At 72.9% G+C, this 223,078-nt stretch carries 186 protein-coding genes, 1 tRNA gene and 1 pseudogene (1 of these 188 cut by a window edge); 89 read left to right on the top strand and 99 right to left on the bottom strand.

Features of this window, described 5'->3' with window-relative positions; genetic code table 11:
- Positions 1 to 96: 96 nt before the first annotated feature.
- The 5 genes from D1350_RS05785 to D1350_RS05765 are packed head-to-tail and all read right to left on the bottom strand — an operon-like array spanning position 97 to position 4,151.
- Positions 97 to 999, bottom strand: a complete 903-nt coding sequence (locus D1350_RS05785; protein WP_125774739.1) for a glycosyltransferase — start codon at positions 997 to 999, stop codon at positions 97 to 99.
- Positions 996 to 1,952 (bottom strand): glycosyltransferase family 2 protein, encoded by a 957-nt coding sequence (locus D1350_RS05780; RefSeq protein ID WP_125774737.1) that lies wholly within the window; start codon positions 1,950 to 1,952, stop codon positions 996 to 998. The genes D1350_RS05785 and D1350_RS05780 overlap by 4 nt, the downstream gene beginning before the upstream one ends.
- Complete coding sequence (locus D1350_RS24710; RefSeq protein ID WP_125774735.1) at positions 1,949 to 2,485, bottom strand: acyltransferase; 537 nt, start codon at positions 2,483 to 2,485, stop codon at positions 1,949 to 1,951. Before D1350_RS24710 ends, D1350_RS05780 begins: the two co-directional genes overlap by 4 nt.
- Positions 2,482 to 3,336 (bottom strand): glycosyltransferase family 2 protein, encoded by an 855-nt coding sequence (locus D1350_RS05770; RefSeq protein ID WP_125774733.1) that lies wholly within the window; start codon positions 3,334 to 3,336, stop codon positions 2,482 to 2,484. The genes D1350_RS24710 and D1350_RS05770 overlap by 4 nt, the downstream gene beginning before the upstream one ends.
- 59 nt (positions 3,337 to 3,395) lie before the next feature.
- Positions 3,396 to 4,151, bottom strand: coding sequence for a hypothetical protein (locus tag D1350_RS05765; RefSeq protein ID WP_206074429.1), 756 nt, complete (start codon positions 4,149 to 4,151; stop codon positions 3,396 to 3,398).
- 174 nt (positions 4,152 to 4,325) lie between these two features.
- Between D1350_RS05765 and D1350_RS05760 the strand changes: the two genes are divergently transcribed.
- On the top strand, positions 4,326 to 5,633 hold the full coding sequence (locus D1350_RS05760) for a YveK family protein (protein ID WP_125774731.1): 1,308 nt from the start codon (positions 4,326 to 4,328) through the stop codon (positions 5,631 to 5,633).
- Positions 5,630 to 6,985 carry an O-antigen ligase family protein gene (locus tag D1350_RS05755; RefSeq protein ID WP_125774729.1) on the top strand — a complete coding sequence of 452 codons (1,356 nt, stop codon included), beginning with the start codon at positions 5,630 to 5,632 and terminating at the stop codon, positions 6,983 to 6,985. Before D1350_RS05760 ends, D1350_RS05755 begins: the two co-directional genes overlap by 4 nt.
- An 853-nt stretch (positions 6,986 to 7,838) precedes the next feature.
- Here D1350_RS05755 and D1350_RS05750 read toward each other — a convergent pair.
- Together D1350_RS05750 and D1350_RS05745 are read right to left on the bottom strand one after the other, a co-directional pair.
- Positions 7,839 to 8,858 (bottom strand): TolB family protein, encoded by a 1,020-nt coding sequence (locus D1350_RS05750; RefSeq protein ID WP_240643898.1) that lies wholly within the window; start codon positions 8,856 to 8,858, stop codon positions 7,839 to 7,841.
- Positions 8,855 to 10,189, bottom strand: coding sequence for an MFS transporter (locus D1350_RS05745; RefSeq protein WP_125774727.1), 1,335 nt, complete (start codon positions 10,187 to 10,189; stop codon positions 8,855 to 8,857). The genes D1350_RS05750 and D1350_RS05745 overlap by 4 nt, the downstream gene beginning before the upstream one ends.
- 182 nt (positions 10,190 to 10,371) lie before the next feature.
- Here D1350_RS05745 and D1350_RS05740 point away from each other — a divergent pair, with 182 nt between their 5' ends.
- Positions 10,372 to 10,974, top strand: a complete 603-nt coding sequence (locus D1350_RS05740) for an acyltransferase (RefSeq protein ID WP_125774725.1) — start codon at positions 10,372 to 10,374, stop codon at positions 10,972 to 10,974.
- Here the strand turns inward: D1350_RS05740 and D1350_RS05735 are convergent.
- Both D1350_RS05735 and D1350_RS05730 read right to left on the bottom strand, forming a co-directional pair.
- Positions 10,964 to 12,100: an acyltransferase family protein gene (locus tag D1350_RS05735; protein WP_125774723.1), complete on the bottom strand. Its 1,137-nt coding sequence runs from the start codon at positions 12,098 to 12,100 to the stop codon at positions 10,964 to 10,966. The two genes, D1350_RS05740 and D1350_RS05735, sit on opposite strands and share 11 nt — an antisense overlap.
- 168 nt (positions 12,101 to 12,268) lie before the next feature.
- A complete protein-coding gene (locus tag D1350_RS05730; protein ID WP_125774721.1) occupies positions 12,269 to 14,002 on the bottom strand; it encodes a carbohydrate-binding module family 20 domain-containing protein in 1,734 nt (577 codons plus the stop codon).
- Positions 14,003 to 14,157: 155 nt separating this feature from the next.
- Between D1350_RS05730 and D1350_RS05725 the strand changes: the two genes are divergently transcribed.
- The 3 genes from D1350_RS05725 (at position 14,158) to mfd (ending at position 21,077) form a co-directional block, all read left to right on the top strand.
- On the top strand, positions 14,158 to 15,657 hold the full coding sequence (locus D1350_RS05725) for an OmpA family protein (protein ID WP_125774719.1): 1,500 nt from the start codon (positions 14,158 to 14,160) through the stop codon (positions 15,655 to 15,657).
- A gap of 55 nt (positions 15,658 to 15,712) precedes the next feature.
- Complete coding sequence (locus D1350_RS05720; RefSeq protein WP_206074428.1) at positions 15,713 to 17,191, top strand: AAA family ATPase; 1,479 nt, start codon at positions 15,713 to 15,715, stop codon at positions 17,189 to 17,191.
- 226 nt (positions 17,192 to 17,417) lie between these two features.
- On the top strand, positions 17,418 to 21,077 hold the full coding sequence (mfd, locus tag D1350_RS05715; RefSeq protein WP_125774717.1) for a transcription-repair coupling factor: 3,660 nt from the start codon (positions 17,418 to 17,420) through the stop codon (positions 21,075 to 21,077).
- On the opposite strand, the gene D1350_RS05710 is transcribed toward mfd, so the two are convergent.
- Positions 21,016 to 22,257, bottom strand: coding sequence for an acyltransferase family protein (locus D1350_RS05710; protein WP_125774715.1), 1,242 nt, complete (start codon positions 22,255 to 22,257; stop codon positions 21,016 to 21,018). The two genes, mfd and D1350_RS05710, sit on opposite strands and share 62 nt — an antisense overlap.
- Before the next feature lie 253 nt (positions 22,258 to 22,510).
- Between D1350_RS05710 and D1350_RS05705 the strand changes: the two genes are divergently transcribed.
- Together D1350_RS05705 and D1350_RS05700 are read left to right on the top strand one after the other, a co-directional pair.
- On the top strand, positions 22,511 to 22,813 hold the full coding sequence (locus tag D1350_RS05705; RefSeq protein ID WP_125774713.1) for a helix-turn-helix transcriptional regulator: 303 nt from the start codon (positions 22,511 to 22,513) through the stop codon (positions 22,811 to 22,813).
- 4 nt (positions 22,814 to 22,817) lie between these two features.
- Positions 22,818 to 24,077: a type II toxin-antitoxin system HipA family toxin gene (locus D1350_RS05700; RefSeq protein ID WP_125774711.1), complete on the top strand. Its 1,260-nt coding sequence runs from the start codon at positions 22,818 to 22,820 to the stop codon at positions 24,075 to 24,077.
- Between the two features lie 17 nt (positions 24,078 to 24,094).
- Here D1350_RS05700 and D1350_RS05695 read toward each other — a convergent pair whose 3' ends face one another.
- Both D1350_RS05695 and D1350_RS05690 read right to left on the bottom strand, forming a co-directional pair.
- A complete protein-coding gene (locus tag D1350_RS05695; protein WP_125774709.1) occupies positions 24,095 to 24,766 on the bottom strand; it encodes a nucleotidyl transferase AbiEii/AbiGii toxin family protein in 672 nt (223 codons plus the stop codon).
- Positions 24,763 to 25,143: a hypothetical protein gene (locus D1350_RS05690; protein WP_125774707.1), complete on the bottom strand. Its 381-nt coding sequence runs from the start codon at positions 25,141 to 25,143 to the stop codon at positions 24,763 to 24,765. The genes D1350_RS05695 and D1350_RS05690 overlap by 4 nt, the downstream gene beginning before the upstream one ends.
- A gap of 164 nt (positions 25,144 to 25,307) precedes the next feature.
- Between D1350_RS05690 and D1350_RS05685 the strand changes: the two genes are divergently transcribed.
- Complete coding sequence (locus D1350_RS05685; RefSeq protein WP_125774705.1) at positions 25,308 to 25,598, top strand: DUF6191 domain-containing protein; 291 nt, start codon at positions 25,308 to 25,310, stop codon at positions 25,596 to 25,598.
- A gap of 72 nt (positions 25,599 to 25,670) precedes the next feature.
- Here D1350_RS05685 and D1350_RS05680 read toward each other — a convergent pair whose 3' ends face one another.
- The 7 genes from D1350_RS05680 to D1350_RS05650 all read right to left on the bottom strand — a co-directional run bounded on the left by D1350_RS05680 (position 25,671) and on the right by D1350_RS05650 (position 33,000).
- A complete protein-coding gene (locus tag D1350_RS05680; protein WP_125774703.1) occupies positions 25,671 to 26,465 on the bottom strand; it encodes a serine hydrolase in 795 nt (264 codons plus the stop codon).
- Positions 26,466 to 26,526: 61 nt separating this feature from the next.
- Positions 26,527 to 27,255, bottom strand: a complete 729-nt coding sequence (locus tag D1350_RS05675) for a type 1 glutamine amidotransferase (protein WP_125774701.1) — start codon at positions 27,253 to 27,255, stop codon at positions 26,527 to 26,529.
- Complete coding sequence (locus D1350_RS05670; protein ID WP_125774698.1) at positions 27,252 to 28,313, bottom strand: ABC transporter ATP-binding protein; 1,062 nt, start codon at positions 28,311 to 28,313, stop codon at positions 27,252 to 27,254. The genes D1350_RS05675 and D1350_RS05670 overlap by 4 nt, the downstream gene beginning before the upstream one ends.
- Positions 28,310 to 29,338, bottom strand: coding sequence for an ABC transporter ATP-binding protein (locus D1350_RS05665; RefSeq protein ID WP_125774696.1), 1,029 nt, complete (start codon positions 29,336 to 29,338; stop codon positions 28,310 to 28,312). Before D1350_RS05665 ends, D1350_RS05670 begins: the two co-directional genes overlap by 4 nt.
- On the bottom strand, positions 29,335 to 30,231 hold the full coding sequence (locus D1350_RS05660) for an ABC transporter permease (protein ID WP_125774694.1): 897 nt from the start codon (positions 30,229 to 30,231) through the stop codon (positions 29,335 to 29,337). The genes D1350_RS05665 and D1350_RS05660 overlap by 4 nt, the downstream gene beginning before the upstream one ends.
- Positions 30,224 to 31,204, bottom strand: coding sequence for an ABC transporter permease (locus D1350_RS05655; protein ID WP_240643897.1), 981 nt, complete (start codon positions 31,202 to 31,204; stop codon positions 30,224 to 30,226). The genes D1350_RS05660 and D1350_RS05655 overlap by 8 nt, the downstream gene beginning before the upstream one ends.
- A gap of 155 nt (positions 31,205 to 31,359) precedes the next feature.
- Positions 31,360 to 33,000 carry a peptide ABC transporter substrate-binding protein gene (locus D1350_RS05650; RefSeq protein ID WP_164545040.1) on the bottom strand — a complete coding sequence of 547 codons (1,641 nt, stop codon included), beginning with the start codon at positions 32,998 to 33,000 and terminating at the stop codon, positions 31,360 to 31,362.
- Between the two features lie 357 nt (positions 33,001 to 33,357).
- Here D1350_RS05650 and D1350_RS05645 point away from each other — a divergent pair, with 357 nt between their 5' ends.
- From D1350_RS05645 to D1350_RS05590, 12 genes are all read left to right on the top strand, one after another.
- Complete coding sequence (locus D1350_RS05645) at positions 33,358 to 37,857, top strand: endo-1,4-beta-xylanase (protein WP_125774688.1); 4,500 nt, start codon at positions 33,358 to 33,360, stop codon at positions 37,855 to 37,857.
- A gap of 375 nt (positions 37,858 to 38,232) precedes the next feature.
- Entirely contained in the window at positions 38,233 to 38,889 is a 657-nt protein-coding gene (locus tag D1350_RS05640; RefSeq protein WP_125774686.1) for an RNA polymerase sigma factor, read from the top strand.
- 104 nt (positions 38,890 to 38,993) lie between these two features.
- Positions 38,994 to 39,974, top strand: coding sequence for a hypothetical protein (locus tag D1350_RS05635; protein ID WP_125774685.1), 981 nt, complete (start codon positions 38,994 to 38,996; stop codon positions 39,972 to 39,974).
- Positions 39,975 to 40,063: 89 nt separating this feature from the next.
- Positions 40,064 to 40,738, top strand: coding sequence for a nucleoside triphosphate pyrophosphohydrolase (locus tag D1350_RS05630; protein ID WP_240643896.1), 675 nt, complete (start codon positions 40,064 to 40,066; stop codon positions 40,736 to 40,738).
- Positions 40,739 to 40,783: 45 nt separating this feature from the next.
- Positions 40,784 to 42,064, top strand: a complete 1,281-nt coding sequence (gene eno / locus D1350_RS05625; protein WP_125774683.1) for a phosphopyruvate hydratase — start codon at positions 40,784 to 40,786, stop codon at positions 42,062 to 42,064.
- A gap of 165 nt (positions 42,065 to 42,229) precedes the next feature.
- Positions 42,230 to 43,102, top strand: a complete 873-nt coding sequence (locus D1350_RS24300; protein WP_240643895.1) for an FtsB family cell division protein — start codon at positions 42,230 to 42,232, stop codon at positions 43,100 to 43,102.
- Between the two features lie 50 nt (positions 43,103 to 43,152).
- A complete protein-coding gene (locus D1350_RS05615) occupies positions 43,153 to 43,683 on the top strand; it encodes a DUF501 domain-containing protein (RefSeq protein WP_164545039.1) in 531 nt (176 codons plus the stop codon).
- Between the two features lie 44 nt (positions 43,684 to 43,727).
- A complete protein-coding gene (locus D1350_RS05610) occupies positions 43,728 to 44,681 on the top strand; it encodes a Ppx/GppA phosphatase family protein (RefSeq protein ID WP_125774681.1) in 954 nt (317 codons plus the stop codon).
- A gap of 180 nt (positions 44,682 to 44,861) precedes the next feature.
- On the top strand, positions 44,862 to 45,194 hold the full coding sequence (locus tag D1350_RS05605; RefSeq protein WP_125774679.1) for a PadR family transcriptional regulator: 333 nt from the start codon (positions 44,862 to 44,864) through the stop codon (positions 45,192 to 45,194).
- On the top strand, positions 45,194 to 46,636 hold the full coding sequence (locus tag D1350_RS05600; protein ID WP_125774677.1) for a hypothetical protein: 1,443 nt from the start codon (positions 45,194 to 45,196) through the stop codon (positions 46,634 to 46,636). The genes D1350_RS05605 and D1350_RS05600 overlap by 1 nt, the downstream gene beginning before the upstream one ends.
- Before the next feature lie 144 nt (positions 46,637 to 46,780).
- Positions 46,781 to 48,259, top strand: coding sequence for an NAD(P)/FAD-dependent oxidoreductase (locus D1350_RS05595; protein WP_125774675.1), 1,479 nt, complete (start codon positions 46,781 to 46,783; stop codon positions 48,257 to 48,259).
- Between the two features lie 151 nt (positions 48,260 to 48,410).
- A tRNA-Leu gene (locus D1350_RS05590) sits at positions 48,411 to 48,484 on the top strand.
- Between the two features lie 124 nt (positions 48,485 to 48,608).
- On the opposite strand, the gene D1350_RS05585 is transcribed toward D1350_RS05590, so the two are convergent.
- Complete coding sequence (locus D1350_RS05585) at positions 48,609 to 49,280, bottom strand: DNA alkylation repair protein (RefSeq protein WP_125774673.1); 672 nt, start codon at positions 49,278 to 49,280, stop codon at positions 48,609 to 48,611.
- A gap of 140 nt (positions 49,281 to 49,420) precedes the next feature.
- On the opposite strand from D1350_RS05585, the gene D1350_RS05580 reads away from it, so the two are divergent.
- Positions 49,421 to 49,876 (top strand): helix-turn-helix domain-containing protein, encoded by a 456-nt coding sequence (locus D1350_RS05580; protein WP_125774671.1) that lies wholly within the window; start codon positions 49,421 to 49,423, stop codon positions 49,874 to 49,876.
- 79 nt (positions 49,877 to 49,955) lie between these two features.
- On the opposite strand, the gene D1350_RS05575 is transcribed toward D1350_RS05580, so the two are convergent.
- The 5 genes from D1350_RS05575 to D1350_RS05560 form a co-directional block, all read right to left on the bottom strand.
- Positions 49,956 to 50,579, bottom strand: coding sequence for a ClpP family protease (locus D1350_RS05575; RefSeq protein ID WP_125774669.1), 624 nt, complete (start codon positions 50,577 to 50,579; stop codon positions 49,956 to 49,958).
- 117 nt (positions 50,580 to 50,696) lie between these two features.
- Positions 50,697 to 51,449, bottom strand: a complete 753-nt coding sequence (locus tag D1350_RS05570; RefSeq protein ID WP_125774667.1) for a winged helix-turn-helix domain-containing protein — start codon at positions 51,447 to 51,449, stop codon at positions 50,697 to 50,699.
- A 14-nt stretch (positions 51,450 to 51,463) separates the two neighbouring features.
- The gene (locus D1350_RS23585) at positions 51,464 to 51,619 is read right to left on the bottom strand and encodes a hypothetical protein (protein WP_164545038.1); all 156 of its coding nucleotides are present in this window, start codon (positions 51,617 to 51,619) and stop codon (positions 51,464 to 51,466) included.
- Positions 51,620 to 51,753: 134 nt separating this feature from the next.
- Entirely contained in the window at positions 51,754 to 52,233 is a 480-nt protein-coding gene (locus D1350_RS05565; RefSeq protein ID WP_125774665.1) for a MarR family winged helix-turn-helix transcriptional regulator, read from the bottom strand.
- A gap of 20 nt (positions 52,234 to 52,253) precedes the next feature.
- Positions 52,254 to 53,066 (bottom strand): AraC family transcriptional regulator, encoded by an 813-nt coding sequence (locus D1350_RS05560; RefSeq protein ID WP_206074427.1) that lies wholly within the window; start codon positions 53,064 to 53,066, stop codon positions 52,254 to 52,256.
- Positions 53,067 to 53,277: 211 nt separating this feature from the next.
- Between D1350_RS05560 and D1350_RS05555 the strand changes: the two genes are divergently transcribed.
- Positions 53,278 to 53,937: a class I SAM-dependent methyltransferase gene (locus tag D1350_RS05555; protein ID WP_164545037.1), complete on the top strand. Its 660-nt coding sequence runs from the start codon at positions 53,278 to 53,280 to the stop codon at positions 53,935 to 53,937.
- 112 nt (positions 53,938 to 54,049) lie between these two features.
- On the opposite strand, the gene D1350_RS05550 is transcribed toward D1350_RS05555, so the two are convergent.
- On the bottom strand, positions 54,050 to 54,505 hold the full coding sequence (locus tag D1350_RS05550; RefSeq protein ID WP_125774659.1) for a MarR family winged helix-turn-helix transcriptional regulator: 456 nt from the start codon (positions 54,503 to 54,505) through the stop codon (positions 54,050 to 54,052).
- A gap of 96 nt (positions 54,506 to 54,601) precedes the next feature.
- On the opposite strand from D1350_RS05550, the gene D1350_RS05545 reads away from it, so the two are divergent.
- Positions 54,602 to 57,844, top strand: coding sequence for an efflux RND transporter permease subunit (locus D1350_RS05545; protein WP_125774657.1), 3,243 nt, complete (start codon positions 54,602 to 54,604; stop codon positions 57,842 to 57,844).
- A gap of 39 nt (positions 57,845 to 57,883) precedes the next feature.
- Here D1350_RS05545 and D1350_RS05540 read toward each other — a convergent pair whose 3' ends face one another.
- The 3 genes from D1350_RS05540 to D1350_RS05530 form a co-directional block, all read right to left on the bottom strand.
- Entirely contained in the window at positions 57,884 to 58,687 is an 804-nt protein-coding gene (locus D1350_RS05540) for an MBL fold metallo-hydrolase (protein WP_125774655.1), read from the bottom strand.
- Positions 58,688 to 58,842: 155 nt separating this feature from the next.
- Positions 58,843 to 59,721, bottom strand: a complete 879-nt coding sequence (locus tag D1350_RS05535) for an ABC transporter permease (protein WP_125774653.1) — start codon at positions 59,719 to 59,721, stop codon at positions 58,843 to 58,845.
- Entirely contained in the window at positions 59,718 to 60,731 is a 1,014-nt protein-coding gene (locus D1350_RS05530) for an ABC transporter ATP-binding protein (RefSeq protein ID WP_125774651.1), read from the bottom strand. The genes D1350_RS05535 and D1350_RS05530 overlap by 4 nt, the downstream gene beginning before the upstream one ends.
- A 108-nt stretch (positions 60,732 to 60,839) precedes the next feature.
- Between D1350_RS05530 and D1350_RS05525 the strand changes: the two genes are divergently transcribed.
- Together D1350_RS05525 and D1350_RS05520 are read left to right on the top strand one after the other, a co-directional pair.
- Positions 60,840 to 61,703 (top strand): Bax inhibitor-1/YccA family protein, encoded by an 864-nt coding sequence (locus D1350_RS05525; protein WP_125774649.1) that lies wholly within the window; start codon positions 60,840 to 60,842, stop codon positions 61,701 to 61,703.
- A gap of 105 nt (positions 61,704 to 61,808) precedes the next feature.
- Positions 61,809 to 63,215 (top strand): cystathionine beta-synthase, encoded by a 1,407-nt coding sequence (locus tag D1350_RS05520; protein WP_125774647.1) that lies wholly within the window; start codon positions 61,809 to 61,811, stop codon positions 63,213 to 63,215.
- Between the two features lie 53 nt (positions 63,216 to 63,268).
- Here the strand turns inward: D1350_RS05520 and D1350_RS05515 are convergent, their stop codons facing one another.
- Complete coding sequence (locus D1350_RS05515; RefSeq protein ID WP_164545036.1) at positions 63,269 to 65,284, bottom strand: glycoside hydrolase family 15 protein; 2,016 nt, start codon at positions 65,282 to 65,284, stop codon at positions 63,269 to 63,271.
- A gap of 160 nt (positions 65,285 to 65,444) precedes the next feature.
- Here D1350_RS05515 and D1350_RS05510 point away from each other — a divergent pair, with 160 nt between their 5' ends.
- Together D1350_RS05510 and D1350_RS05505 are read left to right on the top strand one after the other, a co-directional pair.
- Entirely contained in the window at positions 65,445 to 65,867 is a 423-nt protein-coding gene (locus D1350_RS05510; protein ID WP_125774645.1) for a YciI family protein, read from the top strand.
- Positions 65,864 to 67,141 (top strand): RNA polymerase sigma factor, encoded by a 1,278-nt coding sequence (locus D1350_RS05505; protein WP_206074426.1) that lies wholly within the window; start codon positions 65,864 to 65,866, stop codon positions 67,139 to 67,141. Before D1350_RS05510 ends, D1350_RS05505 begins: the two co-directional genes overlap by 4 nt.
- A 102-nt stretch (positions 67,142 to 67,243) precedes the next feature.
- On the opposite strand, the gene D1350_RS05500 is transcribed toward D1350_RS05505, so the two are convergent.
- The gene (locus D1350_RS05500; RefSeq protein ID WP_125774641.1) at positions 67,244 to 68,221 is read right to left on the bottom strand and encodes a DMT family transporter; all 978 of its coding nucleotides are present in this window, start codon (positions 68,219 to 68,221) and stop codon (positions 67,244 to 67,246) included.
- An 82-nt stretch (positions 68,222 to 68,303) separates the two neighbouring features.
- On the opposite strand from D1350_RS05500, the gene D1350_RS05495 reads away from it, so the two are divergent.
- Together D1350_RS05495 and D1350_RS05490 are read left to right on the top strand one after the other, a co-directional pair.
- Complete coding sequence (locus D1350_RS05495; protein WP_125774639.1) at positions 68,304 to 69,245, top strand: LysR family transcriptional regulator; 942 nt, start codon at positions 68,304 to 68,306, stop codon at positions 69,243 to 69,245.
- A gap of 51 nt (positions 69,246 to 69,296) precedes the next feature.
- On the top strand, positions 69,297 to 69,698 hold the full coding sequence (locus D1350_RS05490; RefSeq protein WP_206074425.1) for an FKBP-type peptidyl-prolyl cis-trans isomerase: 402 nt from the start codon (positions 69,297 to 69,299) through the stop codon (positions 69,696 to 69,698).
- A 71-nt stretch (positions 69,699 to 69,769) separates the two neighbouring features.
- Here the strand turns inward: D1350_RS05490 and D1350_RS05485 are convergent, their stop codons facing one another.
- The 3 genes from D1350_RS05485 to D1350_RS05475 form a co-directional block, all read right to left on the bottom strand.
- Positions 69,770 to 71,668, bottom strand: coding sequence for an adenylyl cyclase (locus tag D1350_RS05485; RefSeq protein ID WP_125774635.1), 1,899 nt, complete (start codon positions 71,666 to 71,668; stop codon positions 69,770 to 69,772).
- Positions 71,669 to 71,799: 131 nt separating this feature from the next.
- Positions 71,800 to 73,164 (bottom strand): class I SAM-dependent methyltransferase, encoded by a 1,365-nt coding sequence (locus D1350_RS05480; RefSeq protein WP_125774633.1) that lies wholly within the window; start codon positions 73,162 to 73,164, stop codon positions 71,800 to 71,802.
- A gap of 60 nt (positions 73,165 to 73,224) precedes the next feature.
- Positions 73,225 to 73,701: a DUF5997 family protein gene (locus D1350_RS05475; protein WP_125774631.1), complete on the bottom strand. Its 477-nt coding sequence runs from the start codon at positions 73,699 to 73,701 to the stop codon at positions 73,225 to 73,227.
- Positions 73,702 to 73,828: 127 nt separating this feature from the next.
- Here D1350_RS05475 and D1350_RS05470 point away from each other — a divergent pair, with 127 nt between their 5' ends.
- A complete protein-coding gene (locus D1350_RS05470) occupies positions 73,829 to 74,830 on the top strand; it encodes a LysR family substrate-binding domain-containing protein (protein ID WP_125774629.1) in 1,002 nt (333 codons plus the stop codon).
- Positions 74,831 to 74,961: 131 nt separating this feature from the next.
- Positions 74,962 to 75,750 (top strand): LPXTG cell wall anchor domain-containing protein, encoded by a 789-nt coding sequence (locus tag D1350_RS05465; protein WP_125774627.1) that lies wholly within the window; start codon positions 74,962 to 74,964, stop codon positions 75,748 to 75,750.
- Between the two features lie 101 nt (positions 75,751 to 75,851).
- Here D1350_RS05465 and D1350_RS05460 read toward each other — a convergent pair whose 3' ends face one another.
- A complete protein-coding gene (locus D1350_RS05460) occupies positions 75,852 to 77,981 on the bottom strand; it encodes an alpha-galactosidase (protein ID WP_125774626.1) in 2,130 nt (709 codons plus the stop codon).
- 49 nt (positions 77,982 to 78,030) lie between these two features.
- Positions 78,031 to 80,526, bottom strand: a complete 2,496-nt coding sequence (locus tag D1350_RS05455) for a glycoside hydrolase family 2 protein (protein WP_125774624.1) — start codon at positions 80,524 to 80,526, stop codon at positions 78,031 to 78,033.
- A 307-nt stretch (positions 80,527 to 80,833) separates the two neighbouring features.
- On the opposite strand from D1350_RS05455, the gene D1350_RS05450 reads away from it, so the two are divergent.
- From D1350_RS05450 to D1350_RS05400, 11 genes are all read left to right on the top strand, one after another.
- On the top strand, positions 80,834 to 82,528 hold the full coding sequence (locus D1350_RS05450; RefSeq protein WP_125774622.1) for an ABC transporter substrate-binding protein: 1,695 nt from the start codon (positions 80,834 to 80,836) through the stop codon (positions 82,526 to 82,528).
- A gap of 34 nt (positions 82,529 to 82,562) precedes the next feature.
- Positions 82,563 to 83,552: an ABC transporter permease gene (locus D1350_RS05445; protein ID WP_125774620.1), complete on the top strand. Its 990-nt coding sequence runs from the start codon at positions 82,563 to 82,565 to the stop codon at positions 83,550 to 83,552.
- A 3-nt stretch (positions 83,553 to 83,555) separates the two neighbouring features.
- On the top strand, positions 83,556 to 84,476 hold the full coding sequence (locus tag D1350_RS05440; RefSeq protein ID WP_125774618.1) for an ABC transporter permease: 921 nt from the start codon (positions 83,556 to 83,558) through the stop codon (positions 84,474 to 84,476).
- A complete protein-coding gene (locus D1350_RS05435; RefSeq protein ID WP_125774616.1) occupies positions 84,473 to 85,375 on the top strand; it encodes an ABC transporter ATP-binding protein in 903 nt (300 codons plus the stop codon). Before D1350_RS05440 ends, D1350_RS05435 begins: the two co-directional genes overlap by 4 nt.
- On the top strand, positions 85,372 to 86,172 hold the full coding sequence (locus D1350_RS05430; protein WP_125774614.1) for an ABC transporter ATP-binding protein: 801 nt from the start codon (positions 85,372 to 85,374) through the stop codon (positions 86,170 to 86,172). The genes D1350_RS05435 and D1350_RS05430 overlap by 4 nt, the downstream gene beginning before the upstream one ends.
- Positions 86,173 to 86,194: 22 nt before the next feature.
- Entirely contained in the window at positions 86,195 to 87,469 is a 1,275-nt protein-coding gene (locus D1350_RS05425) for an ROK family protein (protein WP_125774612.1), read from the top strand.
- A gap of 195 nt (positions 87,470 to 87,664) precedes the next feature.
- A complete protein-coding gene (locus D1350_RS05420) occupies positions 87,665 to 88,138 on the top strand; it encodes a hypothetical protein (RefSeq protein WP_125774610.1) in 474 nt (157 codons plus the stop codon).
- A 104-nt stretch (positions 88,139 to 88,242) separates the two neighbouring features.
- Complete coding sequence (locus tag D1350_RS05415) at positions 88,243 to 89,061, top strand: hypothetical protein (protein ID WP_125774608.1); 819 nt, start codon at positions 88,243 to 88,245, stop codon at positions 89,059 to 89,061.
- A 110-nt stretch (positions 89,062 to 89,171) separates the two neighbouring features.
- Positions 89,172 to 90,416 carry a peptidoglycan-binding domain-containing protein gene (locus tag D1350_RS05410; RefSeq protein WP_164545035.1) on the top strand — a complete coding sequence of 415 codons (1,245 nt, stop codon included), beginning with the start codon at positions 89,172 to 89,174 and terminating at the stop codon, positions 90,414 to 90,416.
- Positions 90,413 to 91,090, top strand: a complete 678-nt coding sequence (locus D1350_RS05405; protein WP_125774605.1) for an ABC transporter ATP-binding protein — start codon at positions 90,413 to 90,415, stop codon at positions 91,088 to 91,090. The genes D1350_RS05410 and D1350_RS05405 overlap by 4 nt, the downstream gene beginning before the upstream one ends.
- Positions 91,091 to 91,164: 74 nt before the next feature.
- On the top strand, positions 91,165 to 92,280 hold the full coding sequence (locus D1350_RS05400; protein ID WP_164545034.1) for an ABC transporter permease: 1,116 nt from the start codon (positions 91,165 to 91,167) through the stop codon (positions 92,278 to 92,280).
- Positions 92,281 to 92,326: 46 nt separating this feature from the next.
- On the opposite strand, the gene D1350_RS05395 is transcribed toward D1350_RS05400, so the two are convergent.
- Both D1350_RS05395 and msrA read right to left on the bottom strand, forming a co-directional pair.
- A complete protein-coding gene (locus D1350_RS05395; RefSeq protein WP_125774601.1) occupies positions 92,327 to 92,926 on the bottom strand; it encodes a pentapeptide repeat-containing protein in 600 nt (199 codons plus the stop codon).
- Between the two features lie 47 nt (positions 92,927 to 92,973).
- The gene (gene msrA, locus D1350_RS05390) at positions 92,974 to 93,645 is read right to left on the bottom strand and encodes a peptide-methionine (S)-S-oxide reductase MsrA (RefSeq protein WP_125774599.1); all 672 of its coding nucleotides are present in this window, start codon (positions 93,643 to 93,645) and stop codon (positions 92,974 to 92,976) included.
- A gap of 195 nt (positions 93,646 to 93,840) precedes the next feature.
- On the opposite strand from msrA, the gene D1350_RS05385 reads away from it, so the two are divergent.
- The 5 genes from D1350_RS05385 (at position 93,841) to D1350_RS05365 (ending at position 99,638) form a co-directional block, all read left to right on the top strand.
- Complete coding sequence (locus D1350_RS05385) at positions 93,841 to 95,076, top strand: cystathionine gamma-synthase (RefSeq protein ID WP_125774597.1); 1,236 nt, start codon at positions 93,841 to 93,843, stop codon at positions 95,074 to 95,076.
- Between the two features lie 106 nt (positions 95,077 to 95,182).
- Positions 95,183 to 96,541: an AI-2E family transporter gene (locus D1350_RS05380; protein ID WP_338068138.1), complete on the top strand. Its 1,359-nt coding sequence runs from the start codon at positions 95,183 to 95,185 to the stop codon at positions 96,539 to 96,541.
- A gap of 48 nt (positions 96,542 to 96,589) precedes the next feature.
- On the top strand, positions 96,590 to 97,843 hold the full coding sequence (ilvA, locus tag D1350_RS05375; RefSeq protein ID WP_125774595.1) for a threonine ammonia-lyase: 1,254 nt from the start codon (positions 96,590 to 96,592) through the stop codon (positions 97,841 to 97,843).
- A 96-nt stretch (positions 97,844 to 97,939) separates the two neighbouring features.
- Positions 97,940 to 98,278 carry a YciI family protein gene (locus D1350_RS05370; RefSeq protein WP_125774593.1) on the top strand — a complete coding sequence of 113 codons (339 nt, stop codon included), beginning with the start codon at positions 97,940 to 97,942 and terminating at the stop codon, positions 98,276 to 98,278.
- A gap of 28 nt (positions 98,279 to 98,306) precedes the next feature.
- Positions 98,307 to 99,638 (top strand): RNA polymerase sigma factor, encoded by a 1,332-nt coding sequence (locus D1350_RS05365; protein ID WP_125774591.1) that lies wholly within the window; start codon positions 98,307 to 98,309, stop codon positions 99,636 to 99,638.
- Positions 99,639 to 99,731: 93 nt separating this feature from the next.
- Here the strand turns inward: D1350_RS05365 and greA are convergent, their stop codons facing one another.
- Positions 99,732 to 100,214 carry a transcription elongation factor GreA gene (gene greA / locus D1350_RS05360; protein ID WP_125774589.1) on the bottom strand — a complete coding sequence of 161 codons (483 nt, stop codon included), beginning with the start codon at positions 100,212 to 100,214 and terminating at the stop codon, positions 99,732 to 99,734.
- 140 nt (positions 100,215 to 100,354) lie between these two features.
- Positions 100,355 to 100,792, bottom strand: coding sequence for a DUF4307 domain-containing protein (locus D1350_RS05355; RefSeq protein WP_125774587.1), 438 nt, complete (start codon positions 100,790 to 100,792; stop codon positions 100,355 to 100,357).
- A 59-nt stretch (positions 100,793 to 100,851) separates the two neighbouring features.
- On the opposite strand from D1350_RS05355, the gene mca reads away from it, so the two are divergent.
- The 3 genes from mca to D1350_RS05345 are packed head-to-tail and all read left to right on the top strand — an operon-like array spanning position 100,852 to position 103,050.
- Positions 100,852 to 101,811 (top strand): mycothiol conjugate amidase Mca, encoded by a 960-nt coding sequence (gene mca / locus D1350_RS05350; protein ID WP_240643893.1) that lies wholly within the window; start codon positions 100,852 to 100,854, stop codon positions 101,809 to 101,811.
- Entirely contained in the window at positions 101,808 to 102,230 is a 423-nt protein-coding gene (locus tag D1350_RS23580; RefSeq protein WP_164545014.1) for a hypothetical protein, read from the top strand. Before mca ends, D1350_RS23580 begins: the two co-directional genes overlap by 4 nt.
- A complete protein-coding gene (locus tag D1350_RS05345; RefSeq protein WP_240643892.1) occupies positions 102,223 to 103,050 on the top strand; it encodes a carbon-nitrogen hydrolase family protein in 828 nt (275 codons plus the stop codon). The genes D1350_RS23580 and D1350_RS05345 overlap by 8 nt, the downstream gene beginning before the upstream one ends.
- 47 nt (positions 103,051 to 103,097) lie before the next feature.
- Here the strand turns inward: D1350_RS05345 and trhA are convergent, their stop codons facing one another.
- Positions 103,098 to 103,874, bottom strand: a complete 777-nt coding sequence (gene trhA / locus D1350_RS05340) for a PAQR family membrane homeostasis protein TrhA (RefSeq protein ID WP_420807799.1) — start codon at positions 103,872 to 103,874, stop codon at positions 103,098 to 103,100.
- A 305-nt stretch (positions 103,875 to 104,179) separates the two neighbouring features.
- Here trhA and D1350_RS05335 point away from each other — a divergent pair, with 305 nt between their 5' ends.
- Both D1350_RS05335 and D1350_RS05330 read left to right on the top strand, forming a co-directional pair.
- Positions 104,180 to 104,941 (top strand): isoprenyl transferase, encoded by a 762-nt coding sequence (locus D1350_RS05335; RefSeq protein WP_125774584.1) that lies wholly within the window; start codon positions 104,180 to 104,182, stop codon positions 104,939 to 104,941.
- A gap of 82 nt (positions 104,942 to 105,023) precedes the next feature.
- Entirely contained in the window at positions 105,024 to 105,521 is a 498-nt protein-coding gene (locus D1350_RS05330) for a MarR family winged helix-turn-helix transcriptional regulator (protein WP_125774582.1), read from the top strand.
- Between the two features lie 1,404 nt (positions 105,522 to 106,925).
- Here D1350_RS05330 and D1350_RS05325 read toward each other — a convergent pair.
- Positions 106,926 to 108,608, bottom strand: coding sequence for a DUF2142 domain-containing protein (locus tag D1350_RS05325; RefSeq protein ID WP_125774579.1), 1,683 nt, complete (start codon positions 108,606 to 108,608; stop codon positions 106,926 to 106,928).
- A 140-nt stretch (positions 108,609 to 108,748) separates the two neighbouring features.
- On the opposite strand from D1350_RS05325, the gene D1350_RS05320 reads away from it, so the two are divergent.
- Positions 108,749 to 109,618, top strand: a complete 870-nt coding sequence (locus D1350_RS05320) for an alpha/beta fold hydrolase (RefSeq protein ID WP_125774577.1) — start codon at positions 108,749 to 108,751, stop codon at positions 109,616 to 109,618.
- A 7-nt stretch (positions 109,619 to 109,625) separates the two neighbouring features.
- Here the strand turns inward: D1350_RS05320 and D1350_RS05315 are convergent, their stop codons facing one another.
- From D1350_RS05315 to D1350_RS05305, 3 genes are read right to left on the bottom strand one after another with little or no spacing between them, the layout of a single operon-like run.
- Complete coding sequence (locus tag D1350_RS05315; RefSeq protein ID WP_125774575.1) at positions 109,626 to 109,967, bottom strand: ArsR/SmtB family transcription factor; 342 nt, start codon at positions 109,965 to 109,967, stop codon at positions 109,626 to 109,628.
- Positions 109,964 to 111,196, bottom strand: coding sequence for an MFS transporter (locus D1350_RS05310; protein ID WP_125774573.1), 1,233 nt, complete (start codon positions 111,194 to 111,196; stop codon positions 109,964 to 109,966). Before D1350_RS05310 ends, D1350_RS05315 begins: the two co-directional genes overlap by 4 nt.
- Before the next feature lie 37 nt (positions 111,197 to 111,233).
- The gene (locus D1350_RS05305) at positions 111,234 to 112,142 is read right to left on the bottom strand and encodes a LysR substrate-binding domain-containing protein (RefSeq protein WP_125774571.1); all 909 of its coding nucleotides are present in this window, start codon (positions 112,140 to 112,142) and stop codon (positions 111,234 to 111,236) included.
- Positions 112,143 to 112,225: 83 nt separating this feature from the next.
- On the opposite strand from D1350_RS05305, the gene ald reads away from it, so the two are divergent.
- Positions 112,226 to 113,344, top strand: coding sequence for an alanine dehydrogenase (ald, locus tag D1350_RS05300; RefSeq protein WP_125774569.1), 1,119 nt, complete (start codon positions 112,226 to 112,228; stop codon positions 113,342 to 113,344).
- A gap of 112 nt (positions 113,345 to 113,456) precedes the next feature.
- On the top strand, positions 113,457 to 114,614 hold the full coding sequence (locus D1350_RS05295) for a glycerate kinase (protein ID WP_125774567.1): 1,158 nt from the start codon (positions 113,457 to 113,459) through the stop codon (positions 114,612 to 114,614).
- 72 nt (positions 114,615 to 114,686) lie between these two features.
- Here D1350_RS05295 and hemQ read toward each other — a convergent pair whose 3' ends face one another.
- The 10 genes from hemQ to D1350_RS05245 all read right to left on the bottom strand — a co-directional run bounded on the left by hemQ (position 114,687) and on the right by D1350_RS05245 (position 124,673).
- Positions 114,687 to 115,448 (bottom strand): hydrogen peroxide-dependent heme synthase, encoded by a 762-nt coding sequence (hemQ, locus tag D1350_RS05290; protein ID WP_125774565.1) that lies wholly within the window; start codon positions 115,446 to 115,448, stop codon positions 114,687 to 114,689.
- A complete protein-coding gene (locus D1350_RS05285; protein WP_125774563.1) occupies positions 115,445 to 116,599 on the bottom strand; it encodes a ferrochelatase in 1,155 nt (384 codons plus the stop codon). The genes hemQ and D1350_RS05285 overlap by 4 nt, the downstream gene beginning before the upstream one ends.
- 91 nt (positions 116,600 to 116,690) lie before the next feature.
- Positions 116,691 to 117,899, bottom strand: a complete 1,209-nt coding sequence (locus D1350_RS05280) for an AAA family ATPase (protein WP_240643891.1) — start codon at positions 117,897 to 117,899, stop codon at positions 116,691 to 116,693.
- Positions 117,900 to 118,025: 126 nt separating this feature from the next.
- A complete protein-coding gene (locus D1350_RS05275) occupies positions 118,026 to 118,865 on the bottom strand; it encodes a putative protein N(5)-glutamine methyltransferase (RefSeq protein WP_240643890.1) in 840 nt (279 codons plus the stop codon).
- Positions 118,866 to 118,956: 91 nt separating this feature from the next.
- On the bottom strand, positions 118,957 to 120,810 hold the full coding sequence (locus D1350_RS05270) for a M48 family metallopeptidase (protein WP_125774561.1): 1,854 nt from the start codon (positions 120,808 to 120,810) through the stop codon (positions 118,957 to 118,959).
- 167 nt (positions 120,811 to 120,977) lie between these two features.
- A complete protein-coding gene (locus D1350_RS05265; protein WP_240643889.1) occupies positions 120,978 to 122,270 on the bottom strand; it encodes a Glu/Leu/Phe/Val family dehydrogenase in 1,293 nt (430 codons plus the stop codon).
- 114 nt (positions 122,271 to 122,384) lie between these two features.
- Entirely contained in the window at positions 122,385 to 122,987 is a 603-nt protein-coding gene (locus D1350_RS05260; RefSeq protein WP_125774559.1) for a biotin transporter BioY, read from the bottom strand.
- Between the two features lie 153 nt (positions 122,988 to 123,140).
- Complete coding sequence (locus D1350_RS05255) at positions 123,141 to 123,545, bottom strand: type II toxin-antitoxin system VapC family toxin (protein WP_164545033.1); 405 nt, start codon at positions 123,543 to 123,545, stop codon at positions 123,141 to 123,143.
- On the bottom strand, positions 123,542 to 123,802 hold the full coding sequence (locus D1350_RS05250; RefSeq protein WP_206074424.1) for a type II toxin-antitoxin system Phd/YefM family antitoxin: 261 nt from the start codon (positions 123,800 to 123,802) through the stop codon (positions 123,542 to 123,544). The genes D1350_RS05255 and D1350_RS05250 overlap by 4 nt, the downstream gene beginning before the upstream one ends.
- A gap of 97 nt (positions 123,803 to 123,899) precedes the next feature.
- Positions 123,900 to 124,673, bottom strand: a complete 774-nt coding sequence (locus D1350_RS05245; protein ID WP_125774555.1) for a helix-turn-helix domain-containing protein — start codon at positions 124,671 to 124,673, stop codon at positions 123,900 to 123,902.
- 53 nt (positions 124,674 to 124,726) lie between these two features.
- On the opposite strand from D1350_RS05245, the gene D1350_RS05240 reads away from it, so the two are divergent.
- The gene (locus tag D1350_RS05240) at positions 124,727 to 128,218 is read left to right on the top strand and encodes a bifunctional proline dehydrogenase/L-glutamate gamma-semialdehyde dehydrogenase (protein ID WP_125774553.1); all 3,492 of its coding nucleotides are present in this window, start codon (positions 124,727 to 124,729) and stop codon (positions 128,216 to 128,218) included.
- A gap of 139 nt (positions 128,219 to 128,357) precedes the next feature.
- On the opposite strand, the gene D1350_RS05235 is transcribed toward D1350_RS05240, so the two are convergent.
- The 6 genes from D1350_RS05235 to D1350_RS05210 form a co-directional block, all read right to left on the bottom strand.
- The gene (locus D1350_RS05235) at positions 128,358 to 129,368 is read right to left on the bottom strand and encodes a LacI family DNA-binding transcriptional regulator (protein ID WP_125774551.1); all 1,011 of its coding nucleotides are present in this window, start codon (positions 129,366 to 129,368) and stop codon (positions 128,358 to 128,360) included.
- Entirely contained in the window at positions 129,365 to 130,915 is a 1,551-nt protein-coding gene (locus tag D1350_RS05230) for a GH1 family beta-glucosidase (protein ID WP_125774549.1), read from the bottom strand. Before D1350_RS05230 ends, D1350_RS05235 begins: the two co-directional genes overlap by 4 nt.
- Positions 130,912 to 131,841, bottom strand: a complete 930-nt coding sequence (locus D1350_RS05225; RefSeq protein ID WP_125774547.1) for a carbohydrate ABC transporter permease — start codon at positions 131,839 to 131,841, stop codon at positions 130,912 to 130,914. The genes D1350_RS05230 and D1350_RS05225 overlap by 4 nt, the downstream gene beginning before the upstream one ends.
- Positions 131,838 to 132,959, bottom strand: a complete 1,122-nt coding sequence (locus tag D1350_RS05220) for a carbohydrate ABC transporter permease (RefSeq protein WP_125774545.1) — start codon at positions 132,957 to 132,959, stop codon at positions 131,838 to 131,840. The genes D1350_RS05225 and D1350_RS05220 overlap by 4 nt, the downstream gene beginning before the upstream one ends.
- Before the next feature lie 138 nt (positions 132,960 to 133,097).
- On the bottom strand, positions 133,098 to 134,411 hold the full coding sequence (locus tag D1350_RS05215; protein ID WP_125774543.1) for an ABC transporter substrate-binding protein: 1,314 nt from the start codon (positions 134,409 to 134,411) through the stop codon (positions 133,098 to 133,100).
- 224 nt (positions 134,412 to 134,635) lie between these two features.
- Positions 134,636 to 135,178 (bottom strand): DUF2505 domain-containing protein, encoded by a 543-nt coding sequence (locus D1350_RS05210; protein WP_125774541.1) that lies wholly within the window; start codon positions 135,176 to 135,178, stop codon positions 134,636 to 134,638.
- A 167-nt stretch (positions 135,179 to 135,345) separates the two neighbouring features.
- Between D1350_RS05210 and D1350_RS05205 the strand changes: the two genes are divergently transcribed.
- The gene (locus D1350_RS05205; protein WP_125774845.1) at positions 135,346 to 136,821 is read left to right on the top strand and encodes a sensor histidine kinase; all 1,476 of its coding nucleotides are present in this window, start codon (positions 135,346 to 135,348) and stop codon (positions 136,819 to 136,821) included.
- Positions 136,822 to 136,885: 64 nt separating this feature from the next.
- Here D1350_RS05205 and D1350_RS05200 read toward each other — a convergent pair whose 3' ends face one another.
- On the bottom strand, positions 136,886 to 137,134 hold the full coding sequence (locus D1350_RS05200) for a WhiB family transcriptional regulator (RefSeq protein WP_125774843.1): 249 nt from the start codon (positions 137,132 to 137,134) through the stop codon (positions 136,886 to 136,888).
- 376 nt (positions 137,135 to 137,510) lie between these two features.
- On the opposite strand from D1350_RS05200, the gene D1350_RS05195 reads away from it, so the two are divergent.
- Both D1350_RS05195 and D1350_RS24295 read left to right on the top strand, forming a co-directional pair.
- Entirely contained in the window at positions 137,511 to 137,864 is a 354-nt protein-coding gene (locus D1350_RS05195) for a hypothetical protein (protein ID WP_125774539.1), read from the top strand.
- A 183-nt stretch (positions 137,865 to 138,047) separates the two neighbouring features.
- Positions 138,048 to 139,757 carry an HNH endonuclease signature motif containing protein gene (locus tag D1350_RS24295; protein ID WP_240643888.1) on the top strand — a complete coding sequence of 570 codons (1,710 nt, stop codon included), beginning with the start codon at positions 138,048 to 138,050 and terminating at the stop codon, positions 139,755 to 139,757.
- 29 nt (positions 139,758 to 139,786) lie between these two features.
- On the opposite strand, the gene D1350_RS05185 is transcribed toward D1350_RS24295, so the two are convergent.
- Together D1350_RS05185 and D1350_RS05180 are read right to left on the bottom strand one after the other, a co-directional pair.
- Positions 139,787 to 142,933: an FtsK/SpoIIIE domain-containing protein gene (locus tag D1350_RS05185; RefSeq protein ID WP_125774537.1), complete on the bottom strand. Its 3,147-nt coding sequence runs from the start codon at positions 142,931 to 142,933 to the stop codon at positions 139,787 to 139,789.
- A gap of 106 nt (positions 142,934 to 143,039) precedes the next feature.
- Positions 143,040 to 143,735 carry a response regulator transcription factor gene (locus tag D1350_RS05180; RefSeq protein WP_125774535.1) on the bottom strand — a complete coding sequence of 232 codons (696 nt, stop codon included), beginning with the start codon at positions 143,733 to 143,735 and terminating at the stop codon, positions 143,040 to 143,042.
- 230 nt (positions 143,736 to 143,965) lie between these two features.
- Here D1350_RS05180 and D1350_RS05175 point away from each other — a divergent pair, with 230 nt between their 5' ends.
- Positions 143,966 to 144,604, top strand: a complete 639-nt coding sequence (locus D1350_RS05175) for an ATP-binding cassette domain-containing protein (protein WP_125774533.1) — start codon at positions 143,966 to 143,968, stop codon at positions 144,602 to 144,604.
- A gap of 84 nt (positions 144,605 to 144,688) precedes the next feature.
- Here the strand turns inward: D1350_RS05175 and D1350_RS05170 are convergent, their stop codons facing one another.
- From D1350_RS05170 to D1350_RS05155, 4 genes are all read right to left on the bottom strand, one after another.
- Entirely contained in the window at positions 144,689 to 147,334 is a 2,646-nt protein-coding gene (locus D1350_RS05170; protein WP_125774531.1) for an ABC transporter permease, read from the bottom strand.
- Positions 147,334 to 148,101: an ABC transporter ATP-binding protein gene (locus D1350_RS05165; protein ID WP_125774840.1), complete on the bottom strand. Its 768-nt coding sequence runs from the start codon at positions 148,099 to 148,101 to the stop codon at positions 147,334 to 147,336. Before D1350_RS05165 ends, D1350_RS05170 begins: the two co-directional genes overlap by 1 nt.
- A 222-nt stretch (positions 148,102 to 148,323) precedes the next feature.
- Positions 148,324 to 149,049: a response regulator gene (locus D1350_RS05160; protein WP_125774529.1), complete on the bottom strand. Its 726-nt coding sequence runs from the start codon at positions 149,047 to 149,049 to the stop codon at positions 148,324 to 148,326.
- Positions 149,046 to 150,482: a sensor histidine kinase gene (locus D1350_RS05155; RefSeq protein ID WP_125774527.1), complete on the bottom strand. Its 1,437-nt coding sequence runs from the start codon at positions 150,480 to 150,482 to the stop codon at positions 149,046 to 149,048. The genes D1350_RS05160 and D1350_RS05155 overlap by 4 nt, the downstream gene beginning before the upstream one ends.
- A gap of 149 nt (positions 150,483 to 150,631) precedes the next feature.
- On the opposite strand from D1350_RS05155, the gene D1350_RS05150 reads away from it, so the two are divergent.
- From D1350_RS05150 to purE, 5 genes are read left to right on the top strand one after another with little or no spacing between them, the layout of a single operon-like run.
- A complete protein-coding gene (locus D1350_RS05150) occupies positions 150,632 to 151,315 on the top strand; it encodes a response regulator transcription factor (protein WP_125774524.1) in 684 nt (227 codons plus the stop codon).
- A 4-nt stretch (positions 151,316 to 151,319) separates the two neighbouring features.
- On the top strand, positions 151,320 to 152,681 hold the full coding sequence (locus D1350_RS05145; protein ID WP_125774522.1) for an ATP-binding protein: 1,362 nt from the start codon (positions 151,320 to 151,322) through the stop codon (positions 152,679 to 152,681).
- Positions 152,682 to 152,735: 54 nt separating this feature from the next.
- On the top strand, positions 152,736 to 153,311 hold the full coding sequence (locus D1350_RS05140) for a dTDP-4-dehydrorhamnose 3,5-epimerase family protein (RefSeq protein WP_206074423.1): 576 nt from the start codon (positions 152,736 to 152,738) through the stop codon (positions 153,309 to 153,311).
- A 25-nt stretch (positions 153,312 to 153,336) separates the two neighbouring features.
- Complete coding sequence (locus D1350_RS05135) at positions 153,337 to 154,548, top strand: 5-(carboxyamino)imidazole ribonucleotide synthase (RefSeq protein WP_125774520.1); 1,212 nt, start codon at positions 153,337 to 153,339, stop codon at positions 154,546 to 154,548.
- Positions 154,549 to 154,568: 20 nt separating this feature from the next.
- The gene (gene purE / locus D1350_RS05130) at positions 154,569 to 155,051 is read left to right on the top strand and encodes a 5-(carboxyamino)imidazole ribonucleotide mutase (protein WP_125774836.1); all 483 of its coding nucleotides are present in this window, start codon (positions 154,569 to 154,571) and stop codon (positions 155,049 to 155,051) included.
- A gap of 76 nt (positions 155,052 to 155,127) precedes the next feature.
- Here purE and D1350_RS05125 read toward each other — a convergent pair whose 3' ends face one another.
- The 3 genes from D1350_RS05125 to rfbB form a co-directional block, all read right to left on the bottom strand.
- Complete coding sequence (locus tag D1350_RS05125; protein WP_125774518.1) at positions 155,128 to 156,747, bottom strand: LCP family protein; 1,620 nt, start codon at positions 156,745 to 156,747, stop codon at positions 155,128 to 155,130.
- A 5-nt stretch (positions 156,748 to 156,752) separates the two neighbouring features.
- Positions 156,753 to 158,060, bottom strand: a complete 1,308-nt coding sequence (locus D1350_RS05120) for an LCP family protein (RefSeq protein WP_240643887.1) — start codon at positions 158,058 to 158,060, stop codon at positions 156,753 to 156,755.
- A 105-nt stretch (positions 158,061 to 158,165) separates the two neighbouring features.
- Positions 158,166 to 159,161, bottom strand: a complete 996-nt coding sequence (gene rfbB, locus D1350_RS05115) for a dTDP-glucose 4,6-dehydratase (protein ID WP_125774516.1) — start codon at positions 159,159 to 159,161, stop codon at positions 158,166 to 158,168.
- Positions 159,162 to 159,307: 146 nt separating this feature from the next.
- On the opposite strand from rfbB, the gene D1350_RS05110 reads away from it, so the two are divergent.
- Together D1350_RS05110 and D1350_RS05105 are read left to right on the top strand one after the other, a co-directional pair.
- Complete coding sequence (locus tag D1350_RS05110; protein WP_125774514.1) at positions 159,308 to 160,300, top strand: class I SAM-dependent methyltransferase; 993 nt, start codon at positions 159,308 to 159,310, stop codon at positions 160,298 to 160,300.
- 11 nt (positions 160,301 to 160,311) lie between these two features.
- Positions 160,312 to 161,865 carry a glycosyltransferase family 2 protein gene (locus tag D1350_RS05105; protein ID WP_125774512.1) on the top strand — a complete coding sequence of 518 codons (1,554 nt, stop codon included), beginning with the start codon at positions 160,312 to 160,314 and terminating at the stop codon, positions 161,863 to 161,865.
- 89 nt (positions 161,866 to 161,954) lie between these two features.
- Here the strand turns inward: D1350_RS05105 and D1350_RS05100 are convergent, their stop codons facing one another.
- Both D1350_RS05100 and D1350_RS05095 read right to left on the bottom strand, forming a co-directional pair.
- Positions 161,955 to 163,145: an ABC transporter ATP-binding protein gene (locus tag D1350_RS05100; protein WP_125774510.1), complete on the bottom strand. Its 1,191-nt coding sequence runs from the start codon at positions 163,143 to 163,145 to the stop codon at positions 161,955 to 161,957.
- On the bottom strand, positions 163,145 to 164,098 hold the full coding sequence (locus D1350_RS05095) for an ABC transporter permease (protein WP_125774508.1): 954 nt from the start codon (positions 164,096 to 164,098) through the stop codon (positions 163,145 to 163,147). Before D1350_RS05095 ends, D1350_RS05100 begins: the two co-directional genes overlap by 1 nt.
- A gap of 187 nt (positions 164,099 to 164,285) precedes the next feature.
- Here D1350_RS05095 and D1350_RS05090 point away from each other — a divergent pair, with 187 nt between their 5' ends.
- From D1350_RS05090 to D1350_RS05080, 3 genes are all read left to right on the top strand, one after another.
- A complete protein-coding gene (locus tag D1350_RS05090) occupies positions 164,286 to 167,102 on the top strand; it encodes a glycosyltransferase family protein (protein WP_125774506.1) in 2,817 nt (938 codons plus the stop codon).
- Positions 167,099 to 168,649, top strand: coding sequence for a hypothetical protein (locus D1350_RS05085; RefSeq protein ID WP_125774504.1), 1,551 nt, complete (start codon positions 167,099 to 167,101; stop codon positions 168,647 to 168,649). Before D1350_RS05090 ends, D1350_RS05085 begins: the two co-directional genes overlap by 4 nt.
- A 76-nt stretch (positions 168,650 to 168,725) precedes the next feature.
- Positions 168,726 to 171,239, top strand: coding sequence for a glycosyltransferase (locus D1350_RS05080; protein WP_125774502.1), 2,514 nt, complete (start codon positions 168,726 to 168,728; stop codon positions 171,237 to 171,239).
- 54 nt (positions 171,240 to 171,293) lie between these two features.
- Here the strand turns inward: D1350_RS05080 and D1350_RS05075 are convergent, their stop codons facing one another.
- Together D1350_RS05075 and D1350_RS05070 are read right to left on the bottom strand one after the other, a co-directional pair.
- Positions 171,294 to 172,265, bottom strand: a complete 972-nt coding sequence (locus D1350_RS05075; protein WP_164545032.1) for a glycosyltransferase family 2 protein — start codon at positions 172,263 to 172,265, stop codon at positions 171,294 to 171,296.
- Positions 172,262 to 173,440, bottom strand: a complete 1,179-nt coding sequence (locus D1350_RS05070) for a glycosyltransferase family 4 protein (RefSeq protein WP_125774497.1) — start codon at positions 173,438 to 173,440, stop codon at positions 172,262 to 172,264. Before D1350_RS05070 ends, D1350_RS05075 begins: the two co-directional genes overlap by 4 nt.
- 60 nt (positions 173,441 to 173,500) lie before the next feature.
- On the opposite strand from D1350_RS05070, the gene D1350_RS05065 reads away from it, so the two are divergent.
- The 3 genes from D1350_RS05065 to D1350_RS05055 are packed head-to-tail and all read left to right on the top strand — an operon-like array spanning position 173,501 to position 176,606.
- Entirely contained in the window at positions 173,501 to 174,559 is a 1,059-nt protein-coding gene (locus D1350_RS05065; RefSeq protein ID WP_125774496.1) for a glycosyltransferase family 2 protein, read from the top strand.
- Complete coding sequence (locus D1350_RS05060; protein WP_125774494.1) at positions 174,556 to 175,665, top strand: glycosyltransferase; 1,110 nt, start codon at positions 174,556 to 174,558, stop codon at positions 175,663 to 175,665. Before D1350_RS05065 ends, D1350_RS05060 begins: the two co-directional genes overlap by 4 nt.
- Positions 175,662 to 176,606, top strand: a complete 945-nt coding sequence (locus D1350_RS05055) for a lysylphosphatidylglycerol synthase domain-containing protein (protein WP_125774492.1) — start codon at positions 175,662 to 175,664, stop codon at positions 176,604 to 176,606. The genes D1350_RS05060 and D1350_RS05055 overlap by 4 nt, the downstream gene beginning before the upstream one ends.
- Here D1350_RS05055 and D1350_RS05050 read toward each other — a convergent pair.
- Positions 176,590 to 178,005: a hypothetical protein gene (locus D1350_RS05050; RefSeq protein WP_125774490.1), complete on the bottom strand. Its 1,416-nt coding sequence runs from the start codon at positions 178,003 to 178,005 to the stop codon at positions 176,590 to 176,592. The two genes, D1350_RS05055 and D1350_RS05050, sit on opposite strands and share 17 nt — an antisense overlap.
- 154 nt (positions 178,006 to 178,159) lie before the next feature.
- On the opposite strand from D1350_RS05050, the gene D1350_RS05045 reads away from it, so the two are divergent.
- The 3 genes from D1350_RS05045 (at position 178,160) to D1350_RS05035 (ending at position 181,117) form a co-directional block, all read left to right on the top strand.
- Positions 178,160 to 179,290, top strand: a complete 1,131-nt coding sequence (locus D1350_RS05045) for a glycosyltransferase family 4 protein (RefSeq protein WP_125774488.1) — start codon at positions 178,160 to 178,162, stop codon at positions 179,288 to 179,290.
- A 103-nt stretch (positions 179,291 to 179,393) separates the two neighbouring features.
- Entirely contained in the window at positions 179,394 to 180,260 is an 867-nt protein-coding gene (gene rfbD, locus D1350_RS05040) for a dTDP-4-dehydrorhamnose reductase (protein WP_125774486.1), read from the top strand.
- Positions 180,261 to 180,373: 113 nt separating this feature from the next.
- Positions 180,374 to 181,117, top strand: coding sequence for a class I SAM-dependent methyltransferase (locus D1350_RS05035; RefSeq protein WP_125774484.1), 744 nt, complete (start codon positions 180,374 to 180,376; stop codon positions 181,115 to 181,117).
- A gap of 75 nt (positions 181,118 to 181,192) precedes the next feature.
- Here the strand turns inward: D1350_RS05035 and rfbA are convergent, their stop codons facing one another.
- From rfbA to D1350_RS05020, 3 genes are all read right to left on the bottom strand, one after another.
- Entirely contained in the window at positions 181,193 to 182,056 is an 864-nt protein-coding gene (gene rfbA, locus D1350_RS05030; RefSeq protein ID WP_125774483.1) for a glucose-1-phosphate thymidylyltransferase RfbA, read from the bottom strand.
- Between the two features lie 87 nt (positions 182,057 to 182,143).
- Positions 182,144 to 183,121, bottom strand: coding sequence for a hypothetical protein (locus D1350_RS05025; RefSeq protein ID WP_125774479.1), 978 nt, complete (start codon positions 183,119 to 183,121; stop codon positions 182,144 to 182,146).
- Between the two features lie 30 nt (positions 183,122 to 183,151).
- Positions 183,152 to 184,078, bottom strand: coding sequence for a glycosyltransferase (locus D1350_RS05020; protein WP_125774477.1), 927 nt, complete (start codon positions 184,076 to 184,078; stop codon positions 183,152 to 183,154).
- 146 nt (positions 184,079 to 184,224) lie between these two features.
- Here D1350_RS05020 and D1350_RS05015 point away from each other — a divergent pair, with 146 nt between their 5' ends.
- Positions 184,225 to 185,808: a DUF2142 domain-containing protein gene (locus D1350_RS05015; protein WP_164545031.1), complete on the top strand. Its 1,584-nt coding sequence runs from the start codon at positions 184,225 to 184,227 to the stop codon at positions 185,806 to 185,808.
- Here the strand turns inward: D1350_RS05015 and D1350_RS05010 are convergent.
- On the bottom strand, positions 185,777 to 187,153 hold the full coding sequence (locus tag D1350_RS05010) for a hypothetical protein (RefSeq protein ID WP_125774472.1): 1,377 nt from the start codon (positions 187,151 to 187,153) through the stop codon (positions 185,777 to 185,779). The genes D1350_RS05015 and D1350_RS05010 overlap by 32 nt on opposite strands.
- Before the next feature lie 2 nt (positions 187,154 to 187,155).
- Positions 187,156 to 187,896 (bottom strand): TIGR03089 family protein, encoded by a 741-nt coding sequence (locus D1350_RS05005; protein WP_125774470.1) that lies wholly within the window; start codon positions 187,894 to 187,896, stop codon positions 187,156 to 187,158.
- 257 nt (positions 187,897 to 188,153) lie between these two features.
- On the opposite strand from D1350_RS05005, the gene D1350_RS05000 reads away from it, so the two are divergent.
- From D1350_RS05000 to D1350_RS24290, 3 genes and pseudogenes are all read left to right on the top strand, one after another.
- Positions 188,154 to 188,483, top strand: a complete 330-nt coding sequence (locus tag D1350_RS05000; RefSeq protein ID WP_125774468.1) for a WhiB family transcriptional regulator — start codon at positions 188,154 to 188,156, stop codon at positions 188,481 to 188,483.
- A gap of 61 nt (positions 188,484 to 188,544) precedes the next feature.
- On the top strand, positions 188,545 to 191,889 hold the full coding sequence (locus D1350_RS04995) for a glycosyltransferase (protein ID WP_125774466.1): 3,345 nt from the start codon (positions 188,545 to 188,547) through the stop codon (positions 191,887 to 191,889).
- Positions 191,886 to 193,211, top strand: a pseudogene (locus D1350_RS24290) (DUF5719 family protein); the annotation flags it as partial. The gene D1350_RS04995 and the pseudogene D1350_RS24290, both read left to right, overlap by 4 nt.
- Positions 193,212 to 193,225: 14 nt before the next feature.
- On the opposite strand, the gene D1350_RS04990 reads toward D1350_RS24290, so the two are convergent.
- Positions 193,226 to 194,644 carry an acyltransferase family protein gene (locus D1350_RS04990; protein ID WP_125774464.1) on the bottom strand — a complete coding sequence of 473 codons (1,419 nt, stop codon included), beginning with the start codon at positions 194,642 to 194,644 and terminating at the stop codon, positions 193,226 to 193,228.
- A gap of 47 nt (positions 194,645 to 194,691) precedes the next feature.
- A complete protein-coding gene (locus D1350_RS24820; RefSeq protein WP_338068137.1) occupies positions 194,692 to 195,261 on the bottom strand; it encodes a metallopeptidase family protein in 570 nt (189 codons plus the stop codon).
- Positions 195,262 to 195,373: 112 nt separating this feature from the next.
- Here D1350_RS24820 and D1350_RS04980 point away from each other — a divergent pair, with 112 nt between their 5' ends.
- A complete protein-coding gene (locus D1350_RS04980) occupies positions 195,374 to 195,727 on the top strand; it encodes a DUF3499 domain-containing protein (RefSeq protein WP_125774462.1) in 354 nt (117 codons plus the stop codon).
- Positions 195,728 to 195,846: 119 nt separating this feature from the next.
- Complete coding sequence (locus D1350_RS04975; protein WP_125774830.1) at positions 195,847 to 197,013, top strand: nucleotide sugar dehydrogenase; 1,167 nt, start codon at positions 195,847 to 195,849, stop codon at positions 197,011 to 197,013.
- 45 nt (positions 197,014 to 197,058) lie between these two features.
- On the opposite strand, the gene D1350_RS04970 is transcribed toward D1350_RS04975, so the two are convergent.
- The 8 genes from D1350_RS04970 to D1350_RS04935 all read right to left on the bottom strand — a co-directional run bounded on the left by D1350_RS04970 (position 197,059) and on the right by D1350_RS04935 (position 205,555).
- Positions 197,059 to 198,366, bottom strand: coding sequence for a hypothetical protein (locus tag D1350_RS04970; protein WP_125774460.1), 1,308 nt, complete (start codon positions 198,364 to 198,366; stop codon positions 197,059 to 197,061).
- The gene (locus tag D1350_RS04965) at positions 198,363 to 199,091 is read right to left on the bottom strand and encodes a peptidoglycan recognition protein family protein (RefSeq protein ID WP_125774458.1); all 729 of its coding nucleotides are present in this window, start codon (positions 199,089 to 199,091) and stop codon (positions 198,363 to 198,365) included. The genes D1350_RS04970 and D1350_RS04965 overlap by 4 nt, the downstream gene beginning before the upstream one ends.
- 151 nt (positions 199,092 to 199,242) lie before the next feature.
- Positions 199,243 to 200,463 carry a mannose-6-phosphate isomerase, class I gene (manA, locus tag D1350_RS04960; protein WP_125774456.1) on the bottom strand — a complete coding sequence of 407 codons (1,221 nt, stop codon included), beginning with the start codon at positions 200,461 to 200,463 and terminating at the stop codon, positions 199,243 to 199,245.
- 57 nt (positions 200,464 to 200,520) lie between these two features.
- Positions 200,521 to 202,056 (bottom strand): DUF2142 domain-containing protein, encoded by a 1,536-nt coding sequence (locus tag D1350_RS04955; protein WP_125774454.1) that lies wholly within the window; start codon positions 202,054 to 202,056, stop codon positions 200,521 to 200,523.
- Positions 202,053 to 203,093: a glycosyltransferase family 2 protein gene (locus D1350_RS04950; RefSeq protein ID WP_125774452.1), complete on the bottom strand. Its 1,041-nt coding sequence runs from the start codon at positions 203,091 to 203,093 to the stop codon at positions 202,053 to 202,055. The genes D1350_RS04955 and D1350_RS04950 overlap by 4 nt, the downstream gene beginning before the upstream one ends.
- Positions 203,090 to 204,367 (bottom strand): lipopolysaccharide biosynthesis protein, encoded by a 1,278-nt coding sequence (locus D1350_RS04945; RefSeq protein WP_125774450.1) that lies wholly within the window; start codon positions 204,365 to 204,367, stop codon positions 203,090 to 203,092. The genes D1350_RS04950 and D1350_RS04945 overlap by 4 nt, the downstream gene beginning before the upstream one ends.
- Positions 204,357 to 204,821 (bottom strand): DUF2304 domain-containing protein, encoded by a 465-nt coding sequence (locus tag D1350_RS04940; protein ID WP_125774448.1) that lies wholly within the window; start codon positions 204,819 to 204,821, stop codon positions 204,357 to 204,359. Before D1350_RS04940 ends, D1350_RS04945 begins: the two co-directional genes overlap by 11 nt.
- On the bottom strand, positions 204,818 to 205,555 hold the full coding sequence (locus D1350_RS04935) for a glycosyltransferase family 2 protein (RefSeq protein ID WP_125774446.1): 738 nt from the start codon (positions 205,553 to 205,555) through the stop codon (positions 204,818 to 204,820). Before D1350_RS04935 ends, D1350_RS04940 begins: the two co-directional genes overlap by 4 nt.
- A 71-nt stretch (positions 205,556 to 205,626) precedes the next feature.
- On the opposite strand from D1350_RS04935, the gene D1350_RS04930 reads away from it, so the two are divergent.
- Together D1350_RS04930 and D1350_RS04925 are read left to right on the top strand one after the other, a co-directional pair.
- Complete coding sequence (locus D1350_RS04930) at positions 205,627 to 207,084, top strand: phosphomannomutase/phosphoglucomutase (RefSeq protein WP_240643885.1); 1,458 nt, start codon at positions 205,627 to 205,629, stop codon at positions 207,082 to 207,084.
- The gene (locus tag D1350_RS04925) at positions 207,081 to 207,269 is read left to right on the top strand and encodes a Trm112 family protein (RefSeq protein WP_125774444.1); all 189 of its coding nucleotides are present in this window, start codon (positions 207,081 to 207,083) and stop codon (positions 207,267 to 207,269) included. Before D1350_RS04930 ends, D1350_RS04925 begins: the two co-directional genes overlap by 4 nt.
- Before the next feature lie 56 nt (positions 207,270 to 207,325).
- On the opposite strand, the gene cysC is transcribed toward D1350_RS04925, so the two are convergent.
- Positions 207,326 to 208,669, bottom strand: a complete 1,344-nt coding sequence (gene cysC, locus D1350_RS04920; protein ID WP_125774442.1) for an adenylyl-sulfate kinase — start codon at positions 208,667 to 208,669, stop codon at positions 207,326 to 207,328.
- A gap of 128 nt (positions 208,670 to 208,797) precedes the next feature.
- On the opposite strand from cysC, the gene D1350_RS04915 reads away from it, so the two are divergent.
- The 3 genes from D1350_RS04915 to cysN are packed head-to-tail and all read left to right on the top strand — an operon-like array spanning position 208,798 to position 211,939.
- On the top strand, positions 208,798 to 209,733 hold the full coding sequence (locus tag D1350_RS04915) for a 3'(2'),5'-bisphosphate nucleotidase CysQ (protein ID WP_125774440.1): 936 nt from the start codon (positions 208,798 to 208,800) through the stop codon (positions 209,731 to 209,733).
- Positions 209,730 to 210,629 carry a sulfate adenylyltransferase subunit CysD gene (cysD, locus tag D1350_RS04910; protein ID WP_125774438.1) on the top strand — a complete coding sequence of 300 codons (900 nt, stop codon included), beginning with the start codon at positions 209,730 to 209,732 and terminating at the stop codon, positions 210,627 to 210,629. Before D1350_RS04915 ends, cysD begins: the two co-directional genes overlap by 4 nt.
- Positions 210,629 to 211,939, top strand: a complete 1,311-nt coding sequence (gene cysN, locus D1350_RS04905) for a sulfate adenylyltransferase subunit CysN (protein WP_125774436.1) — start codon at positions 210,629 to 210,631, stop codon at positions 211,937 to 211,939. Before cysD ends, cysN begins: the two co-directional genes overlap by 1 nt.
- 23 nt (positions 211,940 to 211,962) lie before the next feature.
- Here the strand turns inward: cysN and D1350_RS04900 are convergent, their stop codons facing one another.
- The 6 genes from D1350_RS04900 to D1350_RS04875 form a co-directional block, all read right to left on the bottom strand.
- On the bottom strand, positions 211,963 to 212,997 hold the full coding sequence (locus tag D1350_RS04900) for a DUF808 domain-containing protein (protein WP_206074422.1): 1,035 nt from the start codon (positions 212,995 to 212,997) through the stop codon (positions 211,963 to 211,965).
- A 78-nt stretch (positions 212,998 to 213,075) separates the two neighbouring features.
- Positions 213,076 to 215,277: an acyltransferase family protein gene (locus tag D1350_RS04895; RefSeq protein ID WP_125774434.1), complete on the bottom strand. Its 2,202-nt coding sequence runs from the start codon at positions 215,275 to 215,277 to the stop codon at positions 213,076 to 213,078.
- A gap of 175 nt (positions 215,278 to 215,452) precedes the next feature.
- On the bottom strand, positions 215,453 to 217,318 hold the full coding sequence (locus D1350_RS04890; RefSeq protein WP_125774432.1) for a gamma-glutamyltransferase family protein: 1,866 nt from the start codon (positions 217,316 to 217,318) through the stop codon (positions 215,453 to 215,455).
- 126 nt (positions 217,319 to 217,444) lie between these two features.
- Positions 217,445 to 218,374, bottom strand: a complete 930-nt coding sequence (locus D1350_RS04885) for a glycine betaine ABC transporter substrate-binding protein (RefSeq protein ID WP_125774430.1) — start codon at positions 218,372 to 218,374, stop codon at positions 217,445 to 217,447.
- 97 nt (positions 218,375 to 218,471) lie between these two features.
- Positions 218,472 to 219,329: an ABC transporter permease gene (locus tag D1350_RS04880; protein ID WP_125774824.1), complete on the bottom strand. Its 858-nt coding sequence runs from the start codon at positions 219,327 to 219,329 to the stop codon at positions 218,472 to 218,474.
- Between the two features lie 11 nt (positions 219,330 to 219,340).
- The gene (locus D1350_RS04875) at positions 219,341 to 220,441 is read right to left on the bottom strand and encodes a quaternary amine ABC transporter ATP-binding protein (RefSeq protein ID WP_125774428.1); all 1,101 of its coding nucleotides are present in this window, start codon (positions 220,439 to 220,441) and stop codon (positions 219,341 to 219,343) included.
- A 292-nt stretch (positions 220,442 to 220,733) separates the two neighbouring features.
- On the opposite strand from D1350_RS04875, the gene D1350_RS04870 reads away from it, so the two are divergent.
- Positions 220,734 to 221,999 carry an Nramp family divalent metal transporter gene (locus tag D1350_RS04870; RefSeq protein ID WP_125774426.1) on the top strand — a complete coding sequence of 422 codons (1,266 nt, stop codon included), beginning with the start codon at positions 220,734 to 220,736 and terminating at the stop codon, positions 221,997 to 221,999.
- Here D1350_RS04870 and D1350_RS04865 read toward each other — a convergent pair.
- Positions 221,959 to 223,078, bottom strand: partial view of an acyltransferase family protein gene (locus tag D1350_RS04865; RefSeq protein ID WP_164545030.1) — the 3' portion only. The gene runs 38 nt beyond the window's last position; only the last 1,120 of its 1,158 coding nucleotides appear in the window; the start codon falls outside the window, past its right edge; it ends in the stop codon at positions 221,959 to 221,961. The genes D1350_RS04870 and D1350_RS04865 overlap by 41 nt on opposite strands.

The following is a 223,078-nucleotide window of genomic DNA, read 5'->3' as shown; positions in this document are numbered from 1 at the left end:
ACACGAGAGACCTCCGTTGGTCGAGCAGGTTCCTAGACAGCTCCCACTCGACCCGGAGGTCTCTCGCTATGTCAACAACGTCCCGGGTCAGTACAGCTAGCGCCCCGTGACGGCCTTCACCGCTGATCGCCGCACCGCGTTCATCCGGTCCACCGCGTCCCGGCCGCCCACGAGCTCGATCGAGCGCTTGGCCAGCCCGCGCGCCGCTTCGCGGCTCGTGCGGAGGGGGGAGCGCACCAGCCGGTCCGACGCGAGTTCGCGCGCGGCCGGGACCGGCAGGCCGTCCAGCCCCGCCGCGAACCGGCCCGCATAAGGGGCCGGGCTCGCGAGCCGCCCCCGCACCCGGTTGCTCACGTTCGTGCCGTGCACGACCTGCAGCCAGCCGGGCGCGCCGCCGAGGCGAAGAGCGGGCATGTGCAGCTCGAGCCGGTTGTGCCAGTCGGCCCAGCAGCTCACGGCGCCGTCCCACGGCTCGGCCACCGAGCAGAACGCGTTGGACCGGTCGCGGTGCTCGTACAGCCGGTCGCCCTGGCGGATCAGCCCGTTCTCCAGGTAGATCGCGGTCCGCCCCGCCGCGCCGTCCGCCGGGCCGCCAGCCGCGCCAGCACCAGCACCAGCCGAGCGGAGCCGCTCCACGAAGTCGACGGAGACCGCGTCGTCGTTGTCGAGGTTCGTGGTCAGCAGCCGCTCGGGCACCCGCCTGGTCACCTCGACGACGTCCGCGAGCAGCGCCTCGCGCGGCACCTCCTCGCGGCGCACGGCGCGGAAGAGCCCGGCGCCGGCGTCGTCGGCCCAGGTCTGGAACCAGCCGGGGCTCTGCGGGTCGATGTAGACGAGCCACGCGAAGTCACGGTCCGACTGGGCGGCGACGCTCGGCAGGCAGTAGCGCTCGAACAGCGCCACCCGGTCGCGCAGCCAGCCCTCCTTGGCCCTGATGACCTCCTCCGCCCCCTTGGAGGGCAGGTTGAAGCGGGTGAGAAGGACGTGGGTTACGCTCATGTGCTCTCTCCGATCGGGAACCCGTGCCACCACTCGTTGCGCCGCCGCCAGCCCACGGCCCACTTACGGCCGCGACCGCTGACGCGCGCCCCCGCCGCGCGGACCCCGACGCCGAGCCGCAGCAGCCCGACGACGACCGCCCCCGACAGGCCGGGGAAGTGCGTCCGCGCATAGGTGACCTTGCCGGCCAGGACCAGCGGGAGGCTCCCGCCGTCGCCCGACGACGACTGCCCGATCGCGTGGACCACCTCCGCGTCGGGCGTGATGACCGGCCGGTACCCGGCGGCGCGGGCGCGGGCGCCGAGGTCGGCGTCCTCGCCGTAGACGAAGTAGCGCTCGTCGAGCCCGCCGAGCTCGTCCCACACCGGGCGCGGCACGAGGAGCAGGCAGCCGGTAACCATGCCGACCTCGCGCACGCTGTCGCGTGGCCAGCGCCCCATCGACTCGGGGTCGAACAGCCGCGTCCGGGGGAAGAGCGTCGACAGCCCGAGCGCGAAGCACGCGGTGCTCCACACGGTGGGCAGCGCCCAGCACGACGACGGCTCCACCTCGCCCGTCTCGGTCAGCGTCCGCCCGCCGTAGAGGCCGTGGCCGGGACGGGCCTCGGCGAAGGCGAGGAGGTTCGCGAGGGCGCCCGGCCGGGAGATCGTGTCCGGGTTGAGCAGCACCACCCAGGGGGCCGACGACGCCGCCACTCCCGCGTTCACCGCCGCCGCGAAGCCGGTGTTCACGACGTTCCGCACGAGGGTCACGTCAGGATGGTCGCGAGCGACGAGGTCGGCGGTGCCGTCGGTGGAGGCATTGTCGACGACGACGACCTCCGCCTGCCGGCCGCCGAGCGCGGTGGGCACGGCCCCGAGGCAGCGGCCGATCCAGTCAGCGCTGTGATAGGTGACGACGACGATGCTGAGCTCGGGGGACGGCCCGGGCCCGGAACCGAGGCCCGCGCTCACCGGCGCTCCCCGCGGCGGCGCAGCACCCGGGCGGGCACGCCCGCGGCGACCACTCCGGGCGGCAGGTCCTTGGCGACGACGGACCCGGCGGCCACCACCGTCCCGTCGCCGATCGTCACCCCGGGCAGGACGACGACGCGCGCGCCGAGCCAGGTGTCGGCGCCGATCCGGACGTCCGCTTCGCGGCGCGGCAGGTCGGAGACGGGGCCGTCCCCGGCGTCGACGTCGTAGTTCGACGCGGTGACGAAGACCTCGGGCGCGAGCAGCGCGTTGGCGCCGATCTCGATGCGGCCGGTCGTCTCGCCCGCCCAGAGGTAGCACCACTGGCCCACGTTCGCGCCCTCCCCGATCGTGATCCGGGCGCCGTTGCGCACCGACACGGTGGGGGACAGGCGCACCCCCGCTCCGACGGTCGCGTCGGAGGCACCGGCGCCGTCGTACCCCAGGAAGTTGACCACCCGGGCGAGCTGACGCCACGTGGTGGGACTGAGCAACCGGGACGCTGCGGCCAGCGGGCCGCGGCGCGGGCTCACGGGGTCACCGTCCGCGCCGCGGCGCGGGACGTCTCGTCGCGGTTCCACCCGGCCACCAGGCCGGACCGGAGCCGACGGCGCGCAGCCGCCTTGGCCGAGCCGTTGACCGCCGCGTACACGACCGCGGCGGGCGCGAGCCACGGCCGCGCCCGGACCACTCCCACCCACGTGGGGCCGGGTGCGGCGACCGAGTGCCCGCGGGCCTCGAGCTCGACGTTGCCGTACGCGATGCGGACCTGGCGGCGCCAGAGCGCGGCCAGGGTGCGCGGCGGTCGCACGACGAACATCGCGCCGGGCGGGTTGTGGCGCTCCGCGGCGGTGAACAGGCTGTACACGAAGCCGTCGTCGGCCACCACGTCGGGGAAGGCGCCGAACCGGCGCCGCCCCTCCGCCGACAGGGCGTAGAAGCCCGCGCCGAGCACGGAGTGGCGCACATAGCCGAGCCGGTCGAACAGCGCGAAGTAGGCGCGGACCAGCGGGCCGCACCCGGTGGTGTCCATGACCGGCAGGGGCGCGGCGGCGAGCTCGCCGCGGCGCAGGGCGGCGACGACGGCACGCAGCGCGGCGAGGGTCACCGAGACGTCGGCGTCGAGGTACACGCGGGGGAACACCGTCGCTGCGGCGTCCCCGGCGTTGAGGGCGGCGATCTTCGAGGCCTCGGCCACCTCGACCACGGTGACACCGAAGCCCGCGGCGACGCGAGCGGTGTCGTCGGTGCACCCGTTGCAGGCCACGACCACCTCCAGCTCGCCAGGAGCGGCAGCGGTCAGCACGCCCAGCAGGGTGCCGATCGTCTCCGCCTCGTCGTGAGCGGGGATCACCACGCTCGCCCGGGGCGGGTGCCCCTCCATCGCGCCTCCACAGGTAGCCAGGGCGCCACCGGTAGGCGCGCTCGCAGACTAGCGAGGCGTCAGCCGCCGAACGGGACGGTTCGGCGAAGTTCATCCGCACTTCGCCCGGGCGCGGACGCCCACGGCGGCCGGGCCTGGACGATGGGGATCGCGGTGGTGGGCGTGTCCCGCTGCTCGCGGAGCCACCGCCGTCGCGCCCTCATCTCGAGCGCGAACAGGAGGGCGACCGTGGCGGCGCCGCACAGGACCGTGGTCATCATGAGCGCGCGCGGCCTGCTCCCGGTCGCGTGGTAGATCGCCGTCGACTCGGGGGCGATCGTCACGCTGATGTGGTTGACGGGGTGAACTTCCAGCTCGCGCTGCAGGATGTCCAGCTCCTCGGCGATCTGGTCGAAGATCGCGTCCTGCTGCGCCTGGATGTGCGCCGGGGTGGGCCCGACCACCTCGAGGTAGAGCACCTGCTGGTTGAAGTTCGGCGCCCACTGCCCGCCCACGTCGGGCTGCCGCACCGACCACCCCTCACGGACGCCCAGGCCGACGAGCGTCACCTCGGGAGAGCCGTACTTCGTGACCTCGCCCGGGCCGTTGACCTCCTTCGCGACCAGGCCCGCCGTGATGATCAGCGACTCCGACTGGGTCCGCAGCGCATTGGGGTTCTCCTCGCTGAGCGGGGCGAGGAACACCACCTGGGTCCGGGACCAGTAGACGCCGTCGTCCTGGATGGAGACCCACCCCATGCCCGCAGTGATGGCGAGCGCGCAGAGCACCACCGGCCACCGGCGCACCGCCAGCTCGAACAGGTCCCACAGCGTCATGTTCGGTCCCCGATGGACTCTCTTGAAGAGGAGGAGAACGTCACTCGATCCCGATGGATGGAGAAATGGTGCGCGGCCTGCGCACGGCTAGCACCGACGATTATCGCCGCACCCGCCGCACGATACCGTTGGCGCGCCACACCGGCTGCCCGCCTGGGGAGGGAATCCAGCACTATGTCGTTCTCCGCGATCGTCGGAGCGCTCAGGCGCCGTTGGTACGTGGTGCTCGTGGGTCTCCTCGCGACCGGGGGGCTCGCGTACGGCGCCTACGTCACGACGCCGGCCGTCTACAACGCCCGGGGACTGCTGCTCGTCCTGCCCTCGGAGCAGCTCCTGGTGGAGGGCGGAAACCCGCTGCTCAACCTCAGCGGCCTGGACATGCCGGCGCGGCTCGTCATCGCGCACTACGGCGGTGCGAAGGCAGGTAAGGAGCTGGCCGAGGCGGCGCCCGACGCACAGTTCGCCGTGACGATGGAGGAGTCCACCCGCGGGCCGGTGATCGCGGTCGACGTCACGGAGAAGTCGCCCGAGGCGGCGATCGAGGCGCTCCAGTTCATCGCCGAGGACGTACCCGTCCAGCTCGAGCGGCTCCAGCGCGAGGCGAACGCACCGGCGGCGACCATCCTCACCACCATGGAGCTCACGCTCGACACCGAGGCCGAGCCTGACGTGAGCGGCACCATGCGCATGGTCATCGCCGCGGTGGGCGGCGGGCTCGTCGCCACCGGCGTCCTCGCCGTGGCGATCGACGGGCTCGTGCTGCGCCGCCGCAACGCCGCCCGGTACTCCCGCGCGCGTTCCGGCGGGGAGCCGCTCGCCGTCACCGGTCCGGTGCAGGTCGTCGCGGGCGCGGCGTCGCGCGGCGGCGGCACGGACGTGGCCGCGACAGTGGCCGCGATCCGCGCCCAGTCGCCCGCGCTCGCCATCCCGCCCGGACCGCAGGGCGGGCCGACGGCGTCCCCCCGCGCGCCGGTCAACGTGCCGGTCAACGCGCCGGTGTCCCCGCCCCCGGCGTCGTCCCCGCCCCCGGCGTCGCCGTCGCCGACGCCGCGGATCGCGATCCCGGTGGCGCCCCCGATGTCCCTGCCCACGCCCCGGCCGTCCCCGCCCGAGCCCCGGCCGACGACGGCGCCGACGCCCGTCGTGCAGCCGGCCGCGCAGCTCCCGGTGCAGCCGGCCGCGCAGGCGCCCGCCGCCGAGCCGATCCTGTCGCTGGTGCCGCCCCTCGTGCAGCCGACGGCGCCCGAGCCGCAGCCGGTCGCGTCGCAGCCCGCTGCCGCCGAGCCCACCATGCCCGCGTCCGAGCCCGAGCCGACCCTGCAACCCGCGCCGGCCCTGCAACCCGCCCCGGCTCCCGGTCTGCCGCTCGCGATCCCCCCGGTCAGCCCGGGCGCGCGCCCGGACGACACCGGCGGGACGCGCTGGCACGTCGTCGGCCAGGGGGGTCAGCAGCAGCCGGCGAACGGCACGGAGAACGGGTGAGGAGCCCCGCGAGCGGCCTGACGCTCCGGCAGCGGGCAGAGCTCGGCACAGGTCTGCGGCTCGACGGCGTCCTCTGGCTCACGCTGTACCTCTTCCTGCTGTTCGCTGTGCCGGCCAAGCAGGTGCTGGCCCCGCTCGGCAGCGCGGGCGCACCCTCGATGCTGTTCGGTCTCGCGGGGTTCCTGCTGTGGCTGCTCCTCGGCGTCGGGACGTCCCGGCCGAGCCCGCTCAGGATCCACCCCATCCGCATCGCGCTGGGGGTGTGGCTGTTCAGCGTGGGCCTCACGTACGTGCTCGCCATGGCCCGTCCGATCAGCGTCGACGAGATCAGCCCCGCGGACGTCGCGCTCCTGTCGCTCGTCGCCTGGTCGGGAACCCTCCTGGTCGCGCACGACGGCATCCCGTCCCGCGCGCGGTTCGACCTCCTCGTCTGGCGGCTGGCGCTTGCGGGCGGCCTCCTGGCGGCGCTCGGGATCGCGCAGATCGCGACCGGTCAGGCCTGGGTGGACCGGATCGTCATCCCCGGGCTGACCGGCTCGGGCGACCTGGCGCTGACCTGGCGCAACGGTATGTACCGGCCGGCCGGGACGGCCGCGCACGCGCTGGAGTACGGCGTGCTCGTCATGATGCTGCTCCCGCTCGCGCTGCACGTGGCGTTCCACCACCGGGAGCGCCCGGCCGTGCGGCGGTGGACGCCCGCCGTGCTCCTGCTGGTGCTGACGCCGCTCACCGGGTCGCGGTCCGCCTACATCGGCGCCGCGATCGGGCTGCTGATCGTCATGGCCGGGTGGCCGCCCGTCCGCCGGGCGGTCGTGGGCGGGTTCGGGGTGGCCGGCGCGGTCGCCGGGCTCGCGGTGGCGCCCCAGGTGTTCGACTCGATCCTCGGCCTCTTCAGCGACTCGGAGGACCCCAGCATCACGTCCCGTACCGACAGCTTCGGCATGGCTGCGGACTTCATCGCCCGTGACCCGTTGTTCGGCCGAGGCCTGGGCACCTTCCTGCCCAAGTACCGGATCTTCGACAACGAGTACCTCGTGCTGCTCGTGTCGGTCGGGATCGTCGGGACGCTGCTCTTCCTCGGCATCTGGTTCGTGACGGTCGGGGTCCTGCTGCACGCGCGCAGCGAGTCCACCGACGAGCGCAGCAAGGACCTTGCCCTCAGCCTCGTCGCGTCGGTGACCGTGGGGTTCGTCAGCATCAGCTTCTTCGACGCCTTCGCCTTCCCGATGACGATGGGGGCGCTGTTCCTGCTCGTGGGCATGGCAGGCTCGTACCGCAGGCAGGTGACCGCGTGGGCGCCGAGCTTCACCCCGCCCGCGCTGGTCTCCGGCCGGGCCGGAGCCCGCTCGTGACCGGCCGCGGGCACCCCGCTGTCACGTCGGCCCTGCTCGCGGCCTGCCTGGTGCTCCCGCCGGTCCTCGCCGCGGCGTTCGGGTCGGTCGCCGGGCACGCCTGGTCGGCGCTCCTCACCGACCTGCTCGAGCCGTACTTCGACGGCTTCTGGCGCGTTCTCCGGGGCGGGCTGAAGTGGATCATGCCGCCCGCGCTGCTCGTCGTGGTGGTGGTGTCGCTGGTGGTTGTCGCGCGGCGCAGCCTCCTGCGCGTCGCGGTGGCCCTGGTGGGCACCGCGGGGCCGTTCCTGCTCGCCCAGCTCGTCAAGCGCGAGCTCCTGCCCTTCCCGTCGTACGCGCCCGAGGGCGGCGCACCCCTGTCGGGTCATGCCGCCACCGCGGCGAGCGCGCTGTTCGCGGTGCTGGTCGCCGTCCCGGACCGGGTACGTGGCCGGGTCGCGGTGGCGGGTGCCGTCCTCGTGCTCGGGGTGGAGCTCGGCGTGGTCGTCAGCAGCTGGCACGACGCCGGCGACGTCGTGCTCTCGCTCGTCGTCGCCGCGTGCTGGTGGGGGGTGCTCGGCGTCGTCCTGACGGTGCTGCGGCCTCACGCACCGCCGCACTCGGCGGCCCCGGCGCGTAGCCGCGGCGTCGCGGCCTGGCCGTTCGCGCTCACGGCTGTGGCCGGTGCCGGCGCGGCAGCCGTGGTGGTCGGCACCGGCCCGAGCCCGGTGGGCGCGCTGGCGGGGGCGGTCCTCACCGCCGTCGCGGGCGCCGCCCTCCTCGCGGGAGCGGGCCTGGCCTCGGTGGGTGCCCTCGACCGGCACGACGCCGGACGGCGGCTCCCCCGGGAGCCTCGCCCCGGCCGGGGGCCGGGTCAGGGGCGCACGACCGCCGGTGACCAGGCCTCGGGGACCGCGATGGCAGGGGCTCCGGTGCCGTCGGCCGGGAGTGACCACACGTCGGTCACGCCCGACTCCTCGGTGCGCGGCACGCCGTAGAGCAGGGTGCCGTCGTCGAGCCAGGCGAGCTGGTCGTCGATGTTCCGGGTCTCGGCGTCGAGCACGCTGACCGTGCCGGTCGCCAGGTCGAGCACCGCCGGGGTCCAGTGCACCTCGGGACCGGGGTCGGCGTCGTGCTTGAACGCGAGGCGGGTGCCGTCGGGGGAGAGCGAGGGGCACTCCACGCCGTCGCGCACCGTGGTGAGGGTGCGCGCGGTGAGGTCGCCGCGGGCCAGCCACGTGCGGCCCAGCGACCGGGACTGGACGGTGGCGTAGAACGTCGAGTCGTCCACGAAGGTGACGCCCCACACGTTGCGGTCCACCGGGGCGGCCGGGGCGCCGTCGACCACCAGGGTGAGCTCCTCGAGGTTCACGGCGCCGCCGCCGTCGGCCCGCCGGACCACCGTCTCCGTGGAGAAGCCCGTGCTCGCGTACGAGTGGCCGGTGACGAACGCCGTCGTCGCCACGAGCGAGCCGTCCGGCGAGAAGCGGGTGCGGCTCGGCGTACCGGGCAGGGGCCATTCGGCGGCCACCTGCCAGTCGGCGTCGAGCACCTGGGCCTCGAAGGTCGTCACGACGCCACGCTTGGTCCGCAGGCAGACGACGCCCCGGGTCGTGGCGTCCACGCGGTCGCACGCCACGGGGGAGACAGCCCGGGGGCCGTCGAGGTCGGCGAGCGGCACCGCGGACACCCGCCCGTAGAGGTCGCCGGGGGCGGTGCTGCGGAACACGAGCCGCGGGCCGGTGACGTCGTCGGGCGCGGCGGTGGCGACGTCGCTCGGTGCCGCGTGCTCCGCCCGGGACTGCGCCAGCTCGGCGGCGGCGAACCAGCCCACCCCGGCCACGACGACGACCAGGAGCACGACGAAGGCCGCGACCCGGCGGCGCACGGTCACGCGGCGGTCCCGGCGTCGGTCGTGGTCGCGTCCGCGCGGCGGAGCACGAACCAGCAGACCGGGACGGCGACGGCCAGGACCACGGTGACCAGGACGAGCGCCGGCTCGCGACCCACCGCGAACCAGAGCACGCCGAACGTCGCGGACGCGACCATGCGCGCCACCGCGACGACGGTCTGGGCGGTGCCGATCGCCGTCGCCCGGACCGGCAGCGGCACGAGGGACCCGGCGAGGGCGGCGAGGACGCCGTCGGTCGCGGCGTAGAACGCGCCGAGGAGGACGAGCGCGAGCAGCGTGGGCGCGATGCCGCCCGACGGCAGGGCAGCGCACACGTACGCCCCGACCAGCAGCACGTGCCCCCAGACGACGACGCGGGCCCGGCCCAGGCGGTCGGCCAGGCGCCCGGCGGGAGACGCCAGCAGCATGTACGCCGCGTTGGTGCCCACGTACAGCAGGGGGAACCACTGGGTCGCGAACCCGTCGCGGTCCTGGAGGGCGAGGTAGACGAACCCGTCGCCCACGGTGAGGAAGCCGAGAGCCGTCGCGACGAGGAGGAGCCGCCGCGTGGCGCCGTCGCGCAGGAAAGACCAGCTGAAGGGCCGGCCCGTGGGCTCCAGCCCGCCGAGGGCGTCGCACGTGCAGCCCTTGCACTTCGGCAGGCCGCGGCCCTCGCGCGTCTTGTGCTGCGCGAGCCACGCCGCACGGCGCGGGCGCACGTCCGGGACGAGGAGGACGAGGGCGCCGAGGCCCAGGACCGACGCGCCCAGCGAGACCATGAACACCGTGGTGTAGCCCTCAGGGATGAGCCACAGGATCACGAACGCGAGCAGCGGCCCGAGGGCCGCGCCCGCCGTGTCGAGCGCCCGGTGCGTCCCGAACGAGCGGGCGAGGCTGCGCGGGTCCGACGACGCGGCGATCATCGCGTCACGCGGTGCGGTGCGGATGCCCTTGCCGATCCGGTCGATCGCGACGAGCGTCGTGACCGCGGCGAACCCGGACGCCAGGAGCAGCCCGGCGCGGGTCAGGGCCGACAGGCCGTAGCCCACCGCGGCCACCCACTTCGGGTGGTCGCCGCGGTCGGACGCCCAGCCGCCCGCGACCCGGACCAGGGCGCTCGCGCCCTGCATCAGGCCGTCGACGAAGCCGTACGCGACCGTCGTGAGTCCCAGCGACGCCGTCACGTACAGGGGGAGCACCGCCGCCACCGCCTCCGACGACACGTCGGTCAGCAGGCTGACGATGCCGAGGGTGACCACGGTCGAGGAGACGCGGCCGACGCGGGGGCGCCTCGGTGTGCGCGCAGCCGGCGCGGCGGTCTGGGCGGCGGTCAAGGTCTCTCCGGCGGCGCGACGAACAAGGGCGCCGCCACTGTATGACCGGGCGACATCGTGACCAGCACGGCGGCCGGGGTGAAGTCGTGGATTCACCCCGGCAGCGCCCCGTCCGGGCGGGGCCCGGCTCGGCGGGCGCGGCTACTCTCGCGCGGGAGCACGCTGACGACAGGAGACGGACCATGGTGAGGATCGCGGCGTCGGCCGACGTCGACGAGCGGGCGACGATCGGCGCGGGCTCGTCCGTCTGGCACCTGGCGCAGGTGCGGGAGGACGCCGTCGTCGGCGAGAACTGCACCCTGGGCCGAGGCGCCTACGTGGGGCCGGGGGTCAGGCTCGGCGACAGCTGCAAGCTGCAGAACTACGCCCTCGTCTACGAGCCGGCCGTCCTGGAGGACGGGGTGTTCGTGGGCCCGGCCGCCGTGCTGACCAACGACGTGTACCCGCGGGCCGTCACCGTGGACGGCCGGCTGAAGACGGAGGACGACTGGGACGCCGTCGGCGTGACGGTGCGGACCGGCGCGTCGATCGGGGCGCGGGCCGTGTGCGTCGCGCCGGTGACGATCGGCCGGTGGGCGACCGTGGCGGCCGGCGCCGTCGTCACGCGTGACGTCCCGGACTTCGCCCTGGTCGCCGGGGTCCCCGCGCGGCGGATCCGGTGGGTCGGCCGGGCGGGCGTGCCGCTCGAGGAGGCCGACGGCGGCTGGGTGTGCCCGCAGACCGGCGAGCGCTATGCCGAGGCCGACGGGGTACTGACGCCGGCCGAGGTGGCCGTCACGCCGTGAGGCGCCGGCCGGGTTGCCACGGCGGCTCGTAGAGCCACCACGCCCCTGCCCGGACCGCGAGGTCCTGGAGCCGCAGACCGAGCCAGACAACCAGCGGGGTGGCGAGCAGGGGGAGCAGGTTCGTCAGCGGCCACGGGTGGGTGGCCCAGCCCCAGCCCGGGAGGCCGGTGAGGAGCCCCGGCGGGAGCGACTGGCCCAGCGGGTCGTAGAAGGCCAGGACGGCGCGGCCCGACAGGATGGCGATCAGGAGCAGGAACGCCGCGTGCGCCACGTAGACGGGCAGCGTCCGCGCGCCGAGCCGGCGGAGCGGGCCCAGGCGGGACAGCGCACGCGCCACGACAATGCCCGCGAGCACCCCGGCCGCCCCGCACAGCAGGTAGACGCCCGGCACGTCCTCGAGCTCGAGCACCCGGGCGACGGCCACCACGGCTCCCCACACCACGACGATCGCCAGGCTCCGCAGCCAGGTCAGCGTGGTCGCGAGGCGCTCGAGGAACGCGCGCAGGTGCAGGCCGCCGAGGAAGAACACGAGGTACTCCGCGACCCCGCGCCAGGCGAGGTTCTGCACGTTCCACCCGGTGAGGGCGAATGCCGCCACCAGCGCGGCGGCACCGACCTGCACCGCCGGTGGCAGGCGGCGGGTCGCGCGTGCGACCACGAAGAAGACCGCGAGCGTCCAGAGGAACCACAGCTCGGTACGGGGCACGAGCGGGGCGAGGAGGATCTCGCGGACCACCGTGGGCCACACCTCCTCCGCGTAGCCGCGCATCCCCAGCAGGAGCCGGACCACCGCCGTGACGGCCTCCCAGATCCAGAACACCCAGAGGAGGAGCGCCAGCTTGCCGCGGGCGAGGGCTCCCCAGCCGCCGGCCACCCACCGCGCGGCGAACATGCCGGAGACCGCGAAGAAGAGCGGCATCCGGAGCGAGCGCAGGGCCATGTTGACCTGCTGGAGGTCGCGGGTGTCGAAGCCCGCCATCCGGAACCAGTCGGCTGCGTGATAGAGCACCACGAGCACGATCGCGAGCCCTCGTGCGGCGTCGGCCCAGGTGAGCCGGGGACGTCGCTCACCGTCCCGCCCGGCGCCGTCGGGCACGCCGGTGGTCGTCCAGGGGTGAGAAGTCACCCGGCCATGCTAGGCGGGGCGGGTGACACCGCCACCGCGCCGCCGGCGTCCCGCCCGCACCGGCCTTGCCGAGGTAGTGCGTCCGTCCGACGGTGGCACTACCTCGGCGCGAGGGCCCCGCCGAGATAGTGACTTCGTCCGACGGACGCACTACCTCGGCGAGCCTTGCTACGGCCGCCAGGTGTCGTTGAGCGTCAGCGCCCCGTTGGCGCCCACCGTGGCGACCCGGTTGGCGCCGCTCTCCCAGACGACGTTCCCGGACCCGTCGCGCTTGACGTACTTGTACTGGAAGGTGGTCCCGGCGGGCAGGTCCACGACGGCCCGCCACACGGGGTACGCGGCCGAGGACATCGCCACCCCGGCAGCGGGGTTCCACGACCCGAGCTGAGCGAGGTTCCCCACCACGTACACGTTCTGTCCCCACACGGTGGTGGCGTTCACGCCGAAGGACACGTCGCCCTGCTCGGCGGGCGGCGGCGTCGAGCCCGAGAGCGCCCCGACGTGCAGCGCGATCGACCCGTACGCGGGCACGCTGGCGGTGAGCTGCCCGGACGCGTTGACGGTCCGGGTCACCGAGCACGTCGTCGACGCCACGACGTCGCAGTACGTCCCCGCGGGCAGCGACGTCTGGTAGGTCCGGGTCACGGCCGACCCGGTGTTGTTGATCGCCACGTAGCCCCGGGCGCCGCGGCCGTAGGCGATGTGGTTGTTGCCGTCGTCCCACCAGTTCGTCACGGCCGTACCGGCCACCGCGTTGTGGAAGCCGACCATCCCGCGCACCTCGGTCCAGCGCTGGGTGCACACCCACTGGCTGTTGCTGCAGCTCGCGTCCGGGACGGTGGTCGACGTCGCGCCGGGCGCGCCCGTGTCGTTGCCGCTGAACCGGTAGCCCGAGTACACGGTGGGGGAGCCGTACGGCCACGACAGCAGGAACGTGTTCGCCAGCGTGTACTTGGCGCCCCAGGCGTACGTCATCGTCTCGCCGTTGCGCTCCGTGTCGTGGTTGTCCACGAAGACCTGCGCGCGGTCCGACGGCAGCTTGTTGTCGCCGATGTAGCGCAGGTTGCGGATCTGCCCGTCGAAGTGGGTCTTGAGGTCGCGCGCGTACTGGAACTCGTGCGAGTCGCCGCTGCCCAGGTACTCCGACGGCTGGACGGGCTCGCCGTGTGCGCCGATCACTTCGTGCACCCAGAAGACGTTCGGGTTGCTGAGCCGGGACTTGACCGCGGCGAGGTCGGCGGCGGGGATGTGCTTCGCGGCGTCGATGCGGAAGCCCGCGACGCCCAGCGAGAGCAGGTCGTTGAGGTAGGCGGCGAGGCGGTCCTGCACGTAGCTCGAGCCGGTGCGCAGATCTTGCAGGCTCACGAGGCGGCAGTTCTGTACCTGGTAGCGGTCGCCGTAGTTCGAGATGTTGGAGCGGCAGTCGTTGAAGTCGTTGTAGCCGTAGATGCCGGGGAACGAGTCCGGCCCGAAGGTGCTGCCGGCCACGCCCGTCGAGGTCGACGACGCGGCCGCCATGTGGTTCACCACCGCGTCCGCGATGACGCCCACACCCGCGTTCCGGCAGGTCTGCACCATCGCCGCGAACTCGGCGCGCGTGCCGAGCTTGGACTCGATGCGGTAGCTCACCGGCTGGTACGACGTCCACCACTGCGAACCCTGGACGTGCTCCTGCGGCGGCGACACCTGCACGTACCCGTAGCCCGCCGGCCCGATCGTGCTGGTGCACTCGGCCGCGACCGAGTCCCAGGTCCACTGGAAGAGGTTGAGGATCACGTCGTCCCCGCCGTTCGGCGGGGTGGCGGCGGTGGCCGTGGGGGCGGTAGTGGCGACGCCCAGCGACAGACCGAGGGTCAGCGTGGTGACGAGGGCAGCGAGAGGTCTGGCGAATCTCCGCGACATTGCGGCTCCTAACGAGCAATCCCGGCGCGGACGTGCATCGTTGCACGGCTCTTTCCGGATCTTGCTGCAAGAGGTTACAGAGTCCGGCTGCAACATGCCAGACCCCGCCGCGCCTGTGATGCAGCGACGTGGCAGGTCCGTGGTAGGAGTCGGGGGTGCGTCGTCTCCCTGTCCTCGCCCTGGTCACGGCCCTCGCCCTGACCGCTTGCACGCCCACCGCCACCGGCGGTCCGACGCCGGCCCCCGGCTCGAGCGGCCCTTCCACCGCACCGACCGGCCCGGCCCCGGGCGACGTCGTCGCGACCACCACCGTCGTGGCGGGCGGCGGCGAGGTCACCATCGAGGTGCACCCCGTCGTCCGGACGGGCGAGCACGCGGTCCTGACGCTCGACCTGCTGCCGTCGGCGGACGACCTGCCAGTGCACGACCTCTTCGACACGGAGATCGGCGTGCAGACCACCCCCGGCGGTGCGGTCCGCCTCGTCGACCTCCCCGGGGGCACGGTCAGCAGCGTCGCCCTCGACGCCGACGGCGACGCCGTCACCACCTTCGAGCCCTCCGCGCAGCTCCCCGCCCAGGGCCTCCGCGTCACCTCGGCATACGCCGCCCCGCAGGGCGACACCATCGGCCTCCTCCTCCCGGGCGCCTACCTCCCGGACATCCCGGTCATCGACGCGGTGCCCGACGCCGGACTGGACCTGGGCGAGGTCGCCGACGCGCCCGTCGCGACGCTCGACTCGTACACCCGTGAGCTGGACGGGGCGGTGTCGACGCTGACGTCCACCGAGCAGGTCGTGGTCACGCTCGGCGCGGACGTGCTGTTCGCCGTCGACTCGGCGGACCTCGCGCCCGAGGCGCTCGCGGCCGTCGACGCGGCCGCCGCCCACCTCGCCGGACGGGCTCCCGGGACCGTTGACGTGGTGGGACACACCGACGACGTGGCGGACGAGGCCTACAACCTGGACCTGTCGGAGCGCCGGGCCGAGGCGGTGGCGGCGGCGCTGGCCGAGCGCATCGACATGGACGACTACCCGGTCCGCACCTCGGGCCGGGGCGAGGCGGAGCCGCTCGTGCCGAATGACGGCGACGCGAACCGGGCGCTGAACCGGCGGGTGACGCTCACGCTGACGTCGGAGGTGGTGACGGAGGTGCCGGTGGAGGCGTCGGGCGAGCTGCCGCCGTTCGACGACGGCCCGACGGGGACCGGGCCGGAGGGCGTCGAGGTCGAGGCCACGCGCCCGTACCGGGTGGTGGTGCCGCGGGCCACCCGCGTGGAGGGGCACCTGGTCGTGGAGGTGCAGGTCACCGCCCTGGACCAGGAAAAGGACTCGGTGTTCGGGGTGGCGTTCCTCAACGGGCTCTGGTCGTACCGGGGCGAGGGCAACGACTCGCCGAAGGACGCGCTGGCGCTGTCGGTGCTGTCGGGGAGCACTGCCGTGTACCCGCTGGACTACCAGGCCGGTGAGACCGCGGGCGGGCGCCCCGTGTGGTTCCCGCTGGGGGAGACGGACACGCTGCGGCGCATCGACGGCGGGCAGACGCTCACCTACGTGGCGATCTACCCCGACGTGCCCGGCGTGGACACGGTGACGCTCCAGCTGGGCAGCACGCTGGGTGCGGCGCCGCTGCGGCTGACGGACGTGCCGGTGGAGTGACCGCCGGGGGGCCTATGACAAGCGGAGTTACCATAACTGGAGTTACATTAGACCCATGCCTGCAACTACGAAGAAGCCTCCGGCGCTGAGCGGTCGAGCGCGTGAATGGGGTGCCCTGACGCGATTTTACGAGCTCCCCGATGAAGGAGCCCGGCTCGGCGTGGTCTACGGCCGGCGGCGGCAGGGAAAGACCTTCATGCTTGACCTGCTCGCGCACGGAACTGGCGGGTTCATGTTCACGGCCGCCCAGCAGTCGAGTGCGCAGAACCTCCAGATGCTTGGCGCGGCCTACGCGGAGTACCTCGGACTCGCGGACCCGGTCCGGTTCGCAACCTGGCAGGCGGCGTTCGACGCACTGCTGCGGCTCGGTGAGCGCCGCGACGAGCCGACGCTGGTTGTCCTGGACGAGTTCCCCTTCCTGCTGGATACCGAGCCATCGTTGGCGTCACTCCTGCAGATTGCGATCGGGCCGACAGAGCGCGCCTTTCGCAAGGGAAGGGCGCGCTTGATCCTGTGCGGTAGTGCGTTGACGACCATGCGGAGCCTGCTCGTCGGGACGGCGCCACTGCGCGGACGCGCCGTGCTCGAACTGATCGTCCCGCCGTTCACGTTTCGCGAGGCGGCCGAGTTCTGGGACCTCGTCGCCGACCCTGAGGTTGCCTTCCGGGTTCACGCCTTGCTCGGCGGTACTCCTGCGTACAAGGCCATGAGCGGCGGCGTACCTTCGCGTGAGGACTTCGACCAGTGGGTCGCGGGCGGTCTGCTCGACCCCGCGTCAGCGCTCTTCCGCGAGGGAAACGTGCTGCTCTACGAACAGCCCGGACTTGCCGACCCTGGTTTGTACTTCTCAGTCCTGGGTGCCGTCGCAGATGGTGCTGCTAAGCGCAGTGAGATCGCTGGAATCCTGCAGCGTCCCGACGCGGCACTTGCCCACCCGTTGACCGTCCTGGAAGAGCTTCAGCTGGTGACGCGGTCGGAGGACGCGCTGCGGGGGCGCCGTCCGGTGTACCGCCTCGCTGAGCCTGTCATCCGGTTCCACCAGCTCGTCATCCGCCCACGCGAGGCGGTCCTGGCGGCTCGTGGCGGGTTGCGTGTCTGGCGTGATGTCGCCGACACCATCACGAGCAAGGTCTACGGCCCCCATCTCGAGGATCTGGTCCGGGAGTGGGTCCTGGCGCACGCCGGTGCCACAACATTGGGCGGTATTGCCAACCAGGCGAGATCCGCCGTCGTCGCATGTGTCGAGCACCGGGCGGGTCATGAGATTGACGTCGTCGCGATCGAAGACCTCCCAGGTAGCGCCCGGAAGGTCCTCGCCATCGGAGAGGCCAAGGCCACGGAGAAGCCCGTGGGGGACGGCGAGCTGGCGCGGCTCGACCATCTGCGTGAGCTCCTGCCTCCCTCGACGGCATCGACCCAGGTCCGCTTGCTGTTGTTCTCACGCTCCGGCTTCACGAAGGAGCTGACAGAGTCGGCAGGACACCGTGAGGACGTCGAACTGATCGATCTGGACAGGTTGTACCAGGGTGAGTGAGGTGCGCCCGACGAGGCGGATACGGGGAACTGCGCCACACGCCGGGCATCATCGTGTCGGAGCCGAGGGGTAGCCTGGATCCAGCCCGCCACCCCCGCCCAGGGGAGGTGGGCCCGCCGTCGTGCGTCCGCCGCACGCGCACCTGCCGCCACCCGCGCCACCTGCCGCCCATGCGTCACCTGCGCCACCGCCACCCGCCGCCGCCCGCGAGCCACGAAGGACCTCCATGAACCTCACCGGCCTGCTGCCCGCTCTCCTCGCCGACCCGGGCGCCGCTGCCGCCGTCGAGCACGTCCAGGTCCGGGGCGCGGCCGACGTGGTGGGGCCCGCGGGCGTGCGCCCGCCGCTCCTGGCGGCCGCCGCGCAGCGCCGCCCGCTGGTGGTCGTCACGGCGACGGGCCGCGAGGCCGACGAGCTCGCGACGGCGATCCGCGCCTACCTGCCCGACGACCACGACGACGACGTCGCCGTCCTCCCGGCATGGGAGACGCTGCCCCACGAGCGGCTCTCGCCCCGCGCCGACACGGTCGCCCGCCGGATCGCCGTGTTCCGCCGCCTGGCGCACCCCACGACCGAGACGACCCAGACGGGCCCCATCCGGGTCCTGGTGATGCCGGTCCGGGCGCTCCTCCAGCCGGTCGTCGACGGCCTGGGCGAGCTGGAGCCGGTGAGCCTGGGGACCGGCAGCACCGCCGACCTGACCGACGTGGCCCAGCGGCTCACCGACGCGGCCTACAGCCGCGTCGACATGGTGGAGCGACGCGGAGAGTTCGCGGTGCGCGGCGGCATCCTCGACGTCTTCCCGCCCACGGAGGACCACCCGCTCCGGCTCGAGTTCTGGGGCGACGAGGTCACGGAGATCCGCTGGTTCTCGGTGGCCCACCAGCGGTCCCTCGAGGTCGCCGACCAGGGCCTCTGGGCCCCGCCGTGCCGCGAGATCCTCCTGACGGACGCCGTGCGCGAGCGCGCCGCAGGCCTCGTGGAGCAGCTCCCCGGCGCCGTCGAGATGCTCGACCGCATCGCCGCCGGCATCGCCGTCGAGGGCATGGAGTCCCTCGCCCCGGTGCTGGTGGACCACATGGTCCCCGTCCTGGAGCTCGTCCCCGACGACGCCCTCCTCGTCGTCAACGAGCCCGAGCGGGTGCGCCGTCGGGCCCACGACCTCGTCGCCACCACCGAGGAGTTCCTCGCCGCGGCCTGGTCGGGCGCGGTCGCGGGCGGCGCGGCGCCGATCGACCTGTCCGCCGCCTCGTTCGCCACCTTCGCCGAGGTGCGCGACGTCGCCGCGCGCCGCGGCCTCGGCTGGTGGACCCTCTCGTCGTTCACGCAGGACGCGGAGCTCGCGGACATCCCGGGGGCCGACGGCGCCTCGGCCGCCTCGGGCGGTCGGCCCGCCCAGGGAGGTCACCCCGCCCAGGGCGCCGCGAACCTGGACGGCGAACCCCTGTTCACGATCGGCGCCCGCGACGTCGAGTCCTACCGCGGCGACCTGCAGCGGGCGCTCGACGAGGTGCAGACCCTCCAGAAGGCGGGCTGGACCCTCGTCCTCACGACGGAGGGCCATGGCCCGGCCAAGCGCATGACCGAGCAGCTGAGCGCCGCCGGGACCGCGGCCCGGCTCGAGGCGAGCCTGGCGGGAGAGGTGGAGTCCGGCATCGTCCATGTTGCGCCTGCCACCGCGGGCAAGGGCTTCGTCGCGCCCGAGCTGCGCCTGGCGGTGTTCTCCGAGCAGGAGCTGACGGGCCGCGCCGGGACCAGCACGCGCGACATGCGCCGCATGCCGTCGCGGCGGCGCAACGTGGTGGACCCGCTGCAGCTCAAGGCCGGCGACTACGTGGTGCACGAGCAGCACGGCGTGGGCCGGTTCGTGGAGATGGTGCAGCGCACCCTCGGCACGGGCGGCAACGCCGCGACGCGCGAGTACCTGGTGCTGGAGTACGCGTCGTCGAAGCGCGGGCAGCCGGGCGACCGGCTCTTCGTGCCGACGGACCAGCTGGACCAGGTGACCAAGTACTCGGGCGGCGAGGCCCCCAGTCTCAGCAAGATGGGCGGCGCCGACTGGAAGAACACCAAGGCACGGGCCCGGAAGCACGTCCGGGAGATCGCCTCGGAGCTGATCAAGCTGTACAGCGCGCGCATGGCGACGCAGGGGCACGCGTTCGGCCCGGACACGCCCTGGCAGCGGGAGCTGGAGGACGCCTTCGCCTACGTCGAGACGCCCGACCAGCTCGCCACCATCGACGAGGTCAAGGCCGACATGGAGAAGCCGGTCCCCATGGACCGTCTGGTCTGCGGCGACGTGGGCTACGGCAAGACGGAGATCGCCATCCGTGCCGCGTTCAAGGCGGTGCAGGACGGCAAGCAGGTGGCGGTGCTCGTGCCCACGACGCTGCTGGTGCAGCAGCACTTCGAGACGTTCTCCGAGCGGTACGCCGGCTTCCCGGTGACGGTGAAGGCCCTGTCCCGGTTCCAGAGCGACAAGGAGTCGGAGGCGGTCGTCGAGGGCCTGCGCCAGGGCACCGTGGACGTGGTGATCGGGACGCACCGCCTCATCACGGGCTCCGTCCGGTTCAAGGACCTGGGCCTCGTCATCATCGACGAGGAGCAGCGGTTCGGCGTGGAGCACAAGGAGACGCTCAAGCAGCTGCGCACCAACGTGGACGTGCTGGCGATGAGCGCGACGCCGATCCCGCGCACGCTCGAGATGGCGGTCACCGGTATCCGGGAGATGTCCACGCTCGCGACCCCGCCCGAGGAGCGGCACCCCGTCCTCACCTACGTGGGGCCCTACGAGGAGAAGCAGATCGGCGCGGCGATCCGCCGCGAGCTGCTGCGCGAGGGGCAGCTCTTCTACGTGCACAACAAGGTCGAGTCCATCGACCGTGCCGCCGCGCACCTGCGCGAGATGGTGCCCGAGGCCCGCGTCGGCGTGGCCCACGGCAAGATGAACGAAGGCCAGCTCGACCGGGTGATCCGGGGGTTCTGGGAGAAGGAGCTCGACGTCCTGGTCTGCACCACGATCATCGAGACCGGCCTGGACATCTCCAACGCGAACACGCTCATCCTGGAGCGGGCGGACGCGCTCGGCCTCTCGCAGCTCCACCAGCTCCGCGGTCGCGTGGGCCGCGGGCGCGAGCGCGCCTACGCGTACTTCCTCTACCCGCCCGAGCGGCCCCTCACGGAGACCGCCCACGACCGGCTCGCCACGATGGCCGCCCACACCGACCTCGGCGCCGGCATCCAGATCGCCATGAAGGACCTGGAGATCCGCGGTGCAGGCAACCTGCTCGGCGGGGAGCAGTCGGGGCACATCGCGGGAGTCGGGTTCGACCTGTACGTGCGGATGGTGGGCGAGGCCGTCGCGGCGTTCCGCGGCGACAGCGGGGAGGAAAAGCCGGAGGTCACGATCGAGCTCCCCGTCGACGCCCACCTCCCCGAGACCTACATCGCCACGGAGCGGCTCCGCCTCGAGGCGTACAAGAAGATCGCCGCCGCACGCGACGCCGCGGCGCTCGACGAGGTGCGGGCCGAGCTCGTGGACCGGTACGGCGCCCTGCCCGACGTGGCCCAGGCCCTCTTCCAGGTGGCCGACTTCCGCAACCACGCCCGCGACGCGGGCCTGTCCGACATCACCGCGCAGGGCAAGCTCATCCGGTTCGCCCCGGTCGACCTGCCGGAGTCCGCGCAGCTGCGCCTCAAGCGCCTCTACCCGGGCGTGATCCTCAAGCCGGCCATCCGGGCGTTCCTCGTCCCGTACCCGACGACGGCGCGGATCGGCGGGCGCCCCCTGCGCGGCGCCGAGGTGCTCGCGTGGGCACGCCAGCTCATCGACGCCGTGATCCTCGCGGACGTGGCCGCGGCGGCGAAGGTGGGTACGCGGGCCTGAGCGCCGCGCGCTCGCCCAGGGAGCGGGAGAGGCCGAGGGCCGGCTGCTCGACGGCAAGGAAGAAGCCCGCGGCGAGCGCGAGCGAGACGACCACCGCGACGGTGCTCCACAGCACCCACGCGGCGCCGGTCGCACCCGTGAGCAGCGCGAGCGCGACCACCACCGGCTCGTGGACCAGGTACAGGCTGAACGAGCGCCGGCCCAGCCACTGCGCGGGCCGGCGCTCCAGCGCCCGCAGCAGCGGACCCCAGGTCATCGCCGCCACGAGGAGGCCGACCACACCGGCGAGGGCGAGGGCGTCGGCGGCGAGGCCCGGGACGAGACCCTGCGCCCCCCAGCCGGGCGACGGTGCCACGAGCGCGAGCCAGCTCAGCAGCAGCACCGCGGGCCAGGCCCACGGGCCTCGTGCCGTCACGGCGGCGGCCGCCCGGTGCGGGCGGTCGGAGTCGTGGGCGAGGACCATGCCGATCCCGAACACCGGCAGGAACTCCAGCGGCCGGGCGAGCGGGACGGGCAGGCCCAGGTGCGGGGCCGCGACCGACACCGCGACGAGCAGGATGATCCACACCCCGCCATGCCCACGGACGGGGAGCCGGCGCACGAGCAGCCACATCACCGGGAGCAGCAGCGAGAACCAGATCTCCCAGGCCAGCGACCACAGAGGGCTGTCGAGCCACGCGGGCCCGATCCCGCCCAGGAGCGTCAGGTCCATGACCACGGACAGCGCGTCCGGGTCGGCGTGCATGGCGAGCCACAGGCTCGCCGCGCCACCGTCCCGGGGGATCGCCAGCGCGACGGCCAGCGCGAGCGCGACGGCGCCCCACACGGGCAGGTAGAGCCGCGCGAGCCGCTGCACGTAGTAGGCGCGGACGGCGCCCGGACGGGAGCCGTCGAGCCGGCGCTGCGCGTACACGGTCAGCACGTAGCCGCTCAGCACGAAGAAGACCAGCACCGCCTCCTGGCCCGCCCACACGATGCGCAGCGGCGTGCTGACGATCCACCACGCGGCCGTGCCCGGCTCCGGGAGCACCGGGCCGAGGTGCACCATCGCGAGCTGCGGCAGCACCATCAGCGTGTGGTGCAGCACCACGACCAGCGCCGCGACACCGCGCAGGCCGTCCAGGGAGCGCAGGCGACCGGGCGCGACCGTCGGTGCCACCGTGGTGGGGGAGGCGGTCACGGGGGCTCCTGTGGGGGTGGGGTCCCTGGGGACTGGTTGCGCGCGGGTCGCGCCCGCGGCGGCGGGCCGGTCAAGGCTAGGGGCGGGCGACTGCCGGGCGACCGGCAGGTGGGGGCAAACCGGTGGATTCACCCGGACGATCACCCGCTGGCGCGGAGCCCGCCTGCGGTCGAATCGATACGGACAATGGTCAGTACCCTGTCCATTAGGGCCTGTTCCGGTTACTCTGGTAACCGGAAAGGACTCCTCCCACATGGCCCGCACCTCCCTACGCACCCATCGCGACCTCCTCCAGCTCGGGGAGAACCTTCGCGCCTGGCGCAAGATCCACGGGCTGACCGCCCAGCTCGTCGCCGACCGTGCCGGCATCACCCGCACCACGTTGCGCGGCATCGAGACGGGTACGGGCGCCGCCAGCCTCGAGAACGTCCTCGCCGTCCTGCGTGTCCTGGGTGTCGCGGACGCCGTCGTCTCAGCCACCGACCCGCTCACCACCGAGATGGGCCGGTTCCACGCCGAGCGGACCCTTCCACAACGGGTCCGGATACCGAGGTGACCGGATGACCATCCATGTCGCGGTGCAGCTTCCTGGTGCGGAGCACGTCCATGCGGGTGAGCTCGACATGGTGCTGAACCGCGGCGGGGCGCTGATCGGCTCCAGCTTTCGGTACAACACCGACTACCTGCGCCACCCCCGCGCGTACGCGCTGTGCCCGGAGCTGCCGCTCACGCCCGGGTCCATCCCGTCCAGCGGCGACCGGCCCCTGTTCGGCGTGTTCGCCGACTGCCAGCCGGACCAGTGGGGCCGCACCCTCCTGTTCCACGCGGAACGGCTCACTGCCAAGTCGGAGGGCCGTCGGCTGCTCACGCTCACCGAGGTGGACTTCCTGCTCGGCGTCCAGGACGACACGCGGCTCGGCGCCCTACGGCTCTCCACCGACGGCGGCAGCACCTTCCTTGCCCCGGCCCGCGCGGAGGTGCCGTCGCTCCTGGACCTGCCCACCCTGACGGAGGCGGCGGACGCCGTGGCGAACCACCGGGAGACCGACCGCGACGTGCGGCTGCTGGTCCAGGCGGGGACGTCGATGGGCGGGGCGCGGCCCAAGGTGACGGTCCGGGACGGCGACGGGTCGCTCTGGATGGCCAAGCTGCCCGAGCAGGGCGACCGCTGGGACGTGCAGGCGTGGGAGTACGTGACGCTCCGGCTCGCGTCCCGCGCCGGGATCGAGGTGCCGGTGGCGCGCCTGCACCGCATGGACGAGCACCGCACCATCCTGCTGACGCGGCGGTTCGACCGCACGCCCGACGGCACGCGGATCGGGTTCCTCTCCGCGGACAGCCTCACCCAGAAGGCGTTCTTCGAGACCATCGACTACCGGACGCTGGCGGAGACGGTGGCCGACCACTCCGGCCGGCCGGCCACCGACGGTCACGACCTCTTCCGTCGGGTGGCGTTCACGCTGCTGGTCCGCAACATCGACGACCACATGAAGAACCACGGGTTCCTGCGCCGGGCAGACGGGTGGACGCTGTCGCCGCTGTTCGACGTGAACCCCAACCCCTTCGCCGTGGCCGAGTCCACGCCGCTGCGGCCCAACGGCGACCGCCTCGACCGCGACGTGCGCGACCTCCTGCGCACGGCCGACTCGTACGGCCTCCGTGGCGTCGATGCCCGCCGGGTCCTCGCCGAGGTGGAGTCAGCGACAGCGGGCTGGGCCGACCTGGCCCGCTCCATCGGCGTGCCGACCGAGGAGATCGCGCTCATGGCGGAGGCTTACGACAACCCGAACCGTTCGGAGGCGAAAGGCCTGGCGGCCTGACGGCTCGTCGGGGGTGCCTAGGGCTCCTCGTCAGCGTGACCGTCGGTCCGGGCCGCAAGGTCGTCAGCCCAGGCCGCAGCCCAGGAACGCAGTGCACCGATGGCGTCGGCACCGAGACCATAGGCAGCGAATGCTTCGTCGTCGATCCACTCGGCACCGTTCAGGATGGCTTGGAGATCCTCTTGCTCGAAGCGCCCGCGAGCGTGCCGGTTGCCGAACTCCTCCAGGTCGCCGGTGCTCCACCTTTGGGAGGCTGCGTAGACGTCGATCAGATCACGAGGCGCTCCCCGGTCCGCGAGGGCTCGGACCTTGGTGCCGATCACGTCCTCCTCCGCGAGGACAGGCCCGTAAGGCCCCAGCACCGGAGGCTTCCAGAAGACCTCCTTGAGGATGTCGACCTCGCACTCCTCGCCCGTGCTCGCGTCGGTGGCCGTGAACCGAGCGGACAGCGGAGCTGTCTCCAGCGAGCGCACCCGCCAACCACGGCCCTCGAGCCTTGCACGAAGCTCTTCCGCGATGTCCGCCATCGGTGCAGGATTTTCGGTGGCCACATCAAGGTCCTGGCTCGGACGACTGGTGATCTGGTGAGCTCGGACGGCGTACCCACCTGTGAGCACCAGTGGGTATGGCGATCCGACGTCGATGACGTCCGCCAGCAGCCGCGCATGCAGCTCCGGCATCTCCGTCATGCAGCAGCCTGAGCGCGCGTCGCGAGCTGCGGGAACCCGTCTTCCCACACGGCACGGACGGTAGGCCCAACGAGCGTGCGAAGAACAGGCCACGCCTCGAGAAGGAGATCGCGGTGGAGGTAGCGGATGAGGTCGTCGCGCATGCCTTCGTGCAGCACGGTCCGGTAGAGACCGATCCGCTGGCGCGGCTTGTCCAGGTCGTAGGCCGTCATTCCCGACCACGCCACGTGAAGGGGAAGCTGCACAACACCGTGTCTCGGACCCTGAAGCTGCTCGAGTGAGCGTGGCAGCCGGCGCTGAAACTTCTCGCGATAGAGCGCCAGGTCGTTCGACTGCGTACCGGACCGAGTCCTTGTGGTCTGCGAGCTGGCTGGCATGCTTCCCATTCTGACTGAATCTCGGGTTGACGGCCCCCAGGACGGGTAGCGCGTCGGGATGAACGTGCTCTCCGTTCGGCCGTCGTGGAGGCGAACGTTACGGCTTCCCTGGGCGTTGGTCATGCTGGAGGCCGGACGGTCTGCGGGATACGTCGGGAGGGTCGATGGGTGAAGGACTTGTGGTGCTGGTCGCGGTGGTGGGCGTGGCCGTCGTCGGGGCGGTCGTCGTCGGGCTGGTGGTGAGCGGCCGACGTCGTCCCGAGGGGCCGGTTGACGGCAGCGGGGCGATGTCGGGCGTGTTCGGTGAGCTCGTGGAGGTGTTCCAGCCGTCGAGCGTGCACCTCACCGAGGAGCTCCAGCGGAAGCGGCACGACGTGCAGCCGGCACCGGACGCCGACCCCGGCCCGAGGATCGACCTCGAGAAGGGCGTCGCGGTCCTCCGGCCGGACGCGTGAGATGCGCGCCGGACTGCTTCCAGGTGCGCCCAGCGCTCGTCGGACGACCCTGGAAGCAGTCTGGCGCGCACCTCACCGCCCGGCGAGCGTCATCGCCAGCGCGCCCAAGGCCTTGAGGGTCTCCTCGGCCGCGGGCGTGTCGTAGCCGCGGGTGCAGACGGCCACCACCAGCGTGTCGGGCCCCGGGTCGCCGAAGAACGCGACGTCGTGCCGGATGCCGTCCACCCAGCCGGACTTGGAGCCGAAGTCCACGCCGTCGGGCACGGCGGCCGTGAGCTGCCGGTCGTCCTGGCGGCGCAGCAGCCCCAGCATCCACCCGGTCTGCTCCGGCCCGGCGAGCCGGCCGGCCACCAGCGCACCCACCAGCCGGGCGAGGTCCGCGGCCGTCGTCCGGTGGGAGGCGCCCGCGGCCTCCGCGGCGAGGTCCGAGTACTTGCGCCCGAAGGTGCTCGACGACGCCCCGGCGTCCGCCAGCGCGGTGGCCACGGCGGGCAGCCCCACGCGCTCGACCACCATGTTGGTCGCCTCGTTGGACGACACCGTCACCATCCGGTCCACCACGTCCCCGAACGGCATCGCGGTGCCCGGCGCGGGCATGCCGGGATCGATGTCGTCCGGCTCGATCGTGTAGGTCCCCGCGCCGGGCACCTGTGACGTGAAGGTGTGCGTGCTGGTCAGCGGCTCGTCGAGCGTCGCCGTCCCGGCCTCCAGGGCGCGGGCGGCCGCGACCAGCACGGCCAGCTTCACCGTGGAGGCGGCGTAGAAGTCCTCGTGGGGCAGCCGCTCGGCGAGCACCTCGCCCGCCGCCCGCGCCACCCGGTACGCCACCACCGGCACCCCGTCGGAGTGCGTCCCTGTCGACACCATGCTGCTTCCCCTCGATCGCCGGTCCACGTTGCCGAGACAGTCACCTCGTCCGACGAGCGCACTACCTCGGCGAGTCCTGCCGGGACGAGCGCACTACCTCGGCCCACGCCGTCACCAGTGCCGACGCCTGCGCCGCGTTCTCGTCCACCCGCTCCATCGCCGCGGCCGCCAGCGCGGCGCGGTCCACGCCCTCCGCGGACAGCGCCGCCTCGTCCCATCTCGCCACGCGCTCCGGGTGCGCCTCGGGGTGGAACTGCAGCCCCCACGCGGCGTCACCGACGCGGAACGCCTGCACGGCGCACACGTCCGACGAGACGAGCAGCTCCGCCCCAGGCGGCAGCCCGGTCACGGAGTCCTCGTGGTTCTGGATCATCCACAGCGGTCCGTCGCCCACGGCGTCGCGGACCGCCGAGAACACCGGGTCGTCGTCGGCCGCGGGCAGGAGGCGCAGCGCGCACATGCCGCGCTCCGTCTCGCCCGACCTCGCGGTGACCACTCCGCCGGCCACGTGGGCGAGCAGCTGGCCGCCCAGGCACAGCCCCAGCACCGGGACGCCGTCGGCCAGCGCCTGGGACGTGAGCGTGCGTTCGCGCGCCAGCCAGGGGTGGCGGGCGTCGTCGTCGGGCATGAAGCCTCCCCCGAGGAGGACGAGCCCGGCGTAGCCGGCGAGGTCCGCGGGGAGGTGCTCCCCGGGGACCAGGTCGGGGGAGAGCCCGGCGTCGGCGAGCCAGCCGTCGAGGCGCCCGGCCCCGCTGGTGGACGAGTTCTGCACCACGAGCACGCGCGTCATCGGCGCACCTCGGCCAGCGGCCGGGCGAAGTGGCAGGCGGCGTGGTGCCCGCCCGCACCCACCAGCAGCGGCACCTCCCCGCTGCACGACGGCGGCACTCGCCTCGCCTGCACCTCCTCGCCCTCGGGCACGGGTACGGACGCCTCGGGCAGCGTCGGCGCCAGCCAGCACCGCGTGTGGAACGGGCAGCCCGACGGCGGCGAGACCGGCGAGGGCGGGTCACCCTCCAGGAGGATCCCGCGGCCGTCGGAGAGCCGGACCGTGGGGTCGGCGACGGGCACGGCCGAGAGCAGGGCCTGGGAGTAGGGGTGGCGGGCGCCGTCGTACACGGAGTCGGCCGGACCGTCCTCCACGACCCGGCCCAGGTACATCACGGCGACGGAGTCGGCGATGTTGCGCACCACCGCGAGGTCGTGGGCGATGAAGACCGACGACAGACCGAGCTCCGCCTGCAGGTCCGCGAGGAGGTTGACCACCTGGCCCTGCACCGACACGTCCAGCGCGGAGACCGGCTCGTCGCACACGAGGATCCGCGGGCGCAGCGCGAGGGCGCGTGCGATGCCCACCCGCTGGCGCTGCCCGCCCGAGAACTGGTGCGGGTAGCGGTTCGCGTGGTCCGGGTCGAGGCCCACGAGCTCCAGCAGCTCCCGGACGGCGCGGTCGCGGCCGCCGCGGGGGATCGTCCGGTGGATGGCGAACGGCTCGCCCACGATCTCGGACACGGACATGCGAGGGTCGAGCGACGTGTACGGGTCCTGGAACACCATCTGCACGTCCCGGCGGAGGGCGCGGCGGTCGGCGCGGGACATGGTGGACACGTCGGTGCCGTCGACGAGGACCTGCCCGCTCGTGGGCTCCTCGATCCCGACAAGGACCCGCGCCAGCGTGGACTTGCCCGAGCCGGACTCGCCCACCACCCCGAGGGTGCTGCCGCGGCGGAGGGCGAGCGAGACGCCGTCGACGGCCCGCACCGCGCCCACCGTGCGGCGCAGGATCAGGCCGCGGCGCACCGGGTAGTGCTTGACCAGGTCGCGGACCTCGAGCACGACGTCGCTCATCGCGGGTCTCCTTCCGGGGTGGTCTCCGCCGGCACGGCCGCACCACGCAGCACGTCCCCCGCGAAGTGGCACGCGGACCAGCGGCCCGGGGCGGCCTCGACGAGCGGCGGCGGCGGGTCGGCGCGGCAGACGTCCTGGGCCAGGGCGCACCGCGGGTGGAACGGGCAGCCGGCGGGCCGGTCGCCCGGGCCGGGCGGGCGACCGGGGATCACGGGGAGGCGCGTGCGTGACCCGAGCTGCGGCACGGACTGCAGCAACGCCCGCGTGTACGGGTGCGCGGGGGAGCGGAACGCGCCCAGCACCCCCGCCTGCTCGACGGCGCGGCCCGCGTACATGACGGTGACGTCGTCAGCCACGCCGGCCACCACGCCGAGGTCGTGCGTGATGAGGACGAGCCCCATCTGCCGCTCCGCCTGGATCTCCGCGAGGAGGCGCAGCACCTGCGCCTGGACGGTGACGTCGAGGGCGGTGGTCGGCTCGTCGGCGATGAGCACCTTCGGGTCGAGCGCGAGGGCGCACGCGATCATCACGCGCTGCCGCATGCCGCCGGAGAACTGGTGCGGGTAGTCCCTCACGCGCTCGCGGGCGTGGGGGACCTTGACGAGGTCGAGCAGCTCGACGGCCCGCTGCCGCGCCTCGCCCCGCGAGATCCGGTGGCGGGCGCGGAGGGCCTCGGTGAGCTGGAAGCCCACGGTGAGCACCGGGTTCAGCGCGGCGAGGGCGTCCTGGAACACCATCGCCACGTCCTGCCCGCAGCGTGCGCGGTGCTCGCGGGGCGGCAGCGCCAGGAGATCCGTGCCGTTCAGCCGTGCCGTGCCGCGGGTGACGTGGGCGGTGGGCCCGAGCAGGCCCATCACCGCCAGCGACGACACCGACTTGCCCGACCCGGACTCGCCGACGATCGCCAGCGTGCGCCCCGCCTCGACCTGGTAGGTCAGGCCGTCCACGGCGCGCACCACGCCGCCGGGCGTACGGAACTCGACGGCGAGGTCGGTCACCTCGAGCAGCGGCGCGGCCCCGGTCATGCGGCCAGCCTCGGGTCGAGGGCGTCGCGCAGGGCGTCGCCGAGCACCACGAGGGCGAGGACCGTCACGACGAGACAGGCCAGCGGGTACAGGAGCAGGTGCGGGTGACCGCCGGTCACCCACTCGGAGCCGTTCGAGATCATGAGTCCCCAGCTGATAGCGGGTGGGCGGACGCCGATGCCCAGGAACGAGAGCACTGCCTCGGCGCCGATCACGCCGGCGATCGACGTCGGCACGAGCGCGGTGACCGGGCCGATCGCGTTGGGCAGGAGGTGGCGGGTCATGATGCGGAGGTCGGACGCGCCGAGCGCCCGCGCAGCGGTCACGAAGTCGTGGTTCTTGACCTCCAGGACGCTCGCGCGCACGTACCGGGCGTAACCCATCCAGGCGAACATGGTGAGCACCAGGGCCGGCAGCAGGATCGTGCCGAGGGTGCCCGAACCGACGTCGACGCCCTGGAACAGGGAGAGCAGCAGCATCGCGGCGAGGAGCAGCGGGATCACCAGGAGCACCTCGATGACGCGGGTGACGAGCTTGTCCACCCAGCCGAGGTAGTACGCGGCGAGCACGCCGAGCGTGATGCCGATGACCAGCGCGATCCCCACCACCACGAAGGCGAGCAGGAGTGACGGGCGCGCGCCGTGCACCAGCTGGGCGAGCAGGTCGCAGCCGAAGCTGTCGGTGCCGAACGGGTGCTCCGCGCCGAAGCCCTGCGGTGCCAGGCGGGAGTCGCCGATGACGCAGCGTCGCGGGCTCGTGCTCGTGAACAGGCCAGGGAAGGCGGCCATAACGAGGAAGAACACGAGCACCACGGCGGCCACGATCACGTCGGGGCGGAAGCGCAGGCTGCGCCAGGCGTCGGACATCAGGGTCCGTGCGGGGGCCTCACTCATAACGGATCCTCGGGTCCAGGGCGGCGTAGAGGACGTCCACCACGATCATCACGACGACGGTCACCACGGCGAGCAGCGTCACGACGCCCAGGACCAGCGAGACGTCGCTGCCCTTCACGGCGCCCCACAGCACGCCGCCCATGCCGTTGATGTTCATGAGCCCCTCCGTCACCACCGCGCCGGCCAGGGCCTCGGTGAACACGAGCCCCACCGCCGTGACCACGGGGATGGACGAGTTGCGCACCACGTGGTGCAGCACCACGTACCGCTCGGGCAGGCCCTTCGACCGGGCCGTCCGGACGTGCTCGCCCGAGTACGACTCCAGCTGGCTCGCGCGCACCAGGCGCACGAACGCGGCCGAGCCGGAGACGCCGAGCAGGATGCCGGGGATCAGCACGGTGGCCCACGGATGGTCGGCGTCGAACGACGGCCGGAACCACAGGGCGGGCCAGCTCTCGCTGCCGAACTCGGACCTGGCCCACTGGTGCACCGGGACCGTCACCACGAACTTGTAGAGAAGGAGCAGCACGAACACCGGCAGGGCGTCCACGAGCACGGTGGTGAACCGGATCCCGTGGTCCGCGGGACGGCCGCGCCACCGGGCGGCGACCGAGCCGAGGACCATGCCGATGGTCAGCCAGGTGAACGTCACCACCACGAAGAGCCGCAGGGTGTGCGGCGCGGACTGCGCCACGATCTCCGTGACGGCCCGCCCGCGCAGGTTGGTGCCGAAGTCGCCCTGCGCGTACGCGACGAGACGGTCCACGAACGGACCGGCGCACGGGTTGCCGACCTGGTCGTAGCAGGGGTCGTCCAGCCCGTACCGCTTCTCCACGGCGGCGAGCTGCGACGCGGAGGGCTCGTGCTCGCCGAAGAAGGCGAGCGCGGGGTTGCCGTTGAGCTGGATGGCGAACGTCGTGAGCAGGTGCAGCACGACCATCACCAGGAACAGCGTGCCGACGGCCTGCAGCACGCGTCTCAGGATGTAGCGGCCCAATGGTCTTCCTCGGTTCTGTCGGGCACGCCGAGGTAGTCACCTTGTCCGACGGAGTGACTACCTCGGCGACGATGCTGTGCCGAGGTAGTGCCGCCGTCGGACGGAAGCACTACCTCGGCAGAGGGTTGCGCTTACTCCGCCGCGACCTCGAGCGGGCGCAGCTTCATCTGACCGCTGAACGGGTCGAGGATCACGTTGCTCAGGCGCTCGCTGTGGTAGCTGCGGCTGACGCTGAACCAGAGCGGCACGGTCGGGAAGTCGGCGGCGAGGGCCGCCTCCGCCTTCTGGTACTCGGCCACGGCGTCCTCGAGGGTCTCGGCGCTGTCGCCGGCCTCGATCGCCTCCTCGAACTCGGCACCGTAGTAGCCGAAGTTCGTGTTGCCCTCCTCCGGGTCACCGCTCGCGTACACCGGCGCGAGGTAGTTCTCGTTGACCGGGTAGTCGGGGAACCAGTTGTTCCGGAAGATGCCGGTCATCTCGCGGTTGCGGCGCTTCGAGCTGAAGTCCTCGGTGGTCTCGAGCTCGTAGGGGACGCCGAGGGTCTCCTGGATCGAGTCGCCGATCGCCTTGAACAGCTCGGCCTCCTCCTCGTCGGTGCCGGCCGTGATGGTCAGCGTCTGGCCGGAGGGCCAGCCGCCCGCCGCGGCGAGGGCCTCCTTGGCGGCCTCAGGGTCGAACGTGCAGAACTCGCAGGTGCCGGTCTCGCCGCCGGGAACGCCGCCGGGCACGACCCAGCTGTCGGCGGGGACGCGCTCGCCCGGCACGATCGCCTCGATGATGCCCTCGCGGTCGATCGCCATCGAGATCGCCTTGCGGAGCTCGATGTTCGTCCACGGCTCGCTGAGGTACAGCGGGAAGCCGATGTACGTGAGCGCGGCACCGGGTCGCTCGACGACGCGCTCCGCCAGGTCCGGGTCGGACTCGACGTCGCCCAGGTCGGCGGCGCCGGGAGCGCCCTCGTCCAGGTTGCCCGCCATGAAGTCTGCCCACGAGGAGCCGCCGGCGAACTCGGTCCACTCGACCGCGTCGAAGGCCGGCGCCTCGTCGAGCGGGTAGTCCGCCCACTTGGAGGCGGTCACCTTCTCGCCCTGGACCCACTCGTCGACCTGGAACGGGCCGTTGCCGATGGGCTTGACCGCGCAGGCCTCGACGTCCTCGAGGCACGCCTCCGCGACGGGGAAGAACCCGGTGTAGCCGAGCATGGTGGAGAAGCCCGCGAACGGGCCGTTGAGCGTGACCTCCAGCGTGTGGTCGTCCACGACCGTGACGCCCGACAGCTCCGTCGCCGTCGGCTCGACGGTGACGACGCCGGCGTCGTCCGTCTCGCCCTGCATCTCGTCGTAGCCCACGAAGCGCTCGAAGAAGTAGTTGTTGGCCATCGCGTTGGGGCCGTACGCCGCGTAGTTCCACGCGCGGGCGAACGAGGCGGCGTCGACGGGCTCGCCGTTCTGGAACGTGAGGTCCGGCTTGATGGTGATGGTCCAGACCGTGTTGTCCTCGGTCGAGATCTCCTCGGCGACGTAGTTGTACGGCTCCGTGGTCTCGGGGTCGTAGCGGACGAGGCCGTCGTAGACGACGTCGAGGACGGCGATGTTGTCGTCGACGTTCGAGTCCATCGGGAGCAGGGTGCCGACGTCCTGGTTGAGCGCCAGGTGGACGGTCGCCGGCTCCTCTGTGACCGCGTCACCTCCGCCCGCGGAACATCCGGTAGCCACGAGTGCTACCGCGGCGAACCCTGCGGCCGCTGCTGTGGTGATCCGAGCTTGCCTCACGTGCATGCCTCCCCACGTCATCGTTCCCGGAACGAGGGTTTCGCCCCCGGGAGGCTTGGACAGTACCGCTGGACTGGTCACAAAGCGTGCTGAACGGGGTAAACCCTCGGTAACGATCTGTCGCCCGGGGCGACCGCGCCGTCGTGACCTCCCACGCTGCTGCTCGGGGCAAGGCTCCCGCCGCGTCGAAAACGTTACACAAAATAGTCCACGAGCCCTCGACGGACCCGGCGCTCGTCTGTAGCATCGAGCGCACCGGGACGGGCGGCACAGGTGCCGCCAGGTGAGGGAACCTCCGGCACGCCGGGGACGCCCCCGGAGACAACACAGCGGGAACTGCGCGCAAGGGAGCGCTTCATGCATCTCAGAAATCGTTTTACAGCCCGACCCCTCGGTGCCGTCGCGGCACTCGGGCTGGTCCTGGCCGGCGCAGTCACGACGGTCACGGCAGCCTCGATCGCGACGGCCGAGGACGTGGTCCTCCTCGAGAACGCCTTCGAGGACGGCACCTACGCCCCCTGGGGTCCGCGGGGCGGCGTGACGCTCGCGATCACCGACGCGGAGGCGCACGCCGGCGCGGCCAGCCTCGCCGTCACCGGCCGCACGGCCGAGTGGCAGGGCGTCGCGACCAGCTCGTCGGGCCTCTTCGAGCCCGGCGGCAGCTACACCGTCGGGGCGTGGGTCAAGCTCCCGGCGGGGACGGCCGGCAGCACCGGCCTCCACTTCACCGCCGAGCAGACGCCCGCCGACGGCAGCGGCAACACCTACACCTGGATCGGCGGGTCGGTCACGGCCACCGCCGGCGAGTGGGTGCAGATCGGCGGAACCTACGCGTTCCCCGAGGGCCTGAGCAGCGCCACGATCTACATCGAGGCCGCGCCGGTCGACGGCGTCCACCCGTCGTTCCTCGTGGACGACGTGCGGATCACCGGCACCGCGCCCACCCCGGACGTCACCACCGTGACCGCCGTCGACTTCGAGGACGGCACCACCGGAACCTGGACCCCGAGCGGCTCGGCCGCGCTCGCGTTCGTCGACGACGGGGCGGGCGGCCAGGCGCTGTCCGTCACGCGCGCCGCCGACTACGAGGGCATCCAGTCGCCCACCGGCATCTTCGAGCCGGGCGTCACCTACGACTTCTCGCTCCGCGCGCGGCTCCCCGAGGGTGCGGCCGGCACGCCCGGGTTCCGCTTCGTCGTGAAGCCCGCCTACACCTGGGTCGGCAACGGGACCCTCTCGTCGACGGAGTGGACCACCTTCACCGGCTCGTGGACGGCCCCGGCCGACGGCGACCCGGCCACGCTCCAGGCCTACCTCGGCAGCGACAACCTGGACGCGCCCTACACGATCCTCGTGGACGACATCGTCGTCACGACCGAGAACGGAGGCAGCGTGCCCGACGTCGTCCCGGGCGGGGCGGTCAACCCCGTCACCACCCCGGCGCGCCTCGCCCTGGGCAGCGGCAACGTCTCAGCCCTCACGTTCGACGACGGCCCGAACCCTGGCACCACGCCGGAGCTCCTCGACTTCCTGGCCGCGAACAACATCAAGGCGACCTTCTGCGTCATCGGCCAGAACATCCAGGCCGAGGGCGGCGCGATCCTCCTGCGCCGGATCGTCAACGAGGGCCACGTCCTCTGCAACCACTCGACCGGCTACGCCGACATGGGTTCGTGGACCGCCGAGCAGGTCGAGGCCGACCTCATCGCGAACATGAAGATCATCCGCGACACGCTGGGTGACCCGAACGCCAAGATCCCGTTCTGGCGCGCTCCGAACGGCTCGTGGGGCGTCACGCCCGGCGTGGCCGTGAGCCTGGGCATGCAGCCGCTGGCCGTGGTGAACACGATCAACGACTGGTCCACCCAGGACGTCCCCACGCTGACGGCGAACCTCCGCACGGCCATGAAGCCGGGCGAGGTCGTGCTCGCGCACGACGGCGGCGGCGACCGTGACGGCACGCTCGCCGCGGTGCAGACGGTCGTCACCGAGCGTCTCGCCGAGGGCTGGACGTTCACCTTCCCGCAGGGCACCCCGCCGCAGGGCGGCTCGGTCGCGCTGAGCACGGACTTCGAGTCCGGCCTGGACGGCTGGGGCCCGCGTGGTGGCAACGCCACCGACCCGACGGTCGCCATCACCACGGCCGACGCCGCCTCCGGCCTGCAGTCCGCGCTGGTCAGCGGACGTGACAACCAGGGCGACGGCATCGGCCGCGACGTGACGGGCCTCCTCACCGAGGGCGTCACCTACGACCTGTCCGCCAAGGTCCGCTTCGCCGAAGGAGCAGCGACCGACGCCGTCTGGCTGAGCATCGCGCGCACCGTCGACGGTGCCACGTCCTACTCGACGCTGGGTCAGTTCGACACGGTGACGAACGGCGGCTGGACCGAGGTGCGCCAGAGCTTCACCATGGGCGCGGCCGAGTCCGCGTACCTGTACTTCGAGACCGACTACAACGGCACCAACACGAGCGACTTCCTCGTCGACGACATCGTCATCGAGGTGCCTGAGCCGCCCGTGATCCAGGACCTGACCGGCATCAAGGAGACCACCACCTTCCCGGTGGGCGTCGCGATCGACAGCCGCGAGACCGTGGGCTCGGCGTCGGACCTCCTGCTGCGTCACTTCAACCAGATCACGCCCGAGAACCACATGAAGCCGGAGGCCTGGTACGACGCGGAGCGCAACTTCCGCATCCACCCCGAGGCCGCCGCGCTCATGTCGTACGCCCAGGCGAACAACCTGCGTGTCTACGGCCACGTGCTGACCTGGCACAGCCAGACCCCTGCCTGGTTCTTCGAGGACGCGGCGGGCAACCCGCTCACCACGTCCGAGACGGACAAGCAGGTCCTGCGCGACCGCCTGCGCACGCACATCGACAACGTCGCCCGCGCGCTGAGCGCCTACGGCGAGTTCGGTGGCACCAACCCGCTCACGGCGTTCGACGTGGTCAACGAGGTCGTGAGCGACGGCGGCGAGTACGCCGACGGCCTGCGTCGCTCGGAGTGGTACCGGGTCCTGGGCGAGGAGTTCATCGACCTGTCCTTCCAGTACGCGGAGGAGACGTTCAACGGCACGTACGCCGCCGCCGGCGCCGACCGTCCGGTGACCCTGTTCATCAACGACTACAACACCGAGCAGGGTGGCAAGCAGGACCGCTACCACGCCCTGGTGGAGCGTCTGCTGGGCCGCGGCGTGCCGCTCGACGGCGTGGGGCACCAGTTCCACGTGTCGCTCGCCATGCCGGTCTCGGCGCTCGACGCCGCGATCGTGCGCTTCGCCGACATGCCGGTCACCCAGGTGGTCACCGAGCTCGACGTGACGATCGGCTCCCCGGTCACGCAGGCGAACCTCATCGAGCAGGGCTACTACTTCCGTGACGCGTTCCGGTCCTTCCGGGCGCACGCCGAGGACATGTACTCGGTCACGGTGTGGGGCCTCACGGACGGCCGCTCGTGGCGCGCCGACAACGGCGACCCGCTGGTCTTCAACGACGCCTTCCAGGCCAAGCCGGCCTACTACGGCGCCGTCGACGGCGAGCTCACGGCCCGCCCGCGCACGGCGAACGTCTTCAAGGGCGACGTCGCGCTCGACGCGGCCGCCACGACCTCTCCCGAGTGGTCGCGGCTCCCGCTCCACGCGATCGAGGGCAAGGCGAAGTTCCAGCTCCGCTGGGCCCCGGAACACGTGACGGCCTACGTCACGGTGTCCGACGCCGCAGCCTCCGCGGGCGACTCGGTCACCTTCCAGCTCGGCTCGGCCGAGCACACGGTGAACCGTGACGGGACCGGCACCGCGCCCGCGGTGACGTCCGAGCGCGAGGGCGGCTGGACCGCCGTCGTGCACCTGCCCGCCACCGCCACGCAGGGCGGCACGCTCGCCCTGGACGTCCGCGTCGCGGACGAGGGCGTGGTCACCGGGTGGAACACGCCCGGCGCGACGGGGACGCTGACGCTGGTCGAGGAGCTGTCGTTCCTCGAGGTCGTCGAGGCCCGCACCGCCCCGGCGATCGACGGCACGGTGGACGGCACCTGGTCCGACGCCGGCGTGGTCACCACGGGCAAGCAGGTCTCGGGCACCGACGGCGCAGCCGCCGACGTCCGCACCCTGTGGCGCGACAACACCCTGTACGTGCTCGCCGAGGTCACCGACCCCGTCGTGGACGTCAGCGGCTCCGACCCGTGGATCCAGGACTCTGTCGAGCTCTACGTGGACCCGGGCAACGCGAAGAACGGCTCCTACCGCTACGACGACACGCAGATCCGCATCAGCGCGGAGAACGCCGTCTCGTTCGGCACCGGTGACGAGGCGTTCCAGCGCAACCGCGTGGTGAGCGCCACGACCCGCACCGAGACCGGCTACGTCGTCGAGGCGTCGATCTCGCTGCTCGAGTACGGCGGCCTGGACACGTTCCACGGCCTGGACTTCCAGGTCAACGACGCAGCCGCAGGCGCACGTACCTCGATCCGCAACTGGGCCGACCCGACGGGCGCGGGCTACCAGTCCACCGCCCGCTGGGGCGTGGGCCGGCTGGTGGGCCCGGCCGTCCCCGCGTGGGACGCGTCCACGGTCTACCGCGCGGGCGAGCAGGTCCAGTACGAGGGTGCGATCTTCGAGGCCCTCTGGTGGACGCGGAACCAGGTCCCCGGCACGCCGTGGGGTCCCTGGGCCGAGGTGGGCGACGAGGTCGTCTGCACGTCGGGCACGCACGCGGAGTGGACCTCCACGTGGATCTACGAGAAGGGCGACACCGCGGTGCACGACGGACACGTCTGGACCGCCAAGTGGCACAGCCGCACGCAGGAGCCGGGAGCGTCCTCGAAGGGGAGCCCGTGGAAGGACCTCGGCACCTGCTGAGCGAGTAGCTTCACGGGTCCCGGGCACCACCGCCCGGGACCCGTGAGAACGGGTGACGCGTTACCACGCCCCTGGGCGCGCCACCTACCCCCCGAGGCCGGGCGGGTCGTCGAGAGACGGCCCGCCCGGCTGGCGTCCGTCGCCGTCGAGGAGGGAACGCACGGCCGTTGCCGTGGGTGGCAGGCGGTCGGTGAAGGCCTGCCATAGACGCTCATGGTTGACGATGTCGGACCCGTGCGCGATCACGTGCCGCGTGCTGAGGATCAAGCGGGCTGCCCGCGTGCACCAGGTTGAGCGGGTCCCGGTCGCCCGTAACGTTCCTGCTGGTCCCGGACATGAACCTGTGTCCGCGAACGGTCTGACGAACGGAACCGCATGACGACCACCGACGAAGAGCGTTTCTCCGCTTTCTTCGCCGACACCCACGAGGCCCTGCTCGCCTATGCGCTCCGACGGACGGCGGTACCGGCGGACGCGGCCGACGTCGTCGCCGAGACGTATCTCGTGGTGTGGCGCCGCCTGGCCGACGTCCCGCCCGGTGACGAGGCACGCCTCTGGCTCTACGGCGTCGCCCGCCGGGTCCTCGCGAACGCCACGCGGGGTGAGCGGCGCCGCAACGCCCTCGCCGACCGGGTGCGCGAGTCGCTGACGGACGCACTGGACGGCGCCCCGGCGTCGGGCGGGTCCCCGGCCGCGGCCGACGCCGTGGAGGTGACCGACGTCGAGCGGGCCGTCGAGGACCTGCCGGAGGCAGACCGGGAGGTGCTGCGGCTCGTCGCCTGGGAGGAGCTCGGGCGCGACGAGATCGCGACGGTCCTCGGGGTCACGCGCGCGACCGTGCGCGTGCGGCTGCACCGTGCGCGTCGCCGGCTCCGGGACCGGCTGGCGGCGACGGCCGCCGGGGGTGCGGCGGCTGCCGGGGGTGCGGCGGACGCCGTCGGGCAGACGCCTGGGCCGCAACGGGACGGACGAGCCGGACATGTACGAGGTGGGCGGGCGACTGGCCGCCCCGGGGTGGAGGTGAACCGATGACGCACGACCCGTTGGCCGCACTGCGTGCGGCAGATCCGGCGCGCCGGCTACGCCTCGACAGCATCGACCCGGGGGCCTGGGAGGCCCTCAGGAGGGGGATCGTCATGTCCGAACGACCCGAGGAGCGTCCGGCAGGCCAGCCGGCGGAGCGACCGGCAGCCCAGACCGCGGGACGGCCCGCGCGGAGGCGGCGCCGCCTGCTCTGGGGCGGCATCGTGGGGGCGGGTGTCGTCGGCGTGGTGGCGACGGCTGCGACCGTCAGCGGTCTGCCTGGCTTCGTCGGCGGCCAGGCCGACGGGCCGAACTGCCTCACAGCGTGGGGCGAGCCCGCAGAGGCGTCGGGCGCCTGGCTGACCGGCGACGCGATCGCCGACTGCGACACGATCCGCGCCGCCGCCGGGCTGCCGCCCATCGAGGACCCCGCCGTGTTCTCCTTCAGCGGCTTCACCTACGTGGTGCCGCGCAGCGAGGTGCCGCCCGTCGTGGAGATCCTCGCGTCCTCGCGCGTGATGACCCCCGGATCCCTCGAGCTCGAGATGAGCCTCGGCGACTGGGTCGACGGCGGCGTGACGGACGAGTGCCGCTCCCAGGACGAGACGGTCGCCTGGGTCGAGGGTGAGTTCGACCGGCTCGGACTGGACGACTGGTCGATCGAGACCCGTGGTCCGGGCCCGGAGAGCACCGACTGCACCCGGGCCTTCGTGATGGAGCGCGGCCGGGTCATGGTGGCGTTCAGGGACGGCCCAGCCCCGGCCGAGGCGCCGGGCGGGGTCTCGCCCGAGCTGTCGGCCGCCGCGTCGTCTGCCGCCGCGTCGTCTGCCGCCTCGGGCGGGCCGGGGGCCGGCGAGCCCGACCCGATGGACGAGGTCCACCGGATCATCGCCGCGTTGCGGAACGGGATCGTGGACGAGTGTGTGTCGCTCCCCGAGGCCCGGGCGATCGCCGACGAGGCGCTGTCCGGGCTCGAGTACGAGCCGACCCCGACCACATCGATCGTCGACGAGTCGGTGGACTGCGCGCGGGTGGACATGCGGGTCGGCGGCAACGTCCAGGTGACGGTCTACGGGCCGTCGGCGGTCGGGTAGGGCCGGCCGGCGACGAGGAGAACAACCTGGCGCAGGCAACCGGCCGCGGTTGCCTGCGCCAGGTTGTTCTCGTCGCCTAGGTTCGTCTCGTGGACCAGCTTCAGAACGTCATTGCCGTCATGGACCGCCTCTACTCCCCGGGCGGCTGCCCGTGGGACCGGGAGCAGACGCACGAGTCCCTCGTGCGGTACCTGCTCGAAGAGGCGCACGAGCTCGCCGAGGCCATCGAGGCGGGCGACCGGGCGAACCTTCGTGAGGAGCTCGGCGACGTCCTGTTCCAGATCCTGTTCCACACCCGCATCGCGGCCGACGACCCGGACGACCCGTTCACCATCGAGGACGTCGCCGCCGACCTCACCGACAAGCTGGTCCGCCGCCACCCCCACGTGTTCGAGGCGGCGTCGACCCCCGACGAGGTCGGCATGACGAGCGAGGCGGTCCTCGCCGGCTGGGAGGTGCTGAAGCAGGCGGAGAAGCAGCGCAGCTCCGTGCTGGAGGGCATCCCGCTCGCCCAGGGGGCGCTCGCCCGCGCGCAGAAGGTGGTCTCCCGCGCCACCCGCGCAGGCCTGCTGCCCGACGACGTCCACGACGCGCCGGGCGGCGACCTCACCGAGCGCTACGGGCGGGAGCTGCTCGCCCTCGTGGCGCGCGCGGAGGCCGACGGGGTGGACGCGGAGGGCGCGCTCCGGGCTGCTTCACGTGCGCTGGAGGCAACCGTCCGGCATGGCGAGACGGGAGAGGCTGCCCCTGCCGGGCGGCACTAGGGTGGGTTCGTAACCTCCCAGCAACAGACTTTCCAAGGAGAACCCGTGGCTAGCATCGAAGCCGTTGGAGCACGCGAGATCCTGGACTCGCGCGGCAACCCCACCGTCGAGGTGGAGATCGTCCTCGACGACAGCACCTTCGCCCGCGCCGCGGTCCCCTCGGGTGCGTCGACCGGCGCGTTCGAGGCCGTCGAGCGCCGGGACGGCGACAAGGGCCGTTATCTGGGCAAGGGTGTCGAGGCCGCGGTCGCCGCGGTCAACGACGAGATCGCCCCCGAGCTGATCGGGTACGACGCTGAGGATCAGCGCATCATCGACCAGGCACTGATCGACCTGGACGGCACGTCGAACAAGGGCAAGCTGGGCGCGAACGCCATCCTCGGCGTCTCGCTCGCCGTCGCGAAGGCGGCCGCGAAGAGCGCGGGCCTGGACCTCTACCGCTACGTCGGTGGGCCCAACGCGCACGTGCTGCCCGTGCCGATGATGAACATCCTCAACGGTGGGTCCCACGCGGACTCCAACGTGGACGTCCAGGAGTTCATGGTGGCGCCCATCGGCGCCACCACGTTCCGCGAGGCGCTGCGTACCGGCACCGAGGTGTACCACGCCCTGAAGTCCGTGCTGAAGAGCAAGGGCCTGGCCACCGGCCTGGGCGACGAGGGCGGCTTCGCCCCGAACCTTGCCAGCAACCGTGAGGCGCTGGACCTGATCCTCGTCGCCATCGAGAAGGCCGGCTTCACCGCCGGCACCGACGTGGCGCTCGCGCTCGACGTCGCCGCCACGGAGTTCTTCTCCGACGGCACGTACGCGTTCGAGGGTGGCAAGAAGACCTCGGACGAGATGATCGAGTACTACCAGCAGCTCGTGGCCGACTACCCGCTGGTGTCCATCGAGGACCCGCTGTCCGAGGACGAGTGGGACGGCTGGGCGCAGCTCATGAGCGTGGTGGGCGACAAGGTGCAGATCGTCGGCGACGACCTGTTCGTCACCAACCCGGAGCGTCTCGCCAAGGGCATCGAGCTTCGCTCGGCGAACTCGCTCCTGGTGAAGCTCAACCAGATCGGCACGCTCACCGAGACGCTCGACGCGGTGACGCTCGCGCAGCGCAACGGCTTCACGACGATGACCTCGCACCGCTCCGGCGAGACCGAGGACACCACCATCGCCGACCTGTCGGTGGCCACCAACGCCGGCCAGATCAAGACCGGCGCCCCGGCCCGTGGCGAGCGGATCGCCAAGTACAACCAGCTCCTCCGTATCGAGGAGGCGCTGGACGAGGGCGGCCGCTACGCCGGTCGCACGGCATTCCCGCGCTTCCAGGCGTGAGCTCGACCCTTCTCGCCTGATGGTGAGAACGACATCGCGCAGGCAACGAGCTTTCGTTGCCTGCGCGATGTTGTTCTCGGCGTCGGTGCCGACCAGTTGAGGTGAAGTCCCGCCGCGCCGGGCGCGTTCACGTGCGGCGACGCCTCGGGTCGGCACAATCGAGCCGTGCCATCGTCCCGACGCCCCGCGTCGTCCTCCGGTCCGGCGCGCCGTCCTGCGGCGCGCCCCGGTTCGTCGTCGGGCGCAGCGGGTCCGAAGCGTGCTGAGCCCGGCAGGGGCAAGGGCTCGGCGACCACGCCGCCGCCGGCGATCCCGCCCGGGAAGGCGACCGGGCGGACGCCGTCGGGCCAGGGAGCGACCACGCCCCGTGCGGGCGGGAAGCCCGCGACCCCGAAGGCCGCAGGGAAGCCCGCGACCCCGAAGGCCGCGCCGGCCTCCCGGCCCGCGACCCCGAAGGCCGGGCCCGCAGCGCCCAAGCCCGCTGCCTCCCGGCCGGCCGCGGGCGCCACCCGCACCGCTCCCGGCGGGGGCAAGCGTCCCGTGCAGCCGCGTGCCCGTCGTGCGGTGAACGGCAGCGTCGCGGCCACCCGCCGGCCCGCCCGCGCGGAGCGGCGGCGCGGTCGCAGCGGCCTGGTGCTGCCCGAGGTGCTGACGGTCCGCGCCATCGTGCTGTCCGTCGTGGTGCTGCTCGCCATGGTGCTCCTCCTGCCGACGGTCCGAGCGGTCGTCACCCAGCAGTCGCAGCTGCGTGACCTGCGGGCGGAGCTCACGACCCAGCAGCAGCAGCGCGAGCAGCTCGAGGTCGAGCTGGCCCGCTGGGACGACCGGCAGTACGTCATCGAGCAGGCCCGGTCCCGGCTGAGCTTCGTCATGCCGGGGGACACCGTGTGGCGCACCCTGGATGCGGACTCGGTCCCGGAGGACGAGCCGACGGCGGGACCGGTCGGCACGGGGCCCACGACCGGCACGGACGGTGACGACACGCCCTGGTACACGTCCCTCTGGGACTCGGTGCGGATCGCGGGCGGCGGCGAGTAGCCGGTGGGGGACAATGGAGCCGGCCCCTTTCCCCTTCCGAGGACCAACTTGTGACGCACAGCATCGACGACCGCCCGCCCGCCCAGAACCCGGGGGAGGCCGTGACGGAGGAGGACCTGCGGGTCCTCACCGAGCAGCTGGGGCGCGAGCCCCGGGGCGTGGTCGGGGTGGCCGCGCGCTGCGTCTGCGGACGGCCCACGGTGGTGCGTACCGCGCCCCGCCTGCCCGACGGCACGCCGTTCCCCACCACGTACTACCTGACGCACCCCGGTGCGGTGGTGGCGGCGTCGACCCTCGAGGCGAACGGCGTCATGAAGGAGATGACCGACCGGCTCGCCGAGGACGAAGAGCTGGCGGCGCACTACCGTCGCGCCCACGAGCACTACCTCGCGGAACGCGAGGCGCTGGGCCACGTCGAGGAGATCGCGGGGATCTCGGCGGGAGGCATGCCCGCGCGCGTCAAGTGCCTGCACGTGCTCATGGGGCACGCGCTGGCAGCCGGCCCCGGGGTGAACCCTCTGGGCGACGAGGCTCTGGAGCGGGCGAGCGACCTGTGGCGCCCGGACCGCTGCACCTGCTGACCAGCGACCTGACACCCCCCGCCCCGGCACGAGAGGCCTGCACCATGACCACCCGCGTCGCCGCGATCGACTGCGGCACCAACTCGATCCGACTCCTCGTGGCCGACATCCCGGCCGACGGTTCGGGCACGCTCACCGAGCTCGACCGCCGCATGGAGGTGGTCCGGCTCGGGCAGGGCGTGGACCGCACGGGCGAGCTCGCCCCGGAGGCGCTGGAGCGCACCCTGACGACGACGCGCGAGTACGCGCAGGCGATCGAACGGCTGGGGGCGGAGCGGGTGCGGTTCGTGGCGACGTCGGCCACGCGGGACGCCCGCAACCGCGAGGCGTTCTTCTCGGGGGTGCACCAGATCCTGGGCGTGGAGCCCGAGGTGATCTCGGGCGACGAGGAGGCGCAGCTGTCGTTCCGCGGGGCCACCGGCGTGGTGGGCGCGGCGCACCCCGGCCCGTTCCTCGTGGTCGACCTCGGCGGCGGCTCCACGGAGCTGGTCCTCGGCACCGCTTCGGTGGACGCCGGGTACTCGATGGACGTGGGCTCGGTCCGCCTCACCGAGCGGCACCTGCGGAGCGACCCGCCCACGGCGGCCGAGATCGAGGCGGCGCAGGCGGACGTGCGAGCCGCGCTGGACGACGCCGCCCGCGTGGTCCCGCTCGGCAAGGCCGTCACCCTCGTGGGCCTGGCGGGCTCGATCACCAGCGTGACCGCGCACGCCCTCGGCCTGGCGCGGTACGAGCGCGAGCGGATCGACGGGTCGGTCCTGCCGGTCCACGCGGTCCTCGCCGCCTGCGACGCGCTGCTCGCGGCGCCGCGCGAGGAGCGGGCCGCGCTGGGGTTCATGCACCCCGGCCGGGTGGACGTCATCGGTGCGGGCGCGCTGGTCTGGGCCGAGGTGGTGCGGCGGGTCGTGGCCGACGTCGAGGCGTCGGGCGGCTCGCTCACCGAGGTGGTCACGAGCGAGCACGACATCCTGGACGGCATCGCGCTGTCGATCGCCTGAGCGCGCCTCGCGTTTGCCGAGATAGTGACTTCGTCCGACGAACTGACTACTTCGGCGCGAGCGGGCCGCCGAGATAGTGACTCCGTCGGACGAAGTCACTATCTCGGCGAACTCGGCGGTGCTTGTGCTGGCGCTAGTACGCATCACGGAGTAGTGTTCACGGCGACAGAGAGGGGCACCGTGGACATGACACAGCTGCTCAAGGGGGTGCTCGACGCCGCCGTGCTGGCCGTCGTCGAGCAGGAGGACGGCTACGGCTACGACGTGCTGCGCAGGTTGCGCGCCGCGGGCCTCCAGGACATCGGCGACGCCTCCGTCTACGGCACGCTCCGCCGCCTGTACGCGGCTGGTGCCCTCACGAGCTACGTGGTGCCCTCCGACGAGGGCCCGCACCGCAAGTACTACGGCATCACCGCGCATGGGCGCGCGATGCTCGGGACGCAGCGCAAGGAGTGGCAGGAGTTCACCGGCACCGTCGCGGGACTCCTCGGCAACAGGAACGAGGCAGCCTGATGGTCACCACCGGCACGGACACCCTCGCCGCGCACGTCCGCGGCTACGCGCAGGCGGTCCGCCTGCATCTGTCGGACCTCGGTCCCGACGTGGTCGAGGACCTCACCGACGGCCTCGAGGCCGACCTCACCGACGCGCTCCTCGACCTCCCGGACCAGGGCCGCGTCCCGGTACCGGTGTCCGACCCTCGGGGTCCCCGCGAAGTACCGCAGCGAAGCGAGGACACTTCGTGGGGTGAGGGCGGCGGCGGTCCGGTCACCACGGTCCTCGACCTGGCCGCGGTCTTCGGCCCGGCTGCCGCGTACGCGGTGGAGCTGCGGTCGGCCGCGGGCCTGGCGCCCGCCGCGGTGGGGGAGTACCGCCCGCCGCGCCGCTGGGCCGTGGGCCGGGGGATCGTGGCGGCGTACGAGGCGGTCGCCGAGAGGTGGAGGGCCGTCTGGCGGCCGTTCGCCTCGTCGCCGGCCGGCTCGGCGATCCTCGACTTCCTGAAGACGTTGGCCCCCGCCTGGTGGATCCTGCGGGGGTGGGTGGTGGTGACGGTGCTGCTGTTCCCCTTCGGCATGTCGGTCCGGCTCTGGCCGTACGACCGGGCCGCGCAGTTCCTGATGATCGTCGCCATCGTCGTGAGCGTGCAGTGGGGGCGCGGGAAGTGGCTCCCTCGCCGGTCCTGGGCGCCGCGCCTGCTCATGGTCGCCTCGGTCGGCGCGGCCGTAGCGGCTGTCCCGCTGGTCCTGTACGTGGCGTCGGCGGGGCAGCCCTACGACTACGCCGGCGGCTCCGGCTACGACGCAGGCTTCAACGACGGTTACAACCAGGCGCAGTTCGCCACCTCGCCGGTCGACTACCTGGGCGAGCCGGGCTCCGACGGCGTCTGGGTGGACGGCATGCAGGTCTCGAACCTGTTCGCCTTCGACCAGGACGGCAACCCGCTGCGGAACGTCCAGCTCTTCGACGACCGCGGGCGCCCGGTCCGGACCATCTCCGACCAGGGCGCTTCGCAGACCTGGGCGGTGCCGGACCTGCCGGGCGACTGGGTCTTCCAGCCGGCGTTCGCCGGAGACGGACGCGAGCGGTGGAACGTCTACCCGCTCCAGGCGGTCGAGCTCGAGGACACCGAGACGGTGTTCGACGAGGACGGCGACGGCTGGAACGACCGCCCGGTCCCGCTGACGGGCGTGCGGCCGCAGTCCATGCCGTGGCCGTTCCTCAAGGCGCCCACGGAGATCCCGTCGAAGGGCTCCCCTGCCGCTCCGGCCGACGAGGAGGGCGCCACCGAGGAGGAGCCCGGCGACGGCACCGAGGTGTCGCCGGAACCCAGTGCCCCGGCGACCGGCGACCAGCCGGGCGTCGCCCCGGGAGGCGACCGGCCGGCGTCGGGCACCGTTCCGGGCGGGAGCACGGGTGTGCCGACGCCCACGCTCGAGGCGACCGACGCCGACTGATTCCGGCCCGCGGGCGGAGCGCGACCCTCTGACCAGGGTCGGCGCTCCGCCCGCGCGGTGCATGCTCACACATGCCTGTCGTGGGGCGTGAGCCCTGCCGGACCCCGTCTGAAACCGGGGGCGATGCGCGGTAATCTAAGGATCATGCCTCAGAACGACCTGACCTCGGTCAGCCATGCCCAGGAAGCGGCGGCGCCCACACCCCGCCCGCGGAAGGTGCCGCGCATCGTGGTGCTCGGCGGCGGGTCCGTCGGGCTCTACGTGGCCCGGCGCCTGCGCAAGAAGCTGAAGAAGCGCGAGGCGGCGATCGTCGTCGTGGACCCGCGGCCGTACATGACGTACGCACCGTTCCTGCCGGAGGCGGCCGCCGGCTCGATCGACGCGCGGGACGTCGTGGCGCCCCACCGCCGCGCGCTCAAGCGCATCGACGTGCTGCAGGGCAAGGTCGTGAACATCGACCACGCGAACCGCAAGGTGTCGATCCACCCCGAGGAGGGCGCCGACTACGAGGTGTCGTACGACCAGCTGGTCGTGGGCCTCGGCTCGGTGTCCCGCACGCTCCCCATCCCGGGGCTCGCGGAGAACGGGATCGGCTTCAAGAACGTCGAAGAGGCCATCGCGGTCCGCAACCACGTGCTGAACCGTCTCGACGTGGCGTCGTCCACGTGGGACGCGGACGTCCGCAAGCGGATGCTCACGTTCACGTTCGTGGGCGGTGGCTTCGCGGGCATCGAGGCGCTGGCCGAGATCGAGGACATGGCGCGCTACGCGACGCGCCAGTACCCCACGATCGAGGCCGACGACCTGCGGTTCGTCATGATCGAGGGCGCCGGCCGCATCCTCCCCGAGGTCTCGGAGCCCATGGGTCTCTGGGCGCTCGAGGAGATGAAGAAGCGCGGCATGGAGTTCCACCTCAACACGTTCCTCTCGTCCTGTGTGGACGGGCACGTGGTGACCTCCACGGGCGTCGAGTTCGACTCGGACACGATCGTCTGGACCGCCGGTGTCAAGGCGAACCCGGTCATCAAGGAGAACTCGGACCTGCCGTTCGACCGCCTGGGCCGCGTGACGGTGCTGCCGACCCTGCAGGTTGCCACCGAGACCGGCGAGGTCATCGCGGGCGCCTGGGCCGCGGGCGACTGCGCCGCCGTGCCGGACGTCCTCAACCCCGGCTCGTTCTGCCCCCCGAACGCGCAGCACGCGATCCGCGAGGCCGTCCGCCTCGCGGACAACATCGTGGCGCAGCTCAAGGGCCGTGAGCCCGTGGAGTACAAGCACAAGAGCGTGGGCGTCGTGGCGTCCCTCGGCCTGTACAAGGGCGTCGCGGAGCTCTTCGGCTTCGTCAAGCTGCGTGGCCCGCTCGCGTGGCTCGCGCACCGCGGCTACCACGTCATGGCCATGCCGACCGGCAACCGCAAGGTCCGCATCATGATCGGCTGGATCGGGCAGTTCCTCATGGGCCGCGAGCTGGTCTCGCTCGGCTCGCTGCACGACCCGCGGTCCGAGTTCCGCGCCGCCGCCGTCCCGCCGAAGCCCGCGGGCGAGAAGGTGGAGCAGAAGGCGGAGTCGTCCGCGGCCACCGCCGAGGCAGGCGGCACCGAGCCGGCGGTCGCCAAGCGCTGAGCCTGCGACGGGGCTCGCCCCGTCCGCTTCGAGAACGTCATCAGGTATCGCTCCCTTGCCGGGACCGGTACCTGATGGCGTTCTCGGGGCGGACACCCGGCAGAGGGTGGACACCGACGATCCGGCGGTGCCGGGCTAATCTCTGGGGTGCGCCCCCATAGCCCAACTGGCAGAGGCAGCCGGCTTAAACCCGGCCAAGTCCCGGTTCGAACCCGGGTGGGGGCACCGCTGCCCGACGGCGCCACCGGGCCGGCTCGCGCGACCGGGCCGGCTCCTGCGACCGGGCCGGCTCGTCCCACGGGCCCCGCCGCCCGACCGCGACGGGCCCCGCCCGCCCGACCGCGCCGGCTCAGCGCCCGCTCGGCGAGCGGTCGGTCATGAGTCGGCGGGTGACCGGGCTGATCCGGTGACCGTTTCGCGTCACGAAGTCCTCGAGCACCGCCGCGTCGCTCCGGCCCACCTCGCGCAGGGCCGTGCCCACCGACGTCTGCACAAAGTGCTCCTCGTCGTCGAGGAGGAGGTCGATGATCGCCAGCGGGTCGGCGAGGTCGTCTGCCCGGATCAGCCAGAACGCGGCCGTGACGGCAGTGCGGCGCTCCCACGGGTTCGCGGACCGAGCCAGCTCGAACAGCGGGTCCCGCGACCGGCGCAGCAGGTAGTCCCCGATCACCCGGGGCGCCGCGCGGTCGACGAGGTCCCAGGCGTCGATGTGGTCGTGCTCCGCGAGGTACAGCTCGTAGACCGCGCGCCGGTCGTCGCTGTCGGAGGGACCCTCCCGCGCGCGGAAGTCGAGGATGCTCACCGCGACCACGCGGGCCTCGTACCAGGGGGAGCGGAGCAGCGTCCGGACCTCGTCGAGATCCATGGCCTTCTCCGCCTTCGCGAGGTCGAAGAGGTGCTTCATCCGGACCCCGATCACCTGGCCGGGGTCCACGCGCTTGCTGATCTTGGTGTGCTCGGCCGGGTCGGCGAGCTCGCGGAGCCGCTCGAGGATCTCTTCCGCCGTGCTCGCGGTGGTCATCTGCCGAGCGTAGGCCTGGCCACCGACACTGCCCTGCTTTACGCCCGCAGCAGACGGCGGAACCCTTCGGGTCTGTCGGACGCTGCGGGTAGCGTGACGGTGGGTAGGTTGGCAGCACGGGCGACGGCGGGGAGACGACCATGACGGTGACCCAGGTGACGGGCCGGACCGGGGCGAGCCCGGCGTACGGCCCCCGGCACGGCCCCGCGCACGACGCCGTGCTGGAACGCGGCCGCGAGCCCCTGCTCCGCCACCTGGTGGGTGGCATCCTCCGCCGCACACGCCGCGACCAGCGCCGCACGTTGTCCGACGTCGCGACGGCCGCCCGCGTCTCCACCGCCTACCTCTCGGAGGTGGAGCGGGGACGCAAGGAGGCTTCGTCGGAGGTGCTGGCCGCTGTGTGCGAGGCGCTGGGCCTGCGGCTGGTCGATCTCGTGGAGCGCGCCTGGACCGATCTGGCCCTCGTCAACGACGCCCGTGTCGTGGACCTCACGCGCCGCACCGCCGCGGCCGGGTTCCGCGCTGCCCAGGACGGTGCACCCGCTCGCGCGGACGCCGTCGGGCAGCGGGCTCAGGGCATGCTCCGCGCGGCCTGAGGCCCGCCGGGCGCCCGGCCGTGCCGCAGGAGGCCGGGGCGCGGTCAGGGCCTCGGTCAGCGGCTCGGCCGGAGCCCTGTCAGAGGCCCGCCCGGCGGCCCGCCGTGGGCCGGACGTCCTCCACCTGGTCCACGATCCGGTCCACGAAGCCGTACTCCACAGCCTCCTCGGCGGTGAACCAGCGGTCGCGGTCGCTGTCCCGGGCGATCGTCTCCTTGGTCTGCCCGGTGTGCCGGGCGTTCAGCTCCGTGACCACGCGCTTGGTGTGCAGCATGTTCTCGGCCTGGATCGTGACGTCGGCGACCGTGCCGCCGATCCCGCCGGACGGCTGGTGCATGAGCACCCGCGTGTGCGGCAGCACGTAGCGCTTGCCCGGGGTGCCCGCGGCGAGCAGGAACTGCCCCATGCTGGCGGCGAGCCCGAAGCCGACCGTCGCCACGTCGTTGGGGATGAGCTGCATCGTGTCGTACACGGCGAGCCCCGCGCTGATCGAGCCGCCGGGGGAGTTGACGTAGAGCGCGACGTCGGCGCGGGGGTCCTCGGCCGACAGCAGCAGGAGCTGCGCGCAGATGCGGTTGGCCACGGCGTCGTCCACCTCGGTGCCGAGCACCACGATCCGCTGGTGCAGCAGCCGGGAGGAGAGCTGGTCGTCGAACGGGCTGGCGGTGGCGGGCGCCTCGGCCCGCAGGAGTGGCTGGTTCATGCCCCCACCCTCGCCCGACGACGGACGGCCCGGTAGCGCTTTCGGCCTACGGCAGATCTGCCCTCGGCAGACGGCGCCGAGCGCGGCCGCGGGCCAGGCCGACGGCGGCGCGTCCGCTCAGCGCGCGTCCTCCGTGGGGTCGAGCAGGGGGAAGGCGTTGAAGTGGACCTGGACCGGCCGGGCCTCGGGGTTGTCGCCCTGAGCGCGCAGCGGCTCCAGGTGCTCCTGGTGGAAGTCCTCCCAGGCCTCGATCACGCGCGTGAGCTGCTCCGGCGTCGCGCGGAGGTTGGCCGTCGAGAGCGTGCCGACGTGGTGCCACTCCTCCGGGAGCCGGTCGCCCGAGCGCAGCAGGGCCCAGATCTTGTCCTGCCGGGCGCGCTCGAACTCCGCGTTGACCAGGTAGGCCGTCTCGCGGCCGGCGTGGTCCTCCGGGTCGCGGGGGTCCGAGATCGAGAACCGGCCAGGGGGTCGCTCCCACCAGCGCTCGCGGGCCGTGCCCTTGCCCTCCACCTCGCGGACGAAGCCGTGCTTGGCGAGCTGGCGCAGGTGATAGCTGGTGGAGCCGCTCGACTCGCCGAGGAGCTCGCCCAGGCCGCTGGCGGTGAGCGGGCCGTGACTTCCCAGCAGGTCGAGGATCTTGACGCGGAGCGGGTGGGCGAGGCCCTTGAGGGCGCTCGGGCCGACAGCCTCACGCACCGCGTCGTCGACGGCGGCGCCGATCTGGTCGCCCAGGCCGGACAGGGTCTCGGCGAGCCCGTCCACGCCTCCCTCAGCCACGCCCGCGCGGACCTCGGCGACGGTGTCCGCGACCTTCTCGCGGATCGCGTCGCCGAGGCGTCGTGCGGCCGGGCGCTCGGGGTCGGTGCTCATGGTGCTGACATTACTCAGCGGAGGGAGAGCGGGTGGCGCGCGGCGGCGTTGTCCCGGGCCCGCTCGGCGTAGGCGGCGCGCTCCCGCTCGTGCCGGGCCCGCTCGCGGTCGGGGAGGAAGCTGGTGGTGCGGCTGCCGGTGGTGCGGACAGCGGGGATGAACCTCGTCATGGCGATCTCCTTGCGGTCCGGCCGGCGACCCGGCCTGGGGGTGGTTGTCGGTACGACGACAACACTACCCATGCAAAGGAGTCTTTGCAAGAGATTGTTTGCAACTAGTTCTTTGGATGTTGGGTGACGGGCGATCAGGGGGCGGAGGGGCGACGCCGCCAGTCGTCGAGGTCCTGGTTGAGCCGCTCCAGGAGGCCGGCAAGCTGGGAGCGCTCCGAGGGAGACCAGCGGGCCAGAACCTCCTCGAAGCGTGTGCGACGGCGCTCCCGCTCGCGGCCCAGCGCCTCGAGCCCGTGGCGCGTGGCGGCGACGACGACGGCGCGCCCGTCCTCGGGGTCGCGGCCCCGTCGGGCGAGCCGGGTCCGCTCGAGGGCGGCCACCTGCCGGGTGACTGTCGACCCGTCCAGTCCCTGCTGTTCCGCGAGGGCGCTGATTCCCAGCGGGCCGCCCTCCTCGAGGAGGAGAAGCAGGAGGTAGCTCGACCGGTCGAGGGCGGGGCCGCCGGTGCCTCCGCTCTCCGTGTCCCGGATCCCCTCGACCCGTCGCAGGAGCAGGGCGAGCTGCAGCTCGACGCGCTGGAGCGGATCCTCGGGGCCTGCGGCGGTGGTGACCATGGATGCAGGCTACAGACGAACTATCTGGGCGATGCATGAATATCGGCCGCACGCTCCGCGGCTCGCCACAGTGCCGGCGTCGTCCCGTGCTCGCGCCGGAACGTGCGGGCGAAGTAGCCCGCGTCGCGGAAGCCCACCCGGGTGCCGACCGAGGCGATCGTGAGGTCGGTGCCGGCGAGCAGGCGCCGTGCCTCGCCCATCCGCCGCTCGGCGATCCACTGCTGCACGGTGCGGCCGGTCTTGCGGCGCACCACCGTGGTGAGGTGCGCGGGAGTCAGGCCGACGGCGGACGCGACGTCGCGCAACGAGATCGCCTCCGTGTAGCGGGACTCGATGACCTCGAACACGTCGGCGAGCAGCGGCTCGTCACGCCACCGCAGGGAACCGGGCAGGTCTGCGGTGATGCGGGCGACGTCGACGAGCACGAGGGTCAGGTGTGCCAGCGCGGCCTCGCCGTAGCCGTCCCGGCGGTCCTGTAGCTCGCGGTCGATCGCCTGGAAGCCCTCGGCGAAGCGGGCGCGGTCCGGCTCCGGGACCGGCAGCAGCTGGACGCCCGTGCCGTGCCCCCGGACGAACGGGAACAGCAGCGGGTGGGCGCGCCAGGACCGCAGGGCGCCCGGCTCGATCGCGTCGGGCGGGAAGAAGATGGTGCGCACGTCGGTGGGCAGGTTCGCGGCGTCCTCATCGACCTCGACCACGTCACCCGGGGCGACGAGGAAGAGGTCCCCTGCCCGCAAGGGACGGGCCTGGCCGTCGATCCGCAGGGCGCCCCCACCACTGACGACGAGGCCGAGCACCAGGAAGTCGTGGGCGTGCGGCAGCGGATGGGGCACGTGATCGGCACCGCCGATCCGCCCGGTACCGACCGGGGGAGCGCCCGGCGACCGCGGATACCCGTAGACCGGCACTCCGCGGGTGCTGGCGCCCGCACGATCGAAAAATCGTCCGGTGATAGCGGAAGATCGATCATTGGCATGAAGTTCTGGGCCGTTGATGCTGGTGACAGCCATACGAAGATCATCACATCAGGAGAGGCTGAACACCATGACCGAGCATGCTGCACACCCGTCCCACCAGTCGCACGGCCACGACCACGACCAGCTGGGCTTCCTTCCCGCCATGGGCCACGACCAGCTTCTTCCGCTCTACGACCTGTTCACGCGGCTCGCGGGCGCCCGGGCCGTGTACCGCTACCTCGTGGACGCCGCGTCGATCGGCTGGGAGCAGGACGTCCTGGACGTCGGGTCCGGCACCGGGAGCGTCGCGCTCCTGGTGAAGAAGCTGTACCGGACGGCGAACGTCACGGGGCTCGACCCCGACCCGAAGGCGATCGCCCTCTCCGCCCGGAAGGCGCGCCGCCGCGGGCTGGCCGTGCGATGGGACCAGGGCTTCGCCGGCGAGCTGCCCTACCCCGACGCCAGCCAGGACCGCGTCCTGTCGTCGATGATGTTCCACCACCTCGACGAGGACGAGAAGGTCCCGGCCCTGCGCGAGGTGCGCCGCGTGCTCCGGCCGGGCGGGGAGCTCTACCTCATGGACTTCGTGGGTGGGTCCGGCCACTCCAGGGTCTCCGAGCGGGTCGTCGGCGCGGACGAGAAGATCCCTGAGGCGATGCGCGCGGCCGGGTTCGCCGACGTCGCCCGGATCGGCACGCGCCGTATGCACCTGGGGCTCGGCACCTGCGCGGTGTTCCGCGCACGATGACGCGCTGACCGGCGACCTCGTACCGCGGGAGTGCGACGTGGTCCGGCTCATCGGCGACGGGGCGACGAACGGCGAGAACGGGGCCTCGCTCTACCAGCGGCCCGGCCGGCCGCTACCCGCCCGCCGCCCGCCGCCGTGCGACGTCGAGCAGGGCCGTGACGCCGCGGGTCAGCGCCGCGAGGTCGTCGACGTCGAGCAGGGCGAAGACCTCGGGGTCGGTGTCGTCCTCGTACGCCACGAGGCGACGGATGGCTGCGGCCCCCTTGCCGGTGGTGCGCAGGCGGCGGACGCGGCCGTCGTGCGGGTCCGCGTGGCGTTCCGCCATGCCCGCCGCCACCAGGCGGTCCACGATCCCGGAGACGGTGGCGGCGGAGATCCCGAGCACCTCGGCGAGCCGCTGCGAGGTGGTCTCGCCGTCCACCTGGACGATCGCGAGGGCGCGCAGCTGCTGCACGGTGAGCTCGGTCTCGAGCAGAGGCCGCAGCCGCGTCTCGAAGAAGAGGTCGCCGAGCTCTCGCTGCGCTGCGGTCAGCTCCTCGACGAGCTGGTCGCGCCTGGGGTCGGTCATCCGGCGACTTTAACGGGAACCCCGTGGGGATGCTTCGCGTTAGGCTAACTATCGCGCCGAGGACGTCGCGCCCGGCACCCCCTACCTGGAGGAACTGTGTTCCGTCTTGCCCGGATATCGCTCGCGAACCGCGCGGTGGTCGCGCTCGCGACGATCGCGATCGCCGTCTTCGGCGTCCTCAGCATGGGATCCCTGAAGCAGGAGCTCATCCCGTCCCTGTCGCTGCCCACCGCCGCCGTGGTGGCGGTCTACCCCGGCGCGGCCCCGGAGATCGTCGCGGACCAGGTGTCCGAGCCGGTCGAGAACGCCGTCAAGGCGGTCGACGGTGTCACGGGCGTGAGCTCGACGGCGTCCACGAGCATGTCGGTCACGACCGTCGAGCTCGACTTCGGCACCGACCTCGACGACGCCTCCCAGGCGCTCGAGAGCGCCGCCCGGGACGCCGCGGGTCTCCCCGAGGGCGTCGAGCCGCAGGTCATCGCCGGCTCCATCGACGACTTCCCGGTGGTCCAGCTCGCGGTCTCCGCCGACGGCGCCACCGACGAGGAGCTCGCGGAGATCGTCACCTCGACGATCGTCCCCGCGTTCGAGCAGGTCGACGACGTGCGCAGCGTCGAGGTGACGGGCATCGCCGAGCAGCAGGTCGTGATCGACCTGGACGAGGCGGAGCTCGCGGCCTCCGGCATGTCCGCCGCCCAGCTGACGTCCTTGCTGCAGAGCAACGGCCTCATCATCCCGGCCGGCACCGTCACCTCCGGCGAGCAGACGCTCAGCGTCCAGGTCGGCTCGCGGGTCTCGTCGGTCGAGGACCTCGCGGCGCTGCCGCTCGTCGCCGCGCCGTCGGCCGCCGCTGCCCCGGCGGCTCCCGCGCCCGCCGGCGATCCCGCCGCAGCCGGCCCCGCGCCTGGGGCGACCGGCGTGCCCGCGGCGAGCCCCGCCGTCGTCCACCTGGGCGACGTCGCGACCGTGACCGCCGCGCCGGTGCCCGCCACCTCGTACTCGCGGCTCGACGGCGAGGCGTCGCTCGCCGTGTCCATCACGAAGACCCCGCAGGGCAACACCGTGGACGTGTCGCACGGCGTGCAGGGCGCGCTCGACGACCTCGCCGACGACCTCGACGCACAGGACGTGAACGTCGGCGTCGTCTTCGACCAGGCGCCCTTCATCGAGGAGTCCATCGAAGGGCTGGCGACGGAGGGCGGTCTGGGACTGCTCTTCGCCGTCGTCGTGATCCTGCTGTTCCTGGCGTCGATGAGCTCCACGCTCGTGTCGGCGATCTCGATCCCGCTGTCGCTCGCGGTGACGTTCGGCGTCATGAACCTCACCGGCTACACGCTCAACATCCTCACGCTGGCGGCCATGACCATCGCCATCGGGCGCGTGGTGGACGACTCGATCGTGGTGATCGAGAACATCAAGCGACACCTGTCGTACGGCGAGGACAAGGTCGAGGCCATCGTCACCGCTGTGCGCGAGGTGGGCGGCGCCATCACGGCGTCGACCATCTGCACGGTCGCGGTGTTCGCGCCGATCGCCCTGGTGGGCGGCATGGTGGGCGAGCTCTTCCGCCCGTTCAGCGTGACCGTCGCGATCGCGATGCTCGCGTCCCTCGTGGTCGCGATCCTCGTGGTGCCGGTGCTGGCGTACTGGTTCCTGAAGTCGCCGGTCGTGGGCGCCGACGGCGGGCACGCCCTGCGCGAGGCCGCCGAGGCCAAGGAGCGCCGCGGCCTCTGGCAGCGTGCCTATGTGCCGTCGCTGAACGCGGCGCTCCGTCGTCCCGTGGTCGCGCTCGGCATCGCCGTGCTGGTGCTGGGCGGCACCCTCGCGCTGGTGCCGAGCATGAAGACCAACTTCATCGGCGACTCCGGCCAGGACACCGTCACCGTGACGCAGACCTTCGAGGCGGGCACGTCGCTCGCCGAGCAGGACGAGGCAGCGCGCGAGGTGGAGGACGTCCTCGACGGGATCGACGGCATCGGGTCCGTGCAGACCACCGTGGGCTCCGCGGGCGGCGCGGCCGCCGCGTTCGGCGGGGGCGGCGGTGCGCCGAGCGCGTCCTTCGCCATCACCCTGGACGAGGAGGCCGACGGCGTCGCCGCCCAGGACGAGATCCGTGCCGCGCTGGACGGCGCCGACCTGACCGGCGAGGTGGCCCTCGCCGGGGGTGGTAGCGGGTTCGGCAGCACCACCGTCGACCTGGTCGTCACCGCACCCGACACGGAGACGCTGACCGAGGCCGCCACCGCGGTCTATGACGCGGCCCTCCCGCTCTCCGAGGGCGACGACCCGATCGCCACCGAGGTCACGAACAACCTCGCCGCCCAGCAGACCACCGTGCAGGTCACGGTGGACCGCGACGCCGCCGCGGCGGTGGGCCTCACCGAGGTGGCCGTCTCCGGGACCGTCGCCTCGATCATGAGCCCGCAGCCGATCGGAACGGTCGACCTCGGCGACGGCCCGGTCGACGTCACGGTCGCCTCGCCCTCGCCCGCCACGGTGGACGAGCTCGAGGCGCTCGTGATCCCCACGGCCGCCGGGCTCGTCCCGCTCACGGACCTGGCGTCGGTCGAGGAGGTGGGCTCGCCGTCGTCGGTCACGCGCCTCGACGGCGAGCGGTCCGCGACCGTCGCCGTCACGCCCGCCGGGCAGGACCTGAGCATCGTCACGGCCGAGCTCACCGCCCTGGTGGACGAGCTCGACCTGCCCGCCGGGGCCCACGTCGAGCTCGGCGGCGTCGCGACCGACCAGGCCGACGCGTTCGCCGACCTGGGCCTGGCGCTCCTCGCCGCCATCGCGATCGTCTACCTCGTCATGGTGGCCACCTTCCGGTCGATCAGCCAGCCGCTGATCCTCCTGGTGTCCGTGCCGTTCGCGGCGACCGGTGCGCTCGTGGCGCTCCTCGTGACCGACACCCCGCTGGGGGTGCCGGCGCTGATCGGCGTGCTGATGCTCGTCGGCATCGTGGTGTCGAACGCGATCGTGCTCATCGACCTCGTCAACCAGTACCGGGCCGAGGGCCGGTCCATCGACGAGGCCGTCCGGGAGGGCGCCCGCCAGCGCCTGCGGCCGATCGTCATGACGGCCGCCGCGACGATCTTCGCGCTGGTGCCCATGGCTCTCGGGATCACGGGCGGCGGGGCGTTCATCTCGCAGCCTCTGGCCCTCGTGGTCATCGGCGGGCTCGTGTCGTCCACGCTGCTCACGCTGTACGTGGTGCCGGTGATCTACACGCTGGCGGAGCGGGGCGGCGAGCGGCGTCGCGACCGTCGCGCGGCGCGGACGGCGGCCCGCGCCGCCACGGTACCGGCCGCGGCGGAGGTGGCCCCGGCCGCCGTCTGACCCCACCCGTCTCACGGAACCGGGCGCAGGCCTCCGCCCTCAGCGCAGCTCCGCCGCCAGCCGGACCACCCGCTCGTGCACCTCGGCCATGCCGGGGTTGGCGCGGCGCGGGTCGTCCGGGTCCTCCCCGGCCAGGACCGCGTCGAGGTACCGCCGGTCGGCGTCGAGCCGCTCCGCCGGGCTGTACGACGGCGTCCCGTGGCCGGGTACCAGCACCACGGCGGCCCCGACGTAGGGCCGCAGCCGGTCGAGGGCCTCGACGTAGGCGGGCAGGTCGTCGGGGTCGAGGGGCAGCGGGAGCTCCTCGTCGCTGAGCATGTCCCCGGCGAGGAGGACCCGCGGTCCCGGCAGCCACAGCGCGCTGTGCCCCGGGGCGTGGCCGTCGTGCACCACGACCTCGGTCGCCGGCAGTGCTCCGGCGGGGTCCGGAAGTCCTGCCGACGGGGCCGGTACCTCGCTGACCTGCGCGAACAGGTCCAGGACCTCGTCCGGGTAGGGGCGCGCCACCGAGGGCTCGGACCCGGTCCGGCCGAGGAGGCTTTCCCTGAGCTCCTCGCCGTGCTCCCGGACCATCCGCACCGTCCCCGCCGACGCCCACCGCGGCACGTCCCCGTACCGCGGGTGCCAGAGCAGGTGGTCGTGGTGCGCGTGGGTCGAGAACCCGGCGGCGACGCGCACGCCGAGGCCGTCGACCTCGTCGGCGATCGCCTCGAGCTCGTCGGCGTCCCAGGACGGGTCGACGAGCAGCCCGGCGCGGTCGGGCCCGAGCGCGAGCGTCGTCGTCGTCGACATGCGACGGCTGGTGCGGACGAGGACGCCGTCGGCCACGGGGATGAAGGTCATGCCCGCACGGTAGACCGCGGGGGTCGGCACCACCCCTCGCCGAGACAGGTGTCAGTCCGCGACAGAGGCCCTCGGAAGGCCTGTCTCGACGGTCTGACACCTGTCTCGCGTGACGAAGGCCTATCTCGGCGGCAGGCGTGGGGCTGGCGGCCCGGTCACGCGTCCCGCCTCGTGGTCGTCACGGCCGCGGCCACGAGGAGCGCCACGGTGTAGCCGGCCAGCACCGAGTACCCCGTCCAGGGCTCGAGGAGCCCCTCCATCGTCTGGACGGCCATGACCTGCTCGCCCGCCACGCTGGGCAGGTACGCGTTGACGTCCACCGCCCAGTCCGCGCCGGACGCGCCCACGATGATCTGGAAGATGATCGGCAGCACGAAGAAGACCGCGACGAGCAGCCCGATCGACCCCGCGGTGTGCCGGAGCAGCGCGCCCACTGCGAGCGAGAACGCCGCCACGGTCACCAGGTAGAGCACGGCGCCGCCGAGCGACCGGAGGTGGTCGGGGTCGCCGAGGTCGACGGGGAACCCGATGTCGTCCAGCAGGGGTCGCACGGCCAGGTAGGCGAGCGTGACGCCGAGCGCGGACACCACAGCGGTGACGCCCACGAGCACCACGAGCTTGGCCCACAGCGCCGACAGCCGGCCCGGGACCGCCGCGTAGGTGGAGCGGATCATCCCGGTCGAGAACTCGCCGGTGATGACGAGCGCGCCGAGCACGGCGACGACGAGCTGCGCCATGCCGTACCCCAGGCTCACGATCGTGGGCCCCGTGACGCCCCCGGCCGCCATGCCCTGCCTCATGCCCTCCTGCGCCTCCGGGTCGGGCGGCGCCGCGTTGATCGCCACGGTGAAGAGCAGCGCAAACCCGACCATCAGCACCACGGTGGAGCCGAGCGTCCACCAGGTGGAGCGCAGCGTCCACAGCTTCACCCACTCCGACGCCACGACCCGCGGGAAGGTGACGTTCCGCGCCAGGGCGCCGCTCGCGGTGCCCGACGCCGTCCGCTCGCCCTGGGCGGGCACGGTCGCGCTCATCGGTGGTCTCCTTCGGTGTGGGTGCTGGTCGCGGGGGTCTCGGCGGGGGTCTCGGCGGGGTCATGGCCGGCGACGGCCGCGTCGGTGGTGGCACCGTCCGGGCCCACAGCCTCGGAGTGGTACTCGACGGAGTCCGCCGTCAGCGCCATGTAGGCCTCCTCCAGCGTGGAGGCGACGGGGGTGAGCTCGTGCAGCACGATGCGGGCGGCCGCGGCGAGCTCGCCGACGGAGGCAGCGTCCGGGCCGGTCACCGCGAGCAGGCCCGGCTCCACGGCGTCGACCGTCGCGCCGTCCTTGGTGAGCAGCTCGGCGAGGTCGGACGCCTGGGGCGACCGGACCCGCACGATGCGGCGGGACGAGCCGTCCACGACGTCCTGGACCGGCGCGTCGGCGAGGATGCGCCCACGCCCGATGACGATGACGTGGTCGGCGGTCAGCGCCACCTCGCTCATGAGGTGGGACGAGAGGAAGACCGTGCGGCCCTCCGACGCCAGGTACTTCGCCAGGTTGCGCACCCAGAGGACCCCCTCGGGGTCGAGGCCGTTGACCGGCTCGTCCAGGATCAGGGTCCTGGGATCGCCCAGGAGGGCGGCCGCGATGCCGAGCCGCTGGCCCATGCCGAGCGAGAACCCGCCCACGCGCTTGCGCGCCACGGTCTGCAGGCCCGTCAGGTCGATGACCTCGTCCACGCGGCGCTTGGGGATCCCGTGCGTCAGCGCCATGGCGTGCAGGTGGCTGTAGGCGGTGCGGCCGGTGTGCACGGCCTTCGCGTCGAGCAGCGCGCCCACCTCGGAGAGGGGGCTGCGGTGCTGCGCGTACGGCTTGCCGTTCACGCTCACCGTGCCGGTGGTGGGCCGGTCGAGGCCCACGATCATCCGCATCGTGGTGGACTTGCCCGCCCCGTTGGGGCCGAGGAATCCCGTCACGCGGCCAGGTTCGACCGTGAAGGAGACGCCGTCCACCGCGGTCTTCGGACCGTACCTCTTGCTCAGGTTGACGGCCTCGATCATGTCTTGGTCCCTTCCGACTGTGACATTGGTCCTGATACGTCCTCGTGGGAACTCCCGGGGGCTTGCTGGAGTTCCCTAAGATGGACCTCACGGACCAGGAGGAGCACGATGAGCAACCCCGTCTTTTCGAACAGCAGCATCTTCGGCGAGCCCAAGCGCACGGGCACGCAGCGCGGTAACACCGCGACCCAGAACCCTTACGGCACCCCGGCCTACGGGACGCCGCCGCAGAACCCCACGGGCCAGTACGGCGCCATGGACGCGGCACAGCTCGATGCGATGTACAGCGCGCCGGCCGCCACCACCGCCGACACGCGCCGCATGACGTACGACGACGTGATCATCAAGACGGGCGGACTGCTCGCCCTTCTCGTGGTGATCGCCGCGGCGACGTTCACGCTCGCACCGCAGCTGTGGATCATCGGCATGATCGGCGGGCTCGTGCTGGGCCTCGTCAACGCGTTCAAGAAGAACCCCAGCCCGTTCCTCATCATCGCCTACACGGTGTTCGAGGGCGTCTTCGTGGGCGGCATCTCGTTCGTGTACAACACGATCGCCGAGGGCGCGGTCACGCAGGCGGTGATCGGCACGGTCGTGACGTTCGCGGGCGCGCTGTTCCTGTTCCGCAGCGGCAAGGTGCGCGTGACGCCCAAGTTCACGCGCTGGCTCATGATCGCGCTGGTCGGCTACGCCGCCTTCGCGATGATCAACCTGGTCCTGACCTGGACCGGTGTGCTCGAGGGCTTCGGTATGCGCTCGGGTCCGCTCGGCATCATCATCGGCCTCGTCGCCATCGGCCTGGCGGCTGCCTCGCTGATCGTCGACTTCGACTCGATCCAGCGCGGCGTGCGCCAGGGCATCCCGGCCAAGTTCGCCTGGGCTGCCGCCTTCGGCCTGCTCGTCACGCTGATCTGGCTGTACCTCGAGTTCCTGCGCCTCATCGCGATCTTCTCGAGCTTCAGCAACGACTGACGCTCAGCACCGCCGACGGCCCGGTCACCTCCACGGAGGCGGCCGGGCCGTCGTCGTCCCACCGCTCGGACGGCCGGACTGTCCAGCATGCGGGATGATGAGGGCATGCGATATGCCGAGCACATCTCCGAGCTGGTGGGCGGTACCCCGCTCGTCCGGCTGAACACGGTTACGGAAGGCCTGTCGGCGACGATCCTCGCCAAGGTCGAGTACCTCAACCCCGGCGGTTCCGTGAAGGACCGCATCGCGCTCAAGATGATCGAGGCCGCCGAGGCGTCGGGCGAGCTGAAGCCCGGCGGCACCATCGTCGAGCCCACGAGCGGCAACACCGGCGTCGGCCTCGCCCTCGTGGCGCAGCGCAAGGGCTACGAGTGCGTCTTCGTCTGCCCCGACAAGGTGAGCCAGGACAAGCGGGACGTGCTCGCGGCGTACGGCGCGCGCGTCGTCGTCACCCCCACGGCCGTGCCGCCGGACCACCCGGACTCGTACTACTCGGTCTCCGACCGGCTCACCCGGGAGATCCCCGGCGCCTGGAAGCCGGACCAGTACTCCAACCCCAACGGCCCGGCCTCCCACTACGAGTCCACCGGCCCGGAGATCTGGGCCGACACGGACGGCAAGATCACCCACTTCGTGACCGGCGTGGGCACCGGCGGCACCATCACGGGCACCGGCCGCTACCTCCACGACGCGTCGGCCTCGAGGGCGGTGGCCGACGGCGGCCCCGTGCGCGTGGTCGGCGCCGACCCTGCGGGTTCGGTGTACTCGGGCGGCGACGGTCGCCCCTACCTGGTCGAGGGTGTCGGCGAGGACTTCTGGCCCGGCGCGTACGACCCGCAGGTCCCTGACGAGGTCATCGCCGTGTCGGACGCCGACTCGTTCGCGATGACGCGGCGGCTCGCCCGCGAGGAGGGCCTGCTCGTCGGTGGCTCGTGCGGCATGGCCGTCGTCGCCGCGCTGCGCCTGGCCCGGCGCCTGCAGGACGAGGACCCGGAGGCGGCGGCGAAGGCCATGATCGTCGTGCTGCTGCCCGACTCCGGGCGCGGCTACCTGTCCAAGATCTTCAACGACGCCTGGATGCGCTCGTACGGCTTCCTCGACGCGGAGATGGGCGCCACGGCGGGCGACGTCCTGAAGGCGAAGTCGGGCGGGATGCCGCAGCTGGTGCACACCCACCCGAGCGAGACCGTCCGCGACGCGATCGAGATCCTCCACGAGTACTCGGTGTCGCAGATGCCCGTCGTCGTCGCCGAGCCGCCGGTCAAGATCGGCGAGGTGGCGGGCGCCGTCACCGAGCGGGCGCTGCTCGACGCGGTGTTCTCCGGCAAGGCGGGCCTCGCCGACCGCGTGGGCGACCACATGGAGGACCGTTTCCCGCTCGTCGGGGCGGGTGAGGGCCTCGACGCCGTGCGCGCCGCCCTGCAGGGCTCGGACGCGGTGCTCGTGGTGGACGACGGCAACCCGGCGGGCGTGCTCACCCGCCATGACCTGCTGGGCTACCTGGCCCACTGATTCCTGTGCCGAGGGAGTGAGGTCGTCCGACGACCTCACTCCCTCGGCAGGGCTCAGGCGGCTTCCGGCGGGCCGAAGTAGTGGTCCACGTTGCCCTGCTCGGCGCGGATGACGTGCATCACCGCGTTGATGAGCGCGAGGTGCGTGAACGCCTGCGGGAAGTTGCCCAGGTGCCGGCCCGTGCGCGGGTCGATCTCCTCCGCGTACAGGTTGAGCGGGCTCGCGAACGACAGCAGCCGCTCGCACAGCACCCGCGCGCGCTCCAGCTCGCCGATCTCGACGAGGGCCGACACGAGCCAGAACGAGCAGATGGTGAACGTGCCCTCCTCGCCCGAGAGCCCGTCGTCCGTCTCCTCGACCCGGTAGCGCAGCACCAGGCCGTCGTCGGTCAGCTCGTCCGCGATCGCCTCCACGGTCGCGATCACGCGAGGGTCGTCCGCCGGGAGGAACCGCAGCAGCGGGACCAGCAGCAGGGAGGCGTCGAGCGCGGGCTCGCCGTAGCGCTGCGTGAACACCCCCCGGTCGTCCACGCCCTTGGCGCAGATGTCCCGGTGGATCTCGTCGGCGAGCTTCTGCCACTGCTCGGCGTAGTCCGGCTCGTCGTACATGCGGGCAAGTCGTGCGCCGCGGTCCATCGCCACCCAGCACATGAGCTTCGACGACGTGAAGTGCTGCGGCTCGCCGCGCACCTCCCAGATGCCGCGGTCCGGCTTGTGCCAGTGCTTCGCTGCCTCCTCGACCTGCCGCTTGAGGATGGGCCACAGCGACTCCGGAAGCTGCTCGCGCGAGCGGGTGTGCAGGTAGACCGAGTCGAGGACCGCGCCCCACACGTCGTGCTGGCGCTGCTGGTAGGCGGCGTTGCCCACGCGCACGGGCTGGGCGCCCTCGTAGCCGCTCAGGTGCGGCAGCTCGAACTCCTCGAGCGTCTCCTCGCCACCCACGCCGTACATGATCTGCAGGTCCTTGTTGTCCCGGCAGACGTCGTGGATGAACGAGAAGAAGTCGTTGGCCTCGCGGTCGAGGCCCAGCGTGTACAGGCCCCAGAGCGCGAACGTCGAGTCGCGGATCCACGCGTACCGGTAGTCCCAGTTGCGCTCGCCGCCCGGGGTCTCGGGCAGCGACGTGGTGGCCGCCGCGAGGAGCGCGCCCGAGGGCGCGTAGGTGAGGCCCTTGAGCGTCAACGCCGAGCGCTGCAGGTAGGCCCGCCACGGGTGGTCGGGGAACTTGCCCTGGGTGATCCAGTCGCGCCAGAACTGCTCGGTGCGCCACATGGCGTCGAGCGCCTCGGCCCACGACGCCGGGGCCGGCTGCGAGCCCCACGACATCGCGACGAAGTGCGTGTCGCCCTCCGTCATCCGGGTGCGCGCCTGGGCGCTGCGCCCCTCGATCCCGAACCGGAGGCTGGACTCCAGCCGCAGGTCGGGGTTCAGGCCGCCGCAGCGCGCCACGACCTCCGAGTAGCCCTCACCGTCGTACTCCCAGTACGCCTCGGCGCGGGCGTAGTCGGGCATCGGGGAGCACTTCACCTCGAGGTCCACCGTGCCGCTCACGCACTTCACGGTCCGCAGCAGGATGTGCTCGGCGTCGTCGTCCGTGGGCGTGCGACGGTGCGTGCCCGAGCGGGTCTCGACGTCGTGCCACGGCCCCATCACCATGGCGTCGCGGACCACGAGCCAGCCCGTCGGCGTCTGCCACGTGGTCTCGAGGATCAGGGTGCCGGGCACATAGCGGCGGGCCACGGGGACCCGGACGCCGTACGGCCCCACCCGGAAGGAACCCGCTCCCCGGTCGAGGATGCTGCTGAACACCGAGGGGGAGTCGGGCCGGGGCACGCACATCCACTCGACAGCACCGCTCGGGGCGATGAGCGCGTTGGTCTCGCAGTCGGAGAGGAAACCGTAGTCGGCGATGGAGGGGAACGCGCCGCGCCCGTCGTGCGTCCTCGGGGATGCGCCGTCGTCGGAGGGATGGCCCATGGTCGGGCCGAGCGGTCCGGGCGCTGGTGGAACGGGCTGTGCCGCGGGAGCGGCGGCGCTGCCGTCCACCGATTGGATCGATTCGGGCGTCATGAGGACAAGGGTTCCGCACGCCTGGCACGTTCAGCAACACACGGAAGGTGCAGAACTGACAGATTGGATGTGAGGTGTGTGTCGATCTCGGCGCGCGCCGTTCGACCTAGGGGTGAGAGGGTCCCGACGGACGGGCCCCACGACCGAAGGAGACGGACCGATGTCGAAGTACATGCTCATCATGCGCGGCAGCGAAGAGGGCTACGAGAAGTTCGAGGAGATGGACTTCACCGAGGTCATCGCCGCGATGGGCCGCTACAACGAGGAGATGGTCAACGCGGGCGTCCTCGTCGCCGGCGAGGGGCTGTCGGACGCGTCCGAGGGCGCCGTCGTCGACTTCTCCTCCGAGACCCCCGTCGTCACCGACGGGCCCTACGGCGAGGTCAAGGAGCTGTTCAACGGCTTCTGGATCGTCGACGTCGCCTCCAAGGAGGAAGCCGTCGAGTGGGCCAAGAAGGCGCCGCTGAGCGGTCCCGGCAACAAGATCGAGATCCGCCGGGTGAACGGCGTCGAGGACTTCCCCCAGGACAACGAGTGGATCCAGAAGGAGACGGCGTGGCGCAAGGAGCTCGGGACCGAGTGACGGGCGACGACGCCGGGCGGCGCACCGTCGAGGCCGTGTGGCGGATCGAGTCCGCCCGGATCGTCGGTGCGCTCGCCCGCTACACGCACGACTTCGCGCTCGCGGAGGACGTGGCGCAGGAGGCGCTCGCGGAGGCGCTCGTGGCGTGGCCGCGCGACGGGGTGCCCCGCAACCCGGCCGGCTGGCTGCTCGCCACCGGCCGGCGTCGGGCGATCGACGCCTTCCGGCGCCACACGGCCCTGGACGAGCGCTACGCGGCCTTCGCGCACGACCTGGACGAGGGGGAGGCGACGTCGGGTGCCCAGGGTGGGGCCCCGGCGTCGGGCAATCAGATCCCCGACCCGGAGCGGATCGACGACGACGTCCTCGCCCTCATGTTCGTGGCCTGCCACCCGGTGCTGTCGCGGGAGGCGCGCGTCGCGCTGACGCTGCGCGTGGTGGGCGGCCTCACCACCGAGGAGCTCGCGCGCGCGTTCCTCGTGCCGGTGCCGACGATGCAGGCGCGGATCACTCGCGCGAAGAAGACGCTCGCCGCCGCCAGGGTGCCGTTCGAGGTGCCCGAGCCCGGCGACCGCGCGGAGCGGCTCGGCTCGGTGCTGACCGTGCTGTACGTGATCTTCACCGAGGGCTCCACGGCCACGGCCGGCGACTCCTGGATGCGCGCGGACCTGGCGCGCGAGGCGATCCGCCTCACCCGTGTCCTGATGCGGCTCGCGCCCGAGCCCGAGGTCTACGGCCTGCTCGCGCTGCTCGAGCTCACGGCTGCACGTTTCCCCGCCCGTACGGGGCCCGACGGCGCGCCGGTGCTCCTCGCCGACCAGGACCGGCGGCGCTGGGACCGGGGCGCGATCCGGCGCGGCCGGGCTGCCCTGGCCCGGGCCGTGGCGCAGGGGCGGGGGCTCGGCGCGTACGGGCTGCAGGCGGCGATCGCGGAGTGCCACGCGGTGGCGCCGTCGGTGGACGAGACGGACTGGGAGCGGATCGTGGTGCTCTACGAGGCGCTCGGCCGCCTCGCGCCCTCGCCGGTCGTGGAGCTGAACCGGGCCGTGGCGGTGTCGATGGCGCAGGGCCCGGAGGCGGGTCTCGTGGCGGTGGAGCGACTCGCGGGCGGGGCCCTCGACGGGTCCTACCTGCTGCCGAGCGTGCGCGGCGAGCTGCTCGCCCGGCTCGGGCGCACTGCGGAGGCGCGGGGTGAGCTGCTCCGGGCCGCGGAGCTGTGCGGCAACGGTGCGGAGCGGGCGGTGCTGGAGGGCAAGGCGGCGGGACTGGTGTGAGGTACGGGCGCGCCGCCCGCCGCCGCCCGCCCGTTGCCGCGTGATCGGTAGTTCGTTGCATGATCGGCAGTTCGAACTGCCGATCATGCAACGAACTACCGATCACGTGCGCGCTGCCGGGACCGCTGCCGGAACCCGCCGGCGCAGCGTCGCCACCAGCACGCCACCGAGGCACAGGGCCCCGCCGAGCAGCGCCACCGGCGCGGGGATCTCGCCCAGCAGCCCCCACGAGAGCAGCACCGTCAGCGGCGGCACGAGGTAGGTCGTGGCGGCGAGGCGGCCCGCCGTCGTGCGGGACAGCGCGTAGCCCCAGGTCACGAACGCCACGGCGGTGGGGAACACCCCGAGGTAGACCACGCCGAGCGTGGCGGGCAGCGGGGCGGCGGCGAAGTCGGCAAGAAGGTCCGCCGCGAACGGCAGGCTCGCTACCGTGCCCGCGACGCAGCCGAGCCACGTCATCGTGAGGTTGTCGACGTGGGGGATGAGCCGCTTCTGGAGGGTCGCGCCCACGGCGTACAGCCCGGCAGCGGCGAGGCCGAGGGCCACCGCCACGGCGTCGGCCGCGCCGTTCGAGGTGGCGACGGCGATCGTCGCCACCCCGGCGAAGGCGATCCCGATACCGAGGATCAGCCGCCGCGGGAAGCCCTCGCCGAGCGCCAGCCCGGCGATCACGGCGATGAGGATCGGCGCGAGCCCCACGAGGAGGGACGCGGTCCCGGCGTCGAGCGTGCGCTCGGCGGCGTTGAGGGCCAGGTTGTAGAGCCCGAACCAGAGCACGCCCCACACCGCGACACCGGCGAGCACCTTGCCGCCGGGGAAGCGCGGCACGCGCATCCTGCCCGAGACCAGCACCATGACCGTGAGCGCCAGGCTCCCGGTCAGGACGCGACCGAGCGTGAGGGCGCCGGGGGAGTAGTCGTGCCCGGCGGCCCGGATCCCGATGAACGCCGACGCCCACAGCACCACCGTCACCATGGCGGCGGCAGGGAGCAGGAGGCGGTGCGGGGCCCGGGGGATCACGGTAGAAGCCTCGCCCGGGGTGCCGGGCGGTGTCTCGCGGGTTTCGGTCGGCGTGGTCATGGTGCGATCCTCGCCCGAGCCGACTCTTCAGCACAAGCGACGATTCCTTCACTTCTGTTCAGTGCCGCTGTACGGTGGGTTCATGCTCGATGTTCACCGCCTCCGCGTCTTCCGGTCCGTCGTCGCGTCCGGCTCCGTGCAGGCCGCCGCCGCGAACCTGGGCTATACGCCCTCCGCCGTGAGCCAGCACGTCACGGCGCTGCAGCGGGAGACCGGCCTCACGCTCTTCGCCAAGGCAGGCCGCGGCATCCGGCCCACGGCGGCGGGCCGGGTGCTCGCGGCCGAGGCCGACGAGGTGCTCGCGCGGCTGGGCGAGGCCGAGCTGCTCGTCGCGGACCTTCGGGCGGGGCGCACCGGGAGCCTCTCCATCGCGTACTTCGCGTCGGCGGGCTCGGCCTGGCTGCCCGAGGTCGTGCGCGCCATCACCACCCGGTTCCCCGGGGTGCGCCTCGACCTCGAGCTGCGGGAGCACATCCCCGACGGCGTCGAGGAGCGGGCCGACCTCCAGATCGTCGTGGCCGACGACGGCTTCGACCCCGGCGTGGGGTTCACCGCCCACCACCTGCTCGACGACCCCTACGTCGCCGTGCTGCCCATCGGCCACCGGTTCGCGGGACTGCGCGAGATCGAGCTGGCCGAGCTGGCCACCGACCACTGGATCGACAACGACTACCAGCGCGGCTGGTGCCGGCGGAACCTCCTCGAGGCCTGCCGCGCGGCGGGGTTCGCGCCGCCGTTCCACGTCGAGGCCCATGACTACGCGACGGCGCTCGCCTTCGTGGACGCCGGCATCGGGCTCACCATCCTGCCCGCGCTGGGCGCCGTGCGGCTGCCGGCCGGCACGGTGGCGGTGCCCGTGGTGCGACCCACGCCGGTGCGCTCCGTGTACGCCGTCGTGCAGGACGCCGTGGCCGAGGTCCCGTCCGTGCGGGCGGCGCTCGACGCCCTGCGCGTCGTGGCGGCGACCCGCACCGGGGCCGCTCTCCCGGCCACCGACCGGCGCGAGGCCACGTACGCTGGGTGAGTTCCGGCGTCGGGCACCGTCCGACGCCTCCCCGATCGAGAGGTGACCCTCGTGACCACCCTTCCTTCCGCCTCCGGCACGTTCGGCGACAAGCCTGTGCTGTCCTTCCCCGAGGGCGGCGCGCCCGCCGGCCTGCAGGTGCAGGTGCTCGAGGAGGGCAGCGGGCCGGTCGTCGAGGCCGGCCGCACCATCGTCGTGAACTACCTGGGTCAGACCTGGGACGGCCAGGTCTTCGACAACTCGTACGACCGTGGTGACACGATCGACTTCCCGATCGGCGTCGGCGCCGTGATCGGCGGCTGGGACAAGGGCCTCGTCGGGCAGAACGTGGGCTCCCGCGTGCTCCTGTCGATCCCGGCCGAGCACGGTTACGGCTCGCGCGGCGTGCCCCAGGCGGGCATCCCCGGCGGCGCGACCCTCGTCTTCGTGGTGGACATCGTCGGCGTCAGCTGAACCTGCCCGACGACGAACGGCCCGCGTGGTCACCTTCCGGTGACCACGCGGGCCGTTCTCGTCGGACCTCGCTACGGGACCGGGTACGCGACCACCTGCGGCGACGCGAAGGAGCCGATCGCGGGGGCGCCCGTGTCGTTGACGACGTGCTCGATCCCGCCCGAGCCGTTGAGGAACACGCTGGTCATGGACCGGAGCGTCACGCCAGGGGCGTTGGGCACCTGGATGCCCGACTCGACCCGGACGTCCTCGTTCTGGTTGAAGAACGCGTACACGCCGAGCCCGACGGCCTCGTGCTGCTGCACGTGGTCGGCCACACGGTAGGACGCGTAGCCCTTGCGGTCGCCGTCCATCCAGGCGGCCTGCGACGGCGGGTCGTACGGCAGCTCGCTCTGGTAGAAGATCGTGCGGCCGCGCTCGCCGTTCCAGATGGTCTGGTTCTCCTGGTAGTGCTCCACGAAGAGGCCGGTCGCGGTGACGTCGTCACCGTTCACGACGACGCCGTGGGCGCCGGTGTTGAGGTCCCAGGCCACGCCTTCGCCGTGGTCCGCGCGCCAGGCCCAGATGTGGTCCAGGAGCACGTGGTCGCTGTTGACCTCGATCGACGTGACCGCCTTGCCGGCCCACGGGCCGCCGATGCGGACGAACACGTCCGTGAGGGTGACCGGGTTGGCCGGGTCGGCCTTGTGGGCGTCCTCCGGGCCCACCTGGATCAGCACGTCGGACTCGGGCACGTTGGCGTCGACGGTGATGCCGGCCACGACCACGCCCGGCACGTCGGCCACGGTGAGGGCCGCGTTGCCGTGGGTGGGCGTGAGCGAGGCATACCCCAGGCCGAGCACGACGGTGTCCGCGCGCTTGACCTTCAGCGCCCGGTCCAGCTCGTACAGGCCCGGCGTGAGGACCACGTGCTTGCCGCGGGCGAGCTGGGCGTTGATGCTCTTCGCGGTGTCGCGGCCCTCGCGGGCGACGTAGAAGTCCTCGATCGGGATCGAGCGGCCCGCGTCGGCTTCCGTGGACCAGTCCACGCCCCGCGTCTCCGTGGCGGCGTGGGGGACGAAGACCTCGAGGCCGCCGTCGTCGGCCCGGTAGAGGAACGGGGCCTCGCGGGTGACGGGCGTGGAGTCGAGCGTGGTCTTGTTGCCCGCGCCACCCCCGGCCAGCGGGCCGAAGTCGGTGGCCGGTGCGCCCTCGACGCCCGAGAACACCATGTTCCAGACGCCGCCGTCCCAGGTGCCCACCTCGCTGTTGCGGGTGTACCACTGCTGCTGGGAACCGGTGACGAGGCGGCCGGTCACGCGCGAGTTCGCGAGGTAGCCGCCCGAGGCGTACTCGCCGAACCGGCCGAACACCGTCAGGTCACCGCGGATCTCCACCCGGCGCATCGGTGCCGCCTGGGAGACGGCCCAGCGCATCTGGTGCGGGTCGGCGAGCTGGGAGGGGAAGGGCAGGGTCGCGTCGTCGGGCAGCGGGCGCTGGATCGGGTTGATCGCCAGGTTCGACATGGAGCGCCAGAACCGCGTGAGCGATCCCGGGTCCTGGCAGGCCCACGGGCTCTCGGGGCAGCGCACGACGGGCTCCACGTGCAGCGCGCCGTTGATGAGCACGTCGCCCGGCTGGGCGCCGAGGCCGGAGATCGACTCGTAGTAGCCCACGTGGGCGTTGACGATGCCCTGGGCCGTGGCGGGGTCGTCCTGGCCCGCCGCGCTGCCGTACACGCCCGGCTCGAAGAACACCTGGTGACGGTCGAGGCTGAACTCGGCCTCGTCGTTCAGGGTGTCGAGGAAGGAGTTGATCCTGTCGACCGACCACGTCTCGTCGATGAACGTGACATTGGGGCCGAAGTCGGGGTCGTCGGAGTGGTGCTGCATGGCTCCTGCTGTGGCTGTGCCCGGAACGGTCGCGACCGCGCCGCTCGCGAGGAGCGACACGGCGACGGCGCCGCGCAGGGTGGAGCGGAGTGTCCTCATCGACAGTCCTCGGTCTCGGGGCAGCGGGGGATGGGCCCCGCTGCCGGTTGTCGTCGCCCCCGGGAGACGAGGGCTGGACGCACCCGGTGAACCGGGTGCGGGACCGAGCGTAGCGACTTCTTACCGGTCTGTCAGCAAACGCTCTCACGGACGGATCGGGTGATTGTGAACCGCGGATCCTGTGCGATGTGCTCCGTAGTGCCCACCAACCGTGAGAGCGCTCCTCGATAGCGCAGCGGCGTGTTGAACACCGTCCACAGCTCGCCGCCCGGGCGCAGGACACGGCCGGCCGTGGCGAACATCCGGTGCGCCGCGTCGGTGCTGAGGGCGGCCCGGTCGTGGAAGGGCGGGTTGCAGAGGATCAGGTCGGCGCTCGCGTCGGGGAGCGCGGCGCCGGCGTCGTCCCGGAGCACGGTGACCCGACCGCTCACCCCGTTGCGCTCTGCCGTGCCGGCCGCCGACGCTGTCGCCGCCGCAGACCGGTCCGTCGCCACGACCCGGGCGGCCGGGTACCGCAGGGCCAGGACCGTGGCGAGGATCCCCGTGCCGCAGCCCAGGTCCACCGCGGTGGTAGCCGCCGTGGGCCAGAGGTGCGACTGTGCGAGGAGGAAGCGGGTCCCGAGGTCGAGGGTGGGGCCGGCGAAGGCGGCGCCGTGGGCGACGACGGCGAGGGCGTGCTCCGGGCCGCGTCGGTCGGTTGCCGCCGCGTCGGTCGGTATATCGACCGACGCCGCGACAAGGGACCGACGCCGGGAGGCGCCGGCGGGTGGCCGGGCTGCTGCGAGGACCTCCGGGTCGCTCAGGCGCGCCTCGACCGGGTAGGTGAGGGGAACGTCGCGCCGGTCGGGCCGGACGCCGCGGGCGACGAGCACGCGCGACTTCTGCCGGGCCCGGGTGGCGGTGACGTCGCTGAGCTCGGCGGCCAGCACGTCGTTCATGGCGCGCGTCATGTGCTTGACCCGGCCGCCTGCGAACACCACCACGTCGGGGTGCGCCCAGCGCGCCACGTGCTCGGCCACCTCGGTGAGCTCCGCGAGGGAGGTGGGCAGCTGCAGCAGCACCACGCGGACGCCGTCGAGCAGGGCTCGGCCCAGGGGGTGGTGGGCGTAGCCGGGCTCGGGTGCGCGCTCGGGCGCGGGCTGGGGTGCGCGCGAAACTGCTTCCAGGGTCGTCTCGTGGGCCGTAGGTGGGCCTGGAAGCAGTCTGGCGCGCACACCTGCCGCGAGGGCCGCGTTGGCCGCGAGGGCCGCCTCTGCCGTGACGACGTCCTGGTGCACCCGCACGTGCGTGGCGCCGAGGGCGATCGCGCCGAGCGTCAGGGCCCCGAACCGGTCGCCCACCACCACGACCGACCCGGGCGGGGCGCCCTCCACCGCTGTGCGGGCCTCGTCGAGCAGGAGGCGGTCGGCGGCGTCGACGGCGACGGGGCCGTCAGCGCGCGAACCGTCCTCGGGGTACGGGACGAGCCGCGACAGCACCTCGTCGACGTCGGTCATGCGCTACCTCGTGCTCGGACGGACGCACACTGTCTCGGCGGGGGAGGCGTGCCGAGGTCGTCAGCTCGCGGGCGGTGCGGGCGGCGTGGGAGGGGTCGGCCGTGCGGTCGGCGTCGGCGACGTCGGCGACTGGCGCGCGGCAACGCGGTCCGCCTTCGCCTGCTCCTTGGCCTTCTCCGCGGCGAGCCGCTCGTCCTCCTCGCGCACCTGCGCGAAGATCTGGCGCTCGCGGACCAGCCACGACGGCGGCTCGGCGCGCAGCTCGTCGATCTGCTCGGTGGTCAGCGGCTCGGTGATGCCGCCCCTGGTCAGGCCGGCGATCGAGATGCCGAGGCGCCCGGCCACGACCGGGCGGGGGTGGGGGCCGTTGCGTCGCAGGTCGGCGAGCCACTCCGGCGGGTTCTTCTCGAGCTCTTCGAGCTCGGCGCGCGTGAAGGTGCCCTCCTGGAACTCCTGTGGCGTCGCCGGGAGGTAGACCCCGAGCCGCTTGGCCGCGTTGGACGGCTTGAACTGCTGGGAGGCGAAGGGGGAGCTCATGGTCCCAGGGTATCCGGCAGCGGCGTACCCGCCCGGGTCGGACGGCCGTGACCTCCACCTCCCTGTACTGCCACCGGCAGGCCGGGCCTGGCGCGTTCCCGCGCGGACCGGCACGTAGCCTGGCGGTATGCAGCCCTCCGACGCCCCGGTGCCCGACGACGCCGCGGACGCCTCCTCATCGATCGCCCCCCAGGGCGACGAGCCGCCCAGGGACACCCAGCCCGCCGACGAGCCGACCAGCGACGACGCTCCCGACAGCGCCGAGCCCCCCGCCGCGGACGATCCCCGGCCGCGGTTCCGCCTCGCCTTCGTACCTGGGGCCACGCCCGGCAAGTGGGTGTCGGTGTGGCGCGACCGGATCCCTGACGTGCGGCTCGACCTCGTCGGCGTCGAGGCGGCGGACGTCCCGGCGGCGCTCCTGGACGGCCGGGCCGACGCGGCGATCGGCAGGCTTCCCGTCGACCCCGACCTGTACTCGGCGATCCCGCTGTACGAGGAGGCCTCGGTGGTCTGCGTCTCCCGCGACCACATGGTCGCCGCCCTGGAGGCGGACGAGGCGGTCGCCCTCGACGACATCGCCGACGAGACGGTCTGGCTGCCGCTCGACGACGTCCTCTTCGCCGGCGGCCCCGTGCCCGGCGTCGCCCCCACGTCCCCCGACCCCGCCGGACCGGAGCGTCCCGCCACCACGCTGGAGGCGCTCGCCGTCGTGGCCGCGAACGTCGGCATCGCGATCCTCCCGCAGTCGGTGGCGCGCCTCCACCACCGCAAGGACGTCGTGTTCCGCCGGCTGGAGGGTGGCCCTGTCGCGCCCGTCGGCCTGGTGTGGCCCAAGGACCGCACCACCGACCTGGTCGAGGAGATGATCGGCATCGTGCGCGGCCGCACGGTCAACAGCTCGCGCGGCCGCGGCAGGGTGCCCGACGACGCCCCGGCCGCCTCCCCGAAGGGACCCGCCAAGGGCACGGGCACCAAGGGCACGGGCACCAAGGTCGACGCTGCGAGAGGCGGCCGGAGCGGTGGTGCGCAAGGGTCCCGGACGGGCGGACGAGCGGGTGGGACGACTGGTCGAGGCGCGCGACCGTCCTCCGGCGAGAAGGGTAAAAAGAAGGGTAAAGGGCGTAAGTAGAGTAGATATGACGGTTGTATGGCATTAAGTCGCCAGAAGTCCGGATTGGAGATTGCGGCATACACCGCTACCATCCCCGTGGCCGCCTCATCTTGCGTGTGGCCTGGCACCAAGGGTTGAAGGAGCGCACTGTGCGCAAGCTGACTGTTCTGGGGGCAGCGACGCTGCTCCTCACCGGGCTCGTTGCCGGACCGGCCGCGGCCACCGTGGACAACGGGACCCATTACCCCGAGTACGACACCTGCAACGATCTCATCGCGGCGATCGGCACGGGCGCCGTCGATCTCCCCGATGGCTCGACGATCGGCGACAAGATCGACGCCGGTGTGGGCGACACGGACAGCGACCACTCGGTCGTCACCGTGCCCGCACCCACGGGCACCCTCATCTCCGGCTACTGCGTCAAGGCCGGTTCGGCGCAGCAGCCGGAGGCCGGGGTCTACCTGGTCATCCTCGATGAGCCGGTGGGTTCCGTCGACATCACCTACCCGTGGGCTTCCGGCAAGGACGTGAGCCACTACGCGCTCGTCGTCGTCCAGTCGCCGGGATCCACGCCCACCCCCACCCCGACCCCGACCACGTCGGAGTCGCCTTCCTCGACGCCGACCCCGACGGGCACGGAGTCGCCTTCCTCGACGCCGACCCCGACGGACTCGGAGTCGCCTTCCGGCACCCCGACGCCGTCAACGACGGCTTCGACGTCGCCCAGCGGGTCGCCCAGTGCTTCGCTGAGCGCCTCGCCGAGCACCACCGTGGCCGGCGTCCAGAACGGGCCGGGCGGGCCGCTGGCCCAGACCGGTCCCGCCGGTGCGATCACGCTGACCGTGCTCGCCCTCGCCCTCGTGGGCGGCGGCGCGTCGCTCCTCGTGTTCCGTAGGCGTCAGGCCGCGGCTGCTGCTGCGATCTCGCCGACGGTGTAGTTCCCACCCCGCTGTGGGTACACGAATGGCCGCCTCCCGAACCTGGGAGGCGGCCATTCGTGTACCCACAGCGGGGCCGGAGGGGCGGGCGGGGCGGGGGGTCAGGCCTCCGTCAGGTGCAGGATCAGCGCCTGCACCGGCCACAGCGTCGGCAGCTGCAGCCCCACACCGGTGAGCACCGAGCCCGGCACCACGACGGGCTCCTTGCCGATCCACCCGGGCGTCACCCAGCCCCAGCGGGCGGCGCCCACCTCGTCCCGCACGCGCAGCGTGTACCGCCGCGACGGGTCGAGCCCGTCGAGGCGCACCCGCTCGGTCAGCGCGTCGGTGAGCGACGCGACGGTGGCGATCGTGAACACCGCCTCCGACCGGTCGGCAGCGACCACGCCCGTGACCCTCAGCGCAGGGTCCACCGTGTCCGGGTGCACCAGCGTCCCGGTGTGGAGCACGCCGCGCAGCTCCTTGTAGAGGGCGGCGTAGGCGGTGATCGCCGCGACCTCGTCCTCGTCGCAGGTGAGGATGTCCCACTCGAACCCGGCGGACCCCATGAGCGCCGTCGCGACCCGGTACGACAGGTCGGTCGACCGTCCGGACGAGTGCGCGGGCGACGGTCCCACGTGGGCGCCCACGAGCTCGGGCGGGAGCACCAGCTCGGTCCATCGCTGGATGTCCTGCCGCTCCACGGGGTCGTTGGAGTCGGAGGCCCAGACGCGGTCCGTCCGGGCGAGGATGCCCAGGTCGGTGCGGCCGCCGCCGGACGAGCAGGACTCGATCTCGAGTCCCGGGTGGTCGGCCTTGAGCCGGTCGATCAGCGCGTACGCTGCGAACGTCTGCGCGTGGGTGCCGGGCCGGCCCTCGTGGACGGGCTCCACCAGGTCGCGGTTGTGGTCCCACTTGATGAAGTCGATGCCGAGCTCGTCCACAAGGGCCGACATCTGCCCGCGCACGTGCTCCCACGCGTCCGGCTGCGCCAGGTCGAGCACGTACTGCGTGCGCCAGGAGAGCCCGTCGGGCGACGGCAGGGCGCGCGTGCTCGACAGCACCCACTCAGGGTGCTCACGGGCGAGGTCGGAGTCGAGGTTGACCATCTCCGGCTCGAACCAGAGCCCGAACTGCATCCCGAGCTCGTGCACCAGCGCGGCCAGCGGCCCGAGACCGTCCGGCCACACCGCGCGGTCCACCACCCAGTCGCCGAGGCCACGGGTGTCGTCGCGGCGGTCGTGGAACCAGCCGTCGTCGAGCACGAAGCGCTCCACGCCCACCTCGGCCGCGCGCCGGGCGAGCCGTTCGATCTTGGCGGGGGAGTGGTCGAAGTAGACCGCTTCCCACGTGTTCAGCACGAGGGGCCGCGGGGTGCGGGGGTGCTGCGGGCGGGCGCGGAGCCACCGGTGGAACCGGTCCGAGACGCCGTCGAGCCCCGTGGCGGACCACACGAAGTACGCCACCGGCGTGCGGTACGACGCCCCCGGCGCTGGCCGGATCTCGCCCGGCCGCAGCAGCTCGCCGGCGCCGAGGAGCGTGACGTGCTCGGTCAGCTGGTCGGTCCGGTGCGTGGTGTCGGCGCTCCAGCCGAGGTGCACGGCCCACACCTCGCCCGCGCGGTTGCGGGGCGCCCCCGCGGACACGAGGCTCACCCACGGCATGTCGTGCCCGCCCCGCCCCCGGCGTGACTCCCGCGTGGTGGTCCCGGGCGGCAGCGCGCCCGTGACGGGCGTCTTCTCGCGGGGCCACCTGCCGGTGAAGCGGGTGAGGTGGTCGGCGGTCTTCGGCACGGGCAGGGTGGCCTCGAGCCAGGCGACGTCGAGCGGCGCCGTGCCCGTGTTGGTGAGCTCGTGCTCGAGGCGGAGCACGCCGCCCTCGCCGATCTCCAGCAGCGTGCGCAGCAGCAGCCCGTGCTCGGTGTCCTCGGCCGTGACGGTGAGGGCGGCGGCGTCGCGCTCCACCTCCGCCACCGTCCAGCGGGGGAACAGCGGCGCCCCGCCGGCGGTGGCGAGCAGGCCGGGGCGGCCCGCCCACCCGTCCGACTCCTGCGGCACCAGCGGCAGCCGCCACGCGGCGTCGAGCGTGCCGGGCGCGGTCTGCCGGCTGGTCGCCACGTCGAGCGCGGCGAGGTCGTCGCTGGTGAGGTCGCCGAGGTCGGCGCCCCAGTGCAGCACCGTGGGCAGCCCGTAGTCGGGATGTCCCACGACGACGGCGACGCCGTCCCTGCGCAGGATGGTCCAACCGGTCATGACGTCCTCCAGGGTCGGTACTCGGGCACGACGGGCACGACGGCGGTGCTCAGCGCACCACGACGTCGTTGGCGGTACGCAGCACCGGCGCGGAGACGAGCGCCTCCGCGTCGAGCTCCTGCGCCGTCGCGACGTGGAAGGTGATGGTCGCACCCGCGGGAAGGTCGACGACCTGGTCGTCCACCGTCGCCGCCGGGTCCAGCCGGTCCACCAGGAGGCTCACGCCGCGGGCCAGGGAGCGCGCGGTCACCGAGACGGCGTAGCCGCCCGGTGCCGCCGCCACGGTCGCCGTCACCGGCGCCGGGTCGAGCGCGAGGTCCTTGTCCTCCCCCCACAGGTACACCGTAGGCACGCCCCCGAGCTCGGCGACGAGCGCCTCGCCGGTCACGTCGCCCACGGCGACCACCTCGCCCTCCAGCGGGACGAGCGCCACGGAGCGCGGCGCCACGTCCACCTCGCTGCCCGACGACGCCAGCACCTCACCACCCAGCGTGGTCCGCCGCAGGGCGACCGTGCCCTGCCAGGGCTCGTCGGTGTCGTTGACCACGGCGAGAACCAGCCGGGCCGACGACGCCGTCCCGGCCGGGCCCTCGCCGCCGTCGGCCACCCGCGGCTGGACCGTGAGGATCCGGTCCGCGAAGGCGTGCCGCATCGCGTACCAGAGCGGCTTCCGGCGGCCGTCGCCGTCCACGGCCGCCCACGACGTCACGGGCCAGCAGTCGTTGAGCTGCCACACGATCGCGCCCGCGGTGCGCGGCCACCAGGACCGGTAGTGCTCCACCGCGAACTGGATCGCGCGCGCCTGGTTGAGCTGCGCGGCCCAGTGCCAGTCGGCGAAGTCCGTCGGCACGCCCAGGTGCGGGGCCATGCCGCGGTCGAGCTTGCCGTTGCCGTCGTCGGCCTTCTGGTGGAGCAGGAACGCGGGGTCCTCCTTGGACGTCTCGCCCAGGGCACGCGACTGGGTCGCCCATGTCGCCGGGCCCTGGAAGCCGAACTCCGAGCAGAACCGCGGCACGTCCTCGCGGTAGCGCGTGTAGTCGGTCCGGTTCCACACCTCCCACTGGTGGTGCGTCCCGTGGTCGGGGTCGTTCGGGTGCATCTCCTCGGCCGTGAGGCCGGGGGAGTACGGCGACCCGTCCGCGTACGGCCGGGTCGGGTCGAGCTCGCCCACCACCGCCGGGAACAGCTCGGAGTAGTACCGCGCGCCCCACGTGAGGTCGCCCAGGCGCTCCTTCCAGCCCCAGTCCTCGTGGCCCCACAGGTTCTCGTTGCCGCCGTTCCACAGCACCAGCGACGGGTGCGGCGTCAGCCGGGCCACGTTCTCCCGGAGCTCCGCCTCGAACTCGCCCCAGTGCGGGTCCTCCTCCGGGTACGCCGCGCACGCGAGGAGCACGTCCTGCCAGACCAGCACGCCACGCTCGTCGCACACGTCGTAGAAGTCGTCGGTCTCGTAGATGCCGCCGCCCCACACGCGCAGCAGGTTGAGGTGGGCGCCCAGCGCTTGATCCACGCGCTCCGCCAGGCGCTCGCGGGTGATGCGGGTGAGGAGGTGGTCGTCGGGGATCCAGTTGGCGCCGCGCACGAACACCGGGCGGCCGTTGACCTCCAGCGTGAAGCGCGTGCCGTGCTCGTCCTTGCTGCGGTCCAGGGTGACGGTCCGGAAGCCGATGCGGCGGGTCCAGCCGTCGAGGGCCGCGCCGTCGGGCCCCGCGAGGGTCACCTCGAGCGGGAACAGCGGCTGCTCGCCGTACCCGGCGGGCCACCAGAGCGGGGCGTCGGGCACCTCCAGGCGCACGACGCCGGAGCTCGCCCCCGCGTCGATGGTCACCTCCGCGTCGTGGCCGGGGAGCGTGGCGCGGACCGTGAGCGGCCCCGCCTCGCCCAGGCCCGAGCGCTCGACGTCGACGTGGACCTCGACCACCCCGGTGCCGCCGTCGACCGTGACGAGCGGGCGCACGCCCGCGAGGCGGGCCACGCGCCAGCGCTCGACCCGGACCGGCTTCCAGAGGCCGGCCGTCTGCAGGTCCGGACCCCAGTCCCAGCCGAACGAGCAGGCCATCTTGCGCACCATGTTGAACGGCTGCGTGTACGCCATGGGCCGGGCGCCGAGGCGCTCGGACTCCGCCTCGGCGGTCTCCAGGGCGGAGGCGAGGTCCACGGTGAGCTCGGCCGGGCCGCCCACGAGGTGCCGCACGTCGAAGCGGTAGCCGCGGTGCATGTTGGCGGTGCGGCCCAGCTCCGTGCCGGCGAGCGCGATGGTGGCGACGGTGTCGACGCCCTCGAGCACGAGGTCGACGCGCTCGTCGGCGCCCGGGGCCGGCTCGTCGAGCGTGGTGGCGTAGCGCCAGGTGGCGCGCTTCATCCACGCGAGGGCCGTCTCGTTGGTCCCGAGATACGGGTCCGGGATCAGGCCGTGGTCCAGCAGGGCGGTGTGACTGGTGCCGGGGACCGTGGCGGGCAGGTCGCGGAGCTTCTCCGCGAGGTCTGCGGGCACGGGCCCGCCGGTGGCCGTCAGGGTCCAGGCGGTCAGGTCACGGCTGATCATCGGTGATCCTCGTCCTCGAGCGGTGTCCGGAAACGTCGCGCCGTCGTCAGAGACGTGCGCGACGACAGCATTGTTCAGTGAACGAAGAAAGTTCGTCAAACCTTCGGGCGCAAGTGGCCGCCCGGCGCGGCCCCGGGTCACGGAATGGCAACGACCCGCCATGGGCCAATTGACAGGACTTCGTTTCGTCAGTTACAAAAGGTCCTGCTGCGGCGTGGGTCACACCCGCCGGGTCCGCCGATGGGGGCGTTCCCGAGCCCGCCGCGGCACGGCCTCGCCGGCGACGGCGACCAACAGAGGGACTTCGATGACGCACTCCTCCTCGCGGCGCACGCGGCGCCGCGCCCTGGCTGGTGTCGCACTCGTGTCCGCAGCGGCGTTCGCGCTCAGCGCGTGCTCCGGCGCGGCACAGGGCGGCAGCGCTGGTGGTGGCACCACCATGACCGTCTTCAACGGTGCGACCGGCACGATCAACGAGAACTGGAACCCGTTCTCCCCGACGCTTCTGCAGCCCACGCTCGGTGTGATCTACGAGCCGCTGTTCTGGTACAACCTTGCCGAGACCTCCGAGCCCACGCCCCTGCTGGGCGAGTCGTGGGAGTGGAACGAGGACGGCACCGAGCTGACCATCACGACCCGTGAGGGCGTCGAGTGGTCGGACGGTGAGCCGTTCACGGCCAACGACGTGGCGTTCACCTTCAACCTCCTCAAGGACACGCCGGAGCTCAACACGTCCGGCCTCGCGGCCAGCGCGGAGGCGACCGACGACACGCACGTCACCCTGACGTTCGAAGAGCCGTCGTTCATGCAGGAGCCGCAGGTCCTGGGCAACCAGGCGATCGTGCCCGAGCACGTCTGGTCGGAGCTCGACGACCCGATCACCACGATCAACCAGAACCCGGTCGGCACCGGCGCGTACAAGCTCAAGTCGTTCTCGGCGCAGAGCTACCTGCTCGAGAAGAACGCGAGCTACTGGGAGGAGGGCAAGCCGTCGGTCGACGAGATCCGCTACATCTCCCTCGACAACGCCGACGCCGCCGCGGCCGCCCTGATCTCCGGCCAGGTCGACTGGATGAGCTCGTTCCTCCCCGACCTGGACGGCCTCCTGGCCGACAACCCGGACCTGTCGTACGTGAACACCCCGGCTCTCACCACGTCGATCTTCACGTGCTCCAACGCCGACCTCGGCTGCGAGGGCCCGCAGACGGACCCGGCCGTGCGCCAGGCGATGTACCACGCGATGGACCGTGACCAGCTCAACCAGCTCGCCGGCGGCGGCTTCGCCGCGACCGGCTCGCCCACGCTCCTGCTCCCCGAGCGTGACGCCGACTGGATCGCGGACTCCGCGAACCTGACCACGCCCGAGGGCGCGGACACCGACAAGGCCAACGAGCTGCTCGATGCCGCCGGCTGGGTGCTGGGCGCGGACGGCGTCCGTGAGAAGGACGGCCAGAAGCTGTCCATGACGATCCAGACCGTCACCGGCTGGAGCGACTACATCTCGCTGAACGACACCATGGCGCAGCAGTTCAAGGCGGTCGGCATCGAGCTCAAGCCGACGCAGCTCGCCTGGAACGAGTGGAACGACAACCAGACCAAGGGCACGTTCCAGCTCTCGCTCGACTCCATCGGCCTCGGCGCCTCCGCGAACCCGTACTTCACGTACAACCCGCGGTACTCGACCGACAACACCACCAAGGTGGGCGAGCCCTCCTACGGCCAGAACTTCTCCCGGTACTCGAACCCGGTCGTGGACGAGGCCATCAAGGCCGCCGCGGCGACCGACGACGAGGCCGTGCAGAAGGAGGCGTACGCCACGATCCAGGAGGAGATCGTCCGCGACATGCCGTACGTGCCGATCTACATCAACTCGACGCTCACCGAGTTCAACAACTCGAAGGTCACCGGGTTCCCGAGCAACGAGGACAAGTACGCCTTCGCGGCGTCGTGGAAGGCCTGGGACAACGGCATCGTCCTGAAGACGATCGTCCCGGCTGAGTGATCGCGACGAGGAGGAGCTCGAGAGGACGCACGAGATGAGATTCGTACTGCAGAAGCTGGGGTTCTACGCCGTCGCGCTCTGGGCGGCGGTCACCCTGGACTTCCTCATCCCACGGCTGATGCCCGGAAACCCGGTGGATCAGCTCGTCTCCAAGCTCGCGCAGAAGGGGCAGGTGACGCCGGAGACCCGGCGGGCCATCGAGCTCCTCCTCGGCGCAGACCTGGACCAGCCGCTCTGGCAGCAGTACCTGGGCTTCTGGGGCCAGATCGCCCGCGGCGACCTCGGCAGGTCGGTCGCCTACTTCCCGGCCTCCGTGTCGGACATGATCGGCCAGACGCTGCCGTGGACCCTCGGCCTCATCGGCCTGTCCACGATCATCTCGTTCCTGCTCGGCGTGGGCCTCGGCACCTTCGCCGGCTGGAAGCGGGGGTCCTGGGTCGACAACCTGATCCCCAGCCTCACCATGCTGCAGTCGGTGCCGTACTTCTGGCTGGCGCTGATCCTGCTGTACGTGTTCGGCCTGATCCTGGGCGTCTCGCCGCTCAACGGCGGCTACGACCCGTGGAACACCTTCCCGGGGTGGAACTGGGCGTTCATCCAGTCGGTCATCTACTACGGCACCCTGCCCGCCATCACGATCGTGGTCTCCTCCGTGGGCGGCTGGATGCTCGGGATGCGCAACATGATGGTGTCCACGCTCTCGGAGGACTACATCCTCACGGCCGAGGCGAAGGGCATCCACCCCCGCCGCATCATGCGCGCCTACGCGGCACGGAACGCGGTGCTGCCGTCAGTCGCGGGCTTCGCGATCTCGCTCGGGTTCGTCGTGGCCGGCTCCATCGTGGCGGAGGTCGTCTTCAGCTATCCCGGCATCGGCAACATGCTGCTGCAGGCCGTGAACTCCAACGACTACGCGCTGATGCAGGGCATCTTCCTGGTCATCACGCTGTCCGTGCTGGGCGCCAACCTCCTGGTGGACCTGCTGTACGGCGTCATCGACCCGCGCACCCGAGCGAGGAGCTGAGCCATGCGCAACCTGCCACCCCTGACCCCCAAGCTCCTGGTGGGCCTGACCATCGTCGGCGCGTTCGTCCTCTGGGGCATCGTCGGGCCGTTCGTGGTCGCGGACCCGTCCGGGATCGACAACATCGGCCTGTCCGCGCCCAGCGCGGACCACCTCCTCGGCACCACGCAGACCGGCCAGGACGTGCTGGCCCAGTTCGCCCACGCCACCCGTGGGTCGCTGATCATCGGCCTCGTCGTCGGCGTGCTGACGCTGCTCCTCTCCGCCTTCTTCGGCGTGGTGGGCGCGTACGTGGGCGGCTGGGTCGACGAGGGCTTCTCGCTCTTCTCCAACGTCATGCTCGTGATCCCCGGCCTGCCGCTCGTCATCATCATCTCCAGCTACGTGACCGACAAGAGCGTCTGGCTCGTGGCCGGGGTGCTGGCCATCACGAGCTGGGCCGGGTCGGCCCGCGTGCTGCGCGGCTTCACCCTGTCCGTGCGGAGCCGCGACTACGTCCTCGCGGCCCGCGTGGCGGGCGAGCGACCCTGGCGGGTGCTGCTCGTCGAGATCCTGCCCAACCTGGTGCCGCTGCTCGCGTCGCAGGCTGTGTTCGGCATCATCTTCGCCATCCTGGGCGAGGCGGGCCTGTCGTTCCTCGGCCTCGGCGCCACCGGCTCGTTCACCTGGGGAACCATGCTCTACTACGCCCAGAACAGCCTGGCGCTGATGCGCGGGGCGTGGTGGTGGTTCATCCCGCCGGGCCTGAGCATCGCGCTCTTCGGCGCCGCGCTCGCCCTCATCAACTTCTCCATCGACGAGATCATCAACCCCCGCCTGCGCGACCACACGCGTGCGGTGACGAAGCGCTGGCAGGTGACCGGGCCGTCGTCGGGCACCGCGGTGGAGGGCGCCGCTCCTGCCGAGAAGGAGGCGACCGCATGACCGCCACCCTGCCCACCACCGCGGGGCGCGCCCCGCGGCACGAGGTGGACCCCGTCCTCGAGATCACCGACCTGAGCATCGAGTACCAGGCCGAGAAGGTGGTCCGCGCCGTGGACCACGTCTCCCTGACCCTGGGCCGGGGTGAGGTGCTGGGCCTGGCCGGGGAGTCGGGGTGCGGCAAGTCGACGCTCGCGTACGGGATCAACCGGCTGCTCAAGACGCCTGCCGTCGTGACGGGCGGCTCGGTGATGTTCCACTCCCGGGAGGGCCACACCATCGACGTCCGCGCCCTGGAGGGCGACGACCTGCGGTTCTTCCGCTGGGAGAAGATCTCCATGGTCTTCCAGGGGGCGATGAACTCGCTCAACCCGGTGAAGAAGGTCCGCGACCAGCTCGAGGACGTCTTCACCACGCACCGGCCGGACCTCGGGAAGAAGGTGCGGCGGGAGCGCTGCGGCGAGCTGCTGGAACGCGTGGGCGTGGACCGGAACCGGCTGAACGCCTACCCGCACGAGCTGTCGGGCGGCATGCGCCAGCGCGTCATGATCGCGATGGCCATGGCGCTCGACCCGCAGGTCATGATCATGGACGAGCCCACCACCGCGCTCGACGTGGTGGTCCAGCGCGAGATCCTGCGGGAGATCACCCGGCTGCGGTCGGAGCTGGGGTTCGCCGTCGTGTTCATCACCCACGACCTGCCGCTCCTGCTGGAGATCAGCGACCGCATCGCCGTCATGCGGGAGGGGCGCATCGTCGAGCTGGCCGAGGCGCTCACCCTCTACACGCAGCCGCAGCACGACTACACGAAGACGCTGCTCGGCTCGTTCCCGAGCCTGACCGGGGAGCGCGGCGGGTTCGTGCGCGACACGGGCAGCACGCACGCGGAGGAGATCCGATGACCACGCTCGAGCTGCGCGACGTCACCAAGGAGTACCGCCTGCGGGCCGGCTTCCGGTCCACGACGCTGCGGGCCGTCGACGGGGTGTCGTTCATCCTGGAGCCGGGCCGCACGGTGGCGCTCGTGGGCCAGTCCGGCTCCGGGAAGTCCACGATCGCGAAGATCCTCACCCAGCTGGAGCGGCCCACGAGCGGCCGGCTGCTGCTGGACGGCAAGCCGGTGGGACGCGGCCGGCGCGCGCAGCACGCCTACCGGCACCAGGTGCAGATGGTGTTCCAGGACCCGTTCGGGTCGCTCAACCCGTTCCACACCGTGGGGCACCACCTGGCCCGGCCGGTCGCGCTGCACCACCCGGGGCTGAGCAACGACGAGCTGCGGGACCGGGTGCAGTCGCTGCTGCGCCGGGTCCGGCTCGACGAGGACCTGGCCGAGCGCCGGCCGCACGAGCTGTCCGGCGGGCAGCGCCAGCGCGTGGCGATCGCCCGGGCGCTCGGCCCGGGGCCGGGCATCCTCGTGGCCGACGAGCCCGTGTCCATGCTGGACGTGTCGATCCGCCTCGGCGTGCTCAACCTGCTGTCCACCCTGCAGCAGGAGGAGAATCTCGGCGTGCTCTACATCACCCACGACCTCGCGACCGCCCGGCACTTCAGCGACGACATCCTCGTCATGTACCAGGGGAGAATCGTCGAGCGCGGAGTCGCGGACGAGGTCATCCTGAACCCGCAGCACGAGTACACGCGCACCCTGCGCGAAGCGTCGCCCGATCCTGAGCGCCGCCTGCGTGAGCTCCAGGGCTGACGTACCAACCGTGAGGAGGACCATGCTCGGCACCGGGGCGGACCACGCCAACGCGCGAGCCGCGATCATCGACGCCATCCGGACTGCCGGGATGATCAGTCGCGTCGAGATCGTGCACGCCACCCGCCTGACCGGCGCGACGGTCTCGAACGAGGTGCGGCGTCTCCTCGACGAGGGCCTCGTCGTGGAGGCGGGTCGTGCGGCGTCGACGGGCGGCAAGCCGCGCATGCTGCTGCGGATGGTCCCGACGAGCCGTTACGCGGTCGGTATCCACCTGGACCACGACGGGCTCACGTACGTCCTGCTCGACCTCGGGGGCGCCATCGTGGCCCGCTACCGGCAGGAGGGCGTGGGGGCCGACCCGGACGCCGTCGTCGGCGAGATCACCCTGCAGGTGGAGCGGGTGGTGGCCGAGGCGGGGGTGGACCCGGAGCGCGTGCTGGGTCTCGGCGTCGTCTCGCCGGGTCCGCTGACCGCCGCGACCGGGCTGGTCATCTCGCGGCCGTCGCTGCACCAGTGGGTCGACTACCCCCTCAAGGCGCGGCTCGAGGCCGCGTCCGGGTACCCCGTCGTGATCGACAACGACGCCACCGCCGCCGCGGTGGGCGAGCACTGGACGGGCGGCGCCGAGCACTCCACCGCCTTCAGCGTGCTCTACATGGCCACGGGCGTGGGCTCCGGCACCATCGCCGACGGCGTGCCCTACCGCGGCGCCAGCGCCAACGCGGGCGAGATCGGCCACGTCTGCGTGGACATCAACGGCCCCGAGTGCTGGTGCGGCAACGTGGGCTGCATCGAGGCCTTCGCCGGGCCGTCGGCGGTGGTCGCCGCGGCACGCGAGGCGGGCCTGCTCGGCGACGAGCCCCGGGCGTCCGACGACGGCGGGGCCGGCTCCGGCACGGACGTCACCGAGGGCTTCGCGCAGGTCGCGCGGCTGGCCCTGGCGGGCGACGACGTCGCCGCCGCGATCATGGCGCGCTCGGCGCGCTACCTCGCGGTCGCCGCGCAGACGCTGTGCTCCGTGATGGACGTGGACCTGCTGGTCCTCACCGGCCCGGCGTTCGCCGTGGCCGGCGACCTCTACCTGCCCGAGGTGCAGGAGCGCGCCAGCTCGTCGTTCGTGGCGCGGGGGACGCACGGCGTGCGCGTGCTCGTGTCGTCGCACGCCAACGAGGCGGCGGCGGTGGGCGCGGCGGCTCTCGTGCTGCAGGGCGAGCTGGTGCCGCGCCGGTTCGGCGTCCGGATGCGGCTCACCACGGAGGACGGGCCCACGGTGCTGCCGGCGGCGGCGGTCTGAGGCTCGCGGCCGGGGCTGCGGCTCTTCGATTGCCCGGAGCGCACAAATCCGACTATTCCGAAATATGGACAAACGGTGGCGCCTTGCGTACCCATCCGGCACGATCGCGTTGTCCTGGAGTGGAGACCTGGTCCCACCCATGGCATGCCGTCGTGCATCCGCGCGATTGCTGTGCTGGCTTGGAGGAGATCGATGATGAGCTTTTTCCGGTGGGTCCGTCAGACGCGAGCCGCGCGGATGTCTCTGGCGACGTTCGCGGGTGTCGCGCTGATGGCCGGGATCGGTGCGGCGCCGGCGAGCGCTGCCTGCGCGGTGGGCACCGCCTGCCTCTGGACCAACAACGACTACCAGGCGGGCTGGGGTATCAAGTACGGGATGTCGGCGAACATGGGTTCGCTCTGGGACAGCGGCATCTACCACTCCGCGTCCTCTGGTCACGCGAACGGCGGGAGCTGTGCCGCAACCAGGTTCTACAGCGGTGTGACGTCGGGTCAGGCGTACTACGACGATGACTTCTTCGTGCTCAACAGCCAGACCCTCGTCGGCGGGAACTACCGCGACCCCAACTTCAGCAACGGGGCCGGTCTGAACGCCAACGGAACGGGTGGCGGGAAGGCCGCCTGGAACTGGAACGACGCCGTGGGCTCTTGGTGGTTCACCGCGTGCTGACGCTCGAGGGGATCGGTCGCGCAGCTCGGCGAGGTGCCGGGCTGCGCGGCGTACTCGGGCTGGTGGTGGGCTCGGCGGTGCTCGCTGGTTGCTCGGCACCGCCGGTGGAGTCGTCCACCATCGACGATTCTGTCGTACTGGACGAGAAGACCGGAGCGGTGATCCTCCCGTACGACCGGTTCTCCACGAGCATGCGCGATGCGGAGGTGTTCCGTGTCGCGAGGACGGCCGCGGCGGCGGTGTGCGCCAAGCAACAGGGTGTGACCTTCATGGTGGGGCGGTGGGTGGACCAACCGGTCTACGACTCCGAGAAGTACGCCGGACCGTGGACGATGGCCCAGGCTGAGAAGTTCGGATTCGTCTCGCCGATGCCGGATGCCGACCTGCGGGCGAACGGTGTGGTCGGCGAGGACTACGGCGAGCCCTCGCTCCTCAACAACGCAGAGGTCGCCGCAATGAACTCTCAGCTGACCGAGGAGGAGTCCGCCGTCGTCGAGGCATGCCATGAGACCGAGGAGGCGCGACAGTTCGCGCCGAGCCCTGAGGGGCCATGGGCCGAAGAGCTCTGGGCCGCGGCTGACGACCTGTACGAGAGCCCCGAGGTGACGAACCTCTTCGCAGAGCTCGGCGCATGCCACGAAGACCAGGGACTGGGCGTGCACCAGCAGGTGCCCGAATGGCCGGCCGGTGCTGACCCCACCCGGATCGATGCCGAGCAGATATCGTTGGCGATCGCGTCCGTCAGATGCAAGGAGAGCCTTGACTTCACACGCCGCCTCGCCGAGATCGAGGCGGCGAGCCAGGTGGAGGTCCTCCAGAACTACCCTCGAGAAGTTGCGGCGGCGGGCCAGGAGATCGCGGACCTCCGCGAGCGGGCCAAGGCGTACATTGACGCTCATCCCGAGGTGTTCGAGGTTCCGTGACCCTCGTGGTCAGGCGGGTTGTCTTCAGGTGGGCAACCCGCCTGACCACGTTTTGACGAAGGAGCGGTGTGCGTCGTTCACGCTGGATCTGGTTGACAGCGGGTGGTTCGGTGGCCGGGATAGTGGCCGCGTTCGTCGTCGGGCTCCTCGTCGGGTCGCCCTGGGACAGGGCGGTGGCGAACTCGAACCGCGAGCCCGTGGTAACGGCGGTCGTCGAGGAGCGAGAGCTCGGGGCAGAGAGTTTCTCGGCTCAAGGCACCTTCTCTGCGGGTACGACGACGGCGCTGACGGCCCACACCGAGGGTGAGGCCGTGGTGACCGTACAAACCCGCAAGCCCGGTGACGTGGTAAGCAGCGGCGAGGTGCTGGCGGAGGTGTCGGGGCGTCCTGTCATCGCTCTCGCGCTGCCCTTTGCGCTCTACCGTGATCTGACTCCTGGGTCGGAAGGTACCGACGTACGTGCCGTCCAGGAGGCGCTGGCCGGTCTCGGACATTTCTCGGGCTCCCCTGACGGCGTGTACGGACCGGCCACGGCTGCCGCAGTGGACCGGCTGTTCGACAAGGTCGGATATCGCCCACCGTCGCAAGGGGCGGAGCCGACGCAGGCTGTCGAGGACGCACAGGACGTGCTGGACGAAGCCCGCGAGGGCCTGGCGGACGCTGAGGCGGCTCCAGCGGACGACAGCTCCCCCGTGGCGGCGGCGGCGCGGCGGGGCGCCATAGAGGACGCCCGCAAGGGGGTGGCTGAAGCACAGGAGGCACTCGGGAGGGCGCGCGAGGCGGCTATGACACCGCTCCTTCGCGCCGAGATCGTGCCCCTCGCCGGGGCGCCCCTCGTGATGACAGCGGCACCTGTGGGCACTGTGCTCGGGGAGGGCGCGGCGTTCGCGGAGGTGCGGTCGGGTACGCCGTCGGTCACCGTGCGGGTGGGGGTGGCGGGCAAGGAGTCGTATCCGGTAGGTGGACCGGTGCGCGCGCACGCGATCACCGACTCAGGTCTGGCCGCCGAGGGCACGGTGAGCGTTGTCAGTGAGTTCCGGCACCCGGATGCGGAGACCGTGCCGAGCATCTCGGGGCACGACGTGACGATCGCGTTCACCGGTCAGGTGCCGTTCGGGGAGGGCGCGACGCTGGTTGTGGAGGCGGGGACGGTCCCGCCTGCTGTTGCGTCAGGGCCGGCCGTTCCATTGCTCGCGCTCCGGGACGGGCCCGAGGGTCTGTTCGTCGTGCTGACGGACGGGACGCGGGTTCCCGTCGAGCTGGTGGGCCAGGGGAATGGCTTCGCCGTCGTGCGCGGCATCGAGGCTGGCGCGACGGTTGTCGTGTCGGGTGACGCCGGGCTGAGTGAGGGATGAACATCCTCGAGTTGGCAGGAGTCGTCAAGACGTACCCTACCCACCCACCGGTCTACGCACTGGCCGGGGTGGATCTGAAGGTCGCGGAGGGAGAGTCGGTCGCCATTCTGGGGCGGTCCGGCTCCGGGAAGTCGACGCTCCTGAATGTCCTGGGACTGCTTGACGAGCCGACCGAGGGCACGTATCGACTGTTGGGCACCGATACCGGCGACCTGAGCGGTGCATCCAGAGATGCGTTTCGGGCGAGGTCGCTCGGGTTCGTGTTTCAGGAGTCGCACGTGCTGGGGCACCGGACGGTCCGTGAGAACGTGTGGCTCCGCCTGGCGATCTCCGGGGTGCCGCACGGGGAGAGGCGCGAGCTTGTCGAGGGTGTGCTGGGCCGGGTCGGTCTCACCCACCGAGCGGACGCGCCTGGGCGCCTTCTCTCGGGTGGTGAGAAACAGCGACTGGCCGTCGCTCGGGCTGTCGTGTCTCGGCCACGAGTGCTGCTCGCGGACGAGCCCTCGGGCAACCTGGACGACTCCAACACCGAGCAGGTCCTCGATCTGTTCGCCGAGCAGGCAGCGGCGGGGGTCGCGGTCGTGGTCATCACGCACGACTCGCGCACCGCTGCGTGGGCCGACCGGACCTGTGTCCTGGTCGACGGCAAGATCACTGAGGCAGGACCTAGATGACAATGAGGGTGCTCCGCGACCTGGTGGCGGACGTGGTCACCGAGACGAGCTCCCGCCGGGCACGGGCGCTGCTCATGGTCGCCGCTGTGGGCTTGAGCGTCGGGTCGTTGATCGCTGCGGTGGGTATCGCGACCACGGCGGCGACGCAGATCAACGCGGACATCGCTGCTTCTACCCTGGATCTTGTGAGCCTCACGGTCGTCCCTGAGCCGGGTGGGCCGCCAGTGACGCTCCCCGATGATGCCTCAGATCGCCTGGAGGCCGTGACCATGGTCGAGGCGGCAGGGGCGCGGCTCAACGTCTCAGAGATTGCTTCTGTCCTCGTGACTCGGACTGCGGACCCGCGTGCAGCCCAGATCCGATCGTCCGTCCCAGTGGTCGGGGTGACCTCCGGATACCTGCGCACGGCCCGCGCTGTCGACAGCGACCACCTGTGGATGCTTGACTCGCCTGATCTGCGTGTGGCCTATGTCGGCGTCACCGCCGCCGCCGATCTCGGCATCCCCGTCACGGCGGACCCGGGCGGGTTGCGTGTCTGGGTCGATGGCGTCGCGCACGACGTGGTCGGTTTCATCGAACCCGGTGGCCCCGCCAGCTTGGAGAGAGCTGTCGCCATTCCGTATGCCCAGGCAGTGGCTTATACGGGGACCGACGCCGAGGCCACTCTGCTCGCTCGTACGGAACCTGGAGCCGGGGCGCAGATCGCGCGCGTAGCAGCGACTGCGGTCCGGCCCGACGCGCCCCAGCGGCTGGAGGTGTCTCCCGTCGTCTCTGTCGAGTCTCTCCGACGTGGCGTCAACACCCAGCTCGACAGGCTTGCGGCATGGACCGGATCCATCCTGCTCGCGCTGACGGTGCTGCTCATCGCAAACTCCATGGTCGTCGCGGTGACCGCTCGCACGGCAGAGATCGGACTGCGCCGCGCCCTCGGTACTCCTGCTCGAGGTATCGCAGCCGTCTTCCTCACCGAGGGCGCGTTCGTCGGCGCGCTCGGCGGACTTGTCGGCGCCGCCGTTGCTTCGGTGACCGTCGTCGTGACAGGGCTGATCAACCGGTGGGACGTGGTGCTCGAGCCCTGGATGGTGGCTGCCGGGCCGGTACTCGGTCTCGTCGTCGGTCTCGTCGCCTCCGTGTACCCGGCTCTTCGGGCCTCTCGCATCAGCCCCGCCCTCGCCTTGCGCGCCGACTGACCGGTAGCCAGACCGGGCAACCAGGGCCGCCTTCGCCGGCTGGCGCTCAGTCCGGCCGGACCACCAGGCCCAGCGCCTCGGCGATACCGATCGCCTGGCCCTGGTCCACGACTGCGCCGGTCAGGTTGGCCGTGCGGGGGTCGAGCGACGTGAGGTCGCTCCCGCGGAGGTCGGCGGCCGAGAGGTCGGCGCCCTCGAGGGCGGCGCCGGACAGGTCGCACCCGTTCAGCACGCCCCCGTGCGCCCGGAGGTCGCTGAGGTCCGCCTCGCGCAGCCGCACACCCTCGAACCGCGCGGAACCGAGCTCCGCGCGGCCGAGGTTCACGAAGGACCAGTTGCCGCCCTCGACCTTGAGGAGGTCGAAGGTGCAGGCGGTGAACGTGGAGCCCACGAGCTTGCACCGCTCGAACGTGGCGTCGAAGAAGACGCAGCGGTCGAACAGGCAGGCCGTGAACGCGCACTCCTTCAGCACCGCGGCGTTCAGCTGGACACCGCGGAACACGCACCCGTCGAACGTGGCGCCCGTACCGGTGGCCTCCATGAGGTCCACGTCGACGAACAGCGTGGCCTCGTGCGCCTCGCCGGAGAGGTCCCGCCCGTACCAGTCCTCGCCGGAGACCGTCGTCGTGGTGCTGGGTCGCTGCATGGTGCGACCCTAGCGGGAGCCTCCGACAGCCGGACGGCGACGGGACGTCAGACGGCGGCTGGGAACGGGACGCCCGTCGTGGCGTGGCAGCGGTAGCCGTTCGGGTTCTTGTCGAGGTACTGCTGGTGGTAGTCCTCGGCGTAGTAGAACGGTCCGGCCTCGGCGGCAGGGCGCAGCTCCGTGGTGATCGCGTCGTAGCACTTGGCGCTCAGCACCTCGGCGTAGCGGTTCAGGGTGTCCTGGACCGCCTCGGCCTGCTCGGGCGTGGTCCAGTAGACCGCCGAGCGGTACTGCGTCCCCACGTCGTTGCCCTGGCGGAAGCCCTGGGTCGGGTCGTGGCGCTCCCAGAAGATCCGGAGGAGCTCCTCCTCGGTGACCTGCTTCGGGTCGTAGGCCACGAGCGCGGTCTCGGTGTGCCCCGTGCGGGCGGTGCACACCTCCTCGTAGGTGGGGTTCGGCGTCGTGCCGCCCATGTAGCCGACGGCGGTGCTCACCACTCCCGGGACCTGCCAGTAGATCTCCTCCGCGCCCCAGAAGCAGCCCATCGCCAGGTACAGCACGCGCGTCCCGGGCGCCCACGGCCCGGTGATCGACGTGCCGAGCACCGTGTGCGGGCGCGGGGTTTGCAGCACCGGGGACTCGCGGCCCGGCAGGGCCTCGTCGGGCTCGACCATGCTGGTCTTGGCGGACGACCCGAAGAACTGCTCGAAGAACGACATCTCTTTCCTCCTTTGCGGGCGCCTGGTGCGCACCCACGGACGTCAACAGCCATCCGTGGCGGGCTGTTCCACGCGACTGATCCACGTATAAGCATTGTTCGCTCCTGCTCCACAATGCTTATAGGTGAGCGGCTTATAGGTGAGCGGCATCGCAGCCCGGACGCCGAGGTCGCCCGGCCGAACTAGGCTGAGTCGGTGACCCATCACGACTGGACCCATGCCGGATTCTCGACCCGCGCCATCCACGCCGGTCAGGATCCCGACCCCACCACCGGCGCGGTCATCCCGCCGGTCTACCTGACCTCCACCTACAAGCAGGACGGGGTGGGCGGCCTGCGGGGCGGGTACGAGTACTCCCGCTCGGCCAACCCGACGCGCACGGCCCTCGAGTCGGCGATCGCTGCGGCGGAGACGCCGCCCACGACCGACCGGACCGTCGGCGAGCCCGCCCAGGTGCGCGGCTTCGCCTTCTCGTCCGGTCTGGCCGCGGAAGACACCCTGCTCCGGGCCGTGCTGCGCCCGGGAGACCACGTGGTCCTCCCGGACGACGCGTACGGCGGCTCCTACCGGCTGATCGCCCGCGTGTTCGGCCCGTGGGGCATCGACCACACGCCCGCGGACCTGACCGACCTGGCGGCCGCGGAGGCGGCGATCGTCCCGGGCCGCACCAAGGTCGTGTGGGTCGAGACGCCGACCAACCCGCTCCTCGGCATCAGCGACATCACGGCGCTCGCGGAGGTCGCGCACGCAGCCGGCGCGCTCCTCGTGGTCGACAACACGTTTGCGACGCCGTACCTGCAGCAGCCCCTCGCGCTGGGCGCCGACGTGGTGGTCCACTCGACCACCAAGTACGTGGGCGGGCACAGCGACGTCGTCGGGGGCGCCCTCGCGGTGCCGGACGGCGTGTCTCTGCCGGGCGGCCTGGAGGCGCCCGACGGGTCGACGACCGTGGCCGACGCGGTCATGTTCCACCAGAACGCCTCCGGTGCGGTCGCCGGACCGTTCGACGCCTGGCTCACCCTGCGCGGCCTGAAGACCCTCGCGGTCCGCATGGACCGGCACTCGCGCAACGCCGCACGCGTGGCGGAGTTCCTCGACGCGCACCCCCGGGTCACGCAGGTGATCTACCCCGGGCTCGCCTCCCACCCGGGGCACGAGCTGGCGAAGCGGCAGATGCGCGACTTCGGCGGGATGATCTCCTTCCGCGTGGGGTCCGAGGCCGCGGCGCTCGACGTCTGCGCGCGGACCCGCGTCTTCACGCTGGCCGAGTCGCTGGGCGGCGTCGAGTCGCTCGTGGAGCACCCGGGCCGCATGACGCACGCGTCGGTGGCCGGTTCGGCGCTCGAGGTCCCGGACGACCTGGTGCGGTTGTCGGTCGGTATCGAGGACGTGGACGACCTGATCGCGGACCTGGAGCAGGCACTGCGCTGACCCGGTCGGGGGGCGGCGGATCGGGGAAACATCAGGGTCGGCTCAGGGGCGGTCCCGGGTGTGTCCAGGAGGATCAGCGTCGGAGGTCTCACCTAGGGTGAGGCTCGTGACCGAGAACTCTGGACCGGAGACCGCCCCGTCGCCGCCCGCCGGCCCCGCAGCCCCGCAGGACGTCCGCGCCGACGCTTCGGCGCGGGCGCGCGCCGCTGTGCCCTACTCCGTGCAGGCCGCGGCGGGCTGGGCCTGGCGCATCCTCCTCATCGGTGTCTTCGTCGCCGCGGGCGTCTGGCTCCTCGCCGCGCTCAAGACGATCGTGGTACCGGTGGCCGTCGCGATGCTGCTCGCCGTCCTCCTGACCCCGATGCGGCGCTGGTACCAGAAGCACCTGCGCGTCGGCCGCGGTGGGTCGTCAGGTCTGTCCCTGCTCTCCCTGATCCTGATCGTCGCGGGGCTCATCACGCTGTCGGGCCGCTCGATCGCCGGCGGTTTCGCCGACCTGAGCGACCAGGCCGTCGCGGGCGTGAACGAGCTGATCAGCTGGGTCAACGAGCGCTTCCAGGTCGACCTGTCCGACTACGGCGACGAGCTGCTGAGCCAGCTCGAGTCGCAGCAGAGCGCCATCATCACCGGCGCCCTGGGCGCGGCCACGACGGTCGGCCACGTGCTGGTCGGAGCCCTCATCGCGCTCTTCTGCACGTTCTTCTTCCTGCACGACGGGCGCGGGATCTGGGCCTGGCTCGTCAACCTTCTGCCGCTCGGCTCTCGCGAGCGCGTGCACCAGGCGGGTCGGCGCGGGATCGTCACCCTGTCGGCCTACGTGCGCACGCAGATCCTCGTGGCGTTCGTGGACGGCGTGGGCATCGGCATCGGCTCGGCGTTCTTCGTGCCCAGCCTCGCGCTGCCCATCGCGGTGCTCGTGTTCGTCGGTTCGTTCGTCCCCGTCGTCGGTGCCATCGTGACCGGCTCCGTCGCCGTTGTCGTGGTGCTGGTCGCCAACGGCTGGGTGGCGGCGCTCATCATGCTCGGCGTCGTGCTCCTCGTGCAGCAGATCGAGGGCCACGTGCTCCAGCCGTTCCTCATGGGCCAGGCCGTGTCGCTGCACCCCGTAGCGGTGATCCTCGTGGTGGCGGCGGGCAGCCTCGCGGCGGGCATCATCGGCGCTCTGTTCGCCGTGCCGCTCGCGGCCCTGCTGAACACGGTGATCCTCTACCTCCACGGCCACGACAAGTTCCCCGAGCTCGGGACGGACGACCGGCTGCCGCTGCGATGGCGGCCGGCCGACGCGCCGCCCCTGCGGCTCCGCCTCCGCGGCGGCCCCGCTGCCGCGCAGGCCGCGCTGGCCCAGCGCCGGCGCCCCGCGACGGCTGGAGCGACGGCTGGCACGGAGGCCGGCGGCACGGACGACGGCGTGGCCGTCGAGCAGGCCATCGACGAGGTCAACGACCCCGGTGGCCCGCAGCACTGACCTCGGGTTCGGAGGCTGGACGTGCATGTGGGGCCGTCGTCGGGCACGATGCCCGCTGTGCCACAGACTCCGGCGGCGATCCCGCCCGTCCTGCCCTCCGTCTCGCTCGACGACGTCCGCGCGGCTGCGCGCCTCCTCGATGGGGTGATCACCCGCACCCCGGTGCAGGAGAGCCGTGCCCTCACGACGATCACCGGGGCCCGGGTCTTCCTCAAGTGCGAGAACCTGCAGCGCGCCGGGTCGTTCAAGGTGCGCGGGGCGTACGTGCGGCTGTCCCACCTGTCGCCGGAGGAGCGGGCGCGCGGTGTGGTCGCGGCGAGCGCGGGCAACCACGCGCAGGGTGTCGCCCTCGCGGCGGGGATGCTGGGCATCGACGCCGTCGTGTACATGCCCGTGGACGCGGCCCTGCCGAAGGTGGCGGCGACGCGTGGGTACGGTGCCGACGTCCGGCTGGTCGGGTCGAGCGTGGACGACGCGCTCGCCGCGGCGCGGGTCGAGGCGGCGCGGTCGGGCCGGATCCTCATCCACCCGTTCGACCATGCGGACATCGTGGCGGGCCAGGGCACCGTCGCGCTGGAGATCCTCGAGCAGGTGCCCGACGTCGCCACGGTGGTCGTCCCGCTCGGCGGCGGCGGCCTCGTCGCGGGGATCGCCGCGGTGCTGGGCGAGGTCGCGCCCCACGTGCGCGTGATCGGGGTGCAGGCCGTGGAGGCGGCGGCATACCCCGAGTCGCTCGCGGCCGGCCGCCCGCGCACGGCCCGGCTGCGTCCCACGATGGCCGACGGGATCGCCGTCGGTACCCCGGGAGACGTGCCGTTCGCGATCGTGCGATCCCAGGGGGTCGAGGTCCGCACCGTCACGGAGGACCAGCTCTCCCGGGCGCTGCTCTCGGTGCTCGAGCGCAGCAAGCTGGTCGTGGAGCCGGCGGGTGCGGCGGGGGTCGCCGGCCTGCTCGCCGCAGCGCCCGGCGAGCTGAAGGGGCCGGTGGTGGCCGTGCTCTCGGGCGGCAACGTCGACCCGCTGGTCCTGCTCCGCCTGGTGCAGCACGGCCTGGTCGCCGCGGGACGCTACCTGCAGCTCCGTGTGCGGCTCGTCGACAAGCCGGGCGCGCTGGCCGGCCTCGTGGAGACCATCGCCGCGTCCGGCGCCAACATCGTCCACGTGGACCACACGCGCACCGACGTGTCGCTCGCGGTGTCCGAGGTGTCCGTGAACATCCGGCTGGAGACCAAGGGGCCCGAGCACTGCGCGGCGGTGGTGGAGCGGCTCCGGAACGCCGACTTCGACGTCGTCACGTCCTAGGTGTCGTGCGGGGCCGGTCCCGTTCGTCGTCCGGATGACGCGGCCGACCGGCCGCGCGACGATGACACCGGGGACCGCCCCGGGAGGGAGAGCACCATGAGGTACCTGATGCTGGTCGTGTCCGCGCCGGACGAGCCGGACGGCGGTCCCGCGCCCGACGTCGAGGAGTGGGTGAGCAAGCACGACGCGAGCGGAGCGCGCATCCTCGGTGACCGCGTGCGGCCCCAGGAGGACGCGGTCGGCGTCCGGGTCCGGGGCGGCGAGGTGCTGGTGACCGACGGCCCGTTCGCCGAGACGAAGGAGCAGGTGTTCGGCTTCGACGTGCTCGAGGCGGCCGACCTGGACGAGGCCATCGCGATCGCCGCGGGGCATCCCATGGCGTACCACGGGGCGATCGAGCTGCGGCCCTTCTGGCCGTTCGAGGAGGGCGAGTGACGCCGTCCCGCCCGGGCGGCGGCACGCGGTGACGGCGGGCGCCGACGTCGGGACCGCCGTCACCGAGGCGTTCCGCGCCGAGTGGGGGCGGGTCCTGGCGGCGGTGGCCCGCAGCACTGGCGACCTCGAGCTCGCGGAGGAGTGTGCGCAGGAGGCGTTCGCGACGGCGCTGCGCGCGTGGACCAGGGACGGCGTCCCGGACCGGCCGGGCGCCTGGCTCACCACCACCGCCCGGAACCATGCGCTCGACCGCCTGCGGCGGCGTCGGGTCGAGTCCGAGAAGGTGGCCGCTGCCGCCCGGCTCGCGGAGCGGGTGGACGAGACGGGGGCCACGGCGGGCGGCACGGACCCGGTGGGCCGCGCCGTCGCCGACGCGGCGGACGGCACGGCGTGGCCGGGGCACAGGGACGACGACGGCGACGGTGACCTGCTGCGCCTGGTCTTCGCGTGCTGCCACCCGGCGCTGCCGCTCGAGGGCCGGGTGGCGCTCACGCTCCGCTCGCTCACGGGCATGACGACCGCGCAGGTGGCGAGGGCGTTCCTGGTGCCCGAGACGACGATGGCGCAGCGGCTGACCCGGGCCAGGCGCAGGATCCGGGACACGGGCATCTCGTTCAGGGTGCCACCCGTCGAGCTCCTGCGCGAGCGGGTGTCCGCGGTCCTCGCGGTCCTCTACGTGCTGTTCACGGAGGGTTACGACGCGTGGGCGGAGCCGGCCGACGAGGCCGCCGGGGACGTGGCGCGCCGCGCGCTGGCCGACGACGCCGTGCGGATCGCCCGGCTCGTCGCGCGGCTGCTGCCCGACGAGCCGGAGGCCCGCGGGCTGCTCGCGCTGCTGGTGCTCCAGCACGCCCGGCGCGGGGCGCGGCTGACGGGGACCGGGGTCCCGCGGACGCTCGAGGAGCAGGACCGGGCGCTGTGGCGCCACGACGAGATCGCGGAGGGCCTGGCGGTGCTGGACGAGGCCCTCGCCGCCCGCCGGCCGGGACCGTATCAGGTGCAGGCGGCCGTGGCCGCGCTGCATGCCAGGGCGGCGACGGCGGACCAGACGGACTGGGCGGAGATCGCGGCGCTCTACGACGTGCTGGTGGGGATGACGCCGTCGCCCGTGGTGGCGCTCAACCGTGCCGTCGCAGTGGCGATGCTGCGGGGTCCTGAGGCAGGCCTGATCGAGGTGGACCTGCTCGCCGACGCCCCTGAGCTCGCGGCGTACTACCTGCTCCCGGCGGTGCGTGCCGACCTGCTGCGCCGGTCCGGGCGGGCTTCCGAGGCCGCCGCCGGGTACCGCCGCGCGCTGGCGCTCGTGGACCGGGAGGGCGACCGCCGGCTGCTGGAGCGCAGGCTGGCGGAGGTCACCTGAGTACCTGTGGCGAGCGCTGCGGGTATGGCTGTGGCGGGAACCCGGAGCCGGGTTCCCGCCACAGCCATACCCGCGGCGCTCGAGTGGGGGACGTCAGCCCTGGAACGGCTTCGCGCCGGTGATCTCCACGTCGATCTCGCGGCCGTTCGGGGCCGTGTACGTGGTCTTGTCGCCCAGGGACTTGCCGTTGATGGCGGCGCCGAGAGGCGACGTCGGCGAGAACACGTCCATCTCCGTGGTGCCTGCCATCTCACGGGAGCCCAGGAGGAACGTCATCTCGTCGCCGGCCACCAGCGCGGTGACCACCATGCCGGGCTCGACCGTGCCGTCGTCGGGCGGCGTGCCGATCTGGACGTGACGCAGCTTCTCGGTGAGCTCACGGACGCGGGCCTCGTTCTTGGCCTGCTCCTCGCGGGCGGCGTGGTAGCCGCCGTTCTCCTTGAGGTCACCCTCGTCGCGGGCGGCGGCGATGCGCTCGGCGATCTCGGTCCGATAGGGACCGGACAGGTGCTCCAGCTCGGCCTTGAGCCGGTCGTGCGCTTCCTGGGTGAGCCAGGTGACAGAGGCATCGGCCACGGGGGCTCTCCTTTCGTGGTGCTCGTTCGAGCGACAAGTGGCGACGCACGTGCGACGCCGACGGTGCGGTGGGCACGCGCGTCCGCCGTTCAACACTGCGTGTGAATCTCTTAGGATACCAAATGCCCGGTGAATACCCGTCAGGACGTGGCCGTACAGCTGTCGACGATGCCGGTGGTCGCTTCCTCGGTGGTGCGGACGGTGACCGTGTACTGCGTGGTGCGGGCGTCGGACGGGCCTACGACGACGTCCAGCGCACCGACCTGGGCGTGGGCGGTGTTCATGGCGGTGATCAAGCAGGTCGCCTCCATGCCGGGCGGCATGCTCACCCGGAACGTGACGTCGACCTGCTCCGCGCTCACCACCGAGAACCCCACGTCGGTGAACGACACCGGGTCCCGTTGCTGCTGCACCACCGCGAACCAGGCGGCCACGGCCACGGCGGCCACGAGGGCGGCCACGATCGCCACGCGGGCACCCGTGCCGAGGCGCCGGGCGCCCGGCCGGCGGGCGCCGTAGCGCTCTGCCAGGTACTCGTCGGCAGCGACCTCGGCAGACGGGTCCTGTGGGTGGCTCATGGTTCCATTGTCCCTGAGCCCACAGGCTGCCTGGCTCCACCCGCACCATGACCTACACCATGACTCACACCCTGACCCACACGGAGGAAACGGTGTCCGCAGCACAGCGCGAGCCGCTGCGTCTGATGGCCGTGCACGCGCACCCTGACGACGAGTCCAGCAAGGGGGCCGCGACCATGGCCCGGTACGTGGCAGAGGGGGTCGAGGTCCTGGTCGTGACGTGCACCGGCGGGGAACGGGGCGACATCCTGAACCCGAGCTTCGACGCCTCGGCCCACGCCGGCCTCGACACGCCCGAGGGCATGTCGGCGCTCCGCCGCGACGAGATGGCCGCCGCGGCGGCGGCGCTCGGCGTGCGGCAGACGTGGCTCGGCTTCGTCGACTCCGGCCTGCCGGAGGGCGACCCGCTGCCCCCGCTGCCCGAGGGCTGCTTCGCCCTCGTCCCGATCGAGGACGCGGCCCGGCCGCTCGTCGAGCTGGTGCGCGCGTTCCGTCCTCACGTGATGACCACGTACGACCCGTCCGGCGGCTACCCGCACCCGGACCACATCAAGTGCCACGAGGTGTCGATGGAGGCGTTCCGCTCCGCCGGCGACCCCGAGCGCTACCCGGGCACCGGCGAGGCGTGGGAGCCGCTCAAGCTCTACTACGACCACGGCTTCTCCATGGCGCGGATCCGTGCGGTCCACGAGGCCATGGAGGGCGCCGGCCTCGAGTCGCCGTTCGGCGAGTGGGTGGAGTCGCGCACGGCGCGCGAGATCCCGGAGCGCCAGGTGACCACCCGCGTCGCCGTCGCGAAGTTCTTCGCGCAGCGGGACGCGGCGCTCACCGCGCACGCCACGCAGATCGACCCGGAGGGCTTCTTCTTCGCGGTCCCCCGCGACCTCGAGGTCGACGTGTGGCCCTGGGAGGAGTTCGAGCTCGCCGAGTCCCGCGTCGCGCTGCCCCCGCTGGGGGAGGGTGAGCTGGAGGATGACCTGTTCGCAGGCATCCGCGTGAACGACGAGGTGCCCGCATGATCCGCTGGCTGCTCGCCGCCTCGGTGCCGTCACCGTCGCCCAGCGGCGGCATGCGGCCTGGCCTGGAGGAGACGGACGTCTCGCCGGGCCTCGTCGGCTTCCTGGTCACGTTCGCCGTCGCGGGCGCGTGCGTGCTGCTCTTCATGTCGTTCACCAAGCACCTGCGGGCGGCACGGCGGAACGCCCAGGAGCAGGGCCTGCCGGTCGAGGAGAACAAGGGCATCGGGTTCCGCCGCGAGGACGGCCCGGCCTACGGGCCCCCGGGCGGTGCGCCCGGTGGCGGTGCGCCCTCCGGCGGCGCGCCCGGCGGCGGCCCGTCAGACGGCGGTGGCTCGCCGTCGTCCTCCGGCGGTCGTGCGCCGGGGGACGGCGGGGGGTCGTCGTCGGGCAGCGACAGCGGGAGCGGCTCGGGTGACTGAGCAGCGCGGCGACGGGGGCCCGGAGGGTTCCGTGCGCGTGACCGTGGGCCAGCTGGAGGTGTCCGACGACCACGCCGCCAACCTTGAGGCTGTCGCGGGCACGTTCCGCGAGGCGGCACGGCTGTCGGCAGACCTGCTGGTGCTCCCGGAGTACGCGTCCGGCTACGACCGGCGTGGGGTGGGCCGGGAGCACGCGGAGCCGCTCGACGGCCCGTTCGTCAGCACGCTGCGGAGCCTCGCGCGTCGGCACGGCGTCGCGGTGGTCGCAGGGACCACGCTGCCGGGTGCGGGCGACCGTGCGGTCAACGCGATGGTCGCCGTGGACTCCGCAGGGGAGCTCGCGGGCGTGTACCGCAAGGTGCACCTGTACGACGCGTTCGGGACGCGAGAGTCGGACCGGCTCGAGCCCGGCCCGGTGGACGCGCCCCCGCTCACGCTGCGCCTGGGCGGGCTCACGTTCGGGGTGCTCACGTGCTACGACCTGCGCTTCCCGGAGTCGGCGCGCCGGGCGGTCGACGCCGGGGCGGACGTGCTGCTCTACCCGGCCGCCTGGGTCGCCGGCCCGCTCAAGGCCGACCACTGGCACACACTGCTCCGGGCGCGCGCGATCGAGAACACCGCCATCACGATCGGCGTCGGCATGGCCGGCAAGGGCGTCACGGGACGGTCGCTGCTCGTGGGACCGGACGGCGTCGTCGGGCTGGAGCTGGGCGAGGCGGCCGACGTGCGGACCGTCGACCTCGACCCGGCCGGCGTGGCGGCCGCGCGCGAGGCGAACCCCTCGCTCGCGAACCGCCGCTACACGGTGGCCCCGCGGTAGAGGCGCCTCCGGGCGCCTCCGCGCGCCGACGCGGGCGGGCGTCCGCGTCAGCGGGCGGCGACCGCCGCGATGTAGATCGCCACGGTGTGGCACGCGAAGCCGACCACGGTGAGCACGTGGAAGATCTCGTGGAACCCGAACCACCGGGGGCTGGGGTTGGGCTTCTTCATCGCGTAGATGATCGCGCCCACCGTGTAGGCGAGACCGCCGCCCATCACGAGCCACACCACCGCCGGACCACCCGTGGCCCAGAACTGGCCCATGTATCCCACGGCGACCCAGCCCAGGGCGAGGTAGATCGGCACGTAGACCCAGCGCGGGGCGTTCAGCCAGACCACGCGGGCGAGGAGCCCGAGGAGTGCCCCGCTCCAGACGATCCAGAGGAGGACGGTCGCCGTGCGCTCGGGCAGCATGAGCACCGCGAGCGGTGTGTACGTGCCGGCGATGATGAGGAAGATGTTGGAGTGGTCGGCCCGGCGCAGCACGCCGGCCATGCGGGGCGACCACGTACCACGGTGGTACACGGCGCTGGTCCCGAAGAGCAGGCACGCGCTGAGCCCGAAGACCGCGGAGGCGACCTTTCCGGCCACCGGCGGCGCCAGGACGATCAGCACGATGCTCGCGCCGAGAGCCAGGGGGAACGTGGCGGCGTGGATCCAGCCGCGCAGGCGGGGCTTGATCTGCTCGACGGCGTCCGCGACGTTGGCGGAGATGGTCTGGATCACCTCGCCCACGCTGTGGCGGGCGTCGTCGAGCGGGCCTGAGGCCTTGTTGTTGCGCGGCGTGTCGCCCTGGAGGTCGTTCTGGTCGGCGGCAGCGGCCACAGTTGCTCCTTCGATCGGTGCGACCGGACGTTGAGACGGTATGCGTGGTGCGGCACCCCGCAACCTACGGTCGCGTAACTTACTCAAGCGTAGGTTACGCCGGGACCCCCTGAAAACTCCCGGTGTGAAGATCCTGCGGCTGCGCGGTGCGGAGTGCTCGGGGGCCGGGCGCAGGTCCGTGGGACGGACGCCGTGGCTGTTCCGGTGTGACGTACCGGGCGCGGTAGCGTGTGTCCCGCCGAGTCGGCGATCCCTGTCCGCCCTCCTTCCTCCAGCAGGGGGAGCATCACCCTCAGAGGTACCCGTTGCGCCTGCCCAGCCCGCTCTACAGCCTCTACGAGCGACGCCTGGCGGCGAGCCTTGCCGGGGCGGCCCTGCCCCGGCACGTGGGAGTCATGCTCGACGGGAACCGCCGCTGGGCGCGGTCGTTCGGGGAGACGGCCGCGACGGGACACCGCCGGGGCGCGGACAAGATCACCGAGTTCCTCGGGTGGGCCGAGCCGCTCGGGATCGAGGTCGTCACCCTCTGGATGCTGTCCACGGACAACCTCTCCCGGTCCCCCGAGGAGCTCTCGAACCTCCTCGACATCATCGAGGACGCCGTCCGCGACCTCGCGGACTCCGGGCGGTGGCGGTTGCGGGTGATCGGACGTCTCGACCTGCTGCCGGCCCGGCTGTCGGACGCTCTGCGAGCCGCAGCCGACAAGACAGAGGGCGTCGAGGGCCTCCAGGTCAACGTGGCCATCGGCTACGGCGGGCGTCACGAGATCGCCGACGCCGTGCGGTCCTACCTGGCCTCGCAGGCCGACAGCGGCGCGACGCTCGCCGAGCTCGCCGAGCGCATCGACGTGGAGCACATCGCCGAGCACCTGTACACGCGCGGGCAGCCGGATCCCGAGCTGGTCATCCGCACGTCGGGGGAGCAGCGGCTCGGGGGCTTCCTGATGTGGCAGAGCCAGCACACCGAATTCTACTTCTGCGAGGCCTACTGGCCCGCGTTCCGGCGCGTCGACTTCCTCCGGGCGCTCCGCGACTACTCGCAGCGCGAGCGCCGCCTCGGCAAGTGACGTTCCCTGCCGTGCACGCCGTGCCGGGCGCGTGGACGGGCAGGCACGCGGGTAGCGTGCCTTGGATCGAAGGGAGGCGGAGATGAAGTCAGCGGACAACGGTGTGACGCCGTCCGCACGAGAGGCCGCGGAGACCTGGGAGTCGTTGTTCCGCACCCAGGTGGCCCTGATGCGCCGGCTCCGCGCGGACGACATCTGGGGCGACCTGAGCATGCGCGAGTACGACGTGCTCTTCACGCTCGCGACGGCCGCCGCAGGGTCGGAGGACCCCGGCTACGCGGGCATGCGGCTGCGGGACCTCAACGAGGGCATCCTCATGGCCCAGTCCTCACTGTCCCGGATGGTGGAGAGGCTGGAGGCCCGCGGACTGGTGGAGCGCGCGCCGGACCCCGAGGACGGCCGGGGCACGCTGGTGAGCCTCACGCCCGAGGGCGTCCGCATCCAGAAGGAGCTGGGCCGGCGGCACGTCCGGTCCATCGCGCACTACCTGGGCGGTGCGCTCGACAGCGCCGAGATGACGACGATGCGGAACCTGCTGGACCGCCTCCGCGCGGCGCAACCCGACATCCCGGACGCCTGACCCCGGCGGGTGCCCGTCGTGACCGGGCCATGACCGTGGTGGTCGGTCCTCGTCGTAGGCTGGCGCCGTGTTCCGCTTCCAGGTCCGGACCGGCCCTGCCGAGCCGTGGATCGTGCTCTGCCTCGCCGTGACGGCTGTCCTGGCCTCGCTGGCCGCCGGCCTCGCCGACCCGCCCTATGCGACGGGGGACGAGGCCCCCCACGTCGACTACGCCTACCAGGTGTGGCACGGCGGGCTGCCGGTTTTCGAGGACGGGCTCCGGTTCCGCCCGTCTGGCGCCTGGCTGGCGCCCGTGCAGTGGACCGCCCAGCACCCGCCGCTCTTCTACCTCCTCGTGGCGCCCCTGGTAGGTCCGCTGGCCGACGCCGGACAGCCGGTCGCGGCCGTCTACGCCGCCCGCGCCGTCAACGCGCTGCTGCACGGGGCGCTCGTGGGCGCTGCCTGGTGGTCCGCCCGCCGGCTGACGCGCCCGGGCAGCACGGTGCCCCTGCTCACGGCGCTGGTCGTGGCGCTGATGGCACAGGCCGCCCGGCTCGGCGGGTCGGCGTACAACGACCTGCTCGCGGCCGTGCTGGTGACCGTCCTGTTCGGCCTGTGCGGCAGCGCGGTGCGCCGTGGCCTCGACGCGCGGCTGGTGGCGGCGATCGCCCTGACAGCTGCCGCATGCTCGCTCACACGAACCTCGGCGACGATCGTGGCGGTGGTCTGCTGCGGCGTCGCCCTGCTGGCCCAGGCGCTCCGGGCCTGGCGGGCGCGCGGCAGCGGCACGCCGGGCGCCTGGCGGCCCGCCGTCGCGATGCTCGTGGCGGCCCCTGCCGCAGTGCTGGCGGCGAGCGGCTGGTTCTACCTCCGCAACCACCGCCTGACGGGCAACCTCACCGGCAGCCACTTCGACTGGTCGCTCGCGAACCAGCACCGGGTGCCCCGGACGCTGGGCGAGATCCTCGCGGACCCCATCACGTGGAGCCGGCTGCCCGACCTGTTCTGGTGGGGTGGCCCGCTGCCGCGCGGCTACGCCGCCGTGACGATGGTGGTCACCGTGGTGGTGCTGGTCTACGCGCCGGTGATCGCGGCGCTGGTGGCCGTCTGGTGGCGACGCAGAGCCGCCGCCCGCCACGGCGCCGCGGGCCCCGGGGCCGACGACGGCGCGGCAGGACGCTTGCTCGTCGCGCTGCCCGTTGTCGCCTTCGGCGTGACCGCCCTGGTCCAGCTCCTGTACGCCACGAACGGTGGTGGCCTCTACCCGCGGTACCTGCTGCCGGTCGCCCTCCCGCTCGCGCTCGGGGTCGCCGCCGGCCTGGCCCTGGCACCCCGCGTCCTCGTGCCGGTCTGGGCGGCGGTCGTCGCCGTGGACGGGGTCGTCTGGGTGGCGCTGCGGCTCCTCGAGCCGATGGACCCCGGCCGCTACACCTCGGCGCCGGTGCCCGCTCTCGTCGCCACCGCGCTCGCCGTCGGCGTGGGCGCGGTGTCCGTGGCGATGGCGCGGGCGGAGGTCGTCCGTGCGAACGTCGTCGACCCGAGCACCGCCGCGACCCCGACCGCCGCCGCCAGGGCCAGCAGCAACCCCGCCTGAGCCCCGGTGAGAGGGCTCCACGCGACCCAGCGTGCAGCCGCGGTGCCGAGCCCTTCGCCGGGGCCGCGGTACATGCCCGCGAAGGCCGCAGCGAGGCTGGCGGCAGCTGTCACGAGGCCGGCAGTGACGACCACCGGCACCGCCCGGCCGAGGGCCAGGGGCCACCGGGCCAGGACGGCGCGGAGGGCGATCGCGAACGCGACCGCCAGCGCGGTGAGACCCGCGAACACGTAGCGGCCCTGCACGGCGGTGATCCACCCGTGCTCCTGGTAGAAGGCCCAGCCGTTGACCAGGACGAACAGGGTGAGCAGACCCGGCAGGACGAGGAGCGTGGCGACCTCTCGGCGGTGTTCGCGCGCCACGACCGCCGCGAGGCAGACGATGATCAGCAGCCAGGTGGCGATCAGCACGATCGTCGGGTTCGCCCGGAGCTCCAGCCAGCCGAGGCTGCCCCAGAACGAGCGGGTGAGCATCCGCCACGCCGTCGGCAGGTACTCGTCGAGGCCGCCGGGCTGCTGGTCGGGGAAGGTGGGCGGGAGGCCCACGGGCTGGACCGTCCCGTGGACGACGATGTTCCGGGCCCACCACCAGCCGCCCACGGCGAAGGCCACGGCGACGGCGAGGGCCGCTCGCAGCGACCGTGCGGCCAGGGAGGGCGCCTGCGCGAGCCGGGGCGCGCCGGCCGCCAGGAGGAACGAGAGCCCCACGGTGGGCAGCGCGAAGCCCGGCATGATCTTCGTGAGGAGGCCCAGGCCGAGGACGAGCCCGATGAGGGCCGACGTGCGCCACGACACGTCGCCCGTCAGCACCCGCACGCAGAGGTAGGTGAGGACGGCGCCCGTGAGGGTCACGAGGGCGTCGTTCGTGACGCTGCCGAGGATGTGCGCCGACTGCGGCACGAACAGCGGGAACGTCGCTGCGAGGAGGGCCGCCGGGCGTGAGCCGGTGAGGCGCCGGACCGACGCGGCGGCGAGCGGCGCGAGAGGCACCAGGAGCGCCACGTCCATCAGCCGCATCGCCAGGAGCATCTCGTCCCAGCGCGCGTCCGCGAGGCCGGTCGCCCGGAGGACGACCGCGCCGAGCATGTAGTAGAGGGGCGGGTGCTGCGTCATCTGGTCGACGACGGGCTCGGCGCCATGGCTGTCGGGCGCGGGGAGCGCGTTCTCGGACGTGACGATCACGCGGTCGGCGTCGGGCACCGGGACGACGTCGGCGAACTGGGGCTTCTCCTCGCGGTACACGTAGCGCCCGGGCAGGTCGGCCCACCGCGCCGCCTGCTCCTGGGCCTCCATGATCGCGGGGCCCAGGTGAGCCTCGCCGGGATCCGGCCAGCCGCCCCCGTGGGCGACGCGGACGATGCTGTTGAGGTGCTGGGTCTCGTCGGGTGCGCGGAACCCGGGTGCGAGGGCCGCCCAGGTGGTCGCGACCAGTGTCACGAGCAGGCAGACAAGGGTCAGCGCGGCGCGGTAACGCCGCTCGGTGAGTACGTGCGGGCGGGCCGGTACGGGGCTCATCGTCTGCTTCCGTCGACGGGTGCATCGTCACGGCGCCGTTGCCGAATCCAGTCTGCCCGAAAAGACGTCCCGCTCGCCACGCAGGGGCGTGATCGAGAGCGAGGTGCGAGCGGGAAAGGCCACTGGGGTAGCGTCGGCACATGTCACGATCCGTCTATCGGCACCAGGCCGCGGCCAACGCCGTGCGGGATCACTGCCGGAACACCCTGAGCGCATGGTCCACCAGCTTCGACTCGACGATGCTGACCACCTCCGCCGGCCTCACGCACGCCGTCTTCACCGGGTCGGGCGGGCCCGTCGTCGTGGTGGTGCCGGGCACGAACATCAGCGGTGTCCTGCTCGAACGGTTCGCCACGGTGCTGGCCCGCGCGCACCGGGTGGTGCTGCTCGACGTGCCCGGGCAGCCGGGCCTCAGCGCGGAGCTGCCACCCGGCGGTGACGACCGGATGCCCGTCTACGGCGGCTGGCTCGCCGAGGCGATGGAGCAGGTCGCTCCCGAGGGCGCCGTCGTCGTGGGGCACTCCCTCGGTGCCGCGATCTCGCTCGCCTGCGGCTCGCCCCTCGTGCAGGCACGCGTCCTCGCCTCGCCCGCCGGGCTCGCGCCGCTCCGGGTCACGCCCGCGTTGCTGGCCGCGACGGTCCGGTGGCAGGTGCAGCAGGGTACGGAGCCGAGCGCCGCGCTCCTGCAGCGCATGGTCGCGCCGGGCACGGACGTGCACGCACCGCTCGTGGAGTGGTTCGAGCTGCTCGCCACCCACTGCCGTACGTCCCTCGCGCCGCCCCCTCTGCCGAGCGAGGTCCTCGCCGCGCGGACCGGCGTGCCGCGGGTGGTCGCGACCGGCGCCCACGACGTCTTCCTGCCGGCCCGCCGCCTCCGTGGCCCGGCGGGCAAGCACCTCGGGGTGGAGGTCCAGGAGGTCTCCGACGCCGGGCACCTCCTGCTCGACGAGCAGCCCGCCCGGGTCGTGGCGCTGGTCGACCTGGTCCAGAAGGCCCGGCGCCTCGCCTGAGACCTCCTCAGCCGTGGTGCGGCGGGGTCGCGTAGAGGGCGTGCTCCGTGTGGTGCAGCACGTTCGTCACGAGGGCAGCGACGTGCTCGTCGGGCTGCCCGTAGTAGATGGTCCGGCCGTGCCGCCGCGTCGTGACGAGGTGGCCGGCGCGGAGCTTCGCGAGGTGCTGCGACACCGCCGGGGTGGGCCGGTCGAGCGCCTCGGCGATGTCGCTCACAGACATCTCGGTACCGTCGAGCATCGCGAGGATGGCGAGCCGGGTGCGGTCCGCGAGCAGGCGCAGCACGTCGACGGCGTGGTCGAGCTCCGGGTCGGTGGGGGTGCGCCGCAGGGTTGCCACGCCGCTCATGATCGCACCCTCGCTCGCGGCCAGAGGGCGACCGCGGCCAGCGTGGCGGCGCCCGCCGTCCCGGCCAGGACGAGGGCCGTGCCGCCGAGGCTCGTGGCACCGAGCCACCCGGCGAGCGGGTAGGTGATCAGCCAGCACGCGTGGGACAGGGAGAAGTCGGCGGCGAACGCGTCCGGCAGGTCCTCGGGGGCGACGTTCCGCCGGAGGATGCGGCCGACGGGCGTCTCGGCCGCGGCCCAGCCGAGACCGACCAGGACCCAGAGGGTGCCGATCGCGACGAGAGGGCCGGCGCCGTCCCCGTCCGCGAGGGCGAGCGGGACGAGCGCCGTCGCCACCGTGAGCACCACTCCGCCGCCGAGCATCACCTGCTTCTCCGGGAACCGGCGCAGCACGGCGGGGAGCAGCACGGCCCCCGCCATGGAGCCCACCCCGTTGGCCGCGAGGAGCAGCGCGACGGCGCCCTCGCCCGCCCCGAACGTGCCACGCACGATCGTCACGGTCTGGACCAGCACGAACGCCCCCGCGGCGGCCACCGCCAGGTTCAGCACCAGCAGCGGTCGGAGAGCGGGCGTGCGGAAGAACAGGAGGACGCCGTGGCGGGCGCGGCGGTCGAACGGCATCTCCGGGGCGTCGTCGTCGGCGGTCGCGGCGTCGCGAGCGCGGCGGGGGAGCGCGACGGACAGGACCAGGAGGGCTGAGCCGGCGAAGCCGGCCGCCGTGCCGAGGAACAGGGACGACGACGGCAGCACGAGCAGAGCCGCCGCTGCGAGCAGGGGCGAGAGCACAGCTTCGAGGTCGTTCGCGAGCCGCGAGAGGGAGAGCGCGCCGGTGTAGTCGTCCTCGTCCTGCAGCACGTCCGGGATGACGGAGTGGAAGGTGGGCAGGAAGGCCGCCGACGCGACCTGGAGCACGAAGACGAGCGCGAAGACCTGCCACACCTCGCCCACGAACGGCAGGCTCAGCGCCACGGCGAACCGGACCGCGTCCGACCCGACGAGGACCGCCCGCCGGGGGAGCCGGGCGAGCGCGGCGGCGGCGAGGGGCGCGAAGACGACGTAGGCGATCATCTTGATCGCGAGGGCGGTCCCGAGCACACCACCCGCGTTCCGTGGGTCGAGGTCGTAGGCGAGCAGGCCCAGCGCGACGGTCAGCAGACCTGTCCCGGCGAGGGCGACCACCTGGGCCAGGAAGAGATGCCGATAGGTGCGGTGGGAGAGGGCGCGCAACACACTTGCATCTTTGCATAGATGCGCGCGTGCGCAAACATCAGCCGGGCGGCAGCGCCGCCCGTCCCGCGCGCCGGAGCGCGGTCAGTGTCTCCCGCACGGCCACGCGCGAGGTGGCCGTCCGCCGGGCGACCAGGTGGATGTCGCGCAGGACGGGGTCGGTGAGCGCGACGGCCCGGACGGCATAGCGGTCGTCGACGGCCAGGAGCGGCAGCAACGTCACGGACAGCCCGGCCTCGACGTGCCGCAGCATGGGGCCGAACCCGGCGAAGCGGGCGGTGACCCGGGGATGGAACCCGGCGCGCAGGCACCAGCGCTCCCCGAGGTCGGCCAGGTGGGCGCCCGGGTGCTCGAAGGCCCAGGCCTCACCCGCGAGGGCCGCCAGGTCGAGGGGTCCGTCGCACAGGTCGGACCGCGAGGCCGGCACCACGAGCACCACGGGGTCCGACGCGAGGTGGATCCGCACGAGCCCGGGGCCGGTCACCACCGGGGCGTCGGGAAAGTCCGCGCTGACCGCCACGTCGACCTCCCCTCGCTGCACCGCGGGCACGCTGACCACCGGTTCCGCCTCCGTCAGCTCCAGGGAGATCCGCGGGTACTCGCCGGCCACCCGCTGCACCGCGGGCAGCAGGATGCTGTGGAAGGCGCTCGTGAACGCGGCGACCCGGACCAGGCCCGTGGCCTCGTCGTGCAGGTGGGCGATCTCCGCCTCGACCGAGTCCATGTGGTCGAGGATCTCCGCCGCGCGCTGCGCGAGCACCAGACCCACGGGCGTGAGCCGGATCCGCCTCCCGGCCCGCTCGAACAGGGCGGCCCGCACCTCGGTCTCCAGGAGGGTGAGCTGCTGGGACACGCTCGACGGGCTCTGGTGCACGGCCTCTGCCACCGCCCGCACCGTGCCGAGCAGGTGGAGCTGGTGGAGCAGGCGCAGGCGCCACGGGTTCAGCACCCCTCCACTGTACGGCTGTGCCGAACAAACACATCGGAAAGGCGACATGGACCCGTACAAATTCTGCGTCGTAGTTTCCGAACATGAAGATCGGCATCCCTACCGAGATCAAGAACAACGAGAACCGCGTCGCCATCACCCCGGCCGGCGTCCACGAGCTCGCCACCCGCGGGCATCGCGTTCTCGTCCAGGCCGGCGCGGGCACAGGCTCGGGCTTCACCGACGACGCCTACCGGGTGGCAGGAGCGAGGACGGTCGCCACCGCCGAGGAGGTCTGGGCCGAGGCCGACCTCCTCGTCAAGGTGAAGGAGCCGGTGGGGCCGGAGTACTCCCTCCTGCGGCCCGACCAGGTCCTCTTCACCTACCTCCACCTCGCCGCCTCGAAGCCGTGCACCGACGCGCTGCTCGCGGCGGGCACCACCTCCATCGCGTACGAGACCGTCCAGCTCCCCGACCGCTCGCTCCCGCTCCTGTCGCCCATGAGCGAGGTGGCCGGGCGGCTGTCCGTCCAGGTGGGCGGCTACCACCTGATGCGCGCGGCAGGCGGGGCGGGCGTCCTCCTCGGCGGTGTCCCGGGCACGCCGCCGGCCAAGGTCGTGGTGATCGGCGGCGGCGTGGCCGGCGAGCACGCGGCGGCGAACGCGATCGGCATGGGCGCCGACGTGACCATCGTCGACATCTCCCTGCCCCAGCTCCGCCGGCTCGAGGCGCGCTTCGGCGGCGCGGTCCAGACGCGGGCGTCGACCCACTACGAGATCGCGGAGCAGGTGTCGTCGGCCGACCTCGTGATCGGGTCGGTGCTCGTGCCCGGCGCCGCGGCGCCCAAGCTCGTCACGGACGCCATGGTGGCGTCCGCGAAGCCCGGCTCCGTGTTCGTGGACATCGCGATCGACCAGGGCGGCTGCTTCGAGGGCTCCCGGCCTACCACGCACGACCAGCCCACCTACCGCGTCCACGACTCCGTGTACTACTGCGTCGCCAACATGCCCGGCGCTGTGCCGGCGACGTCGACCCGCGCCCTGACCAACGCCACCCTCCCGTACGTGATCGCCCTGGCCGACAAGGGCTGGCGCGACGCCCTCGCCGCCGACCCCGCCCTCGCCCAGGGGCTCAGCACGCACGCGGGCCGGATCACGAGCGAGCCGGTGGCTGCGGCCTTCGGGGCTCCGTGGACGGACGTGGCGGAGGCGCTGGCCGTCTGACCCGCCCTCTGCCCAGCTGCCGAGACGGTGACCTCGTCGGACGAGGTCACTGTCTCGGTAGGTTGGCGGACGGCTCGGCGCCCTGTCGGCGGCTGCCTCTACGATCAACCACGTGAAGCCGCTGCAGGTCGTCGTCGCCCCGGACTCCTTCAAAGGGAGCCTCTCCGCGTCCGAGGTGGCGGTCGCCGTCGCCGAGGGCGTGCGGTCCGTCGCGCCGGACGCGGACGTGACCTGCCTGCCCATGGCCGACGGCGGCGAGGGCACCCTGGACGCGCTCCTCACCGTGTGGGGCACTGTGCCGCAGCGGATCGCCACGGTGGACGCCGTCGGCCGGCCCGCCACCGCTCGCTGGGCCACGTCGCCCGACGGCCGGGTGGGTGTGGTCGAGCTCGCCGAGGCGAGCGGCCTGCCGCGCGTGAGCGACGTCGCGCTCCAGCCGCTGCACGCGAGCACCCGCGGTACCGGTGAGGTCGCCGCCGCGGTGCTCGACGCGGGCGTCGAGGAGGTGCTGGTCTGCCTCGGCGGCTCGGCGTCCACGGACGGCGGGGCCGGGGTCCTGGCCGGGCTGGGAGTACGCCTCCTGGACGAGTCAGGCGTACCGGTGCCCGACGGCGGGGAGGGCCTCTCGCGTGCGACGAGCCTCGACCTGTCGGGGCTGCACCCGCGGGCGCGCGAGGTGCGCTGGCGGCTCGCGGTCGACGTGACCAACCCGCTGGTGGGCGAGCACGGTGCCGCGCAGGTGTTCGGCCCGCAGAAGGGCGCGAACCCCGGCGAGGTGGAGTTCCTCGACGGCGCGCTCGACCGCTGGGCCGGCCTGCTGGAGGCCGAGACCGGCGTGGCGGTCCGGGACCTGGCGGGCGCCGGCGCCGCGGGCGGCGTGCCGTCGGCGCTCGTGGCGCTGCTCGGCGCGGAGCTGGAGCGCGGGGCCACGCTGGTGGCCGAGGCGATCGGGCTGCCCGCCGCGGTGGCGCGCGCCGATCTCGTGATCACGGGCGAGGGGTCCTTCGACTCGCAGTCGGTGCGCGGCAAGGTCGCGGACGGCATCGCCCGGATCGCGGCGGCCGCCCCTGGCCGGCCGCCCGTCGTGGTGGTGGCCGGTCAGGTGCTGCTCCCGGCCGCGCACGTGCGCGACGCCGGGATCGCCGCCGCCTTCTCCATCGCCCCCGGGCCGGTCGAGCTGGACGAGCTGATCGCCCGGACGGCGACGCGGCTGGCGGATCTCGCGGCGACGGTCACGAGCCTCTTCCTGGCGTCCCACCGCACCACCTGACGTAGCCGGACGGCGGCGGGGCGCACCTTCCGTGCGGAAGGTGCGCCCCGCCGTCGTCGGGCACAGAACAGCTCAGGCGAGGGGCTGGCGCGCCGCCCAGGCCTCCAGCGTGGTGCGCGGCCCCGTGAAGAACGGGACCTCCTCGCGCACATGGCGGCGGGCCTCGGTGGCCCGGAGGTCGCGCATCAGGTCGACGATGCGGTGCAGCTCGTCGGCCTCGAAGGCGAGGATCCACTCGTAGTCGCCGAGTGCGAACGCGGAGACGGTGTTGGCGCGCACGTCCTTGTACCCGGCGGCGGCCATGCCGTGGTCGCGGAGCATGGTGCGGCGCTCGTCCTCCGGCAGGAGGTACCAGTCGTACGACCGCACGAACGGGTATACGGAGATGTAGTTGCGCGGCTTCTCGCCGGCGAGGAACGCGGGCACGTGGCCGCGGTTGAACTCGGCGGGCCGGTGCATGGCCGCGACCGACCACACGGGCTCGAGCGACCGGCCGAGCGCCGACGCGCGAAGGCGCTGGTAGGCGCCCTGCACGGCCTCGATCGACGGGCCGTGGGTCCAGAGCATGAGGTCGGCGTCGGAGCGGAGGCCGCCCACGTCGTACCAGCCGCGCACCACGAGGTCGCCGGTGGACGCGGCGGGGTCGCCCGTGCCGCCCACGGCCGCCTCGGCGTCGGCGACGAGCTCGGCGCGCTCCGAGCGGTCCTCGGGCAGCGTCTCCGTGAGGGAGAACACCGAGAACATCGTGTAGCGGATCGACTCGTTGATCGCGGCGGTGTCGATCTCGTGCCCGGTGTCGCCGTGGACGTGGCCGGGCGTGGGGGATTCGGTCATCGGTGCAGATCCTCTGAGCAGAGTGCCGGGATACCGCTGGGCTCCTCGTGGCGCCGCAGGCAGCAGTCCGGCGGGGTGACGGACGGGAAGGCAGGCAGGGTGCCCACCGTAGCCTCGTCGACCTGCTCGCCGCGGGCGAGCGCAGCCCGCTCGAGCAGCAGGTCGACGAGGCCCCGCACGAACGGCTCGCGCGTGCCGACGGTGGCGGCGCGCACGGCGTGCAGGCCGAGGTCGCGCGCGGTGGCGAGAGCCTCGGTGTCGAGGTCGTAGGCGACCTCCATGTGGTCGGAGACGAAGCCGATCGGGGAGAGCACCACGGCGCGGACGCCCTCTCCGGCGAGGGTCTCGAGGTGGTCGTTCACGTCGGGCTCGAGCCACGGCTGGCTCGGCGGGCCGGACCGGGAGCAGTAGGCGAGGTCCCACTCGACCTCGTGGCCGAGCCGCTCCGAGACAGCCGCGGCGACGACGGCGCCCACGTCGAGGTGCTGCTCGGAGTAGGTCGCGTGGCCCACGCCGGAGGCGGCCTCCATGGTGTCCGGGATGGAGTGCGTGACGAACACGAGCCGCGCCTCGGGGGCCGGGCCGCCCGCGGCGACCAGGTCGCCGTACGCCTCGACGACGGCGTCGATGTTGGCCTGCACGAAGCCCGGGTGGTTGAAGTACGAGCGGATCTTGTCGAACTGGATCCCGGTGGAGCCCTCCGGACCGAGCTGCCCCCGCTTGTCGAGGGTGACGGCGAGGTCCTCGCGGTACTGCCGGCAGCCTGAGTACGAGGAGTAGGCGCTGGTCACGAGCGCGACGGCACGCTCCGCCCCCAGCTTCTCGAGCTCGTCCAGCGCGTCGCTGGTGTACGGCGCCCAGTTGCGGTTGCCCCACACGACTGGGAGGTCGATCCCGCGCCGGGCGAGCTCGGCCTCGAGCTCGGCCTTGAGCGCGAGGTTCTGCTCGTTGATCGGGCTCTTGCCGCCGAAGCTGTAGTAGTGCTCGCCGACCTCCTCGAGCCGCGCGTCGGGGATCCCCTTGCCGGCGGTGACGTTCCGCAGGAACGGGACCACGTCCTCCGGCTTGTCGGGGCCGCCGAACGAGTACAGGAGCAGGGCGTCGTACGGGGCCGCGTCCGGCGCCGTCGACCGGGGGGAGTTCGAGGGCATGGCGACAATCTTTTCACTCCCGGGCTGCTGGACCGCCGCGCGGGGCCCGCAACAGGACGTGACATTGACGGGACGACTTGTCAGAACCGCCTCAGCGCTTGGGCCAGTGCCAGGCCGGCACGTCGAACGGGCCCTCCTGACCGGCCACCACGGTGGCCCCGAGCTCCTTGAGCAGCTCCACCCGCAGCACGTCGCCCTCGGCGAGCAGCCCCCGCGGCCCCACGACGTCGCGCTCGCCCAGCGCGTCCATCAGCGGCTGCGAGTGGGTCACCACGAGCACCTGCGTGACGGTGGCGGCCCGCGCGACGAGCGACGCCAGGGCGGGGAGCAGCTCGGGGTGGAGGGAGGTCTCCGGCTCGTTGAGCACGAGAAGGCGCGGCGGCCGCGGGCTGAGCAGGGCGGCGATCCACAGGAGGTAGCGCAGCGTGCCGTCGGACAGCTCGGCCGCCCGCAGCGGGCGCAGCAGCCCGTGCTGGCGGAGCGTGACCTCGAACCGGCCGTCGTCCTGAGTGACGGTGAGGCGGGCGCCGGGGAACGCCCGGGCAACCGCCTCGTCCAGCTCGTCTCCCCGACCCAGGTCGCGGACGGTCTCCAGGGCTGCGGCGAGGTCGGACCCGTCGTGGGCGAGGACCGGGGTGCGGGTGCCCACCTGCACCGACCGGGCGGGCGCTCCGGGATCGGTGCGGAACTGGTCGTAGAACCGCCAGGAGCGGAGCTGTTCGCGCACGTCCACGAGCTCGGGAGCGCCCACGGGGTCGACCACCTCCGTCAGGACCGACTCGAAGGGCCGGAGGGTTGCCACGGGCGTGCTCCAGCCGCCGTCGATGCCCTGGAGCCGCACCGCCGGGCCGTGCCGCTCGGCGACGAGAGTGCTCGGCCGGGCGACCGGTCCCGTCCACACGGACTCCACCTTGATCTCCGGGTCCAGCGGGAAGGCCCCTGGCACCTGCGGCAGGCCCAGGTCGATCGCGTACCCCAGGCCGTCGCTCGCGAACCCCAGCCGCAGGGCGACCGGACCCGTGCGCACGGTGCCCTGCACCGGCGTGCGGCCCTCCCGCACCGCACGGCCGTGCACCTCGGGACCTGCCCACAGCGTCGACGACAGCCCGCCCTCGCGGGCCAGCGCGCCGACGGCGCCCCCGAGCGCCACCTCCGACAGCAGCCGCAGCGACCGGTACAGCGACGACTTGCCTGCGCCGTTGGCGCCGGTCACGACAGTGAGCCGGCCCAGGGGCAGCACGAGCTTGCGGAGGGAGCGGTAGCCCTCGACGGCCACGGTGCGGATCTGGTCCTCGGTCACACCGCCACGCTACGTGCGGCCACCCACACGGCCGGCCGGTCGCTCCTCGTGAACGCGCCAGACTGCTTCCAGGGTCGTCAAGCGGTCCGTAGGCGACCCTGGAGGCAGTCTGGCGCGTTCACCACCTCACGGCCGCGTAGCAACGACCCCCAGCGCCCCGGCCTCCTCGTCCTCGACCACCCGCGCCGTCAGCCCGGCCGCTGCGGCGTGCGCGAGGGCGGCCTCCACCTGGGCGTCGCCCACCTCGAACAGGAGATGGCCGCCTGGGCGGAGCCAGCCCGGCGCGACGTCGATCACGCGCCGCAGGACGTCGAGCCCGTCGGACCCGCCGTCGAGCGTGAAGAGCGGCTCGTGGTCGCGCGCCTCGGGCGGCAGGAACGCGATCGCTGCCGTGGGCACGTAGGGCGCGTTGCACAGGAGCAGGTCGACCTGGTCGCGCAGGGTGCGGGGGAGCGGGGCGTCGAGGTCGCCCGCCGAGGCGGTCGCGGTGATCCGTCCCGGGGCCGCGGTGAGCCCCGGGGCCGCGGTCAGCCCGGCCAGGTTCCGCCGGGCGACTGCAACGGCGACCGGGTCGACGTCGACGGCGTGCAGCGTCACCTCGCGCCCGGCAGCCGCGAGGTCGGCGGCGACCGCCCCGCCCACGGCGCCGGACCCGCAGCAGAGGTCCACGACCACCAGGGGTCCCTCCTGCGGCGCGATGCCCACAGCCTCGGTGACCAGGAGCTCGGTCCGCTGCCGGGGGACGAACACGCCGGTGCCGACCGCCCATCGCCGGCCCGCGAACCCGACCCACCCGACGAGGTGCTCCAGGGGCAGCCCGTCGACCCGGCCGGTCACGAGCCGCTCCAGGCGGCCGGCGTCGCCGTCGGCGGACTCGATCAGGATCTCCGCCTCGTCCTCGGCGAAGACGCAGCCGGCGGCGCGGAGGCGGGGGACGACGTCGTCGGGCAGCAGGTCGATGGTCACCGCCCGATCCTAGGCACCGGGCCGAACATGCGGTTGTGGCCGGTCCCGGATCTGGGCCCGGCCACCACCGCATGCTCGGCGGTACTGCACGTCAGGCCGGCTGGCCCGTATAGGCCTGGAGGTGGGCCGTCAGGAGCTCCGCGCTGTCCGACGTCAGCCGGTCGGCGGTGAGCGGCTCCTTGAGCGTCATCACCGTCCCGTCGTGCAGGGTCAGGGTCGCCTTGACAGTCACCCGCCCGTCGAGCTGTGCCGTCGCGACCGACTCGTAGGCCACGAAACGGTGCCTCTCGGCGAGCTCGACCACGGACCCTGACTCGACGAGGGCGATCAACCGGTCCTTGCCCTCCGGCTTCTTGGCCGAGGGGACGAGGATGAACCCGTTGTCGAGCACGAGCAGGTCCTGCCGCGTGCCGTCGACCTTGACGTCCGCGATCCCGCCGATCACGTCCCCGCCGTGGGCGGTCGCCGTCTCCGACACGAGCCCCGCGGCCTCGAGCCGGATCCCGAGCTCGGCGAGGCGCGCCCGCGCCGCGCCGACGGTCGCCGGGTCGGTGAGCAGCGCCGCGACCTCCGCGGTGTCCACCACGGTGCCCGACGGCGAGACCAGCTCGGCCGGCCCGTCCCACGAGAGTCGCCAGGATGCCGCCCCGGACTGCAGCACGGCGGCGGAGACGAGCGCCTCGAGCACGTCGGGCGTCTCCGCGGCGACCTCCTCGTCGCTCGCGCCGAAGATGACGGTGCGGGTGACGTCGGTGACCCGGCCGGCCTCCGCGAGGTCGACCACGGCGGAGAGAGCGGCGGTCGGCTGGTCGATGAGCCGGGCGACACCGCGGTAGACGACGTCGGCGGAGCGCTGCCCACCGAGGGTCATGGCCCGGTTCACGAGCTCCGGCCAGGTGAGCCGTTCGCGGGTGCCGAAGGCCACGACCGCCTCGGCCGTGGCGGCAGCCGCAGCGGCGAATCCGGGGATCAGGGCGGTCGCGGGGCGCCCGTCGACCACGGCGGTCCCCGGGTCGGCGAGGTTCTCCATCGCCGCCACGCGGGCGGCGACCGGCGGGTGGGAGTCCCACGCGGAGTGCGCTTCGACCGGGGGCTCTGCCCGGAGCTCGGCCAGGTCCGCGGAGCGGCCCGCCAGCAGCTTCTGGAACCCGTCGAAGAACTCGTCGGCGGTGGGTGCCAGGCCCGACTCCCAGCCGAGCGCGACGTAGCCGTTCATGTAGACGGCCCACGCCTGATCCAGCACCGGCAGCTCCCGCAGGGCGGACTGCGCCGTCGAACGGCCCGCGACCTGGACCATCACGCGGTCCGCCTCGAGCTCCTGGCCGCGGCTCATCGCCTGCGAGACGAGGATGTACACCTTGGCGTACTGCCGGAGGAGCCAGCCGATGATGTTGCCACGCAGCTGCTGCACGGTGACGACCACCGCCTGGCGCCCTCGGTAGGCGATCGGGCCCAGCCGGGTGTGCGCGCTCGAGTAGTGACCGAGCTCGTGCCCGACGACGGCGCGGAGCTGGGCCACGGTCAGCCCCTGCAGGAGCGGCACGCCGAGGTACAGGCGCCGGGTCCCGCTGACGAGCCCGAGCAGGCGTGCGTCCTCGCTCACGGCCGCGTTCACCTCCGGCACGAGGGTGAGGTGCTCCGGGGTGCGGGTGCCGACCTGCTCGGCCAGGTCGTCGACCATGGCCCACAGCTCCGGGGCGTCCTCGCGGGACAGGGCGACGCCCGGCTCCGGCGTCGGCTTGAACGTCGCGACGCGCCACAGGGCGATCAGGATGCCGATCGCCACGATGACGCTGAAGCCGATGATCTTGAGGGCGACCGTCTCGGCGCCCTGGGACGCGGCCCAGACACCACCGAGGACGAGCGCCGCGATGAGCAGCAGGGCGAAGACGTAGAACCCGATCAGGGTCAGCAGGGAGATCGCGGCGCGACCGGTGGCGGACATGGCAGGCCTCTCGAGGAGCGAGCACGCGTCCGGGCAGCCACGCCGGCGGTGCCGTCGGCACCGCCGGCGCGGTGGTGTGACGCCGGACATTATCCGCCCGTCCGCCCCGTGCCAAACCCGCAGGTCACCGGGGTCGGCGGGCGCCGGCTCGCCCGCGCCCGCCTAGCTCACGGGTAGAGCCCGCGGATCTGGTGCGCCTCAGCGACGCGCTTGACGCCGATCACGAGGGCCGCGTCCCGCAGGGAGACGTCCTGGCGCCGGGCGAGGCCCGACACGTCCGCGTACGCCGACACCATGCGGTGCTCGAGCTTGTCGGCGATCTCCTGCTCGGTCCACCAGTACGTCTGGTTCGCCTGCACCCACTCGAAGTAGGAGACGACGACGCCCCCGGCGTTCGCGAGCACGTCCGGCACCACGGTGACGCCGTTCTTGGCGAGCAGCACGTCGCCTGCGGCGGTGGTGGGGCCGTTCGCGCCCTCGACGACGTACCGGGCGCGCACGTGCCCGGCGGTGTGCTCGTCGAGCACGCCCTCGATGGCAGCGGGGACCAGCACGTCGACCGGCAGCGCGAGCAGCTCGGTGTTGCTCACGGGGTCGGAGTCGTCGAACCCGACCACCGATCCCGTCGCCGCGACGTGCTCCAGGAGCCGCGTCATGTGCAGGCCGTCGTCGTTGCGCACACCGCCGTACTGGTCGCTCACGGCGACCACGCGCGCGCCGCGGTCGGCGAAGATCGCCGCCGCGTGCGAGCCCACCTTGCCGAAGCCCTGGATCGCGACGGACACGTCCTCGAGCTTCTCGCCTGCCTCGGTGAGGGCCGCGGTCGTGACGTGCACGAGGCCCGCGCTCGTCGCGGTCCCGCGGCCGAGCGACCCGCCGACGGCGAGCGGCTTGCCGGTCACGACAGCGGGGATCGTGAACCCGCGGTTGACCGAGTAGGTGTCCATGACCCACGCCATGGTCTGGTCGTCGGTGCCCATGTCGGGCGCCATGATGTCGGTGTCCGGGCCGATCATCGGCATGATCTCGGACGTGTAGCGGCGGGTGACCCGCTCGAGCTCCGACCGGGAGAAGTCGCGGGGGTCGATGGCGACGCCGCCCTTGGCGCCGCCGTACGGAAGGTCGACCACGCCGCACTTCCAGGTCATCCACATGGCGAGGGCCCGGACCTCGTCGATGTCGACGCCGGGGTGGTACCGCAGCCCGCCCTTGCCGGGTCCCCGGCTGAAGTTGTGCTGCACCCGGAACCCGTGGAAGAGGTTGATCTCGCCGTCGTCCCGGCGGAGCGGGACGGCCACGTGGATCTCGCGGCGGGGGGTGGCCAGCATGCGGTGCAGACCCTCGTCGTAGCCCAGGATGTCCACCGCGGCGGCAAGCTGCGAGTGCGCGGTGGAGAGGGGGGACCCCTCGGCCGGGCTGGACGTGGTGGGTTCGATGGGGCTCGTGAACGTCGTCGTCACGGTTCCTCCGGAAGCAAGCGCCCGGGTGGGGCGCCGGTGGCGCGGCGCGGGATGATGCGCCTCGGTCTCAACATATCGCGGGTGCGTGCTGTTCAGTGCTCTGTCGGCTGCGCGTCAGTCGCGCTTCGTCAGCTTCCAGGTCGCGGGCAGGAGCACCCCGGCCAGGACCGCCTTGATCGCGTCGCCCGGGAGGAAGGTGACGGCGCCCGCCACGAGGGCGTCGCCGGCCCCCATCCCGTACGCCGCTGCGAGCCACGGGACGCCGATCGCGTAGATCACGACGGTGCCGGTGGCGAAGGCGAGGACGGTCCCGAGCACCCCGCGGTCGATCCCGCGGCGGGCGAGCGCGCCCACGACGAAGCCGGCCACGATGAACCCGACGAGGTAGCCGCCCGTGGTGCCGAGCACCACGTCGACGCCCGACTCGCCGCCCGTGAACACGGGCAGGCCCACCATGCCGACGAGCACGTAGACGACCTGCGCGAGGGAGCCGCGCCACGGGCCGAGGGCGGCGGCGCCGAGCAGCACGGCGAAGGTCTGGCCGGTGACGGGCACCGGCAGGCCGGGCACCGGGATGCGCACCTGCGCGGCGAGCGCGGTCAGCGCGGCCACGCCGAGCACGAGCGCGATGTCGCGCGCGAGGGCACCCGGGATCAGGTCGGCCAGCACACGGCGCGGGTTCGAGCGGGGGAAGAGCGGGAGGGCGAGCGTGGTCATGCCGATGACGCTAGCCCTGGGGCGCGCGCTCCGTCGTCGTGCCTCACGGCCTGTGTTGCGGGGCGCGCGTTGTGGGGATCGCGCAATCCGGGAGGGCTCAGGCCACGCAGGAGGCTCGGCGGTTGTGGGACGCCGACAAGCGCCGGCGGCCGCTCAGCGCTCGACGACGTCGACGAGCCCCTCGAACATCGCGAAGTCGGCCCGATCGCGGGTGACCACGACCAGTTCGTGGGCGAGGGCGGTCGCCGCGATCATGCGGTCTGTCGGGTGCGCCTTCGGCACGCCTCCTCGCTGCAGGACTCGGGTCATGATCGTGGCGTAGGCGTCCACGCAGTCGTCGTCGTAGGCGAGCCCTTCGCCGTAGATCGCCTGCAATGTGCTGAGCCGATGGGCACGTTCCTTGTACGTACTGAGGTCTCCGGTGGTGTGCATCCCGGTTGTGAGCTCGTGCCAAGAGAGTGAACTGACGCGGAAGTCGTTGAAGTCCGAAAGGTCAGGCGCCACTTCGTGAGCGGTCGTGCCGGCGATCAGGATGTTGGTGTCGAGGAGCGCGATCACGCGCGATCCCACGGGTCGCGTGCGAGCTCCGCCGCGCGTTCGCGGGCGACCTCCTCGGACCAGGACCGGTCGGACAGCGGTGCGCGCTCGTAGACGGACATCGCCTCGGCTGCGGTGACGCGTCGTCGTCGCGCCGGCGGTACCAGCCGGGCGATCTCCTTGCGGTACCGGGTCACGACGAACGTCTCCCCGTGCTCGACCGCCTCGAGTACGGGAGTGGGGTTCTGCCTGAGCTCCGCGACCGTCACCGTGTTCATGTCGATCATCATACAGATGTAGACACATTTGCGTGGACGGCAATGAAGTGATCAACGTCGGCACCAGCCCGCCAGTCGGACCCACCTGCCGCTACGGTCAGCGCGTGCCGGTATGGCGCGACCGGCGGCGGAACGACGACGGCGTCTCCCCGGTCAGCCGCGCGAACGTCCGCGTGAACGACGGCTGGTCGTAGAACCCGGCGGCCACGGCGACGTCGGCCAGCGGGGTGGCCGTCGACGTGAGCAGGTGCGCCGCGCGGTCCACCCGTACCCGGAGCACGAGCTGGCGGGGGCTGAGCCCGAACACGCGCCGCACGCGGCGGTCGAGCACGGCGGAGGTGCAGCCCGCGGCATCGGCCAGCTCTGCCACGGAGAGGACGTGACCCTCGTCGAGCGCGCCCTCCACAGCGGCGCGCAGCCGGCCCATCGCGTCCATCGTCGTGTCGTCCGCGTCGCCCGACCGCAGGTCCTGCGACAGCGACACGATGCCCACGGCCCGGCCGGCGTCGTCGTGCACGGGGAGCTTCGACGTGAGGAACCAGCCGGGCGTGCCGCCCAGCCGCCGGATCAGCTCGAGCTCGCCGCGCAGCGGCCGGCCCGTGCGCAGCACCTCGGCGTCCTGGGCCTCGTACCGCTCTGCCAGCTGCGGCACGAACAGGTCGCGCGCCCGGCGGCCGACCACCTGCCTCCGCGACCGCTCGCTGGTGCGGCGCACGAACACCTCGTTGACGATGACGTACCGCCCGTCGGCGTCCTTGGCGCAGAACATGACGTCGGAGAGCTCGTCCATCAGCCCCACCATCGCGGGGCTGAGCGCGGCCAGGAGGGCGTCGGCCTCCGGCCACGCGCTCTTGTCGGGATCCGCTGTCATGGCGGGCCCGATCGTACAAGACGAGTCCGCACGGTCCGAGGCACCCTGGAACCATGAGCACCACCGTCCCGGCGCACCCCGCCGGCCCCGAAGGCGCCACGAGCGCCGCCCCCGGCCCGGCCTCGTCCGGCCCGGCCCCCACCGACACCCTGGCGGAGAAGCTGGCCGACGACGCCGTCGCGCTCGCCCGCCGCTGGATCCGCACCGAGCGCAGCGGCCCGGCCACCACGCGCGACCGCCAGGCCGACGCCACCGCCGCGCGCCTCGGCGCCCTCGTCTCCGACCCGGCCGGGCTGGAGCTGGCCGTCGGCTTCGTCGACGACGTCGCACGCCCCCAGGACGCGCGCGTCGCCGCGCGGGCCCTGGCCAGGCTCGGCCGCAAGGCGGGCGCAGCCTCGTTCCTCAGCCCGGTGGACCGCGCGCTGTTCCGCACGGGCGCCCTCGTCGCGCCGGTGCTGCCGCGCGTCGTGGTCCCGGCCGCCCGCCTCCGGCTCAAGCAGCTGGTGGGCCACCTGGTGGCCGACGCCGGCCCCGGGCTCGCCGCCCACCTCGCCCGCACCCGCGCCGAGGGGTACGCGCTCAACGTGAACCTCCTCGGCGAGGCGGTGCTCGGGGAGGACGAGGCCCGCGCCCGCCTCGAGCGCACCATCGCCCTGGTCCAGCGGCCCGACGTCGACTACGTGTCCGTCAAGGTCTCCTCCGTGGCGGCACAGCTCGTCACCTGGGACCTCACCGGCTCGCGCGACCGCGTCGTCGAGCGCCTGCTGCCGCTCTACCGCGCCGCCCGCGACCACGGCGTGTTTCTCAACCTCGACATGGAGGAGTACCGCGACCTCGCGCTGACCACCGCGGTCTTCACCGAGATCCTCGGCCGCGACGAGTTCCGCGACCTCGAGGCCGGCATCGTGCTCCAGGCCTACCTCCCCGACGCGCTCGGCGCCCTGGACGGGCTCACCGAGTTCGCGACGCAGCGCGTGGCCGACGACGGCGCCCGTATCAAGGTCCGCCTCGTCAAGGGCGCCAACCTCGCGATGGAGCAGGTGGAGGCCGAGCTGCACGGCTGGCCCCAGGCGCCCTACCCGACCAAGCCCGACGTGGACGCCAACTACGTACGGCTCCTCGACCACGCGCTCCACGCCGGGCGCACGCACGCGGTCCGCATCGGCGCGGCCTCCCACAACCTCTTCCACGTGGCGCTCGCGATCCTGCTCGGCCGGGAGCGCGGCGTGTCCGAGGCGCTCGACATCGAGATGCTCCAGGGCATGGCGCCCGGCGAGGCGGCTGCGGTCCGCGAGGAGGTCGCCCAGGACGGCGGCCGGGTGGTGCTCTACACGCCGGTCGTGCGGGACGAGGACTTCGACGTCGCGATCTCGTACCTGGTGCGCAGGCTGGAGGAGAACGCGGCCGAGCAGAACTTCCTGCACGGGATGTTCTCTGGCGCCGACGACTCGATGGACCACCACGAGGTGGCCTTCCGGGCCTCGGTCGTCCACGGGGTGCACTACTCGCCCGAGGACGTGACCCCGCGCCGTCGAGGCCGCGCCGAGGACGACGCGGTGCACCCGGGCGACCCGGACGCTGTCGACCCCCCGTTCCGCAACGCGCCCGACACCGATCCCGCCGTCGCCGTCCACCGCGAGTGGGCGCAGCAGGTCGTGGGCCGCGGGTCGGGCTACGTACCCGTCCTCGCCCGCCCGCTCACCGGCACGGACCAGATGGACGACGCCGTCGCCCGGGCCGTCCGCGCCCGCACCGCCTGGGCGAAGGTGGCCCCGGCAGACCGGGCCCGCGTCCTGCGCTCGGCCGCCGCGCACCTCGAGGCGGCGCGCGCCGACCTCGTCGCCGCCATGGTGCACGAGGCGGGCAAGACCGTTGCCGAGGCCGACCCCGAGGTCAGCGAGGCCGTCGACTTCGCCGCGTACTACGCGGAGCGCGCGGTCGACCTCGAACGCGTCCCCGGCGCCACCTTCACGCCGGACGGCGTCACCCTCGTCACGCCGCCGTGGAACTTCCCCGTCGCCATCCCCATCGGCGGCGTGCTCGCGGCGCTCGCGGCCGGCTCGGCGGTGCTGGCCAAGCCCGCCCCGCCGACCCCGCGCTGCCTGGAGGTCGCCGTCGAGGCCGTGCACGCGGCGTTCGACGAGGTAGCGCCCGAGATCGGCCTCGACCCGGCCCTGGCCCGCACGGTGGTCCAGCTCGTCCGGGTGCCCGACGGCGACCTCGGCCGCCACCTCGTCACCCACCCCGACGTGGCGAGGGTGGTGCTGACCGGCTCGATCGAGACCGCCGAGATGTTCGCCTCGTGGCGGCCGGAGCTCACGGTGCTCGCGGAGACGTCGGGCAAGAACGCGGTCGTCGTGACGCCCTCGGCCGACCTCGACCTCGCCGTGGCCGACGTCGTCCGCTCGGCGTTCGGGCACGCGGGCCAGAAGTGCTCCGCCGCCTCGCTGGTGATCCTCGTCGGGTCGGTGGGCGACCCGTCGTCGGCCACCGGCGAGCGCTTCCGCCGCCAGCTCGTGGACGCGGTGCGGTCGCTCGCCGTCGGGCCCGCCACCTCGCTGTCCACGACGACGGGGCCGCTCACCGAGCCGGCGCAGGGCAAGCTGCTGCGCGCCCTGACCACCCTCGAGCGGGGGGAGACCTGGCTGGTGCGGCCGCGCCGCCTCGACGAGGAGGCCCGCGAGGCCGGGCTCGGCTCCGGCCGCCTGTGGACCCCGGGGGTGCGCGACGGCGTCCGGCCGGGCTCGTTCTTCCACCTCACGGAGGCGTTCGGCCCGGTCCTCGGGATCATGACGGCCCGGAACCTCGCCGAGGCGATCGAGCTGCAGAACGGCGTGGCCTTCGGGCTCACGGGCGGCCTGCACTCGCTGGACGACGACGAGATCGCCACGTGGCTCGACCGCGTCCAGGTGGGCAACGCCTACGTCAACCGCCACATCACCGGCGCGATCGTGCGGCGCCAGCCGTTCGGCGGCTGGAAGGCGTCGGTGGTGGGCCCGGGCGCCAAGGCGGGCGGGCCCCACTACGTGGCCCAGCTGGGCAGCTGGTCCGACGCCGTCGACGTCCCGTCCCGGGCCGCGGCCCCGGCGGAGTGGCTGGCCTGGGCCCTGGCCGACGACGAACGCGCCTGGGCCGAGGAGCTCGGCGTCGAGCACGACCCGTCGGGCCTGCGTGCCGAGGCGAACGTGCTGCGCTACCGGCCGGTACCGGGCCTGACCGTCCGCGTGGCCGACGGCGCGCTGCCGGTCGAGGTGGACCGGGTCGTGGCGGCGGCGCGGCGCGCGGGCGTGCCGGTGACGCTCTCCGGCGACGAGACCACCCACGAGGCGTTCGCCGAGGCCGTGGCCGACGGCCGGGTCGCGGGACGGGTCCGCGTGGTCGGCGACGCCCCGGGTCTGCGCGAGGCCGCCGCGACCCGGCTCGGGTCCGTCACCGTGCTCGACGGGCCGGTGCTGGCGTCGGGCCGTCGGGAGCTGCTCACCGTGCTGCGCGAGCAGGCCGTGAGCCGCACGACCCACCGCTACGGCCACGTGCACGCGAGGTAGCGCCGGCACAGAGCCGCCCGCACAGAGCCGCCGAGGTAGTGCCTCGGTCGGACGGAGGCACTACCTCGGCGGGGAGACCCTGCCGAGGTAGTGGCCTCGGTCCGACGGAGGCACTACCTCGGCGGGGGGATCGCCGACCTCAGTCGGACTCGCCCTCCACCAGGTGGGGGGTGAAGACCTGCGGTGCCTCGGGGACGCGCTTGCCTGCGAGCAGGTCCAGGAGCGTCCCCGTCGCGGCCTCGACCATCTGGACCACGGGGTTGGTGACCGTCGTCAGGCGCGGGGTCATGGCTGCGGCGACGCCGAGGTCGTCGAAGCCCACCACCGCGACGTCACCGGGGACCGACCTGCCCCGGGCGGAGAGGACCTTGAGGACGCCCTCCGCCATGAGGTCGGACGCCACGAAGATCGAGTCCAGGTCGGGGTGCGCGTCGAGCAGCCGCTCGGCGGCCGCCGCGCCGCCCACGGCCGTGAAGTCGCCCTCGACGAGGGCGTCGTCGGGGAGCCCCGCCTTCTGGAGCTCCTCGTGCCAGCCGCGGGAGCGGTCCACCCCGGCCGTCATGTCGAGCGGCCCGGTGATCGTCGCGATGCGCTTGCGGCCCCGCGAGATCAGGCGCCGCGTGGCGATCCGGCCGCCCTCGACGTTGTCGACGTCCACGTAGTGCAGCCCGGTCTCGATGAACGGGCGCCCCACGAAGACCGCCGGGAGGGAGCCCCTGCCCAGCTCGGGCTCCAGCCGGTCGTCCCGGTGGTGCGACGTCACGATGACGCCGTCGACGTGACCGCTCCGCAGGTACCGGGCCATCTGGCCCGGAAGCTCGCCCGGGCGGGACAGGAGCAGCACGAGCTGCAGCTCCGTCCCCGCCAGGCCGTCGCTGACCCCGCGGAGGGTCCCCGCGAGGAACGGGTCGGTCAGGATGCGCGCATCCGGCTCGGGGACCACGAGTCCGATCGAGTCGGTACGCCGGGTGACGAGCGACCGTGCGGCCCGGTTCGGGGCATACCCGAGCCGGGCGACGGCGTCGTCCACGGCGGCCTGCGCCTCGGGCGAGACACGCAGGCCGCCGTTGATCGCGCGGGACGCCGTCGACCGGGAGACGCCGGCAGCCTGCGCGACGTCGTCCAGGGTGGGGGGTCCGCTGTTCGTCACTCCGCAGCGACCGCCTCGATGGCGGGGTTGGCCAGCGGCGGCACCGAGTTCTCGGTGGCCACGCCGCCGTACCAGAGGCCGGACGCCTTCACGGTGCGGTCCTGGGTCTCGTAGTCCACGCGGACCAGACCGAACCGCTTGCCGTAGCCCCACGCCCACTCGTAGTTGTCGAGCAGCGACCAGCCGAAGTAGCCGCGCACGTCGGCGCCCTCGTCGATCGCGTCCTTGATCGCCCGCAGGTGCACGTCGATGAACTCGACCCGGCGGTCGTCCTGGACGAAGCCGTTCTCGTCCGCGACGTCGTCGTAGGCGCAGCCGTTCTCCGTGACGTACAGCGCGATGCCGCGGGGGCCCGTGTAGTCCTCCTGCAGGCGCAGGAGGAGCCGGGTCAGGCCCTCGGGCTGGACCTCCCAGTTCTGGTCCGTGATCGGGAGGCCACGCGGGTGCGTGTACGCGCCGTCGCCGCCGGGGAACGGGGACGACGACGGACGGGTCACCGGGGCGCCGCCCTCGAGGCTCGTCACCGGGGGCGTGGCCGACACCGCGTTGCCGTGGTAGTAGTTCACACCCAGCGAGTCGATCGGCGTGGAGATGATCTCCAGGTCGCCGTCCTGGATGTACTTCTCGAGGCCGTACTCGGCCACGTCGGCCAGCACGTCCTCGGGGTACGCGCCCCGCAGGACCGGGTCCGCGAAGATCCGGTTGAACCCGCCGTCGAGCCGGCGGGCGGCGTCCACGTCCGCAGGGTTCTCGGGGTCCAGCGGGTCCTCGACCTCGAAGTTGAGCGTGATGCCCAGGTTGGCCTCGGGGGCGCGCTCGCGCAGGGCCTGGACCGTGAGCCCGTGGCCGAGCATGAGGTGGTGGGCTGCCGCGAGACCGTCCTCGCGGGACTGCCGGCCGGGGGCGTGCTGTCCGCCGGTGTAACCCAGGAAGGCGGCGCACCACGGCTCGTTCAGCGTGGTCCACACGCCGACGCGGTCACCGAGCGCCTCGTGCATCGTCACAGCGTAGTCGCGGAAGCGGTACGCCGTGTCACGACTCGCCCAGCCGCCCTGCTCCGCCTCGATCGCCTGGGGGAGGTCCCAGTGGTAGAGCGTGAGCCACGGCAGGATGCCCGCGCCGAGGAGCTCGTCCACGAGGCGCGAGTAGTAGTCGATGCCGGCCTGGTTGACGGTGCGGCCACCAGGGACGACGCGAGCCCAGGACGTCGAGAACCGGTACGCCTTGATGCCGAGCTCCTGCATCAGCGCGACGTCCTGCGGGTAACGGTGGTACTGGTCGCAGGCGACCTCGCCGTCCTCCTGGTTGAGCACGGCGCCCGGGACGTGCGCGAAGACGTCCCAGATGGAGTCCTCCCGACCGTCCTCGTGGGCGGCGCCCTCGACCTGGTAGGCGGCGGTCGCCGCTCCCCAGAGGAAGTCGGTGGGGAACGCGACCTGGCCGGTGGCGTTCGCCGTCGGCTCTGTGCGCGGTACCGACGGGGTGAACGGCAGTGCGGTTCCGGGCGCGGGGATCCGGGCCACGCCGCCCGTCGTCTGTGTGTTCATCCCTTGACAGCTCCTTGCATGATGCCGGCGACGAGCTGTCGGCCGACGAAGGCGAAAATGACGAGCAGCGGCAGCGTCACGAGGAACACCCCGCCCATGATGAGCGAGAAGTCGTCGTGGTAGCCCGCCCGTAGATTCTGCACCGCGATCGGGAGCGTCGGGTTCTGAGAGCCCAGGACGATCGCCGGCCAGAAGAAGTTTGTCCACTGCTGGACGAAGGTGAAGAGGCCCAGCATGGCGGCTGCGGGACGGGCCGCCGGGAGCGCGATGCTCCAGAACGTGCGGAACATCGAGGCGCCGTCGACCCGGGCTGCCTCGACGAGCTCGTACGGCAGCGCCTCCTCGAGGTACTGCGTCATCCAGAACACGCCGAACGCCGAGACCAGCGACGGCACGATGACCGCCTCGATCTTGCCGACCCAGCCCAGGTCCGACATGAGGATGTACATCGGGATGACGCCGAGCTGGGTGGGGACCGCCATCGTCGCGATGACGAAGACGAGCAGGGGACCACGGCCCTTGAAGTTCAGCTTGGCGAACGAGAAGCCCGCGAGCGTCGAGAAGAGCACGACGGCGAGGGACACGGTCACCGCGATGATCGTCGAGTTGGCCAGCGCCAGCCAGAAGTTGATCTGCGTCGACGCCATCACCTCGCTGAACCGCTCGAGGATGCTCAGGTCCGGCAGCCACTGGGGGATGGCGCTCTGGGAGATGGACACCTGGTCGGACGAGCCGAGCAGCAGCGTGTAGTAGAGCGGGAACACCGAGAGGACGAGCACCAGGCCCAGAACGGCGTAGGTGACCCAACCCGGACGGCGGACGGCCGAGCCCGCGCCGTGCGAGTCGTTGGCCGCCCGGCGGCGCCGGGCTGCGGACTTCGCCGCTCCCTTGCCCGCGGTCTGTGCGATGACGGCGACGGAGCTCATGAGTTCCTCCGGTCGGTGGTGGTGGACGAGTGCTTGGGGCCGTGGCCGCTGGTGGGCGCCCGCGGACCGGGCCGGCCTGCACCGGCAGCCTTGGCCTCCTGGAGGAGCCGCTTCGTCACGGAGCGCTTGACGCGCGGCGCGCGCGGGCCCGACGACGCGATGCGGCGCGCCACCAGGAAGTTGATCAGGCCGATGAGCACGATCAGGAGGAAGAGCATCCAGGCGACGGCGGCGGCACGGCCGAAGTCACGCTGGCCGCCCCAGGCGACGTCGTACATGTACAGCACGGTGGTCATCCACTGGCGGTCGGCGCCGCCGAGGCCGGTCTGGTCGTAGAGGCGCACCTCGTCGAAGATCTGCAGGCCGCCGATGCTCGCCGTGATGACGACGAAGATGATGGTGGCGCGGATCTGCGGGATGGTGACCGAGAAGAACTGGCGGGCCCTGCCGGCCCCGTCGATGGTCGCCGCCTCGTACAGGTCGCGGGGTACGGCCTGCATGGCTGCGAGGAAGATCAGTGCGTTGTAGCCGGTCCAGCGGAAGTTCACCATCGTGGAGATGGCGAAGTGGCTCGCGAGGCGGTCGGAGTGCCAGCGGACGGGCTCGAGCCCGATCAGCTCGAGCATCGCGTTGATCACGCCGTACTGGTCCGCGAACAGCCGTCCGAAGATGAGCGAGACGGCGATGGGTGCCACCACGTAGGGGATGAGCACGCCCATGCGCCAGAACGTCGCGTTGCGGATGTTCTGGTCGAGCAGCGCCGCGATCGTGATCGCGACGACCAGCTGCGGCAGCGACGACAGCAGGAAGATCGAGAACGTGTTGACGAGCGACTTCCAGAAGACCGCCTGCGCGAGCACATCGTCGAAGTTCTGGAGGCCCACGAACTCGCCCTGTCCGCCGAGCAGGTTCCACTCGTGCACCGACACGACCGCCGTGTAGACGAGCGGGAACAGGCCGGTGATCCCGAACAGGATGAAGAAGGGCGAGATGTAGAGGTACGGCGAGACCTTGACGTCCCACCTGCTCAGCTTCTGCGAGAACCCGAGCCGACGGGGTGGGCGTTGCCTGTGGGCGCCGAGCCCTGGCACGGGCTCCGTGGATGTGAGGGTGGCCATGTCGTCTTCCTGGGTCGTGCCTCGCACCGGTGCGAGGCGTGGAGCGCGCGGACGGGATCAGCGGCAGGCCGGGCCGGTGCAGTGCACCGGCCCGGCCCGCTGGGTGTGCTCAGGGCTCAGTGGCCCTCAGCGTGCCGGTCAGAGACCGAGTGCCTGGAAGGCCTCGATCGCCTTGTCCCACGAGGCCGCGGGGTCGTCCGACTTGTCCACGTCGACGCGGGTGATCGCGTCGGTGATCGTCGTGTGGATGTTGAAGTAGTTCGGGCCCTTGAACGGGTTGCTCTCGATCGCCTTGGCGCGGTTCGAGAAGATGGCACCGGTCGGGGCGTTGTTCATGAACTCGTTCGTGAACTCCTGGACCTCAGGGGAGTCCTGGGCCTCGAGCTGCGACGGGAAGGTGCCCGCCTCGACGAACGCGGACGTCTGCTGCTCCGGCGCGGTCAGCCACGCGGCCAGCTTCTGGGCAGCGTCGGTGTTCTTGCCCGAGGCCGGGACGGTGAGGAACGAACCGCCCCAGTTGCCACCGCCGCCGGGGAAGACGTCGGCGACGTTCCAGCCGGTGACACCACCGGAGTTGCTCTCGATCGGCCCGGTCATCCAGGACGGGCAGAGCATGGTCGCGAAGGCGCCCTTGCCGAAGGCGGCGTTCCAGTCGTCGCTCCACTGGCCGAGACCAGCGGACAGACCCTTGGCCGACTGGGCCGTGATCGTGTCGTAGATGTCCTTGATCTCGTCGTTGGTGGCGAGGTCCTTCGGCGTGCCGTCCTCGTTCTCGTACGCGAAGTCGATCTGGTTGACCATGCCCTGCGCGATGGCGGTGCCGGCGTCGTACCAGGCGACGTCGGACGCGGCGACGAACTTCTCGCCCGCGGCGAAGTACTCGTCCCAGGTGGCGTCCTCGCCACCGATGAGCTCGGCGACCGCCGCCGGGTCGGACTCGAGGCCGGCTGCCTCGAACAGGTCCTGGCGGTAGCAGATGGCCTCCGGGCCGATGTCCGTGCCGTAGCCGATGAGGGCGCCGTCAGGCGTGGTGGCCTGCTCGACCTTCCAGTCGAGCCAGCGGCCCTCGAGCTCCGGGTCGGTCAGGTCCACGAAGAGCTCGGGGTACTCCATGAGCTCGGGCAGCCAGTCGACCTCGATGGCCTCGATGTCGGCCAGGCCGTCGCCGCCCGCGGCGAGCTTGGTCGTGAGGTTCGTGCGGGCGTCGCCCGACTGCGCGGCGACGATCTGCTCGACCTTGACGCCGGGGTTCTCCGCCTCGTACTGAGCGAGAAGCTCGTCGGTGTAGCCGAAGTTGTTGAAGGTGGCGACGGTGAGGGTGATGTCCTCGCCCTCGACGGTGTCGTCGCCTTCGCTCGGGCCGCCGCACGCGGTGAGGGCGAGGGCGAGGGTGGCGATGCCGGCGGACGCAGCGAGAGCGCGCCGGCGGGTGGGTCGGGTGCTGCTCAGCACGGGTGACTCCCTTGTCTTCAGGACGTGTCGGAGCTGACGCGTCTCGTTCGTGTGGTTGCGCTCCCACAACGTGGTGGTAGCGCTTCCATAGCGTGCTCAGATGGTGCCCCCCTCTGCAAGGGCGCGTCAACCCATCTGAGGCCTGGATCACCCGCTCGTCATGGTCTCGGGACCATAACGTCCCTGGTCACGAGCGTTTCGAGGGCAAAGACGTGACCCGATCGTTACGAGCGGATGTCCGGCATATCGCCGTTTGGCCTGTCTCGGTCGCCGGCCAGCCAGGCCCGTCCAGCCTCCGCCTCCGCCTCCAGGGTGCCGCGCACGGCGCTCGCCGCGGCCTCCTCGACCACGCCTCCGAACAAGGGGACCGACGCCGTGACGTCACCCGAGTACGCGAGGCGCGTGCCGCCGTCGGGCAGCGGCTCGAGGGCCATGGTGCCCACCACGCGGACCGGGGCGCCGAGGATCTCCATGGCCACCGAGCCCACCCGGCGGCCGCCCGCGGCGGCCTCCCAGGCCTCCGCCTGCCGGATCTCCAGCTCGTCGCCCACGAAGGGGCGGGCCTGCACGGGGATCTGGTCGGTCGAGAACGTGCGGCGGACCACCACCGTGAACCCGGACTCGACGGAGCCCGTCACGTCCGCCTGCTCGACGGTGTCGGTGCCCGCCGTGCGGCGGGCGCGCCAGCGGACGAACTCCTCGTCGGCGAGCATCGCCGAGACGTCGTCGAGGGTCGCGGGAAACGTCAGTTCGACGGTCAGGTGCACGGGCTCTCCTCGTGGCGTACCGGTGGTGTGAACTCTAACCTGGGCCCCGCGGGCGGTGGATGGCTCGTCCGGCGGGTACGACGTCCGGCGGACCCCGTCGGTTCCCAGGGCGTGGCCGCCACGGCGCCACGTCCCCGCGCGGCCTCTAGGCTGGGCGGGTGTCCGCCATGAGTGACCTGATCGCCCAGCACGCCGAGCTCGAGCCGGCAGACGTGGAATGGCTCCACCTGCTCGTGGGTGACTGGCAGGTCGTCTCCGACCTCGCCTTCGCCGACCTCGTGCTCTGGCTGCCCACCCCCGACGGCAGCTTCGTGGCCATCGCGCAGTGCCGCCCCTCGACCGGGGCGACCGTCCACTACGACGACATCGTGGGCTCGCTCGCTCCCGAGGGGCAGCGCCCACAGCTTGCCCGCGCCCTCGACGAGGCGCGGGCGCAGAGGTCGCGCGAGCCGCGCTGGTTCGGCGCGTACGCGGTGCGCGAGGAAGCCGTCCCGGTGGTGAACAAGGACAAGCCGATCGCCGTCGTCGCCCGGCAGACCAACCTGGGTTCCGGGCGCACCCCGTCCCGGCTCGAGCTCAACTATGTCGAGGCCGCCGACGACCTCATGGCGATGATCGCCCGCGGCGAGTTCCCGTCGCCCAACGCGGCGACCGGCCCGCGCCGCGGCGCGCCGCGCGTGGGTGACGGGCTGATCCGCCTCAACTCCGAGGGCGAGGTCCTGTACGCGTCGCCGAACGCGCTGTCGTGCTTCCACCGCCTCGGCGTGATCGGGCCCCTCGTGGGCCAGTCGCTCGTCGAGGTCACGGCTGACCTGCTGGAGAACCAGAAGAACCCCGTCGACGAGTCGCTGCCGCTGGTGGTGATGGGGCGCGCGCCCTGGCGCACCGACGTGGAGGCGCGCGGGGTGGCGCTCTCGCTGCGCGCCCTCCCGCTCACGGACCACGGGCAGCGGATCGGTGCCGTCCTGCTCTGCCGCGACGTGTCGGAGCTGCGCCGCCGCGAGCGGGAGCTGATCACCAAGGACGCGACGATCCGCGAGATCCACCACCGGGTGAAGAACAACCTCCAGACGGTGGCCGCTCTGCTGCGCCTCCAGGCGCGGCGCATGGACCTCCCCGAGGCGCGGGCCGCGCTCGAGGAGGCCATGCGGCGCGTCGCGACCATCGCGCTGGTCCACGAGAGCCTGTCCCAGACGCTCGACGAGTCCGTGGAGCTCGACGACATGGTGGGCCGGGCGCTCCGCCTCACTGCCGACGTCGCCTCGGCGGGCACCAGCGTGCGCACCGTGCGGACGGGCTCCTTCGGGCTCGTGCCCGCCCAGGACGCCACGCCGCTCGCCCTCGTGCTCACCGAGCTCGTCACCAACGCGGTGGAGCACGGGTTCCGGGGCAAGGCCAGCGGCACCGTCGAGATCGGCGTGGAGCGGCAGGGCTCCGCCCTGCGGGTCGTGGTGGCCGACGACGGCGTGGGCCTCACCGAGGGGCGCGGGCCCGGGAGCGGCCTCGGCACGCAGATCGTGCGGACCCTCGTCACCAACGAGCTCGGCGGCACCATCACGTGGGACGTGCGGGAGGGCGGCGGCACCGAGGTGGTGCTGGAGCTCATGCTGCGCGACGGGGCGAGCAGCGGGCTGATGCCGTGACACGACTCAGGCCCGAGCGCCAGGGGAGCTCGGGCCTGAGGGGGTCCTGAAGGGGTGAGGCGGGTCAGCCGGCGCGACGTGCGCGGGCGGTGCGACGCTTGAGAGCGCGACGCTCGTCCTCGCTCATGCCGCCCCATACTCCGGCGTCCTGCCCGGAGTCGATGGCCCACTTGAGACAGGTGTCGACAACCTCGCAACGGCGACACACGGCCTTGGCTTCCTCTATCTGCAGGAGGGCAGGGCCCGTGTTGCCGATGGGGAAGAAGAGCTCGGGGTCCTCGTCGAGGCATGCCGCGCGGTGGCGCCAGTCCATGGTTCGCATACTCCTAAGAAGGAACGGGCCCGTCGTCCTGTGGGGGGTCCTAGGCCGCCACGGACCCTTCGCCGGCATCGTCAGTCGTGCGTTCTGGGGGCGCAGGACTGGATCGAAAACGTTGTTGCCGGGGGTCGGTGCGGTCGTGGACGCGGGTTTGTTCGGGGGGTGGTGTGGGATTGCTCCATCAAGATTCACACCTCGTGAAGCGTCGCACAAGGGGTTACGGCAAAGTTTCTTCGAGATGTCCCGTGAGGTATCCGTCACACTATTGTGAAAGCCCAGATCATCGCTATCCTGGTGCGTCATGCCTGGACCAGACAGCCAATCCGCACCAACACCTTCGCGATTGATCCGTTCCCTCCGCGCCCTTCTCATGGTAGAGGCGGGAGCGCTCTCGGTGTTTGCGGTGGTGCTCCTCGTCGAGCTGTTCTCGGGAGGATCCCAGTCGGCCGGCGTCAGCATCTTCCTGATGGTCTGCGCCGCCGGGGCGGCCTGGGCGCTCGTGGCCGCCGGGCGGGCTCTGGCCCGGGGGAGCCGGGGCGCTCGGGGCGTCATCATGACGTGGCAGCTCTTCCAGATCCTCGGTGGCATCGCCGCGGTCGGCAGCGGAGTGCGGTGGGGCGTCCTTGCCGGTGTGTTTGCCCTGGTGCTGGCCGTGGCGGTCGTGGTCCTGCTGGTGAGCCGGCCGGTGACGGAGGCGACGACGGGTCACGGGGCCGGCCACTGACGACCGGCGGGGCTGATGTGCTGGGCCTAGCACTGACACCCGCCGGGCACCGACACCCGCCGAACTTCCGCTTTTGGGCTGATTTCCCAGAATGCCCTCGGTGGCGTTCCGACCCTTCTGCGGACAGCAGAAATCGTACGCCTGTGCGAGCGGTTCGTGGTTGTCGGTGGGAGAATTTATTCTATGACGATCCCGCCCGGCAGCCTTCTCGCTCCGTCGGTGATGTCGCAGGAGCAGCCTGAGGCGTACCGGTCGGCCGATGTCGCGCGCCTGGCTGAGGTTGCCGCGCAGCCACGCCTCGAGGACCTGCACGCGGCGGTCGCGGAGATGGTGGCCGTCCAACGGCGGATCAACACGCTGGGCGGCCACCTGCTGGTCGCCGTCGAGCGGGCTCGGCGCATCGCCGTGCGCCTGGAGGACCAGGTGCTGGCCGCGGACTCTCCACGGTTGCGTGAGCTCGACCCGGGGCGGGCCGCTGACCTGGCGCGTCGCGCGCTGGTCGAGGAGACCAAGAACGCGCTGGGCGTCGGTCCGCGCACCGCTCAGGGACTGCTTGCCGACGCGGAGCTGCTCACGGGGAGGGCGCCCGCCACGCTCGCGGCCGTGCTGGACGGGGAGCTGTCGGAGCGGCACGCTCGTGCGTTCGCCGACGAGGTGGCCGATCTCCCGCCGGGCGAGGTGGCGGCAGTCGAGCGCACGGTGCTGCCCGGCGCCCCGACCCGCTCTCTGTCCGACTTTCGGCATCGCGTGCGGCAGGTTCGCGATCTGATCCACCCGGTCCCACTCGAGGTGCGCCACGCGGACGCCACCGCCCGGCGCGGAGTGTGGGTAGACCCGGCTCCGGATGGCATGGCGACCCTGACCGCGCTGCTGACCACGACAGCCGCCCACGCGATTCACGACCGGCTCACCCAGACGGGCCGCGCGGCAGGGACGGACGGCGACCCCCGCACGCTGGCGCAGCTGCGTGCCGACACGCTCACCGACCTGCTGCTCGACGACGGGACGCTCGACCGGTTCGGGGCGGCAACCGTGACCGGACCGCTCGGGTCGGACGAGAGTGCCGCCCCGAACGCGGCGGTCGACGGTGGTGCGGACGGTGATGCCACGGAAGTGGTCGTGGCGGAGCCCGGTGCCGCAGAAGAGGTCGCAACAGACGTAGCCCTTCCGGCAGGCGCGGACGATCCCCACGCGGCCGACGATCCCCACGCGGCCGGAGAGCCCGTTGCGGGGGAGGCCTGCACGTCTGAGGTCACGGCGGCCCCCGAGGATCCGGTTCGGTTCGCGCCCGGCGAGACCGACTCACCGCAGTTCCTCGCGCGCCTGGCCCGAGCGGTGCGACCGCACGTCCAGGTGACCGTGCCCGCGACCACGCTCTTGGGCGGATCCACACCGGGGAGTCTCGATGGGCACAGTCCCATCGATCCGGACACGGCTCGTGCCCTGGCGGCCTGGGCGCCGAGCTTCAAGCGACTCCTGACCCATCCGGAGTCGGGCGCTGTGCTGTCGGTCGGTCGGGACTCCTACGTGGTGCCGGCCGACCTACGGGAATGGCTCCGGGTGCGCGACGTCACGTGCAGGTTCCCGGGGTGTGCCCGTGCCGCCGTGCGCTGTGACGTGGACCACACGACCGACTGGGCCGCCGGCGGGCGTACAGCGGCCGACAACCTGGCTCACCTCTGCCGTGCTCACCACACGCTCAAGCACCGGACCGCCTGGAGCGTGCGGCACACGGGCGGCGGCGTGCTCGACTGGACGTCGCCTGCGGGTCACCGGTACACGACGGTCCCGGGGAGTGCCGTCGTGCGCACGGTCTCTCGGACATGCGCAGCGCTGACCGACGTGCTGCCGGAGCCGCCGCCCGAGCACGACCTGAGCGACCCGCCGTTCTGACGGGCGCTCCTGTGGCGCCGGCGTCGCTCTCACGGCGACAGCACCTGGCAGAGCACCGGCTCGTCACGGTCGAGCCAGACGCCGCGCCCCGGTGGACCGCCTGCCCCCGCGTACGCCGAGGGTGCGCCGAGCGACAGGTTCCCCGCCCGGTCGCCCGAGAGCAGGATGAGTCGTGGGCCAACCCGGGAGCCCAGCCCGCCGAGCCCCGCCCCGTCCGAGCTCAGGGCGAACGCGGCGCCACCGGTCAGTGCGGCGAGCAGCGGGTCCTTGCCGAACGGCGCGGAGCCCAGCGCCGCGCGCACGGCCTCGACCCCGTCCACGACCACGACAGTCGTGCCCGTGCCCGTGCCCGTGCCCGTGCCCGTGCCGGACGGGTCGGCGAGCGACCACAGCAGGTCGGCGAGCCGCCCCGGCTCGTACGGTCCGGTCAGCGTGCCGAGGCGTGGGTGACCGGCGAGACCGTTGAACGCCGTGGCGTCCCTGGCGTTCGCGACCACCACCTGGACGTGCTGTCCAGTGTCCAGCGCGGCGGCCGCCACGGCCACCAGCGCCGTGGTGCGACCTGATCGCGGCCTGCCCACCACGGCGAGGTGCCCGCCCCAAGGGTCCCAGGCCACGGCCACCCGGCGCTGCTGCGCGGGCACCTCGCCCAGAGCCAGAACGATGCTGCCCGGCGGCGAAGCGGGCAGGTCGGTCGTGCGGGCCAGCAGGGGGAGCGCGGGCAGCCAGGGCGGCGGACCGGCCACGTGCCCAAGCCTGGCGGTCGCGCGCCTGACGGCGGCCACGATCTCGTCGGCGATGTCGGGGTCCGGGGCCGTGCGGTCATCAGGGTGCACCGCGACGTCCAGCCGGCCACCTGCCGCACCGGCCCTACCGCTTGTGCCCGTTCCACCGCCTGTCCCGGCTCCACCGGCCCCAGGTGCCGCAGGGTCCCCCTGCCCGCGGGCCGGCGGCCACACCGGGGCCCGTCGGACGAGCTCCGGCTCTGCCCACGGACGCCCTCCCGCCCGCGCGCACTGGAGCACGACCGGCGCGGCGGAGCCGAGCCGGAGGACCGCGCGCCCTGGCAGGTCGACGGGGATCTGCGCGGCGAGCGGCGACTCCACGATGTCGCGTGACTCGAGAGCGTCGACCACGCGGAGCGCCAGCCGCGCCCCGACGTTCGCCCGGAGCTCGGCGCTCACCGCACCTGCGGGACGCTGGGTGGCGAGCACGAGGTGCACTCCGAGGGACCTGCCCTGGGACGCGGCGCGCAGGAGGCCGGGGAGGAACTCCGGCAGGTCCTCGGCGAGCGCGCGGAACTCGTCGATGACCACGACGAGGCGCGGCAGGACGCCGCGCGGCAGGTGAGCGACGTCCGCGGCTCCGTGCGCGGCGAGCACCGTCTCGCGCCGCCGCAGCTCGGCGCGCAGGCCGGTGAGGGCCCGGCCCGCGAGACCTGGGTCGAGGTCTGTCACCTGACCGACGACGTGCGGCAGCCCGGTGCAGGAGCCCAGGCTCGCCCCGCCCTTGAAGTCGACCAGGACGAGGGAGAGATCGGCGGGTGAGCGGCGCAGGGCGAGCCCGAGCACGAGCGACTGCAGCAGCTCGGACTTGCCGGAGCCCGTGGTGCCGGCGACGAGGAGGTGCGGTCCGTCGGCCACGAGATCGAGGTGGACGACGCCGTCGGCCGACACCCCGAGCGGCACGGCCCAGTCCGGTCCCGCTGCCCAGCGGGAGGCGATCTGGCCGGCGTCGGGGCGGGGACCGTACGGATGGAGCGCGGTGAGGGGCACGACGCGCGGCAGGCGCGGGTCGGTGGCCGGGGTCCCGTCCAGCACCTCCGGCGTCGGGTCGGGGCCGGCCGGGAACCGGCCGAGCCAGGCTGCCGACGCCAGCCGCCGGGCCAGGCGTTCTGCCCACTCGGCGCTCACCCCCGCAGCAGGGCCCACCACCGTGCCGTCGGGGCCGTGGACCCGCAGGACGCCGCCGCTCACATGGGCCTCTGTGGGGCACCAGCCGGACAGGCGAGGCGTCGTCCGGGCGGTCCCCGCCCCGGCGTCGGCCGCTCGGGTGTGGCACAGGAGGACCCCGCCGCCTGCTCGCGCTGCGCGGTCGGCGAGCGCCACGTCCGCGAGGGAGCCGTCGGTATCCACGACGAGGATGCCGCGCGGCTCGGGCTCACGACCGCCCGCCCACGCCCCCGGCAGCCAGCGATACCAGGTCCAGGCCGCGGCGCCGCGGCCGGCGACCCGCACGGGGACCGACTGCGCGGCGAGCTCGGCGACCACGGCCCGTGCCAGGGCGCGAGCGTCCTCCGGCAGCCCGTGGACCGCGAGAGCCCCGTCCGAGAGGAGGGTGCGCGCCAGCCGGCCCGGGGACCCGGGCCGGTGGTCGGGCCCGGGGTGCGGTCGGGTCGCGGTCCGTCGGTGACCGGTGGCGCCGGGTCCCGTCGCCGCGGCCCAGGCGCCCGGGGAGGCGTTCTGGGCCGCGACGGCGAACGCCATGAGGCCTGCGGGGCCGGGCAGGATCCGGGGCGCTTCGACCGCTGCGCCGCCCCACGGTTCCGTGCCCGCCGACCGGGCCTCGCCGAGCCCGGCGGAGCGTGCGATGGGGGCGGCGGCGCGGCGCCGCCGGGCAGCCAGGAGCTGGGGGAGGGCCGTGACCAGGCCGACGAGCGCGAAGAGGGCGAGCGCGGGCTGCCGCAGTGCAGCGGCGAGGCCGAGCGAGGCCACCACGGGCAGGAGTGGCAGGAGGACGCCGGACGGTCCCGGACCGGCCGCCGGGGGCGGCGTGAGCCAGCGGGCGAGACCGCCCGGACGCCGCACGACGACGTCCCGGCCGCGAGCCACCCGGCAGAGGAGCGCCCCGAGGGCCGTGGTGGGGGAGAGTTCTCCGGCGGACGGGCCCGTCATGGTCGCGACCACCCACCGCGCGCGGACGGCCTCTTCCTCCCGTCGCCACGCGGGGTCCGTCCGGGTGCTCGTGGTGAGCGTGGCGCCCGGCAGGAGCGGGACCTCGCCGACGCGCCGGGCGTCCGTGAGGGCGGTGCCGTCGACGTGCAACGGTGCGTGCCGCAGCTCCGGCCGGCGTGCGAGGGCGGCGAGCGCGGGGCGCAGGTCCCCGAGGGGCGCCCCGGCGCGCACGAGGAGGTCCTCGCCGGGATGGAGGGTCATGCGGACGGGTTCCGGGGTCACGCCCCCACGGTGCGACGGCGACGGGGGTCGCCGCCCGGGCAGGCCCGGCGGCTGTGCACAGGACCGCTACCCACAGGCTCCGGGTCGGCCTCCGCCCGGCGGAACATCACCAGGGCAGACGTTCGCCCGCCGGAGGAACGTACGGGTGGTTCAGCGCGTAGGTGACCAGTGCCTCCTGCACCCAGCCCGGACGCCGCACCTTGGTGGTCGGGATCTCCAGCGTCCTGACGAGGGCGGAGAGGTGCTCCTGGACCGTGCGGTGCGACATCCCGAGCTGCTCGCCGATCTCCCGGGCTGTGGGCAGGGGTGCGCAGACGTCGCCCTGCATGCGCGGTGCGACGAGCGCGACCATCACCTCGTACCGTCGGCTCGTGGGATCGATGCCCCAGGCCACGGGGACGTCGGACACGCACCATCCCGGCGGGGTGCCGGTAGGTTCCGGGCCGAAGACCGTGAGGATGTGCCCCGTGGCGCCGGCCACCGCGGCGAGGTCGAACGGCGGCGACAGCGTGCCGCCCGGAAGGACGCGGACCTGGTCGTGGGGGTCGTCGAGGTTCCACACGCGCAGCGTGACCGCGCTGCTCGTGTTCGTGAGGTACCAGGCGCCGTCCTCGTCGGCGTAGACCGTCCCGGCACCACCCCGGACGAGCAGGTCGGGCCTGGGGCAGCACCGCGCCACGCAGCCGCTGAACCGCACCGGACGCCCCGCCGGCACGTTCACTGTGTCCCCGGCGTCCGGTTCCTCTCCCCCTGCGGCACGCTTGACCGTGAGCACGACGTCCGTCGCGATGAGTGCAGTCATGATGTCCCCTGTCTTTGCCGGCAGTTGCCCACCGGCCCCCTGGGGACCGTAACAAAACGGACATGATTGTGGCGGGAGAATCCCGCGCGCCGAACCCCGTGTCACCCGGGTACCGCGCTCGACAGGATCCTGCGAAGGTGGTTCACGGCGCGGCGTGCGCGGTACCCGGACGTCCGGCGGATCGACCACGCATACTGGCGGTCGTGCCCGCTCGGAGGAAGCAGTCTGATATGTCCAGCATCACGGGGATCGACGTCACCAAGGCCTTCGGTGACCGCACGCTGTTCGACGGCTTGTCGTTCAAGGTCGCGCCCGGGCAGATGGTGGCCCTCACGGGCCCGTCCGGCTCAGGAAAGTCCACGCTGCTGAACTGCGTGGGGCTGCTGGAGGACGTCACGTCCGGGGCCATCGAGGTGGACGGGCGCGACATCACCACGTTCGGGGGCGGCACCGCCCGCCGGTTCCGCCGGGACACGCTGGGCTACCTCTTCCAGAACTACGCGCTCGTCGAGAACGCGACGGTTCGCTTCAACCTGGACATCGCCCTGGCTCCAGGGCGCAAGGGCGCCCCCGGCATCCCGGCCGAGGAGGCGCTGGAGCGCGTCGGGCTCGGTGGCCGGGGCAAGGAGCCGGTGTTCCGCATGTCCGGTGGCGAGCAGCAGCGCGTGGCCCTGGCCCGTCTGCTCGTGAAGGCGCCGCCGGTCGTGCTCGCCGACGAGCCGACCGGTGCCCTCGACGAGGCCAACGCCGACATGGTGCTCAGCTCCCTGCGGTCCATCGCCGACGACGGTGCCGCCGTGCTCATCGCCACCCACTCCCAGCACGTCGTCGACGCGTGCACGGACGTGCTGCGGGTCGGCAAGGCCTGACGCGCCCCGGCTCAGACCCGGTACGACGACGGCGGTGCTCACCTCCCGTACGAGAGGTGAGCACCGCCGTCGGACAGGGTGGGGTTATTCCACCGCGAGGGCCGCGACCGGTGAGGTCCGCGCGGCGGCGCGGGCAGGGAGCACCGAGGCGACCAGACCCGCCACCAGGGAGATGCCGACCACGACTGCCAGGTCGGTCCACGGCACGACGAGCTGCACGTCGCCCATGAGCGACAGGGCCGTGACCGAGCCTGCCCACCCGTAGAGCACGCCGAGCAGGATGCCGACCCCGGCGCCGACGCCCGCGATGAGGGTGCCCTCGACGGCGAGCATGCGGCGGAGCTGGCCCTTGCTCAGTCCGATCGCGCGGAGCGTCGCGGACTCGCGGGTCCGCTCGATCACGGAGAGCGACAGCGTGTTGGTCACGCCGATCACGGCGATGACCACGGCCACCGCCAGCAGGCCCACGACGATGCCGAGGATCACGTCCACCACCTGCCGGAACTGCGCGGCCTGTGCGGCGGGACCTATCACCATCGCGCCGTCGTCCACGGCGCCGGTCGCGTCCTGGACGTCGGAGAGGACGGTGGTCGCGTCCGCGCCGGTGGCGAGCCGTGCCCACACCGCGTGCGGTACGGCGTCCGCGTCCAGTACCGCGAGGTCCGTCGTCGTGATGATCCGGTTGAGCGGGCCCGCCGTCGTGACGGCCACCGTGAGGTCGAGCGTGCCGTCGGGGCCCGTGGCAGTGATCGTGCCGCCGTCCGCGACCCGCAGGGACGTGGCCGCCCCCTCGGTGAGGAGGATGGTGCCGGTGGTGAGCTTTGCGGCCTCCTCCGGAGTGTTGATCACGCCGGGGAGCGCGTCGGGCTCGACAGCGTTCACGCTGAGGTCGGAGACGTCGCCCAGCGTCACGAAGGAGCCGGCGATCGCGGTACTGGCCGCGAGGCCCTCGACGTCGGCGACAGCCGACCGCACCTCGTCGATCGTCTCGTCGGATCCGGGCGCCACGATGATGTCCGTCGCGAACTCGGAGTCGATCATCGTGTCGGCGGACTGCCGCGCGCCCGCGGCGCCGGTCGACATCATCGTGACGAGCGTGACGCCGATCAGCAGCGCCGTGGACGTCGCCGCGGTACGACGCGGGTTCCGCAGGGTGTTCGCGACGGCGAGCCGGGCCGACGGGCCCGAGCGGTTCACGAGCCGGCCCATCGCTGCGGTGACCTTGGGGAGCCACAGCACCGAACCCAGCACCACGCCGACGAACGAGATCGCGCCGCCGGCGACGCCCGCGAGCAGGCCGACGTCGGGCCGCTCGGCCAGCCCCAGCGCCGCGCCGAGGCCGAGCAGGCCGAAGCCACCCACCGTGGCGAGCGTCGTGAGGACCGCACGCAGGCGCCCGGCACGTCCCCGCAGGGTGGGGGCGTCCGCAGGCCGCAGCGCGGCGAGCGGTGCGACCCGGGTCGCGGCGCGGGCCGGGGAGAGGGCGGCGAGGACCGTCACCGCGATGCCCACCAGCAGCGGCAGCACGACGGCCGTCGCGGTCAGGGAGATCGCCGACGGCAGCGGGATGCCGAGGTCGAACGACGGCGCGACCAGGAGCGCCACCTGGGTGAGGACGGCACCGACGGCCACGCCGGCCAAGGAGGCCAGAGCGCCGAGGATCGCGGCCTCGAGCAGCACGCTGCGGTAGAGCTGGCCGGTGCCCGCGCCGATGCAGCGCAGGAGGGCGAGGGTGCCGGTGCGCTGGGCGACGAGGACCTGGAACGTGTTCGTGATGACGAGCCCCGCGACGAGGAGCGCGACGGCGGCGAACGTCAGCACGAAGACCATGAACACCAGGTCCTGCCCACCGGTCTGCTCGATGGTCTTCGCGGCGGCGCGCGCCTCGGTCGTCTCGACCGCGACGTGGTCGGCGGCCATGCCCGTCGCGGCGGCGGCCCCGGCGAGCGCGTCCCGCAGGTCGGCGGGGACCTCCGTCCCGGTCAGTGGTTCGTCGAGGGCGACCAGGACCTCCTCGTAGGACACGTCCGCGCCCTCCTCGGCGGTCCACGCGGCCACGTCGCCGGCGGTCGCTGCGACCGCGCCACCGGTCCCGGTGAACGCGCCGTACGGGTCGGAGGTGACGCCGGTGATCTCCAGCTCGTCGGTCTGCGCGACGGGCTCGACCATCTCGGCCTCACCCTCGACGCTGCCCTCGCCGGTGCCGCCCTGGGCCGTCTCGGCCTCGTCCGGGTAGACCGAGCGCTGCAGGGTGACCGTGTCGCCGACGCCGACACCGAGCCGCTCGACCACCGACGGCGGGATGGCGATCTGACCGCTCCGGGCGGGCCAGGTGCCCTCGGTCAGCTCCAGGGGGCTCAGGCTCTCGTGCGAGGGGGCGGGGACGAACACCTGGTACGAGCCCTTGCCGGCGTGGCGCAGGTCGCCCCAGAAGGCGGCGAGGGGCTGTACCGCGGCCACCCCGTCCAGGTCGGCGATCGCCGTCACGGCGGCGTCGTCGTAGCGGGTGAGGCCCTCGGGGTCGTCCACGGAGAGGACGAGGTCCGCGGTGGCGTACTCGGCGGCGATCATGTCTCGGGCGGTGCGGTTGATGAGGTCGCCCGCGAGCAGCGTCACGGTGACGAACGCGGTGCCGATCGCGATGGCCACGCCGGCCGCGGTGAGGCGTCCCGCGCTGCGGCGCATCTGGCCGAGCGTGAGGCGGGCGGTGGGGAAGCGGGTGCCGGGCATCAGGCGTCGCCCCCCACGGCGACGGACGGCTCGAGCGTGCGCAGGGCGTCGAGGCCCGCGAGGGCTGCCTCGGGCGTGGGGTCGGTGATGTCGCCGGCGATCTTGCCGTCGGCGATGAGCACCACCCGGTCGGCGTACGCGGCGGCGGCCGGGTCGTGCGTGACCATGATGATGGTGCGGCCCAGCTCCCGCACCGAGCGGCGCAGGAAGGACAGCACCTCGGCGCCCGACCGCGAGTCCAGGTTGCCCGTGGGCTCGTCGGCGAACACGACGTCGGGCTGCGCGATCAGGGCCCGGGCGATGGCGACCCGCTGCTGCTGACCGCCGGAGAGCTCGCCCGGGCGGTGGCTCAGCCGGTCGCGCAGCCCCAGCGTCTCCACCAGCGTCGCGAACCAGGCCTGGTCGACCGTGCCGCCGGCCAGCTCGACGGGCAGCGTGATGTTCTGCTCGGCCGTGAACATCGGCAGCAGGTTGAACTGCTGGAAGACGAAGCCGACCCGGTCCCGGCGGAGCGCCGTCAGGTCGCGGTCGCCGAGGCGCGTGATGTCGGTGGTCCCGAGGAACGCCTGGCCGCTCGTGGCGGAGTCCAGGCCGGCCAGCAGGTGCATGAGCGTGGACTTGCCCGACCCGGACGGGCCCATGATCGCGGTGAACCTGCCCTCCGCGAAGTCCACGTCGACACCGGCCAGCGCGTGCACCTCGGCCTCGCCCTTGCCGTAGGTCTTGGTCAGGCTGCGTGCTCGCACGGCGGGCGAGCCGGCCCCCATGCCGTCGAGGGGTACGTACACGGTGGTGTCCACGGGTTCTCCAGTCGGAGGTGTTCGATGGTCGGTGGTGCACCCGGGCGTCCGGAGGCCGGCTGCCCGGGTGCACCACCGACGCTACGGACACGCCCGCGCGGGGGCATCGGACGCCGGGATGGTCCTTGCCCGCTCCCAGGTCATCCTCAGGTCGTACGGGTGACCCCGACGGCTCGGGGGTCGACCCTGTCAGGACCCCGGGCGGACCAGGCCCGTCTCGTACGCGGTGACGACCGCCTGCACGCGGTCGCGGGCCCCCAGCTTTGCCAGGATGCGTCCCACGTGCGTCTTCACGGTGGCCTCGGCGACGTAGAGGTCGGCGGCGATCTCGGTGTTGGACCGGCCGCGGGCCATCAGCACGAGGACCTCCCGCTCCCGGTCGGTGAGCCCGGCCAGGGCCGCCTCGGCGTCGGAGCGGGCGGGGTCGTCGGCGGGCAGCGCGGTGACGAGGTGCTCGAGGAGCCGCCGGGTCGACGACGGCGCGATCACCGCGTCCCCCTGGTGCACCGTCCGGATGGCGGCGAGCAGCTCCTCCGGCTGGGCGTCCTTCAGCAGGAAGCCGCTCGCGCCCGCCCGGATGGCGTCGAGGACGTACTCGTCGAGGTCGAACGTGGTCAGCACGACGACGCGGGGCGCGCCGTCGGGCGGCACGGCGCCGGGCCCGCCGAGCAGCCGCGCGGTGGTGGCGAGGCCGTCGAGGTGCGGCATGCGCACGTCCATGAGGACGACGTCGACCGGGTGGTCCGCGAGGAGCCGCAGGGCCTGCAGGCCGTCGCCGGCCTCCAGGACCACCGAGAGGTCCGGCTGTGAGTCGATCACCATCCGGAGGCCGGCCCGGACGAGCGGCTGGTCGTCCACGAGGGCGACCCTGACGGGGCCGCCGGCGGGCTCGGGGTGCGGGGCTGCGGGGTTCATGGCTCCTCGGTGGTCAGCGGGCTGGTCGGGGCGGACGGCGCGGGGGCCGCCGTCGGCGGAGGCACCGGGACCGTGAGCCGCACGCGGAACCCACCGCCGGGCCGCGGGCCCGCGGTGAGCGACCCGCCGAACAGGGCGGCCCGCTCCCGCATCCCCGTCAGACCGTATCCCGCGTCCGTGGCGTTGCTCTCCGCGGCCAGGCCTCGCCCGTCGTCGTCGACGCCCAGCTCCACCTCCCGCTCGCCGAACCGGAGCAGGACGCTCACGCGCGGTCCCGGTCCGGCGTGCTTGAGCACGTTCGTGAGCGCCTCCTGGCACACGCGGTAGAGGGTGAGCCCGATGCCGGGCGGCAGGTGTCGTTCCGCACCGATGCGGACGAAGGAGACGCGCACGCCGCTCTCCCTGATCTGGTCCACGAGCTGCTCGATCTCCGTCACGTCCGGCTGCGGCGTGAGCGGCGCCGGCACGGCGCTCGCGGCAGGCTCCGGCACGGCAGGGGAGTCCGACGTCGGCCCGGGTGCTGCCGTCCAGGCCGCCGACAGCACCCGCTCCAGGCCCAGGAGCGACCGGGCCGACCTCACGGCAGGGGCCGAGCCTCCGTCGTCGGGCACCGCAGGCAGGGATCCGGACGTGCCCGAGCCCGGCGCGTCCTCGCGGAGCACGCCCAGGAGGCGCCGCATCTCGGTCAGGGCCGCCCGGCCCGTCTCGGCGATGGTGCCGAGGGCGCGGGTGGCCGCCTCCGGGTCGTTCGCGGCGGCGTAGCGCCCGCCGTCCGCCTGCGCGATGACGACGGAGAGAGAGTGGGCGACGATGTCGTGCATCTCGCGGGCGATCCGCGCCCGCTCGGCGGCCGTGGCGATCTGCGCCTGCTGGTCCCGTTCGATCTCGAGGCGGACGGCGCGCTCCTGCATGGCGACGAGCATCGTCCGGCGGCCGCGCCGCACGAGGGCGAAGGCGAAGACGGCGAGGAACACGAGCGCGGAGAAGATCATCACCGGCACGGACGACAGGACGGTCTCCCCACTCCACCACCACAAGGAGAGGCCGACCGCCACCGACCCGGCCATCGCGGACAGCACGCCCGTCCGGTAGGCCCAGCGCGGCCCGTACACCGTGAGCGTGTACAAGGAGTACGGCACCGCGAGCAGGTCCGCCGGGCCGACGAGGGGGTAGCCGGTCAGCATGTGGCCCAGCGCCGCCGCGTACACGGCGACGGTCGCGGCCACCGGGCGTATCCGGGCCCACGGCAGCGGAGCGATGACCGCGGCCGCCCAGAGGAGCGGGCCGACGGTCCCGCCGTCTCTGTCGGTGCCGTACAGGCTGAGCCCCGTGACGGGCCCCACGACGACCAGCGCGAGGGCGAGGGCGCCGCCGAGGTCCATGAGGAAGCGGTTCTTCTCCGACCATCGCGCGAGGCGCTCGTACCAGCCCATGCGGGTCACATTAGGCGCGACCATTGCGTCGGTGCGTCATCCCGTGGTAGCACTTCTCGTAGCACAACCACCCGAAAGGATTCGGGAAGGGCGAACCCGACACGCGTCGCGGTGACGCCACGGGGTGCGGAATGCCCTAGCATGGGGGAATGACTCACGTACTCCTAGCCGAGGACGACCCGGCCATTGCCGAGCCGTTGGCACGAGCGCTCACCCGCGAGGGTTACGACGTCGTCGTGCAAGGAACCGGCAAAGGTGCGATCGAGAACGCGAGCGGGGCGGACATCGTCGTCCTGGACCTCGGTCTGCCCGACATGGACGGGCTCGACGTCGCGCGCGAGATCCGGGCCAGCGGCCTGACCGTCCCGGTGCTCGTGCTCACCGCGCGCGCCGACGAGGTCGATCTGGTCGTGGGTCTCGACGCCGGTGCTGACGACTACGTCACCAAGCCGTTCCGACTCGCCGAGCTCCTTGCCCGGGTCCGCGCGCTGCTGCGCCGCTCGCACGGCGAGACCGGCGAGGAGGAGGAGCTGCACGCCCAGGACGTCCGTGTCGACGTGGCGGCGCACCGCGCGTTCCAGGGCGATCGCGAGCTGCACCTCACCACCAAGGAGTTCGACCTCCTGCGCGTGCTGGTCGCCAACGCCGGCTCGGTCGTGGTCCGCGACACCCTGATGCGCGACGTCTGGGGCTCGGACCCGGTGGGTTCCACCAAGACTCTCGACATGCACGTGTCGTGGCTCCGCCGCAAGCTCGGCGACGACGCCAACGCACCGCGCTACGTCTCGACCGTGCGCGGCCTCGGCTTCCGGTTCGAGATCGGGGCGAGCTAGTCGCATGCGTGAGCGGGTGAGGACCGCCACACTGACAGCGGTCTACGTGGCGGTCCTCCTCCTCGGGCTCCCCCTGGCGGTCTTCGGGGCCAAGTACGTCTACGCCATCGAGGAAGAGCGCGTCCACACCCGGGCGGTGGACGTTGCGGTGTGGTTCGAGAACCGGTCCGAGCAGCTTGCCGAGGAGGACCCGGCGACGGTCGCCCAGGTCTCGGAGTACCTGGAGGCCAGGGCCGCCGGCCAGGACTCCGACCTCACGGCGTACATCCAGGTCACGATGCCCGACGGCAACGTGTACCAGACGGGCGAGCCGCCGGCTGAACCGAACATCGAGGAAGCCGCCAACAGCGAGGAAGGGCGACTCTACGTCATCGTCCAGGCTCCGGCCTGGCCCGCGTACGTGAAGGCGTCGTACGCGGTCGTCCTCGTCGCGCTGGCCTGCGCCGCGGCGATCGCGGCGGGCTACATCATGGCGTCCTGGCTGGCGAACCGCCTGGCCGCGCCCTTCGTGTACCTCGCGGCGTCGGCCGAGCTGCTCGGTTCCGGCCAGGTGCGGCCGCAGTTCGAGCCCACGAACGTCGAGGAGATCGACCTCGTCGCCGCCGAGCTCGCCCGCAGCGCCGACCGGCTCGCCAGCCGTCTCGCCGTCGAGCGGCAGTTCACCTCCGACGCCTCGCACCAGCTCCGCACCCCTCTGACCGCGCTGACGATGCGGCTCGAGGAGATCACGCTCCTGTCGACCGAGCCGGAGGTGCAGGAGGAGGCCCGGATCTCGCTGGAGCAGGTGGAACGCCTCGTGGGCGTCGTGGACGACCTCCTGGCCCGCTCGCGGAAGGCGCAGGGCGGCACCACGGAGACCGTCGACCTCTCGGTCGTGCTCCGTCAGCAGGAGGAGGAGTGGCGCCCCACCTTCGAGAAGGAGGGCCGCCACCTGGCAGTCGAGGTGCCCGAGGACCTTCAGGTCCTCGCGACCCCGGGTGCCCTCGCCCAGGTGCTGTCGACCCTCATCGAGAACTCGCTCAAGTACGGCGACGGCACCACCACGCTGCGCGCCCGGCTCTCCGGGAACACGGGAGCGGTGGCGGTCGAGGTCGCGGACGAGGGCCCGGGCGTCACCGAGGAGCTCGCCGGCCAGATCTTCGAGCGGGGTGTCACGTCCGGGGCCGGTACGGGTCTGGGGCTCGCGCTCGCGCGCGACCTGGTCACGGCCGACGGCGGCCGCCTCGAGCTCTCCCAGCGCAACCCCGCGGTGTTCTCGGTCTTCCTCGCGGGCATCCCGAAGTCGTACGACCCGCACGTGGTCCTGCCCGTCGGGTCGACGTTCTCGACGCCGGGCATCAAGCGCCGGCGCTTCTCCTGGAGGTAGTCGACGGCTGTACGGGGACGCCGCCGGCGGACGTCGCTGTGAGATGATCCGGGCGTGAGCGCTCCTCAGATCATCGACATGGACACCACCACCACCGCGATCGACGGGCTCGTCGTCCTCACCATGAAGCAGGTGAGCGACGACCGGGGAACCGTCCGCGAGCTCTTCCGGGCGTCGTCCTACGCGGCCACGCTGGCGGGCGTCGGGCCGTGGCAGCAGATCAACGCCACGGAGACCCGGTACGGCGCGGTGCGCGGCCTGCACGGCGAGGCGATGACCAAGCTCGTCGCGATCGTCAGCGGCCGGGCGTTCGGCGTGTACCTCGACGCCCGCCCCGGGTCGGCCACCTACGGCGCGGTCGTGACGGTCGACCTCGAGCCGGGGACCCAGGTGCTGGTGCCTGCGGGCGTGTGCAACGGCTTCCAGAGCGTGAGTGAGGGCGGGTCGCAGTACCTCTACTGCTTCGACCAGGAGTGGGTGCCCGGCATGGCCGGCACCGCCTTCACCCCGCTCGACGAGGGCCTGGGGATCGAGTGGCCGGTGGCGATCGACCCGTCGGACCCGGCCCAGGTCTCGGCCAAGGACGCCGGTGCCCCGCGCTTCAGCGACGTCTCCACGACCCTCGCCTAGGGCGCTGCCGGTACTCTTGACCAGCGTGAAACCACCAGTGGTCGCCGTCGTCGGCGGCGGACAGCTCGCACGCATGATGGCTCCCCCGGCGGGAGAGCTCGGCGTCCGCCTGCGCGTCCTCGTCGAGGAGGCCGGTTCGTCCGCCGCCCAGGTCGTGACCGACGCCCCGGTGGGCGCCGCGTCCGACGAGGCGGCGGTCCGCGACCTCATCTCCCCGGCCGACGGGCGGGAGCCCGCCACCGTCCTCACGTTCGAGCACGAGCACGTCCCGAACGGCCTGCTGATCGACCTCGTCGCGCACGGCACGCCCGTCCGGCCGGGGCCGGACGCCCTGATCTACGCCCAGGACAAGATCGTGATGCGGCGCAGGCTCACCGAGCTGGGCGCACCGTGCCCACGCTGGACGGCGCTACCTCGTGCGGGGGCCGACGACGCCCGGGCCGCCCTGGGCGAGTTTCTCGCCCGGGTGGGCGGCGACGCCGTCGTCAAGACCGCTCGTGGCGGCTACGACGGCAAGGGCGTGCGTGTGGTCTCCGCTCCGGAGGACGCCGACGACTGGCTCGTCGCCGCGGCGGCCGGCGGGCCCGAGCTGCTCGCCGAGGAGAAGGTCCCGTTCACCCGCGAGCTCGCCGTCCTGGTGGCGCGTCGTCCGTCCGGCGAGGTGCGGACGTGGCCGGTGGTCGAGTCCGTCCAGCGTGACGGGGTCTGCTCGGAGGTGGTGGCGCCCGCGCCCGGTCTGGCACCGGGGCTGGCCGCCCGAACCCGCGAGATCGCGGTGTCGATCGCCGAGGGCCTCGGCGTCACAGGCGTCCTCGCCGTCGAGATGTTCGAGGTGCCCGGGCCCGGCGGCGAGCCCGAGGTGCTCGTCAACGAGCTCGCGATGCGCCCCCACAACAGCGGTCACTGGACCATCGACGGTGCGGTGACGAGCCAGTTCGAGCAGCACCTGCGCGCCGTCCTGGACCTCCCTCTCGGTTCCACCGACCCGGTGGCGCCCTGGACGGTGATGGCCAACGTGCTCGGCTCCACGCACGGTGACCTGACCGACGCGCTCCCGGCGGTGCTTGCCGCCTTCCCGGACGCGCGGGTCAATCTGTACGGCAAGGTCGTGCGTCCCGGCCGCAAGCTGGGCCACGTGAACGTGAGCGGCACAGACCTCGAGGAGGTCCGCCGGCGTGCTGTCGCGGCCGCGGCGCTGCTGCAGGGCACGAACGAGTACGAGGAGGTCGTGGCGTGAACCCGCTGGTGGGCATCGTGATGGGGTCGGACTCCGACTGGCCGGTCATGCAGGGCGCCGCCGAGGCGCTGGAGGAGTTCGGTGTTCCCGTGGAGGTGGACGTCGTGTCCGCGCACCGCATGCCCGTCGAGATGATCGAGTACGGCCGGTCGGCGGCCGACCGAGGGCTGCGGGTGATCGTGGCCGGCGCCGGGGGCGCCGCCCACCTGCCCGGCATGCTGGCCGCGGTGACGCCGCTCCCGGTGATCGGGGTCCCCGTGCCGCTCAAGCACCTCGACGGGATGGACTCGCTCCTGTCGATCGTGCAGATGCCCGCCGGGGTGCCCGTCGCGACCGTGTCGATCGGCGGGGCGCGCAACGCGGGCCTCCTGGCGGCGCGGATCCTCGCGGCAGGCGAGGGCGAGGCCGCTGCCGACCTGCGCACCCGCATGGTGGAGTTCCAGGCGGGCCTGAGCGACATGGCGCGCGCGAAGGGCGCCGCGCTGCGCGCGACCCGTTCCTGACCCGCGACGAGAGACGACGGGCAGCCTTCCTCGGGAAGGCTGCCCGTCGTCGTCCGTGCCTGGCGCTACCGCCCCGTCACTGGGGGACGCCGCCCACCTGGCCAGGTGCGAGGTTGCCGTCCCGCACGTCGACCCAGAACTGGCCCACGGTCTCCGGGTTGAGCTGGACCGTGGAGCCCACGTTGCCGGGGCGGTAGTCCATGCTCGAGATCGGCGGCGTGCCCGTGATGCCCTCGGGGCCGCTCGCCGCCCGGAACGCCAGGGCGAGGCCGCCGAGGTCGAGCACGCCCGACTTCTCGTCGGTCACGATGGCGCCGAGACCGGCGTCGGCCAGCTGCACCTGGCGGACAGGGTTGATGAGGATCGCGGGGTCGGCGATCTTGTCGCCGAGCTTGCCGATGAGCTGCCGCTGACGCTCCGCGCGGCCCACGTCGCCCTTGGGGTCGGAGTAGCGCATCCGGGAGAACGCGATGGCGGTGGCGCCGTCGACGTCCCGGCAGCCGGCCACGGGCCACATCAGGCCGCTGTTCGGGTCGAGGGGGACGGCGTAGTCGAGGCACAGGTTGACGCCGCCGACGGCGTCGACCACGCCCTGGATGCCGCCGAAGCCCACCTCGACGTAGTGGTCGACGGTGAGGCCCGAGAGCCCTTCGACCGTCTGGACCAGGAGGGGTGCGCCCCCGTAGGCGTACGCGGCGTTGAGCTTGCTGCCGCCGTAGCCGGGGACCTCCGCATACGTGTCCCGGGGCAGGCTGATGAGCGCTGTCGGCCCGGACGAGGGCTTGTGGAGCAGCATGATCGTGTCGGTACGGGCCCCGGAGGTCTCGTCCTCGATGCCGCCGCTGCCGCGCGCGTCGGAGCCCGCCAGAAGGTATGTGGTGCCCGGCGTGCCCTCGGCCCCCGAGAGGGCCTCGACGTGCTGGATCTTGCCGTTCGCCCAGATCAGGAGACCGACCGGCCAGGCGATGAGGGCGACCAGGACCAGCACGGCGACGAGCCCCGCCACCCGGCGCTTGCGTACCCGGTAGCCGCCGGACGGCGCGGCCGCCAGGCGCGCGTCGGGGCGCGTGGCGGCTGAGGCGGGCGGAGCCGCGCGGTAGCCCGCGACGGCTGCCTTCCCGCCGGACCGGGCGGGCGCGGGGCGGGCGCCGCCCGGGCGAGGCGCCGACGCGCCAGGCGGGCCCTGCCGGACCGGCGTGGACCGGCCGGGCGCGAAGCTGGGCGGGGGGCCTTCCGGTGTCCGGCCCTGTGCTGCCGGGCCCGGCGGCGTTGACGGCACCCGCGGCGGGACGCCGCGACCGCGCGGCGGCGGGATCGACTGCGGCGGCTGCGAGCCCCGCGGCGGGACGCTCCGCGGGGGCTGTGCGGGGGGAGGGGTCTTGCGCTGGCCTGTCACCGGCACCTCTCGTGAGGATTGTCGCGTGATCCGGGAGTCGGACGCCCGGCCGTCGTCGGGACGTCCGATGCGCCGAGCGCCCGGTCCGCTGGTGGCGGCGATCACGGGGCTGCCCGTCCCTGGGGTGTCGACGGCGCCACGGGCGTCCTGCCCGGCGCTGCGCCGCGGCAGGCGGGCGGCGTCGCCGGCGTGTCCCACGGGGATGGCGTCGTCGACGCCGGGCCGGCCGCTCACCTCCTGCGGCGTGAAGCTCGGCGGGGTCCGGGAGACGCTCCTGGCGTCGTTCGTGGGCTCGGGCATCTCTCTCAACAGACAGACGTGGTGTCGGCGCCGGTGAAGGCTTCTTCGCCGGCGTCCTTCACGGTGGGCGAAGGGCTGGGGGCCGGGCTCGTCCCGGCCTCGATGGCGCCCTCGGTCGCCTCCGGGGAGGCGCTCGGGCTGGTGCTCGCGCCCTCCTCCGGAGTGCTGAGGGGGCGGTCGTTCGCCATGTTGTCCCAGACGAGCTCGGCCTCGTCGGTCCACACCACGTTGGCGGAGTTCGCCGGGTCCGTGGCATGCGGGACGGTCATGAACGTGATGTTGCCAGGCGACACACCACGCAGGCTGTAGGCCAGCCCGGCGAGTTTGTCGAGCGACGCCAGGTCGGAGCTCATGGTCAGCGAGCTCGTGACCGCGTCGAGGAACTTCAGGAGCGCGGGGGTGTCGGTGAGCAGGTCCTTGCTGAGCACGCCGCGTGCCATCGCGGCCACGAGCTCCTGCTGCCGTCCGATGCGGCCGAGGTCGGACCCGTTGCCGAGCCCCTCGCCGGTGCGCGCGCGGGCATAGCTCAGCGCTGTCGGGCCGTCGAGCACCTGGATCCCCGGCTGCAGGTGCAGGTTGTTGGCCTTGGGCGACCGCACCTCCTCCGGCACGCAGACCTCCACTCCGCCGAGTGCTTGGACCATCCCGGCGAACCCGGCGAAGTCGACGACGACGAACCCGTCCATCCGGACCCCGCTCAGCTGCTCCAGCGTGGTCGTGGTGCAGACCGCGCCCGAGGCGACGTCGCCTCCGGCAACGTATCCCTGGGAGAACGCCGAGTTGAACTTGACCCCGCGGAGCTCGCGGGTGGTCTTGCCGTTGGTGGTGCTGCAGGCAGGCACGTCGACGGTGGAGTCCCTCGGGACGGAGACGACCTCGACGCGGGTCCTGTCGCCGGACAGGTGGAGCACCATGGTGGTGTCCGAGCGGGCGCCCGCCTCGCCGTCGGCGACGAGGTCTCCGCTCGCACCGGTCCGCGCGTCGGAGCCGAGCACGACGATGTTGAGGGGCCGCCCCGCGTCCGGGTCCTCGGGGACGATCGCCTCGGGCCGGTCGCCACCCATCAGGGCGTCGGAGTCGACGCCCTCGATGTTCCCGCCCAGCGTGGCGGCGATCGTCGCGAAGGCGGCGAGGCCGAGCGCGAGGACGCCGGTGGCGACCAGGCCGACCATCCGGCCCGTCGACCGTGCCGTCGTCAGGCGGGCGTGTGCCGGACCGAGCGGTGACGCCGGTCCCGACAGCCCGCCGAGCCCGGTCGGGCCCCCGGTCCCAGGGGTCCCGCCGGGCTCGGCGAGGGGAAATCTTTGCGTCACGCTTCCCGACTATAGGTCGACCTCGTCGAGGGGCGGCGGCGCGGCAGGGCTCAGACCGTAGAGGGTTCGTGGAGACCGGTCGTCGCACCGGCTCGCCGGTGCGTCCTACTGGCCGGCGGCGGCGTACTTGGCCTCGGTGGCGGCCTTGGCGGGCCGCCACCAGTCCTCGTTCGCGCGGTACCAGTCCACGGTCGCCTCGAGCCCGGAGCGGAAGTCGGTGTACAGCGGCGTCCAGCCGAGCTCCTCGCGGAGCTTGGTCGCGTCGATCGCGTACCGCAGGTCGTGGCCCGGGCGGTCGGCGACGTGGTCGAAGTCCTCGGCGTCGCGGCCGAAGATCTCCAGCAGCGTGCGCACCACCTCGAGGTTGTTCTTCTCGCCGTCCGCACCGATCAGGTACGTCTCCCCCGAGCGACCCTTGTCGATGATGGCCCACACCGCGCTGTTGTGGTCCTCGACGTGGATCCAGTCCCGCACGTTGAGCCCGGCCCCGTACAGCCGGGGCCGGATCCCGTCGATCAGGTTGGTGACCTGGCGCGGGATGAACTTCTCGATGTGCTGGTACGGGCCGTAGTTGTTCGAGCAGTTCGAGATGGTGGCCTCGATGCCGAACGACCGCGCCCAGGCGCGCACGAGCAGGTCCGAACCGGCCTTCGTCGAGGAGTACGGGCTCGACGGGTTGTACGGGGTCTCCGCCGTGAACCGTTCGGGGGTGTCCAGCGGCAGGTCTCCGTACACCTCGTCCGTCGAGATGTGGTGGTACCGCACGCCGTGCTTGCGCACGGCCTCCAGCAGCGTGAACGTGCCCACCAGGTTCGTCTGCACGAACGGCGACGGGTCGTTCAGGGAGTTGTCGTTGTGGGACTCGGCGGCGAAGTGGACCACGAGGTCGGACGCGGCCACGAGCTCGTCCACCAGGGGAGCGTCGGTGACCGATCCCTCGACGAGCGTCACCTTGTCGGCGACCGGCGCCAGCGAGGTGCGGTCACCGGCGTACGTGAGCGCGTCGAGCACCGTCACCTGGACGTCCGGGCGGTCGCGGACCGTCTGGTGGACGAAGTTCGAACCGATGAAACCGGCACCGCCGGTGACGAGCAGACGCATTGAGGGGTCCTCCTGGTGGGGTGTCGAGCGTGGAAAGCCTAGCCGAGCCTCCCAGGGGCGGTCGTACGGCCGACGGCGGCCTGGCGGTAACCTGTGCCTGCACGCACGCCGGTACACGCCGGCGCACATCGTGAGGAGCCCCGGAAGTGAGCTTGTACGAAACTGCGGTCGACATGTCCAACCGGAACTCGAGCCAGACGCTCGAGGCCGAGTTCGTGGGTGAGGGCCGGACCGTCCTCGACGTCGGCTGTGCCAGCGGCTACCTTGCCGACGCCCTCAACGTCCAGGGCTGCAAGGTCAGCGGCATCGAGCTCGACGCCGAGGCCGCGGAGATCGCACGCCCGAAGCTGGACAAGCTCGTGATCGGGAACCTCGAGGAGGTCGCGCTGGCGGACGCCTTCGCCGGCTCGACCTTCGAGCGGATCGTGTTCGGCGACATCCTCGAGCACCTGAGCGACCCCGCCGCGGTCCTGACCTCGGCCCTGGAGATCCTCACCGACGACGGCGAGATCATCATCTCGGTGCCGAACGTCGCGCATGGCTCCCTCCGGCTCGCGCTCATGCAGGGGCGGTGGAACTACACGCCGACGGGTCTCCTCGACAACACCCACATCCGCTTCTTCACGTACGAGGGGCTCGTCGACATGCTGGCCTCCGTCGGCCTCGTCGTCCGGGAGGCGTGGAGCACGTCGCTCGACCCCCTGGGCACCGAGGTCGCCGTGTCGGCCGAGGACCTCCCGGACGGGGTCGTCGACTGGGTGCGCCACCAGCCGCGCGCGCTCGACTACCAGTACGTGGTGCGCGCCTCCCGGGGGAAGCCGGACGGTCCGCCGCCCGAGGTCCAGCCCGCCGTCCCCGCGGAGGAGTGCCGGTTCGACGACATCTACGCCCACCGCGCGCACGCGGCGGCGGAGGAGGCGCACAGGGCGCTCGTGTCACGGGACAACATCATCGGGCTCGAGTCGCAGATCGCGCGTCTCGAGAAGGACCTCGAGAAGGCTCGCAGCGAGGCGAACGAGGTGCACGCCCAGCTCGCTCTGGCAGCCGAGGACCGGCAGGCCGTGTACCGGTCCGCCACGTGGCGTGCGGGCCGGCTGGTGCTCACCCCGCTCAACGTCGTCAAGCGGAACAGGGGCTGACGACGGTGACCATGTTCTCAGTCATCACCCCCGTCTACGACCCGCCGGTCGACGTCCTGGCAGACACCATCGCCTCGGTACAGGCACAGACCTTCACCGACTGGGAGTGGATCCTGGTCGACGACGCCTCGCCCGACCCGGCCGTGCTGCGGGTGCTGCGGGACGCGGCCGCCTCGGACGCCCGGATCCGCGTGGTGGAGCGGAACGTGAACGGGCACATCGTGGCGGCGTCGAACGACGGCATCGCCGAGGCACAGGGCGAGTTCCTCGCCCTCCTCGACCACGACGACCTCCTCACCGAGGACGCCCTGGCGGCGATGGCGTCGGCGATCGAGAAGCATCCCGACGCCGACTACCTGTACTCCGACGAGGACAAGGTCGCCGCCGACGGCACGTTCTACGACGAGTTCGACAAGCCCGACTGGTCGCCCGAGCGGCTGCGGGGACAGATGTACACGAGCCACCTGTCGGTGCTGCGGACCTCCCTGGTCCGGGAGGTCGGTGGGTTCCGGGAGGGCTTCGAGGGCTCGCAGGACCACGACCTGGTGCTCCGCGTGACAGAGCGGGCCAGGCGCGTCGTGCACGTCCCCGAGGTGCTCTACCACTGGCGGGTCGTCGAGGGCTCGACCGCCGGCGACGAGAACGCCAAGCCCTACACCTGGGAGGCGGGACGCAGAGCTGTCCAGTCGCACGTCGACCGGGTGGGCATTCCGGCCGACGTCGAGCTGGGCCCCGTGCCCGGCACCTACCGGCTGGACCGCAGGGCCGTGCCCGGAGGCATGGTCAGCGTGGTCATCCCGACCCGCGGCAGCGACGGCATCATCTGGGGTGAGCGCCGCACGTTCGTGGTCGAGGCGGTGCGGAGCCTGATCGAGCAGGCGGGACCCGTCGACCTCGAGATCGTCGTGGTGCACGACGCACCCACACCTCCGCAGGTCCTGGACCAGCTGCGAGAGCTGGCCGGGGAGCGCCTCGTCCTCGTGCCGTACGACAAGCCGTTCAACTACAGCGAGAAGTGCAACATCGGCGTCCTCGCCTCGCACGGCGGCATCGTCATGCTCCTGAACGACGACATCGAGATCGTCACGCCGGGCTTCGTCCAGATGCTCGTCGCGCCGCTCTACGAGCCGGGGGTCGGGATGACCGGCGCCCGGCTGCTCTTCACGGACAACACGCTCCAGCACGCCGGCGTCGTCTACCGGCGCGGCGACCCCGGTCACGTGTACTACGGCGAGCCCGACGAGTCGTACGGGACGGCGAGCGCACTCCTGCTGAACCGTGAGGTGACGGCCCTGACCGGCGCCTGCCTGGCGATGCAGCGCCGCACGTTCGACGAGGTCGGTGGTCTGTGCGAGGCGCTGCCGGCGAACTTCAACGACGTCGACCTGTCGCTGAAGGTCGCGTCGCGCGGGCTGCGCCTCCTGTGGCTCGCCGGGGCGCGGGCCTACCACTTCGAGTCCAAGACGCGTGAGGCGGTGGTCCACGCCTGGGAGCACCTGCACCTCAAGGGCCGGTGGGCGTCCGAGGACGTGGACCGGTACATGCCGAACGAGCGGGCGGTCTGAGAGACCCCCGTGCTCGGGTGACAGCGCGGGAGAGGCCGGGCAGCGTCCGCTGCCCGGCCTCTCCCGTCGGTGCTCCGCCCGTGAGGACGTCAGTTGATGACGAAGTCCGCCGGGGTCCGGACCGGGCCCAGCGACTGCCCGTCGCCGGAGACCGAGAAGGTGGCCGCGACCGGGACGTGGTGGAGCTCCGTGCCGGCGCCGTCGCGCAGCGTCGCCCGGACCGCGTACTCGTCAGGTCCGAGGTGAAGGCTGTGCAGGTAGAAGGCGCAGCGGGTCACGTCCTTGAGGGGCCCCAGCTCACGGTCGAGCATCGTGGTGCTCGTCATGTAGAGCGTCGTACCCATCGACGTGGTGACGCCGATCTCGATCACCGCTCCTTCGAGCAGCCGGTCGGAGGTGATCTCCATGGCGACGTGGAGGCCCTCACCCGGGCTCAGGGTGATCTCGCTCGTCTGGCCCGACTCCGAGCGGAGCGAGATGCCCGCGAAGCGGGCGACGGGCTGCTCGACCCCGGACGCTGCCGCCTTGCGCTCCTGCTCGGCGACCCGGGTCTCCTCGAAGTCGGCCCTCAGAGCGCGCAGCGCGTCTCGAGGGCTGCCGTCCTCGATGACCCTGCCGTGCTCCAGGACGATGGCGCGGTCGCAGAACTCCGCGACCTGCTCGAGGCTGTGGGTCACGAGGACGATCGTGCGGCCCTCCGCCTGGAACTGGCGGATGCGCTCGAGGCACTTGCGCTGGAACGGCTCGTCGCCGACGGCCAGGACCTCGTCGACCAGGAGGATGTCCGGGTCGACGTGCACGGCGACCGCGAACGCGAGCCGCACGTACATGCCCGACGAGTAGAACTTCACCTGGGTGTCGATGAACTTCTCGATCCCGGAGAACTCCACGATCGCGTCGAAGTACTTGTCGGTCTGCTCGCGCGAGATGCCCAGGATCGAGGCGTTGAGATAGACGTTCTCACGGCCGGTCAGGTCAGGGTGGAACCCTGCACCGAGCTCCAGGAGGGCGGCCAGGCGACCGCGGATCCTGACCGACCCCTGGTCGGGCTGCAGGATGCCGCCGATCATCTTGAGCAGGGTGCTCTTGCCGGAGCCGTTGGGCCCGATCAGGCCGACGGTCGTGCCGGCCTCGATCGCGACGTCGACGTCCCTCAGGGCCCAGAAGTCTTCCTTGAACTTCTGGGACCGGCCGAAGTTGACGACGCGCTCCTTGAGCGACTTCTCCTTGCGGATGACGAACCTCTTCGAGAGGTTCTCGATCTCGACGACGGTGGTCATCACAGCTCCTGAGCGAAGTTGGCCTGCAGGCGGGTGAAGATGCGCTGCGCCACCCACAGCAGGAGGATCCCGACGGCGAGCGCGATGCCGAGCCGCAGAGCCAGGTCCGGCACGTGCGCGTAGGGGACCTTCGTCTCCGGGTGCACGCCGTCGCCCGCGGCCCAGAACGTCTCCTGGAAGCCGATCACCGCAAGCGTGATCGGGTTCGACAGGTAGATGTTCATGACGAGCTCCTGCGTCGCCGGGCTCATCGTCGTGTCGAGCAGCGCGTCCCGCACGAAGCTCCACAGGTAGACGATCGGCGAGAGCCAGAAGAAGACCATGATGAAGATGTCCACCAGGTACTGCACGTCGCGCAGGTACACGTTGACCGCGCTCAGGATCAGGGACATCGCGGTCGCGAAGACGACCAGCACCGCGAGAGCGAGGGGGAAGTACACCCAGTCGTCGCCCACGGGGAACTTGCCCACGACGATCGTCGCAAGGACGAGGACGACGAGCTGGACGCCGAAGTTGAAGAGAGCCGACCCCACGGCACTGAGGGGGAAGATCTCGCGCGGCAGGTAGATCTTCTTCACCAGGCCGGCGTTCGCCACGACGGACCCCGTCCCGGCGAGGATGGCCTCCGAGTAGAAGCCCCACGCGGTGAGACCGGCGTAGATGAAGATCGCGAAGTCCACGACGCTCCGCGCGGCACCGAGGAACTGACCGAGCGCCAAGTAGTAGATGAGGAGCATCGCGAGCGGGCGGCCGAGGCTCCAGAGGAAGCCCGCCGCGCTGTCCTTGTACCGGGCCTTCAGCTCGCGACGCACGAGCATGCCGAGCAGCTCACGCTGCGCGACCAGGTCGCGGATGGACGAGACGGTGCCGGTGGCGAACCCGCGGCGAGGCCCGGCAGGGCGCAGGGGTTCGCTCGCGATCGCGGCGGAGCGGTCGGTGACGACTGACGACATTTCTTTCAAGGTCTCCACTCTGCCCATGCCGAGCGGTATGAGAACCGTTCATCGGGCCGGGCAACTGTATCGAATCCGGGGCATGTGCCGTGACAGCGGGGGGTACGCAGCCCGGTGCGCGGTGAGCGTTGATGCGGCCTCGATTAGTCTTGGGCCGGACCCCCCCAAAAAAGCATGAGGAGCACAAGTGTCACCAGCGAGCACGCCACCCGGTCGCTGGACCGGTGGCCGGGCGGCGACGAGCCTGACTGTCTGCTCCTGGGCGCTGGTGGTCCTCTTCGTCGTCGTGACGCTCGGCAGCCCCCTGGCGGGGAGGACGACGTTCCTGGGCGTCGACCTGATGCTCACCACGGCCCCGTGGAGCTCGGCTCTGGGGCCCGGCGGGTCGCACGTGCCGTTCGTGGGAGACACCGTCGACTCGGTGGTACCGCAGTCGGTGCTCATCGTCGACGGCGCCCGCGAGGGCTACCTGGCGGAGTGGAACCCGTACCAGAGCGGGGGGTCGGAGCTCGGCGGCATGCCGAACTCCGGGGTGTACTCGCCGCTGTCCCTGCCGTGGTGGATCTTCCCGCACGAGTACGCGCCGGGAGCGGTGAAGCTCCTGGAGATCGTGGCGATCGCCGCGGGGATGTCGCTGCTCCTCCGCCGCTACGGGCTGCCGCCCGCCGCCTGGGCGCTCGCCACGGCGGTCTACTCGGCGTCCGGCTTCATGATCTCGTGGACCAACTGGCCCCAGACCCGCGTCGCCGCCTTGATCCCGCTGTTGTTCTGGGTCCTGGACCGGGCGGCGGTCCGGCCGAGGTGGTGGGACGCCGGCGCGGTCGGCCTCGTGGTGGGGTCCATGCTGCTCGGCGGGTTCCCCGCGGTGACCGCCTACGGCCTGTACGCGGGCGCCGCCTATGTGGTGGTGCGGGCGGCCGTCGTGCACAGGAGCGTCCTCGCGACGCTCCGGGCCGGCGTCGTCGCGTTCGCAGGCGTCCTGTTCGGCTTCGTCCTGGCCGGCTGGCAGATCGTCCCGTTCGCCTACAACGCCATGACGGTCATCGACTTCGACGTGCGGCAGCAGGGAACCTCGTCCCACCTCGCGCTCGACGCCCTGGTGACGGCCTTCGTGCCCGACCTCCTCGGCACGGCGAACAGCCCCGCGTTCTGGGGCGCCGCGAGCCCCGTCGAGCGGCTCTCGTACGTCGGCATGGCCGCGGTGGTGCTTGTCGGCGCGGCGCTCGCGGTCCGTGGACGGCAGCGGCCCGCCCCCTCCGTCGTCCCGTTCCTCCTCGGCGGGCTGGCACTCACGGTCGTCCTCGTCTATGTGGGCGGGCCCGTCCTCGGGCTCTTCCAGCACCTGCCCGTCTTCTCGAACAACCCGGTGGCCCGCGTCCGCGTGCTCGTGGGCTTCTTCGCGGCCCTCGTCGCCGCGTTCGGGCTGGCCGCCGTCCTCGACGCCCGCCGTCCGGTCGACGGCGTCCTCGGAGCGGGCTCGGACGTCCGCGAGCGGCTGGTCGTCGTCGTCCGGCTGCTCGGTGCGCTGGCGCTCGCCGCAGGGGTGACCGCCCTCGTGGTCTCTGTCGCCCGGCGGGCGCCGGACCACGTGCACGCGGCGATGCAGGTGCGGGGCGCGTTCGTGGTGACGATCGCGGCGGTGTCCCTCGTGCTGCTCGCCTGGTTCGTGCGCCGTCGATGGGTGTCCGTCGTCGCGGGGATCGGCCTCGTCGCGCTCGTCGTGGGGCCCGCCGCGTCCCTCGCCCGCTCGTGGTGGCCCACGCCCGACGCCGACCTCTTCTACGCGTCCACCCCGACGCACGAGTTCCTCGACGAGAACCTCGGCGGTGACCGGTACGCCACCCTGGGACAGGTGATGCTGCCCGGCACGAGCACGATGTACCAGCAGCGGTCGCTGGGCGGGCACGTGTTCATGACGTCGGAGTGGCGCGAGGCGCTGCTGGCGGTGGACGACATGGCCCTGCTCACTCCCACCTACTCCATCCTCCACCCCGCCAACGTCGCGCACTCGCTCACCAACCCGCTCCTGGACCGGCTGGCCGTCCGGTACGTCGTCGCGGGCCCGGCCGACGGGCTGGTCGGCCGGATGGAGCCGGGGCCGGCCGGGGAGGCCACCGCCCTGCCGGTGGGCCGGACGCTCACCGCGGAGGGCTCGGGCCCTGCCCGCGGCGTCCTGGTGACGTTCCCGGAGGCGGTGGGTTCGACGGGACCCGAGGGCCTGACCCTCACCGTGCGCCTTCGCGGGACGGACGGCGAGCCTCTCGCCGAGACGTCGACGACGGCGTCCTCCCTCGCGGGAGGGCGGTTCGTCGCGCTCGCCGCCGACGACCTCGCGGCCGAGACACCGTGGACCGTCGAGCTCGAGATCTCTGGGGCACCCTCGGGCGGGTCCGTCCAGACCCTCTCCGACGGGACCCTCGCCTACGGCACCGTCCGGCCCGCGGACGACGGGCTCCGTGTCGCCCACACCGGTGACGCGACCGTGTACGAGCGCACCACGGCGCTGCCCCGGGTCCGGTGGGCGGGTTCCGAGCTCGCAGTGGAGGACGTGGAGGACCGGGTCCGCGCGCTGACCGACCCGGCGACGCCCCACGACGCTGTCGTCCTCGAGGACACCGAGGACCTGCAGGGCCTCGACGGGTCCTCGGGTGCCACCGTGACCGAGGTCGTGACGGACCTCGACCACGTGACCGCAGAGGTCGACGCCCAGGGCGACGGGTGGGTCGTCGTGGCGGACTCCTTCCGGCGCGAGGGCTGGACGGCCTCGCTCGACGGCGAGCCGGTCCCCCTGGTGGCCGCGGAGCACGTCGCGGGCGCCGTCTTCGTCCCGGAGGGCGAGCACGTGGTGGAGCTCGAGTACCGCACCCCCTTGCTGCGCGAGGGCCTGTGGGTGTCAGCAGCGGGACTGGTCCTGCTCGCCGGCGGGGCGGCGCTCGCCGTAGCACAGGAGCGCCGGCGTGGGCGAGCGGCCGGCTCGTCGCCGAGGACGGCCGAGACACCGTGACCGGCGGCACGGCAGGGGTGGCCGCCCCGGCGCGCAGGTGGGACCGGGTGGGCGACGCCGTGCGCTCGGCCGTGGGCAGCCGGACGTTCCTGGCGGTGGTGGTGGCGCTCTACGCGGCTCAGGCCGCGTGGATCGCCCTGCTCGCGCGACCGTCGATCTACGACGAGACCTACCACCTCTACGCCGCGACGGCGTTCTCCGACGAGCTGTTGCCGTTCGCGACGCAGGACGCGGACGACCACGGCGTCGGAGACATCGAGCGCTATCCGTCGTACCTGTACCACTACCTGGCGAGCTTCCCCTGGCGATGGTTCGACCACTGGGACCGCGACGACCGCATCACGCTCGTCCGCCTCGTGTCGGTGGTGGTCGTCGCCCTGGCGCTCGTGGTGTGGCAGCGGGTGATCCGTGCGATGGGAGCCGGTGCCGCCTCGGCCAACGTCGCCGTCGCAGCGGTCAGCGCCGCGCCGACGCTGGTCTTCCTCGGGGGCACGGTCACCAACGACGTCCTGCTCTTCCTCACCACGGCGTGGTTCACCCTGGCGGCGCTCCGGGTCTACCAGTCGCCCACCGTCGACCTGGGCCGATGGGCCACCCTGCTCCTCGCCCTCGGTCTGGTGGGCGTCACCAAGTTCTCCGTCCTGCCGTACGCGGCGTTCGTGATGGCGGCGGTCCTGGTGCGACAGGCCCTGCTGCTGCGCAGGCTCGGCCGGAGCGGGGTCAGCATGCCCCGGCCGGCGACCCGGGCCGCCCGCTTCCGGTGGGCGCTCCTCGTCCTGGGCGCCGTGGTGGGGGTCGCGCTGCTCGTCGAACGGTTCGGGGTGAACCTCGTCGTGTACGGCACGCCGCTGCCCGACTGCGGTCAGGTCCACGACGTCGCCACGTGCTCGCAGTGGCTGCCGTGGGGGCGGAACCTCCGGCTCGACGCGTCGTTCCCGGACCTGGCGGTGACGCCCAGCCTCGTCGTGACGTTCTTCTCGTCGGTGTGGCTGCCCAGGATGATCTGGCTCTGGAACGCCATCGGTGTCGTCGGGCCCGGCAACGTCGCCCTCACGTCCGCCGGTCCGGAGGTCGCCGGCGTCGTCGTCCTGGGTGGCGCCTTCACGCTCGTCGCGGTCCTCGTCCTGCTCCTGCCGCTCCTGGGCCGCGAGAACGGGCCCCTGATGCTCCTGGGTGGCTCGCTGGCGTTCGGTGTCGCTCTCTTCGTCGTGAACCTGGTCGACTACCGAACGCTCGGCCAGCCGGTCGGCGTGCACGGCCGCTACGTCCTGGCGGTGTTCCCCGTGCTCGTGGGGGCCGCGACGATCGCCGTCTCCCGAGCCCTCGGGGGAGCCACCCTCTGGAAAGGGCTTCTCGTGCTCCTCCTGACGGTCGCTGCCAGCCAGGGCGGCGGAGCGATCGCCTTCCTCACCCAGTCCACGCCGGACTGGTGGGCGCACCGTCCCGCTCTGGTCGAGGTCCACGAGCGCCTCGCGCACGTCGCACGGGTGGTGGTCCTCGAGGACGACCTCGTCCGTGACCCGAGGCTCAACCCCAGCTCCCCTTAGCGCACTCACTACGATGGGGGCACTGCTGGTGACGTTCTGAGCCGGCGTGTCTCGTCCACCCAACCCTGGAGGTCCTGTGAACCCGTCCCCGAACAACGCCACGCCTGAGGGCGGAACGCGTCCGGGGGTCGTATCGGTGATCCTGGTGAACTACAAGGGCGCTGAGGACACGATCACGTGCCTGAAGTACTTCGGCGAGGTCGACTGGCCCGCCGATCAGCTCGAGCTGATCGTGGTCGACAACGACTCCCAGGACGGGAGCGCGGAGCGCATCCGGGCGGCTGTCCCGCAGGCGACGGTGATCGACTCGGGCGGCAACCTGGGGTTCGCCGGGGGTTGCAACCTCGGCGTCGAGCATGCCACCGGTGAGTACGTCGGGTTCATCAACAACGACGCCCGGCCCGGCCCTGGCTGGATCCGCGCGGCTGTCGACGCGATGGCCGCCGACCCGACGATCGGTTCCGTGGCCTCGAAGGTGCTGGACTGGGACGGCAAGCTGATCGACTACGTCGACGGTTCCCTCACGTGGTACGGCATGGGCTACAAGCGCGAGGCCGAGTGGCCCGACTCCGCGGAGTACGACGAGCCCAAGGACGTCCTCTTCGGGACGGGCGCCGCGATGTTCCTCCCCGCAGACGTGTACCGGGCGGTCGGCGGGTTCGACGAGCGCTTCTTCATGTTCTACGAGGACGTCGACCTCGGCTGGCGGCTCAACCTGCTGGGCTACCGGGTGCGCTACGTGCCGGGGTCGGTGGCGTACCACAAGCACCACGTCACCATGAAGAAGTTCGGCAACTACCGGGAGTCGTACCTCCTGGAGCGCAACGCGCTCCTGTCGATGTACAAGAACCTCGACGACGAGTCGCTGGCGAAGGCGCTGCCCGCGGCGATGGCGCTCGCCGTCCGCCGCTCGATCGCCCGCACCGGGACCGACGCCGCGATGCTGGACCTGCAGCTGCGCCCCGGCGGCGACGACGTCGGCACGGTCGAGGTCGACAAGATGGCCCTGACAGGGCCGCTCGCCATCGACTACTTCGTGGAGCAGCTGCCGGGCCTGCACGAGTCCCGGACGGCGCTGCAGGCGCTCCGGCGCCGTTCGGACCGGGAGCTGTTCCCGCTCTTCCGGCACGCGCTCGAGCCGGCGTACGCGATCGAGGGCTACAACTCGGCGCACGACGCGCTCGTCGAGGCGTTCGGCGTCGCCGAGCACTTCGTCTCGCGGCAAAGGGTACTCGTCGTCACGGGGGAGCCGCTCCTCGAGAAGATGGCCGGTCCCGCCATCCGCGCGTGGGAGATCGCCCGGGCGGTGGCGCCGTTCGCTGACGTGCGTCTGCTCTCCACGGCGGGCGTCCGCGTGACCTCGCCCGAGTTCGAGATCGTGCACGCGACCGGTCACAAGCTGCGCGAGCAGACGGACTGGGCCGACGTCATCGTCTTCCAGGGCTTCCTGCTGGAGGGCGCGCCGTGGCTGAAGGAGAGCAGCAAGATCCTGGTCGCGGACGTCTACGACCCGATGCACCTGGAGCAGCTCGAGCAAGCCCGTGACCTCGGCCCGGAGGGCCGGGCTCTCGCGATCAAGGAGACCACGCGGGTGCTCAACGAGCAGCTGCGCCGTGCGGACCTGGTGCTGTGCGCCTCGGAGAAGCAGCGCGACTTCTGGCTGGGCCAGCTCGCCGGCCAGGGGCGCATCAACCCGGCGATCTACGACGAGGACCAGTCGCTCGACTCTCTCGTGGCCGTGGTGCCGTTCGGCGTGTCGGACGAGGCGCCCGTCCAGCGCAAGCACGCGATCAAGGGCGCGGTCCCGGGCATCTCCGTGGACGACAAGGTCATCCTGTGGGGCGGTGGCGTCTACAACTGGTTCGATCCGCTGACGCTGGTCCGCGCGGTGGACCGCCTGCGGCACCGGCACCCTGAGGTGCGGCTGTACTTCCTGGGGCTCAAGCACCCGAACCCGGGCGTGCCCGACATGAAGGTCGCCTGGGAGCTCCAGCAGCTCTCCGGCGAGCTGGGGCTCACCGGCAAGCACGTGTTCTTCAACGAGGGATGGGTCCCGTACGCGGAGCGCGCGGACTACCTGCTCGACGCCGACCTGGGGGTGTCGACCCACTTCCACCACATCGAGACAGCGTTCAGCTTCCGCACGCGGATCCTCGACTACCTGTGGGCGGGCCTGCCCATCGTGGCGACGAGCGGCGACACCTTCGACTCGCTCATCACCGGGCACGGGCTCGGCGCCACGGTGCCGCCGCAGGACGTCGAGGCGCTGGAAGCGGCGCTCGAGCACTTCCTGTTCGACGACGAGGCGGTGTCCGCCGCCCGGGCCGCCGTGGCAGCGTTCGCCGACGAGCTGCGCTGGGCCAAGGTCCTCGTGCCCCTCGTGGAGTTCTGCCGGTTCCCGCGGCGTGCGGTGGACCTCGCCTACGAGCTGGGTGACTCGGAGACGACGGCCCGCGGCTTCGCGCGGCCGCGGGGCCTCATGTCGGACCTGCGGCTCGCGCGGGAGTACCTCCGTGCCGGCGGCCTCGGCGAGGTCGCGCGCCGCGCGAGCGGCCGCGTGCGACGTCAGCTCTCGAGCGACGGCCGCTAGCAGCAGGGGGCACGACGGCGTCCGCCGTCGTGCCCCGGTCGTCGCGGCGCCGGGTCACGCTCCCGCGTGCCTCGAGCCCTCCCGCCGCGTCCGCAGCGCCTCCGGCAGCGCCCGGGCGTAGTCCCGCAGCGCCCGCCAGCGCGCTGACACGACGGGCCGGGGCTCGGTCCCCAGGACCGTGTGCCGCAGGGCCCCGAGCGTCTGCCGGGCCGCGCTGCGCAGCACCACGGGCCAGGCCGCGTACCGGGTGAGCACCACGAGGGAGTTGCGCGTGTTGTAGTACCGGAAGAGCGGGCTCACCCCGCCGCCCGTCGACGCCATGTGCCGGTGGTGGGCCACCGCCTCGCCGCAGTAGACGATGCTCCAGCCGGCCCGTCGCAGGCGGAACGACAGGTCGGTGTCCTCGTAGTACAGGAACAGCGAGGCGTCGAACCCGCCGACCTCCCGCAGCGCCTCGGCGCGCAGGAGCGACGCGCCGCCGTAGAGGCCGAACACCTCCCTGCCGCCGGCCTCCTCGCCGTCGGGCACGCCGTAGTCGCGGTCTCCGGCGGCGCCGGCCGCGCTCAGGACGTTCCCGGTGGAGTTCACCAGCGCGCGGCCCTGGTCGTTCCGCTCGGCGAGCAGGACCTTCGCCGTCACCGCGCCGACCCGCTCGTCCGCCGCGGCCGCGCCGTCGGCCGTCTCGACGAGCCTGCGCACCGCGTCCTTCTCGAACCACGCGTCGTTGTTGAGCAGCACGACGTGCTCGGGAAGGCCAGGACCACCGGCCACGACGTCCGCGGTGCCGGCCGCCACGCCGCCGGCGAACCCGAGGTTCGCCTCCGTCACCAGCACCCGTACGCCGGGGTACCGCGCGGCGAGGAGCGCGGTGGTCCCGTCCGTGCTGGCGTTGTCGACCACGAGGACCTCGAGGTGCCCCTCGGGGAGGTCCTGGGCCAGCAGGGAGTCGAGGCAGTCGGGCAGGAGATGGGCCCCGTCCCAGGTGACGACGACCACCCGGACCCGGGGCGAGGACGCTCCGTTCACAGGTGGCTCACCGCCCCGGCCGGCGCGGTTCCCGCGGCGTCGCGGTACGCGTCGAGGTGCAGCTCGGCGCTGCGTGCCCACGTGTACCCGGCGGCGTTGGTGAGCGCGGCGGCGGACAGCTTCTCGTGGTGGGACAGGGCGTGGGCGATGCCGTCCGCGACGGCCCTCGCGTCCTGTGCGGGGACGAGCACGGCGCCGTCCCCGCTCACCTCGGCCATCGACGTCTCCGCCGTCGTGACCACGGGCACGCCGTGGGCCTGAGCCTCGAGGACCGGCATGCCGAAGCCCTCCCACAGGGACGGGAAGCAGAAGACGGTGGCACCGGCGTAGGCCGCCTGCAGGTCGGCCGCGCTGACCTGCCCGGTCCGGTGCACCCGGCCCGGCGGCAGCGCGGAGAGGCGCTCGGTGAGTGCTGAGGGCGCGCCGCCCCATCCGTCCGGACCGACGAGCACGAGATCGAGCTCCGATCCCTCGTCGAGCAGCCGGGCGTAGGCGTCCAGGAGCACGCCGAGGTTCTTGCGCGGCTCGATGGCGCCGCACCACAGTACGTAGTCCCGCTCGAGCCGGAACCGTTCGCGCAGCTCCGGGACGCGGCCGCGGGCTCCGGCGTCGGCTCGGACGCCGTGCGGCACCACCTGGACGCGGTCGGCGCCGATCCCCTCGGCCACGGCGTCAGCCCTCGTCGCCTCGGAGGGGACGACGACCACGTCGGCCTCGCGGCGGGTCAGCTCCAGAGCACGCTCGAAGAAGGCGACGCCGCGGCGCGTGAAGTGCTCGGGGCTGCGGCGGAAGGCGAGGTCGTGGACGGTCACCACGAGCGGTGCCGAGCGCGGTGGGACGGCCCAGGTGGTCGCGTGCACGACGGCGGGCGAGCGCCCGGGCGTGCCGTCGCCGGCTCCCGGGGGACCCGGGACCGCCGGCCGGCGCAGCCTGCTCCACGACTCGTAGAGCGCCGCCCGCGGCAGCCGCGAGGTCACGACCGGGAGCCCGGGAGGTCCCAGCGGGGCCTCCGTGCCTCCGGGAGCGGGCGCGGGACGAGCCCGGACTCCGTACGGTTCGACGTCCCCCCGGTCGAGGAGCGCGCCGGCCAGCTCGCGGATGTAGGTGCCGGACCCGCCGGGTACGGGCTGCCAGAGCTGCTCCACGGTGAGCGCGACGGAGAGGGGTGGTTGCACGGTGCCAGCCTAGGGCGCCGGTAGAATCGCAGGACACGCCACCCGCGACCGAAGGTCATCATGAAGCTCTTCGTGCAGATTCCCTGCCTCAACGAGGAGGAGACGCTCCCGCTCGTCCTGGCCTCGATCCCTCGCGAGATCCCCGGCATCGACGAGGTGGAGATCCTCGTCATCGACGACGGGTCCACGGACAAGACCGTCGAGGTGGCCCGGCGGCTCGGCGTCAAGCACTTCGTGCACCACACACGGAACATGGGTCTTGCCCGCTCGTTCCGCGACGGGGTCGACTACGCGCTGAAGCAGGGCGCGGACATCGTCGTGAACACCGACGGCGACAACCAGTACCCGCAGGAGAAGATCGGCGAGCTCGTCGCCCCGGTCGTGAAGGGTGACGCCGACATCGCGATCGGCGACCGGCAGACCGCGACGATCGCGCACTTCTCGCCCTTCAAGAAGCTGATGCAGAAGGTCGGCAGCGAGGTGGTGAACTTCGCGGCGGGCACCAACCTGCCGGACGCCGCGAGCGGTTTCCGCGCCTACTCGCGGGCTGCGCTCATGCACCTGAACGTGGTCACGCAGTTCAGCTACTGCATGGAGACGATCATCCAGGCCGGCAACAAGCGCCTGCGGATCGTGAGCGTCCCCATCACGACGAACCCCAAGACGCGGGAGTCCCGCCTCTTCAAGAACATCGGGCAGCACATGATGAAGTCGGGGCAGGCGATCAGCAGGTCGTACATCATGTTCAAGCCGCACGTGGTCTTCGTGTCCCTGGGGTCGCTGTTCCTGCTCGGGGCGCTCGTGCCGTTCGTCCGCTTCCTGGTCCTCGTCGCGACGGGGCAGGCCGGAGAGCACATACAGTCGCTGATCTTCGGTTCAGCCATGCTCGTCGGTTCGCTGCTCAGCTTCGCGCTGCTCGTCATCGCGGATCTCCAGCGGACCAACCGGGTGCTGCTCGAGGAGACGCTGGAGAGGCTCAAGGAGGTGCAGTACGGCGACGTCGACGGTGTCGCGGGCCCCGCGCGCATGATGCGCGGAGAGGCCCGGCCCGCAGAGGAGCGGCTGAGCCCTGAGGTCGACGACGTCGTCGCGGCCGGGGACGGTCGGCGCGCCCGGTGATCGTCTCGTTCGGTACCTACGACGCAGACCGCCACCCCCGCGTCGCCGTCCTGGTCGCCGGACTCCGAGCGAACGGCGTTCCGGTCCGCGAGGTCAACCGGCCGCTCGGCCTCTCGACGGCTGAGCGTGTGCGCATGCTGCAGCAGCCCTGGCGTCTTCCGGTCCTGGCGCTGCGCCTTCTCGCGTGCTGGTCCGGTCTCGTCGCGGGCGCGCTCCGGGCAAGGCGGGAGGACGGGGCGCCCCAGGCCGTGCTGGTGGGGTACATGGGCCACTTCGACGTGGTGCTGGCCCGGCTGCTGTACCCGCGCACGACGATCGTCCTCGACCACCTGATCTTCGCCGGCGACACGGCGGTCGACCGGGGCGCGTCCGGGCTCCGGTCGCGTCTCCTCACCGGGCTCGACCGTCTGGCGACGGCCAGCGCGGACGTCGTGGTCACCGACACCGACGAGCACCGGCAGATGCTGCGGCGGCCCGGGAAGGGCGTCGTCGTGCTGGTCGGTGCCGCGGACACGTGGTTCGAGGCCGGTGACGCGACCGCCCGGTCGCGGACGGAGGGCGACCCGCTCCGCGTCATCTTCTACGGGCTCTTCACGCCGTTGCAGGGGACGCCGGTCATCGCCGAGGCGGTCGCGCGTGCGGTCGCTGCGGGCGTGCCTCTCCAGGCCACCATCGTCGGGACGGGCCAGGACGAGCCGGCGGTCCGGCTCGCGCTCTCCGGCGTCGACGGGGTGACGTGGCACGACTGGGTCGCGCCGCGGGACATGCCGGCCCTCGTGGCGGCGCACGACGTCTGCCTGGGGATCTTCTCCGACACCCCCAAGGGTGTGCGCGTGGTGCCCAACAAGGTCTACCAGGGGCTGGCCGCCGGTTGTGTCGTCGTCACGTCCGACACGCCCCCGCAGCGGCGGACGGTCGGTGACTTCACCGAGCTGGTGCCTCCCGCCGACCCGGCGGCCCTGGCGGCCCGGCTGAGCACCCTGGCCGATCCTGACCGCCTCGACGAGGCGCGCGCCCGTGCGCGGGCCGGCCGGGCGGGCGTCAGGCCGTCGGTCGTCGTCGCGCCGCTCGTCGAGGTGCTGCGCACCGCAGGGGTGCTCGGATGAGGCTCCTCCGCGCGCTCGTGTCCTGGCTGCGCTCCCCGATCGCCCGGTGGGTCTTCCTCGCGGTGGCAGTCGGGGGCGCCGCGTGGTTCGTCGCCCGGTCGTGGCACGACCTCGAGCGCGCGGCCGACGAGCTGTCCGTCGGCACGGTCCTGGCGACGACGGGGCTCGGTCTCGTCTACGTCTGGTGCACCATGCTCGCCTGGCGGGTCCTCCTCGCCGACCTCGGGTCTCCGCTGTCCCTGCCGGCGGCCTTCTCGGTGTTCGGCATCAGCCAGGTCGGGAAGTACGTGCCGGGCGGGGTGTGGAACGTGGTCGCCGCCGCCGAGATCGGATCCGACCACAGCGTGCCGCGGGCGCGGTCGCTCGCGGCGATGGCGGTCGCGGTCCTCGTGTCGGTCGTCTCGGGCTCCGCTGTCGGGGCGCTGACGGTGCCCTTCCTCGCAGCGGGCTCGCTCGGTCAGTGGTCATGGGTCGCATGGGCGGCACCGGTGGTCGTCGTCGCCCTGCTGCCACCCGTCCTGAACCGCCTGATCGGCGTGGCACTCCGTATCGGCCGGCGCGAGCCGCTCGAGCACCCGCTCACCTGGCAGGGCCTCGGCCGGGCCACTGCCTGGTCGGTCGCGGGCTGGGCGGTCGCCGGGACGCAGCTCTGGGTCCTCGCGACGGGCGTCGGCATGCAGGTGTCGACGCGCTCGTTCGCGCTGGCGGTCGGGGGATGGGCGCTGGCCTGGGTGGTCGGGTTCCTCGTCGTGGTGGTGCCGGCCGGAGCCGGTGTCCGCGAGGCCGTGCTCGCCATCGTGCTCGCGGCGTGGCTGTCCCCGGGGGCGGTGACCTTGACGGTCCTCGTCAGCAGGGTGGTCCTCACTGCCGTGGACTTCGCGTTCGCCGGCGTGGGCCTCGTCCTCGCGCGCCGACGGAGGAACGTCACGGTGCCACGGTGACGGACGCGCAGCCGATCCGGGGGTTCGGCCCGCCGGCCGTGTCGATCGCGTAGACGCACACGGTGTGCGTCCCGGGCGTGGTGGTCACCGACGTGTGGAAGCCGTGGCGGTCGCCGTTCCCGAACACCCGCTGCACGTCGGGGCGCAGCAGGTCCGCCGTGACGGCACGCCGTGCCACGCCGTCCACGTAGACGTGCACCCTGATCGGCGCGGACGTGTCGGGGTCTGCCGCCCAACCGCGGACGACGATCGAGCCGGCGCTCGTGGTGGCGGCGTCCAGGTGCCCGTGGGGCAGGGCGGTGGCGACCTGGACCGTCCCGCACCCGATCCGGGGGTTGGGCCCGCCGGTGCTGTCGATCGCGTAGACGCACACCGTGTGCTGCCCGACCGTGGTTCGCAGGGTGAGGTCGAAGCCGTGCGCCGCACCCCTCCGGTACACGGCCTGCACGTCTGGGCGTGACCCGGCCGCGGTGGTGGCGGCCGTCAGCCGCCCGTCCACGTAGACGTGCACCTTGATGGGGTCCACCGTGTCCGGGTCCAGTGCCCAGCCCGCGACCCGTACGGTGTCGTTGCGCGGGGAGCTGAGGACGTCGACGCGCCCGATCGGCAGCCGCCGGACCGGCTGGCCGAACCACTCCGTGAAGCGGAGGAAGAAGTTGCGGTTGCCGTACGACGAGCACGCGTCGCCGGTGCCGTTCCCCGCCGCGATCGCCGCGGCGTTCGGCTGGTACGGCGTGTAGTTGTAGAGCCCGGCCGTGGCCTGGTTCCGGATCAGCACGTCGGAGGCGCCGCACGCGGCGTCGGGGTGGTAGGCGATGGTGTTCCACCGACCGGTCTGGTGCGTGAAGGACGCCGGCTCGGCGGCGTACTGACGGAGTCGTGCGGCGGCGTGCCAGACCTGGTTCGAGAAGCCCGCGTACTGCGGCTCGCACACTCCCGTCGTCGGGCAGCGGAAGCCCATCGCCCGCTCGTAGGCGACCGGAGGCCTTCCGGTCGTGGAGATGACCAGGCCCTGCTCCTTCTGGAGCATCACCAGCAGCACCTGGGGGTTGACGCGGCACGACGACGCGGTCCGCGCGACGATGGCGGAGGCCGTCTCGCCGGCACGCCCGGAGTATCCGCCGGGGCAGAAGCTCGTGGCAGTCCGGGACGGCGTGCTCTCCCGGAAGTCCTTGAGGCAGGTGCTGCCCGCCACGGCGACGCAGTCGCTGCCCTTCAGCCGCACGAACTCGTCGACCTGCGCGGCCGACATGGCCCCCGAGTCCCAGAAGAGCGCGTCCGTGATGATGTAGCCGGGGTCGAACGTCACGGGCTCCGCGGACGCGCTCGGCACCTGCGCGCTCGCGCCGAGCGCCAGAGTCACGGCCAGGGCTCCGAGCCCACGCAGCAGACCAGGCATCGCACCCTCCGGGATCGTCGAGATGCATCTTGACCATAGACCCGGCGTGCCCGCCGCGACAGCCCCTGGCCGCGGCGGGTTGCGCCGCACAGTTGCTAGGGTCGGCCCTCGGCGGGAGAGCGGCTCCTGACCGACGTCTCCTGGAGGACCTTCCGTGCGCACCCTGCTCGACGCGACCGCCGTGCCCGCAGACCGGGGCGGGGTCGGCCGCTACGTCGACGAGCTCGTCCCGCGGCTCGTCGACGCCGGCGTCTCGCTCGTCATCGCCGCGCAGGAGCGTGATGCCGAGCTCTACGGCGCGCTGGTCCCGGGTGCGGAGATCGTCGCCGTGCCCTCGGCCCTCGAGCGGCGGGCCGTCCGCATGGCCTGGGAGCAGACGGGTCTGCCGAACCTCGTGCGGTCCGTGCGCCCCGACGTGGTGCACAGCCCGCACTACACGATGCCGCTGGCGGCCTCCTCGCTGGGCGTCCCGGTGGTGGTGACCCTTCACGACGCCACGTTCTTCACCACTCCGGAGCTCCACCTGCGGTCGAAGGCGGTCTTCTTCCGCAACGCCATCCGCGTCGCGGTCCGGCGCGCCGCGGCGCTCGTGGTGCCGTCTCGGGCGACCCGCGACGAGGTGCTCCGCGAGGCGGGGGGCGATCCCGCGCGCTTCCACGTGGCCTACCACGGGGTGGACGCCGGCCGGTTCCATCCCGTGAGCGAGGCGGACCGCGAGCGGGTGCGCTCGACCCTGGGGATCGGCTCGGCCGCGTACGTCGGCTTCCTCGGTACGCTCGAACCGCGCAAGAACGTCCCCGCGCTGGTCCGTGGCTGGGTCGAGGCCTGTGCCGGGAGCGCTGAGCCGCCCGCGCTCGTGCTCGCCGGGGGGAAGGGCTGGGACGCGGGCATCGACGGGGCTGTGGCAGCGGTCCCGTCCCACCTCGAGGTGGTGCGTCCTGGCTACCTGCCGCTCGACGACCTGCCTGGCTTCCTCGCCGGGGCGCAGGTGCTCGCCTACCCCAGCCTCGGCGAGGGGTTCGGGCTGCCCGTCCTGGAGGCGATGGCATGCGGTGCCACCGTGCTCACCACGCGGGAGCTGTCGCTCCCGGAGGTCGGAGGTGACGCCGTGGCGTACTGCGGCACGGACGACGCGTCGATCGCCGGCTCGCTCCGCCGGCTCCTGGCGGACGCCCCAGAGCGTGAGCGGCTGGCCCGAGCGGCGGCCGAGCGGGCCGCCACGTTCACCTGGGAAGCGGCCGCGCAGGCGCACGTCGAGGCCTACGAGGCGGCTCGCCGACGCTGAGCCTGGCCGTAGGATCGAGGACGGCCCCGCACAGGCGGTCGCCATCGCACACGTGGCACGGGGATCCGCCTCCCTGCCTCAGAAGACCTGGAGGACGCTCGACGTGACGGAGACCAAGACCGCTCGCTGGCTCGTGGTGGGAGCGGGCGGGATGCTCGGACAGGACGTCGTGGCCGCCGCCACCGCGGCCGGTCACGACGTGACCGGCCTCTCCGGCCGGGCAGCCCTCGACGTGACTGACGCCGCCGCCGTCCGGGCCGCACTGGTCGGGTACGACGTGGTCGTCAACTGCACGGCGTGGACCGCCGTCGACGACGCGGAGTCGCACGAGGCCGAGGCCTTCGCCGTGAACGCGGTGGGCGCGGCGAACCTCGCGCGCGCGGCGGAGGAGGCCGGGGCGAGGCTCGTGCACGTGTCGACCGACTATGTGTTCGACGGGGTCGCCTCCGCCCCCTACGCCGAGGACGAGGCGCTGGCGCCCCGCTCCGCGTACGGGCGGACGAAGGCGGCGGGGGAGTGGGCCGTGCGATCGGCCTCGCCGGAGGCGCTGGTGGTCCGGACGGCGTGGCTCTACGGCGCGGGAGGCGGGTGCTTCCCCAAGACCATCGCCCGTGTGGCCGCCGAGCGCGAGTCGCTGACCGTCGTCGACGACCAGGTGGGTCAGCCGACGTGGACGGTGGACCTGGCCGACCTCCTGGTCCGCCTGGTGGCTGCCGCGGTGCCCGGCGGCATCTACCACGGCACGTCGTCCGGCCAGGTCTCCTGGTGCGGCTTCGCGAGCGAGGTGGTGGCGTCGGCCGGCCTGACGACCAAGGTCGAGCCGGTCACGAGCGAGCAGTTCGTGCGTCCCGCGCCGCGGCCCGCGTACTCGGTGCTCGGCCATGACGCCCTCGTCGCCGCCGGAGTAGAGCCCATCGGTGATTGGTCCGCGCGGTGGCAGGCAGCGGCGGGGACGGTTCTCGCCGGCTGATCCTCTCCCGGAGCGCTTCCACAGGGCGAGACAGCCGAGGATCGTTATGATGCCGGACACAGGCACCCGCCTCGTCGGCCGCGCCCGGTCGGCCCAGACTGTTGGAGACCCCCATGCCCTTGGCACCCCTCGCTCCGAACGCATGGCTCCGTTGGGACGTCGTTCGCGGCGTGCTCCCGAAGGAGCGCGTCTCGCTTCTCGAGGTGGGATGCGGCCAGGGCGCGTTCGGGTCGAGGCTCGCGACGATGTACGACTACACCGGGGTCGAACCCGACCCGGTCGCGCACGCGGCTGCCGTGGCCGCTGTCGGCGCCGCGGGGAACACGGGGCGGGTCGTCAACGGGGACGTGTCGTCGCTCGGAGCGGGCCGCACGTTCGACGTCGTCTGTGCGTTCGAGGTGCTCGAGCACATCGAGGACGACGAGAAGGCGCTGGCGCAGTGGGTCGAGCGCGTGCGGCCGGGCGGGCTCGTCGTCCTCTCGACGCCGGCGTGGCAGTCGAGGTTCGGCCCGTGGGACTCGGCGGTCGGTCACTTCCGCCGGTACGACCCGGACGTGATGAGGGAGCGGCTCCGCGGAGCGGGGCTCGTCGACGTGGGCGTGCGGTGCTTCGGTGCCCCGCTGGGCTTCGTGCTGGAGGCCGCCCGGGACCGCCTGGCCAGCCATCGCACGGAGCTGCGCGAGGAGAAGCCCATCGAGGCGAGGACCGCCCGGAGCGGGCGCCTGTACCAGCCGTCGTCCGGCCTCCAGGGAGCCCTCACCCAGGTGGGGACCTTCCCGTTCCGGCTGGTCCAGCGGGCGTTCCCCGGGCGGGGAACGGGCCTCGTGGCCTGGGGAAGGCGCGCGCTGCCGGACTGACCTCCGGCGTCGAGACAGCACGGGAGGGCCGGACGATCGTCCGGCCCTCCCGCGCGTCCCGGGGATGTCTCGGGGTCAGCCGTCGAGGAGACCCAGGAGATACGTGCCGTAGCCCGACTTGATCAGGGAGCCGGCACGCTCGCGCAGCTCGTCGTCGGTGAGGAAGCCACGGCGCCAGGCGACCTCCTCGGGGGAGCCGATCTTCAGGCCCTGCCGGTGCTCGACGGTGCGGACGTAGTCGGACGCCTCGAGCAGCGAGTCGAAGGTGCCGGTGTCGAGCCAGGCGGTGCCTCGCGGGAGGACCTCGACCTGCAGGCGACCCTGCTCGAGGTACACCCGGTTGACATCGGTGATCTCGTACTCGCCGCGCGCGGACGGCTTGAGGTCGCGCGCGATCTCGAGGACGTCGTTGTCGTAGAAGTACAGGCCGGGCACCGCGTAGTTCGACTTGGGCTGGGCGGGCTTCTCCTCCAGAGAGAGGGCCCTGAACTGCTCGTCGAACTCGACCACGCCGTAGGCGGTCGGGTCGGCCACCCGGTAGGCGAAGACCGCGCCGCCGTCGATGTTCTCGAAGCGGGTCAGCTGGGTGCCGAGGCCGGGGCCGTAGAAGATGTTGTCGCCGAGCACCAGGGCAGCGGGGTCGGTACCGACGAAGTCGGCACCCAGCACGAACGCCTGGGCGAGCCCGTTGGGCTCGTGCTGGACGGTGTACTGGATCGAGACGCCGAACTGCGACCCGTCACCGAGGAGGCGCTCGAACTGTGGGGCGTCGTGCGGGGTGGTGATCACCAGGATGTCCCTGATGCCCGCCAGGATGAGCGTCGACAAGGGGTAGTAGACCATCGGCTTGTCGTACACCGGCACGAGCTGCTTGCTGGTGCCGAGGGTGATCGGGTGAAGCCGGGTCCCGGATCCGCCGGCAAGGATGATTCCGCGCATGGGAGCCTATTGTGCCCGATGGCGCGGTCACCTCGCGCCGGGAACGCCCGCTGCCCGGTCCTCCGGGCAGCGGGCGTTCCTGTCACGTCAGCCGAAGTGGCTCTCGCAGGCCTCGAGGTCGTTGTCGGCGTCGAGCCGGTGCACGTCGCCCAGCCCGCGCGCCATCCAGTAGTCGAACGTCGCCTGCGCCTCTGCCTTGCTGGCGAAGTCGGGGCAGTCCAGGTCCGGGGACGACGGGCGCACACCAGCGGGGAGGCCCGGGGCCGGCTGGGGGGCAGGGCGCCGCACGCCGAGGGTGTCGTCGCCGTCGCCGTCCCAGTCGCCGACGAGGGTGGTGTCGGTGGCCCGCCCGTAGGTCAGCGTGAGGTCGGCGGCACCGCCGGCGAAGCTGTTGGAGATGAAGTAGGTGCTGCTCCGCCGGACGGCGAGAGTGTCGTCGCCGTCGCCGTCCCAGTCGCCGACGAGGGTGGTGTCGGCGGCGCGCCCGTAGGCGAGCGTGAGGTCGGCGGCGCCACCGGCGAAGCTGTTGGAGATGTAGTACGTGCTGCCGCGGCGGACGGCGAGGGTGTCGTCGCCGTCGCCGTCCCAGTCGCCGACCAGGACGGTGTCCCCGGCCCGGCCGTACGCCACGACGGTCGTCGCGGCTCCGCCGAGGGTGTTGGAGATGTAGTAGGTGTTGCCGCGGCGCACGGCGAGGGTGTCGTCGCCGTCGCCGTCGCCGTCCCAGTCGCCGACCAGGACCGTGTCGTCGGCCCGGCCGTACGCCACGACGGTCGTCGCGGCTCCGCCGCCCAGGGTGTTGGAGATGTAGTACGTGTTGCCTCGGCGCACGGCGAGGCTGTCGCCCCCGTCGCCGTCCCAGTCACCGACGTGCACGCGGTCGTCGGCGCGGCCGTACGCCAGCACGCGGTTGGCGCTGCCCGTCCAGGAGTCGTTCAGGTAGTACATGGAGCCGCTCCCGCCGACCTCGCTGCCTTTGGCCAGCGCGGCCGGCGCGCCGGCGAGGACGAGGCCGACGGTGAGGGCGGCAACGGTGAGGACGGAGGAGGGTCGTGAGTGGTCCATGCCCTTCATTGTCCGACCTGCACAGTTGCTTCAGGCACTACCGCCGGGTGAACTCTTCCCGCGCCGTGCCGCCGCGACCTCGACCTGCTCCCGGACCCAGAGGCCGGCGACGATCGCCCACCGCAACGGGGCCTGGTACCACCGGTCGTGCCGATCGACCAGGTAGCGCCGCGCGCTCGCGTGGTGCGCGCGGATCATCGGGGCCGGGGTGGCCTTCCACGAGGCTCCCTGCAGGTGGGTGACCGTCGCGGACGGTGCGTACAGGTTGAGCCAGCCGGCTCGCCCGATGCGGTCACCGAGGTCGACGTCCTCGAAGAACATGAAGTACCTCTCGTCGAACCCGCCGACGGCGGCGAACGCCTCCGGCCGCAGCAGCAGGCAGGCGCCCGACAGCCAGCCGACAGGCCGTTCCTCCGAACGGTCCGCGACGTTCGCCTGCTGGTACCGGCGGGACCAGGGGTTGCCCGACCAGACCCGGTGCAGCAGGGCGTGCCCCAGGCCCACGGCGAGCGAGGGGAGCGCCCGGGCGGACGGGTAGACCGAGCCGTCCGAGTTGAGGATCCGCGGTCCCACGGCGCCGGCGGCGGGCACGCGGACGGCCGCGTCGACGAGCGCGTCGAGAGAACCGGGCTCCCACTCCAGGTCGGGGTTGGCGACGACGAGCCAGCGGGCGCGGGAGCCGGCGGCACCCCGGTTCGCTCCGCCGCCGTAGCCGAGGTTGCCGCCCGCCTCGAGGAGCCGTGCCCTCCCCGAGGCGACGGCTTCGTCGAGGGCTGTGCTCGGGCCGCCGTTGTTGACCAGCACCACGTCGAGCGGACGGGTGGTCGCCTTGTGCACCGAGTCGAGGAAGGCGCGTAGCTCGTCGCCCGGGTTGAAGACGACGCAGACGACACGGACGTCGTCCGGCTGTGCCGCGGCCGCGACGTCGTCGCCCAGCGGGCCGGAAAGAGTGTTCATCGGCACGGAGCCTATCCACGAACGGCCCCGCCGCGTGCACGGTGCGGCGCCGCGGGCGGGGTCCGGACCGTCTGGGCGTCCAGTACGGTCGTCGTGTGCACTCGAGTGCCCGAGCGGCGGCGCGGCGACCGGCTCCGACCTGTGGCGTGGTTCTGGTCCTCCTCACCGCTCTGGTCACGGCGGTCGCCGTGTCGTGGGCGGTGCTCACGCCGCCGTTCCGCGCACCCGACGAGGCGCAGCACCTCAACAGCGTGGTCCGGCTGGCGCACGGGGGCGGCTGGCCCGCCCCCGGCCAGGCCACGATGGCACCGGCGGTGCTCCGGGCGCAGGTGCAGGCGGCCGTGACGACGGACCTGCCGGGTCGCTACCACGACCGGCCCGACCGGGCGCAGTTCGTCGACGTCGCGCCGCCGCCCGTGGCCGAGCGGTCACGGGTCGGGGTCCCGACGCCGCCACCGGGCACACCTGTCGCTGTCTCGACGACGGACCAGATGACGCAGCACCCGCCCCTGTACTACGCGGTCGCGGCGGCGTTCCTCCGGCTCACGGGTCTCGCCGACGCGCGGTGGGACCTGCAGCTCCTGGCCCTGCGGCTGCTCAGCGTCGTCCTCGTGCTGCCTGTCGTGCCGCTCGCCGCCACGGCGGCCCGGCGGCTCACGGGCTCGGCCGCGGCCGGGCTGGTGGCCGCCTCGCTCGTGCTGTTCGCGCCGCAGGTCGGCCACGTGCTCGGGAGCGTCACGAACGACTCCCTCATGGCGCTCACCGGGGCGGTGACCGTCTGGCTGTGCGTGCGGGTGCTCACGGGCGACCTCCGGTACCGCACCGCGGCCGTCCTGGGCCTGACCCTGGGTCTGGGGCTCCTGACGAAGGTCATGGCGGGGCTGGCGCTGCCCGTGGTGGTGGCCGCCTACCTGCTCGCCCCGGGGGAGCGGGGCCTCGGGGCCCGGCTCGGACGGGTCGCCTCGGCCCTGGGCATCGCCTTCGTCGTCGGGGGCTGGTGGTGGCTCCGGAACATCGTCGTGCACGGTACGGTCCAGCCGGACGGCATGGGGCAGCGGTTCGAGGACCGCGAGCCCGGAGGAGCCTGGGAGTTCTGGTCGACGGCGGTGTGGCGGCTCCTGCGGTCGTCGGTCGGCGACCTGGGCTGGCTCGAGCTGCGGGCGCCGACGCCGTACGTCGTCGCGGCGGGCGTGGCCTGCGTGGCTCTGTGCGTGGTGCCGCTGATCGTGCCAGGCCTTCGCCGGCGGGCTGCGGTCCTCCTCGGCTTCCCGGCCCTCGTCGCGCTGACGGTCCTGGTGAACGCCTGGTCCTTCTACGAGGCGCACGGCTGGTACGCGGGCATCCAGGGCCGGTACCTCTTCGGGGCGACCGTGGCGGTCGCAGCCGTCGCCGCCACCGGGGCCTGGACCTGCCTGCGCAGGTCGGAGCGACGGACCGCCGCCGTGCTGCCGCTGGTCGTCCTCGCCGGACTGGTCGTGGCGATCGGCGGGCTGTGCTTCGGGCTCGTGACGATGTACCGCGGCCCGGGCGACTCCGTGGCGGACGCGCTGGTGCGCTGGGAGGCGTGGAGCCCGCTCGGCGGGGCGGGGCTCGGTATCGCCGTCGCGGCAGTGCCCGTCGTCGGCCTGGCGGCCGTGCTGGCCGCCGCGCTCCTCCGAGGCCGCCCGGAACGCGCCGGAGACGGCGGACCGGGTCTGGTCAGTGCTGGACCGGGGCCCGCCGGATCGTGAGCACGACGAGCGTCGCGGCGACCAGCGCAGCCGCGGCCGCCGACCAGCCGGTGACGAGCGCGACGTCGGTCATGGCGGGGTAGCCGGCGCCCGGGGGCAGGGCCATGCGACCCGCGAGCCACGCGCCGAAGTCGACCAGCACCACGACGACCCACAGCGAGACGGTGAGCCACGGCCGGAGGGCCATGAACGCGGCCACGACCAGCGACAGCGGCACGAGGACGGGGAGGAGGTACCGGGGGTTGGACGCCCCGCTCGTCGTCGTGTAGGCGACCTGCAGCAGGAGCGCGGCCGCCGTGACGGGGACGAGGGCGAGGGCCGCGGCCCTGGCGTCGGCGACGACGGTCCGGGACGTTCCGTACCGTCGTCGTACCAGGGTCGCGCCCGCCACGAAGGCTGCGGGCACGAGGAGGAGCAGCACCGCTCCGGTGTTCAACGGAAGGAACCCGCCCCACAGGTAGACGTCGAGCAGGTGCAACCACGTCCCGTAGTCCGTCACGGCTTCCCAGAACGTCCGTGTCGTGCGTCCGAGGTGCTCGGCCGCCCAGTCGGGGTGCCCGCCGGTGAGGCTGCCGGTCAGCCGGTGGTTCCGGAGGTAGAACCAGCCCGAGGCGAGGAGCACGGCGGCCGGCGCGGAGACCGCGAGCGCGATCGTGTGCCGCGTGGGCGACTGCCTGGAGAACAGGCTGGCGAGGACCGTCACGCCGATGCAGACCACGGCCAGCACGAGCGCGGCGGCTCGGGTCAGGGAGGTCGCCGCCGCCACGAGCGTGAGCGCTGCGACGAGCCGCCCGTGCAGCCCGTCGCGCAGAGCCCGGGCCGTAAGCCCGATCAGGACCGTCACGAGGAGAGCGGCGAGGAGGTCGTTGTAGGCGGACCCACCGAGGCGCACCGCCCAGGCGGAGCACGCCACGACCAGGGCGACGGCAGCCGGCAGAGGGCTGTCAGGACGGGTGACCTGCCGGGCCGCCCACCACGCGGCCACGACGAACGCCATGAGGAGCAGCACGCTGCAGGCGCGCCCGGCGTAGGCGGCCAGGTCGTGCCGGCCGGCATCGACGAGCGGCCCGACCGCCGGCGCGAGCAGGAGGTAGTAGAGCGGGGGGTGCTGGGCGGTCCACTGCACCGGTGGCACGAAGCCCAGGGGCGGGTCGAGGACGAGCCCTTCTTCGAAGACCGGCAGACCGCCGTGCCAGACCTGGTAGGCGTAGTCCACGTGGGCCGACTCGTCGGCCGACGCGAAGGGTGCCACGGCGAACGTCTGGGTCAGGGCGAACAGGACTCCCGCGAGCACCGACCAGGTGACGGCCCAGCGCTCTGTGCGGTGGGACAGGTGTGCGGGCATGGTCACGGTGCGAGCAGCCCGCCGGACGTGACGCGCTCGCTCGCGACGAGCCGGTCCCGGCGGGCGGCGTCGGTCTCCAGCGCGGCGGCCGTACCCGGGGAGGTGAGGACCACGGAGCCGTCGCCCGCCCATACCGCGAGCAGGCCGCGGAGCACCTGGTCGACAGGGTCGCGCCCGTCGACCAGGACCCGCTCGCCCTGCCCCGGAAGGGCAGGGACCAGGTCCGCGTGGGGGACGGCCTCGTCCGGCCCGGCCGCGAGAGCGGGCGCGGCCGGGTCCGCGTCGGGCACCCAGCCGATGACGTCGCCGTACGTCATGACCGCCGAGGCGGCGTCGATCGCCCCGGCGGGGAGGCTGCCGTCGAACCGGCGGGCGAGGGCGGGCAGCGACACGACCACGAGCTCGCCGGCGTGGTCCGCCCAGGGAGCGGGGCGGTCCGTGACGACGACGTCGGCGGAGGGCGTCGCGCCGGCGTCGGGCACGACGACGGCGGCCCCGCAGCGCCAGGTCGCGAGGGCCCAGACGGCGGTGCGCCAGTGCACCGGCAGGTCGAGTGCGACAGCCGTGCCGGGGCCGGCGTCGAACTCCTCGACGAGGAGGTTGACCGTCTTGCTGACCCAGTTGCCCAGGACGGCGCCCGAGAGCTCGACCCGTTCCCCGTCGTCCCCGTACCAGGTGAGGCGCGGGCGTCCGGGTTCGTGGAGGAGGCGGTCGAGCAGGGCGGTGACAGGTGCGACGGGCATGGCCTCAGCGTAGGCCGAGGGGGCTGCAGAAAGTTTCTTCCCCACACCTGGTACGAAACTCGTTCCTCAAGCGTCTCTTGCAGTACGGAACCTGTTGCGGACCTGCACCGTTGCAGGTCATAGGGATGGTGAACTCCCCGTGTAGATCGGGATCGATAGCACACTTCCGCTTGACGACTCCAGACGACACGCGTGTAATTCCAGGTATGCAGTTTTCGTAAGAACGCATCACGTAAGACGGCATGGAGGGGCACACCATGTGGAACATGCTGGATGGAGACGTGGGACTCGGGTCGGACGTCGGGCGCCGCCCGGAGCGCGTCGCGCCCGTGCTGCCGCTGTTCGGCGAGCCGGTGATGGACGACTCGCTGCTCGGCTGGCAGGAGCGGGCGCTGTGCGCCCAGACGGATCCCGAGGCCTTCTTCCCGGAGAAGGGCGGGTCCACGCGCGAGGCGAAGAAGGTCTGCCAGGGCTGCGAGGTCCGGGCCGAGTGCCTCGACTACGCGCTGGCGAACGACGAGCGGTTCGGCATCTGGGGCGGGCTCTCGGAGCGCGAGCGGCGCAAGCTCAAGCGGCGCGCCGTCTGACGACGCGCCGGGGACCACGTCCCACGCGTCGGCAGGGCGGGAACGCATGATGTGGAGCGAGATGATCGCTCCACGCACGGACCTCGAGTCCCCCGTCGACCCGTCGCTGGGTGCCGTGGTGGCAGTCACCGGCTCTGTGCCGGTGGTCGTCACGGTGACCGCGGTGGTGGTCACGCGCGGCCGCAGCCCGTACCTCGCGGCCACGCTCGCCGCGGTGCGCGCGCAGACGTACGCCCCCGACGCGGTCGTGGTCGTGGACGTCGACACGGCCCCCGCCACCTCGGCCCACCTCGACCTCCAGCTGGGCGACGCCCGGTTCGTCGCGGGCGCCGGCGCCCGCACGTTCGGCGAGGGCGTCGACGCGGCCCTGGCCGCAGCCGGCGTCCCCGAGCGGGGCTGGATCTGGCTGCTCCACGACGACTGCGCACCGGCGCCCGGCGCGCTGGCGGCCCTGATGCGCGCGATCGAGCACTCCGCCGCCGTCGCGGTGGCGGGCTGCAAGCAGCGCCGTTGGGAGCTCGCGCCCGACGGCGCCCCCCTCGACCCGGCCGAGTCCGACCGCGGCGTCCTCCTCGAGGTCGGCCACACCGTCACCCGGCTCGGCCGCCGCACCACCGGCGTCGACCACACCGAGATCGACCAGGGCCAGCACGACGCGACCGAGGACGTCCTCGCAGTCGGCCTCGCCGGCGCGCTGGTCCGGACCCAGGTGTGGGCGACGCTCCGGGGCACCGACCCGGAGCCCGGCCCGTACGGGGACTCCACCGACTTCTGCCGCCGCGTCCGGCTGGCGGGGCACCGGGTCGTCGTCGTCCCGCAGGCCGTGGTGCGGCACGCCCAGGCCTCGCTCCTGGGGCTGCGCGGGCGCGACGCGGCCCGCAGCCACGGGCGAGGTGCCCGGCGGCGCGCACAGCTCTACCAGCGGCTGGCCTGGGCCCACCCGGCCCTGGTGCCGGTCGCCGCGGTGGCGATGGTCCTCTGGGCGCCGGTCCAGGCCGCGTACCGGCTGGCCCTCAAGCAGCCCGGGCACGCCCGGGACGAGCTCCTGGCACCGCTGTGGGTGCTGTCCCGGGTGGTGCCGCTCGCGCGGGCCCGGCGCAACGCGGCACGGACCCGCGTCGTGCCGCGGGGGGTGCTGCGTCCGCTGACGGCCTCGTGGCGCGACGTCTGGGCCGAGCGACGTGACCGCCGCCTCGCCCGTGCGGAGCTGCACCGTACGGGAACCGCCCCGTCCGACCTCGAGCAGGTCGAGCTCCGCCGCCTCGCCGCTCGCCGCCGCACGGCCCTCGTGACGGTGCTCCTGGCTGCCACCGCGCTCGCCGTCGCCGTGTTCGGACCCGCCGTCGGCACCCTGACGGCCGGTGGGCGCCTCGTCGGAGGGGCGCTCCTGCCCGCGGGCGGCACCGTCGGGGACGTGTGGTCGGCCGCCACCTCAGGGTGGGTCCTGGACGGTCTCGGGGCCGCAGCCCCGGCAGACCCCCTCCTCCTGCCCCTGGCCGGGCTCGCCGCCCTGACCGGGGGCTCGCTGCAGACCGCGGTGCACGGGGTCTTCCTGCTCGCGTTCCCGCTCGCGGCCGCGGGAGGCTGGGCCGCCGCCGGAGCCGTGACGAGGTCGCCGTGGCTGCGGGCGTGGGCTGCGCTGCTCTGGCTCGGGGCGCCGGCCCTGCTCGTCGCCGTCGGCACCGGGCGGCTCGGGGCGCTCGTGGCGCACCTCGTGCTTCCGTGGGTGGCGCTCGCGCTCGCCCGTGCCGTCGGTGCGCACGCGGTCGACGTCGTGGACGTGCCCGAGGCCCGCACCGAGGAGGCCTGGGCGGACCGCACCCGGCACGGTCGGGCGGCGGTGCCCGCCGGGGTCTCGCTGGGCGCCGCGGGAGCGGCGGGGCTCCTGCTGGCCCTCGCCGTGTCCGGTGCCCCCGTGCTGCTGCCCGCGGCCGTCGTGGTGCTGGCGGGCGCAGCCCTGGCGGTGCGCCGCCGACGGCGGTACCTCGCCCTGGCACTCCTCCCGGCGGTGGTGGCCGGCACCCCGCTGTGGTGGGCCGCCGTCCGCGGCGACGGCGGCTGGCGCCTGCTGCTCGCCGAACCCCTCTCGGGCACGTCCACCGCCGGGACGGGCGGGGCGGGGTGGCACCTCCTGCTCGGCTGGCCCGCCCCGCCCGCAGCCTGGTTCCCCGCCGACGTCCTCGGTAGCGGGGCGGCAGCGGCGTTCGTCGCGGCGGCGGTGCCGTACCTGGCCGGGGCTGTGGTGGTCCTGCTCGCGGTCGTCGCGCTGTTCCGCCGGGACGGCGCGGCGTCCCGCACCGGCTGGCTGGTGGCCGCCGTCGGGCTCGGCGTGGCGGTGCTCGCGCAGCAGGTCGCGCGGGACGGGTCGGCCTGGGCCGGGCCCGGGCTGTCGCTGCTCCTGCTCGGACTCGGGGCAGCGGCCCTGCGGGGCGCCCCGTCACCGCTCGGGGCAGGCTCGGCCGTGGCCGGCGACCGCACGCCGGCCCCCGACGCCCGGCCGACCCGCCAGGACCGGCTGCGCGGTGCGGGCCGGACTGCGCGCCTCGTGGGTGTCGGCGTGCTCGGGACGCTCGCGGTCGTGGCTCCGGTGGCCGTGGTGACGGTGTGGGCCGTCGACGGCTCCGGGAGCGCGCGTCCGGGGCACGCGCTCCACGCGACGGCCGAGCCGGTGGTCCCCGCCGTCGGGCGGCAGATGCAGGCGCCACCCCGGCAGGCGAGGGTGCTGGAGGTCAGGTCCGGACCGGACGGGGTGGTGACGTACACCCCGCTGCGCGGGGACGGGACCCAGCTGCTCGACGCGTCCGCCGCCGCGGCGGCCGTACCGCCCGGCCCGGCTGACGCCGCGCTCGACGTCCTCGTCGCCGAGCTCGCCCGGGGCGCCGCCCAGGACCTGGGCCCCCGGCTCGCGGCCCTGGGGATCGGGGCGGTCCAGGTGCGGTCGGCGGACGAGGCCGGCGCCGACCTGGTCGCCACGCTGGACCTGGTCCCGGGGCTCTCCCGGGTCACGGAGGGTCAGGCCGTGACGGTGTGGCGGGTGGCCCCGGAGACGGGGCCGGAGCCGGGCTGGGCCCGGGTCGAGGTGCCGTCGGCCGGCGTGGTCGCCGTGCTGCCGTCGAGAGGAGCCGAGGTCCGGGCAGCGGTGGACCCCGGTGACGCCGCGCGCGTCGTCGTGCTCGCCGAGGCCGCAGGCCCGGGCTGGGGGGCCACCCTGGACGGGCGCCGGCTCGACCCGGTCGAGGTGCCGGGCGCGGAAGGGCTCCAGGCGTTCGCCCTGGGGGCTGAGGGCGGGCGTCTCGTGGTCGCCCACACCACCGCCTACCGGCCGCTGTGGCTGGCCGTCGCGGGCATCACGCTCGTGGCGTTCGCGATGCTCGCGCTGCCCGTCGCGCGCCGGAGGACCCGATGAACCTCGCCCGCTTGATGGTCCCGCTCCGCCGCGCGGGCGTCGTCGTCGGCACGGTGGCCTGCGTCGGCGCGGTCGCCGCGCTGGCGATCGTCCCGGCGGCCGGGACAGCGCCGCCCGACGAGGCGCGCCGGGTGGACGTGGGGCCCGGCGAGTCGGTGCTCGTCTGCCCTACCCCGGTGCGCCTGGCGCAGCCGGACGTCGGCGACTCCGAGCTCGGCTCCAGCCCGGTCGCGACGACCGGGGAGCTGCTCGCGCTCGTGTGGGGTCCGGGCGCGTCGTCGGCCACCGGGCTCGCCGGCGCCACGGACCAGCCGCTGACCGGTCCTCTCGCCGCCGGCCCCGACGGGGCCGTGCTGCGGGGCACGCTGCCCGACGACGCACGCGTGGTCCGGGCAGAGGTCTCGGGCGCCGACGTGTCGGCCGTGGCCGGTGTCAGCGCCTCGGTGACCACCGCGGGCGACCTGCGCGGCCTGGCCGCCGGAGCGTGCGCGGCGCCCGGCATCGACCACTGGCTGGTCGGGGGCAGCACCGAGGTGGGGTCGAGCGCACGCCTGGTGCTGCAGAACCCCGGCTGGACGGCCGCGAAGGTCCGCCTGCGGGCGTGGGGGCCCTCCGGTCCCGTCGCCCTCGGGGGGCAGGCGGCGCTCGTGGTCCCACCGGGCGGACAGGCGGAGGCCCTGCTGGAAGGGCTCGCGCCGGAGCAGCGCCGGCTCGCGCTGCACGTCGCCGCCACGGGAGGGCGGGTCACCGCCTACGTCCAGCACCACTCCATCGAGGGGATCGTCCCCGCCGGCACGGACCTGGTGACGCCCGGCGCGGCGCCCGCGGAGGCGGTGGCGGTCGCGGGTCTCGTGAGCGCCGGCGAGCGGGCCGACGACCCGCGCGCGCCGCGCCTCCGTGTGCTCGCCCCCGGGGACGCCCCCGGGACGGCGCACGTCACCGTGTACGGGAAGGACGGGCCGGTGCGTCTCCGCGGGGCCGAGGACGTCGCGCTGGAGCCGGGCCAGGTCACGGAGGTCCCGCTCGGTGGCCTGCCGAAGGGCACGTACACCGTGACCGTCGACGCGACGGTCCCCGTGGTGGCGGGAGGGACCTTCACCCGCGAGGGAGCGCCCGACGAGGACGCGGTGGTCGACGACGCGCCGTACGACCGGGCATGGTCGGCGGGCCAGCCGGTGACCGGGGCGCCGGGCGCGTCGGTCACCGCGCTCCCGCCGGAGGCCGCCGCCACGGTCGTCCTCACGGGGGTACCAGCCCTGCGTGGGACCGAGGACGAGCCGACCGGGGCGAGTGCCGTCGTGGTGCGGGGCTTCGGCGCCGACGGCGCCGCGACGGGTCAGGCGTCGCTCGAGCTGACCGCCGGGACCACGGTCACGCTCCCCGCCGGGGAGCTGGGCGAGGGAACGGTCGGCGTGCGGGTGGAGCCGTCGGGCACCCCCGACGGGCCTGCCACGGTCTGGGCGGTGCTGCTCGCCGCCGACGACACCACCGAGAAGGCCGGCACCCTCGTCTCCGTGCTGGCGCCCGCTCCCGTGGCGCCGGAGGCGTCGGCGGTGGTCGTCCGACGCGTGGAGGCGGTGGGCTGAGCCGTCCGCTCGACCCACGCCCGCAGCGCTCCGGGTGCCCGGCGCGCGGCGTCCTGCGCCAAGGTGTGGCTCGGCCTCTCGACCAGGTGGTGGAAGACGACGGCGATCACGAGTGCCGCCGGACCGGCGACCAGGGCGATGAAGGGGAATGACCGGGTGGGCCACATCGCCACCACCGTCATGATCACCGGAACGTGGATCAGGTACAGGCTGAAGGAGTAGCGGCCCGCGAGCTGGCACGGGCGCGTGGAGAGCAGCCGCCGGAGCCCCGGTCCGCCGATGGCGCTGATGATCAGGAGGGCGGCCCCCACCGGCCCGAAGGACGCGGGGAGCCCGCCGGGCCAGACGAGGCCCAGTCCTCCGGCGAGCCACGGCAGGCTCAGCAGGGTCATCCCCGCCAGCGTCGCGAGCGGCCAGACGAGATGGCGGGCGCGGGTGCGGTTGATCCGCTCGGCGGCGGCCTGGAGCCGGGGCAGGTTCGCCGCGAGCACCGTCCCCACGAGGAACGGGGTGAGGTAGAGGTAGGTCTGGCTGCCGGACTGCACCGCCGCGTACGTCACCAGGACGGACGCGACCCCGACGAGGGGCCACCACCGCCGGAGGGCGACCCCGGCGACGACGAACAGGGGCAGCAGGAGCGAGAACAGGAACTCCCAGCGGATCGACCACAGGGCGTTGTCCAGGAGGTACGTGCCGGACACCATGTCGAGGGCGGGGACGACCTGCCGCCAGTCGAGCTGGGGGAAGCGGTGTATGTCCACCCACGCGCTCGGGTGCCGGTGGACCTGGGGCACCAGCACCACGAGCAGGACGGCGAACAGGACCGCGCCCGTGAACGGCACCCCGAGCCGGAGCACCCGCGCCACGTAGTAGGCGAGCCAGTCGTGGTCGACCCGGCGCATCGCGGGCAGCGCCACCACGAGGCCGCTCAGGACGAAGAAGACGACCACGGCCTCCTGCCCGGCGAAGAGCCAGTGCAGCGGGCTGTAGACGGCGTACCACTGGGCGGTGCCCGGGGCGGGCGGCGTGCCGAGGCCCGTGTAGGCGGCGGCGACAGCCGGCAGCACCAGGCTCAGGTGGTACACGAGCACCACGAGCGCCGCCACGCCACGCAGACCGTCGAGAGAGGCAAGACGCGAGGGCTGCGCCGCGGGGGCCGGATCTGTCACGCGGAGACGGTACCAGGGGCATCACGACCGGCCGGGCCGGACTGCGGTCAGCGCCCCTCGTACCGGGGGTCGATCTCCTCGGGCGTCCGCGCGAGGAGGTGGGCCACCTGCTCGACGACCACCTCGCGCACCAGGTCGCCCAGGTCCTCCTGGTCCACCGCACGCACCTCGACGGGCCGCCGGTAGACCACGATGCGTGCCGGGCGGCCGGCCTCCGGCGGGAAGCACCGGCCGAGCGGCACGCCGCCGTCCTCCCACGGCGCGGGGTCGGACGGCGGGACGTCCTCGACGCCGAACTCCGTGCCCTTGAGCTGCGGGCCCCAGATCCGGTCGAGGTCGTCCACGACGTCGAGCACCAGGTCGTCGAAGCGCTGTGCCCGGGTGCGGTGCGCGGGCGTGCCCGGCGGGAGCAGGGGACCTCGCAGGCCACGACCGCGGCGGTCGCGGCGCCGCGGCGAGACCGGCGCGGGGAGCGTCACGTCGGCTGGTGAGGCCGCCGCCGGGCCGTCCTGAGCAGGAGCGCCGGGGCGGGACTGGACGTCGCCCGGGGACGGGCGTCCCCGGCGACGGCCGCCGGGACGCGGGTGCCCGCCGCGGGGGGAGCCGAAGAGTGCCACGCCACGACTCTATGCCCGTGCTCCGCGCCCGGGAACGGCGTGCCGCGGGACACGCGCGGGTGGATCCGGCGTGTTTGCCGCATCGCTCCCGGTCAGGGCGTACTCTCAGCGCGTGAGATCGGTGAGGCAGTGTTCGCGCACGGCATGCACGCGTGCTGCCGTGGCGACACTCACGTATGTGTACGCGGACTCGACGGCGGTGCTGGGCCCGCTCGCGCACCTGGCCGAGCCGCACAGCTACGACCTGTGCGCAGACCATGCGGAACGCCTCACCGCGCCGCGGGGCTGGGAGGTCGTACGGCTCACGCCGGCGTTCCTGGACGCCGGTCCCACGCCGGACGACCTGTCCGCGCTCGCCGACGCGGTGCGGGAGGCGGGCCGGGTACGGCCGGCGCCCGAGCCGCCGTCGGTCACGGAGACCGCCCGGCGCGGTCACCTCAGGGTGCTGCGAGGCGAGGACGACTAGGCCCGTGGCTCCCTGAGCCGTGGCACCGCGCCTGTAGCATGGTCGCACGACGATGCGTCCTGACGGCCGGCGGTCTGCCGTCCGCCCATCCCAGGATGCCCAGCACACCAGGGAGTCTTGTGAAGATCGCCGTCGCGGGAACCGGCTACGTCGGGCTGTCCAACGCGGTGCTGCTCGCACAGCACAACGAGGTCGTGGCGCTGGACATCGACCCTGTGAAGGTGGACCTGGTCAACAGCGGCCGGTCGACGGTCGCCGACCAGGAGCTCGAGGAGTTCCTGGCGAGCGGCCGGCTGCGCCTGCGTGCCACGCTCGACCCGGAGGATGCCTACACGGGCGCGGCGTTCGTGGTCGTGGCGACGCCCACGGACTACGACGAGCGCACCAACTCGTTCGACACGCGGAGCGTCGAGGCGGTCATCGCCTCGGTGCTGGCGGTGAACCCGGGCGCGACGATGGTGGTCAAGTCCACGGTCCCCGTCGGGTTCACCGAGCGTGTCCGCGCCGAGAACCCTGGCGCCTCGATCCTCTTCTCCCCGGAGTTCCTCCGCGAGGGGCGCGCGCTGTACGACAACCTGCACCCGTCGCGGATCGTGGTGGGGGACCGGTCGGAGGCCGGCAAGCGGTTCGCCGACCTGCTCCTCGAGGGCGCCCTGGACAAGGACACGCCGGTGCTCCTGACGGACGCCACCGAGGCGGAGGCGATCAAGCTGTTCGCCAACACGTACCTCGCACTCCGGGTGGCCTACTTCAACGAGCTCGACACCTACGCGGCCACCCGCGGGCTGGACTCCGCGCAGATCATCGAGGGCGTGGGGCTGGACCCGCGCATCGGCTCGCACTACAACAACCCGTCGTTCGGCTACGGCGGGTACTGCCTGCCGAAGGACACCAAGCAGCTCCTCGCGAACTACCAGGACGTGCCCCAGAACCTGATCAACGCGGTGGTGGAGGCGAACACCACGCGCAAGGACTTCGTGGCGTCCGACATCCTGCGGCGGGCGCCGCGGACGGTCGGCGTGTACCGGCTCATCATGAAGTCGGGGTCCGACAACTTCCGGGCGTCCTCGATCCAGGGGATCATGAAGCGGATCAAGGCCAAGGGCGTCGAGGTGATCGTCTACGAGCCTGCCTTGGCCGACGACCGGTTCTTCAACTCCGAGGTGGTCCGTGACCTCGACGAGTTCAAGGCCCGCGCGGACGTGATCGTCGCCAACCGTCGCACCGACGTCCTGGAGGACGTCGCGGACAAGGTCTACACCCGCGACATCTACGGCCGGGACTAGCAGGGCGCGGGCGGCACAGGGAACCTGGCGCCGCCCGCATCCCCCTCAGGCGGCGACGACCAGGCCGTCCGGGGTGAACGGGCTCGCGCGGAGCTGTGCGAGCACGAACCACGCCGTCGCCCCCACGTGCTGCACCTCGAACGGCTGGACCTCGGCGCCGTCGTCCTGGGCGCTCCACGCCGCGACGACGCCCGCCTTCTCGGGCAGGACGGTCCCGGCCATGGTCTGGCCGCCCCCGGCCTCGCGCTGGGCCGAGCGGACGACGTCGAGCATCGCGCGCGCACGGCTCACGTCGGTGGGAGACCCGTGCCTGAGCAGCGCGGCGGCGAGCCGGCACGTGCTCTCGGTCCAGACGCCCGGCCGGTAGACGGGGATCCCCGGGAACGAGGCGTAGCCCGCCAGGTCGGGGCCCTCGAAGACTGCTGCCGCGGCGGCCGGGTCGGTCGCGGAGAGCCGCTCCCCGCGACCCGCCGTGCGGGGACCGCCCTGCACGCCGAGCGCGTTCCTGGCCTGACCCGCGAACTGAGGCCCGCCGGCCAGGTAGACGGCGCCCGCGGCCCCGAGGGGCAGTACCGCGTCCGGCGAGGTGGTCCCGTCGGCGACGCCCGCCGCGAGGCGGTCGCCCGGCCGGCGCGCCGCACCCACCATCTCCCGCGCGCGAGAGCGCGGCGCCGACCAGTCCTGGCCGCTGTCCGTGGCGGCGAGGAGGTCGAACAGCATCGCCGCCTCCGCGTTCTGCCCGGTCGACGAGCCGGGGATCCGGCCGCCGTCGGCCCTGACGCCCCAGCCGAAGCCGCCTTGCGCGGCGAGCGTGCCCGCGATCCAGCGTGCCAGCGCGGCCGCACCCTCGGCGTAGGGACGGTGACCCGTCCGGAGGCCCAGCTGCGCCAGGGCGAGCCCGGCACGGGCCACGTCGGTGAGCCGCGCGTCCGCGAGGCCGAGCCCGTCCTTCTCGAGCGGCTCGCCGTACGCCTGGCGCACCAGCGCCCCGTCCCCGGCGGGCTCCAGCGCGGCCAGGAGCGCGTCGCCGAGCTGTCGCGCCTGCTCGACCGCCGACGGGACCAGCGCGGCGGCCGCGAGATAGGCCCACACCGCGGCTGCGCTGTCGCCGGTGAACGCCGCTCCACCCAGCCCCATCGGGTCCGCGTACGAGCGTGCCAGCGGCGGTCCGGCCGGCTTGCCCCGGCCCTCGGCGGACGCCACGTCGAGGAACCTGAGGGCGCGCTCCACCGACGACCGGTCCTCCGCGGGCGATGCCTGTGCGCTGCGGCCGTGCGCCAGGGGGAACGCCGCGACGCCCGCGCCGACTGCGCCGAGGAACAGGCGGCGGCTGACCGCTCGGTCGCGGGTCACGCTGTGGTGAGGTAGCGCGCCTGGGCCTCCGAGTATCCGGGGTCCGACAGGTTGACGGTCTGGACGCCCGCTGCCCGGTAGGCGGAGAGGTCCGCTGTGTTCTTGACCCCGGCGCCCCGCCCACCGATGACGATGAACGTTGCGCCGTCCGAGGCCCGGCGGATGATGAGCATCTGGTTGTCCTCCGTGAGAGTGGTGTCCGTCTTGACGTGGGCGAGGATCCCGGGTACCTGGGCGACACGGGCGTCGCCGGGGCAGATCTTCCCGTAGGCGGTCGAGTAGTGCATCCCCTGCGGGTGGCGCCACGGGTCGATGCCGAGGCGGTGCCAGGAGAGGCCGAACGAGGAAGGGCCGGGTATGGAGTCCCGGGCGAGCCGAGGCGGGATCGATCTGTGGGTCCGCAGGATCCAGAGCGTGAGCGCCTTCAGGGACCTCACCTGCGCGGCGTTCCACGGCGGTGGCGAACCGGACGTCCAGACCCGGCCGTATCCGTCCCACGTCTCGATGGAGATGGTGGCGTCGTTCCCCTCGTAGTCGGCCGAGGAGCGCCAGCGGGTGTCGATGTACTGCTCGACCACGCCGTTCTCGGCGACGTAGAAGTGGGAGCACGGCCGGTCCGGCTGGGAGAAGTACGGGTAGAGCGACGACGCGTCGGTCACTGCTGTGTGGAAGTTGACACGATTGCGCAGAATCGCCTCGCCCTGGTTCGCCTGGGCGATGAGCATCACTCGCGCTTGTGGGTAGATGGCCACGCGGTCCTCAGGGATCGTCTCGGGGGTGTGCCTGATCCTTGACCAACCTGAGCACAGGATCAACGATCAGAGCGGCATCTTTGTCGGCGTTTCGCTTGCCCCGGGCACGACGTGGACGGGCGGCTCAGGGCACCCACGCGGAGACGACGTGGCCCGCCCCGGAGACCTTCACGTCTCCAGCCGCATGAGGGACGAAGACGGACGCGCCGCACCCGACGGTCTGCTCGCCGCCGGACCAGTGGAGCGTGACCTGACCGTCCAGGACGAGCATGATCCGCGGGCCGTCAGCGGCGAGGCTCACGGGCCCGGAAGCGTCGACGTCGGCGAGCGTGAGGGCGAACTCGCTCACCGGGGCACGGTACGTCTGCACCTGCCCTCGGGTTCCCGCGGTGGTGATCGTGGGCGTGATGGGCGGCCCGGGCTCGAACGTGGCGCACTCCAGCAGTGCCCGCTCGTCGACCAGCTTGGTGGTGAGACCGGCACGAAGGACGTTGTCGGAGCTCGCCATGACCTCGACCGCGAGCCCGGACAGGTACGCGTGCACCACCCCGGACGGGATGAAAGTGGCCTCGCCCGGCTCCAGGGTCACGCGGTTGAGCATGAGCGAGATGATCACGGCTGGGTCGGCCGGGTGCTGGAGAGCGAGATCCAGCACCGTGCGGTCGGCGCGGTCGTAGGGTGAGCCCGCCGTCACACGTTCCCGGACCGACTCGACGGTCAGCTTGATGTCCGTGGCGTACGCGCTCTCGGCCCGGGCGGTCAGAAGGCGTGTGAAGGCGGACCGGATCCCCCCCGAGGTGCGGTCGGCGCGCAGCACGTCCCGCACCTCGCCGACGAGCGCGCCGTCCAGCCCGTCGAGCAGCGAGAGGATCGTCCGCGGGGACCGGAAGCCGGCGAGGCCCTCGAACTGCGAGAGCGCCACCACCATCTCGGGCTTGTGCTGGTTGTCGTGGAAGGACCGCTGCGGCGAACCCTGGGGCAGGCCTGCCCGGTTCTCGCGGTTGAACCCCGCCCGCGCCGCGTGCGGCTTGGGGTGCACCTGCAGCGAGAGCGCCTTGCGCGCCGCGAGCACCTTGAGCAGGTAGGGCAGCCGCGGGCCGAACAGGTCGCTGACGCGTGCTCCCACCGCTTCGGCGGGAGCCGATCGCACCAGGACGTCGAGCGGGACCCCGCCGTCGTCCACCGTGACGACGGACGGTGCGCTCGGATGAGCACCGAGCCACAGCTCCGCGTAGGGCGCTCCGTCCGGATCATGCCCCAGCAGCCGCGGGATAGCCTCCAGGTCGCCCCAGTCGTACCGCTGGACGGTGCTCACCAGGGGCATCGGAGCAACGAGTGCTTGCATCTCGGGAATGCTACCGGTCGTCCGTGTCGGAACCGTGACGATTCGCCGCGAGCTCTGTCATCGGACGAGGCGCTGCGTCGGCGTGGCCCGCAGTACCACCGTGACCGCGACGAACCACACCGCCGCGTACACCCCGAGCAGCACCAGGGGGTGCGCGAGCGGTACCCAGGACCGGGCGTCCAGGCTGAACCAGCCGCCGTCCACGCCGTTGACGTAGCGGTGCAGGTTGAAGGCGAAGGCGACGACGTTGATCAGGCCCACGAGGTGAGCCAGGATCGCGACGACGCGCGAACGCACCGGGTCCGGGAGGAAGTCGTCCCGGTGGTCGAGGACGAACCCGACGAGGACGAGCGCGCCGATGGAGAGGGGGAAGACGTACCGGCCCTGCCAGAAGTAGCCGATGGACGGGTACTGCAGGGTCTGGATCGCGACGGGGACGGCGAAGACGAGGCCCACCAGGGCCAGCAGGGTGATCCGGTCGCGCCACGTCCCGATGCTCACCGCGAACACCAGCGGCAGCCCGATCGCGGCCGCCGCCGTGAAGTACAGGAGGTCGGGCACGCTCACGTCGAGCCAGCCGAGGGCCGCGACGATCTGCTTCGCCCAGTCGGAGGTCGCGCGCACCGAGGCGACGAGGGCGTCGCGGCGACCCACCCCCGTCCCCGGACCTTCCGGCAGGGCGTCGCCTCCCACGATCCAGGCGGTCGCGAGCGCGGTCACTACCACGCCGCCGGTCAGACCCCACCAGGCCCGCCGGTCGGCGAAGAGGTTCCGCACGGAGGCCCACGGCACCGTCATCAGCGCGATGACCACGATCAGCGCGACGAAGAACGGTCCCAGCCCGCGTGCGTTGGACACCAGCGCGGTGGCGAGGACCAGGCGGACCAGGCGCCGGCCGGTGAGGTCACGGTCGGGGTTCCACAGGAGGGCCAGGAGCGACGTCCACAGCAGGACCGACCCGACGGCCTCGATGGACTGGGGGTTCACCGAGCCGAGCAGGTTGACGAACGTCGGCGTGACCGCGAGCAGGAGGCCGAGCCCCAGCCAGCGGCGCCGGGGGAGCTCCGCGACGGTACGGACCGCCAGCGCCAGGACGAGCGCCGAGACGAGCGCGTTGACCAGGCGCATCGCGTACACGATCCACTCGCCGTCCACGGGCAGGAGGCTGGGCAGCCCGACGACGGCGTAGTACATCGGGTTGTAGTTGTACGCGGAGGTCGTGGTGGGCGTCGGAGCGTCCAGGTCGCCGGAGAGGTCCTGCTGGCACGACGCCGGCTGCTCGGAGTGGAAGGCGAAGCAGTTCGGGTACAGGGCGAGCTGCGCGTAGAGGTTCGGCAGGACGACCGTCCCGATGCCCGTCTCGTCAGCCGTGCCCGCCGTGTCCGGCGCCGCCCGCACGGTCGCGGCCGCCTTGATGACGTGGGCCGGCTCGTCCACCGACGCCATGAGGGGGTTGCTCAGTGCCCAGGCTGACGCCACGAGGAGGAAGGCGACGAAGGAGAGCCAGAAGGCGCCGCGCGGCGTGGAGCGCCCGATCGTCAGGGCGCTGAACCAGCGGGGCCCGGTCACGAGATTCAGGTTCGAGCTGGTCATCGGGTCGTCCTCGGGGCGAGAAGGCGGCTCGCGAGTCGCCAGTAGGTGCGCAGGATGCCCTCCAGCGGGCGCGCTGCGGGGGGCAGGGGGGTCTGAGCAGGGTCGAAGCGGTCCGTCAGGAGCTCGGCGAGCTCGGCGTCGGACCGGGTGCGGCAGGACTGGACCAGCGCCCGGCGCGCGCGCACCCAGCGGTGGTTCCTCAGGATCCAGGCCCAGCCGGCGGCCTTCTGGCGGCCCCAGCCCTGGAGCAGGGCCACGAGGGCGATCGCGAGCTCGAAGGCGACGAGCGGCAGCGCGAGCAGGGCGAGGGTGCGCCGCTCGTGGCAGGTCAGGAGGAGCAGCCAGCGGTTGCGCTCGACGAGGTACATCTTGAGCGGGCTGCGCGAGAACTCGTAGTGGTGAGTCACCCGCGCGGCACCCAGCACCTGCACGCGCCGCCCGCGCTGCCAGCACCGCCAGCTCAGCTCCATGTCCTCCATGTAGGCGAAGTACTCTTCGGGGAAGCCGCCGAGGGCCCGCCACTCCGCCAGCGAGAGCACGAGGCACGCGCCGCTCGCCGACGCGACGTCGCGGACCGGCGGCACCGCCGACGCCGGGGTGCCCATCCAGCCTGCCCAGCTCAGGCCGAGCACGTGGAGCGGGTTCCCGGCGGAGTTCACGGTCTCGGGGTCGTCGCCCAGCACCACGGTCGCGCCCGCGATCGCGACGTCCGGGTTGCTGTCGAGGTGCCGCACCAGCGTGGCGAGCGTGGTGGGCTCGACGATCGCGTCGCTGTTCACGAGGGCGAGCAGGCGACCGCGTGCCTCGGTGGCGCCGAGGTTGACGCCTCCGGTGAAGCCGAGGTTCGTCCCGGGGGTGAGGATCCGCAGCCGGGGGTCGCTCGCCAGGGTGTGCACGGCGTCGGTGGTGCAGCCGTTGTCCACGACGACCAGCTCCACGTCCGTCCCGGCGGAGGCGAGCACCGCGGACACGGCGTCGTGCAGGTACGGTTCCGGGCCGTAGGCGAGCAGGACGACGGTCACGTCCGGTGCGGTCATCGAGTGATCTCTTCTGCGAGGGGGCGGGCCCAGCGGGCCATCACGAGCCGGAGACCCGCGGCGTGGGCGATCCCGGCGGCCAGCGCTCCGGTGCAGAGCGCGAGGGCGACGCGGACGTCCGGGCTCGCGGGGACGAGCAGGGTGACGAGAGAGACGGTGAACCCGAGGGTCCAGCCGAGCGCGACGACGCGCTCGGCGTGGTGGGCGAGCAGAGCCTGCGCGAGCACCTGGGCGATCATGAACAGGCCGCCGGACACGGCGATGAGCACCATCGTCAGCTGCGGGACCGTGAACTCCTCGCCGTAGACGAGGTGCATGATCCACTGCCCCAGCAGGGCGACGCCGCCGACGCCGAGCACCGCCAGCGCAACGGTCGCCAGCGTGGCGCGCCGCACCGTGCTGACGAACTCGGCGACGCGCCGCTCGGCGACGACCGCCGCCAGGGCGGGGAGGATGACCGCCTGGAGCGCGGCGAAGACGAAGAGCGGGATCCTGGCCACCGTCACGGCGGCGACGAAGGTGCCGCTCAGAGCCTGCTGGTCGGGCGCCACGAGGGCCGCCACGGCGACCGGACCCATGTTGGCGAGCGCCTGCGCGGAGATCGAGGCGGCGACCAGGGGCGCGAAGGGCCCCGACAGCCCCCCGGCGCGGTGCGCGACGGCGACGGTCCACATCCGGCGGACGGCGACGGTCAGGAGCGTCGCGGCGACCGGCGCCACCACGAGCACCAGCCCGTAGGCGAGGCGGCTCGTGGACCCCGACCAGAAGAGTGCGAGCACCAGGACGATGCGGAGGGCGCCGTCGGCGGCGAGCTGTGCGCCGTAGCGGGCGAAGCTGTCCGACCCCGCGAGGATCCCGCGGGCGTAGTACGCGAGCGCCTGCCCCAGCAGGCCGAGGACGACGACGAGCACCATCTCGCGGGTGCGGGCGAAGAAGGCGTCGGCGATCGGCGCATGGAGCAGCAGACCCAGCAGGGCCAGCGCCCCGAGCATCGCCGCACTGAACCGCAGGGCGCCCAGGAGGCTCGTGCCCGCGTTCCGGGCGCGGTCCGCGGCCAGCCGGCGGCCGACCTCCTGCTCGAGCGGCTGGAAGAGGCCGATGCCGATGGCGTTGAGCACGGTCCAGGCCACGGCGACGGGGGCGGAGCCGGCGGGGCCCAGGCCGCGTCCGGCGACGGCGAGGAACACGAAGTTCGACAGGCCGTACACGGCCAGCCCGACCGCGACCCAGACCGTCGCCGAGCCGCGGACGGAACGAGGCTGGTCAGTTGACATCTGTGGCGGCGACCGCGGCCTCGGTGGCTGCGATCGCGACCGCGGTGGTCGCGATCGCGACCGCGACCTCGGTGGCGGTGAGCGCGGCCTCGCCCTGCGGCGCGCGCGGCGCCGCCGTGGCGAGCTGCTCGACGTCGTGGCGGAGCAGGGCGACCTCCTCGACGAGGGTGCGCGTCTCCTCCTCGAGCGCCGTCACCTCGGTGCTCAGCTGGATGCAGACGCCCAGGAGCACGACGAGCGCGACCGCGAAGAGCAGGTTGCTGGGGGTCTCCACGCCGACGAGGTCGGCCAGCCACTCCACGACGACGGGGAGGGCCCCGACGATGCAGATCCCGACGGCGAGGATGATCCATGTCGCCGCGTACTTCTCCTTGAGGCGGCGGTTGCGGAGCATCAGCACGAGGGAGGCGACGAACGCGATGCAGGTCGCGAGAGCGATCAGGTAACCGGTCATCGTGCTTCCACCTGGGGTGCGACGGGACGGGAGAGGGCGATGAGCAGCGCGAGCACGGCCCGCCCGAGGAACAGCCCGGCCTTCACCGGGTTGTGCGAGGGGGTGCCGCCGGCACGGGGCCGCATCGCCACGCCGACCTGGCGGATCCGCAGTCCGGTCCGGGAGCCCACGACCAGAGACTCGATCGTGTCGCCGAGGTACTCCGACGGGTAGTCGCGGGCGAAGAGCTCGATCGCGCGCCGGTTCGACGCCTTGAACCCCGAGGTGGTGTCCGTGAGTGGCGTACCGGTCACCTTCGAGAGGCTCCAGGAGAGGAACGTCATGGCCCAGCGTCGCGGCCCGCGGACCTCGTAGCTGCCCGCTCCGGCGAACCGCGCGCCGATGACGACGTCCGCGTCGTGCTCCTGCATCGTCGCGAGGAGCTTGGGGACCTCGCTCGGGTCGTGCTGGCCGTCGGCGTCCAGCTGGATCGCGACGTCGTAGCCCTTCGCGCGCGCGAACTTGTAGCCCGCCCGCATGGCGCCGCCGACACCGAGGTTCACGGGCAGGTCGAGAACCATGGCGGTCCCCTTGTGGGCGACCTCGACCGTCCGGTCGGTCGACCCGTCGTTGACGACCAGGACGTCGGCCCAGGGAAGCTGGATCGTGAGCTCGTCGAGCACTGCCGGAAGGGCCTCTTCTTCGTTCCAGGCCGGCACGACGACGAGTACGCGTGCGCCCGAGAGATACGTCACGAATGGTGATGATACCGGTCGGGAGCAGGGCCGGACGTCACCACCTGCGCCGCTCGAATACGCTGTGCTCCGTGCGCATCGATCTGTCGACCATCATCAAGGCCTACGACGTGCGGGGCACCGTGCCGGACCAGTTCTCGCCGGACGTCGCGCGCGCCATCGGCGCCGCGTTCGCACGCGTGGTCGCGCTCCCGGAGGCAGGTGCGGGGCGGCCGAGCGTCGTGATCGGCCACGACATGCGCGAGTCGGGGCCGGAGCTTGTCGGGGCCTTCGCGGACGGGCTCACGGCGGCGGGTGTCGACGTGGTCCTCATCGGCCTGTGCTCCACCGACGGTCTCTACTACGCGTCCGGCGCGCTGGGCGTCCCGGGTGCGATGTTCACCGCGAGCCACAACCCCGCCGAGTACAACGGCATCAAGCTGAGCCGCGCCGGTGCCCGTCCCGTGGGTGAGGAGACCGGCCTCGCCGAGGTGCGCGCGCTGGCCCAGGAGTTCCTCGACGGCGCGCTGCCGGAGGCCGCGGCGGAGGCGGGCGCCGTCTCCGAGCGCGACCTGCTCGCCGACTACGGCGCCTTCCTGCGCGGCCTGGTCGACCTGTCGGGCGGCCGCCCGCTCAAGGTCGTCGTCGACGCGGGCAACGGCATGGGCGGCCACACTGTCCCCGCCGTGCTCGGCACGGGCGCGGGCCTGCCGGAGCTGCCCCTCGAGATCGTGCCGCTCTACTTCGAGCTCGACGGCTCGTTCCCGAACCACGAGGCGAACCCGCTGGAGCCCTCGAACCTGCTGGACCTCCAGGCGGCGGTCGTGGCGAACGGCGCGGACATCGGCCTGGCCTTCGACGGCGACGCCGACCGCTGCTTCGTCATCGACGAGAAGGGCGCGCCAGTGTCGCCGTCGGCCATCACCGCCCTGGTGGGGCTGCGCGAGGTCGCCAAGGAGAAGGCGGCCGGGCGCACGCCCACCGTGATCCACAACCTGATCACCTCGCGCGCGGTCCCCGACTTCCTGGACGCCGCGGGCGCCACGACGGTCCGCACGCGCGTGGGCCACTCGTACATCAAGGCGCAGATGGCCCAGCACGACGCGGTGTTCGGCGGCGAGCACAGCGCGCACTACTACTTCCGCGACTTCTTCTTCGCGGACACGGGCATGCTCGCCGCGATGCACGTGCTCGCGGCCCTCGGCGAGCAGCCGCACCCGCTGTCGGCGCTCGCGGAGATGTACGAGCCGTACGTGTCGTCGGGCGAGATCAACTCGAGGGTGGCCGACGTCCCGGCGGCGCGCGCCCGGGTGATCGAGGCCTATGTGACCCAGGAGGGCGGCGGCCCGGTCGAGGTCGACGAGCTCGACGGGCTGACCGTCTCGCACTGGGGCTCTCACCCGCAGTGGTGGTTCAACCTCCGGGCGTCCAACACCGAGCCGCTGCTGCGGCTCAACGTGGAGGCCGCAGACGAGGACATCATGGAGAAGGTGCGCGACGACGTGCTCTCGCTCGTCCGGGCCGACCAGACCGAAGGAGACCAGGCATGAGCTCCACCATCGAACCCTGGGTGCGCGCGATCCTGCGCTGCCCCGTCACGCGCGCGGAGCTGGTGGACGGCGTCGGACCGGCGGGGGAGCCGGAGCTCCACTCGACGGACCCCGAGCGGCCCTTGGCCTACCCCGTCCGCGACGGCATCCCGGTGCTGCTGGAGAGTGACGCCCGCCCGCTGTGAGCGCGCAGCCCCTGCCGAGGTAGTGACTTCGTCCGACGAGGTCACTACCTCGGTGGTCAGCGGAGGGCGGCCTCCAGGGCCGCGCGGACCATGGCGACGGCGTCGTCGACGGAGACCTGCGAGGTGTCGAGCGTGACGTCCGCGTCCGCCGGCACCTCGTACGGCGACGAGATCCCGGTGAAGTCGGGGATCTCGCCCGCGCGGGCCTTGGCGTAGAGGCCCTTGCGGTCGCGCGCCTCGCAGACCTCCAGCGGCGTCGACACGTGCACCAGCAGGAACAGCGCGCCCTCGGCCTCGGCCAGGGCGCGGGCCCGCGCGCGGCTCACCGCGAAGGGCGCGATCGGCGCCGCGACGGCGACCCCGCCGTGCTTGGCCACCAGGGACGCGACGTAGCCGATCCGCTCCACGTTGGTCTCGCGCGACGCGCGGTCGAAGCCGAGCCCCTTCGAGAGGTGGTGGCGCACGGCGTCGCCGTCGAGCAGGGTGGTGCTGCGGCCGTCGTCGTCCAGCTGCTCGGCGAGCGCCCGGGCCACCGTGGACTTGCCGGAGCCCGACAGGCCGGTGAAGAACACCACGGCGCCACGAGCGTGTCCGGCACGGGCGGCGCGCAGCACCTCCTCGGCCGACGCCGGCGGGTATGCCTCCCGCACGGCCCGCTCGTGGGCGGTGGGCACCTCCGCGAGCCGGCCGCGGACGTCCGCCGTCCGCTCCGCGACCAGGTCGACGACGTTCGCCGCCCCGTAGCGCGCCGCCACGTCGGCGAGCGTGGTGCCCGACGGCGGCCGCGCCGGCCACGGCACGGCGACGACCTCCACGCGGCCGCCGGCGTTGCCGTGGCGGGCCTCTGCGGCTCGGGCCTCGGCGGTCTGGGCGAGCGACCCGGCGAGCGCCGTGACGGCCCGGACCAGGCCCGGTGCGCCGACCCGACCAGGTGTGGCCGCCCGGGAGACGGGGACGAGCAGCAGGGTGCGCGGACCCAGGGCCGACGGCGCGGTGAGGGTCCCCTCGTCGTCCCGCGCGGGCACCTCGGTGACGACCACGGCCCGCGTCTCGACGCCGTCCGCCGCCACGTCCCGCGCCGGACGGCGCAGGGCCGGGTCCCACTGCGGGCCGGTGCCCACGGGGAGCGGCTTGAGGGGTTCGAGCGTCCACCTGCGGGCGTCGCCGTCGCCCGCGCCGGTCAGCCGGGCGAGCGGGGTGTTCTCCTGGTCCGTCAACAGGCAGGCGACGTGGCCTCCCGGGGTGCCCGGGACGGCGTCGGGCACCACGGCACGAGCCAGCCCGGACGCGGGGAGCGCGCCGCCGAGGGCGAGCTCGAGGAGGTCCAGCTCGTCGGCGGACAGGACGTGCGTGGCCACGGCGGCTGGGACCGGCGGATAGGCGCGGGGAATGGGTTCCATCGACGGCGACGATAGCTCCTCCGGGCCCGCCGATGCCCTCGGGGACCGCCGGAGAGGCGTCTCACGGGCGTCCGAGGTTCGGGCACACGGCGCACGCACCGCACTCCTCTGCGCATACTGTGGCCACCATGCCCTCCCCGGACAGCTCTCCCGTCGCCTCCGGCGCGCCCCTTGCGGCCCCCGAGCGGCCTGGCCGCGCGCTCGACGACGCGGCGCTCGCCGTCGCGCTCGCGCACGGCGCGGGCGAGGTGCTGCTCGGGCTCCGCCAGGAGGTGGACGCGGCCGGTGTGGCGTTCGAGGCGCGGGCGCTGAAGGACGCGGGAGACGCGGCAGCCCAGGCGTGGCTGGCCGCTGCCCTCGCGGCGACGCGGCCCGGCGACGCGATCCTGTCCGAGGAGGCTGAGGACGGCCGGGCGCGGCTGTCGGCGGACCGCGTGTGGATCATCGACCCGCTGGACGGCACGCGGGAGTTTGCCGAGCGCACCGACGACGGCGGGTGGCGCGACGACTTCGCGGTCCACGTGGCCCTGTGGGAGCGCGGCGCGGGGCTCACGGCGGGCGCGGTCGCGCTGCCGGGCCGCGGGCTCGTGCGCTCGACGGCGGAGCCCGGACGCTCGACGGCGGAGCCCGGACGGGACACGACGGCCGAGCCCGCCGGTCCTGTCGCCGGGCGGCCCCTGCGCGTCGCGGCCAGCCGGACCCGGCCCCCCGCGTTCGTCGCCGCCCTGGCGGCACGTGGCGACGTGGAGCTGGTGCCGATGGGCTCGGCGGGCGTCAAGGTGATGGCCGTCGTGTCGGGCGAGGCCGACGCGTACGTGCACAGCGGCGGGCAGTTCGAGTGGGACTCGGCCGCCCCGGTCGCGGTGGCCGAGGCCGCCGGGCTGGTGTGCACGCGCCTGGACGGGTCGGCGCTGGAGTACAACAGGCCGGACCCCTGGCTGCCCGACCTGGTGGTGTGTCCGTCCCCGGTCGAGGCCCGGCTGCGAGAGCTGCTGGCGTCGGTCGGGGTGCAGGGAGTGTCCGAGAACATCAGGTCCGAGAACAAGGAGGGGGCCCGGTCGTGAACCACGTGCTGAGCCAGCTGCGCAGCCTGGAGGCGGAGAGCATCCACATCCTTCGGGAGGTGGTTGCCGAGATGCGGCGCCCGTGTCTGCTGTTCTCCGGCGGCAAGGACTCGATCGTGATGCTCCACCTCGCCACGAAGGCGTTCGCGCCGGCGCGGGTGCCGTTCCCGATCATGCACGTCGACACCGGCCTGAACTTCGCCGAGGTGCTGGCGTGCCGGGACCGCTGGGTGGACCGCGTGGGCGTGCAGATGGTCGTCGCGTCCGTGCAGGAGGCGATCGACCGCGGCCTCGTCCAGGAGGAGCCCAACGGCTCCCGGAACCGGATCCAGACCCCGGTGCTCCTGGAGGCGGCCGAGAAGCACGGCTTCGACGCGCTGTTCGGCGGCGGGCGCCGCGACGAGGAGAAGGCACGCGCCAAGGAGCGCGTCTTCTCGTTCCGCGACGACTTCGGGCAGTGGGACCCCAAGAACCAGCGCCCCGAGATCTGGAACCTGTACAACGGGCGGGTGCACCAGGGCGAGTCGATCCGGGTCTTCCCGCTGTCGAACTGGACCGAGCTGGACATCTGGTCGTACATCGAGGCGGAGGGCATCGACCTCCCGGAGCTGTACTTCGCCGCGGAGCGCGAGGTCGTGGACCGGGGCGGGATGCTGTTCGCCGTCAACGAGTTCACGCCGCTGCGCGACGGCGAGACGGCGGAGGTGCGGAGCGTGCGCTACCGCACGGTGGGCGACGCGAACCTGACGGCCGCGGTGGAGTCCACCGCCGGCACGCTGCGCGAGATCGTCGAGGAGGTGGCGGCGGTCCGGCTGACGGAGCGCGGCGCCACGCGGGGCGACGACAAGGTCAGCGAGGCCGCCATGGAGGACCGCAAGAAGGAGGGGTACTTCTGATGGGGACCCGGACGATGGAGGAGGCGGCCCCGGCCGCCGAGCAGACCACCGACCTGCTGCGGTTCGCCACGGCGGGCTCGGTGGACGACGGCAAGTCCACGCTGATCGGCCGCCTGCTCTACGACAGCAAGTCGATCTTCGCCGACCAGCTCGAGTCCGTGGAGCAGGTGAGCCGGGACAGGGGCAACGACTACACCGACCTGGCGCTGCTCACCGACGGCCTGCGCGCCGAGCGGGAGCAGGGCATCACGATCGACGTGGCGTACCGCTACTTCGCGACGCCGCGGCGCAAGTTCATCATCGCGGACACCCCGGGCCACATCCAGTACACCCGGAACATGGTCACGGGCGCCTCGACGGCGGACGTGGCGCTGATCCTCGTGGACGCCCGCAAGGGCGTGCTGGAGCAGTCCCGCCGGCACACGTTCCTGGCCACCCTCCTGGGCGTGCCGCACGTGGTGGTCTGCATCAACAAGATGGACCTCGTCGACTGGTCGGAGGACGTCTACGAGTCGATCCGCGCGGAGTTCACGCAGTTCGCCGCCCGGCTCCGCGTCGCCGACCTCACGTTCATCCCGATGAGCGCCCTCGCGGGCGACAACGTGGTGAACCGGTCGCAGAACATGCCCTGGTTCGACGGAGCGCCGCTCCTGTCGCACCTCGAGCGCCTGCACGTCGCGTCCGACCGCAACCTCGTCGACGTGCGGTTCCCGGTCCAGTACGTGATCCGTCCGCAGCAGAACGACGCGCGCGACTACCGCGGCTACGCGGGCACCGTCGCGTCGGGCGTGATGAAGCCGGGGGACCGGGTCCTCGCGCTGCCGTCCGGCCTGGAGACCACCATCGAGGCGATCGAGACCGCCGACGGGCCGGTCGACCTGGCCTACCCGCCCATGTCGGTGACCGTCCGCCTGGCCGACGAGATCGACATCTCGCGCGGCGACATGATCTGCCGGCCCCACAACACGCCCACGGTGACGCAGGACCTCGACGCGCAGATCTGCTGGATGGACGAGTCGGCTCCGCTGGTCCAGGGCCGGAAGTACGCGATCAAGCACACGACCCGGTGGGCGCGCGCGATGGTCAAGGGGATCAGCTACCGGATCGACGTCAACTCGCTGCACCGCGACGAGGAGGCCACGGAGATCCGGCTCAACGAGATCGCCCGGATCCAGCTCCGCGTCACGCAGCCGTTGTTCGTGGACCCGTACCAGACCAACCGTCAGACGGGGGCCTTCATCCTCGTGGACGAGGCCACCAACAAGACGGTCGCGGCGGGCATGATCGGCGGCCTGCCGCACAGCTTCTAGGCCGCTTCTCGGCCCTGGCGGGTTCAGTGGCCGTCGGGGTCCGCCCGCACCTCGGGCTGCGGCACCTCGGGCTGCGGCTCGTCGGGGTGCACGCGCTCCACGTGGACCTGCGTGCGCGGGTCCTCCTTCTTGCCGAAGGGCAGCAGGTGCATCACGGCGACCACGACGGCGCCCACCACGAGGCCCACGACCGCCGAGCACAGCGTGTTGAAGCACCAGGCGAGGAAGCCGCCGGCCGCACCGGCGCCGTGCAGGATCTCCTCCTCGAGGTGGTGCACCCACTCGTACGGGGCGGGGATCCAGCCGGTGCCGTCGGCGCCGAGGTTGACGAGCAGGATGTGCCCGCCGACCCACAGCATGGCCACCGTGCCGACCACCGAGATGACGGCCAGCACCTTCGGCATCGCCGAGACGAGGCCCCGGCCGACGGTCTGCGAGGTCTTCGACTCGCGCTGGGCCAGCCGCAGCCCGACGTCGTCCATCTTCACGATCGCCGCCACGACGCCGTACACGATGATGGTGATGACGAGCGCGACGACCACGAGGATGGCGAGGCGGCTCCAGAAGCTCTCGTCGGCCACCTCCGCCAGGGCGATCACCATGATCTCGGCCGACAGGATGAGGTCGGTGCGGATCGCGCCGGCGATCAGCACCTTCTCCGCCTCGGGGCTCACCTCGGTGGCGGGGACCTCCGCGTCGTGGTGGCCGGAGACCTTGTGCCAGATCTTCTCGGTGCCCTCGAACGCCAGGTAGGTGCCGCCGATCATGAGGATGATCGGGAGCGCGCCCGGCAGCCACTGGCTCAGGATCAGGGCCGCGGGCAGGATGAAGAGGAGCTTGTTGCGGATCGAGCCGATCGCGATCTTCTTGACGATGGGCAGCTCGCGCTTGGCTGCGACGCTCGCCAGGTACTGCGGCGTCACCGCCGTGTCGTCCACGACCACACCGGCGGCCTTCATCGTCGCCTTCCCGGCGGCGGCCCCGACGTCGTCGATCGACGCGGCGGCGAGCCTCGCCAGCGCCGCGATGTCGTCCAGCAGACCCATCAGGCCGCCCATGAGGTCACCTCTTCCCACCCATGTGTGTCCATGGTCCGTACCCTATGGCCCGCACCTTGCCGGGTGCGACGCGGCCCGTCATCCGGCCGGGAACAGCCACGGCGCCCGGTCGCGCAGTGCCGCGCCGAGCGCCGGCGCGAGCGTCTCGGTGAAGGTTCCCGTGAGGTGGTCGTCGTCCCGGTAGGCCAGGACGTTGCCGACGACCGGCTCGCACACGACCGGCCCGCAGAGGTGGTCCGTGAGGTCCACCTCGACGGTCGACGAGGGGACGCCCGGCGTGGACAGCAGCGGCGAGACGTCCGCGAGCTGCCCGGCGCGCTGACGGGAGCACGCCACGACCGCGTCGGCCGTGCGCTCCGGCTCGTCGGCGCCGTGGCGGTCGAGGCAGTCGGGCACGCGCCAGGCGAAGCGCGGGTTGTCGCGCAGCGCCACCACGGGCACGCCCGCCGCGTCGAGCTCGCGCCAGGCCGCCGTCTGGCCGGGCAGGACCGTCTCGGCACGCCCGTCCTCGAAGGTCCGCGTGCCCACGACGACCACGGCGTCGGGCCGCTCGGCCACCACCCGGTCGACCACCTGACGGTTCCACGAGGCGCACGCCGGCGGATAGTTCATGCCCGCCTCGCCGGACAGCGACAGCCGGCAGCCGTGCTTGATCATCACCGTCACCTCCCAGCCCGCGCCGTCGGCCACGCGGACGAGGGGGCCGAGCCACTGCTGCTCGTGCGACGCCCCCACCACGAGGACCCGGGCGGTGGGCGTGGTGTGCGGTGTGGCGACCACGCACGAGACCACGCTGTCGTCCTGGATCCCACCCTGCGCGCAGTCGTCGAGGTGCGGGCGGTCCTTGGCTGCCAGGTAGGTGGCAGGACGGATCGCCACGCCCGCCGCCGGTACGGGCCCGCCCGGGGCGAGCACCGCCGCGCCCGGATGGTCCGCGGACGGCGCCAGGAGCGCGTGCCGCTCGCGCTCGAGGCGCTCGTCGTGGGCCGACGCCGCCCCGGTCGCCCCCGCGCTGACCAGCAGGCTCGCGGTGGCCAGGACGGCGAGGGTGCGTACGCCGCGGGCGGGGCGCCGGGGGCGCGTCCCGGCGGGTACCGGGCCGTCGCCCCGGATCCGGCGCAGCACGGGGTCCGCGACGAACCGCGTCGTGACCCAGGCGAGCACCACGGAGACGGCCAGGACGAGGGCGCCGCCCGCCGGGCCGACCGTGGTCTCCCCGCTCGCGGCCAGCCAGAGCACGAGCACCGGCCAGTGCCACAGGTAGAGCGCGTACGACACGTCGGCCACCCAGCGCAGCGCCCGTCCCTCCAGGGCCCGTGCGGGGGACCAGCGTGACCCGGCGCCGGCGCCGGTGCCGGACCCGTCGCCGGAGCCGAGCACCACCAGCAGCGCGCCGCCCACCGGCAGGAGCGTCCATGGGCCGGGGAACGCGCGGGCGCCGTCCACGGCGAACCCGCAGCCCACGATCAGTGCGAGCCCGGTCCAGCCGAGCACCGCACGTACCCGGCCGTCCACCAGGGCCGGGGCCATCTGCAGGCGGCCGAGGGCCAGCGCCAGGAGCACGCCGGCGCCCAGCTCCCAGAAGCGGGACCAGGTGCTGAAGTAGGCGATGGGCTGGTCCACGGTGACGAGCCACTGCGCGTACGCGAAGGACGCGACGGTGGCTGCGCCGGCCACGAGCCCGAGCGCGCGGGCGGGCGTCAGCCGGGTGCGCGACCGCCGGGCCCGGCGCTCCGCCACGACGACGCAGAGCAGGACCACGGGCGGCCAGACCGCGAAGAACTGGCCCTGCACGGAAAGGGACCAGAAGTGCTGCAGCGGGCTCGCGTCAGGCCCGGCCGCCCCGTACGCGAGCTGGCCCCCGATGAGCTGCCAGTTCTCCCGGAAGGTCGCCGAGGCGCCCACCTCGCGCAGCACCTCGGGCCAGCGGGCCGGCGAGAGCAGCAGCACCGTGCCCGCCGTGACGGCGAGCAGGACCACGAGGGCGGGCGGCGCCAGACGGGCCAGCGTGCGTCCGTAGTGGGCGGCCAGCTGCAGGCGTCCCGACCCGGCGCGGGACAGCAGGGCCCGGGTGGCGAGGAAGCCGGACAGCGTGAGGAAGACGTCGACCCCGCCGGAGACGCGGCCGGCGCCGAACAGGTGGAACAGCACGACGAGGGTCAGGGCGAGGCCGCGCAGCCCGTCGATCTCGCCGATCCGTCCGCCGGCCCGCCTCGTAGGACCGTCGCCCCGGAGCCCCTCGGCTGGGGGCACGACGGAGGCAGGTGCGGGGGACGTCACGGTCGTCCAGGGTAAGCGGTCGCTGCCGGGGCGGGGCCCCCGGGGGAGCCCGGTGTGGCGAGGTAGTCACTTCGTCGGACGAGGTGACTACCTCGGCACGGTTCGTTGGCCGAGGTAGTGCCTTCGTCGGACGGAGGCACTACCTCGCCGTGGCTCGGGGGAGGCGGCGGCGGGGTCAGCGGCCCGTCGCGTAGCCCTGCGCCCCGCGCGGGTTGGCCGCGGCGCCGAGCAGGCCTGTCGCCGGGTCGCGCGTCACCGCGCACAGTCGCCCGAGCGACCAGTCGCCCGCCCGCGTCACCACGTGGCCGCGCCGCTCGAGCCCGGCGACGACGTCCGCGCCGAGGCGGTCCTCCACTGCGGCCCCGCCCGGCGTCCAGGTACGCGGCCAGAACGACCCCGGCGACGACGTGGTGTGCAGCGACGGGGCGTCGATCGCCTGCTGGGGCGTGTACCCGCCCACGATCACGCGGAGCAGGAAGGTCAGCTGCCACTGGTCCTGCTGGTCCCCGCCCGGGGAGCCGCAGGCCAGGACCGGCTGCCCGTCCCGCAGCACGAGCGTCGGGGTGAGCGTGGTCCGGGGGCGCCTCCCCGGCTCCAGGCGCGACGGCGACCTCGGGTCCAGCCACGTCATCTGGAGGCGGGTGCCCAGGCAGAAGCCGAGGCCCGGCACCGTGGGCGACGACTGCAGCCACCCGCCCGACGGCGTCGCCGAGATCATGTTTCCCCAGCGGTCGACCACGTCGAGGTGGCACGTGTCACCGCGCGTGGTGCCGGTCGCCTCCACGACGGGCTCGCCCACGACGACGGTCGGCTCGCCCAGGCCCGCCCCGACCCCGGAGGTCGGCCCGCCGGCGGGGGTGCCGGGGAGCGACCCCAGGGGCGCGTCGGTCCCGTACTCGGTGCGGAGCGGCGGGACCGGCGGCGTGGCCCGGCCCGGGACCGTGCCCGGCCGCAGCTCGTGCGACGCCGAGTCGCCGATCAGGGTGCGGCGCTCGGCCGCGTACTCCTCCGACAAGAGGTACGTCAGCGGCACGTCGGAGTCGCCGTACCAGACGTCCCGGTCGGCCAGCGCGAGCTTCTGCGCCTCCAGGACCGTGTGGGCGCCCAGCTCGGTGGACGGGTCGAGCCGCTCGTCGTCGAGCCCGTCGAGGATCCGGAGCGTCTGCAGCAGGGCGGGGCCCTGGCCCCACGCACCCGTCTTGGCGACGGTGCACCCGCGGAACCGGACCGTCGTCGGCTCCTCGTAGGAAGCGCTGAAGCCCGCGAGGTCCGCTGCGGTGAGGACGCCCGCGTGGTCCGCGCCGTCCGAGTGGCGGTGCGGCGTGCGGACGAACTCCTCGACCACCGTGCCGACGCGCTCCCGCCACGTGGCACGGGCGGCGTCGACCCCGGCCTCGCGGCCACCGGCCGCGTCCGCGGCGGCGACCAGCTCGTCGAGGAGGGCCGCGTACTCGGGGTTGGTGACGACCTCGCCCGCACGCGGCGGCCGCCCGCCCGGCATCCAGAGCGCCGCCGAGGTGGGCCAGTGCTCCGTGAAGAGCGCGGCCACGGTGCCGATCGTGCGCGCCACGGCCGGGAGCACGGGGTGCCCGTCGCGCGCGTAGCCGACGGCGAAGGCGAGCACGTCGCGCAGCTCCCACGTGCCGTGGTCGCGGAGGAGGAGGAGCCAGGCGTCCACCGCTGCCGGGACGGCGGCGGCGAGCGCCCCCGAGCCGGGCACCAGGTCGAGCCCTTCGCCCACGTAGTGCTCGATCGTCGCGCCCGCGGGTGCCGGTCCCTGCCCCACCAGCACCCGAGGGCTGCCCGGTTCCTCCGCCGTGGCGAAGATGCCCACCATGTCGCCGCCCGGGCCGTTGAGGTGCGGCTCGACCACGTGCAGCACGAACGCACCCGCGACAGCGGCGTCGAACGCGTTGCCGCCGCGCTCCAGCACCGCCTGGGCGGAGGCGCTCGCGGCCCAGTGCGTGGACGACACCATGCCGAAGGTGCCGGCGAGGTCGGGCCGGGTCCGGAACGGTGCGGGCGGGGTGAACGTGCTCATGGTTCTCCTGACGGGACGGGTTCTTGCCAGCACGGTACCTGCCGGGAACAGCCGTGCCGGACCCCGTCGGGGCCCGGCACGGCCGGCGGTCGCCGCCTGGCGCGGCGACCGTTCATCCGGTCACGGTCACTCTGCTGCGGCGGCCTTGAGGTCGTCGACGAACGTCGGGTTCGCCTCGAGCCACGCGTCCACGGCGTCCGCCTCGGAGGCGTGCTCGTCCGAGTTGAACATCATGTTCTCGAGCGAGAACAGCTGCTCGTCGTCGAGGCGGAAGGCCCCGATGAGCGGTGCGAGGTCGGGGTAGCGCTCCGCGAAGTCGGCGGTGCCGTAGGTGTGGATCTCCTCGGCCTCGCCCAGCGCGCCCGCCGGGTCCTCCAGGTCGCGGATCCCGAACTCGTCGTAGGCCCAGTGCGGGCGCCACAGCGTCACGGCGATGTTCTCGCCGGCGTCGGTCGCGCCCTTGAGCTCGGCCAGCATGGCCGGGGTGGACGAGATGACGTAGTCCATGTCCTCCAGGCCGTACTGCGGTACGACGGCGTCCTCGGTCACCCGGGTCAGGCCGGCGCCGGCCTCGATGCCCACCAGGCGGTTGTCGTACTCGTCCGCCATGGCGGCGAGGTCCTCGAGGGACTGCGCGGGGGAGTCCTCGTTCACGGCGATGGTGAGCTTGGCGTTGTCGTACCAGGCGCCGAGGTCCGAGATGTCGTTGCCGAACTCCTCGAGGTAGTCGGCGTGGGTCAGGGGGAGCCAGGTGTCGAAGGTGACGTCGAAGTCGCCGCCTGCGAGGCCGGTGAAGATGACGCCGATGTCGGCGGACTCGGTCTCCACCTCGTAGCCCTCGTCCTCCAGGATCGAGGCCCACAGGTGGGAGACGGCGATGCCCTCGTCCCAGCCGGACGGGACGCCGATCGAGATCGAGGTCTCCTGGGTCTCGGTCCCGGCGTCGCCGGTGCCTCCGGCGGACTCTTCCGAGGCGCAGGCCGTGAGGCTCAGGCCGAGCGCGACGGCGGCCGCGGAGGCGCCGGTGCGGCGCAGGACGGTACGTGCGGGAATCATGTTTTCCTTCCGTGGACGGGCACGGTCGTGCCCGACCGGGTTGGTGCCCGGGGCGTGCTGCCACCGGGCGTTACCCCGTTCTGGGGAGGGTTCTGGGTCAGGCGGAGGTGCGCGCCAGGGCGCGGGCGACCGGCGAGCGGCTCGCCAGCGCGGAGGTCACGCGGTCCAGGAAGACGGCGAGGACCACGACCGACAGGCCGGCCTCGGCGCCGAGGGAGACGTTCACGCGCTGCAGGGCGGCGACCACGTCGCTGCCGAGGCCGTCCGCGCCGACCATGCCGGCGATGACGACCATCGAGAGCGCGAGCATGATCACCTGGTTGATGCCCGCCATGATCGTGGGGGCGGCCAGGGGCAGCTGGATCTGGCGCAGGATGCGTCCGGGCGTCGCGCCGAACGCGCGGCCGGCCTCGACCACCTCGTGGTCGACCTGGCGGATGCCGAGCTCGGTGAACCGGACGCAGGGCGCGAGCGCGAAGATGACGGTCGCCACGATCCCGGGCACGGCGCCGGTCAGGAAGATGACCACCGTGGGGATCAGGTAGACGAAGACCGGGAGGGTCTGCATCAGGTCGAGGACCGGCCGGACCACCGCGGAGACCCGGTCGGACCGGGCTGCCCAGATACCCAGCGGGATGCCGAGCGCGAGGGCGAGCACGGCGGACAGGAGGACGAGCGCGAGGGTGTCCATCGCGTTCTCCCACTGGTCCATGCCGAGGATCAGGGCGAAGCCGAGCAGGGAGCCGACGGCGAGCCGCCAGCCCTTCGCCGCGTAGGCCAGGGCCGCGAGCAGCAGCGCCATGACCCACACGGGCGGCGACGTGAGGACCCAGTCCAGCCCGTCGTAGGCGCCGAGCAGCACGTCCTTGATGAGCTGGAAGAACGGGCGCAGGTTGGCCGTCAGCCAGTCGACGACCGTCTCGACCCAGTCGCCGAGCGGGATGCGGGGGAACATGTCGGCGGCGTTCACGCGGCGTCCCCTTCCTGGAGGTTCTCGGAGAGCAGCCGGCGCTCGGCGTCCGGCTCGTGCGGGGACGCCGGCGTGACGAGTGCCGCGACGACGTCCTCGGCCCGGAGCATCCCGACGGTCGCGCCGTCGTCGTCGGTCACGCGGACGGTGCCCTCGGAGCCGGCGAGCGGCGCGAAGACGTCGGCGAGCGACGTGTCCTGCGGCACCGAGACGGTGCAGACCGGTGACTTCTCCGGGGGAGTCATGGCGCTCGAGGCGGTGAGCACGCGGGACCGGTCGACGTCGGCGACGAAGCGGGCGACGTAGTCGCTCGCGGGCGCGTCGAGGATCTCCTCGGCGGTGCCGATCTGCTCGATGGCGCCGTCCCGCATGACGGCGATCCGGTCGCCCAGGAGCATGGCCTCGTTGAGGTCGTGGGTGATGAAGACGATGGTCTTGCCCAGCGTGCGCTGGAGCTCGAGCAGCTGCTCCTGCATCTCGCTGCGGATGAGCGGGTCGAGGGCGCTGAACGCCTCGTCCATCAGGAGCACGTCGGTGCCGGCTGCGAGCGCCCGGGCCAGGCCGACGCGCTGGCGCATGCCGCCCGAGAGCTCGGAGGGCAGGGAGTCGGCCCACTCGCCGAGGCCGACGAGGTCGAGGGTGCGGCGCGCGGAGGCGCGGCGCTCCTCCTTGCCGATGCCCTGGATCTCCAGGGGGTAGGCCGCGTTGTCGAGGACGGTGCGGTGGGGGAGGAGGGCGAAGTGCTGGAAGACCATGCTGACGCCGGTCCGGCGCAGCTCGCGCAGGCGGCGGTCCGAGGCGGTCGCGATGTCGACGTCGCCGAGGAGGACCTGGCCGGAGGTGGGCTTCCAGAGCCCGTTGAGCATGCGGATCAGCGTGGACTTGCCGGAGCCGGACAGTCCCATGACGACGAAGATCTCGCCGCGTCGCACGTCGAAGGTCGCGTCGATCACGGCGGCGGTGCCCAGGTTGCGGACGTCGTCGCGGGTGGCGCCGGCGCGCAGCCGGCGGACGACCTCCTGGGGTCGTCGGCCGAAGGCCTTGAAGACGTTGCGCACGCTCAGGGCGTGCTGGGGCGGACTGTTGGAATCACTCATGGGGGCGGGGCTCGCCACCTTCCGTGTGGACGGCGGTACCGCACCACCCTGCCCCATCTGCTTGCCCGGGCAACGATTCGGAGCCGCTCCCGAGGGGGTCCAGCGGCTCGGTGAGCACCACGGGATCGGTGCTGTGGTGCCGATAGGTCCGGTTGCCGCGATCGTTACCCTGTTGTGATGTTGAAACGGTCAAGAAATGGTGCTATCCCGCGCGGGAGTGCGAGGCCCCGGGCCAGGTGGGAAATCACCGCCCGGGGTTCCGGGTGAAGTATCTGCCCGCTATCGTCATGGGATGGAAAAGGACAATGACGTCAAGGTGCAGGAAAGGGTCAGGTGGCGTGTCATCGGGCCGGGGCTGGTCGTCGCGGCCACCGGTATCGGTGCCGGCGACCTCGTGGCGACGATGGTGGCCGGCAGCCGGTACGGGTACGCGCTCTTGTGGGCCGCCGTGGCGGGCGTGATCATCAAGGTCGCGCTCGTCGAGGGCGCGGGCCGGTGGTCCCTCGCGACCGGCCGCACGATCATCGACGGCTGGCGCCAGCTCGGCGCCTGGGCCATGACCTACTTCGGGATCTACATCGTGGTGTGGGGCCTGAGCTACGGCGCCGCGGCGATGTCCAGCTCGGCGCTGCCGCTCAACGCCCTGTTCCCCCAGGTCGACGTGATCTGGTTCGCCATGGGCTCGGGCGTGCTCGGCCTCGTCCTCGTCTGGGCGGGCCGGTACCGGGCGCTCGAGAAGATCATCGCCGTGCTCGTCGGCCTCATGTTCCTCACGGTCGTCGGGTCGGCGGTGCTCACCCTCCCCCACCTGGGGGACGTCGTCAGCGGCCTGGTGCCACGCATCCCGGACGGCTCTGTCATCTACACGCTGGGTCTCGCGGGAGGCGTGGGCGGCACCATCACGCTCGCCGCCTACGGCTACTGGCTGCGCGAGAAGGGCTGGCACGCGCCGGGCTGGATGCGCGTCATGCGGATCGACAACGCGGCCGCGTACGTGATGTCGGGCATCTTCGTGATCTCGATGCTGATCGTCGGCGCGGAGCTCCTGTACTCCAGCGGCGTCACCATCGCCGACGGCGAGGGCGGCCTCCTCGACCTGTCCGAGGTGCTGGCGCAGCGCTACGGCGCGTTCATGGCGCCGCTGTTCCTGGTCGGCTTCTGGGCGTCGTCGTTCTCGTCGGTGCTCGGGGTGTGGCACGGGGTGTCGCTGATGTTCGCCGACTTCGTGGGCACCGTCCGGAAGATCCCGGAGGACGACGTGCGCCGCCACGCGGGCGGCGCCTACTACCGGGCGTACATCCTGTGGCTCACGTTCCCGCCCATGCTCCTGCTCCTGCTCGACCGGCCGATCGCGCTCGTGGTGGCGTACGGCGCGCTGGGCGCGCTGTTCATGCCGTTCATGGCGGTCACCCTGCTGTTCCTGCTCAACTCGTCGGCGGTGCCCGCCGGGTGGCGCAACACGTGGTGGCTCAACGTGGTGCTGGCCGCGGTGGCGACGCTGTTCCTGGTCCTGGGTGTCAACGAGCTGGTGAAGGTGGTCCAGCCGCTGCTGGCGTGAGGTCGGCCGCGGGTCGTGCCGCTGCTGGTGCCGCCGACCGAGCGTCCGAGCCCAGGACGAGCCGCCGCAGGCGCGGGCTCCCCGGCCGCTCCACGGCGTAGTGGATGACGGCGGCGAGGGCCACGCTCAGCGCGCACGCCAGGGCGAGAGCGCCCCACGGGCCGACGGCGCCGTCGGCCCCGTCGAGCGCGTCCACCGCCGCGTACCCGAACTGCATGTGCACGAGGTAGAGCGGGTAGGTCAGCGCACCGCCGACGGCGAGGGCCGCGCCCAGCCGCGGCGCCCCGGGCAGCGGCAGGCGGGCGGCGGCCCACAGGGCGCCGACGCCCGCGAGCAGCCCGACGGTGCCCACCACGGGGCTGACGGGCACACCCTGGAGCTCGGTGGCCGACGCCGCCGTGCCCACCACCCGCACGACGCCGGCGGCGAGTGCGCCGGCGAGCGCGAGGCCGGTCGGCCACCGGAGCCCGTCGCGGTGGACCAGGTAGAGGAGGATCCCGATGGAGAAGTACGGCGCGTAGTGCGGGACGAGCAGGAAGACCAGGAAGCCGGACCCCGGGAACGTGAACGCGTCGGCGAGCCCGCCGACCACCGGCCACAGCACGGCGAGGGCGAGCGCGCGCCGCGAGGTCAGGGGTCCGGCCGCGAGCAGCAGGCCCACGAGCAGGTAGAACTTCAGCTCCACGAGGAGCGTCCAGAACACGACCTGGACGCTCTGCGCGTCGAGCAGGTCCTGGACCATCGTCAGGTTGAGGAGCGTGTCGAGCAGCCCGGGCCGGAGGCCGTCGTGCCACAGCGACTGCAGCAGGGCGGTGAGCGCCACGCACGCCCAGTAGGCGGGGAACAGCCGGCCCGCGCGGGACGCGACGAAGGAACGGAGACCGCGCCCCTCCGCCGTCAGGAGGATGACGAACCCGGAGATCATGAACAGCACCTCGACCGCGAGCCAGCCGTAGCGGGACACCTCGTTGAGCGGCCCGAAGACCTCGTCCGGACTCGCTCCCCAGTACCTCGACGCCGTCGAGGTGGCGGTCAGGTGGTAGAGCAGCACGGCGGCCGCGGCGCCGAAGCGGAGGGCG

It is taken from the genome of Antribacter gilvus, from assembly GCF_003946865.1.
GTDB lineage: Bacteria > Actinomycetota > Actinomycetes > Actinomycetales > Cellulomonadaceae > Antribacter > Antribacter gilvus.
This window is presented reverse-complemented; position numbering and strand designations above follow the sequence as displayed.

Bases quoted from the DNA above. Each gene is read 5' to 3' on its own strand.
- D1350_RS05785 (WP_125774739.1), bottom strand. From the start codon at position 999: ATGAGCGTAACCCACGTCCTTCTCACCCGCTTCAACCTGCCCTCCAAG.
- D1350_RS05770 (WP_125774733.1), bottom strand. From the start codon at position 3,336: ATGGAGGGGCACCCGCCCCGGGCGAGCGTGGTGATCCCCGCTCACGAC.
- D1350_RS05765 (WP_206074429.1), bottom strand. From the start codon at position 4,151: ATGACGCTGTGGGACCTGTTCGAGCTGGCGGTGCGCCGGTGGCCGGTG.
- D1350_RS05760 (WP_125774731.1), top strand. From the start codon at position 4,326: ATGTCGTTCTCCGCGATCGTCGGAGCGCTCAGGCGCCGTTGGTACGTG.
- D1350_RS05740 (WP_125774725.1), top strand. From the start codon at position 10,372: ATGGTGAGGATCGCGGCGTCGGCCGACGTCGACGAGCGGGCGACGATC.
- D1350_RS05730 (WP_125774721.1), bottom strand. From the start codon at position 14,002: ATGTCGCGGAGATTCGCCAGACCTCTCGCTGCCCTCGTCACCACGCTG.
- D1350_RS05720 (WP_206074428.1), top strand. From the start codon at position 15,713: ATGCCTGCAACTACGAAGAAGCCTCCGGCGCTGAGCGGTCGAGCGCGT.
- mfd (WP_125774717.1), top strand. From the start codon at position 17,418: ATGAACCTCACCGGCCTGCTGCCCGCTCTCCTCGCCGACCCGGGCGCC.
- D1350_RS05705 (WP_125774713.1), top strand. From the start codon at position 22,511: ATGGCCCGCACCTCCCTACGCACCCATCGCGACCTCCTCCAGCTCGGG.
- D1350_RS05700 (WP_125774711.1), top strand. From the start codon at position 22,818: ATGACCATCCATGTCGCGGTGCAGCTTCCTGGTGCGGAGCACGTCCAT.
- D1350_RS05695 (WP_125774709.1), bottom strand. From the start codon at position 24,766: ATGACGGAGATGCCGGAGCTGCATGCGCGGCTGCTGGCGGACGTCATC.
- D1350_RS05690 (WP_125774707.1), bottom strand. From the start codon at position 25,143: ATGCCAGCCAGCTCGCAGACCACAAGGACTCGGTCCGGTACGCAGTCG.
- D1350_RS05685 (WP_125774705.1), top strand. From the start codon at position 25,308: ATGGGTGAAGGACTTGTGGTGCTGGTCGCGGTGGTGGGCGTGGCCGTC.
- D1350_RS05680 (WP_125774703.1), bottom strand. From the start codon at position 26,465: ATGGTGTCGACAGGGACGCACTCCGACGGGGTGCCGGTGGTGGCGTAC.
- D1350_RS05675 (WP_125774701.1), bottom strand. From the start codon at position 27,255: ATGACGCGCGTGCTCGTGGTGCAGAACTCGTCCACCAGCGGGGCCGGG.
- D1350_RS05670 (WP_125774698.1), bottom strand. From the start codon at position 28,313: ATGAGCGACGTCGTGCTCGAGGTCCGCGACCTGGTCAAGCACTACCCG.
- D1350_RS05665 (WP_125774696.1), bottom strand. From the start codon at position 29,338: ATGACCGGGGCCGCGCCGCTGCTCGAGGTGACCGACCTCGCCGTCGAG.
- D1350_RS05660 (WP_125774694.1), bottom strand. From the start codon at position 30,231: ATGAGTGAGGCCCCCGCACGGACCCTGATGTCCGACGCCTGGCGCAGC.
- D1350_RS05645 (WP_125774688.1), top strand. From the start codon at position 33,358: ATGCATCTCAGAAATCGTTTTACAGCCCGACCCCTCGGTGCCGTCGCG.
- D1350_RS05640 (WP_125774686.1), top strand. From the start codon at position 38,233: ATGACGACCACCGACGAAGAGCGTTTCTCCGCTTTCTTCGCCGACACC.
- D1350_RS05635 (WP_125774685.1), top strand. From the start codon at position 38,994: ATGTCCGAACGACCCGAGGAGCGTCCGGCAGGCCAGCCGGCGGAGCGA.
- D1350_RS05610 (WP_125774681.1), top strand. From the start codon at position 43,728: ATGACCACCCGCGTCGCCGCGATCGACTGCGGCACCAACTCGATCCGA.
- D1350_RS05600 (WP_125774677.1), top strand. From the start codon at position 45,194: ATGGTCACCACCGGCACGGACACCCTCGCCGCGCACGTCCGCGGCTAC.
- D1350_RS05595 (WP_125774675.1), top strand. From the start codon at position 46,781: ATGCCTCAGAACGACCTGACCTCGGTCAGCCATGCCCAGGAAGCGGCG.
- D1350_RS05585 (WP_125774673.1), bottom strand. From the start codon at position 49,280: ATGACCACCGCGAGCACGGCGGAAGAGATCCTCGAGCGGCTCCGCGAG.
- D1350_RS05580 (WP_125774671.1), top strand. From the start codon at position 49,421: ATGACGGTGACCCAGGTGACGGGCCGGACCGGGGCGAGCCCGGCGTAC.
- D1350_RS05575 (WP_125774669.1), bottom strand. From the start codon at position 50,579: ATGAACCAGCCACTCCTGCGGGCCGAGGCGCCCGCCACCGCCAGCCCG.
- D1350_RS05570 (WP_125774667.1), bottom strand. From the start codon at position 51,449: ATGAGCACCGACCCCGAGCGCCCGGCCGCACGACGCCTCGGCGACGCG.
- D1350_RS23585 (WP_164545038.1), bottom strand. From the start codon at position 51,619: ATGACGAGGTTCATCCCCGCTGTCCGCACCACCGGCAGCCGCACCACC.
- D1350_RS05565 (WP_125774665.1), bottom strand. From the start codon at position 52,233: ATGGTCACCACCGCCGCAGGCCCCGAGGATCCGCTCCAGCGCGTCGAG.
- D1350_RS05555 (WP_164545037.1), top strand. From the start codon at position 53,278: ATGACCGAGCATGCTGCACACCCGTCCCACCAGTCGCACGGCCACGAC.
- D1350_RS05550 (WP_125774659.1), bottom strand. From the start codon at position 54,505: ATGACCGACCCCAGGCGCGACCAGCTCGTCGAGGAGCTGACCGCAGCG.
- D1350_RS05540 (WP_125774655.1), bottom strand. From the start codon at position 58,687: ATGACCTTCATCCCCGTGGCCGACGGCGTCCTCGTCCGCACCAGCCGT.
- D1350_RS05535 (WP_125774653.1), bottom strand. From the start codon at position 59,721: ATGAGCGCGACCGTGCCCGCCCAGGGCGAGCGGACGGCGTCGGGCACC.
- D1350_RS05530 (WP_125774651.1), bottom strand. From the start codon at position 60,731: ATGATCGAGGCCGTCAACCTGAGCAAGAGGTACGGTCCGAAGACCGCG.
- D1350_RS05525 (WP_125774649.1), top strand. From the start codon at position 60,840: ATGAGCAACCCCGTCTTTTCGAACAGCAGCATCTTCGGCGAGCCCAAG.
- D1350_RS05520 (WP_125774647.1), top strand. From the start codon at position 61,809: ATGCGATATGCCGAGCACATCTCCGAGCTGGTGGGCGGTACCCCGCTC.
- D1350_RS05515 (WP_164545036.1), bottom strand. From the start codon at position 65,284: ATGACGCCCGAATCGATCCAATCGGTGGACGGCAGCGCCGCCGCTCCC.
- D1350_RS05510 (WP_125774645.1), top strand. From the start codon at position 65,445: ATGTCGAAGTACATGCTCATCATGCGCGGCAGCGAAGAGGGCTACGAG.
- D1350_RS05500 (WP_125774641.1), bottom strand. From the start codon at position 68,221: ATGACCACGCCGACCGAAACCCGCGAGACACCGCCCGGCACCCCGGGC.
- D1350_RS05495 (WP_125774639.1), top strand. From the start codon at position 68,304: ATGCTCGATGTTCACCGCCTCCGCGTCTTCCGGTCCGTCGTCGCGTCC.
- D1350_RS05485 (WP_125774635.1), bottom strand. From the start codon at position 71,668: ATGAGGACACTCCGCTCCACCCTGCGCGGCGCCGTCGCCGTGTCGCTC.
- D1350_RS05480 (WP_125774633.1), bottom strand. From the start codon at position 73,164: ATGACCGACGTCGACGAGGTGCTGTCGCGGCTCGTCCCGTACCCCGAG.
- D1350_RS05475 (WP_125774631.1), bottom strand. From the start codon at position 73,701: ATGAGCTCCCCCTTCGCCTCCCAGCAGTTCAAGCCGTCCAACGCGGCC.
- D1350_RS05470 (WP_125774629.1), top strand. From the start codon at position 73,829: ATGCAGCCCTCCGACGCCCCGGTGCCCGACGACGCCGCGGACGCCTCC.
- D1350_RS05460 (WP_125774626.1), bottom strand. From the start codon at position 77,981: ATGACCGGTTGGACCATCCTGCGCAGGGACGGCGTCGCCGTCGTCGTG.
- D1350_RS05455 (WP_125774624.1), bottom strand. From the start codon at position 80,526: ATGATCAGCCGTGACCTGACCGCCTGGACCCTGACGGCCACCGGCGGG.
- D1350_RS05450 (WP_125774622.1), top strand. From the start codon at position 80,834: ATGACGCACTCCTCCTCGCGGCGCACGCGGCGCCGCGCCCTGGCTGGT.
- D1350_RS05445 (WP_125774620.1), top strand. From the start codon at position 82,563: ATGAGATTCGTACTGCAGAAGCTGGGGTTCTACGCCGTCGCGCTCTGG.
- D1350_RS05440 (WP_125774618.1), top strand. From the start codon at position 83,556: ATGCGCAACCTGCCACCCCTGACCCCCAAGCTCCTGGTGGGCCTGACC.
- D1350_RS05435 (WP_125774616.1), top strand. From the start codon at position 84,473: ATGACCGCCACCCTGCCCACCACCGCGGGGCGCGCCCCGCGGCACGAG.
- D1350_RS05430 (WP_125774614.1), top strand. From the start codon at position 85,372: ATGACCACGCTCGAGCTGCGCGACGTCACCAAGGAGTACCGCCTGCGG.
- D1350_RS05425 (WP_125774612.1), top strand. From the start codon at position 86,195: ATGCTCGGCACCGGGGCGGACCACGCCAACGCGCGAGCCGCGATCATC.
- D1350_RS05420 (WP_125774610.1), top strand. From the start codon at position 87,665: ATGAGCTTTTTCCGGTGGGTCCGTCAGACGCGAGCCGCGCGGATGTCT.
- D1350_RS05405 (WP_125774605.1), top strand. From the start codon at position 90,413: ATGAACATCCTCGAGTTGGCAGGAGTCGTCAAGACGTACCCTACCCAC.
- D1350_RS05400 (WP_164545034.1), top strand. From the start codon at position 91,165: ATGGTCGCCGCTGTGGGCTTGAGCGTCGGGTCGTTGATCGCTGCGGTG.
- D1350_RS05395 (WP_125774601.1), bottom strand. From the start codon at position 92,926: ATGCAGCGACCCAGCACCACGACGACGGTCTCCGGCGAGGACTGGTAC.
- msrA (WP_125774599.1), bottom strand. From the start codon at position 93,645: ATGTCGTTCTTCGAGCAGTTCTTCGGGTCGTCCGCCAAGACCAGCATG.
- ilvA (WP_125774595.1), top strand. From the start codon at position 96,590: ATGCCCGCTGTGCCACAGACTCCGGCGGCGATCCCGCCCGTCCTGCCC.
- D1350_RS05370 (WP_125774593.1), top strand. From the start codon at position 97,940: ATGAGGTACCTGATGCTGGTCGTGTCCGCGCCGGACGAGCCGGACGGC.
- D1350_RS05355 (WP_125774587.1), bottom strand. From the start codon at position 100,792: ATGAGCCACCCACAGGACCCGTCTGCCGAGGTCGCTGCCGACGAGTAC.
- mca (WP_240643893.1), top strand. From the start codon at position 100,852: ATGACTCACACCCTGACCCACACGGAGGAAACGGTGTCCGCAGCACAG.
- D1350_RS23580 (WP_164545014.1), top strand. From the start codon at position 101,808: ATGATCCGCTGGCTGCTCGCCGCCTCGGTGCCGTCACCGTCGCCCAGC.
- D1350_RS05330 (WP_125774582.1), top strand. From the start codon at position 105,024: ATGAAGTCAGCGGACAACGGTGTGACGCCGTCCGCACGAGAGGCCGCG.
- D1350_RS05325 (WP_125774579.1), bottom strand. From the start codon at position 108,608: ATGAGCCCCGTACCGGCCCGCCCGCACGTACTCACCGAGCGGCGTTAC.
- D1350_RS05320 (WP_125774577.1), top strand. From the start codon at position 108,749: ATGTCACGATCCGTCTATCGGCACCAGGCCGCGGCCAACGCCGTGCGG.
- D1350_RS05315 (WP_125774575.1), bottom strand. From the start codon at position 109,967: ATGAGCGGCGTGGCAACCCTGCGGCGCACCCCCACCGACCCGGAGCTC.
- ald (WP_125774569.1), top strand. From the start codon at position 112,226: ATGAAGATCGGCATCCCTACCGAGATCAAGAACAACGAGAACCGCGTC.
- hemQ (WP_125774565.1), bottom strand. From the start codon at position 115,448: ATGACCGAATCCCCCACGCCCGGCCACGTCCACGGCGACACCGGGCAC.
- D1350_RS05285 (WP_125774563.1), bottom strand. From the start codon at position 116,599: ATGCCCTCGAACTCCCCCCGGTCGACGGCGCCGGACGCGGCCCCGTAC.
- D1350_RS05270 (WP_125774561.1), bottom strand. From the start codon at position 120,810: ATGTCCGCCACCGGTCGCGCCGCGATCTCCCTGCTGACCCTGATCGGG.
- D1350_RS05260 (WP_125774559.1), bottom strand. From the start codon at position 122,987: ATGACCACGCTCGCCCTCCCGCTCTTCCCCCGCTCGAACCCGCGCCGT.
- D1350_RS05250 (WP_206074424.1), bottom strand. From the start codon at position 123,802: ATGAACACGGTGACGGTCGCGGAGCTCAGGCAGAACCCCACTCCCGTA.
- D1350_RS05245 (WP_125774555.1), bottom strand. From the start codon at position 124,673: ATGACAGCGGATCCCGACAAGAGCGCGTGGCCGGAGGCCGACGCCCTC.
- D1350_RS05240 (WP_125774553.1), top strand. From the start codon at position 124,727: ATGAGCACCACCGTCCCGGCGCACCCCGCCGGCCCCGAAGGCGCCACG.
- D1350_RS05230 (WP_125774549.1), bottom strand. From the start codon at position 130,915: ATGAACACACAGACGACGGGCGGCGTGGCCCGGATCCCCGCGCCCGGA.
- D1350_RS05225 (WP_125774547.1), bottom strand. From the start codon at position 131,841: ATGAGCTCCGTCGCCGTCATCGCACAGACCGCGGGCAAGGGAGCGGCG.
- D1350_RS05220 (WP_125774545.1), bottom strand. From the start codon at position 132,959: ATGGCCACCCTCACATCCACGGAGCCCGTGCCAGGGCTCGGCGCCCAC.
- D1350_RS05205 (WP_125774845.1), top strand. From the start codon at position 135,346: ATGAGTGACCTGATCGCCCAGCACGCCGAGCTCGAGCCGGCAGACGTG.
- D1350_RS05200 (WP_125774843.1), bottom strand. From the start codon at position 137,134: ATGGACTGGCGCCACCGCGCGGCATGCCTCGACGAGGACCCCGAGCTC.
- D1350_RS05195 (WP_125774539.1), top strand. From the start codon at position 137,511: ATGGTAGAGGCGGGAGCGCTCTCGGTGTTTGCGGTGGTGCTCCTCGTC.
- D1350_RS24295 (WP_240643888.1), top strand. From the start codon at position 138,048: ATGACGATCCCGCCCGGCAGCCTTCTCGCTCCGTCGGTGATGTCGCAG.
- D1350_RS05180 (WP_125774535.1), bottom strand. From the start codon at position 143,735: ATGACTGCACTCATCGCGACGGACGTCGTGCTCACGGTCAAGCGTGCC.
- D1350_RS05175 (WP_125774533.1), top strand. From the start codon at position 143,966: ATGTCCAGCATCACGGGGATCGACGTCACCAAGGCCTTCGGTGACCGC.
- D1350_RS05170 (WP_125774531.1), bottom strand. From the start codon at position 147,334: ATGCCCGGCACCCGCTTCCCCACCGCCCGCCTCACGCTCGGCCAGATG.
- D1350_RS05165 (WP_125774840.1), bottom strand. From the start codon at position 148,101: ATGGGGGCCGGCTCGCCCGCCGTGCGAGCACGCAGCCTGACCAAGACC.
- D1350_RS05160 (WP_125774529.1), bottom strand. From the start codon at position 149,049: ATGAACCCCGCAGCCCCGCACCCCGAGCCCGCCGGCGGCCCCGTCAGG.
- D1350_RS05155 (WP_125774527.1), bottom strand. From the start codon at position 150,482: ATGGGCTGGTACGAGCGCCTCGCGCGATGGTCGGAGAAGAACCGCTTC.
- D1350_RS05150 (WP_125774524.1), top strand. From the start codon at position 150,632: ATGACTCACGTACTCCTAGCCGAGGACGACCCGGCCATTGCCGAGCCG.
- D1350_RS05145 (WP_125774522.1), top strand. From the start codon at position 151,320: ATGCGTGAGCGGGTGAGGACCGCCACACTGACAGCGGTCTACGTGGCG.
- purE (WP_125774836.1), top strand. From the start codon at position 154,569: ATGGGGTCGGACTCCGACTGGCCGGTCATGCAGGGCGCCGCCGAGGCG.
- D1350_RS05125 (WP_125774518.1), bottom strand. From the start codon at position 156,747: ATGCCCGAGCCCACGAACGACGCCAGGAGCGTCTCCCGGACCCCGCCG.
- rfbB (WP_125774516.1), bottom strand. From the start codon at position 159,161: ATGCGTCTGCTCGTCACCGGCGGTGCCGGTTTCATCGGTTCGAACTTC.
- D1350_RS05105 (WP_125774512.1), top strand. From the start codon at position 160,312: ATGTTCTCAGTCATCACCCCCGTCTACGACCCGCCGGTCGACGTCCTG.
- D1350_RS05100 (WP_125774510.1), bottom strand. From the start codon at position 163,145: ATGACCACCGTCGTCGAGATCGAGAACCTCTCGAAGAGGTTCGTCATC.
- D1350_RS05095 (WP_125774508.1), bottom strand. From the start codon at position 164,098: ATGTCGTCAGTCGTCACCGACCGCTCCGCCGCGATCGCGAGCGAACCC.
- D1350_RS05065 (WP_125774496.1), top strand. From the start codon at position 173,501: ATGAAGCTCTTCGTGCAGATTCCCTGCCTCAACGAGGAGGAGACGCTC.
- D1350_RS05055 (WP_125774492.1), top strand. From the start codon at position 175,662: ATGAGGCTCCTCCGCGCGCTCGTGTCCTGGCTGCGCTCCCCGATCGCC.
- D1350_RS05050 (WP_125774490.1), bottom strand. From the start codon at position 178,005: ATGCCTGGTCTGCTGCGTGGGCTCGGAGCCCTGGCCGTGACTCTGGCG.
- D1350_RS05035 (WP_125774484.1), top strand. From the start codon at position 180,374: ATGCCCTTGGCACCCCTCGCTCCGAACGCATGGCTCCGTTGGGACGTC.
- rfbA (WP_125774483.1), bottom strand. From the start codon at position 182,056: ATGCGCGGAATCATCCTTGCCGGCGGATCCGGGACCCGGCTTCACCCG.
- D1350_RS05025 (WP_125774479.1), bottom strand. From the start codon at position 183,121: ATGGACCACTCACGACCCTCCTCCGTCCTCACCGTTGCCGCCCTCACC.
- D1350_RS05020 (WP_125774477.1), bottom strand. From the start codon at position 184,078: ATGAACACTCTTTCCGGCCCGCTGGGCGACGACGTCGCGGCCGCGGCA.
- D1350_RS05010 (WP_125774472.1), bottom strand. From the start codon at position 187,153: ATGCCCGCACACCTGTCCCACCGCACAGAGCGCTGGGCCGTCACCTGG.
- D1350_RS05005 (WP_125774470.1), bottom strand. From the start codon at position 187,896: ATGCCCGTCGCACCTGTCACCGCCCTGCTCGACCGCCTCCTCCACGAA.
- D1350_RS05000 (WP_125774468.1), top strand. From the start codon at position 188,154: ATGTGGAACATGCTGGATGGAGACGTGGGACTCGGGTCGGACGTCGGG.
- D1350_RS04995 (WP_125774466.1), top strand. From the start codon at position 188,545: ATGATCGCTCCACGCACGGACCTCGAGTCCCCCGTCGACCCGTCGCTG.
- D1350_RS04965 (WP_125774458.1), bottom strand. From the start codon at position 199,091: ATGCTCATCGCCCAGGCGAACCAGGGCGAGGCGATTCTGCGCAATCGT.
- manA (WP_125774456.1), bottom strand. From the start codon at position 200,463: ATGCAAGCACTCGTTGCTCCGATGCCCCTGGTGAGCACCGTCCAGCGG.
- D1350_RS04955 (WP_125774454.1), bottom strand. From the start codon at position 202,056: ATGACCAGCTCGAACCTGAATCTCGTGACCGGGCCCCGCTGGTTCAGC.
- D1350_RS04950 (WP_125774452.1), bottom strand. From the start codon at position 203,093: ATGACCGCACCGGACGTGACCGTCGTCCTGCTCGCCTACGGCCCGGAA.
- D1350_RS04945 (WP_125774450.1), bottom strand. From the start codon at position 204,367: ATGTCAACTGACCAGCCTCGTTCCGTCCGCGGCTCGGCGACGGTCTGG.
- D1350_RS04940 (WP_125774448.1), bottom strand. From the start codon at position 204,821: ATGACCGGTTACCTGATCGCTCTCGCGACCTGCATCGCGTTCGTCGCC.
- D1350_RS04925 (WP_125774444.1), top strand. From the start codon at position 207,081: ATGAGCTCCACCATCGAACCCTGGGTGCGCGCGATCCTGCGCTGCCCC.
- cysC (WP_125774442.1), bottom strand. From the start codon at position 208,669: ATGGAACCCATTCCCCGCGCCTATCCGCCGGTCCCAGCCGCCGTGGCC.
- D1350_RS04915 (WP_125774440.1), top strand. From the start codon at position 208,798: ATGCCCTCCCCGGACAGCTCTCCCGTCGCCTCCGGCGCGCCCCTTGCG.
- cysN (WP_125774436.1), top strand. From the start codon at position 210,629: ATGGGGACCCGGACGATGGAGGAGGCGGCCCCGGCCGCCGAGCAGACC.
- D1350_RS04900 (WP_206074422.1), bottom strand. From the start codon at position 212,997: ATGGGCGGCCTGATGGGTCTGCTGGACGACATCGCGGCGCTGGCGAGG.
- D1350_RS04890 (WP_125774432.1), bottom strand. From the start codon at position 217,318: ATGAGCACGTTCACCCCGCCCGCACCGTTCCGGACCCGGCCCGACCTC.
- D1350_RS04885 (WP_125774430.1), bottom strand. From the start codon at position 218,374: ATGATTCCCGCACGTACCGTCCTGCGCCGCACCGGCGCCTCCGCGGCC.
- D1350_RS04880 (WP_125774824.1), bottom strand. From the start codon at position 219,329: ATGTTCCCCCGCATCCCGCTCGGCGACTGGGTCGAGACGGTCGTCGAC.
- D1350_RS04875 (WP_125774428.1), bottom strand. From the start codon at position 220,441: ATGAGTGATTCCAACAGTCCGCCCCAGCACGCCCTGAGCGTGCGCAAC.
- D1350_RS04870 (WP_125774426.1), top strand. From the start codon at position 220,734: ATGGAAAAGGACAATGACGTCAAGGTGCAGGAAAGGGTCAGGTGGCGT.